This is a genomic window from Desulfosarcina sp., assembly GCF_055467485.1.
Genome location: NZ_JBUOIV010000003.1, coordinates 1 through 204,287 on the forward strand (window position 1 = coordinate 1; position 204,287 = coordinate 204,287).

The 204,287-nt window shown below is 56.9% G+C and carries 182 protein-coding genes; 93 read left to right on the forward strand and 89 right to left on the reverse strand.

Annotated elements, in window-relative coordinates:
- The 7 genes from ACZCED_RS02090 to ACZCED_RS02120 form a co-directional block, all read left to right on the forward strand.
- Positions 1-1,123 (forward strand): O-antigen ligase family protein (locus ACZCED_RS02090; protein WP_464860110.1); only part of this gene is annotated, 1,123 nt, incomplete at its 5' end.
- A gap of 30 nt (positions 1,124-1,153) precedes the next feature.
- Positions 1,154-1,954, forward strand: a complete 801-nt coding sequence (locus ACZCED_RS02095; RefSeq protein WP_464860111.1) for a tyrosine-protein phosphatase — start codon at positions 1,154-1,156, stop codon at positions 1,952-1,954.
- Complete coding sequence (locus ACZCED_RS02100; RefSeq protein WP_464860112.1) at positions 1,936-3,198, forward strand: hypothetical protein; 1,263 nt, start codon at positions 1,936-1,938, stop codon at positions 3,196-3,198. The genes ACZCED_RS02095 and ACZCED_RS02100 overlap by 19 nt, the downstream gene beginning before the upstream one ends.
- Before the next feature lie 231 nt (positions 3,199-3,429).
- A complete protein-coding gene (locus tag ACZCED_RS02105) occupies positions 3,430-5,739 on the forward strand; it encodes a GumC family protein (RefSeq protein WP_464860113.1) in 2,310 nt (769 codons plus the stop codon).
- Between the two features lie 46 nt (positions 5,740-5,785).
- Entirely contained in the window at positions 5,786-7,141 is a 1,356-nt protein-coding gene (locus ACZCED_RS02110; protein ID WP_464860114.1) for a J domain-containing protein, read from the forward strand.
- Positions 7,142-7,403: 262 nt separating this feature from the next.
- Positions 7,404-8,201, forward strand: coding sequence for a hypothetical protein (locus ACZCED_RS02115; RefSeq protein WP_464860115.1), 798 nt, complete (start codon positions 7,404-7,406; stop codon positions 8,199-8,201).
- An 85-nt stretch (positions 8,202-8,286) separates the two neighbouring features.
- Positions 8,287-9,303 (forward strand): polysaccharide biosynthesis/export family protein, encoded by a 1,017-nt coding sequence (locus ACZCED_RS02120; protein WP_464860116.1) that lies wholly within the window; start codon positions 8,287-8,289, stop codon positions 9,301-9,303.
- Positions 9,304-9,868: 565 nt separating this feature from the next.
- On the opposite strand, the gene ACZCED_RS02125 is transcribed toward ACZCED_RS02120, so the two are convergent.
- The gene (locus tag ACZCED_RS02125; RefSeq protein WP_464860117.1) at positions 9,869-10,198 is read right to left on the reverse strand and encodes a PilZ domain-containing protein; all 330 of its coding nucleotides are present in this window, start codon (positions 10,196-10,198) and stop codon (positions 9,869-9,871) included.
- 426 nt (positions 10,199-10,624) lie between these two features.
- On the opposite strand from ACZCED_RS02125, the gene ACZCED_RS02130 reads away from it, so the two are divergent.
- The 8 genes from ACZCED_RS02130 to ACZCED_RS02165 all read left to right on the forward strand — a co-directional run bounded on the left by ACZCED_RS02130 (position 10,625) and on the right by ACZCED_RS02165 (position 18,515).
- Entirely contained in the window at positions 10,625-10,855 is a 231-nt protein-coding gene (locus ACZCED_RS02130; RefSeq protein WP_464860118.1) for an N-formylglutamate amidohydrolase, read from the forward strand.
- Positions 10,856-12,466: 1,611 nt separating this feature from the next.
- Positions 12,467-12,670, forward strand: a complete 204-nt coding sequence (locus ACZCED_RS02135) for a hypothetical protein (RefSeq protein WP_464860119.1) — start codon at positions 12,467-12,469, stop codon at positions 12,668-12,670.
- Positions 12,671-13,187: 517 nt separating this feature from the next.
- On the forward strand, positions 13,188-14,078 hold the full coding sequence (locus ACZCED_RS02140) for a GGDEF domain-containing protein (RefSeq protein WP_464860120.1): 891 nt from the start codon (positions 13,188-13,190) through the stop codon (positions 14,076-14,078).
- A 292-nt stretch (positions 14,079-14,370) separates the two neighbouring features.
- Entirely contained in the window at positions 14,371-14,802 is a 432-nt protein-coding gene (locus ACZCED_RS02145) for an ankyrin repeat domain-containing protein (protein WP_464860121.1), read from the forward strand.
- 253 nt (positions 14,803-15,055) lie between these two features.
- On the forward strand, positions 15,056-15,235 hold the full coding sequence (locus ACZCED_RS02150; protein WP_464860122.1) for a hypothetical protein: 180 nt from the start codon (positions 15,056-15,058) through the stop codon (positions 15,233-15,235).
- A gap of 945 nt (positions 15,236-16,180) precedes the next feature.
- Positions 16,181-16,582, forward strand: a complete 402-nt coding sequence (locus ACZCED_RS02155; protein ID WP_464860123.1) for a RidA family protein — start codon at positions 16,181-16,183, stop codon at positions 16,580-16,582.
- A gap of 183 nt (positions 16,583-16,765) precedes the next feature.
- On the forward strand, positions 16,766-18,037 hold the full coding sequence (locus tag ACZCED_RS02160) for a tetratricopeptide repeat protein (protein WP_464860124.1): 1,272 nt from the start codon (positions 16,766-16,768) through the stop codon (positions 18,035-18,037).
- A 193-nt stretch (positions 18,038-18,230) separates the two neighbouring features.
- A complete protein-coding gene (locus ACZCED_RS02165) occupies positions 18,231-18,515 on the forward strand; it encodes an integration host factor subunit alpha (protein ID WP_462971335.1) in 285 nt (94 codons plus the stop codon).
- Between the two features lie 272 nt (positions 18,516-18,787).
- Here ACZCED_RS02165 and ACZCED_RS02170 read toward each other — a convergent pair whose 3' ends face one another.
- The gene (locus ACZCED_RS02170; RefSeq protein WP_462971336.1) at positions 18,788-19,255 is read right to left on the reverse strand and encodes a cache domain-containing protein; all 468 of its coding nucleotides are present in this window, start codon (positions 19,253-19,255) and stop codon (positions 18,788-18,790) included.
- A 575-nt stretch (positions 19,256-19,830) separates the two neighbouring features.
- Entirely contained in the window at positions 19,831-20,049 is a 219-nt protein-coding gene (locus ACZCED_RS02175) for a hypothetical protein (protein ID WP_464860125.1), read from the reverse strand.
- A 350-nt stretch (positions 20,050-20,399) separates the two neighbouring features.
- Between ACZCED_RS02175 and ACZCED_RS02180 the strand changes: the two genes are divergently transcribed.
- From ACZCED_RS02180 to ACZCED_RS02190, 3 genes are all read left to right on the forward strand, one after another.
- On the forward strand, positions 20,400-22,964 hold the full coding sequence (locus ACZCED_RS02180) for an amino acid permease (RefSeq protein WP_464860126.1): 2,565 nt from the start codon (positions 20,400-20,402) through the stop codon (positions 22,962-22,964).
- Between the two features lie 44 nt (positions 22,965-23,008).
- Positions 23,009-23,467: a PaaI family thioesterase gene (locus ACZCED_RS02185; RefSeq protein ID WP_462971339.1), complete on the forward strand. Its 459-nt coding sequence runs from the start codon at positions 23,009-23,011 to the stop codon at positions 23,465-23,467.
- Between the two features lie 168 nt (positions 23,468-23,635).
- Positions 23,636-24,136, forward strand: coding sequence for an FHA domain-containing protein (locus ACZCED_RS02190; RefSeq protein WP_462971340.1), 501 nt, complete (start codon positions 23,636-23,638; stop codon positions 24,134-24,136).
- Positions 24,137-24,502: 366 nt separating this feature from the next.
- On the opposite strand, the gene ACZCED_RS02195 is transcribed toward ACZCED_RS02190, so the two are convergent.
- Together ACZCED_RS02195 and ACZCED_RS02200 are read right to left on the reverse strand one after the other, a co-directional pair.
- Positions 24,503-25,018, reverse strand: a complete 516-nt coding sequence (locus tag ACZCED_RS02195; RefSeq protein WP_462971341.1) for a methylated-DNA--[protein]-cysteine S-methyltransferase — start codon at positions 25,016-25,018, stop codon at positions 24,503-24,505.
- 8 nt (positions 25,019-25,026) lie between these two features.
- Entirely contained in the window at positions 25,027-26,526 is a 1,500-nt protein-coding gene (locus tag ACZCED_RS02200) for an AlkA N-terminal domain-containing protein (RefSeq protein WP_464860127.1), read from the reverse strand.
- A 100-nt stretch (positions 26,527-26,626) separates the two neighbouring features.
- Here ACZCED_RS02200 and ACZCED_RS02205 point away from each other — a divergent pair, with 100 nt between their 5' ends.
- Positions 26,627-27,256 (forward strand): DUF4136 domain-containing protein, encoded by a 630-nt coding sequence (locus tag ACZCED_RS02205; RefSeq protein WP_462971343.1) that lies wholly within the window; start codon positions 26,627-26,629, stop codon positions 27,254-27,256.
- Between the two features lie 49 nt (positions 27,257-27,305).
- On the opposite strand, the gene ACZCED_RS02210 is transcribed toward ACZCED_RS02205, so the two are convergent.
- Complete coding sequence (locus ACZCED_RS02210; RefSeq protein WP_462971344.1) at positions 27,306-27,563, reverse strand: YgaP family membrane protein; 258 nt, start codon at positions 27,561-27,563, stop codon at positions 27,306-27,308.
- 318 nt (positions 27,564-27,881) lie between these two features.
- Between ACZCED_RS02210 and corA the strand changes: the two genes are divergently transcribed.
- Positions 27,882-28,946 (forward strand): magnesium/cobalt transporter CorA, encoded by a 1,065-nt coding sequence (gene corA / locus ACZCED_RS02215; RefSeq protein ID WP_464860128.1) that lies wholly within the window; start codon positions 27,882-27,884, stop codon positions 28,944-28,946.
- Between the two features lie 188 nt (positions 28,947-29,134).
- Here the strand turns inward: corA and ACZCED_RS02220 are convergent, their stop codons facing one another.
- The 4 genes from ACZCED_RS02220 to aceE form a co-directional block, all read right to left on the reverse strand.
- Positions 29,135-29,335: a cold-shock protein gene (locus ACZCED_RS02220; RefSeq protein ID WP_462971346.1), complete on the reverse strand. Its 201-nt coding sequence runs from the start codon at positions 29,333-29,335 to the stop codon at positions 29,135-29,137.
- A 193-nt stretch (positions 29,336-29,528) separates the two neighbouring features.
- Entirely contained in the window at positions 29,529-30,956 is a 1,428-nt protein-coding gene (gene lpdA / locus ACZCED_RS02225; RefSeq protein ID WP_464860129.1) for a dihydrolipoyl dehydrogenase, read from the reverse strand.
- A gap of 243 nt (positions 30,957-31,199) precedes the next feature.
- Complete coding sequence (locus ACZCED_RS02230) at positions 31,200-32,567, reverse strand: 2-oxo acid dehydrogenase subunit E2 (RefSeq protein WP_462971348.1); 1,368 nt, start codon at positions 32,565-32,567, stop codon at positions 31,200-31,202.
- 15 nt (positions 32,568-32,582) lie between these two features.
- A complete protein-coding gene (aceE, locus tag ACZCED_RS02235) occupies positions 32,583-35,261 on the reverse strand; it encodes a pyruvate dehydrogenase (acetyl-transferring), homodimeric type (protein WP_462971349.1) in 2,679 nt (892 codons plus the stop codon).
- 360 nt (positions 35,262-35,621) lie between these two features.
- Here aceE and ACZCED_RS02240 point away from each other — a divergent pair, with 360 nt between their 5' ends.
- The 5 genes from ACZCED_RS02240 to ACZCED_RS02260 are packed head-to-tail and all read left to right on the forward strand — an operon-like array spanning position 35,622 to position 39,405.
- On the forward strand, positions 35,622-36,281 hold the full coding sequence (locus ACZCED_RS02240) for a class I SAM-dependent methyltransferase (RefSeq protein WP_462971350.1): 660 nt from the start codon (positions 35,622-35,624) through the stop codon (positions 36,279-36,281).
- 2 nt (positions 36,282-36,283) lie between these two features.
- On the forward strand, positions 36,284-37,312 hold the full coding sequence (locus tag ACZCED_RS02245; protein WP_462971351.1) for a hypothetical protein: 1,029 nt from the start codon (positions 36,284-36,286) through the stop codon (positions 37,310-37,312).
- Positions 37,309-38,484, forward strand: coding sequence for an ABC transporter permease (locus ACZCED_RS02250; protein ID WP_462971352.1), 1,176 nt, complete (start codon positions 37,309-37,311; stop codon positions 38,482-38,484). The genes ACZCED_RS02245 and ACZCED_RS02250 overlap by 4 nt, the downstream gene beginning before the upstream one ends.
- A gap of 4 nt (positions 38,485-38,488) precedes the next feature.
- On the forward strand, positions 38,489-39,163 hold the full coding sequence (locus ACZCED_RS02255) for an ABC transporter ATP-binding protein (protein WP_462971353.1): 675 nt from the start codon (positions 38,489-38,491) through the stop codon (positions 39,161-39,163).
- Complete coding sequence (locus ACZCED_RS02260; RefSeq protein ID WP_462971354.1) at positions 39,160-39,405, forward strand: hypothetical protein; 246 nt, start codon at positions 39,160-39,162, stop codon at positions 39,403-39,405. The genes ACZCED_RS02255 and ACZCED_RS02260 overlap by 4 nt, the downstream gene beginning before the upstream one ends.
- 50 nt (positions 39,406-39,455) lie before the next feature.
- Here the strand turns inward: ACZCED_RS02260 and ACZCED_RS02265 are convergent, their stop codons facing one another.
- Positions 39,456-39,752 (reverse strand): AF1514 family protein, encoded by a 297-nt coding sequence (locus ACZCED_RS02265; protein ID WP_462971355.1) that lies wholly within the window; start codon positions 39,750-39,752, stop codon positions 39,456-39,458.
- 161 nt (positions 39,753-39,913) lie between these two features.
- Here ACZCED_RS02265 and ACZCED_RS02270 point away from each other — a divergent pair, with 161 nt between their 5' ends.
- Positions 39,914-40,741: an NYN domain-containing protein gene (locus ACZCED_RS02270; protein WP_462971356.1), complete on the forward strand. Its 828-nt coding sequence runs from the start codon at positions 39,914-39,916 to the stop codon at positions 40,739-40,741.
- Between the two features lie 7 nt (positions 40,742-40,748).
- Here ACZCED_RS02270 and ACZCED_RS02275 read toward each other — a convergent pair whose 3' ends face one another.
- Positions 40,749-40,937 carry a hypothetical protein gene (locus ACZCED_RS02275; RefSeq protein ID WP_464860130.1) on the reverse strand — a complete coding sequence of 63 codons (189 nt, stop codon included), beginning with the start codon at positions 40,935-40,937 and terminating at the stop codon, positions 40,749-40,751.
- Between the two features lie 68 nt (positions 40,938-41,005).
- Here ACZCED_RS02275 and ACZCED_RS02280 point away from each other — a divergent pair, with 68 nt between their 5' ends.
- The 3 genes from ACZCED_RS02280 (at position 41,006) to ACZCED_RS02290 (ending at position 44,725) form a co-directional block, all read left to right on the forward strand.
- Positions 41,006-43,066 carry an ATP-binding protein gene (locus ACZCED_RS02280; protein WP_464860131.1) on the forward strand — a complete coding sequence of 687 codons (2,061 nt, stop codon included), beginning with the start codon at positions 41,006-41,008 and terminating at the stop codon, positions 43,064-43,066.
- 54 nt (positions 43,067-43,120) lie between these two features.
- Positions 43,121-43,651 carry a lipocalin family protein gene (locus tag ACZCED_RS02285; protein ID WP_462971359.1) on the forward strand — a complete coding sequence of 177 codons (531 nt, stop codon included), beginning with the start codon at positions 43,121-43,123 and terminating at the stop codon, positions 43,649-43,651.
- Positions 43,652-43,735: 84 nt separating this feature from the next.
- Positions 43,736-44,725: a zinc-dependent alcohol dehydrogenase family protein gene (locus ACZCED_RS02290; protein WP_462971360.1), complete on the forward strand. Its 990-nt coding sequence runs from the start codon at positions 43,736-43,738 to the stop codon at positions 44,723-44,725.
- 399 nt (positions 44,726-45,124) lie between these two features.
- Here the strand turns inward: ACZCED_RS02290 and ACZCED_RS02295 are convergent, their stop codons facing one another.
- Positions 45,125-45,436, reverse strand: coding sequence for a hypothetical protein (locus ACZCED_RS02295; protein WP_462971361.1), 312 nt, complete (start codon positions 45,434-45,436; stop codon positions 45,125-45,127).
- 446 nt (positions 45,437-45,882) lie between these two features.
- Between ACZCED_RS02295 and ACZCED_RS02300 the strand changes: the two genes are divergently transcribed.
- Positions 45,883-46,926: a sulfite oxidase gene (locus ACZCED_RS02300; RefSeq protein ID WP_462971362.1), complete on the forward strand. Its 1,044-nt coding sequence runs from the start codon at positions 45,883-45,885 to the stop codon at positions 46,924-46,926.
- 48 nt (positions 46,927-46,974) lie between these two features.
- On the opposite strand, the gene ACZCED_RS02305 is transcribed toward ACZCED_RS02300, so the two are convergent.
- Positions 46,975-47,430, reverse strand: a complete 456-nt coding sequence (locus tag ACZCED_RS02305; RefSeq protein ID WP_462971363.1) for a MaoC family dehydratase — start codon at positions 47,428-47,430, stop codon at positions 46,975-46,977.
- Positions 47,431-47,483: 53 nt separating this feature from the next.
- On the reverse strand, positions 47,484-48,071 hold the full coding sequence (locus ACZCED_RS02310) for a peptide-methionine (S)-S-oxide reductase MsrA (RefSeq protein WP_462971400.1): 588 nt from the start codon (positions 48,069-48,071) through the stop codon (positions 47,484-47,486).
- Between the two features lie 522 nt (positions 48,072-48,593).
- On the opposite strand from ACZCED_RS02310, the gene ACZCED_RS02315 reads away from it, so the two are divergent.
- Positions 48,594-49,043 carry an alanyl-tRNA editing protein gene (locus ACZCED_RS02315; RefSeq protein WP_462971364.1) on the forward strand — a complete coding sequence of 150 codons (450 nt, stop codon included), beginning with the start codon at positions 48,594-48,596 and terminating at the stop codon, positions 49,041-49,043.
- Between the two features lie 52 nt (positions 49,044-49,095).
- Here the strand turns inward: ACZCED_RS02315 and ACZCED_RS02320 are convergent, their stop codons facing one another.
- Positions 49,096-50,019 (reverse strand): ketopantoate reductase family protein, encoded by a 924-nt coding sequence (locus tag ACZCED_RS02320; RefSeq protein ID WP_462971365.1) that lies wholly within the window; start codon positions 50,017-50,019, stop codon positions 49,096-49,098.
- A gap of 171 nt (positions 50,020-50,190) precedes the next feature.
- Between ACZCED_RS02320 and ACZCED_RS02325 the strand changes: the two genes are divergently transcribed.
- Positions 50,191-50,847, forward strand: a complete 657-nt coding sequence (locus ACZCED_RS02325) for a nitrogen regulation protein NR(II) (RefSeq protein ID WP_462971366.1) — start codon at positions 50,191-50,193, stop codon at positions 50,845-50,847.
- Positions 50,848-50,887: 40 nt separating this feature from the next.
- On the opposite strand, the gene ACZCED_RS02330 is transcribed toward ACZCED_RS02325, so the two are convergent.
- Positions 50,888-51,325 carry a DMT family transporter gene (locus ACZCED_RS02330; RefSeq protein ID WP_462971367.1) on the reverse strand — a complete coding sequence of 146 codons (438 nt, stop codon included), beginning with the start codon at positions 51,323-51,325 and terminating at the stop codon, positions 50,888-50,890.
- Between the two features lie 133 nt (positions 51,326-51,458).
- Positions 51,459-51,695, reverse strand: a complete 237-nt coding sequence (locus ACZCED_RS02335) for a DUF3820 family protein (RefSeq protein ID WP_462971368.1) — start codon at positions 51,693-51,695, stop codon at positions 51,459-51,461.
- Positions 51,696-52,031: 336 nt separating this feature from the next.
- On the opposite strand from ACZCED_RS02335, the gene ACZCED_RS02340 reads away from it, so the two are divergent.
- The 4 genes from ACZCED_RS02340 (at position 52,032) to ACZCED_RS02355 (ending at position 56,838) form a co-directional block, all read left to right on the forward strand.
- The gene (locus ACZCED_RS02340; protein ID WP_462971369.1) at positions 52,032-52,697 is read left to right on the forward strand and encodes an ABC transporter ATP-binding protein; all 666 of its coding nucleotides are present in this window, start codon (positions 52,032-52,034) and stop codon (positions 52,695-52,697) included.
- Positions 52,698-52,703: 6 nt separating this feature from the next.
- Positions 52,704-55,199, forward strand: coding sequence for an ABC transporter permease (locus ACZCED_RS02345; protein WP_462971370.1), 2,496 nt, complete (start codon positions 52,704-52,706; stop codon positions 55,197-55,199).
- Entirely contained in the window at positions 55,192-56,040 is an 849-nt protein-coding gene (locus ACZCED_RS02350; protein WP_464860132.1) for an arylesterase, read from the forward strand. The genes ACZCED_RS02345 and ACZCED_RS02350 overlap by 8 nt, the downstream gene beginning before the upstream one ends.
- A gap of 318 nt (positions 56,041-56,358) precedes the next feature.
- Positions 56,359-56,838: a hypothetical protein gene (locus ACZCED_RS02355; RefSeq protein ID WP_462971372.1), complete on the forward strand. Its 480-nt coding sequence runs from the start codon at positions 56,359-56,361 to the stop codon at positions 56,836-56,838.
- A 59-nt stretch (positions 56,839-56,897) separates the two neighbouring features.
- On the opposite strand, the gene ACZCED_RS02360 is transcribed toward ACZCED_RS02355, so the two are convergent.
- From ACZCED_RS02360 to ACZCED_RS02375, 4 genes are all read right to left on the reverse strand, one after another.
- Complete coding sequence (locus ACZCED_RS02360; RefSeq protein ID WP_462971373.1) at positions 56,898-59,396, reverse strand: M1 family metallopeptidase; 2,499 nt, start codon at positions 59,394-59,396, stop codon at positions 56,898-56,900.
- Between the two features lie 50 nt (positions 59,397-59,446).
- Positions 59,447-59,734 (reverse strand): hypothetical protein, encoded by a 288-nt coding sequence (locus ACZCED_RS02365; RefSeq protein ID WP_462971374.1) that lies wholly within the window; start codon positions 59,732-59,734, stop codon positions 59,447-59,449.
- A 60-nt stretch (positions 59,735-59,794) separates the two neighbouring features.
- Complete coding sequence (locus ACZCED_RS02370; RefSeq protein ID WP_462971375.1) at positions 59,795-60,196, reverse strand: hypothetical protein; 402 nt, start codon at positions 60,194-60,196, stop codon at positions 59,795-59,797.
- A 232-nt stretch (positions 60,197-60,428) separates the two neighbouring features.
- Entirely contained in the window at positions 60,429-60,623 is a 195-nt protein-coding gene (locus ACZCED_RS02375; protein WP_462971376.1) for a helix-turn-helix domain-containing protein, read from the reverse strand.
- Between the two features lie 333 nt (positions 60,624-60,956).
- Here ACZCED_RS02375 and ACZCED_RS02380 point away from each other — a divergent pair, with 333 nt between their 5' ends.
- From ACZCED_RS02380 to ACZCED_RS02390, 3 genes are all read left to right on the forward strand, one after another.
- Positions 60,957-61,283, forward strand: a complete 327-nt coding sequence (locus ACZCED_RS02380) for a hypothetical protein (RefSeq protein WP_462971377.1) — start codon at positions 60,957-60,959, stop codon at positions 61,281-61,283.
- Between the two features lie 157 nt (positions 61,284-61,440).
- Entirely contained in the window at positions 61,441-62,820 is a 1,380-nt protein-coding gene (locus ACZCED_RS02385) for a substrate-binding periplasmic protein (protein ID WP_462971378.1), read from the forward strand.
- 3 nt (positions 62,821-62,823) lie between these two features.
- Positions 62,824-65,142, forward strand: a complete 2,319-nt coding sequence (locus tag ACZCED_RS02390; RefSeq protein WP_462971379.1) for an ATP-binding protein — start codon at positions 62,824-62,826, stop codon at positions 65,140-65,142.
- Positions 65,143-65,224: 82 nt separating this feature from the next.
- On the opposite strand, the gene ACZCED_RS02395 is transcribed toward ACZCED_RS02390, so the two are convergent.
- Together ACZCED_RS02395 and ACZCED_RS02400 are read right to left on the reverse strand one after the other, a co-directional pair.
- Entirely contained in the window at positions 65,225-66,148 is a 924-nt protein-coding gene (locus ACZCED_RS02395) for a CheR family methyltransferase (RefSeq protein WP_464860133.1), read from the reverse strand.
- A 59-nt stretch (positions 66,149-66,207) separates the two neighbouring features.
- Positions 66,208-67,860 carry an acyl-CoA synthetase gene (locus ACZCED_RS02400; RefSeq protein WP_462971381.1) on the reverse strand — a complete coding sequence of 551 codons (1,653 nt, stop codon included), beginning with the start codon at positions 67,858-67,860 and terminating at the stop codon, positions 66,208-66,210.
- A gap of 355 nt (positions 67,861-68,215) precedes the next feature.
- Between ACZCED_RS02400 and ACZCED_RS02405 the strand changes: the two genes are divergently transcribed.
- The gene (locus ACZCED_RS02405; RefSeq protein WP_462971382.1) at positions 68,216-68,611 is read left to right on the forward strand and encodes a hypothetical protein; all 396 of its coding nucleotides are present in this window, start codon (positions 68,216-68,218) and stop codon (positions 68,609-68,611) included.
- Between the two features lie 9 nt (positions 68,612-68,620).
- Here the strand turns inward: ACZCED_RS02405 and ACZCED_RS02410 are convergent, their stop codons facing one another.
- The 10 genes from ACZCED_RS02410 to ACZCED_RS02455 all read right to left on the reverse strand — a co-directional run bounded on the left by ACZCED_RS02410 (position 68,621) and on the right by ACZCED_RS02455 (position 74,271).
- Entirely contained in the window at positions 68,621-69,643 is a 1,023-nt protein-coding gene (locus ACZCED_RS02410; RefSeq protein WP_464860134.1) for a methionine synthase, read from the reverse strand.
- 75 nt (positions 69,644-69,718) lie between these two features.
- Entirely contained in the window at positions 69,719-70,198 is a 480-nt protein-coding gene (locus ACZCED_RS02415; RefSeq protein WP_462971384.1) for an aminoacyl-tRNA deacylase, read from the reverse strand.
- 112 nt (positions 70,199-70,310) lie between these two features.
- Positions 70,311-70,658 (reverse strand): phenylpyruvate tautomerase MIF-related protein, encoded by a 348-nt coding sequence (locus ACZCED_RS02420; RefSeq protein WP_462971385.1) that lies wholly within the window; start codon positions 70,656-70,658, stop codon positions 70,311-70,313.
- A 207-nt stretch (positions 70,659-70,865) separates the two neighbouring features.
- Positions 70,866-71,417, reverse strand: coding sequence for a DUF2284 domain-containing protein (locus ACZCED_RS02425; RefSeq protein WP_464860135.1), 552 nt, complete (start codon positions 71,415-71,417; stop codon positions 70,866-70,868).
- A gap of 56 nt (positions 71,418-71,473) precedes the next feature.
- Positions 71,474-71,674 carry a YebG family protein gene (locus ACZCED_RS02430; RefSeq protein WP_462971387.1) on the reverse strand — a complete coding sequence of 67 codons (201 nt, stop codon included), beginning with the start codon at positions 71,672-71,674 and terminating at the stop codon, positions 71,474-71,476.
- Between the two features lie 8 nt (positions 71,675-71,682).
- Positions 71,683-72,030: a YebG family protein gene (locus ACZCED_RS02435; protein WP_462971388.1), complete on the reverse strand. Its 348-nt coding sequence runs from the start codon at positions 72,028-72,030 to the stop codon at positions 71,683-71,685.
- A gap of 36 nt (positions 72,031-72,066) precedes the next feature.
- Positions 72,067-72,426: a hypothetical protein gene (locus ACZCED_RS02440; RefSeq protein WP_464860136.1), complete on the reverse strand. Its 360-nt coding sequence runs from the start codon at positions 72,424-72,426 to the stop codon at positions 72,067-72,069.
- Positions 72,427-72,501: 75 nt separating this feature from the next.
- On the reverse strand, positions 72,502-73,224 hold the full coding sequence (locus tag ACZCED_RS02445) for a flagellar brake protein (protein WP_462971390.1): 723 nt from the start codon (positions 73,222-73,224) through the stop codon (positions 72,502-72,504).
- Positions 73,225-73,379: 155 nt separating this feature from the next.
- Positions 73,380-73,619: a hypothetical protein gene (locus ACZCED_RS02450; RefSeq protein ID WP_464860137.1), complete on the reverse strand. Its 240-nt coding sequence runs from the start codon at positions 73,617-73,619 to the stop codon at positions 73,380-73,382.
- A gap of 10 nt (positions 73,620-73,629) precedes the next feature.
- A complete protein-coding gene (locus ACZCED_RS02455) occupies positions 73,630-74,271 on the reverse strand; it encodes a YceH family protein (RefSeq protein WP_462971392.1) in 642 nt (213 codons plus the stop codon).
- A 597-nt stretch (positions 74,272-74,868) separates the two neighbouring features.
- Between ACZCED_RS02455 and ACZCED_RS02460 the strand changes: the two genes are divergently transcribed.
- From ACZCED_RS02460 to ilvD, 10 genes are all read left to right on the forward strand, one after another.
- Entirely contained in the window at positions 74,869-75,690 is an 822-nt protein-coding gene (locus tag ACZCED_RS02460; protein ID WP_464860138.1) for a DeoR/GlpR family DNA-binding transcription regulator, read from the forward strand.
- Positions 75,691-75,814: 124 nt separating this feature from the next.
- Positions 75,815-76,660 (forward strand): 3-methyl-2-oxobutanoate hydroxymethyltransferase, encoded by an 846-nt coding sequence (gene panB, locus ACZCED_RS02465; RefSeq protein ID WP_464860139.1) that lies wholly within the window; start codon positions 75,815-75,817, stop codon positions 76,658-76,660.
- A 22-nt stretch (positions 76,661-76,682) separates the two neighbouring features.
- Positions 76,683-77,981 (forward strand): NPN-dependent 2-hydroxyacid racemase, LarAH10 family, encoded by a 1,299-nt coding sequence (gene larAH10, locus ACZCED_RS02470; protein WP_462971395.1) that lies wholly within the window; start codon positions 76,683-76,685, stop codon positions 77,979-77,981.
- Positions 77,982-78,041: 60 nt separating this feature from the next.
- Positions 78,042-79,049, forward strand: coding sequence for a TRAP transporter substrate-binding protein (locus tag ACZCED_RS02475; protein WP_462971396.1), 1,008 nt, complete (start codon positions 78,042-78,044; stop codon positions 79,047-79,049).
- 78 nt (positions 79,050-79,127) lie between these two features.
- A complete protein-coding gene (locus tag ACZCED_RS02480; RefSeq protein WP_462971397.1) occupies positions 79,128-79,655 on the forward strand; it encodes a TRAP transporter small permease in 528 nt (175 codons plus the stop codon).
- Positions 79,652-80,929, forward strand: coding sequence for a TRAP transporter large permease (locus ACZCED_RS02485; protein WP_462971398.1), 1,278 nt, complete (start codon positions 79,652-79,654; stop codon positions 80,927-80,929). Before ACZCED_RS02480 ends, ACZCED_RS02485 begins: the two co-directional genes overlap by 4 nt.
- A 5-nt stretch (positions 80,930-80,934) precedes the next feature.
- Positions 80,935-82,221, forward strand: a complete 1,287-nt coding sequence (locus tag ACZCED_RS02490; RefSeq protein WP_464860140.1) for a nickel-dependent lactate racemase family protein — start codon at positions 80,935-80,937, stop codon at positions 82,219-82,221.
- On the forward strand, positions 82,221-83,477 hold the full coding sequence (locus ACZCED_RS02495; RefSeq protein WP_462971409.1) for a four-carbon acid sugar kinase family protein: 1,257 nt from the start codon (positions 82,221-82,223) through the stop codon (positions 83,475-83,477). The genes ACZCED_RS02490 and ACZCED_RS02495 overlap by 1 nt, the downstream gene beginning before the upstream one ends.
- A 13-nt stretch (positions 83,478-83,490) precedes the next feature.
- Complete coding sequence (pdxA, locus tag ACZCED_RS02500) at positions 83,491-84,522, forward strand: 4-hydroxythreonine-4-phosphate dehydrogenase PdxA (protein WP_464860141.1); 1,032 nt, start codon at positions 83,491-83,493, stop codon at positions 84,520-84,522.
- A 52-nt stretch (positions 84,523-84,574) separates the two neighbouring features.
- Positions 84,575-86,248: a dihydroxy-acid dehydratase gene (gene ilvD, locus ACZCED_RS02505; protein WP_464860142.1), complete on the forward strand. Its 1,674-nt coding sequence runs from the start codon at positions 84,575-84,577 to the stop codon at positions 86,246-86,248.
- Positions 86,249-86,279: 31 nt separating this feature from the next.
- Here the strand turns inward: ilvD and ACZCED_RS02510 are convergent, their stop codons facing one another.
- From ACZCED_RS02510 to ACZCED_RS02560, 11 genes are all read right to left on the reverse strand, one after another.
- Positions 86,280-87,284: an ABC transporter ATP-binding protein gene (locus ACZCED_RS02510; RefSeq protein ID WP_462971412.1), complete on the reverse strand. Its 1,005-nt coding sequence runs from the start codon at positions 87,282-87,284 to the stop codon at positions 86,280-86,282.
- 143 nt (positions 87,285-87,427) lie between these two features.
- Entirely contained in the window at positions 87,428-88,399 is a 972-nt protein-coding gene (locus tag ACZCED_RS02515) for an ABC transporter ATP-binding protein (protein ID WP_464860143.1), read from the reverse strand.
- A complete protein-coding gene (locus ACZCED_RS02520) occupies positions 88,396-89,679 on the reverse strand; it encodes a M20 family metallopeptidase (RefSeq protein WP_464860144.1) in 1,284 nt (427 codons plus the stop codon). The genes ACZCED_RS02515 and ACZCED_RS02520 overlap by 4 nt, the downstream gene beginning before the upstream one ends.
- A 46-nt stretch (positions 89,680-89,725) precedes the next feature.
- On the reverse strand, positions 89,726-90,541 hold the full coding sequence (locus tag ACZCED_RS02525) for an ABC transporter permease (protein WP_462971415.1): 816 nt from the start codon (positions 90,539-90,541) through the stop codon (positions 89,726-89,728).
- A 20-nt stretch (positions 90,542-90,561) separates the two neighbouring features.
- Positions 90,562-91,512, reverse strand: coding sequence for an ABC transporter permease (locus tag ACZCED_RS02530; protein WP_464860145.1), 951 nt, complete (start codon positions 91,510-91,512; stop codon positions 90,562-90,564).
- Between the two features lie 19 nt (positions 91,513-91,531).
- The gene (locus ACZCED_RS02535; protein WP_464860146.1) at positions 91,532-93,028 is read right to left on the reverse strand and encodes an ABC transporter substrate-binding protein; all 1,497 of its coding nucleotides are present in this window, start codon (positions 93,026-93,028) and stop codon (positions 91,532-91,534) included.
- A gap of 45 nt (positions 93,029-93,073) precedes the next feature.
- Complete coding sequence (locus ACZCED_RS02540) at positions 93,074-94,147, reverse strand: P1 family peptidase (protein WP_462971418.1); 1,074 nt, start codon at positions 94,145-94,147, stop codon at positions 93,074-93,076.
- A 33-nt stretch (positions 94,148-94,180) separates the two neighbouring features.
- Positions 94,181-94,543, reverse strand: coding sequence for a winged helix-turn-helix domain-containing protein (locus ACZCED_RS02545; protein ID WP_462971419.1), 363 nt, complete (start codon positions 94,541-94,543; stop codon positions 94,181-94,183).
- A gap of 175 nt (positions 94,544-94,718) precedes the next feature.
- On the reverse strand, positions 94,719-96,257 hold the full coding sequence (gene amaB / locus ACZCED_RS02550) for an L-piperidine-6-carboxylate dehydrogenase (RefSeq protein ID WP_462971420.1): 1,539 nt from the start codon (positions 96,255-96,257) through the stop codon (positions 94,719-94,721).
- 62 nt (positions 96,258-96,319) lie between these two features.
- The gene (gene pruA, locus ACZCED_RS02555; RefSeq protein ID WP_462971421.1) at positions 96,320-97,951 is read right to left on the reverse strand and encodes an L-glutamate gamma-semialdehyde dehydrogenase; all 1,632 of its coding nucleotides are present in this window, start codon (positions 97,949-97,951) and stop codon (positions 96,320-96,322) included.
- Positions 97,952-98,414: 463 nt separating this feature from the next.
- Complete coding sequence (locus ACZCED_RS02560) at positions 98,415-98,696, reverse strand: DUF5818 domain-containing protein (protein ID WP_462971422.1); 282 nt, start codon at positions 98,694-98,696, stop codon at positions 98,415-98,417.
- Between the two features lie 397 nt (positions 98,697-99,093).
- On the opposite strand from ACZCED_RS02560, the gene ACZCED_RS02565 reads away from it, so the two are divergent.
- On the forward strand, positions 99,094-100,203 hold the full coding sequence (locus ACZCED_RS02565; RefSeq protein ID WP_462971423.1) for a hypothetical protein: 1,110 nt from the start codon (positions 99,094-99,096) through the stop codon (positions 100,201-100,203).
- Between the two features lie 45 nt (positions 100,204-100,248).
- Here ACZCED_RS02565 and ACZCED_RS02570 read toward each other — a convergent pair whose 3' ends face one another.
- Complete coding sequence (locus ACZCED_RS02570) at positions 100,249-100,446, reverse strand: hypothetical protein (protein ID WP_462971424.1); 198 nt, start codon at positions 100,444-100,446, stop codon at positions 100,249-100,251.
- A 543-nt stretch (positions 100,447-100,989) separates the two neighbouring features.
- On the opposite strand from ACZCED_RS02570, the gene ACZCED_RS02575 reads away from it, so the two are divergent.
- Positions 100,990-101,865: an EamA family transporter gene (locus ACZCED_RS02575; RefSeq protein ID WP_462971425.1), complete on the forward strand. Its 876-nt coding sequence runs from the start codon at positions 100,990-100,992 to the stop codon at positions 101,863-101,865.
- Between the two features lie 118 nt (positions 101,866-101,983).
- Here ACZCED_RS02575 and ACZCED_RS02580 read toward each other — a convergent pair whose 3' ends face one another.
- From ACZCED_RS02580 to ACZCED_RS02595, 4 genes are all read right to left on the reverse strand, one after another.
- Positions 101,984-103,312 (reverse strand): L-lactate MFS transporter, encoded by a 1,329-nt coding sequence (locus ACZCED_RS02580; protein ID WP_464860147.1) that lies wholly within the window; start codon positions 103,310-103,312, stop codon positions 101,984-101,986.
- A gap of 59 nt (positions 103,313-103,371) precedes the next feature.
- Positions 103,372-103,599, reverse strand: a complete 228-nt coding sequence (locus ACZCED_RS02585) for a histidine kinase dimerization/phospho-acceptor domain-containing protein (RefSeq protein WP_464860148.1) — start codon at positions 103,597-103,599, stop codon at positions 103,372-103,374.
- 316 nt (positions 103,600-103,915) lie between these two features.
- On the reverse strand, positions 103,916-105,340 hold the full coding sequence (locus tag ACZCED_RS02590; RefSeq protein ID WP_464860149.1) for a sigma-54-dependent transcriptional regulator: 1,425 nt from the start codon (positions 105,338-105,340) through the stop codon (positions 103,916-103,918).
- A gap of 1 nt (position 105,341) precedes the next feature.
- Positions 105,342-106,862: a cache domain-containing protein gene (locus tag ACZCED_RS02595; protein WP_464860150.1), complete on the reverse strand. Its 1,521-nt coding sequence runs from the start codon at positions 106,860-106,862 to the stop codon at positions 105,342-105,344.
- A gap of 301 nt (positions 106,863-107,163) precedes the next feature.
- On the opposite strand from ACZCED_RS02595, the gene ACZCED_RS02600 reads away from it, so the two are divergent.
- From ACZCED_RS02600 to ACZCED_RS02630, 7 genes are all read left to right on the forward strand, one after another.
- Positions 107,164-109,197 (forward strand): NADPH-dependent 2,4-dienoyl-CoA reductase, encoded by a 2,034-nt coding sequence (locus ACZCED_RS02600; protein ID WP_464860151.1) that lies wholly within the window; start codon positions 107,164-107,166, stop codon positions 109,195-109,197.
- Between the two features lies 1 nt (position 109,198).
- Positions 109,199-109,855 carry a VOC family protein gene (locus tag ACZCED_RS02605; RefSeq protein ID WP_464860152.1) on the forward strand — a complete coding sequence of 219 codons (657 nt, stop codon included), beginning with the start codon at positions 109,199-109,201 and terminating at the stop codon, positions 109,853-109,855.
- A 33-nt stretch (positions 109,856-109,888) separates the two neighbouring features.
- Entirely contained in the window at positions 109,889-110,281 is a 393-nt protein-coding gene (locus ACZCED_RS02610) for a YajD family HNH nuclease (RefSeq protein ID WP_462971432.1), read from the forward strand.
- 125 nt (positions 110,282-110,406) lie between these two features.
- Positions 110,407-111,723, forward strand: coding sequence for a ferredoxin reductase family protein (locus ACZCED_RS02615; protein WP_464860153.1), 1,317 nt, complete (start codon positions 110,407-110,409; stop codon positions 111,721-111,723).
- 81 nt (positions 111,724-111,804) lie between these two features.
- Entirely contained in the window at positions 111,805-112,401 is a 597-nt protein-coding gene (locus ACZCED_RS02620; protein WP_462967885.1) for a YceI family protein, read from the forward strand.
- A 75-nt stretch (positions 112,402-112,476) separates the two neighbouring features.
- Positions 112,477-113,589 (forward strand): PQQ-dependent sugar dehydrogenase, encoded by a 1,113-nt coding sequence (locus ACZCED_RS02625; RefSeq protein WP_464860154.1) that lies wholly within the window; start codon positions 112,477-112,479, stop codon positions 113,587-113,589.
- A 238-nt stretch (positions 113,590-113,827) separates the two neighbouring features.
- Positions 113,828-114,568 carry a spondin domain-containing protein gene (locus ACZCED_RS02630; RefSeq protein WP_462967887.1) on the forward strand — a complete coding sequence of 247 codons (741 nt, stop codon included), beginning with the start codon at positions 113,828-113,830 and terminating at the stop codon, positions 114,566-114,568.
- 302 nt (positions 114,569-114,870) lie between these two features.
- Here the strand turns inward: ACZCED_RS02630 and glnA are convergent, their stop codons facing one another.
- The 6 genes from glnA to ACZCED_RS02660 all read right to left on the reverse strand — a co-directional run bounded on the left by glnA (position 114,871) and on the right by ACZCED_RS02660 (position 122,884).
- Complete coding sequence (gene glnA / locus ACZCED_RS02635) at positions 114,871-116,283, reverse strand: type I glutamate--ammonia ligase (protein WP_462967889.1); 1,413 nt, start codon at positions 116,281-116,283, stop codon at positions 114,871-114,873.
- 59 nt (positions 116,284-116,342) lie between these two features.
- On the reverse strand, positions 116,343-116,681 hold the full coding sequence (locus ACZCED_RS02640) for a P-II family nitrogen regulator (RefSeq protein WP_319258073.1): 339 nt from the start codon (positions 116,679-116,681) through the stop codon (positions 116,343-116,345).
- A gap of 61 nt (positions 116,682-116,742) precedes the next feature.
- Positions 116,743-118,038, reverse strand: coding sequence for an ammonium transporter (locus ACZCED_RS02645; RefSeq protein WP_462967890.1), 1,296 nt, complete (start codon positions 118,036-118,038; stop codon positions 116,743-116,745).
- 74 nt (positions 118,039-118,112) lie between these two features.
- Positions 118,113-120,755 carry a [protein-PII] uridylyltransferase gene (gene glnD, locus ACZCED_RS02650; RefSeq protein WP_464860155.1) on the reverse strand — a complete coding sequence of 881 codons (2,643 nt, stop codon included), beginning with the start codon at positions 120,753-120,755 and terminating at the stop codon, positions 118,113-118,115.
- A gap of 325 nt (positions 120,756-121,080) precedes the next feature.
- Positions 121,081-122,493, reverse strand: coding sequence for an ammonium transporter (locus ACZCED_RS02655; RefSeq protein WP_462967892.1), 1,413 nt, complete (start codon positions 122,491-122,493; stop codon positions 121,081-121,083).
- A gap of 52 nt (positions 122,494-122,545) precedes the next feature.
- Complete coding sequence (locus ACZCED_RS02660; protein WP_462967893.1) at positions 122,546-122,884, reverse strand: P-II family nitrogen regulator; 339 nt, start codon at positions 122,882-122,884, stop codon at positions 122,546-122,548.
- Between the two features lie 660 nt (positions 122,885-123,544).
- Between ACZCED_RS02660 and ACZCED_RS02665 the strand changes: the two genes are divergently transcribed.
- The 3 genes from ACZCED_RS02665 (at position 123,545) to ACZCED_RS02675 (ending at position 127,627) form a co-directional block, all read left to right on the forward strand.
- Positions 123,545-124,726 carry a pyridoxal phosphate-dependent aminotransferase gene (locus ACZCED_RS02665; RefSeq protein ID WP_462967894.1) on the forward strand — a complete coding sequence of 394 codons (1,182 nt, stop codon included), beginning with the start codon at positions 123,545-123,547 and terminating at the stop codon, positions 124,724-124,726.
- Between the two features lie 200 nt (positions 124,727-124,926).
- Complete coding sequence (gene mce / locus ACZCED_RS02670) at positions 124,927-125,331, forward strand: methylmalonyl-CoA epimerase (RefSeq protein ID WP_462967895.1); 405 nt, start codon at positions 124,927-124,929, stop codon at positions 125,329-125,331.
- A gap of 277 nt (positions 125,332-125,608) precedes the next feature.
- Positions 125,609-127,627: an acyl CoA:acetate/3-ketoacid CoA transferase gene (locus tag ACZCED_RS02675; protein ID WP_464860156.1), complete on the forward strand. Its 2,019-nt coding sequence runs from the start codon at positions 125,609-125,611 to the stop codon at positions 127,625-127,627.
- A 29-nt stretch (positions 127,628-127,656) separates the two neighbouring features.
- Here ACZCED_RS02675 and ACZCED_RS02680 read toward each other — a convergent pair whose 3' ends face one another.
- On the reverse strand, positions 127,657-129,075 hold the full coding sequence (locus ACZCED_RS02680; protein ID WP_462967897.1) for a sigma-54 interaction domain-containing protein: 1,419 nt from the start codon (positions 129,073-129,075) through the stop codon (positions 127,657-127,659).
- 794 nt (positions 129,076-129,869) lie between these two features.
- Here ACZCED_RS02680 and ACZCED_RS02685 point away from each other — a divergent pair.
- From ACZCED_RS02685 to yedF, 13 genes are all read left to right on the forward strand, one after another.
- Entirely contained in the window at positions 129,870-131,024 is a 1,155-nt protein-coding gene (locus tag ACZCED_RS02685; RefSeq protein ID WP_462967898.1) for a TRAP transporter substrate-binding protein, read from the forward strand.
- Positions 131,025-131,120: 96 nt separating this feature from the next.
- Positions 131,121-131,627 (forward strand): TRAP transporter small permease subunit, encoded by a 507-nt coding sequence (locus ACZCED_RS02690; RefSeq protein WP_462967899.1) that lies wholly within the window; start codon positions 131,121-131,123, stop codon positions 131,625-131,627.
- Between the two features lie 30 nt (positions 131,628-131,657).
- The gene (locus tag ACZCED_RS02695) at positions 131,658-133,001 is read left to right on the forward strand and encodes a TRAP transporter large permease (RefSeq protein WP_462967900.1); all 1,344 of its coding nucleotides are present in this window, start codon (positions 131,658-131,660) and stop codon (positions 132,999-133,001) included.
- A gap of 135 nt (positions 133,002-133,136) precedes the next feature.
- Entirely contained in the window at positions 133,137-133,895 is a 759-nt protein-coding gene (locus ACZCED_RS02700) for a (Fe-S)-binding protein (RefSeq protein WP_462967901.1), read from the forward strand.
- The gene (locus ACZCED_RS02705) at positions 133,885-135,315 is read left to right on the forward strand and encodes a LutB/LldF family L-lactate oxidation iron-sulfur protein (RefSeq protein WP_464860157.1); all 1,431 of its coding nucleotides are present in this window, start codon (positions 133,885-133,887) and stop codon (positions 135,313-135,315) included. Before ACZCED_RS02700 ends, ACZCED_RS02705 begins: the two co-directional genes overlap by 11 nt.
- Entirely contained in the window at positions 135,308-135,973 is a 666-nt protein-coding gene (locus ACZCED_RS02710; protein WP_464860158.1) for a LutC/YkgG family protein, read from the forward strand. Before ACZCED_RS02705 ends, ACZCED_RS02710 begins: the two co-directional genes overlap by 8 nt.
- Before the next feature lie 13 nt (positions 135,974-135,986).
- The gene (locus ACZCED_RS02715) at positions 135,987-137,375 is read left to right on the forward strand and encodes an FAD-binding oxidoreductase (protein WP_462967904.1); all 1,389 of its coding nucleotides are present in this window, start codon (positions 135,987-135,989) and stop codon (positions 137,373-137,375) included.
- A 4-nt stretch (positions 137,376-137,379) separates the two neighbouring features.
- Entirely contained in the window at positions 137,380-138,669 is a 1,290-nt protein-coding gene (locus ACZCED_RS02720; protein WP_462967905.1) for a (Fe-S)-binding protein, read from the forward strand.
- Positions 138,666-139,373 (forward strand): FadR/GntR family transcriptional regulator, encoded by a 708-nt coding sequence (locus ACZCED_RS02725; RefSeq protein WP_462967906.1) that lies wholly within the window; start codon positions 138,666-138,668, stop codon positions 139,371-139,373. The genes ACZCED_RS02720 and ACZCED_RS02725 overlap by 4 nt, the downstream gene beginning before the upstream one ends.
- Positions 139,374-139,646: 273 nt before the next feature.
- Entirely contained in the window at positions 139,647-139,997 is a 351-nt protein-coding gene (locus ACZCED_RS02730; RefSeq protein WP_462967907.1) for a carboxymuconolactone decarboxylase family protein, read from the forward strand.
- Between the two features lie 486 nt (positions 139,998-140,483).
- A complete protein-coding gene (locus tag ACZCED_RS02735; protein WP_462967908.1) occupies positions 140,484-140,690 on the forward strand; it encodes a hypothetical protein in 207 nt (68 codons plus the stop codon).
- 43 nt (positions 140,691-140,733) lie between these two features.
- A complete protein-coding gene (gene selD / locus ACZCED_RS02740) occupies positions 140,734-141,795 on the forward strand; it encodes a selenide, water dikinase SelD (RefSeq protein ID WP_464860159.1) in 1,062 nt (353 codons plus the stop codon).
- Between the two features lie 163 nt (positions 141,796-141,958).
- Positions 141,959-142,555, forward strand: a complete 597-nt coding sequence (yedF, locus tag ACZCED_RS02745) for a sulfurtransferase-like selenium metabolism protein YedF (protein ID WP_464860160.1) — start codon at positions 141,959-141,961, stop codon at positions 142,553-142,555.
- A 44-nt stretch (positions 142,556-142,599) separates the two neighbouring features.
- Here yedF and ACZCED_RS02750 read toward each other — a convergent pair whose 3' ends face one another.
- Positions 142,600-143,817, reverse strand: coding sequence for an aminotransferase class I/II-fold pyridoxal phosphate-dependent enzyme (locus ACZCED_RS02750; RefSeq protein WP_462967911.1), 1,218 nt, complete (start codon positions 143,815-143,817; stop codon positions 142,600-142,602).
- A 396-nt stretch (positions 143,818-144,213) separates the two neighbouring features.
- Between ACZCED_RS02750 and ACZCED_RS02755 the strand changes: the two genes are divergently transcribed.
- The 3 genes from ACZCED_RS02755 (at position 144,214) to ACZCED_RS02765 (ending at position 146,539) form a co-directional block, all read left to right on the forward strand.
- Positions 144,214-144,975 (forward strand): YdcF family protein, encoded by a 762-nt coding sequence (locus ACZCED_RS02755; RefSeq protein ID WP_464860161.1) that lies wholly within the window; start codon positions 144,214-144,216, stop codon positions 144,973-144,975.
- A 97-nt stretch (positions 144,976-145,072) separates the two neighbouring features.
- A complete protein-coding gene (locus tag ACZCED_RS02760) occupies positions 145,073-146,008 on the forward strand; it encodes a tetratricopeptide repeat protein (RefSeq protein WP_464860162.1) in 936 nt (311 codons plus the stop codon).
- Between the two features lie 57 nt (positions 146,009-146,065).
- Positions 146,066-146,539 carry a hypothetical protein gene (locus ACZCED_RS02765; protein ID WP_464860163.1) on the forward strand — a complete coding sequence of 158 codons (474 nt, stop codon included), beginning with the start codon at positions 146,066-146,068 and terminating at the stop codon, positions 146,537-146,539.
- On the opposite strand, the gene ACZCED_RS02770 is transcribed toward ACZCED_RS02765, so the two are convergent.
- Genes ACZCED_RS02770 through ACZCED_RS02780 form a run of 3 tightly spaced genes read right to left on the reverse strand, consistent with a single transcriptional unit; the run spans position 146,536 to position 148,896 of the window.
- On the reverse strand, positions 146,536-147,204 hold the full coding sequence (locus tag ACZCED_RS02770) for a response regulator (RefSeq protein WP_464860164.1): 669 nt from the start codon (positions 147,202-147,204) through the stop codon (positions 146,536-146,538). The genes ACZCED_RS02765 and ACZCED_RS02770 overlap by 4 nt on opposite strands.
- A 1-nt stretch (position 147,205) precedes the next feature.
- A complete protein-coding gene (locus tag ACZCED_RS02775) occupies positions 147,206-148,138 on the reverse strand; it encodes a sensor histidine kinase (RefSeq protein WP_462967916.1) in 933 nt (310 codons plus the stop codon).
- Entirely contained in the window at positions 148,138-148,896 is a 759-nt protein-coding gene (locus tag ACZCED_RS02780) for a MinD/ParA family protein (RefSeq protein WP_464860165.1), read from the reverse strand. Before ACZCED_RS02780 ends, ACZCED_RS02775 begins: the two co-directional genes overlap by 1 nt.
- 400 nt (positions 148,897-149,296) lie before the next feature.
- Between ACZCED_RS02780 and ACZCED_RS02785 the strand changes: the two genes are divergently transcribed.
- The 4 genes from ACZCED_RS02785 (at position 149,297) to ACZCED_RS02800 (ending at position 155,920) form a co-directional block, all read left to right on the forward strand.
- Positions 149,297-149,761 carry a MarR family winged helix-turn-helix transcriptional regulator gene (locus tag ACZCED_RS02785; RefSeq protein WP_462967918.1) on the forward strand — a complete coding sequence of 155 codons (465 nt, stop codon included), beginning with the start codon at positions 149,297-149,299 and terminating at the stop codon, positions 149,759-149,761.
- 27 nt (positions 149,762-149,788) lie between these two features.
- The gene (locus tag ACZCED_RS02790; RefSeq protein WP_462967919.1) at positions 149,789-151,144 is read left to right on the forward strand and encodes an efflux RND transporter periplasmic adaptor subunit; all 1,356 of its coding nucleotides are present in this window, start codon (positions 149,789-149,791) and stop codon (positions 151,142-151,144) included.
- On the forward strand, positions 151,141-154,377 hold the full coding sequence (locus tag ACZCED_RS02795; protein ID WP_462967920.1) for an efflux RND transporter permease subunit: 3,237 nt from the start codon (positions 151,141-151,143) through the stop codon (positions 154,375-154,377). The genes ACZCED_RS02790 and ACZCED_RS02795 overlap by 4 nt, the downstream gene beginning before the upstream one ends.
- A gap of 103 nt (positions 154,378-154,480) precedes the next feature.
- Positions 154,481-155,920, forward strand: coding sequence for a TolC family protein (locus ACZCED_RS02800; protein WP_462967921.1), 1,440 nt, complete (start codon positions 154,481-154,483; stop codon positions 155,918-155,920).
- Positions 155,921-156,140: 220 nt separating this feature from the next.
- On the opposite strand, the gene ACZCED_RS02805 is transcribed toward ACZCED_RS02800, so the two are convergent.
- The 9 genes from ACZCED_RS02805 to ACZCED_RS02845 form a co-directional block, all read right to left on the reverse strand.
- The gene (locus ACZCED_RS02805; protein ID WP_462967922.1) at positions 156,141-157,493 is read right to left on the reverse strand and encodes an ABC transporter permease; all 1,353 of its coding nucleotides are present in this window, start codon (positions 157,491-157,493) and stop codon (positions 156,141-156,143) included.
- Positions 157,486-158,265, reverse strand: coding sequence for an ABC transporter ATP-binding protein (locus ACZCED_RS02810; RefSeq protein WP_462967923.1), 780 nt, complete (start codon positions 158,263-158,265; stop codon positions 157,486-157,488). The genes ACZCED_RS02805 and ACZCED_RS02810 overlap by 8 nt, the downstream gene beginning before the upstream one ends.
- Positions 158,266-158,278: 13 nt before the next feature.
- Entirely contained in the window at positions 158,279-159,340 is a 1,062-nt protein-coding gene (locus tag ACZCED_RS02815; protein ID WP_464860166.1) for a beta-ketoacyl synthase N-terminal-like domain-containing protein, read from the reverse strand.
- Positions 159,337-160,518, reverse strand: a complete 1,182-nt coding sequence (locus ACZCED_RS02820) for a beta-ketoacyl-[acyl-carrier-protein] synthase family protein (RefSeq protein ID WP_462967925.1) — start codon at positions 160,516-160,518, stop codon at positions 159,337-159,339. Before ACZCED_RS02820 ends, ACZCED_RS02815 begins: the two co-directional genes overlap by 4 nt.
- Before the next feature lie 3 nt (positions 160,519-160,521).
- Positions 160,522-160,776, reverse strand: coding sequence for a phosphopantetheine-binding protein (locus ACZCED_RS02825; RefSeq protein WP_319253835.1), 255 nt, complete (start codon positions 160,774-160,776; stop codon positions 160,522-160,524).
- A 93-nt stretch (positions 160,777-160,869) separates the two neighbouring features.
- Positions 160,870-161,868: a BtrH-related acyltransferase DarH gene (gene darH / locus ACZCED_RS02830; RefSeq protein WP_462967926.1), complete on the reverse strand. Its 999-nt coding sequence runs from the start codon at positions 161,866-161,868 to the stop codon at positions 160,870-160,872.
- 53 nt (positions 161,869-161,921) lie between these two features.
- Entirely contained in the window at positions 161,922-162,347 is a 426-nt protein-coding gene (locus tag ACZCED_RS02835; RefSeq protein ID WP_462967927.1) for a DarG family dialkylresorcinol biosynthesis protein, read from the reverse strand.
- A gap of 12 nt (positions 162,348-162,359) precedes the next feature.
- The gene (locus ACZCED_RS02840; RefSeq protein WP_464860167.1) at positions 162,360-163,502 is read right to left on the reverse strand and encodes a beta-ketoacyl-ACP synthase III; all 1,143 of its coding nucleotides are present in this window, start codon (positions 163,500-163,502) and stop codon (positions 162,360-162,362) included.
- A complete protein-coding gene (locus ACZCED_RS02845; RefSeq protein ID WP_464860168.1) occupies positions 163,502-164,824 on the reverse strand; it encodes a B12-binding domain-containing radical SAM protein in 1,323 nt (440 codons plus the stop codon). Before ACZCED_RS02845 ends, ACZCED_RS02840 begins: the two co-directional genes overlap by 1 nt.
- A 281-nt stretch (positions 164,825-165,105) precedes the next feature.
- Here ACZCED_RS02845 and ACZCED_RS02850 point away from each other — a divergent pair, with 281 nt between their 5' ends.
- Positions 165,106-166,242 (forward strand): MFS transporter, encoded by a 1,137-nt coding sequence (locus ACZCED_RS02850; protein WP_462967930.1) that lies wholly within the window; start codon positions 165,106-165,108, stop codon positions 166,240-166,242.
- A 182-nt stretch (positions 166,243-166,424) separates the two neighbouring features.
- Here the strand turns inward: ACZCED_RS02850 and ACZCED_RS02855 are convergent, their stop codons facing one another.
- A complete protein-coding gene (locus ACZCED_RS02855) occupies positions 166,425-166,724 on the reverse strand; it encodes a hypothetical protein (RefSeq protein ID WP_464860169.1) in 300 nt (99 codons plus the stop codon).
- A 201-nt stretch (positions 166,725-166,925) separates the two neighbouring features.
- On the opposite strand from ACZCED_RS02855, the gene ACZCED_RS02860 reads away from it, so the two are divergent.
- Positions 166,926-171,932, forward strand: coding sequence for a PAS domain S-box protein (locus ACZCED_RS02860; RefSeq protein WP_464860170.1), 5,007 nt, complete (start codon positions 166,926-166,928; stop codon positions 171,930-171,932).
- A gap of 45 nt (positions 171,933-171,977) precedes the next feature.
- A complete protein-coding gene (locus ACZCED_RS02865) occupies positions 171,978-174,443 on the forward strand; it encodes a response regulator (protein ID WP_464860171.1) in 2,466 nt (821 codons plus the stop codon).
- 74 nt (positions 174,444-174,517) lie between these two features.
- Here ACZCED_RS02865 and ACZCED_RS02870 read toward each other — a convergent pair whose 3' ends face one another.
- Both ACZCED_RS02870 and ACZCED_RS02875 read right to left on the reverse strand, forming a co-directional pair.
- Positions 174,518-176,518 (reverse strand): oxidoreductase, encoded by a 2,001-nt coding sequence (locus ACZCED_RS02870; protein WP_464860172.1) that lies wholly within the window; start codon positions 176,516-176,518, stop codon positions 174,518-174,520.
- On the reverse strand, positions 176,515-177,243 hold the full coding sequence (locus tag ACZCED_RS02875) for a MerR family transcriptional regulator (protein ID WP_462967707.1): 729 nt from the start codon (positions 177,241-177,243) through the stop codon (positions 176,515-176,517). The genes ACZCED_RS02870 and ACZCED_RS02875 overlap by 4 nt, the downstream gene beginning before the upstream one ends.
- A gap of 315 nt (positions 177,244-177,558) precedes the next feature.
- On the opposite strand from ACZCED_RS02875, the gene ACZCED_RS02880 reads away from it, so the two are divergent.
- The 5 genes from ACZCED_RS02880 to ACZCED_RS02900 all read left to right on the forward strand — a co-directional run bounded on the left by ACZCED_RS02880 (position 177,559) and on the right by ACZCED_RS02900 (position 182,224).
- The gene (locus ACZCED_RS02880; RefSeq protein ID WP_462967706.1) at positions 177,559-178,152 is read left to right on the forward strand and encodes a TetR/AcrR family transcriptional regulator; all 594 of its coding nucleotides are present in this window, start codon (positions 177,559-177,561) and stop codon (positions 178,150-178,152) included.
- Positions 178,153-178,244: 92 nt separating this feature from the next.
- Complete coding sequence (locus ACZCED_RS02885; RefSeq protein WP_462967705.1) at positions 178,245-179,393, forward strand: acyl-CoA dehydrogenase family protein; 1,149 nt, start codon at positions 178,245-178,247, stop codon at positions 179,391-179,393.
- A 36-nt stretch (positions 179,394-179,429) separates the two neighbouring features.
- On the forward strand, positions 179,430-180,212 hold the full coding sequence (locus ACZCED_RS02890) for an enoyl-CoA hydratase-related protein (protein ID WP_462967704.1): 783 nt from the start codon (positions 179,430-179,432) through the stop codon (positions 180,210-180,212).
- Between the two features lie 84 nt (positions 180,213-180,296).
- Entirely contained in the window at positions 180,297-181,463 is a 1,167-nt protein-coding gene (locus ACZCED_RS02895) for a beta/alpha barrel domain-containing protein (protein ID WP_464860173.1), read from the forward strand.
- Between the two features lie 110 nt (positions 181,464-181,573).
- Positions 181,574-182,224: a cupin domain-containing protein gene (locus ACZCED_RS02900; protein ID WP_462967702.1), complete on the forward strand. Its 651-nt coding sequence runs from the start codon at positions 181,574-181,576 to the stop codon at positions 182,222-182,224.
- A 149-nt stretch (positions 182,225-182,373) separates the two neighbouring features.
- On the opposite strand, the gene ACZCED_RS02905 is transcribed toward ACZCED_RS02900, so the two are convergent.
- From ACZCED_RS02905 to ACZCED_RS02935, 7 genes are all read right to left on the reverse strand, one after another.
- Positions 182,374-183,777 (reverse strand): hypothetical protein, encoded by a 1,404-nt coding sequence (locus ACZCED_RS02905; protein ID WP_462967701.1) that lies wholly within the window; start codon positions 183,775-183,777, stop codon positions 182,374-182,376.
- A gap of 128 nt (positions 183,778-183,905) precedes the next feature.
- A complete protein-coding gene (gene pilQ / locus ACZCED_RS02910; protein WP_464860174.1) occupies positions 183,906-186,122 on the reverse strand; it encodes a type IV pilus secretin PilQ in 2,217 nt (738 codons plus the stop codon).
- Between the two features lie 187 nt (positions 186,123-186,309).
- Positions 186,310-186,984, reverse strand: coding sequence for a pilus assembly protein PilP (locus ACZCED_RS02915; RefSeq protein ID WP_462967699.1), 675 nt, complete (start codon positions 186,982-186,984; stop codon positions 186,310-186,312).
- Complete coding sequence (locus ACZCED_RS02920) at positions 186,929-187,579, reverse strand: type IV pilus inner membrane component PilO (protein ID WP_462967698.1); 651 nt, start codon at positions 187,577-187,579, stop codon at positions 186,929-186,931. The genes ACZCED_RS02915 and ACZCED_RS02920 overlap by 56 nt, the downstream gene beginning before the upstream one ends.
- An 11-nt stretch (positions 187,580-187,590) precedes the next feature.
- Positions 187,591-188,154, reverse strand: a complete 564-nt coding sequence (locus ACZCED_RS02925; RefSeq protein WP_464860175.1) for a PilN domain-containing protein — start codon at positions 188,152-188,154, stop codon at positions 187,591-187,593.
- Positions 188,151-189,209, reverse strand: a complete 1,059-nt coding sequence (pilM, locus tag ACZCED_RS02930) for a type IV pilus assembly protein PilM (protein ID WP_464860176.1) — start codon at positions 189,207-189,209, stop codon at positions 188,151-188,153. Before pilM ends, ACZCED_RS02925 begins: the two co-directional genes overlap by 4 nt.
- An 11-nt stretch (positions 189,210-189,220) precedes the next feature.
- Positions 189,221-189,583 (reverse strand): helix-turn-helix transcriptional regulator, encoded by a 363-nt coding sequence (locus tag ACZCED_RS02935; RefSeq protein ID WP_464860177.1) that lies wholly within the window; start codon positions 189,581-189,583, stop codon positions 189,221-189,223.
- A 535-nt stretch (positions 189,584-190,118) separates the two neighbouring features.
- Between ACZCED_RS02935 and ACZCED_RS02940 the strand changes: the two genes are divergently transcribed.
- Both ACZCED_RS02940 and ACZCED_RS02945 read left to right on the forward strand, forming a co-directional pair.
- Entirely contained in the window at positions 190,119-191,546 is a 1,428-nt protein-coding gene (locus ACZCED_RS02940; protein WP_464860178.1) for a sensor histidine kinase, read from the forward strand.
- A complete protein-coding gene (locus tag ACZCED_RS02945) occupies positions 191,546-192,928 on the forward strand; it encodes a sigma-54-dependent transcriptional regulator (protein ID WP_464860179.1) in 1,383 nt (460 codons plus the stop codon). The genes ACZCED_RS02940 and ACZCED_RS02945 overlap by 1 nt, the downstream gene beginning before the upstream one ends.
- Before the next feature lie 107 nt (positions 192,929-193,035).
- On the opposite strand, the gene ACZCED_RS02950 is transcribed toward ACZCED_RS02945, so the two are convergent.
- From ACZCED_RS02950 to ACZCED_RS02990, 9 genes are all read right to left on the reverse strand, one after another.
- Positions 193,036-193,722, reverse strand: a complete 687-nt coding sequence (locus ACZCED_RS02950; RefSeq protein ID WP_464860180.1) for a tetratricopeptide repeat protein — start codon at positions 193,720-193,722, stop codon at positions 193,036-193,038.
- Positions 193,722-194,711 (reverse strand): adenosine kinase, encoded by a 990-nt coding sequence (locus ACZCED_RS02955; RefSeq protein WP_464860181.1) that lies wholly within the window; start codon positions 194,709-194,711, stop codon positions 193,722-193,724. The genes ACZCED_RS02950 and ACZCED_RS02955 overlap by 1 nt, the downstream gene beginning before the upstream one ends.
- A 25-nt stretch (positions 194,712-194,736) precedes the next feature.
- Positions 194,737-195,174: an SH3 domain-containing protein gene (locus tag ACZCED_RS02960; protein WP_462967691.1), complete on the reverse strand. Its 438-nt coding sequence runs from the start codon at positions 195,172-195,174 to the stop codon at positions 194,737-194,739.
- Positions 195,175-195,244: 70 nt separating this feature from the next.
- On the reverse strand, positions 195,245-195,934 hold the full coding sequence (locus tag ACZCED_RS02965; RefSeq protein WP_462967690.1) for a transcriptional repressor: 690 nt from the start codon (positions 195,932-195,934) through the stop codon (positions 195,245-195,247).
- A 57-nt stretch (positions 195,935-195,991) separates the two neighbouring features.
- Positions 195,992-196,243: an FmdB family zinc ribbon protein gene (locus tag ACZCED_RS02970; protein WP_462967689.1), complete on the reverse strand. Its 252-nt coding sequence runs from the start codon at positions 196,241-196,243 to the stop codon at positions 195,992-195,994.
- 72 nt (positions 196,244-196,315) lie between these two features.
- Complete coding sequence (recN, locus tag ACZCED_RS02975; RefSeq protein WP_464860182.1) at positions 196,316-198,013, reverse strand: DNA repair protein RecN; 1,698 nt, start codon at positions 198,011-198,013, stop codon at positions 196,316-196,318.
- 133 nt (positions 198,014-198,146) lie between these two features.
- Complete coding sequence (locus tag ACZCED_RS02980; protein WP_462968011.1) at positions 198,147-199,706, reverse strand: FGGY-family carbohydrate kinase; 1,560 nt, start codon at positions 199,704-199,706, stop codon at positions 198,147-198,149.
- A gap of 11 nt (positions 199,707-199,717) precedes the next feature.
- Positions 199,718-201,340 carry a glycerol-3-phosphate dehydrogenase/oxidase gene (locus tag ACZCED_RS02985; RefSeq protein ID WP_462968012.1) on the reverse strand — a complete coding sequence of 541 codons (1,623 nt, stop codon included), beginning with the start codon at positions 201,338-201,340 and terminating at the stop codon, positions 199,718-199,720.
- A gap of 2 nt (positions 201,341-201,342) precedes the next feature.
- Positions 201,343-202,044 carry a GntR family transcriptional regulator gene (locus ACZCED_RS02990; RefSeq protein ID WP_464860183.1) on the reverse strand — a complete coding sequence of 234 codons (702 nt, stop codon included), beginning with the start codon at positions 202,042-202,044 and terminating at the stop codon, positions 201,343-201,345.
- Positions 202,045-202,522: 478 nt separating this feature from the next.
- On the opposite strand from ACZCED_RS02990, the gene ACZCED_RS02995 reads away from it, so the two are divergent.
- On the forward strand, positions 202,523-204,287 hold a 1,765-nt coding region (locus ACZCED_RS02995; protein WP_464860184.1), incomplete at its 3' end, for a serine protein kinase PrkA.

Here is a 204,287-nt window from a genome sequence, read left to right on the forward strand (position 1 = left end):
CGACTGGCTGCAGTTCACGCTCGCGATGGCGTTCGCGGCGTTGTCCGGCTGGCTCTGCATCGCCGCCTTCCTGGCGCTGCTGAAACGGGTGGGCCTGCTGCCCTTCGTGATCTACCGCATGCTGCTGGGCCTGGTGCTGCTGTTTTGCGTGATGCGCGCACAGTTCGCCGACCACGCCTTCCTGCGGGCGACCCTGTGGGTGCTCTTCGGCCTGGCCGTGCTGGAGGCGTTCTACGGCATTCTGCAGGCCCTGCTGCCCAACCTCGGCGTGTTGTGGGTCACCTACCTGAAAGCCGGCATGGGCGATGCCCGCGGCACGTTTATCAACCGCAACCATTTTGCCGGTTTCCTGGAAATGCTGCTGCCGCTGCTGCTGGGTTTCGGTCTCTCCCGGGTGGCCTGGGGCGGCCGTCCACGGCTGATCGTGCTGATCCACTCCGAGCGGCTGCACCAGCACATGCTGATGATCCTGGGCCTGGTGATCATCGCGTTGGCCCTGCTCTTTTCCAAGTCCCGCGGCGGTATCACCGGCGCGATGCTGGGGATGGGCGTCTTCGGTCTGCTGGTGCGCGGCGGGGGGCGCAACCTCCCCTTAGGGGTGCGCGTGGCCCTGGGGCTTTTCCTGGGGTTGACCCTGTTCTACGGTCTGCGCATCGGGTTCGGCCCCATTGTGGAGCGTTTCCTGGCCCTGGAACAGGGGGACTCCCGCCTGGATTTCTGGCGCGACAGCCTGGCCATGATCGCCGACCACCCGCTGGGCATCGGCCTGGCGGCCTTCAAGACCGTTTTCCCGGTCTACCATGTCTCGGCCGTGTCCGACGCCACCATGCCCTACTACCTGCACAACGACGTGCTGCAGCTGCTGGCCGAAGCCGGCTGGGCCGGTCTGATCAGCCTGGGCGGCGCCTTTGCCGTGTTCATGGTGCATCATTTCCGGCGCATCCGCCGCATGGACCCGGCGGTCGATCCCCAGCGCTTCTTCATAGCGGCCGGCGCCTACAGCGGGCTTTGCGCAATGGGGTTCCACAGCCTGATGGACTTCAACCTGCAGATCCCGGCCAACGCCATGTATTTCGTCATGCTGCTGGCCATGGTGCGGGCGCTGGTGCACGATGACGCGTAACAAAGATATGGGGTATTTTACGAATCCGTCATGATTGACCTGCACTCCCACATCCTGCCCGGCATCGACGACGGCGCCGTTGACCTGTCGGCCAGTCTCGCCCTGGCGCGCGGCTACGTGGCGGCCGGCTTCGAGATGGTGGTGGCCACCCCGCATGCCCTGTCCGCTGATCTATCCCCCCGGTTTGCCGGGCTGGTGGCCCGGGCGGTCGATCGGCTCAACCGTGCGCTGCAGGCCCATGCCATCACCATCCGGGTGCTGCCGGGCATGGAGGTGGAGATGGATGCACGGCTGCCCGCCCACGTCACCGATGGAGCGGCGATCCCGCTGGCCGGCAAGGATCACCTGCTGGTCGAAACGCCTTTTCTGCGCATGCCCCTGGGTTGGCAGAACATGGTGTACGACCTGGGCAACATGGGCATCACCGTGGTGTTCGCCCACCCCGAACGCAGCGTCCACCTCCAGGAGAAGCCCAGCCTGCTGGATGAGATGGCAGCCAGCGGCGCCCGCCTGCAGGTCAACTGGAGCAGTCTGGCCGGGCACCACGGCCGGACGGCGAAGGGCCTGGTGCGCCACATGGCCCGTCGGGGCCTGATCCACTGCATGGCCACGGACAGCCACGATCCCGTGCATCGCCACCCCGGCCTGGCGGTCGAAGTCGCCGGTCAGCTGGCCGACCTGGTGGGCACCGAAAACCTGGAACGCATCATCCTGAAAAACCCGCTTCAGGCCGTGAACGGCCTGCCCATGCAGGTGCCGGACGGCACGATCGTTCCGCCGCGAATCCGCAAAAAGCGGTCCTGGTGGGGAAGATGCCTGGGGTTGAGATGAAGCGAGCCCTGTCCATCCTGTTTGCCCTATGCCTGGTGGGCCTGTCTGCCTGGCTGCTGCCCTTTTGCCGCGAGCAGCGCCACCTCTATTTCAAGGATTATGCATTCACGGACGACGAGGCGCAGCGGCTGCAGCGCCACCCGGGAATCCTCTATGCCCACGGCCGGCAGGCCGAGCGCCGCATGGACACGGCGTCGGCGATCGATCTTTACCGCCGCACCACGGCTCGCGATGCCCTGCACATGGATGCCTGGCTGCGCTTGGCCGACTTGACGGCCGCGGCAGGCAACCTGGAGGACGCGGCGCGCATCGCGGCCTTTTGCGATGCCTATATCGGTCCGGTGCTGCGCTGGAAGTGGCCGCACACCCTGCTGGCCCACGGCCTGGCGTTGGACGCGATCTTCAGTGCCAACATCAATTACCTGGTGGCGCGACGCACCAAGCTCAACGACGCCTTCAACCTGCTGGACACCCACTGCCAGGGCAGCCCGGGGTCGGCCCTGGCCATCCTGCAGCCCGACAACCAGCCGGCCTACCTGGACTGGGCCATCCGCTGGCAGCGCACCGATGCCGCTGGGGCGGCCTGGCAGGCACTGACAGCCAGCCGACGCGCGGACGACGCCATGCTTGGCGATTACGTGCACTTTCTGGTTTCGCAAAAAGACATTCTATCGGCCGCGGCCGAATGGCGAAACCACACCGGCATCGACGGCATGACCAACGGCGGGTTCGAATCCGAGATCACTGGCAAGGGTTTTGACTGGCGCATCGGCAGCGACCGCAACGGGCACTGGACCGTTGGCCGCGACTCCCAAGGCGGCCGCCGGGGTGGCAGCGCGCTGCAGGTGGACTTCGACGGGAGGGAAAACCTGGCATTCCACCATCTTTACCAGGTGGTGGCGGTGACGCCGCAAGCGCCCTGCCGGCTCTCCTTCTGGTGGCGTGACAAGGGACTGACCACGGATCAATTCCCGTATGTCGAGGTCACCGGTTACGATGCCGGGGGCCTTGGCGTGCGCAGCCCGGCGCTGCAGGGGGCGACGGAATGGCAGCGCGCCGACATCGCCTTCACCCCGCCGGCCGATTGCCGGGCGGTGGTGGTGCGGCTTCGCCGTCGGCCAAGCGGCCGGTTCGACAACAAGATCCGCGGCCGCCTGTGGCTGGACGATTTCGAGCTGCAGCAGACGGCCGCCGGTTCGACCGCGGCAACCGGCTACACCGACGGCGCCCCCCCGGGCGCCTGAGCATCCCGAACGCGCCGGTCATGCCATCCCGCGCAGGCATGCACACGCGATTAAGCCTTACCACCATGTTTCAACCGCTGACAATCCTGGCCCGCCGCCTTCGCGGGGATGACGATAAACAAGCCATATCGACGTGTCGCCGATCGTTCCACCGTGACGGTGAAATCACTTTCCCGTCAAACGCCGTCAAACCGATTTTTCCACTTCTTCAACTGCACAGAGGGTAACGCCATGCAACCGAAACCCATCGACGACCATTATCCAGCCCCTTCCGGGGCCGGGTCCATGAACTTACCGTCCACCGACATTCGCGACGCCATGCCGGAATGGGATGCGGAAGAGGTTCACCTGCGCGATTACCTGGACGTGGTGCTGCGGCGCAAGTGGCTGATCATCAGTACGCTGCTGCTGGTCTTTGTCACCACGCTGTTTCTGACCCTGTCCCAGCCCAAGCTCTACCGGGCCGCATCCACCCTGGAGGTGGTGCCCCAGAACCAGAACGTGACCAAGTTCGAGGCCGTGGACAGTTCGGATCCGCGCGCGGGGGAGTTTTACGATACCCAGGTACAGCTGCTCGAAAGCCGCCAGTTGCTGGCGCGCGTGGCCGAGCGGCTGCAGCTGCAGGACCACCCGGTGGTGGTCGAGGCGCTGTTCGGCGACGACGAGCCGGGGCTGCTGGCGCAGATCAAGGGCATGCTGCGCGAACTGGTGCTGTCGTTCATCCCCGCCGACCGCCGCGGTCGGGCCACGGGCGCGGCGATTGACGATCAGACGATGAAGCAGGAGAGCGTGCTGGGGTTTCTGGGCAGCGGGTTGAGCGTGGATCCCAGCCGCACCGGCATGCTGATCGGGGTGTCGTTCATCTCCCCGGACCGGCGGCTGTCCCGCGATGTGGCCAACAGCATGGCCGACGAGTTCGTACAGTGGAACATGGAAAAGAAAATGGAGGCCTCGGACCTGGCGCGCAACTTTTTGATGAAGCAGATCGACCGCTCCAAGATCAACCTGGAAAAGGCCGAAGAGAAGCTCAACCAATTCGCCCAGCAGGCCGGCATCGTCTCGCTGGACACCAAGCACAACAGCGTCTACCGGCAGCTGGAGGACCTCAACGCGGCCCTCTCCGCGGCCGAGGCCGAACTGATCAACCGGCGGGCGAACTTCGACCAGGCCCGCAAAGAAGGCCCCTCCACCCTGCCCGAGGTGATGGCCAGCCCGATGATCGGCGAACTCAAGGCGGAATACGCCCGACTGCATGCGGAATACGAAAATCAGCACGTCATCTTCCAGGACGATTTCCCGGAGGTGCGCGCGCTGCTGGAGCGCATGGAAAGCATTAGCGAACGGATTGCCGAAGAGGAAAACAAGCTTTTTGCCACCGTGCGCAACCAGTACGAGGCCGCTTTGGGCAAGAAAAACGCCCTGGAGCAGCGCGTGGCCCAGCAGATGCGCCTGGCCATGGACCTGAACGAACGGACCACGCAGTACAAGATCATGTCCCGCGAAGTGGAGACCAACAAGCAGATCTACCAGAGCCTGCTGGAACGCTCGCGGGAGATCGAGTCCATGGCGGGCATCTCGTCGAGCAACATACACATCGTGGACGAAGCCAGCCTGCCCATCTTCCCGGCCAAACCCAATGTGCGGCGCAACCTGATGCTGGCGGTGGTGCTGGGGTTGTTCACGGGCTTGGGCCTGGCCTACTTTCTGGAGTACTTCACCGATCATATCGCCAACCCGGACGAAATCACCGACCGATTCCGTATCCCCCTGCTGGGGGTACTGCCCCTGGTGAAAAAAGCTAACGGCAGCCTGGACAAGGCCCTGGAAACGGATCCCCGGGCACCGTTTTGCGAGGCCCTGCGCACCACCAGCGTCTCCCTGCAGCTGTCGGGTGCCTCCGACAAGTCCAAGAGCTTCGTGATCACCAGCATGCGTCCCGAGGAGGGCAAGACCACCCTGGCGGCCAACCTGGCCCAAACCTTCGCCATGGCCGGGGAGAAGGTGGTGCTGGTGGACGGCGACCTTCGCCGGCCGCGCGTTCACAAAATTTTCAACCCCGGGGGCGCCAGCAACGGGCCCGGGCTGTCCCGGTTCCTGGCCAACAACAGCGACCCGGGCCTGGTGCGCCAGAACGGCCACCAGAACCTCTCCTTCATCCCCGCCGGCCCCATTCCACCCAACCCGGTGGAACTGCTGGTGTCCAAGCGTTTCGGCGAACTGATCAGGGAACTGGAAGTCCGCTACGACCGGGTCATCGTCGACGGCCCGCCCATGCAGGGCTTCGCCGACACCCTGGTGCTGTCGCGCCACCTGGGCGGCGTGGTGCTGGTCAGCAGCGTGGGCCAGACCACCCGGGAGGAGCTGCGCCATTTCAAAAAGAGCATGACCAATGTCCGCAGCACCATTTTGGGCTGCATCATCAACAAGGTCGACCTGACCAAGCGCTACGGCTATCAATCCTATTACAAATACTACACGTATACCAACTACGCCGAAGCGGGCGACACGAAGCGCAAGAACACCCAAGCGCTGCCTTCATGAAACCGCGGGTCCGGTGTGATCGCCAGGTTGCTGAAGGAAACCGGCTATGACCATGCCCGGCGACGATCGCATGCATGACGAGAATCGCTTACTGCTGCGCTTCTGCACGGCGGTGCAGCAGACCGCCGACACGCCCACCATTATCAACACGGTGGCCGGGGATGCCGATTTCGTGCGCATGTGCAAAAAACTCGCGTCACCGCCCAGCCGGGCCTTCGAGATCAATTTTCTGGCCCTGTGCAACCAGTGCAGGTTCGATGCGGCGACCATCCGCCGTCGCGTGCTGAGTATCGCGCGGGCCTTGCGGCTCATCACGGGCGTCGAGGCGGACGCGGATTATTACGCCATCCTGGGGGTGCCCGCCGACGCCGATGAAAAAGCCATCAAGCACGCGTTCCGCGAAAAGGCCAAGGTCGTCCACCCGGATAGGCAGCCCCTAAACAGCGATGCATTTCTCGACCTGCAGACCGCCTATCGCCACTTGAGCGACCCAAGCCTGCGGCGCCGCTACGACGATGAGCACCAGGACAGCGTCAAGTGGATCGAACCGCAGGAAAACCGCCCGCGACAGCCGACCGCCTATGGGCGATCGTTCGGCATGATCGGCGTGCTGGTGGCCGTGCTGGTGACCGCAACGTTCATCTTCGATCTGTTTTACAACGAAACCTCTTTTTTCAGCGGCCCGGAGCCGGCCGCACCCACAAGGGTGTCGGCGGACACCGGCACCCCGCCCCCGGCACCAGCTTCCCCTGCGCGAACCGACCGGGTAAGCCAGCCGGCAGCTCCGGCTAACGCCCAGCAATCGCCGGGGCCGTCAATCGTTTCCGCGGCGCAACACCTGGTGCCGTTGATGGAACCGACACCGGTCCCTGAGTTGATCATTCTACGAGCGGCCGCCGCCCCGGAACCGCCGCCGCGACCACCTGCCGACAAAAGGCGCACCGCCTCGGCACCGCCAAGGTCGTCAGCGCCACCCGAAGTCCGAGCCGCCGCCAAAACACCGGCGGCGCCCGCGGCAGCCGTCGAAGCCTCGGTGATGCCGTTAGAGCAGCGCCTGCGCGTATTTCTCGACACGTACTGCGAGGTGTACGCGTCCAAAAACCTGGAGAACTTTTTCACCTTTTTTTCCCGGGACGCCACCGAACAGGGACGGCCCTTTCAGGAGATGCGGCCGGTGTACCGGGAAACTTTCAGCAAACTAAAAACTGTGGATTACGCCATTCGCATCCAGGCCTTCACCACCCACCCCCAAACCGGCAGGGTGCATGTGGATGGCCTGTTCCAGGCACATTACGAATTGAAAAACGGCCAGTCCGGCACCAGTTCGGGAACCGTTTTCATGGACCTTGCCCAGCAGGGCGAGGCGTTCAAGGTCAGCAACCTGGAGTACGTTCACAATTAGCCGGGGTGGGCATGACGGTTTGCGTCATGGGTCCGGCCATGGTGGGCGGTGCCGAATGCTGCCAGTAAAATGCCCCAGGCAGCCGCGCTGAGGCAAATTGCTTTTATAATTATAGCACCTTGAAAAGAAAGGAGAATTGGTCTATGACTGGCTGCAACTCGCCTGGACCGCCGCTGCGGCGCACCATACCGATATGCATTGAAAATGATCCCAAAACAAACAAATCTTTTGGTCACTACAGACAACAAGGAGAGAGGTAAATATGCATCGTAATCCGAAATTCAAAACCCTGACGTGGATCTTTGCCTTTGCCTTCCTGCTGGCCGGAATGGCCCAGGCCTACCCGATTGCGCGGATCATCCCCTCCGGCAAAATCAAGGTTTACCGCAACGACCAACTGGTCCAGGTGCTGCAAGAGGAATCACCCCTGCCGATGGGGGCGATGCTCGGCGCCGAAGGCAATTGCGGTCTGCGCATGGCCGATCTGTTTGTAGTCGCCGAAGACGGCAGCCTGTTTTCGGTTCAGGAGGGCAGCGGTGCCACTCAGTTCAAGATCGAAAAAGGGGCACTCTATTTTGCCGCCAACAGTCAGACCGGCACCCTGGTGTTCGAAACGCCTGCGGGGATCATCAACACCCAGCAGATGATCATCCAAGCGGCGGCCGGATCGGCGATGCTCAAGGGGTTCGTGGATGTGTCCGCCAGCGGCACCAGTATGGGCGTGCTGGAAGGCGGCTCCCTGATCGTCTCCACCCCCGACGGTGAAAAAATGATCGCCACGGGCAAGCAGATCACCCTTGCACAGGCCGGACTGATCAAGCCCGCGGAATCCGGCTATCAACCAGCGCCTGACAATCAGGGTCAGTCCCAGGCCAAAGGTCAGCCCCAGGATGAAGGTCAGCCCCAGGGCAAGGGTCAGCCCCAGGATGATGATGATGACAAGATTCCGGCAACCTATTTTGTCACCGGCGGTCTGCTGGCGGCATTGGCCGCAGGGGCGCTCGCTTTAAGCGGCAGCGGTTCCGACGATCCCGCACCGGCCAGCCCGGCCAGCCCATAAATCGCATTCGGCGGCAGGAGCCAAGGACCTGGGTTTCTGCCGCGGCATGCAGCCTCACTTTCAGCATTACTGGAGTCATGTTCCTATGGTATCTGTAAGGAAAGTCCCGACCTGCTGGCTGGTTTTGGTGGCCTTGTGTGCCGCGTTCCTGGGCTGCACCAGGGGCCAGAGCTACCAGTCGCTTCCGGTGGATTCTTACTCGGTGAGCAGCCTGCGCAGCCATGAGACCGATGAATTCAACGAGCAGCTTTTTTCCGCCGCGCAGATCAATCCCGATCCGAGCGAGTATGTGCTGGGCGCCGGGGATCTCATGCAGGTCACGGTGTATGAGAGCGACAAGCTCAACACCACGGTGCGCGTGAGCTCACGTGGTTTCGTGACCCTGCCGCTGCTCGGTCAGATGGATGTCAAGGGATTGACTGCCCGGGAAGCCGAGATTCAGATCGAGACGGCTTACAAGCAGAAGTATCTCCAGGACCCCCACGTGAGTATTTTCGTCAAGGAGCATTTCAGCCAGCGCGTCACTCTCATGGGACAGTTCAAGAACCCCGGCACCTTTGACTACCTCTCCAAGATGCGGCTGATGGATGTCATGGCCCTCGGCGGCGGCCTGACCGAGCAGGCCGGACGAACCGCCCAGGTGCGGCGCACGGGCTCGGCCGGAGAGGTGCCCAACACCATCCTGGTGGACCTGGACAAAATGATCCGCGACGGTCACAGTGAATTGAACATCGAGATCAACGGCGGCGATGTGGTCTTCGTGCCTGAATCCGGTGTCTTTTTCGTCGACGGCGCGGTGCGTAAACCCGGTTCCTACCCGATCAGCCGGAGCACCAAACTTTTTGAAGCCCTGGCCCTGGCCGGCGGACTGCGTCCCTATGCCGACGACAAGATCCTACTTGTCCGCCACCTGGGAGAAGGCGAACGCAAGGTGCTGGAACTGGAGTTGAAAGAACCTGAAGTGCAGGAAACCCTGATCCTCGACCGGGATGTCCTTTTGGTCAAGGCCAGCAGTATGGGCAAGATGGTGCACGGGTTCCGCTGGAGTATCGGCATACCCGGCGTGGCCGGGTTCGGCTACCAGGATCCGGAAGTGCGATAACCCCCGGGGCAGCGCAGATACCCGGCGTGGCCCGATTCGGTTACAGCGACCCGGAAAGGTCGAACTAGCTCGTCCGCCATTTCGGCGATGGTTAGCTTTTTTGGTTACATCCGAATTATGCAATTGGGAAAATAAGGTACTCTCCGGATCCGTCGAAGGGAAAATTTTTGTCCGTATTGACGCCCGCCTGATTCGAAAAATCACAACTGTATGAAAAATAAATGAAAATTATTTTTATAAGTGTGGTATTGACTTTGCTTTCTCAGTGGGAAGCGAAGGCAACCTAATTCTCCTTAACGAACGTGGTTTTCCCGTCTCCCCCTGGGGACATGAAAACCGCAAACCGGTTCCACTTTTTTACGGGCAAGATCTCTCAGCGGGTTTTGCCCTTTTTTTTTGCACCCGATAGGACATCATGCTGTGGGGCGCTGCGGGTAGGATTCGAAGCAGGATTGGCAGCGAAGCCGATTAGCTTGCCTGTGATCCGGACCGGCTAACGGTTTTGCCATTTGAAAAGTTTTCGGTGCAACGCGGATTATGGAAAACTGTTATCGAAATGCGGGTTTCACTCGGTTGGTTGAAAGTTTTCCATTTCTTCACTGATCAGCTTCTGGCTGATCGGCTGATTTAGTTTAATGCCGATTTCGTTGCCCATGATCCACACTATCCTGCCGGATACGGGGACTTGATTACCATTTGAAAAGAAGAGGTGTCCATTCAAGACCGACGTTGACACCGCCGCTCGGTCAGGATCGCTGAGAACTTCGATTTTTAGTCCACCTTCTGAAATGTTGACAACCCGGTAGCGTGTTGTCTGGCAATCTAAAGTTGGATAGGATTCCGGCTTGTAGGTGTAACGTTTATGCTCTCTTCTTTCGGTGGTTACTATTTCCATTGGTCACGTCCAAATCGATGATAGTGTTAATTGGGTCTTCAATGGCTCAATCGTTGGGTCTGACTGATGGTTTACCGCTTAGCTAGGGCCATCCGAACAGGAACGACCAGTAGAGACAAAATATTATATGTATACGCAGATGTGATTTTAATCAATCAGTTAGTCGTTAATTGTCAGGCCATGCCGATCAAATCAGCCACATGAGCTATCCGCAGCATAAAAAATGGGGGTAACTATGGGGGTATAATTTTTTCAAAAATTTTAAATATGTAACTAAACCATGGATATGGAATTATAATTAAATAGCCCTCATCCTCAGAACATAGATAACCCTTCGTTTTAACGAGGGGTTATTTTTTTTAGAACCCGCTATTTTCTGTCCACTCCATCCACTTGCCCCACTTTGAAGGAACCGACGATTCGGTTGTGACATTTCCGGTATCCAGAATGGTCATGGACCCTGAAAGATTCCTCGACGATGCACTGGAAACAATGGCGAGATGCGGTATGGGTGTCATCTACGAACGCACATCCGGTGGAGCCCCCTTGCGGAACAATCCGTCACTTGAAGAAAGGGATGTATTGATCCAACGGCTCTACAAACCGAACCATAAAAGGCTGACAGAGGCAACAGAAGGTGAGCTCATATATGGATGAAGGTAGCGGGGAGCAATCTGCACAGTACGAACAGTGCAAAACACAGGTGGGAAGGATCATCGGAAAGATACACAGTGTTGACTTACCGCACCTCAGATAATGCTTGGTTTTAAAAAGAGAAACCGGAGCAGATGGGTGTTGCGAGGGATTGATCACTGGTTGTGACCAACTGGACATCGGGTGTCCATTGCAGGTGCTCCGGCGTAGTTCAAAAATAAGGACTGACGATATTTTATCAAGGGATATCCAGATTACCATCCGGTAATCTTCGGGTAATGTTCTTGCAACGTTCTGGTGGTAGGTTTGAATTGGTAGAGGGGTACGGACCAATAAGCCCATTTACCTTTCATCATTCTCCTCCTTGCCAAGCCGGACCGTTTTATAGCGGTCCGGTTCATTTTTGTCTGGTGAACCTGCCACCGGAATAGCCTACCAATAGGGCACCATTCGCGAACCTTTAATTAACATCGTTTCCCCGGTAGGTTCGCGCAGGGGGTAAACGACTGAATCCTCTGGTGTTAACCCAGGGAATAGAAATAATCGTTCGTCTGCTTCCAAACTGAGATTTCGATATGATTTCGAGCTTTCTCCTTTACCGTCAGCTAAATCCAGGAACAGACCTTCCTAAGGGATCTCAAGATGAACTCAACGATGCTGTTGCTAAGGCTTCGCGACAAATTAAGGTTCAACTATTCAACCAAGTATGGCAGATGCGTGGTGATAATTGGCGTGAAGCCAAAGACAAACCAAAGATGGACCTTGCGATTCCATTAATCAAAGCCCTCATACATAGAAAAAAAATATTCTGCATGGTTACCAGCGAGGCCAACTATAAAATCAAATATATAACACGAGAAAACACGCGAATTTCGAAAACCGTATTTGCGAAATGTCGACGGAACAGGATGTGTCCTCGTGTTTTTAGATGCAAATAATACCAAGGAAAACTGTCAAGAATGGATAAAAGCATTTGCGATGGTTCCCACATCCTGGTTAAAAACCTGAGCAACGTCCACCAATAGGCCTTGTCCAGACGAAGGGAACGTTGGCGTCTTATCAACTCAATTGGTGCCGATAGTCCCGGATGTCCGTTGCCGGGTGGCGCCGGTGCCAATCAGTTAAAATGGTGGCTTGCCTTCTTTTGGAAAATTCAAAGCATACGCCGTGCCATCGGTCTCAATTTCCCCAATGTACGGGGTTTGTTTCGGCACGTGGGTTTTTCAGGCATGGTTTTGTGGCCATTTATATAAACGATTTGTATACAGATGGTCACAGCTAAGGGCGTCCGTTGCGAGGGAAAGTTGCCGACACTTCAAAGACCTCAAGCTGCCCGGTCCGTGAACATGGCCAACACGTCGGGTTGCAGAGGCGGGTTCAATAATCATGGTCATGACGATTAATCCCTATCGTTGCGTTGGGCCCATGTTCCCCACCCTCGACCAAGCCGATATGGGCCTGTAAAAATTCATGGGAGCTGTCACTATATGTAGAAAAAGCTGCTTGACAGATAACAACATCTTGTATCATAACGGCACTAATTACAGCCCCATCCACTTTAATCTTCCTCCTTGCCGGTATCCCCGTGCGGATCGGAGGCCGGAGAAAGCGATCATGATGGATAAATCCAAGGCCATGATTAAGATCATGACGATACTGAACGAAGATGGTCTGATGATCCCGGGAGGCAGGGCTCATGCAATCGTCACGGAGTACATGAACTTCAAGATCGACCGGGTTGGGCCCGAAGAAGCCCTGGAGGACGTCAGGCAAAGCAAGGATCATCTGGTGGCCCAGATCCAGCAGATGACCATGTGATTCTTTCGCCGCAGGCACCGGCCGATCCATTCACCGACGTTCTCACGGAACAGGAAGCACACCCCGGTAGGCCTGCCTCGCACCTGTTCCCCAAAAAATGATGGGGTCCGCAATCGGGCCTCGCCCTCCCTTCAATCCCATAGAAAGCAGATTGGTGCGACGCCACCCGAGCATTTAACAGCAAGGATGATGTAAACCAATCATGCCTGCCCTGATGACGGTTTTCAACTTTCTGCCGGCGAAACCCACACCGCCATTCATAGGAACACCCGGCAGTTGTTTTTTTTTGTAATGCAACGGCTGCGGGAGCGTGCATAAAACCATCCCAAACCGGCCTTGAGGCGTCGGTCCTCTGGTACAATACGCTGCAGCGCATTGCCTGACGCGTCCCACGGACTTTTCTGTCCCTGTGCCTACTTGATTGACACGGTATCATCCCCTTCGCATATTTATCGATATCGGAACTGCGTGTCGATGCGACCGGAAAAACACCGATATCGGTTGAAAGGGGGCGGTAATGTCCGAATACATTGATACCATCATCGGCAGGGTGAACACATACAGCGATAAGGATTTCGAAAAGAAGGTTCCCAGCCTGACCTATCTGGGTGGCGGCCAGGTCGGCCGCCGGATCATGCTTGCCGACGATCGCATCACCCTGGGACGATCGCCCGAGGCGACCATTATGCTGCGCGACAAGCATGTGTCGCGGCTCCACATCGCCATTGATTTCGATCCCGACCGCAACGGATATCGTATTCAGGATCTCGGCAGCTCCAACGGGACTCTCATAAACGGGGCCCGCATATCCGAAGCCATTCTCAATGATTCGGACAAGATCCTGATCGGCGAGACCATACTGCGGTTTGGCTGGTCCGACGCGTTTGATCTGCGATATCAGACCGAAATTGACAACCTGGTAAATATCGATGAATTGACCGGTTTGATCGTCAAACGCCGCTTCGATGAAGAACTGAATCGCTACATTGCCGTGGCCAAAAGGCAGGGCAAGGGGTTGGCGATGATCATGATGGACATGGATGGGCTCAAGCAGATCAACGATACCTATGGCCATTCATTCGGTGCATACGCCATTGCGGAAACCGGGTCCCTGATCAAGGCGGCTTTTGAGAAAAAAGGTTTGGCCAGTCGTTTTGGCGGCGATGAATTCATGGCCTTCATGCCCAATGTTCAAGCCGAAGAGGCGCGTCAGGCAGCGGAAGCGCTCCGCATGCGTGTCGAAAACCATGCCTACAAGAAGGACGGCATATCGCTCCGACCGACCATCTGCATCGGCATCAGCAACCTGAAAGCCGAAGACAGCATGACGTCCCTATTCAAGCGGGCGGACGACGCGCTGTACATGTCGAAACGATCCGGTCGCAATAAAGTCAGTATCTCCGAATAATCAGTCCACCGCTTCACCCACCGTCGACGACGCTGCAACGAGTTAATGCCCGCCGCCAAACAGCAGGGGTTCGACCAGCAATTGATCGACGATTCGGCGTTGATATTTGCTAAAACACAGCGGTTTTGCTATTGGTTTTCCTGATTCTTCCCTGGCTGACGCCACGTTTCCATCAACAGAAAAAACAGCGGCAGTGATGTGGACCTGAAGATGTGACCGGATTGGCAGGCTTTTTTCCGAAGAAGCAACCAAGGTGCAGTTTAACCATCCAGAACGTTAAGCAAAGAAAAAGATGAAACCAATTGCAATCATATTGACCATCCTTTTCCTGTGCGGTTGCGTCAAAAGCATCCACACGGCCGCTATCGATCAGAATATCAGCGCGGTTAACGACTACCTGTCCAAGGGCGTGGATATCGATGAGCCTGACCGCAACGGTTTTACAACACTGATTTATGCGGCCTACTACGGCCACTTTCCCATGGCCAAATACCTTATCGACAAGGGGGCCGATGTGAACCTCAAGAACGGCGAGGGCCAGACTGCGCTGCTTTACGCGGCCTATTACAACCACATCAATATCGCCAAGGTCCTGCTGGAACACGGCGCCGATCCCGATATCGTCAACAATCAGGGGTACAATGCCTATGAGTATGCCAAAAAATTCCAATTCAAAGAGATGCTGGATTTGCTTGACGCCCATGGCGCCAAACCGCTGTATTAACGATTGCGTCCCTCACAGCATGTCCGTTCATTTTTAAAGACAAACCAAGGAGAGGCTGCACGTATGGCCCAACGGGGCCATTTTTTCTCCTGCCGGTTGCAGGATGGATGCCTCCTTTTTTTTGCACGGGAAGAGATGCTCTGTTAACCTGCTGCCATGAATGGTTGCGAGGTGCCATCGATTCATCAAACCCGGATAGAATCAAGCGGCAGCGGGACGTGCAACGCCTGCGGACCTTCAAAGGAGATGGAATATGTGGAAAGCGATTGGAATCGGCCTCTATTTTTACGGTTGGTACGCACTGTTTAGATGGGGCCGCAAGAAAGGTAAGCCGGATGTCGAAACACTGGCATGGTTGATGGGAGGGCTTTCCGTCCTGATGCTGATTTTTATGCTCCTGAACTGGGGGCTTGTCGCCCTGGGATACAAATAAGGCTGCGCGCCGGGGTCTGGCCGGGCAAAGTTGCCGATCCCAACCTTGTTGGCGTAGGTTGTAGCCTTTTACGCTTCCCCGGATGATCTTTTTGAGGCTATGGTGGCATTCGGTGAGCATGCAGGAAAAATACGAATCCATCAGGGACGACAAGGGCTATTGCAATCAAATTGAAAGCTGCATTCACAATCATTCCGAAGCAGACTTCAGCAATGGCAGATGCACCGATTGCGTGAAACCGCTATACCCGGATTTCAGGGGATAAGGGGGCCGTTGCGGATCGATCGAACGGTCGATTCTTCACCGGCGCTCAAATGTAATTTAGGGGACCACTCTTACCAGTACCGGCAGATCGTTTGTGCGGCATCCATGATAGGCCTGATATCCGAAACGTCCTGGAATCGGATGCCCAGCTGCTCAGATCGGCGGCAGCGTCCGCTATTTTTAATTAAAGCCGGAACGGATTCTGCCGATATCATTTCAGCTGAGGGAAAACCTGTCCCGCTGACTTGAATTGAATCCGTTCCCAGCCCGACTGCTTGCGGACGGCTCGGAACGTCTCTGAACGGATCTCATTCTGACGTGCTAACTCGTGCAAGGCTTTGCGCCCTGGGTCTTGCCCCCTCTTTCCTTATTGACACCCAGACCGCTCTTGGGCGTCAATGGTTTGACACCCATTGACCGTTTGTTGCCCTAATTGGAATAAAGTCAACTGAATTTAAAGGAAAAAGAAAAAACCTCACAATAGCGGCACGAAAAATGCTCTAATTTGATGGCAACGTGCAAACGTTCCTCCTCCTCCCTCAAGACAAGGCCCTTTACCGGGCCTTGTCTATTCTTACCCTTTCATCCTATGGTGGAATCGGTCGCCTTGCCACAGTCGCCAGCATGGACTGAACTCACGGTTAGGCATCCTCTGCAACCAAACCGAAAAGGAGATCTGCAATGCAAGCCGTTCACGTTCAGGAGGCACCCGATGCGATCGGTCCATATTGCCACGCCATGAAGGCAGGCAATCTGGTATTTTGTTCGGGCCAGACACCGCTGGATCCGAAGACCATGAAGCTGGCCGGCTCCACCATTGAAGCGCAGACCCATCGCGTATTGGATAATCTTTCAATCGTCCTGGCCGGGGTGGGGCTGAGCCTGCAAGACATCGTTAAAACAACCGTGTACCTTTATGACATGAATGATTTTCAGGGTATGAACAAGGTCTATGCGGAGCGGTTTCAGGGCCACCGACCCAGCCGGACAACCATCTCCGTCAAGAAAAACCCCCTGGATGCGCTGGTGGAAATCGAGTGCATCGCCGAACTGCTCCCACGCTCCGGCCGGGGAACCCCCTAAGGGGAGGCAGCAACCGCATTTCCCTCGGGGTTTTGCAACGAAGCGCGTTTCCGCTCATCGGGGCCGCAACCATTTAAAATTGAAAATCAGAGGCGTTTCGACTATTTTGGCCATGACAACGACAAGGCCGTTTTGTTTCCGGTTGTCGGTGCAACGGCGGCGCATAACCAAAGGAGAGCGGTGATGGCATGGTTCAACTTGTTTTCAGGTCCGTCTGCCGAACGGCTCGAACAAAAAGGGGATGCGTTGGTCGCGGGCGGGTTTTGGGGCGCGGCCAAGCTGGAATACGAACGCGCTCATCGGAAACGGACTGTTGCCGCCGGCCTGGACCGGGAGAGCCTGAACCGGCTCGAAAAGAAGATCGCGGGCACCCGGGAGGCATTAGCCCGTGAGCATCACCACAATGCGGCGGATCTGTCCGCAATCGGCGATCACGAAGAAGCGCTTGAGCTGGTGGCCCTGGCACTGACCCTGACCGGCGATGACGCCCTGAAAGAAACCCTGGTGCAGCAACGCCGCGATTTAGAGGCCGTTCTTAAATCTCGGATCTTCCGGACGCATTCAGAGCCGGATGAGGAGCGGGACCCGGAAGAAGAGCGTGCAAGCGTTGAGTCGCCCGAGGAAGCCTTCAGGGCCCTGTGCGGCACTTTGCCCGATACGGTGAGGCGGGCATACCTGGGGTATGGCCCCGATTTCAAAACCGGTTACCTCGCCTTGAACAGCGGCGATTTCGAGGCTGCCGCAGACTATCTCGCCAGAGCCCTTGAAGCCTGGAATGCGGCGGACAGCTATATTCCCCTGGAACTGGCCACCGCCTGCCTGCAACTCAACCGACCCGAGCAGGCCCGGCAGCTGCTGGAGACACTGCTGCAACACCATCCGGATACCTTGCCGGCCTACCAGATTTTATGCGAAATTTATTGGGAACAAAAGGACTTCGATCAGGCCGACGCCCTGTTGGCTTCGATTCCCGGTGATTTGGCGGCGTCCCTGGCCGTATTTGTCCTCAAAGGCGAAACCCTTTTTCAGGCCGGTGACTTCGACGTCGCCAAGACCTTCTACCGCGATTTTCTGGCGACCTATGGCTGGGACGATTCCATTGCCGCTGCGCTGGCCAGAACCCACGAGGCCCTGGACGAAATGGATCATGCGCGCCGGATGTATCAGGAGATCATGATGCACGGCAACAGCTGTCATCGCCGCATCGATCCGCTGGTCAAGGAAAAAGTTGCCGATCTGTCCTTTGCCGCCGGCAAGCGCGACACGGCTGTATTAGAGCTCTACCTCGCCCTGGCCCAGGAACAGCCCGAGAAGGCTTCCCTGTATTACGCCAAGGTCAGCCGGATTTATCAAGCTACAGGCAACGAGACCGAGGCCAGGCGATTCCAGGCGTTATCCGATCAGATGACTCGCATGCACGCTGACCGCACAATCGACCACGCGCAGGGGGGATGACGGATCCCGAGATTCGATACCCGGCCCGCTATTTTAGCCAACGATCACGCACTTCGGGGTCCATGCGGACAAGCCGTTTGCCCGGAGACCCTCCGAGGAGGTCTCCCAGACGGTCAACGAACACCAACTCCTTGACAAGAATAGGAAATTTTGCGAACGTGGATTCATCCTACTTCCAAATGGAGATTCACACATGGCACTGACGAAACATGACATCGTGGAACAGGTCTACAATGAACTCGGCTTTTCCAAGAACCAATCCATAGAAACCGTTGAAGCGCTGCTTGAATTGATTAAAGCCTCCTTGGAATCCGGTGAAGATGTCCTGGTCAGTGGGTTCGGAAAATTTTGCGTGAAGAAAAAAAATGAGCGCAAAGGCCGGAATCCGGCTACCGGTGAAGATGCCATCCTTCCGGCCAGGCGGGTGGTGACGTTCAAGTGCTCTGGCAAGCTGAGAAAAACGGTAAACGGGAATTAACCAGCCGGAGCTTCATCCCCCACTCCTTGCACAATGGGATCATGGTCGTTGGCATGAAAAAGGACCCGGCATTTACATTGAAACGCCCTCCGGTTTTTCTCCCTGATCCTTGTTGGCGACATGGATTACTAAAAGAGCCGGCGCGTGTTTTCTGCGCCGGCTCTTTTTTACAAACACAGGCGAGTTGACAGCCCGACAAGCATTCGCGCTGCCGCCAGTTTTAAACCAACCGTCCAGATCGTGTTAAAGACGAAATGGGCGGCTTCAGTAGGCTATTTGTAAATTCCAGCCCCGACAAAGTAAGGGGTGCCGGGCACCCGATAGATGTAGCTGCTCTTGGCCACCGGATTTTCCTCGCCCGGTTTTGGCCACATGTAATCCACCCAGCCGGAGCCTTTGCCGCCGGCGACCTGGATGAACTCCACGAACAGGGGCTTTCCGTCGGTATCCTTCACCTGGATCACATTGTCCTGCTGAGTCAGTTCCGGTTTGATTGGGTGTGCGATCATTTTGCCGTCCAGGTCCATTAAAAACACATAGGTATCTTTCCAGACAAACGGCCCTTCCCTGTCTCCAATGGTCTGGCTGGCCATTTCCAAGCCTTTTTCCTTGACCAGCTTTCCCGCCGCTTCGCATTTGGCGACCACTTCTTCTTTCGTGGCGCCTTCGGCCCATGCCAGAGCGGCAAAACAGGTTACCAGGATAAAGACGATGGCAGTGGTATGGATTGATTTTTTCATTGGCGCTCCTCCCTTTCGATAGGTTGATGAATGGTGGTTCCATACGGTAAATCAAAGGTCTGTGGACGGGTGTCTATCGGCATCACCTCCTTTTGCATCGAGGGTTTAATGGGCCGGGTACCGATAAACCGCCTGTTGAGCATAAGACTTCCCGGCAAGGCATCGCCTCCATGGGCCATGACGGACACCCGGAGGCCGAACGGATCGATGAGCTGTGGTTGCAGCGTGTCGGAGAAGAGAAAGGCAGTGGCGGAGAGTCAGCGGAACGAACAATCCCGTTGAGCCAAGTTCAATTCAGATGGTTGTCCATGTTGTGAAGACACGCGGTCGTGGAAACAGTTGCTTGACCTAAAGGAACGATCGGTAACGAGGGCCTGGAAGCCCGCTTCTTGGAAATCGAACTAATTTCCTCTAGCAATTACCGCGCCTAATTTATAACCAATTGAAATAATAGTGTATTAATTTTTACTTAGGATGGGTCCCGGCTGGCCGGTTACGTAACTTGCACGTGCGATGGTAATTTTGGCTGGGTGCTTCCGTTGTGCCGTAGGGGTTGTCCTTAATCGAAGATCGGCTCAAATATGATTGTGTTTGAGATGGATTCGCTTTTTTCTGACCTCGGCCGATTCGTAATAGTGGGTTTTTTTGTCGATCCACCAGCCGTTGGCCCGGTTTTCCCCGTCGACATATCCCAGATCATAACCATGCCAGGCACCTGCCAGAAAACAGGCGAGGAGAAGAAGGAGGGTGATGGTCGCTGCGACGAGTCTGCCTTTTGTAATCAACGATCTCATGATGGTACCAATCCTTTGGCGCTGCGTTTCACATTCCATTGTCGGTTCGCTCGCCGGAAACTTAACCCTTTTTCCGACACACCGGGTCCACACCCGGCAGCGCGCTCAATACTAATGGCACCATTGTCCTGTCCTGTATGGGCGTCACGGCAATCTGTTTGACCTTCTTTCCTAAAGCACCTATGATGCCAACGGGTTGTTTTTAATAACCGTTCTCGAACCCTTCGTGGGTTTTAGGAACCGGCGTCCGAGGATGCTCCCGTGTGCGCTGGGAAAAGCCGTTGACGACGCATTTGCCATCAGACCGACCGGCGTTCAGACCGATTGACCATTGAAAGCGAACATCATCCATGAATAAACCGTCATCAACCGACGCTACCCCGGCTTCCGGTCGACTGGGCACGTTTGCCGGTGTGTTCACCCCCAGCGTGCTGACCATATTGGGTATCATCCTCTTTTTGAGGCTCGGGTATGTGGTCGGCAGCGTCGGATTGGCCCGGGGCCTGGTTATCATCGCCCTGGCCAACGCCATCAGCGTGATCACCAGCATTTCCCTGTCTGCCGTGGCCACCAACCTCAAGGTGAAAGGCGGCGGCGATTACTACCTGATTTCGCGTACGCTGGGGCTTGAATTCGGCGGCTCCATCGGCCTGGTGCTCTTTCTGGCGCAAAGCGTGTCCATCGCATTCTACTGCATCGGTTTTGCCGAGGCGGTGGCCGCCTTTTTTCCTCAGGTGCATCCCTTGACCGTTCAACTGATTGCTGGCGGTGCGGTGGCGTTTCTTTTTATTTTTGCCTGGCTGGGTGCGGACTGGGCCACCCGTTTCCAGTTTGTTGTCATGGCTCTGCTGATTGCCGCACTGCTCTCTTTTTTCGTCGGCGGCATCCGCAGCTGGGATTCGGCGCTGCTGGCGGCCAACTGGGCATCGCCGGAAAATGGTGCCCCCTTTTGGATTCTCTTTGCCATCTTTTTTCCCGCCGTCACCGGCTTCACCCAGGGAGTTAGCATGTCCGGAGACCTGGCGGATCCGGGAAAAAGCATTCCTTTAGGGACTTTTATGGCCGTGGGAATTTCTATTTTGGTCTATTTTGCCGTGGCCATCCTGTTTGCAGGGGCCCTGCCCAACCAGGTCCTGTCGTCGGACTACGCTGCCATGAAAACCGTTTCCGCCGTGGGATTTTTCATCGATGCCGGTGTGATTGCCGCAACCCTTTCCTCGGCCATGGCCTCATTCATGGGGGCGCCGCGAATCCTGCAGTCCTTGTCTGCCGACCGTATTTTTTCCGTGCTGACACCTTTTGCCACGGTCAGTCAACCGTCGGGCAACCCCCGACGGGGCGTGCTGCTCTCCGCCGCCATTGCTTTTGTGACCATCGCCTTGGGGCAGTTGAACCTGGTGGCCAGCGTGGTTTCCATGTTTTTCCTGATTTCATACGGTCTGCTCAACTATGCCACCTATTTCGAGGCCAGAACCCAAAGCCCTTCTTTTCGACCGCGCTTCAAATGGTTCTCTCCCCCGCTGAGTTTGGCGGGTTTCCTCATCTGTGTCGGCGCCATGCTCGCCATCGACCTCAAGAGCGGGGCCGCGGCTATTGCCCTGTTGTTGGCGGTGTACCAGTATCTCAAGCGAACCGCCGGCCCGGCCCGGTGGGCCGACAGCGCCCGTTCCCATCATCTGCAGCGGGTGCGCCATCATCTGATAGCCGCCGGAGCGGATCCTGAGCATGCCCGTGACTGGCGCCCCCAATTGCTGGTGTTTACCCAGGATACCAAGCGCCGCGTCCCGCTGCTGGCATTTGCCGCCTGGATCGAGGGTGGCACGGGTTTTACGGAGGCGGTGCAGATCATCGAAGGTGACGGTCTGGCGGCCAGAAAGGTGCAGGAGTCGGCCCACCGGGCGCTGGCCGAAGCCATTGCTTCCGGCAGCTACGCCATGTTTCCCCTTACCGTGTGTGCGCCGGATGTCACCCAGGCCATGGGGGTTCTCATCCAGAGTTCGGGCATCGGCCCGCTACGCCCGAATACGGTGGTCCTCAACTGGATGGGGGAGTCCGCAAAAGCCATTTCCGGCATCGGCGCTTACACCTACGTAAAGAACTTGAGGCTGATATTCCGGCAGGGAAAAAACCTGGTGGTACTGCGCATGGACCCGGAATCCTGGGGCCGGCTGGAGTCCCGACCGCGAGACGGCCGCCGGATTGACGTGTGGTGGCAGGGCAATGCCTCTAGTCGCCTGATGTTGCTGCTGGCACACCTGATGACCCGCAACGAACCATGGGACAAAACCACGCTACGGGTGCTGACGCAGGGCGATGGCACGCGGATTGAAATCGAAAAGGAGAAGCTGAATAAAATAATGGAGGACATTCGCATCGATGCGGCCGCCGAAATCGTCGATAATTTCGATGCCGAAACGATCGTGCACCAGTCGGCCGATGCGACCTTTGTGTTTTTGCCCCTGACTATCAGGCAAAACCGCATTCTCGATCCTACCGGCCAATCATTCGAACGCTCCCTGCCCCGACTGCCGGTGTCTGCAGTGGTCATGGCCGCAGAGGACATCGATCTGGATGCGGCCCCCGAAGAGGGTTTGGCCGCTCAGATTGCCCGGGCGGCCGACGACCTGGACGCGGCTCGTAAAAAAGCCGCGGCTGCAGAAAAGGTGGCAGCCGAAAAACTGACCGCCCTGGAAATGCTCAATAGCCGGCTCAACGCCTTGGAAAATAAAGGCGTTTCCGGTGTGGTGCCCCTGGATGCCCGTGAGGAACTGAAAGCGGAAATCAAGGATGCCGAATCGGGTGCCGAAAAGGCTCATCGACAGGCGATCAAGGCCAAGGTCAAAGCCGATGATGCCGCCAAGACCATTGATGCGTTGAATCCCGGATCAACATCTGAAAAGGAACCGCTGAAATAAATGGTGCCTTTTTCACCAGCCTGAACCGCCATATGGAGATGGTTATGCCCAGTCCCAACCCGGCTTACATTGGTGCGTTGATCGACCTGGTGAACGCCAGTCCTTTTCCAACGCATATGCTGATGCAGCTCAAATCGATTGCCTTCGACCATGCGGTGGTTTCACTGAGAACCGACACCTGTCATCTTCAGCCATTCGGGATAGTCCACGGCGGGGTGTTGGCCACGCTCATCGATACGGCCACGTTCTGGGCAGCGTTCCTCAGGCTGCCCGCCGATGACGGATTGGTCAATATCGACTTGAAACTCAATTACCTGGAGCCGGTATCAAGCGGAATGCTGACCGCCACCGGCCGCTGCATCCGGGCCGGCCGGTGGCTGAGCTATGCCGAGGCCAACGTGACGGAAGCTGACGGAAAGCTGGTTGCACACGGCACGTCGACCCTGATGGCCCTGCCCGGAAAAGGGCTTGACCTAAAGGTGAACAAGTTCCTGGGCGGTTGATGCTTGGGCACCCATTGCGTGTCCCCGCATGAGCACCGTTCAATGAGTGAAAAAGACTTGATTGTTGAGGGGTTTTAAGTTGATATATAGCAATTTGTCGTTCACATATGGAAAACGTTCTGCCCTGAGTCAGGGGGTCCTCGCACCCGCAGCCACGGATAGTCGATCATGATCATCTATTGTGAGGAGTGTGGTTTTAAAAACACGATTGACGAGGCGCTCGTCAAAGGTCCGAAGCCTCAAATCCCCTGCGGGAAGTGCGGGGATTTTCTGCGCTTTTACGGACTGAAGGCAAAAGCCCTCAAGACGTCCGCGTCGAAGAAAAAAAAGGTGACGCGATCCTGTCTGATCCTGAAATACGGTAAAGTGGTGGTCCTGGTAAACGAATCCAACTCTCGCGTGGAGATCGGTCGCCAGAAGAGCAATGACATCCAGGTGGTGAACAACCGGGTCTCTCGTACGCACGCCTTAGTCGAGTACAAAGATGGAAAGTTTTATCTCACCGACCAAAGCTCCAACGGCACCTATCTTTTAATGGAGGGACGCAAAGGCGTCACCGTCAGAAAAAAAGAAATCATGTTGACCGCCAAAGGCGTCATCGGTCCGGGATACAAGGTCGACTTCAAATCCCCCGATGCGATTTATCTGCTGTTCGAGCAAACCCCCTGATCCTTCCTCACCGACATTGCTGCAGGATCGGAGCAATGTCGGGATAAACCGCCAACCGATGAAAGCCCTGACCAAAGGGGACCGTAAGGATGTGGCCCCTGTTGATGAAGCTGTTTCTCCTTGTGTTTGCGGCCGAATCGGTCGGAATCCTGGCGCAGCATTTTCCGCCAAAGCGCCATCGTGGGATGCGTGCTGGCCGGCAGCACTGAGGGGGCGCTGCTGTTCAACTATGGGACGATTGCGTCAGTGGCCGAACTGGGGGTGGTGCTGTTGCTTTTTTCCATCGGGCTTGAATTCTCCTTTCAGCATCTCAAAACCCTGTCAACGCAGCGCCGAATCCTTGAGAAAGGATGCGGGGGTGAGGGATCACCCGACAGGCAGGGGTGCATTCAACCGGCCGCCGGAAAGGAGAGCCGGGTTTTCCAGCCGGATCAGCCGCTGTTTGACGTCAAGCCCGCCGCCGTAACCGGTCAGGGTGCCATTTTTTCCGATGACCCGGTGACAGGGAACAATGATGGAGATCGGGTTTCGGCCGTTGGCGGCGCCCACGGCCCGCACGGCACCCGGCCTGCCGATACGCCTGGCAACCCATTGGTAGGAGACCACCCGGCCATAAGGAATTTCTAAAAGCGCCGACCACACCTTCATTTGAAAGGGTGTGCCTTCCGCAAGCAGATCGACGTCGAAGGTCTTGCGGTTGCCTGCAAAATAGTCGGCAAGCTGTGCTTTCAGCGAGGTGAAATGGGACGTGTCCCGCCGCCAATCCGCCTGGACGGCCAGCGGGTGTTTTCCATTGATGAAATTCAGGTGCCGCAGTCTGTTCCCGTCTCCGGCCAGAATCAGGGTGCCGGCCAGATCGGTTTGAAGGAAATCATAGATCATTGTGCCTCCTATACCAGCCACAGGTAAATCGCCGCGTAAGCCCGCCAGGGGCGCCAGGCGTCGGCACGCGTCATCACCTGTCTGACTGTCGGCCGGGTGCCCCCCACCTGGAGGGCCTTTATGATGCCCAGGTCCGAAGCGGGGAAGGCGTCGGGCTCCCCTAAGGCGCGCATGGCCACATAATTCGCCGTCCACTCTCCGATGCCCGGTATGCTTGTCATGGCATCGACAAAGCGGGACAGCTCGCCGATCGTGTCCAGCTGCAGCGATCCCGAAACGATTCGCTGGGCGAGGTGTCGAAGCGTCTCTTTTCTCTTGCGGGGCATGCCGATGGCGACCATGTCGGCGGCCAGCATCTCGGCGGCAGTGGGAAAGAGCCGTGTCAAATGAAGCTTGCCGCCGGCGTCACAGGGTACGCCGAACAGGTGGGCGATACGGCCGAGTTGGGTGACGGCGCCCTTGACCGAAATCTGCTGGCCGACCACCGCCCGCACCGCCGTTTCGAAGGGATCCCATGATCCGGGCAGACGCAGTCCTGGTGCTTTCCGGATCCGTTCGGACAACACCGGTTCTTGGTTTAGGGCCTGGTGAATGGCCCGGGGATTGGCATCCAGGTCGAACATTCGCTTTACCCGTCCTACCACCCGGATCAACTCACGGCTGTCCGTGATGTGCACATCAAGTTCCAATGCGTGGCCTTTTCGGGCGTGTCGCACAGCGATGGTCCCCCGGGCGGTCGACAAGCGGATGGTCCGGTGGTAGATTCCGTTGCCCGCCCATTCCACACCGGGTATGGCCCTCCCCTGGAAAAAGGCCAGCATCCGGTCCCAATCGTATGGCGGCCGGTAGGGCATCGTCAGGGAGCACCTGAACCCGTGATCGGACCGCGGGCGTGCCGGCGGGCGGCTCGCCCGCAGCTGAGACGGCGTGCGGCCGACGTGCTTGCGAAAAACGGCATTGAAGCGTCGTAGGCTGCCGTAACCGGCGGCAAAGGCTGCCTGGATAATGGGCATGTCCGTTTCCACCACCAGCCGTTTGGCAAACAGCAGGCGCTGGTTGTCTGCAATGGCCTTGGGCGTGGCTCCGATATGCTGCCTGAACAGGCGGCGCAGATGTCGGGCACCAACACCCAGGCGCGCGGCCAGATCTTCTGCGGTACCGCCGTTGAGGGCACCCTGGCGAATCAAATGCATGGCCCTGGCGACCGTGGCCGATGTGCCGTTCCAGGCTGGTGTGTCCGGGGCCGTCTCGGGCCGGCAGCGCAGGCATGGGCGCAGGCCGGCCGATGCGGCGGCGGCCGCCGTGGGATAGTAAACGATGTTTTCCGGCCGGGGAGACCGGGCCGGGCAGATGGGGCGGCAATAGATGCCCGTGCTCTTCACGCCGATGAAAAACAGGCCGTCGAAGCGCGGATCCCGGGCCAGTCTGGCACGATCACAAGCCGCACGGTCCATTAGGGTATTCATATTCAGCCTGTAGTGATGGTGGAGAAAATCCGGTATTGTCATGACTGCCATTTCCCTTTATGCTCTGCGACATATTCGGATGTTTTCGGTCGGCTGACAAGTCGTTTTCGGACATGTTAATAAAAAAGGAGGCGAGGTCCAGATGAAAAAGAGCATGCAACGGATGGCAGCCGCATGGTTGATCGTATTAATGATGGCTTGCTCGAATACGACTAATATGACCCGCGCTTATGTGGACGACAATCGCATTGGAACGCCCGTCAAAGACGTCCTGGTGATCGCCGTTATCGATGAGGCCGAAATTCGTGAAGTATTCGAAACCTATTTTATGAAAAGGCTTACTGCGGCCGGGGTCGAGGCGATTACCAGCGCCGATGTGCTGCCCATCGGGGCAGACACCAAACTTCAAAAGGAGGCCATCTTAACGGTCATCGATGAACATGGCAACGATACCGTCGCCATTACTCATCTGGTGGGTTTGGAGGAAAGTGAGGTCTTCAGCCGATCTATCCGGCGCTCGCCCATGTATGACCTTGATTACTATCGGTTTTACAACTATGCCTGGGATTATGTTCATGCGCCCACTGTTTATGGTGAACACATCCGAATCAGCCTTGAAACCCGGTTATACGACGTGAAGACGGAATCGCTGATCTGGGTGGGAGAATCGCAGACCATGGATCCGAAAACCACCGGACAGGCAATCGGACAGGTGGTAGACGCGGTCATGGACGAGTTGAAAAAGAACGGACTGCTGCCAGAACCCAAGTGATCGCAGCCTTTTCCCATACCGATTCGGTTCCCGCGTCAAGTGGGTGTTTTCATTTGAACCGGCGGTCACGGATCAGTTTGTCCTTGTCGGTACTCACCGTGTCAGCGGGGATCGCTTCTCGTTCCTCCTCCTTGCAGGTGGAGATTCCCAACATGGCGGTGACAGGACACCAGGCCATCACGGCTGTGAGGAAAACAACGGCGCCGATCCAATAAAAGCCGTTCCACCAGCCGGCGCCAAGGGCCATGAACACCAGACCGGCGACAACACGGATGATGCGGTCGATCTTGCCTACATTGCATGTCATGGGCAGCTCCTTTCACTTTTTCAAGTTGCCTGCCACGTCTGTAGAGCAAGACGAATACCAACTTCCTGAAAATAAATTGCATATATTTATAGATGGTTATGGAGTCGTCCACAATGGCCATACACTCCGGGTGTCAGTCTTTTTTACCGGGTGACAAGAATGGATGCGCCAGCATGGCTCCAGGATGACAACAACATTTATATGCCGTACGAAATGGCGTTTCCAATTTTTAATTAAGCCCGACGCAACTGGGCCACTCAGCCGGTTTTGCCGTTCATCCACCGGCCTCAGGTTCCCTGCCCCTTCAAAGGATCGCCAATGTCCCGATTCACCCGAAAGTCGTCTAAAAAGGCCGGAAGTTCTCCTGGAACCCTGATCCACGTGGGAGAAAAAAAAACGGACGATATCCGTCTTTCCATGTTGCACTATGATGCGGAAACGCTGCTGGAAGAATCTTTGGACCGCGTTGAAGCGGCGTTGCCCCGTCTGAAGCCGACGGCCACGACCTGGATCAATATCGACGGCATTCACGACATCGCCGTCATGGAGCATATCGGCAGGCATTTCGGCCTTCATCCGTTGACCCTGGAAGATGTGCTGAACACCTCCCAGCGGCCCAAGGCCGAGGCTTTCGACGACTATCTCTTTGTCGTGATGAAGATGCTCCATCATGATGCCAACAAAAATCTTATCTCTTCGGAGCAGATCAGCCTGATTCTGGGGAAGAATGTCCTGATCTCCTTCCAGGAGTCCGCCGGAGATGTATTCGAGCCGGTCCGTGAGCGGATCCGGAAAGGCAAGGGACGGATCCGCTCCGGTGGTTGCGATTATCTGGCATACGCGCTTATCGATGCCATTGTGGACAACTATTTTGTCATCCTGGAACGGCTGGGCCAGCGGCTGGAAAATCTGGAAGAGGCCGTTGACGACCATCCCGAGGCCTCTATTTTAGCGGAGATTCACACCATCCGGCGGGAGTTGATCTACCTGAGAAAGCAGGTCTGGCCACTGCGGGAAATTATCGCGCATTTCCTAAAAGACGACGTCGAATTCATTGGTGCGGCCACCCGTCTTTTCATGCGTGACGTATACGATCACACCATTCAGACCATCGATACCATCGAATCCTTCCGCGATATCCTGTCCGGCATGCAGGATCTTTACCTCTCCATCATCAGCAACCGTATGAACGAGGTGATGAAGGTGCTTACCATCATCGCCACCATCTTCATACCGGTCACTTTTGTCGCCGGTATCTACGGCATGAACTTTACCCACATGCCCGAGCTGACCTGGCGATGGGGCTACCTGTTTGTGTGGATCGTCATCCTGGCCATTATCGTCGGCATGCTTGTCTTTTTCAGACGCAAGAAGTGGTTTTGATTCTGGCCGCTGCCTTGTCCTGCCGGCGATGATGACGACTTTCAACAATTCGGAAGGTCGGGGCAACCCGGCGGGCCTTGGGAAAGATGCCGGCGGAAGTCGGCGTAAGCGAGCTTTATGCAGGGTTAAAAAAAATGGCCTTCCGATTTTACAAAACGGAAGGCCATTTAAATTTGGAAAACGAAGTCTTAGACCACAGTCACGTTAGCTGCGGCAGGTCCCTTGGGACCTTGCTCGATGTCAAAGCTAACCCGGTCTCCTTCGTTGAGAGATCTGAACCCACTGGAGTTGATTGCCGAATGGTGAACAAATACATCCGGACCGTCTTCCTGCTCAATAAAACCAAACCCTTTGCTGTCATTGAACCACTTCACGATACCATTTGCCATGCTAACATCCTCCTACGAATAAAAATTTAATCATTGCTTCAAACTTCAGGTGCCACTTTGACAAATGGACCAACCCCTGAGAAAGAAACCGAACCGCCAACAGCGACGGTCCTTTATGACTAGAAAAACATATCATGCATAACAATAAATGCAAGTTAAATATGACGAATACGTAAAAAGTCCCGATTCCGTGTCATTTCATGTTCCGCTTCGGCCGGTAATAATGAGTGGCCGTTCCATGAAAGATGTCGGCCGCCTCCTTGAACGTTTCGGACAGGGTGGGATGGGGATGGATCGTCAACCCCACATCGGTGGCATTGGCCCCCATCTCCAGGGCCAGGGTCGCCTCGGCGATCAACTCCCCGGCGCCGGGACCCACAATACCTGCACCCAGCAGGCGCTCGGTTTCCGGGTCGATGATCAGCTTGGTGAGCCCGTCACTGCGGCCTAGTGTGACGGCGCGGCCCGATGCCGCCCAGGGAAACCGGGTTACTGCGACAGCCATTCCCCTTGCCTTGGCATCGCTTTCGGTGAGGCCTGCCCAGGCGATCTCCGGGTCGGTGAAAACCACTGCCGGGATGGCTGCGGAATCGGCGATCACATTTTTTCCGGCGATATTTTCCACGGCGATGCGCGCCTCGTAGGCGGCCTTGTGGGCCAGCATGGGCTGGCCGGCCACGTCGCCGATGGCAAATACCGTTGGCGCTGTTGTCCGGCACCGGTCGTCCGTCTGGACAAACCCGTTTTCATCCAGCGACACCCCAGCCTTTTCCAAGGCCAGACCGGCGGTTTGGGGCCGGCGGCCCACAGCCACGAGCACCCGTTGGAACAACTGGGTGCGCGACTTTTCGTCCTGCCCCCGGAAGGTCACCTTGACACCGTTTTTCTGGATGTTGGCCGCCGTTACCGTGGTGTTAAGCAGGATTGCTTTGAACCGCTCCGTCAGGGTCTTGGTCAGGAAGCGCACCAAATCCCGGTCGGCGCCGGCAAGCAGGTGGGGCAGCATTTCCACAACGGTCACCGCCGAGCCCAACGCCGCGTAGACGCTGCCCAGTTCCAGGCCGATGTAGCCGCCGCCCACAACCAGCAGCGTCTTGGGAACCGTCTCCAGATCAAGGGCCTGCTTCGAATTCCAGATGCGGTCGCCGTCTGTGGGCAACATCGCTATTTCTGAGGAGCGGGAGCCCGTGGCCAGGATGGTGTGCTCGAAAGCCAGCTGGCTCGTTTTTCCGTCAGCATCCGTCAGCGACAGGGTATGGTCGTCCGAGAATACGGCAGAGGCGCGGGTGTGGGTAATTTTGCGCTGGTCCACCAACCGCCCCAGCCCGGCGGTGAGCCCCTTGACCACATCGGTTTTCCATTGCCGCATCCGGTCGACGTCAATTTTGGGTTTGCCGAAAGAGACGCCCCAGGCTTCGGCATCGGCAGCTTCGTGGATTAGCCGGGCGATATGCAGCAATGCTTTGGAGGGAATGCACCCGCGGTACAGGCAGACACCACCGGGGTATTCCGCCGGATCGATGAGGGTGACGGTAAAGCCCATATCCGCAGCCAGAAAGGCGGCCGCGTAACCGCCGGGGCCGGCACCGATGACAGCCACTTGTGTGTTCTTTTCAGCCATGGAGAATACTCGCTTTCCAGTGTCCTCCCAAAAATGGCATCTTTTTGCCCAGGCCGGTGTTTTCGCAATGCTGAGCGCGTAGTGAAGCTTCAGCGTTATCATCGATGCAGCGCTGCTGCGCCTGTGGGTTCGACATCGCTGGGGCCTTGGCTTGAACCATAATCCACCATTTGTTAAAGGACGCTTTTAATATCAATTGAGATGCACTTTTTTGGCTTTTCAGATAAATCGAAAATCAACGGGTCAATCGAGAAAAAGGGTCATGGGCTGTTCCAGTCCATCGCAGATCCAGCGCAGGAATCGTGCCGCGTCGGCCCCGTCGATGATGCGGTGATCGTAAGAAAGTGAGAGGGGAAGCACGGTCCTCGGTTCAAATCGGTCCTGCACAAACACCGGTTTGACGGTGGATCGGCTCACCCCTAGTATGGCCGCCTGGGGCCACAATACGATGGGGGTGAACCCCACCCCGCCGATGCCCCCCTGGTTGGAGATGCTGAAGGTGCCGCCCTCCAGTTCGTCGGGCTTGACTTTTTTGTTGCGGGCACGCTGGGCCAGGTCCCCGATGGCCTTGGCCAGATCGACGATGCTTTTTTGGTCGGCATCGCGGATCACCGGGACCAACAGGCCCCGCGGGGTATCGGCAGCGATGCCGATATGCACGTATCGCTTGAGAATGATGCGGCGGTTGGCGACGTCTATGCTGGCGTTGAACCGCGGAAACCGTTTCAGGGCTTCGGCGCATATGCGGGTGATGATGGCGGTGACGGTAAGCTTGGCACCGGCTTTTTCCACTTTCGGGGCATTTTTCCTGATGAATTCCGTTACACCCGTGATGTCCGCCTCATCAAACTGGGTAACGTGGGGGACGGTTGTCCAGGATGCCGCCGTGCTTTGGGCTGTCAGTCGCCTGACCGTATCCATCTCTTCGAAGCTGACATCCCCCCAGCGGCTGAAATCGGGCAACGCCAACGCTCCGGATACAGGTGGCGCAGAAGACCCCCCCGGAGCACCCGGCTGCTGTTGCCGTACATGTGACTTGATATCTGTTTCGGTGATTCGACCGCCGGGACCACTTCCGCTGACATCGACAATATCCACGCCCAGTTCCCTTGCCAGGCGCCGGATAGAGGGCGCTGCCGGTGCCAGCGGACGACCCGGCGGTGCTGCCGAGCGTGATGGTGGCGGCGCCGGTTCCGGAGAAGATTCCTCCCGGCTGGGCTCGGCGGCCGATGCAGTGACTTCCGATGGCCGATCTGATACCGGCGGTGCCGGTGTGGACGCTGTCTCTTCCTTGCTGCGCTCGGCAGCGGGATCAGGTTCTTCCTTCTCCGTTGCCGTCACCGGGGCATCTTCGTTTGCTTTGGGCGCCTGCCCTTCGGTGTCCACTCGGGCGATTACATCGCCCACGTTCATCTGGGCGCCTGCTTCGGCCAGCACTTCCGTCACCCGGCCGGCAAATGGAGATGGAATCTCCACCAGGGCTTTGTCCGTCTCCAGCTCGATCACGGTATCGTCAACCGCCACCGTGTCTCCGGCCTTGATGTGGACGGCAACCACGACGCCCGATTCAACATTTTCGCCAATTTCCGGAACTTCGATTGCTTGTATCATGGGGATCTCCTGCTTCTATGCGAACAAGGGATTGGTGCGATCGGGGTCGATCTTCAACGCCGTTCGGGCTTTTTTAACCGTGGCCACGGATATGGCCTTCTCCCGGGCCAGGGCAGACAGCGCCGCAAGAGCAATGTGTCTGGCATCCACCTCGAAAAAGTCGCGCAGGGCTTCGCGGGTTTCGCTGCGGCCATAGCCGTCGGTGCCCAACACGACCACCGGACCGGGCAGGTGGCGGGCAATCGTTTCCGGCAGGGCCTTGAGGTAGTCGCTGGCGGCCACGAACACCCCTGACGCCCCTGCGGTCTGCTGCTGCACAAAGGATTGCCGAGGTTTTTTCTCCGGGTTGAGGCGGTTCCAGCGGTCGGTGTCCTGAGCATCCCAGTAGAGATTCTTGTAGCTGGTGACGCTCCAAACATCGGCAGCGACGCCATAGTCCGATTCCAGTATGTTCCGGGCCTTGAGGCATTCGTTTAAAATGGCCCCGCTGCCCAGCAGGTGGGCCCTGGCTCTGGGTTTTTTAAGAGGAGATGATGAGAACTTGTAGAGGCCCTTCAGAATGCCTTCTTCGGTTCCGGCGGGCATTTCGGGCATAGGGTAGAATTCGTTGGTGATGGTCAGATAGTAGACTAAATTCTCACCATCCTCCAGCATCCGGCGAAGCCCCTCACGAACGATGACTGCGATTTCAAAGGCAAATGCCGGATCATAGGCCAACAGCGACGGATTGGGCAGGGCCAGGATGTGGCTGTTGCCATCCTGGTGCTGGAGCCCTTCTCCGGCCAGGGTCGTTCGCCCGGCGGTGGCGCCCAGCAAAAAACCGCGGGCCTGGATGTCGCCGGCGGCCCAGATCATGTCGCCGATACGCTGGAATCCGAACATGGAGTAGAAGAAAAAGAAGGGAACCATGTTGATGTCGAAGGTGGAGTAGGCCGTGCCGGCGGCGATGAACGAGGCCATGGATCCGGCTTCGGTAATGCCCTCCTCCAGTATCTGGCCATCAGTGGCCTCTTTGTAGTAGAGCAGGCTGTTGCGGTCCACCGGTTCGTAGTTCTGGCCCACATGGGAGTAGATGCCGATCTTGCGGAACAGGCTCTCCATGCCGAAGGTGCGCGCCTCGTCGGGTACGATGGGGACGATATAGCGACCGATTTTCTTGTCCGCCAGCAGCTTGCTGAGCAGGGTGACCATGACCATGGTGGTGGCCACTTCACGGTCACCCGACCCAGTTAAAAAGTCAGCGTACAGGTTTTTTTGCGGCGGCCGGAAGATGGGCACCGACACGCTGCGCGCCGGCAGGTAACCGCCCAGAGCCCGCCGACGCTCCTTCAGGTAGCGGATCTCTTCGCTCTCTTCATCGGGCCGGTAAAAGGGCGCATCCTGAATCTGGTCATCCGGGATGGGGATGCCGAAGCGGCTTCTGAAATGCCTCAGCTCCTGTTCGTTGAGCTTTTTCTGCTGGTGGGTGACGTTGCGGCCTTCGCCGGCTTCTCCCAGACCATAGCCCTTGATGGTCTTGGCCAGGATCACCGTGGGAGCTCCTTTGTGGGTGACTGCCGCTTGATAGGCCGCATACACCTTCTGGGGGTCGTGGCCGCCGCGGCGCAGCTTCTGCAACTGCTCGTCGGTGTAGCCTTCCACCATGCGGGCCAGCTGCGGATAGCGTCCGAAGAAATCTTTGCGTATGTAGTCGCCGCCGGCGACCGAGTACATCTGGTACTGACCGTCGGGCACCTCTTCCATACGCTTGGCCAGCAGGCCCTGATCGTCCTGGGCCAGCAGCGGATCCCAGTCGTCTCCCCAGATCACCTTGATGGCATTCCAGCCGGCCCCGCGAAAAGCCGCCTCCAGTTCCTGGATGATCTTGCCGTTGCCGCGCACCGGCCCGTCCAGACGCTGGAGGTTGCAGTTGATCACGAAGACCAGGTTGTCCAATCGCTCCCGGGAGGCCAGCGTGATGGCGCCTAAGGTTTCCGGCTCGTCGGTTTCGCCGTCGCCCAAAAAAGCCCACACCCGCCGGTCGTCGGGCGGTTGGATGCCCCGGTCCTCCATGTAACGGTTGAAGCGGGCCTGGTAGATGGCCATGATCGGTGACAGACCCATGGACACGGTGGGAAATTGCCAGAAGTCGGGCATCAGGTATGGGTGGGGATAGGAGCTCAAGCCCCCGCCGTCGGCCAGCTCACGTCGGAAGTTTTCCATCTGCGTCTCGCTGACGCGGCCTTCTAAATAGGCGCGGGCGTAAATGCCCGGTGCTGCGTGGCCTTGGAAGAAAACGATGTCTCCGGGATGATTGGTGCTCTTGGCCCTGAAGAAATGGTTGAATCCTACTTCGTAGAGGGTGGCGCTGGAGGCAAACGTGGAGATGTGGCCGCCAATGCCCGAATGCTGACGGTTGGCACGTACCACCATGGCCATGGCGTTCCAGCGGATGATGCTCTTGATGCGGCGCTCAATCTCCCGACTGCCCGGAAAGGCAGGTTGGCTGATCACCGGTATGGTGTTGATATAGGGGGTGTTGGCGGAAAAATGGATGTGAACGCCGCGCTGCTGGGCGCGCACCTGAAGGTGGCGCAACAGCTCCATAATGCGTGCGGGTCCCTGGTTTTCGTAGACATAATCCAGGCTTTCGATCCACTCCCGGTTTTCCAAGGCGATCTCCCGGGCAATGGCGTCGGCATCTTCGTGGGGCATGCGCACGTTCCTTTCCGTGGATGTGGATGAGTATGGAAGGCGGCCGTGGCGGCTGCGGCAGTTCGGTTGACAAGAACCCGCGGGCAGGCGCCGGACGTCTGGATGCTTTCCTATTATTGAGTCGATACCAAACGTCTGTCAATAGCAACGGGATCCACGGTTCAACCGATCTCATCTTGCATAAAGACCAGGTTGTTGATAATATCTCATGAATCGCAAAGCGTTGGGCATACGCACTTAGCCAACGCTACAGCCGCGAGACCTTCCTGTGGATGCCGTCCCGTGAATGTGGCAGGCACTGTCAGACCCGTTGATTACCTCATATGCAGACCTTTTCATCATCGAGAGCGGTCAAGGATAATGAAACTAGAATCAGCACCCACCCGGGGTCGAACGCTGGATCATGCCGCATTCGTATACGATACGCTCGAGCCGGTATTGCTGCTGGGCAAGCAGGCTGAATACGACCGACATCTCCTTTCCCTTTTAACGCTGACCGATTCGGATCGTGTGCTTGACCTGGGCTGCGGTACCGGCGTGCTCACCCGGATGATTGGCGACCGGTTGGACACTGCTGGGGGCGGGGAGAGCGTAGGCATCGATGCGGCGGCTAAAATGATTGCCGTTGCCCGAAAAAAGCGAGCCTCGGACAATTGCCGGTTCGAGGTGATGGCGGCCGAAAATCTGGCGTTCGAAGATGCCACCTTCGATGCAGTGGTTTCGAGCCTGTTTTTCCATCACGTGCAAATGGACCTTAAAGAAAAAGCGTTGGCGGAAGCCTTCCGGGTATTGAAACCGGGTGGGCGGCTGGTCATCGCGGACATGCACGTTCCCACCACATGGATGGGCGCTCTGGTGTCCCACGTATCGAGATGGTTCTTCATGCAGCCCCAGATCGGTGAAAACATCCGGGGCGTTTTGCCCGATGTCATTGCAGGTGCCGGATTCCTTCGCCCGGATATCGTTGCCACCTATTTCGGGTACATTGCCCTGTTCAACACCCGCAAACCGGAAGCCTGAAGATGAGCATCGGCGACAGCCTGTCCGCTTCCGTCGCCCAAATGGAGCAGGTGCCGCTCTTGGCGGCACTGATGGCTGAACTGAAATCCGGGATATTGATATACTGGGAGGCTGCGGACCAGATTCTACGGCAATGCGGCGTAGCTCTGAAGGAACCCACGCAGGCCTCCTTTTCATTACAGAAGAACTTCTTTTCCCTGTTGTTTCTCTACTCCTACCATCGGGCGGGAATCCCCCGATCCCGACGGATCGTTTATGCTGCCACCCTTCAGTGCCTGAGGGGAATGGTTACCGGTTGCGACAACCTTTTGGACGACGAATACAAACAAACCCTGGACACCGATATTCCCGCCACCGGCTACCGCTTCCGCTCAGTCATGGACATCATGGTTTCCGACCGGGTGCTGTTCCAGGTTCTCATGGATGCGGCAATCCGGCAGGAGATCGCCAGTGATCGGGTTCTGGCGGCCACCATTGCATCCATGCAGACAATGACCCGCAGCGGCGTGGAGGAAGCCGCGGAGGAATCGGGCATCACGGTCATCCTGCAACCGGAGGAAATCCTTAAATCGATCCATCACTTTAAAACCGGCATCCTGTTTCAATGTCCATGGGACATTCCCCTGACCATCGAAACGATGGACCAAAAAATGTTGGCACCGCTGCTAAAAGGGCTATACCGGATCGGCATTGGCTGCCAGATCATGGACGACCTGGTGGACATGCCCGGTGATATCCAGGCAAACAGGCACAACTATTTGGTCTCTTTGATTCACCACGGTCCACACCCGGTCGAAAAAGACCGGCTCAAGAAGATGATGGCGCCGGGGCGCAGCGATAACGGGAATGCATGGTGGATCAACTCTTTTCCTGAGGCGATCAGGCAGGCTTCAATAACATCCCGTCGTTTGCTGAAAGATGGTTTCGGAGCGCTTTTTTCAATCGAACACCACGGTCTCGTTTCACCCGCCATCCGTTTTCTGGAAGAGAGAATCGGGGCGCTTCGCATTATCAAGGATGCAAAACCATGAAACCGGGCGATGCCGCATATTGGATCCGGATCGCTATTCATTTCCTCGTTCGGTCCGGCCGCGCCACGGCCGTTCTTTCCGTCATGGTGGTCACGGCGGTCGCAGCGCTGATCTTTCTTTCCGCCTTGGCTGTAGGTGTCGAAGATGCCATGCTTCGCAATACCGTGGGACTGTTTTCCGGGCATGCCACCGGCTATAATCTGCCTGAATCGATTCCAACGGAAGCCCTCATGGTCCAGGGCGTCCAAACGGTCCTCAAACGCGTCTATCTGCCGGGCTTTCTTTCGAGAGGTGGCTTCGTCCAACCCATGGTGCTTTGCGGGATCGATCCAGCACGGGAGGCCGATCAGACCGCTCTGAAAAAAAAGATCAGGGAAGGGCGCTACCCCTTGCCCGGTCAGGCAGAAATACTGATCAGCCGCGATGTAGCAGAAACCATGGGTGCCCGGATCGGTGATCACCTGGGATTCTTATTCCAGCCTGATGGAAATGCCGTTCAATTTTCAGTGTCGGGAATTTTTCATACCGGCCTGGAGGCACTGGATCGGGATTTGTCTTTCAGCCCGATGAAAATGGTTCCAGCCGAAGCCGTTCCATGGTCCGCCGCTGTTTTCCTGGAGCCAGGGGTCACTGTCGACACCATCCTGGACATCTACCGGCAGCAATTGCCGGATCAGGTCCGTTTCGAATCCTGGGAGACCCAGATGCCGGACCTGCGGCAGCTCATCGACCTGGAGGTCGTTTCCATGCTGATTGTTATCCTCCTCGTTTTCGGTGTCGTGGCGATTGGCATTGCCTGCGCCTTCGTGATTTTCATCATCCGCAACATGAGTGAATACGGCATCATGAAGGCCATGGGAGTGACCACCGTTGAAATGTCGACGCTCATCGTGGCCAAGGTGGCCCTGATGAATCTCATTGCCTGCGGTGCGGGTCTTTTCATCGGGGTCCTGTCCGTGCTGGCCGTGGCCTATTGGGGTGGCATCGACATTTCCTCGTATACTTCCCACAACCGATATTTTTCCGTGTCCGGTGTGATCGTTCCGCGGTTGACGGCTTTTTCACTGTGGGCACCCCCGGTGACGTCGCTGCTGTTCAGCCTGCTTGCGGCCGTCTGGCCTGCCATGATGGTGGCCCGGAAAAAAGCCGCGGATATCTTGAGACTGATTTAAGGCCATGATTCAACTCTCCCACATCACCAAATCCTTTCGATCCGGGCGCGGCCAGGTAAAAGCCCTTTCAGATATCTCCCTGTCGGTGGACATTGGCCGCTTCGCCGCGATCGAGGGTGTATCCGGCTCCGGCAAGTCCACGCTGCTTTACTGCATCGGTGGGCTCGAAAAGCCGGATCGGGGGGAGGTTCGCTGTTTCGGCACGATCATTCACCGGCTGACGCCATCAAAACTGAGCCTTTTCCAGCGTCGCCACCTGGGTTTCATTTTCCAGCGGGGTAACCTGCTATCATACCTCACGGTGGCCGAGAATATCGGTATGCCATTAACCTTGAACGGTATCGTGGGGAAGGTTCGTGACAAAAGGATCGAAGCGCTGCTGTCCGATATCGACCTCAAATCCGCGACCAACGCCTTGCCCCATGAACTGTCGGGTGGTGAAACCCAGCGGGTGAGCGTGGCCCGGGCCATAGCGCATCGGCCGAGGCTCCTGTTAGCCGATGAACCTACCGCCAACCTGGATACGTCAACCGGGCGGCGGGTCGTCCAGCTTATGCGGGACCTGGCAAAGGATCATGGTTGCACAATTATCATGGCGACTCACGACAAGGAAATTACCGACACTGCTGAACCGGTGATCGGTTTGAAAGATGGACAGCTGATCAGGGAGGAAAAATGAAGACTGTCAAGCGAATCATCATCTGCATCATCGCCCTTTCGGTTATGAGCGGTTGCGCATACCGACATTACCTGGGCCTGCATGGCCCGTCAGTCCTCAACGCTCCGGACATCCACGAAGGGTTGACCGAAGACGCCGAATGCCTGGGCTGCCACCACCCGGACCGGAATCCCACGGGGCCGCCCACGACTCACCCGCAATTCACCGGCTGCCTGAAGTGCCACAGTGATCCGCTCAACTGATTTTGCCCGCCGTTAAGCGAACCGATGCAACCGGTGAGATAACCGTACCGTCAAAAGCGCAAATAGAAAAACTCATACTCGCCGTTGTTGATATCGATCTTCAGGTTGTAGCCCCTGGCTTCGGCAAACACAATCCAGGGCGGCCGCCCGCCGCCGCCGCAGTCGTAAGTGGGCCAGAATTCACCGGTTTTTCCGCTGTGGTAGGACAGCATCATGGCATTGCTGTCTATGTCACGGGCTTTTGCTTTGGCCATGTCACGGGCTGTCGACAGATCCAGGTCAGCATCCGCGACATTCATCGTAACCGTATCCAGGGTATATTCATTTGTTGCTCTAAGTTCCGCCATCAGTATATCCTTTCCCTTCAGTCGAATAATGAAATCAAAATAAGAATCCTTGGGCATTTGTAAATCAAGGTCTTGTCGGCGGGTTGCATCATCGTTTCTTTTTTTGGGCGATCGGGGTATGATTATTTTTCTAAAACCAATGAAAATCCGGGAAGGAAAACATGAGCAAGATACTTGAAGCCACCAACCTGGCCGTGTTCTGCGACTTCGAAAATGTGGCCCTCGGGGTGCGGGATGCCCGCTTTGCCCAGTTCGACATCAGCAAGGTGCTCGAACGGCTGCTGCTCAAGGGCAGTATCGTGGTCAAAAAAGCTTACTGCGACTGGGAACGATACAAGGAGTTCAAGGCGGCCATGCACGAGGCGGCTTTCGAACTTATCGAGATCCCCCATGTACGCCAGTCGGGCAAGAATTCCGCTGATATCCGAATGGTAGTCGATGCCCTGGACCTGTGCTACACCAAATCCCACGTGGACACCTTCGTGGTCGTCAGCGGGGATTCGGATTTCTCACCATTGGTCAGCAAACTGCGCGAGAACAACAAGAACGTCATCGGCGTGGGAGTAAAAAACTCCAGTTCCGACCTGCTGATCGCCAATTGCGATGAATTCATCTACTATGACGACCTGGTCCGCAAGAAGAAAAGGGCCAAAAAACCGGCCCGCAAGCCGCCGGCCAAGGGACCCAAAACCCCGGCCCCCGAAGCAGCCCCCAAAGAGGATGCGGAGACGCTGACGCAGGAAGCGCTGGATCTGGTGATGGAGACGTTGGAGGCCCTGGCCGAAGAGCGCGGATCGGAGGACAAAATCTGGGGATCCATGGTCAAGCAGACCCTCAAGCGACGTCGCCCGGGCTTCAACGAATCCTACTACGGGTTTCGCTCCTTCAAGCGCCTGTTGGACGAAGCTGCCAGCCGCGGACTCATGGAACTGGAATCTGACGAAAAGTCCGGGGGATATATTATCCGCAGCTTCCATTCGGAGGAGTGACCCACTTTCAATCCAATCCACCGGACGGGCCCATGCGCAACGGCCCGTCCCGGGTCGAGATCCACAATTGGCAGTCGCAGCCGGAATCGGCAATGCCGGAGACGGCGATGGCCCATTCGGCTCGCCCTGGACTTAGCTTCACACGGTATTTACCGCCCCTGATACCGTGGCCAGCACCCAGCTTGGTAGTACCCACCTTGACGCACCTGGCATTGCTGCCCATATTTGTAACATTGTACCCACCTTTGCACAGGATGCCGACCGATGGAAATGCTCACCCAGTCTTTGGATGATGATTTGAAGGCGGAAATTGAAACCCTCCGCGAGTCGGTCCGCCGCATGGCGATTGATACGCCCATACCCGGCCTGCCCCGGCCGATGACACCCATTGTGCAGGCTGACCGCATCCTTCAACGGCTGGCGCACTGGCTGCTGGATGACGAACAGCGGCAGGTGATGATCGACCATCCGTGGCAGGCTTATTTTCTGAATGCCGCCGCCTGCCTGTGCGACATCGGGCTGATGGACGGCCGCAGCGTATCAGCCGACAGCAACATGGCCCGGCGCTCCCACGACTGGATTCAACTCAACTGGCAGGCGCTTGGGATCAAAGATGCCCAACGCGCCGGGATTATGGCTTTGATCTGCCTGCAGATCAAGGCGGCCGGCGACCGTGATCCAGCGCGTGTGGGTCCCGGACCCGTCCGTTTTGCCGGCACCCGGATCAACACGGATCTGATTGCCGCCTGCATCCACCTCGCCAGCGCATTGGACCTGAAGTCACCTGCCACCTTCATGGCCATTGCCGCCCGTCTGCCCGGCAGTTCAAGCGGCTTGTCGACGACCTGGATGGATGCCTTTGAGGTCGACGGCGCCGGGCCGCACCCTTACCTGCCGGCCACCATTCGCGTAAAAATCAACTGCCGCGACCCGGAACTCCACCGGGCCCTGAAACACCACGAACGAGCCGTTGGGGAGCGGCTCAAGGGCATCAACCAGCGGGTCCGTCCGCGATTTCTGTTTGCCGACCTGATCTATGAAATCGAACCGGCGGGGTATCAGCCGGTGGACCTCAGGTATACCGTTGACACCGCCGCCGCCCTGCAACTGTTCATGGGCAACCGGCTTTACGCGGACAAGCGCGTCTTCTTGCGTGAACTCATCCAGAATGCAGTGGACGCCTGCAGCATGCGCAAACTGGGCGACAAGGCATATATGCCGGCCATTGCCATTGCCTTCAACGACGACATCAGCCGCATCACAATTCGCGACAACGGCATCGGCATGGACCGGCAATGGCTCGAAAAATACTTTCTCTCCATCGGCATCTCCTTCTATCAGTCCGATGAGGTCAGAGCCGTCAATCGGGATCCGCGCATCGACATCGGCTTCATCAGCCAGTTCGGGATCGGCTTTCTGTCCAGCTTCCTGGTGGCGGAAAAAATCGTCATCAGGACCCGCAAGGGCGCCTCGCCCGGGCTGTTGATCACCATCACCAGTCTGAAGGATTACTTCGACGTGCGGCCCCTGGACGATGACACACCAGTCGGGACGGAAGTGACCCTTCACCTGAAGCCGTCCAAGATCAATTACTGCCGCAGCATAGAATTCACCGGCTACTTGAAGACCAACATCCGGTTCCTGCAGATTCCGGTCAGGTTTACCGACGAGCGAGGAAATTCCACCATCCTCGGCAACGAACCCTTATCGTATGCCGTTGTCAAGAACACCGAGGCCGACTTTGTCGCCCCGGTGATCTTCGATGACGCCGAGGGATTCATCTACCTAGGCGTAAAAATGCACGACGCAGGTATCTTCGCACTGGAAACGGCCACCGGCGGAATTTCCGTCTTCCAGGACGGCATCTTCGTGACCCAGGACGATCGGTTGCTGCCGGAAGGCGCCCGTCAGCATGTGGTGGGCCGGATCAACCTCAAGGGCCGCGACAAGTGCGAACTGAGCATGGATCGCAACCGGATCTTCTGGACAGGCCAACGTAAAAAACAGATCCGGCAACGGATCCTCCTGGCGCTGGTAGGCATCGCCAACCGGCTGATGAACGCATTAGACGCCCAGGGCGCATCCGTGGACACCAGAAACAGCCTGATCAACCACCTGGCCATCTTCTTCGATTTCAGCGAAGTCGACGACGTGGTGCATGACCGCTTGTGCCAGCCCTTGCGGCGAGTGGTGGAGAAGCGCTTCAGGGATTTTGTGCGTGTCCATTTCCCCCACGCGCGTTCGTCCGGCAGGATCCCGGAGGCCGACGGCTACAACGAGCAGTGGCAACAGCGGGTATTGGCCTCCTTTGCTCCGATGAATTGAGTCGTTTGGTTTGTGCCTGTCATGGCCACCGCCAAGCGCGAAAGGAAAACCGATATGAGATCCATGATCATGACCCTGGCAGGAGCCATGCTGTCGACCCTGGTTGGATGCCAGTCCATGCCGCCGATCCATACCGTGGCGCAGGTGGACCTGGAGCGGTTCATGGGCGACTGGTACGTGATCGCCAACATCCCCACCTTTATCGAAAAAGAGGCCTACAACGCCGTGGAATCCTACCGCCTGGCCGAAGACGGGTCCATCCACACCACGTTCACCTTCAACAAAGGCGACTATGACGGTCCACTGAAGACGTATACCCCCCGGGCCTTCGTGCGCGATACGACATCCAACGCGGTCTGGGACATGCGATTCGTCTGGCCCTTCACGGCCGAGTACCGCATCCTCCTGCTATCTGCCGACTATTCCAAAACGGTAGTAGGCCGGACCAAAAGGGATTATGTCTGGATCATGTCCCGCACACCATCGATTCGCGAAGAGGCGTACCTGGAGATACTCCGGTTTTTGGATCAAGAGGGGTATGACATCGGCAAGGTGAAAAAGGTGCCGCACCTGCCGGGTGGCTGACCGGCGTTCATTTCTTACCTCGGCAATGGTCAACCAGCGGCAAACGCCGTGGTGCTTAAACAAGACAATGCAAGGAGGAACGGCATGCCGACAATTGTACGATTTCATGAAACGGGAGCGGCGGATGTACTCAGGCTCGAGGAGTTGGCGGATTCACAGCCCGGCAGGGGCGAAGTGCGCCTGAAGGTGGCGGCCATCGGTCTTAACCGCGCCGAGGTGATGTTCCGCCAGGGCGTGTATCTGGAGGCGCCCACATTGCCCTCGCGCCTCGGCTACGAGGCCGCCGGAACGGTTGACGCGGTGGGGCCAGGTGTCAGCGGCATTCAGGTCGGTGATCGGGTCAGCACGATCCCCTCTTTTTCCATGACCCAATACGGTGTTTATGGCCAAAGCGCCATCGTACCGGCCCACGCTGTCGCCCGATACCCGGACACCTTGTCTGCGGTCGAAGGTGCCGCCATCTGGATGCAATACATGACCGCCTACGGCGCCCTGATCGAATACGGCAAGCTACATAAGGGGGCGTCGGTTCTGATCACCGCCGGCAGCAGCAGCGTCGGCCTGGCGGCTATTCAGATCGCCAAATCAGTGGGTGCCCTGGCCGTGGCGACCACCCGGGGGGCGGATAAAAAACCGTTCCTTTTAGAAGCCGGTGCCGATCACGTCATCGTGACCGATGAGTCGGATATGGCCGAACAGACCATGGCGGTCACCGACGGCAGGGGGGCCGACATCCTCTTCGACCCGGTTGCCGGCCCGTTTCTGGAAAAGCTGGCCCAGGCCGCGGCACCCGGTGCCACGATTTTCGAATATGGGGCGCTGTCCATGGCTGAGACCCCGTTTCCGCTGTTCGATGCCCTCGGCAAAGGCCTGACCATTCGCGGGTACACCCTGTTCGAGATCGTCAAGCAGTCCGCGAGTATGGCCCGCGGTAAACAGTTCGTCTATGACGGCCTGGCATCCGGCGCCCTCAAGCCGGTGATTGCGCGCACCTTTGCCCTGGAGGCCATCGTCGAGGCCCACCGCTTCATGGAGTCCAACCGACAGGTGGGCAAAATTGTGGTGACGGTATGAATTTAAAGGTAAAACAAAGGATAGACGCGTTGTGACCGTCATGCTGGTACCCAGCGCCATTGGTGAAAATCGATACTGGATTTCCGTTCTCGCTTGAATGACAAATGTCGGTACACAAAACGCACCGATTGCTACGCTAAAATGCATCGCTTGCCGGGAGGATCACGTCCCTGGTTTTTCTTGAGACGGTCCGAAAAAAAGGCCGTGTCCATCGATCCTCGAGGGGGACGAACATGGCCTTTTGGGATAGTTCAGTGGTGGGGTTTGTGGATATGGATTCACATACGCTTGCGCTTGCAGCCATTTCTTATAAAACCAATGGGTGCTCCTTCAAGGCATAATGGACGATACCTGTTTGTATCTCACCTGCGCAGATAGGGATGGCGTTGGTGGATTCAATCAGCGCAGCTGCACGGTAACATCGCCGACGGTAATTGCGGTGGCCATGTTCTTGATTGTTCCGTCCGAACATACAAATTCATCGGCTTCGACGCTCACCGTCATGCCTTCTTCAAGGTCTATATTATACTGATTGAACAGATAGTTGATTTTTACACCGTAAATTACCGTGCCATCGACGAGAATCGTATTCGGCCGGGTTGTTATTTTCTCTATTGCTCCATCAAATGTTTCCGCAAATGCGTTTTGTGCGACCACCATGCTCATGACAAGGGCAATAATTATCATAAATCGTCCCATAGGATTTTTCATTCGTTTCTCCTTTTCTCATTGATATGATCGATGTTTTAATCGTTCTCGATACCCACCACGCCACCGTTCACATATAAACGAGAAAATGCCGGCAAGGTTACATGCTTTTTTTAAAAAAGCCGTAACCCTTCATTTTCCGAGCAGGGCCGACACCGCACCCTGAAGGATGTGTCAATGCTATTGACGCACGCCGCACACCGTTCCTATAATGAGAAAATCAATCATTTCTGCTTGCTGCGATGACCCTTTTGTCGACCGGCCTTGCCCGCACGGTGGCTTTCTTGATTTAAATGTCGCGGCCTCAATTACCAAGGGAGCTGGTTTCAAGAAAAAAGCCAGGCTTCCAGCTGGGGGTGAACCAGCAACGGGGCCGCACGTGTGAACGCCTACCGGAAGTCGTCGCGGTGAGAGCGAGGAGAACCAACCCAAACAAAGGGGCCTGACCGATGACCGAATCCATGCGTATCATGACCGAAAACCCGTTGAATGCCGAAACGCCGGCAGTGCGCCTGCGCTCCTGGATTACACCCAATGCGGTATTTTTCGACCGCAACCAGGGCAAAATTCCGGAAGTGCCGATTGATTTGAACGATTGGCGCTTGATTCTCGATGGGGAGGTTAAAAAACCATTGAAATTGGACATGGACCGGATCCAACGCCTGCCCAAAGCCATCGTTGCCAATACCCTGGAATGCTCGGGGAACAGCCGGTCCCTGCTCGACAAGAAAGCGTCCGGCAACCCATGGACCATCGGCGGTGTCGGCAATGCCGTCTGGGGTGGTGTCTGGCTCCGGGACCTGCTGAACGATGCGGGGCCGGCAGACCGGGCCGCCCATGTCGCGTTTGAAGGAATGGACACCCCCCTCGGCAAGGCCCAGATTAAATTCGTGCGCAGCATCCCCATCGAAAAGGCGATGTCATCGACCCTTTTGGCTTATGAAATGAATGGGGACCCCCTGCCCTTGAAACACGGGTACCCCTTGCGGGCACTGGCCCTGGGATGGACCGGGGCCAACTGCGTGAAGTGGCTCAATCGTATCACGGTGCTGGAAAAGCCATTCGAAGGGTTCTTCATGGACCAGGTCTACCGGGTTTTCCAGAAAGGAGAGACCCCCGCCACCGGCGAGATCGTCACCGCCATCGCCCTGAAATCCATTATCACCCAGCCCCTGACCGATGAGCGCCTGGAAAAGGGAGCGGTGGTTGTGCTGGGCGCCGCCTATGCCGGCGAAGGGCATGTGGAACAGGTCGAGGTGTCCGTAGACGACGGTGCCCGCTGGCAGGCGGCTGAATTTATCGGTCCGGATGAGCCGTTTGCCTGGCGGCAATGGCAGTATGTCTGGCATGCAAGTCAGGCCGGTGTATACACGATCAAGGCACGGGCCGTGGACGGTCAGGGCCGGCGGCAGCCGAAAACCGCCCAATGGAATTTTCTCGGCTACGGCAACAATGGTGTCGATGAGCACGCCGTTAAGGTCTTCGTCGAGTGAATGCGATGGCCCGATCCGACCCGAGGAGAGCACGGGTGATGGGCGCCTCTACCCCTGTTTGCGCCGGATCATGCGTCTGATGGTGTATTCCATGACCGGTTCATCATCCTGATTGTTGACCTGTTGGAAAAAAGTGACGACACCCCGATCCGGTTTGCGGGTCTGGCGTTTGTCCACCACGTCGATTTTCACACCGACGGTGTCGCCGATAAAGACCGGCCTGACCACCTTGAGTTCGACACCCAGAAACGCCAGGCCCGTACCATGCAGGATACCGGACAGGATCGTCAGGCCCTCGGAGATCGAGAACGTCAGTGCTCCTGGAACGATAGGCTTTTTGTAGGGTGTCTCATTGACCACGTATGCCCGGTCCATGAACAGGGGCTCGAAAAAACCGAAAGCGGTGGTAAAGTTGATATGGTCCGCTTCGGTGATCGTACGACGGTCCGTTGCGTATTGCCCACCGGTAGAGAAGTCTTCGAAATACAGTCCACGGCAGATCATGGAAGGCCCTTTCCTGAATCGGCTCGCGTTGAAGGTTTCATCGCCTTGCCGGGCTATTGTCGATCATAATTCCATTTGCGTTTCAGCATCTCCCGCAGGGCGGTTTTTCCCGCATCGCTCAGCCCGAGACGGTCGATCTCACGCGCCAGCTGATCCGGGTCGCCGTGCCCGCTCGCGTATCCGTTGAGGCGCGCCACGGCGGTGGAGTTCACGAAATCCGGGTGAAGCGGATAGACGCGTGACATGTCGGCGTGCAGGTCGTAGTTTTGTTTGAGAATATACTTTTGATGGTAGTCTTCAGCAATGGTAAAGCTGCGCAGTGGCACAACCTCTGTTTTGACGCTGCGGTTGATCTTTTTCTCCACCGCCGCCTTGGACGCCATGGCCGCCTGCCGCTGCCGGTCGTCGTGGTAAAACACCGCATTCATGTACTGCCGGGACCACGACCGCCCGGTGGGCTTGTGGCTCTGCCAGAAGATGTCCAGCAGTTCTTTGTACGTGATCCGCTGCGGGTCGTAATCCACCTGCACGGTTTCCGTGTGGTCACCGATATGGCCGTAGTCCGGATTCTCCTGCCGACCGCCGGCGTAGCCGACGCGTGTGCGAATCACGCCTTCGATTATCCCGAACCGGGACTCGATTCCCCAGAATCAGCCCAGGCCGAAGGATGCGGTCTCGACGACCGCCGGCGCCTCCGCATCGATGGGCGGGATTGCCAGCAAATTGGTTTCGGTTTTCAATGCCAGGTTCATGGCTTCCTCCTCTGTTTTGGATCCTTGACCTGCCCGTGAGTCCATCGTCGGGGAACCGACCCACAGCAGGGACAGCATACCCATGAAAAATAAACACCATTTGCCGGTTGTGCAGCATCTTTTTATCATCGCGCGGCCCCTTTCTTTCTGCTTATCCGTATTTACCCTTGAAAAGGGTGGGTCCCACCGGTCAAACACCGGTACGGACAAACCATAACCACGAACGAGCAGGCCTGCTGTAAAGATTCGATAAAGATTGCCGGGTCGGGGTTGAGGCGGCAGCGCGCCCATATGCCTTTTTGCCATGTCGCCTGAAGGGTTTTTATTTGGCGGACGATGGGTTATGATTCCAACTCATCAGTCGGGCAACGATCATTTTCACTCTCACCACCGCCCCAACCGGAGCCGGCAATGAAAAAGCGGGTTGATCCACCCATGCACAGCGCCGAGCACATCCTCAACCAGGCCATGGGGCGCCTGTTCGGTTGCGACCGGTGCTTCAGCGCGCATATCGAGCGTAAAAAATCCAAATGCGACTACCGGTTCGACCGGTCGCTGAGCGACGCGGAGTTGAAAATGCTGGAAGAGGAAGTCAATGGCGTGATCCAGGCCGACCTGAAGGTCTCGGAACGCTTTGTCTCCCGTGACAGCGCCCGCAACGCCTACAGTTTATCACGGCTGCCCGATGACGCCGGGGATCGCATCCGGATCGTGACGGTCGGCGACTACGACCACTGCCCGTGCATCGGCCCGCATGTCTCTTCGACTCGAGAGATCGGTACGTTCCGGATAACCTCGTCAGGGTATCAAAACGGGGTCCTGCGCATCCGCTTCAAGCTGAAACGGCCGACAACGCGTTGAGAAGGAGATCGGATCCAATCACTTCCCAACAGAGGCTTTCAGGGCAACACGCTCAAACCCCGCGGCGGCTCTCGATGACCTTGATAATCCGCAGGATGGTTTTGTTCACCGGCGTGGGCACTTGATATGCTTTTCCCAGGGACACCACCTTCCCGGCAAAAATCTCCACCTCGGTTTTTCTCCCGGCTTCCACATCCTGGAGCATGGAGGTTTTGCCTGTCGACGAAAGCGAGTTCATGATGATGTCCCATTCATCGATGTCCGCTTCGGTCAGACCGATGCCGGCCTTCTCGGCCAGGGCGACCACCTCCGCCATCAGCGACCGGATCAACGCCCGGGCGTCGGGCGACGATTGAAAAAGGCCATACGGCGCGCGAAGCACGGCCGATGCCTGGTTGATACCCACGTTGATCATGAACTTCCACCACATGGCCCGCATCATGTCCACCGGGATCTCGTTGGGAATTCCTGCCCGGTTCAAGGCTTCCTGAATCGGTGCCAATGGGGGACCGTGGCCCTCATCACCGACAGGGCCGAAAACGATTTTGCCAGGATTGGCATAGGTGAATCGATCACCGTCGCGCATGGCATCGATGCCCACGGCGATGGCGTAGACCATCTTGTCCATGCCGCAGGCCGCACCGATGGCTTCCTCGCTCTCCAGGCCGTTCATGACCGACAGGATGGCGGTATCCTTGCCCACCACGGCTGCGATGTCGCCGACGGCGCCGGCCAGGTGGTGGTGTTTCAAGGCCACAAGAACCAAGTCCGCCGGTTCCGTTACCTTGTCCGGGTGAACCACGGGGACATTGTACAATCGGGTGTTTACGTTAAGTGTTTGGTTTTTGAGTCGCTCGTAACGCTCACCCCTGGCCACGAACGAGACGGAGAACCCGGCGGCATCGGTGAACATGGCGGCATAGGCGGCGCCCATGGCACCAGCCCCCACAATTGACACGTTTCGAATGGTTGTCATGGTTAACGCTCCTGATGGGGTGTTCTGCGTGAAACCGGCCATTGGCATGATATTCCCACGCCGGCGGGCGGTTGCCGTTTTTTTTAAAAAACGGTTACCTTTTTGCAATCCGGCGCTCTATTCAATGAACCGTCGATTTTTACCTGTATCACATTTCAACGGAGATAGAACATGGTTCAGCCGCCTGCAGCCCATCGAAACGAGGACCGTACCCTACTGGCCATCCTGGATTCACTCTTCATGGGAGTCATGATCATCGATCCGGCTGCGCACGTTATCGTCTATGCCAATGACGAAGCCAACAACATGATGCGCCGATCGTCGGCAGAGGTCATTGGCCGGGTGTGCCACGATCACGTCTGCCCCGCAGAAATGGGCAAGTGCCCCATTACCGACCTGGGCCAGAAGATCGATCATTCCGAGCGCTGCGTGCTCAACCGTAATCGGGAGAAGGTCCCCATCATCAAAACCGTCAAATGGATTACCTTCAACGGTCGGCCGCACCTGCTGGAAAGTTTTCTGGATATCAGCACCATCAAAGAAAAGGAAAAGCTCGAGGGCGTCTTGGAGATGGCCGGTGCCGCCACCCATCACCTCAGCCAGCCGATCCAGGTGCTGCTCAGCGGGGCGACCTACCTGAAACGGGAGAAGTTCGACGACCATGTCCGGGAAATGGCCACGATCATGCTGGACGCATTGGATCGGTTGAGGGAACTGATCGGCCGGATTCAGGCGATTACCCGGTATGAAAGCCAAGCTTATGTCCAAGGCAAGCGGATTGTCGACATCTACAAATCGTCGGCGGACGAGATGGAGTCCGACGGCTGACCCGCGATCCAGCATGTATTCCCAGTCGCTGGCGGCGGATTTAGCGAACGACCAGCCAGGTTCCTATCAGCATCAATCCAATGCCGCAGAGGCGGTAAAGGTCAAGGGGCTTCAGCTCTGCACCGAGTACGCCGAAATGATCGATCACGGCGCTGCTGACGAACTGGGCGGCGATGATGATCGTCATCGCCGACACCAACCCCAGGCGCGCGGTACCATATCCGATGGTGCCGACGATCACCAGGCCCAGTGCGCCGGCGGACAGCGCATACCAGGGCACCCCCTGCCAGGCGGCCAGGTTGCCGCCCCGGCTCAGCAACATGACCAGGCCGATGAGCAGCCCCCCGCCGCCGTAGGTGATGAACACGCTCTCCAGTGTGCCGATCTGTTTGTCCATCAGGGCCATGAACTGAGCCTGGAGGGTTACCGCAATGCCGCCGATGGCTGCGATGATGATCAGGGGTATGAATGTGCCCAAGGACGGTTTCCTTTCTGTTTCGGTCGCATCTGGTGGGCCGCGGTCTGCTTGTTCGCAGATGGCAGCGGAAGATATGCCTTGAAACGGTTGTGCACGGGCCCTGTCACGGGCAAGAACCAACAAGACAACGTTTCTATAACGTCCGCAGTGGCTTGAAGAGGTACTCAAGCCCGTTGATTTTGATTTCATATACCATATGCAGCATGTCGCCCAACGGTCCGCCCGGAAACCCGTTGTTGGCCAGCCAGATCACATAGGCCTCCGGCAGATCGATCAGCAGGCGGTCCTTGTACCGGCCGAAGGGCATGCGCATGCGCGCCAGTTGGAGCAGCACCTCCGGATCCGGCATGCAGTCATCGTCATCGGTCATCTGGTTTTCCCCTCCTGTTTTTTTAGCGAATGGTCGTGCTTAGCCGCAACGGTGAAAAATGGCAAGGCCGGGGATTCCTTTTTGTATTTCACCATCGCCAAAGCATCGCACCGGCCGAGGTGTTAGGATGGTTTCTTGTTGCATTCAGGCGAGGGCCTTTTCAGCGTGTTTGGCGGCCTGATTTGAAAATCCAGGGCGATGCCTTATCTTTGCCTATATTTTTATCAACGTTGTATTCAGGGGCATTCTCTTAGAGCCAGGGACACTCCCCGTTTTCATGACGACAACCGCCCAACATGGGCACCGGCCCTTCAACCCTTGGGAGACGCAACCACCATGGCCCTGATCGAAGCGCGCAACCTAGTCAAAACCTATGCCGTGGATCACCGTGCCATCACCGTGCTGGACAATGTTTCCATGCGTGCCGAAAAAGGGGAATTCATCGTTATCGCCGGCAGCAGCGGCAGCGGAAAAACCACTTTGCTGACCCTGCTTTCCGGGCTGGATCACCCCACGTCAGGACAGGTGTTCATTGACGATCGGGAGATCACGCATGCCTCCGAAGAAGATCTGGCCCCGTTGCGCAACCGGACCATCGGTTTCGTGTTCCAGTCCTTTCATCTGGTGCCGTCGATGACCGCCATGGAGAATATCATGTTCCCGGCAGAGCTGACGGGTGATCCCGATGCGAAGGCGCGTGCAGGGCATCTGCTGGCGCGGGTAGGACTGTCGGCCCGGGCCGACAACCTGCCCAGCCAGTTGTCCGGGGGAGAAAAGCAGCGCATTGCCCTGTGCCGCGCCATGATCAACCGGCCCAAACTGCTTTTTGCCGACGAGCCCACCGGCAACCTGGATTCGGAGAACGGCAGGATGGTGCTCACCCAACTCATCGATCTGAAAAACGAACATGGGGCCACCCTGGTGCTGGTAACCCACAATCCGGAAATTGCCCGGGCCGCCGATCGGGTGATTTCCCTTAAAGATGGACACCTGATCGGATAGCCGACCATGCGCCACATGCCAATGATTCTGCGCCAGGTGCGCCGCTCCTATAAACAGGCCAGCCTGTTCGTGCTCTGCGTTGCCCTTTCCCTGGCCACCCTGACCGCCTTTTCCGGATTCGCCAGAAGCGTGGGCCGAGCCCTGCTGGACGACGCGCGCAGGCTGCACGCCGCCGACATTATCATTCGATCCCACGATCCCATTTCCGCCCCCCTGGTGCAAGCGGTCGGCAGACTGGTGGCTCAGGGCCTGGTCGTGAAGGCCAATGTTCACGAATTCTACAGTGTGGTGCGCGCCCCCGACGATAAGTCGTCCGTGCTGTCCAGGCTGAAGGTGGTGGAACCGGGCTACCCTTTTTACGGCCGGGTCGCGTTGAAATCGGGCCGCCCCTTCAATCAGGTGCTGGCATCGGGTGCCTGCATCGTCGAGCAGACCCTGCTGGATCGCATCGGCCTGAAGATGGGCGACCAGTTGCAGGTCGGCTACACGTCCCTGACGATCGACGACGTGGTTACGGCCGAACCGGATCGCCCCCTGGATCTGTTTGCATTCGGCCCCCGGGTGTTCATCCACAGTTCGGATCTGGAGGCCCTGGGCCTGATGGCCACCGGCAGCCACATCCATCGTGTGGTGCTGCTCAAGGTAATTGACCCGCTCCAGGTGGATGCCATTGCCGGCCGATTGAAACAGCTCTCCTCAGTCGAGGGGGAAAGCGTCGACACCTACCTTACCTCCGGGTCTGTGGTTAAACGGTTTCTGGACAATTTCCTGTTTTTCCTCAAGCTCGTGGGACTTTTTATCCTGATTGTGGCCGGGTTGGGCATTCAGAGTACCCTCACAGCCCTGTTCAACGAAAAACAGCGCACCATTGCCGTGATGAAAACCGTGGGCGCCAGCGGTCGTTTTATCAATACGCATTTCATGCTCATGGTCCTCACGCTGGGCCTCACGGGAACCGGCGCCGGTATTTTATCCGGTGCGGCAGTCCAAGGCGCCCTGGCCTGGATGCTGGGTCCGCTGATGCCCGAGGGGTTGGGGCTGACCATCGTCTGGGTCGGGGTGCTCGAGGCCGTCTTGCTGGGGCTTGCCGTAGTGGCCCTGTTTTCGTTCCTGCCCCTCTACCGGCTCAGGGAGATGCGCCCGGTGGCCATTTTCAACCGCCTGCCGTCCGTCGGCATCGCCCGCTGGCCCTATTTCCTCTCCGGCTTCCTGGTTCTGTTCTTTTTTCTGGCTCTGGTGCTGTGGCACATGCGCGACATTCGCTTTGGCTTCTATTTTGTCGGCGCTGTTACCGCCCTGATCCTGGCTGCGGCCCTGCTGGCCCAACTGGCGCTGTGGACGATGAAACGCCTGCCCGTTCGTCCGCTGACCCTGCGCCAGGCCATACGGGGTTTGTTTCGACGGGGAAATGCTACCCGGGCCATCATGATTACCCTGACGGTCTCCCTGTCCGTGATCTTCGGTGACCATCTCATCGAAAAAAACCTGAATGCCACCTTCGTTCAGTCATTCCCTGCCGATTCACCCAACGCCTTTTTCCTGGACATCCAGCCCGATCAGGCCGAGGCGTTTTCAGCCGCCATCGGCCGTCCGATACAATTCTACCCCATTGTGCGGGCCCGGATCACGTCGGTGAACGGCGAGGCCATCGACCGCAACCAGGAAGGCAGAAAACGGCGCGACAACCTGTCGCGGGTGTTCAACCTGACATACCGGGAAGCGCTGCTGGACGATGAAACCCTGATCGACGGCGACACGCTCTTTCGAAACGACTGGACTGAGCCTCAGGTGTCAATCATGGATACCGTGGTGGATATGCGGCCCATGCAAATCGGCGACCGCATCGGCTTCAAGATTCAGGGCGTACCCTTGACCGCGCGCATATCCAGCATCCGCACCCGTGACAACCAGTCTTTGAGCCCTTTTTTTTACTTCGTGTTTCCGGAGGCGATCATGAAGCAGGCCCCCCACACCCTGTTCGCCGCCCTGACGGTGAGTCCCGGGCAGGTGGGACCACTTCAAACGTCGATCGTCTCCCGGTTTCCCAACATCAGCGTCATCGACATGTCCCAGACTATCGGCATCCTGGCCCGGCTCATGGCTCGCCTGTCACGGATCGTCCGTGTTTTCAGCATCTTCAGCATCGCGGCAGGTCTTCTGATCCTGGTGAGCGCGGTCTTTGCCACCCGGGCCGAACGGGTGGTCGAGTCGGTCTACTACAAGATCCTGGGGGCGGGAAGGCGATTCGTTTTCACTGTCTTCGCCCTGGAAAATATGCTGGTCGGGCTGCTCAGCAGCGTCATGGCCCTGTTCATGGCCCAGGCCGGTGCATATTGGGTCTGTACGGTGAAATTCAATATCGGCTATCGGCCGTTTCTGCCGGCGTCGCTGTTCATGCTGGCGGCCACCGTGGCGTTGACCGTCACGGTGGGCATGATCGCCTCGAGGTCGATCATGGCCAAAAAACCGGTTGCGTATCTCAGGGAGCAGCAAAATGAATAAATGCTTGAAGTGCGCCTTCTGGTCCAATCTCTGCGTTGGGGGCATGCTTCAAATCCTCGACATACTGCAGTATGCCTGCGGTTTGAAGCATGCCCCCGCCTTGACCTTGAACCGGAATGCGTACTTCAAGGTGTCTTCCATTAAAAATAACCCATTTAGTCTATGGCAGATTAAGGGGATGGCTCTGCTGGTAGGCATCAGCATGATCCTGTCCGGCTGCAGCCAGGAGTCGCCGGTTGAAAAACCCGTTGCGCCGCAAACCGCTGCTCCTGTATACGATGGCACGATCGTGGCCGTGGGCGACAGCCTGACCGCCGGGCTGGGCGTTGCCGAAGACCAGGCCTATCCTGCCCAGCTGGCCCGCCGGCTGCAGGCCGACGGATACAACTATCACGTGATCAATGCCGGCGTGAGCGGCGAGACCAGCAGCGGTGCCCTTTCGCGCATCGAGTGGGTGGTAGCCAGCCTGCGTCCGGATATCGTCATTCTGGAAACCGGTGCCAATGACGGCCTGCGGGGTCTGGATCCCGGCCTATTGAAGACCAACCTGGACCGGCTGGTCGGTTTTTTAACGGCGCGCAACATCCAGGTGGTTTTGGCCGGCATGCTCATGCTGCCCAACCTGGGCCCGGAATACACCCGGGCTTTTTCGGACATCTACCCGCACATTGCAGAGAAACACGGGGTCATTTTTATTCCTTTTTTCCTCGACGGCGTCGCCGGCGAGTCCCGTCTCAACCAGCCGGACAAGCTGCACCCCACGGCTGACGGCTATGCCCGCATCGTCGATACGGTCTATCCGCATGTCGTCAGGGCCATTGAGCGGCACAAGGCCATGTGAGCGGACCTTCTCGGCCGACGGAGTCCCCTCCAGGGCTGAACGTTGCATCTTACAGCCCTTTTTCCGGCATCGGAAAGGTTGTTCATCCGCTGACGAATGTGATACGGATGCCTCCGGCTTTTTTTAACATCCTTCATTTTAGGAGATCCATCGCTCGTGACGTGGCATACCATCAGGGCCTTTGGCGCAACCGACTACCAGGCGGTCATGCGCTATCGAGACCCGAACACGCGGTCATTCAGATTCCGATCCTCGACCTGCCGTGCACTGACGCCTGAGATGCGTAAGAGACACAGGTGGTATGTCGGCGGGTGGAAAATGCATCTGACCATCTATCCCGCCGACTATGCCAAGGCCCTTGGCGCCCTCAGCGTGTTTGAAGATCGCACGGCATCTGCGGGCCTGGTTTTCAAATACGCCGGTTCGAGACGGCTTTACGAGGACTTTGCCGGAGAGGTGAAGGGAAAATTCGCCACAATTTATTGCAAGGCGCCGGCGGACATCCCGACGGTCGTCTATCTGTTGAACCCGTTATTTACCCAGCAGGGCATGACGCCCGTGGCCAGGGCGCAAATCAACACCTTTGCCGGGCTCAAACACGAACTGCCGCTGATCGGGGGATATGGCTTCGTCAGGTACGGGGCCTTTTGCTACACCAACGGGGTCCTGGATCTGACCGATGCCAGCCGGGAACCCATGCGGGATAACCGGCGGCGACCTTTTCCCAGCTTCAGGGATCCCGCCAGACTGGAGGCTGAAATGGATGCCTTCAGGGATCTGATACAACCCGTTCCGTAGCCACCACCCATCCACAGATGGCCAACGTGAAGCACATCTTTTCCGGACCACGCCTGCCGCTATAGCTCTCGCTGACGAAAAGCGGCGTTGACCGCCAGACGCTCCAGCGAAAGCGCGATCACGTCTGCCAATCGGGGCTGTTTCCGCTTTAATCGCAAACAGAAGGCTTCCGTGCGATCCGGGTCCTGCAGGCCGGGACCGGGCACGACGGCGGCCACCACCCGTTCAAATAAAAGGGGGTGCATGCGTTCAATGCGCGGGAGGTTGTCGGCAAACCATGGCCACAGGCGATCCGCCGCTGCCGGATTGCCGGCGGCCGCCACCAGGGGCATGAAGCGTATCCGATCCGGCACCTTCGCCAAGGCGAAATCCAACGCCTCCTCCAGCACAGACCATGGGTTGAAACAGCCCAGGGCACCGGCAAGGGCCATTCGCTCATGCTCGGCGCCGCTTGCTTCGAAACGGCGAATGATGGCTTTGAGGGCCGGGCCGCCTCCCGAAACGGCACCGGCGGTCATCACACCCCTGAAAATGTCGGGGGCGACGGTGGAACCGGTTAAAAAGGCGTTGAACTGGTCGGTCAGGAAATCGAGGACCTGCGGGTTGCCGAGCAGGGCGCCGTGGACAAAAAGCTGATCGCGCAGCATGGCCGCGGTCTGCGATTCTTCCGGCGCAGGCTGAACGCCGATGGCTTCCAGGGCCGCGTTCATCAAGGTGACGGCCGTTTGGGCCGTCCGGGTCCGGATTTCGCCCCTGAGCACCATTGTCGCTTCGAACAGATGGCTGTCCAGGCTGGAAAGGGGCAGGTAGGCCTGCTCACCGTGGAAGCTGTCGGCCAATTCCAGAAAGGTCGCCATGGGAACGAGCCCGGCTTTGACCAATGCAAACAGGTCGTTCTGCAGGCCCCATCGATCCATGGGCGGCAAATGTCGACCGGCGACCATGGCCCTCAGCCGGACCAGATTGTCTGCATCGTTGTAGCAGGTGTGGTAAAACCCGGTCTGGCCGGGGTTGAGGTGGTAGGCGGTGGTCTCAGGCGGCAGGGTGACGTCGGTTTGTTTTTTTTTGAGCAGGATCGTTTGGGTGTCTGCCGTGCCGTCGGCGGTGTAGGTGATGATCGACACCGGTACCAGCCATGTCTGTGATGAATCGTTGGGCAGATAGGTAAATCGCCGCTGGCGCAGGGTGAGCGTGTTGTCTATTCGTTCGGCGGTGATCACGGGGTAGCCCGGCTGGGTGACCCAGTTGCGCATGAGTTCGGCCACCGGCATGCCGGATGCGGCCGACAGCGATTCCCACAAGTGGTGACTGGCGGCGCTGCCATAGGCGAAATCCGTCAGATAGCGCCGGAGGCCGGCTTTAAAATGATCGGGCCCGATCCAGGCCTCCAGCTGTCTTAAAATGCTGCCCCCTTTGCTGTAGATGATGGGCGCCGTGCTGGTGGTGATGGCCACCTGGGCGCCGCCCGGCATTTCGATGGCAAAGGTTTCGATCAGCGCGTCACGGGCCATGGCCGTCTCGGTCTGGCTCCTGACAAACTGATCCCAGATTTCCCATTCAGGATAGTGGTGGTTCACCATGCCGTAACCGAAGTAGGTCGCAAAACTTTCGTTGAGCCAGAGGTACTTCCACTCCTCGGGCGTTACCAGATTGCCGAACCATTGGTGGGCGATTTCGTGGGCAATGACTTCGCAGATGCGTGCCAGCGCTTCCCTAGAGGTCACACCGGGGATGTTCAACAAAAGGTTCTCGCGAAAGGTGATCGCCCCCCAGTTTTCCATGGCTCCGAAAGCGAAATCCGGTACGGCGATCAGGTCCAGCTTGGTCAACGGATAGTCGATGGCATAATAATCTTCACCGTAAGCCAATGCCTTGCGCCCAAATTCCCGCCCGTAGACAGTCTGGTCCCCCATCCCCGGCAGGCAGACGGCACGCACCCGGCGGTCGTCGGTGTCTTCATGGATTTCAAAGGGACCCACACCGAAGAATAACAGGTAGGTGGACATTCTGGGCGTCGGGTGGAAAGTGACCTGGTGCCTCCCGTCCTCCAGTTCCGTGATCGTTTGGATGTCGGTATTGGAAATGGCGGTCAGGTGGCTGTCGATGACCATCTCAACCCTAAACACAGCCTTCTGCGCAGGATGGTCCAGGCAGGGAAAGGCGCGCCGGGCATCGCTTTCCTGAAACTGGGTGACGGCAATATGTTTCGGGCGGTCGTCCGTTTTGATCCGGCTGCGATAGAAACCGGCCATTCGATCGTTGATCTTTCCGGTGTAGTCGACAGTCAACCGAAACGGGCCGGTAAGGGGATCGGGAAGATGGATGGTCAGGCTGGTCTTGGCCGGATCCAGCGTAAATGGGCAGTCGACAGGCGTTTCATCGGTGCCATCCGGTTGAATGCGACAGTTCCAGATGGCCAGTTCCGCACAATGGAGCGTGAGGGTTCCGGTGGGTTCGCCGGCGTCGGCGGAAAGGGTCATCCGGCCGGCAAAGGTAAATCGGTCAAGATCCGGCTCGATGGCGAGCTGATATTCCATCGGTGTGATGGGAGCAGTCATGCTGATCTCCATTGATTTTGTTGTGAAGGGCCGCGGTTACGGGGTTACGGCTAAAAAATGCGGGGCAGAATAAACCGGCCGATCGTATAGAACACCCCGATCGAGATGAACATCCCAGCGGATACACTGTGGACCCAGAATGCAACACCGATCCGCCCGGTCTTTTTCCTGGTATGGGCGATATAGGTTCGATAGAGGTCAATGATGTTCGGTGCCAGCGTGTTGCGGTTTGCCAGGCCGCGGTCAAACAGGTATCGGGCGATGATTGAAAATGAGCCGGCAGCGATCACCACGGCTACCCCCATTACAATCAATATGGTATAATCAGCAATGATCAAGGTCGTACCTGCCCGTTGAAACGCAGGCTAACCTGCGCACATGACGTTTAAATACAGCCGCTAATTCTTAAACTTGAATTGGTCGGTGTCTTGTATGGCATACCCCCGGCTGGTGAAATCACCTCTTTCATCGGCCAGGCGCTTATCAGCGATGGCCTGGGACCGATAGGCCACCCGGGCACTGATGACAAAATTAGCCGTGTTGATGCCCTGCCGGGCCAGGTAGTTCTGAAATTGATTCTCCATTTTACGGATGAGAACCACGTCAGCGACAAATTCCTCATCGCTGTATGTCGCACCGGATACTTTTGCCACAAACACGGGGGTGATATAGGCGGTCTTATCTTGCATGGAGTAGCTGACAATGTAGCAGTAGCCCTTTTCTTTGGCCCAACAGGACGGTGCGCTGAACACGACCACCAGAACCACGACGAGTATCAACGTCAGACCAGTTTTCTTCATAGCAGCCTCCTTTTCAACACCAATGCTTGTTTTGTCGCGTGTCCCCGATTAAGACTGCGCGAGCCTTTATTGATCTATGGTGTTTCAGGCGTTGACCGGTTGGGGCTCAACGCCTTTAGTGCAAAGCCGCGAATCGATAATGTAATACCTATCACGCCATGGAACCCGGCGCAACTGTGTCATCAGTTGATGTCTTAACGGCCGTTGTCACGATCATGCAAAAACAAACCTCTCAGGGCCGCTTGCCGCTATTGTGAAAGGCTTCCAGGCTGCTCCTGTCGATCATCACTTTGCCGTGCTCACGCATTGCGCGAATTTCGTCAAACTCGATCAGCTGATAAATCACTTTCTTGCCTACGCCGATAAATTGGGCCGCTTCACTGACCGTCAATACCGGCACCTCGATATATTTGCGGTTGTCGATCATCAATATCTGGATCCTTATTTTGTTTTGCGCGGGCGGCCTCGGGGCCAAACGATTTTTTGAACGACATCCCCATGGCCGCAACGCTGGCTGTTTAAAAGGGTACACCGCCAAACGGGCAAGGGGCGCAATCAATTCAGTCCATCACCGGCCTGGCGTCTTCATTTATGGGGACCATAAGCATTCTTCCGATAGCGGCAAGGGCATCGACACCAAGGCGGCCCTAATTGTTCCAAACCACTCCGGAAACCGGATCAGCCATGCCTGTTGTTGTAAATGCAAACCGAGTTCTTATGTTTAGGTGTTAAAACACGGACTCAGAAACGGGGAAAAAAAATGGAAAACGTCTGGACTTATAAGAACGTTGAAATCAGTGAAGGCTTGAAGCCCGGAAGCAAAACCTTTCGCTATTTTTTCAAGGTGCTCGAAAGTGGGCAGAGAAAATGCAATTACTGCGTCTGGATCGTGGATGACGCCCTGACCCGGTTCGATCCATCCAAGAATTTTAATGCCATTGTCGCCTCCCGTAAAGACACGTGGCATCAATGGGTCAAGGCTAAAATTGACGACTGCGATTTTCGGAATCGGGTGTTGAAATTTGAAAAAGCAGGCCAACAGGAGCTCAACCTCTCGGAAATGTCTGACCACGTGACGCCGGACTGATCTGGACGCCAGGTGCACAACGATCAACCATCCCCGTATGGTGGAAAAAAATGAAAGCAATGGGCAATGCTTCTTCCCGGAGCGGCCGATGAAACGTATTGTCGGATCTTTATTGTTGTTTTTCCTCCTTCCATTGGCTTTTTCATCAGCTGATGACATGGTCCTCATCACCGAAGAAGGCATCCCGTACAATTACACCCAAGGCGGGAAGCTGACTGGCGTGACCACGCAGGTGGTCCAGGAAATTACCCGGCGTCTGGGGATTGCCGGCGACATTCAAGTCCTTCCGTGGGCCCGAGGCTACAAGCGACTGCGTACGGAACCCAACGTGGTCCTGTTTACCACAGCCCGCACCGTAGAACGCGATTCGCTGTTCCATTGGGTTGGGCCGCTTTTCACCGTCCGGCTGGAATTTTATGCCCGCAAGAGCGCTGCGCCGCGCATTGGTTCCCTCGACGCTGCCAAGCAGGTGGGGGCCATTGCCACCTACAAGGATGATTTCAGAGAGCAGATCCTCAAATCTTTAGGGTTTACCAACCTTGACAGTTCCAACAGCCCCAAGAGCAATATCCGCAAGCTGATGTCCGGCCGGGTGGACCTCTGGTTTTATGACAACATTGGAGCGCCGAAGATCGCCAGCGATGCCGGAATCGATCCGACCGAAATCGAAGCGGTTTTCACCTACCGGGAGCATTTCTCCTACATCGCCATTTCCAAACAGACGTCTCCAGCCATCGTGCAGCAGTGGCAGGCGACCCTGGATGATATGAAAGCGGACGGAACATTCTGGTGGCTGACACGCAAATGGCTGCCGCCAGAAGCCATCCGGGTGTCCGAACGACAGACTCACACCGACACGCCATTTTCTTTGAAGCTGTACACGGAGGATTCACCGCCCTCCTCCTATGAGGAAAATGGCCGGATCAAAGGACTGTCGGCCGACATCGTCCGGGAGATCCTGAGACGGATCGGCCAGCCGGATACGATAGCGCTGGTGCCGTGGGCCAGGGGGTATCAACTGGCCCAGTCCGAAGCCAATACGGCCCTTTTTTCAACCACCCGACTCCCCCAGCGTGAAGCCCTGTTTGCATGGGTGGGACCGCTCTACCGGCAACGCTGGGGGTTGTACCGGTGGCGTGCGGGCACCCTCCGTATTCCGGATATCGAGGCGGCCAAGCAGGTCAAGCGCATCGGTACCTACCGCCAGGACGCCAAGATGCAATACTTGCAGGCATTGGGGTTTGAAAACCTAATCCCCACCAACAAGAACATCACCAATGTGACCCACCTGCAGCGGGGAAATATCGACTTGTGGGCCAGTTCGGATTTCAACATGCCGCACCTGGCCAGACAGGCCGGTGCGTCGCCTGACCAGTTGGCGCTGGCCTACGCCTTCCATACCGTGGGCAATTACATCGCTTTTTCCAAACAAACGTCACCGCATGTTATCCGGCTGTGGCAGGCGGTGTTGGATGAAATGAAATCGGACGGCAGCTACCAGCGGATCTGCCGGGAGTACAACTATGTACCGGAATAAACGATGACTTGGCGTGAACCGAGACACGTGAGCCCTGAACGCAAACACGTGGCCAACCCCGGTTCATCGGGACCCACCATGCGCGGTGTTGGAATCCTGAGACGGCGTTCCATCTCCACTGAACTGGCCATCAGCCTGGTACTGCTGGTCTTTCTGGTGGAGGGGCTTCTGCTTATCCTGATCTACCACCGGCAGGCCGACTATCTTTACCGTCAGCTGCAGCTAAAAGCGGACGAGTATGCCGTCAACCTGTCCCAAACGCTGGCGGTGCCGATCTGGGATCTGGATGACGAACAAATCCGGCGGATCGGGGAGGGATTCGTGCGCAACGACATCGTCACGAGCATCCTCATCCGCGACATCGACGGGAACGTCTATTATGAATTCAGCCGGGATACCTCCGAAAACCCGATCAGCCGTGTGGTTCCGATTGTCTATATCGGGAAACCGATCGGCCAGGTCGACTTTGCCTTGTCAATGGACGTCTATCGCAAGGACCTGATATGGCTTCGAAACATAGCGATTCTGTTGATGGCGGTATCGCTGGTGGTGATTGTCATTGCCACAGGCATTGTGTTGCGGGTGCTCATGCGTAAACCCCTGGCCATCCTCCGCCGGGGGATGGACCAGGTGGCCCGGGGGGACTATGATTACCGGTTCGACGAGGTGCACCATGATGAACTGGCCGACATCGCGCATCGATTCAGCAAAATGGCCGAGGAGATACGCGAGCGGGAGCAGTCGCTTCAGAAAGAGGCGGCCGAACGCAAACGGGCGGAGGATAAAAGCAGGCAGAGCGAGGCCAGGACCCTTGCCATCCTCGATGCCATCCCCGATACCGTGTTCCAGTTGGATCGCGACGGCCGGTTCGTTGACCTGCGGGGAGACCCGGAAAACCTCGTGGTACCCCCTGATCAATCTATCGGGCGAAAAATCGAGCATGTCATGCCTGGCCATGTTTCACGGGTCTTCCGCATGCAGCTCGACCGGACATTCGCGGCCAAGGGGGTGAGGGTGTTCGAGTACGACATGCCGATCGAGGACGGCGCCAGGTACTACGAATGCCGGCTGGTGGCGGTGTCGGACGACCTGGCGCTAGGCATGGTGAGAAATATCTCTGAACGGATGACTGCAGCGGCAGAAAAGAAACGCCTGCTGGACCAGCTTCAGCGGGCCCAGAAAATGGAGGCCATCGGCATGCTGGCCGGCGGCGTCGCCCACGACCTGAACAACGTCCTGTCGGGCCTGGTCAGCTATCCGGAGTTGATCCTCATGGACCTGCCGGAAGAAAGCCCTTTGCAAAAACCCATCCGTACGATCCAGCGCTCCGGTGAACGCGCCGCCACTATCGTTCAGGATCTATTGACACTGGCCCGCCGGGGGGTGTCGGTCGCAGAGGTTCTCAATCTGAACCAGGTGATCCGTGACTACCTGAAAAGCCCCGAATATGACAACCTGCGGCATCACCATCCGGATTTTAGACTGGAAACGAACCTGGCTGACGACCTTCTCGATATCTCCGGATCCCCTGTTCACCTCGCAAAAACCGTGATGAACCTGGTTTCCAATGCCGCGGAAGCGGCGACGCAAGCCGGCGTGATCCGCATCGAAACGGAAAACCGATATATCGACAGTCCCGTCAAGGGCTATGACGACATCGAAGAGGGCGACTATGTGGTGTTGACGGTGACGGACAACGGAATCGGCATTTCCCACGAGGACATCGACCGGATTTTCGAGCCGTTTTACACCAAAAAAGTGATGGGCCGAAGCGGTACCGGTTTAGGCATGGCGGTGGTGTGGGGAACCGTCAAGGATCACCGCGGGTACATCGACATGCGCAGTGCACCGGCGCAGGGCACCACGGCAACCATTTACCTTCCCTCCACCAAAGAGCACCGCATGCAACCGCGAACCCCTGAAAGTGTTGAAAGCCTGATGGGTGACGGCGAGCGGATTCTTGTTGTGGACGATGTCAAGGAACAGCGGGAAATCGCCACCGGAATGCTCACCCGGTTGGGTTATGCCGTGGCAAGCGTTTCCAGCGGCGAAGCGGCTGTCGATTATGTCAGGCAACACAGGGTCGATCTGCTGGTGCTGGACATGATCATGGATCCCGGCATCGACGGCCTGGAAACCTACCGCCGCATCATCGACATTCATCCCGGCCAGCCGGCCTTGATAACCAGCGGCTTCTCCGAATCCGACCGGGTACACGAGGCCCGAAAACTGGGAGCCGGCAGATATGTGAAAAAACCCTACCGGCTTGAAACCATTGCCAGGGCGGTGCGAGACGTATTGACGCTTAATGGAAAGGGTTAACCATCGGTATCGGAGGGTTCACGCTTTTACCCGGTGCGGTAAAACCATGCCCGCGTCGACAAGACCATGCCGAACGGGGAGCTTATCCGCTCGCACCGCTATCGATTCGCGGATCGATGGCGCCAAGCCTGTATACGCACGGGCAGTCCTTGTCCACGATCAGGTTGACCCCTGACCGGGGCAGGCGTTCATGGGCGCCGGTCGCCAGCCAACCGCCCGGCGACAGCGCCGCAACGACCCGCGCGAAGGCGACCTGAAGGTCGGGGCCCTGGTAGTAAGTCAGCAGGTTGTTGCGCAGCAGGATCATGTGAAAGGGGCCGTCGTCGGGCAGCGGATCGAGCAAATCATGCTGCCGCCAACGGATGGGGGGTATCCGGTGATGCCGGATGAAAAAGCGCCGGCCGCCCTTGGCTGAATCGAAGTACCGTTCCCGCATTTCATCCGTCACCTCCTTGAGACTGCTTCGGCTGTAGGCGCCCGTTCGGGCGCGCTCCAGGCAGGCCTTGCCGGCATCCGTGGCCAAAAGGTCCAGCGTCTGCGGATACCTCAGCTCATTCCACAGCATGGCCAGGCTATAGGGCTCTTCTCCGTTGGCGCAGCCGGCGGACCAGATGCGGACAGGCGGGGGAAACCGCTCCACCAAATCGGGCAGGCTGCGTTCGCGGAGGGCCTGCCACAGGTGTCGATCCCTGAAAAAACGGCTGATGGTCACCCTGAGGCACCGCTCATGGGCAGCCTTTGTCTCGGGCTGGCGCGCCAACTGGACAAGGTATTGTTCAACCGTTGAACAGCCCAGTTCCTGCATGTGGCGACGAAGACGTCTGATCACTCCCTTGCGCACCTTGCGGTAGCCGGCCCAGGGGCGGTTGCGGTGTTCGAGCAGGCGGCGAAATTCGGTGTCGCCGAACATGACCGAGACCGGTTTATCGGTTGTATCACAGCTGGGGTTCATCCTTCCAATCATGGCCATCCATGTTGGCGCGTTGCGCAGGAAGACGATATTCAAGGCGTCAGCTCTCCCCCGCCCCGTTTCCGAGACAACGCCGCACCGCAGAGGGTCAAATTTCAGCGGTTCAATTCACTATAGGTATCCCGCATGTCCCGTTTGAGGATTTTTCCAGTGGGGGTCTTGGGCAGGGCGTCGACGAAGACCACGGACTTGGGCACCTTGAAACCGGCCAATTCCTTCCTGCACAGGCCGATGATTTCCGCCTCGGTGATGGTTTCCCCTTTGCGGGGCACCACCACTGCCGTGACCGCTTCCACCCATTTGGGGTGAGGCGTGCCGATGACCGCCACCTCCTCCACACGTCTGTCCAGGTAGATGGCCTCTTCCACCTCGCGTGTGGAGACATTTTCACCGCCGGTCTTGATCATGTCCTTTTTGCGGTCCACCACCGAGATGTAGCGATCGTTGTCCAGCACGCCGATGTCCCCGGAGTGGAACCATCCGCCGTGCATCGCCGCTTCGGTTTTTTCCGGATCCTTGAAATACATGGTCATGGCGTGGGGGCCCTTGCCGCAGATCTCCCCGGGGATGCCCGCCACGTCGATGGGTTGGGAATCCTCATCCTCCAGCCGGGTTTCCATGTTCAGGCCCGCCATGCCGGCCGATCCCAGCTTTTCCAGGGCGTCTTCGGCTTTCAGGATGGTGTGGTAGGGGGCCAGCTCGGTCTGGCCATAGTAGTTGTATATCCTGCAGCCGGGCAGCCGCGCCATAAGCTCCTTGAGCACCTCCACGGGCATGATTGAGGCGCCATAGTAGCACTTGGTTAGGCAGGAGAGATCGTAGCGCCCGAAATCCGGGTGGCGCAGGATGCCGATCCACACGGTGGGCGGGGCGAAGAACATGTTGGCCCTGAAGCGGTCGATGGTTTTTAAAATCATGCCGATGTCCGGCGCCATGAGAATATTGGTGCCGCCTGCCCAGAAAATAGGATTGAGAAACACGTCCCGCTGGGCGCAGTGGTAGATGGGCAGAGCGTTGACGTTGATGTCCCCGCTGTCATAGCCGCCGTCGATAATGGCTCCCATGTACTGGGCCATGAGGGCCTGGTTGCTGATGATCACTCCCTTGGGAAGGGATTCGGTTCCGCTGGTGTACGTCATCTGGCAGGGATCCTCGATGTGCAGGATCACGTCCGGCTCGGTGCTCGGGGCGGCCTCCATCCAGCTGTCGAAGACCAGGAAGCGGTCGTTCGCCGCCGGTTGGCCGCCCCCCTGGTCGGACCAGATCAGGGTGTTCACCGTGGGCATCTCGCCCAGCACCCCTTCCACCAACCCGAAAAGGGCGTCCTCAACGATGAACACCTTGCTCTCCGAATGGTTGATGCAATAGGTGATATCCGGGCCGCGCAGCAGGTAGTTGATGGCCAGGTAAACGGCGCCGATCTTGCAGCAGCCCAGCCAGGTCAATACGTGGTGGATGGTGTTGTGGGCCAGGATGGCCACCCGGTCGTACTTGTTCACCCCCAGGCCGGCCAGGGCGTTGGCCGTCCGGTTGGCCGCCGCCTCCAGTTGGGCGTAGGTGAGAGACGTTTCACCGAAAATGATGGCCGTTTTATGCGGATCGTGGTAGGCGGTCCGCCGGATCATGTCCGCGATGACCCATCGGTTCACCCGGTTGTAGCGGTCCATGAGAAATTCGATATTCTCCTTGTTCAACACGTTGAAACGGGCCTTTTGTTCATCGGTCAAGGGGGTGCCGGGTGCCGTCATTCAATTTTCTCCTTTTTTAATGATGGATTGCTTAACCGCCGGGCGATCCACGGTTTTTCAACCCGCAGGTGAATCATGGGGGGCTGCTCATCCGGCCGAATCCCGAGAGGAAAATTCGCCGTTGCGGGAAAATCCGTTCGGGGCATGCCGGAAACCGCGTGCAGCAGTTGAACTGGTTGAACTGAAAAGAAAAAATGCCCACAAAACAGAACGGATGTCAATGCACGGATCGGGGTGGAATCGTTTCTTGGATCCACCGCCACCCAAGCAGGCATGGCAGTGGTTGATCGGTGGAGGAAACTGTGTTTTGATACTCACCGACAAATTCAATTGAAACCGTCTGAGGGTGCAACGCATGAAAAATATGATCATCGCCGTTTTCATCTTTCTGCCGCTGGGGTGTGCGTCCATTTCGGAGCATGCCAAAATGGAAGCCTATGGACGGACCATGGATTCCTACCAGACCGCCATGCAGCTGTCGGATTTCAACACCGTCTGCAAGGCTGTCGATCCGCTTGAAATGGTGCGCAAGGATTGTCTGCAGCGATATGAGAACGTGAAGATCGTCAGTTATGAGGTGCTTGGGGTCAACTTGAGCGAGGACAAGCTGGAAGTGACCCAAACCGTCGAGGCGGAATATTTTTTCGTTGATCGCTACATCGTAAAAAAGATCGAGTATGAGCAGTCGTGGCACTATGATAAAGAAACGCAGAACTGGCTGCTCCAGACCGCACCGCCGCATTTCGAGTAACCCCCCCTCTTATCCTTTAAGGGTCTTTCTTACCCGTGAGGCACCGGCGCCCAGGCTGCGGATCTTGTTGAGGGCCAGGTCGTAGGGCAGGGGCGCCATGCCGCAGTTGGTACACGGGTAGAGCCGTTCCGGCGCCACGTACGCCATGGCCGAACAGATGGTGGCGGCCACCTCTTCCGGTGTTTCCACGCGGTCACGGGTGACGGCAACGACACCCACCATCAGTCCCTTATCCTTGAGCAGTTTCATCAGGGAGAGGGGCACGTGCGAATCGGCGCACTCCAGCGAAACCTGGTCGATGCGGCTGGCATTGAGCGCCGGGAAGATCTCTTCGTACTGCCGCCACTCGCGGCCCAGAGTCTCCTTCCATCTCAGATTCTCGTCGATGCCGTAGCCGTAGCAGATGTGCACTGCGGTGGTGCACGAAAGCCCCTCGATGGCCCGGTGGAGGGCCTCGATGCCCCACTCCTTGACATCTTCCATGAAGACATTGAAGGCCGGCTCGTCGAACTGGATCAGGTCGATGCCGGCCGCTTCCAGTTCCCTGGCCTCGGTGTTGAGGATGTCGGCAAAGGCCATGGCCATGTCCGCACGGGTGGCGTAGTGGGCGTTGGCGATGGTGTCGCAGATGGTCATGGGGCCGGGCAGGGTGAATTTAAGGCGCCGATCGGTGTTCGCCCGGGTGAAGCGCGCCTCGTCCAGGTGGACAGGTACCGGCCGGGAAACCGGTCCGGTGACCGTGGGCACATCCACGGTGTAACGGTTGTCCCGGATCCCCATTGGCGTTTTCTTGGCCCAGTCGATGCCTTCAAGGTGCTCTAAAAAGCCATGCACAAAATGAATGCGGTGCTGTTCGCCGGCGGTGACGATTTGGATATCCGCAGCCGCCTGGTGATTCAGCCATTCCAGCGCCGCGCGTTCCTTGGCGCGCTCCAACTCCTGACCCGCCAGTCGCCAGGCTGGCCATAGCTTTTCGGTTTCAGCCAGGTAATCGGGTTTCGGCAGGCTGCCGACGGTGGTGGCGTCCAGCATGGGGTACCTCCTCGCTTAAGTGTCTTGTGGTTACTGGGATAGGGTATAATCCGTTTTTTATCCGCCGTTGGATAGTCATTCGGAAATATCGGCCACCTCGGCATGGGCCATCTGGAGCAGTTCCGGTAATGACAGCTGCATCATGGCGTCGATGTCTCCGCCGCCTCCGTATACGGTGTCCAATTCAGCGGTGGCAGCGTCTACGAGCGTGCGCAGATTTTCCCGGTGGCCGAATGGCGGCATGGCGCCCACCACATAGCCGGTGGCTGCCAGGGCCTGCTCGGCACGGGCAAATTTGACCCGTTTTCGGTTCATTCCCAGGCAGGCGGCCAGTTTCTTCCGGTCTACCCGGGCCAAGCCGTTGTTGATCACCACAATCGGCTGTTCGCCGGCCATGAACACCAGGGATTTGATGATCCTGTCGGTGTCGACACCCAACGCCCTGGCCGCCTCCTCCACCGTAGCGGTGTGAGCGTCCATGGGCAGGATCGCGGCTGCCAGGCGGTGGGCGTCGATGAAGGTTTGCAGGTTTTCACTGTTCATCGGTGTCGTCATTGTTTCTCCATGGGTTGCCGCACGCATTGGCAAGGTTGTATTCAATATTATCCCGCTCAGCAAGGTCCTCTCGTCTGGATTCGGTCGAAGGGCTTCGGCGGATGTCCGGCTGCTAAGCAAAGGTCCTGCCGTTCCAGGCAAAGCGGGTGCGCGGCAGGTCCGTAAAATCGATGAAGACCCGGTCGGGCTGAATGCCTGTTTCGGCGTGGATGAAGGCGCTGATGCGATCGGCATAGGCGCTGCAATCTTCCTCGGGCAAGCCGATACTCCTGACCTCGATGAAGGCGGTCGGCGCCTGGCTGCCGGCAAAAGTCATGGCCGTGGCCGGCTTAAGGGCGGTCATGACGTAAGATTCCGGCTTCCCAAGAAGGTTGGCGGCAAAGGCCGATGCCTTTTTGGTCAGTTCCGCGACGGCGGTGTTGTCCAATGGTTTGTTCGTTTGAATCGAGAAGTAGGGCATGATCGATCCTCCTGTTTGGTTTCCTGCCAATTCGGTCGGCCGAGGTTCCATCCGGGCATTCCGTTATGGCGCCTGTCACCGATATAGCGCCTGTCACCGATCGCCGGTTTTGATTGCGGATAGCCGGCCGGTCGCGCCAGAATGAGCTGGCCGGATTCGGCTTGACGCCCCGGCGTAATGGCGTGACAGTCGGATGCGTCGTTCCGATCAATGCACCATGAGAAAGGCGTAACGATCCATCTTCTGGTCGCAGGCGGTGCGCACGGAGATGGGGAACCCGAATCGTCCCACGGTGCTGTATACATCCACGGCCATGGCCTCCGGGGACGGCCTCGCCATTCGCGGCGTGGTGCAGGTGCGCCGGTCGCCGGTGCATTCCTTGCAGAAGCAGCATGAGTCCATGAACAGCAGAAAGGCCCGTTCACAGCCGGCCAGAAAAACCTCGCGCTCCAATTTGATCAGGCGTGTGTTGATTTTAGCGGACCAGGCGTGACGGTGCTCGGGCTGGTCCATTTTGCCCTCGAAGTGAAGGATCACGGCCTGGGTGTATTCATTGAAAAACCGTTCGCATTCGGCCACGGAGGGAGTGTTGGGCGGGCAGGCGCCGCCGCGTCCGTATTCGCCGCAGCCGAACATGCACTTCATGCGCACCCACTGGGCCACGACGATCTTCGCCGGATCGATCCACTTGTAGTCCGTGTATCCCTGGGCATGGAAGATGCTGTCGAGGGTTTCCTTTTTCTTAACATCAACACTCATGGTCGACATTCCTCGTATTTGGAGGGGGGGGTGAATTGGAGATCATGCAGGATCGATCAATCTGCCGGCCATGACCGTTTCAGATGCTTGAGCATGTTGCGAACGGCATACCCGTTCGTGGCCAGAAAGATCGTCAACTCCTCCAGATCATCTTCGTCGATCTCGATTTGGCTGGATTCGATCAAATCAGCCAGGTCCGCGGCGGCATCGAGTACACGGTCCCATGCGTCGGCTTCTTTTTTGGATATGGCGGCCATGGTAAAGATTATTTCCCCTTGGTTTTGGCCTTGGCTGTCGGGGATTTCTTTTTTTCCGGCCCTGCCGGAGCATCGTCCTTCTTTTCTTCACCCGGCTTGCGGACTGGCGGCACAGTGGGTTTCAGGCCTTTGAGGATCCGGGAGACGTCGGGTCCGTTTTTGGCAAGAAAGACGCAAAGGGCATCGATGGCCTTGCCGTCCAGATCGATCTCCAGTCCGGCATCCTTGATATATGCGGCCAGGTTTTCGGCGGCGTCCAGCATCTTGTCGTAGGCCTCGGCCTCTTTCTTGACCAGGAACTCCCTGTCCAATTCCACGCCATTGCGGACCACCACAAACTTGGTAATAACTGCCATAGTGAACGCTCCTTTGGTTAGCCGGTTGCTTAGGATTTATGGTTTTGAATAGTACCCGTCGGGCCATCTGCGGCCGAATCCCCAGCGCCAGGGCTCAGGTAGCCAGCCGTGGCCGCCGAGGCGAACACCCCAGAAAGCCATTTGGGAAAGCATAGGGCGGCCCTTTGCCGCGATGCATTGCCGCAGGGCATCGTCGGCCGCCCGGCGCTGGTCGGGGGTGCCGCCCAGCCAGTAAATCCGGTCGTGATCCACGCAGCACTCGCTGTAGCCCAGGTCTGGAAAACAGGAGCACCCGTCGCTGAAAAATGGCTTTTCGGGAGGCTGCAATGGGCCGGGCGGATAGTTGCAGCCGCTAAAATAGATCGCAAACAGGATCAGAAGCGGAAGCCATTTCATATTAACGCCAGAAACTGATAGTCGATAGGTTTGCACCAGAGCAGCGAATGACGGGTTGACACGTCTAACGGGGGTTTATTTCCTGCGTTGGAGGTACCATCGCTGGAGGTCATAGATGACCTGGGTGAGCTTGCTCTGCTCTTCCTTTTCCATTTCATCGAATTCGAAGGCAAAGCGGTAATAACCCCGATCCTGGTCGTGTTCGACACGCTTGACTTCGGCCTTCTTTACGTAAACGGTATTACCCGGCCGATCCTGATCGCCCGGAAATACTATTTTGACATCATAGACCTGCTGGTCTGTTTTCAATACCGGCCCGCGCATGAACTTGAAATTGTGCTTGGTGAGAACCCCGTAAACGCCGCCAAGGCTGACATTGATCAGGTCGATGACGCCTTGAATTTTTTTCAATTTGAAATGCATCTGGGTGCCGGTCAGGGTGTTTACCCGAAAATTGCGGCGGCGCTGCAGTCGCTCCACGTGGTCTGGAAAGGGTATTTTCAGGCCCTGCTCGCTAAATTTGCCGCCCCGGGTGCTGAAGATGTACTCCAGATTGTCCGGTCCGTTGAAGTTGAACCGCAGCTGCCACAGGTCCTTGATGGCGGCGGCCTCTTCGAAGTCGTCCGGGGGGTCGACAAGCAGGCAGCTGCCGTCCGCATCCTTGGTTATCCCGGTGATGCAGGTGAGCCGATCGAAACCGGCCCCGATGACATTCATGGAGATGATAATTCGTTTGGCAACCAGTTCGTTGAATAGTTCGGTGAGTTTTTCACCCTGAACTTTTCCCGCTTCCGCCATAATCAGAAACCCTTAATCCGCATGACAACCGCTTCTCGTTTCGTCCGTGAACCCTTTTTCCCTTTTCGGCTCGCTCCGCCGATTCTTTAGCACAGACCCGGGTGCATGGGGCAATGGTTTTTTTCGTTCGTCCTCACCAGGCCATTGAACGTCGGTTATTTGTCGTCGTCGTTCTCCTCGAGTTGGCGATAATTTTCCGTTTGCTGTGTCTGTATCTCACCGAGATCGTCTTTCATCTGTTTGAAGCGGTCCAGGTTTTTTTTACCGGTCATTTCCTCGACGGTGTCATCCACCTGGTCGCGGGTGTCCGTTCCTTCGCACCCGCCCGCCGCCAGCACGACGCACAGAATGAGCACGCGCCCCAATCCTCTCAACCCCCCAAACCATTGATTCATCGTGACCCCTTTACTCAAACTGGTTGCGAAATATTTCAAATTCGGTTTTGAGCGCCGCCAATTCTTCTTTCAGGGATTGAATGTCGGCATCCAGTCGACTCAGCCGATGGGTGTCTTCGGATTGCGCCACCGGGCCGGGTGTCTCGGCGCTGTCGGCGTCGTCTTCCGGTTCACCGCAGAGCAGGTGCATGTACCGGCACTCCTTGTGGCCGGGCAGTCGCTCCAGTCGGTGGACATGGCCCCATTCGCTTAACCGGTCCAGCGTTTCCTGCAGGGCGTCCAGGTTTTCGAAGGCGTGCAAGCGGTCGGTACGGCTGCGGATGGCGCCCGGAGTCTGGGGGCCGCGGAGCAACAGCACGCAGAGCACGGCCGCTTCGGAGGCCACCATGTTGTGCTGCCGGGTGAAAACTTCCTCATACTTGGGGACACGGCCGACGGTGCTCCGGTTAACCCAGCCCATTTTTTCAAGCTCGTCAGCGGCATCCTCAACGGTCTGCTCGTCCCAGCTCACCACCGGGTCCCGGTTGGATTTCTGGTTGCAGGCGTTGGTCAGGGCATTGAGGGACAACGGATAATACTCCGGTGTGGCCAGGGCTTTTTCCATAAGGCTCCCCAGTACGCGGACTGCCTGGTTACTGATCGATAGGTCCATGGCCGTTTCCTTTTTTCGAGACTGCGATATCGGACGCATACCCCGCAGGTTGAGTCGGGGAGGGGTTGGTCTCAGGTTGGGTGTTTTGTGCGCACATCCCCAGTTCGAGCATCCGCACCATCCAGAACTTCCTACTATATTGCCCGGATTTATTCTATGGATCAAAGGGTTTTTAAAAAGGAGCCGAAAAACGATCCTGTTTGACCGTCACACTGAAAAACCCGACCCAACAGAACGATCGCCAGAACCGCCTGATCGATAAAAGGACCGATTGATGACTGCCCGATCATATCCAACCAGGCCCCGACCCTGTCGCTTTTTATCCGTTCCGGGAGATTTCGATGGTGATTCCCTGAACCATCGGCCATGCGGTTTTTCACTCACTTCGATTCAGGCGCTGCTGCCATCCGGTAGTGTGAGCGCCTCTTGCGAAAGGAATACGTGTGAACCATTAAAAACATATATTTTCAAGTAGTTGTTGAAATAATGGATCTTGCGGGGGAGAAGATGTGCCTTTTCTTAATTTTTTTTATTTGACTTTTTATGATTGTTTATGATTGTTTTTGCGACAGCTTTCCATTCAATCGGATCTGACCAATGACCCTATCACCGAATAAATCAGACATCATCCCTGCCCAACGCCGTCATTCGATCCTTGAGTTGATTCGGCAAAAAGGTGTTATCTCCGTCCATGAACTGTCTGAATTCATCGGTGTCTCTTTACCGACGATCCGCCGCGATCTGGACTGGTTGGCCAAAACGGGCGCTGTGCAGCGGAGTCATGGCGGCGCCACGCTGAAGACAACCCCCGGTACGACTTTTGAACCGGACTATCATATCGCATCCAGCATCGCTCGAGAGGAGAAAGCAGTCATCGGCAAACTGGCTGCCGAGCGGCTTCAGGACAACCAGAGTGTCATTTTCGATTCCAGCTCAACCGTTTACGAAGCCGCCTATCAGGTTGTTGAAAAAGGGCTGAAACTGACCGCCGTAACCAACGATATCAGAATCGGCGAACTTCTTGCCGGAAACCCATCAATCCACTTGCTGGTCAGCGGCGGGTCGCTCCGTCCGGGTTCATTCACCCTGGTCGGCGAACCGGGAACGAGCTTTCTGCGGAGCCTTCACGTGGATGTGGCGTTAATGGGAATTCATGCCATTAATAGCTCATCGTGCTGTGACACGTCGTTGGAAGTCGCCTATGCAAAGCGATACATGGCTGCAGCCGCCAAGCGGGTCATCGTCCTGGCCGATACCTCAAAATTCGGGCAGGTCGCATTTTTTGATGCGTTCGACGTCAATGATAAATTCGAGATCATCGCTGACCATCCGATCGATCCATCCCTCTGTCGAGGACTGGCAGAAAAGGGTGCCAAAATTACCATTGCCGGAAAGGAAGACGGGGCATCCGTCGACTGATCTGCGTTGAAGCACATGTCCGCTTTTTCGAAGGCCGCCTTTCCGGCGGCCACGCTCACATGCCATCCGTCATGGATCGCTTCCGACGAACAAGAACCGTAATTACAAAAGGAAGGATGCAACATTGAAAAAGAAACTCACACGCTTCGATCTCCAGAAAATGAAAACGGAGGGCCGAAAGGCGGTCTGGGTGACCGCTTATGACTACATCACCGCCCAGTTGGCGGAAGAGGCCGGCATGGACATGCTCCTTGTGGGAGACAGCCTGGGCATGGCTGTCTATGGGTATTCGGGTACGGTTCCCGTCACCATGGACCAGTGCATCTACCACACGGAAGCTGTGCGCCGCGCCGCACCCAACACGTTCATCATCGGGGACATGCCTTTCGGCGCCTACCAGGTCGGCGTTGACGATGCCTGCCGCAACGCCGTCCGCTTTCACAAGGAAGCCGGTGTCGATTGCATCAAGCTGGAGGGCGGCACGCGCGTGGCAAATGTCATCCGGGCAATCAGCGACGGCGGCATGCTGGTGATGGGGCACGTCGGGCTCACGCCTCAAAGTTCCGGCGCCATGGGAGGCTTCCGGGCGCAGGGGCGCACGGCAGACACCGCCAAGGCCATTATCGAGGATGCCAAGGCGGTGTATGAATCGGGTGCGTTTGCCCTGCTCGTGGAAGGGGTTCCACCCGAGGTCACCCGGGTGATCTGCGACCAACTGCCCATACCGGTGTATGGTATCGGTGCCGGGGATTGTGACGGCCAGGTGATGATCTGTTCAGACATACTGGGACTGTTTCAGGCATTCACGCCCAAATTCGTCAAGCGCTACGGAAACGTCGCCGACGAGTACCGAAAGGTTTTCGCTGCCTACATCGATGATGTTCGCAAAGGCGCTTTCCCGGGCGACGACCATGTCTACCGAATGGTAGAAGGCGAAGCCGCCAAACTCGAGGCCGAATGGTCGAAATGATAATCCGGAAAAATCAAGAAAAATGAAACACAAAGATTTTACACTGAAAATCGGCAAGGGGGCGATGAGCTTTTCCATCCCCGAGGACCAGCTGCTTTACGAACTCGTGGGACGGAACCGGAAACCGCCGGAGGACCTGACCGCCGCCTATCGACACGCACTGGGCCATCCCATTGACAGCCCTCCGCTGAACCAGATGGTCAAGCCGGGCGAGACGGTGGCTATCACGGTCAGCGACATCACCAGGGGCTGGCAGCGCAACGATCTGACCCTGCCGATCCTGATCGACTACCTGAACGACGCCGGTATCTCCGATGACGACATCACGGTTATCATCGCCGTCGGCGCCCACCGCCAGAACACGACCGAGGAGTTTGTCGAACTCTGCAGCGAAGCCGTCTGCCATCGTGTCCGGGTGCTCAACAATAACGCCTGGGACACCGAAAACATGGTCTACTACGGAAAGACCAGCCGTGGGACCGAGGTGTCCGTGAACCGCGTGGTGGCCGAGGCCGACCGCGTGATTCTGACCGGCGGGGTCATTTACCATTACATGGTGGGGTATGGCGGCGGCCGCAAGAGCATCCTGCCGGGGGTTTCTTCGTTGAAGACCATTCAGCAAAGTCACATGTGGGCCATGGCAGCGACCGTCGGCAACGGATCCAACCCACTTGCCGCCAACATGAAGACGGCCGGCAACCCGGCCCACGAAGACATGATGGAAGCGGCCGCCTTCATCAAGCCCGACTTTATCGTCAACGTCGTTCCCAATCTGGATGGCGACATTACCGGTATTTTTGCGGGCAACTGGATCTCGGCATGGCAGGCGGCCACACGCCTGGTGGATGACATCTTCGGCGTGCCGATCCGGGAGCAGGCCGACATCGTCATCGCCTCGGCCGGCGGCTACCCCAAAGACATCAACCTTTACCAGTCCCAAAAGACCATCGACAATGCGGTCTATGCCATGAAACCGGGCGGCGTGGTCATTCTCCTGGCGGAGTGCCCGGACATCAAGGAGCCGGCTGAGTTTTTCGACTGGTTCGATCACCCCAGCTTTCTGGAAATGGAGCAGGCCGTGAGAGCCAACTTCTTGATCTCAGGCTGGGTGGCCGTGCGGCAGTTGGAGTATGGCCAGCAGGGTGAGATCATCATGGTTACGCAAAAAGAAAATATCGAACTGGCGCGCAAGGCAGGCGTCCGGGGCGTGGCCACCATGGAGGAGGCCTTGAAACTCGCTTACGAGAAGTGTGGCAGCAGCGTGCCTACAATAACGGTCATGCCACAAGGTGCCAATACCTTTCCGATCCTCGAAAAATAAGGTCGGGGGAGTGAAAGGCCGCGGCGATAAAACACATTTTAAATCATTAAGGAGGAAGTTATGCGCAAAAAGGTAATGGCGATTGTCCTGTTTTCCCTGTTTGTCGTCCTGGCGGTGTCTCCGGCGAGCTACGCCAAAATCATCCTCAAATGCGGCACCTCGACCCAGCCGACCCATATTTACAACCTGGCTGCCGAGCATTTCGGCAAAATCGTTGCCGACAAATCCGGTGGCGAAATCGAGGTCCAGGTGTTTCCCGCCTCCCAACTTGGATCCGAACGGGACATGGTTGAGGGCCTGCAGCTCGGGTCCCTGGAGATGACCCTGACCTCCACCGGCCCCATGGGCAATTTCGTCCCCCAGGTCAAGTTGTTCAACCTGCCTTTTCTGTTCAAGGACCGCGAATCCTGCTACCGCGTCCTGGACGGTGAAATCGGAACTCAGATCGCCGACCGTTTCACCAAGGTGGGCATCCGCTCTCTGGGGTGGTTTGAAAACGGCTTTCGCAACATCACCAACTCCAAGGTGGCCGTCAACAGCCCCGCGGACATGAAAGGAATCAAGATCCGGGTCATGGAGGATGACGTCTTTATCCTGACCATGAAGGCACTGGGGGCCAGTCCGCTGCCCATGGCCTTCGGTGAGCTGTATACCGCACTGGAGCAGAAAACCGTCGACGCCCAGGAAAACCCCCTGGCCGTGATTCACTCATCACGGTTTTTCGAAGTCCAGAAATACCTTGCCATGACCGGCCATTTCTACTCTCCGGCCGTGCTGCTGATCAGCGAGATGACCTGGAAGACGCTGACCCCCGAACAGCAAAAAATTGTCGCCGATGCGGCCGTCCAGGCGCGCGACTATGAACGCGAGCTTTCGCTCAAGGCTGACCAGGAGCTCGAAGCCGCCTGTAAAAAAGAGGGCATGACCATCACCCATCCGGACAAGGCGCCGTTTGCCAAGGCCGTGGCTTCCGTCTACAGCAATCCGTCGGTCATCAAAGCCATCGGTGGTGGCGATGCCGCAGAAGGTCAAAAACTCATCGATGCTGCCATCGCGGCTGCCAAATAGCACACGGTAAAGCAACCCGAAGCGGTTACCGCCGGTCCGGTCCACTGCGACCGGGCCGGCGGTAACCGGACGCTGCCAATGGAAACAAACCCCGATCAAAGGGTGGCTGCCTTGATTTTCAAGACTGTTTTCGACATCATGGACCGTTGCATCAACTGGTTTCTGGCACTATTGATGGCCGCCATGGTGGTCATCATCTCGGCCCAGGTCTGGTACCGCTTTATTCTCAACGACCCGCTCTCCTGGTCCGAGGAAGCCGGGCGCTACCTGTTCGTCTGGATCTCCTTCATGGGGGCGGCGGCCGGGGTGCGCTACCAGGTTCACCTGGGTATCGACCTGATGGACAAACTCCTGCCTCCCGGTGTCTATCGATGGGTGGTCGTGCTGGTTAACTTGATCATCCAGATCTTTCTGCTCATGATCATTTACTGGGGTTTCAAAATTTTGGGGATCATCCAGTTTCAGGAATCGCCGTCCATGCACATCTCCATGCGTTATCCCTACATGGCCGTTCCGGTGGGCGGGATATTCATGCTGATCAACTCCTTGCGTATCATGGTGGCCGCCATCCAGAGCCGCACCCTGGATCGGGAGGTGCGCATATGACCGCCGTATTGTTTGTCTCCCTGTTGATCTGTTTCGCCTTGGGTGTTCCGATTGCCTTTTCCCTGGGCGTGGCGTCGGTGGCGACGCTGCAATTCGCCTCCAGCCTGCCCTTGACCCTGGCGGCCCAGCGGCTGTTCACCGGTGCCGATTCCTTTCCGTTGATGGCCATCCCCTTCTTCATGCTGGCCGGCGAATTGATGGAATCGGGTGGAATTTCCCGCCGCCTCTTCGACTTCGCCCATGCCCTGGTCGGGTTCGTTTCCGGCGGACTGGCCATGGTGGCTGTCGTGGCCGCCATGTTTTTCGCCGGCATCTCCGGAGCGGCGGCGGCGGATACGGCTGCCGTGGGCGCGGTGTCCATCCCGGCCATGATCCGCAAAGGGTATCACAAGGGGTTTGCTGCGGCGGTGCAGGCTGCGGGGGGCTCCATCGGTGTCATTATCCCCCCTTCCATTCCCATGATCATTTTTGGTGTCGTGGGCGGCGTCTCCATCGGCAAGATGTTTCTGGGCGGTTTTATCCCCGGCGCGCTGATCGGGGGCAGCCTGATGGCGGTCAGCTATTTTTTGGCCAAGCGAGCCGGTTATGAGAGGGAATCCTTTCTCGGGGTCAAGACCATCGGGCGTACATTTTTCGGGGCTTTCTGGGCACTGTTGATGCCCTTGATCATCCTGGGCGGCATTCTTGGCGGCATCTTCACCCCCACCGAAGCCGCCGTGGTCGCTGCCGTTTATGGGGCGATTATCGGTTTCGGGGTGTATCGTGAGCTCAGGATCCGCGACCTGCCCAAAATTCTGGCCAAAGCAGCCATTTCCACCTCGACGGTGATGTTGCTCATCGCCACGGCAAATATTTTCGGATGGATCCTGACTGCCGAGCGGGTGCCGCAGAATGTGGCTGCCTACCTGGTCAGCCTGACGAGTTCCCCGGCCGTGCTCTACGCCCTGATACTTGCATGTCTGCTGGTTGTGGGGACATTCATGGAAACCTCGGCATCACTGATCATCCTGACCCCGGTTTTTCTGCCGGTAATCCAGCAGTTTGGCATTGATCCCGTGCATTTCGGCGTCATCATGGTTACCGCCCTGGCCATCGGCATGCTCACGCCGCCGCTGGGCATCTGCCTGTTCATCTCGTGCAATATCGCCCAGATCCAGCTATCTGAAATCATCCGGTATATCCTTCCTTTTCTGACAGTTATGATCGGGGTGCTGCTGCTGATGACCTATGTGCCCGACATCGTCATGTTCATCCCGAACCTTTACGGAGATTGACGCCCATGGCAACAGTAACCATTCCATTTGATGGCCGTCCGGTGGATTTCAACGTGCCCGATCGCAACCTGGCTGAAATTCTGAGCCCCAGGCCGTCGACGCCCCTGAACGACCTGGAGCAGGCCATCGAGGCGGCGTTCGACGCGCCGATCGGTCAGGACACGCTGGAAAAATGGGTCAAGCCGGGCGACCGGGTCATTATCGTCAGCGATGACAATACCCGCCTGACGCCTGCCGACCGAATCATCCCGCCGCTGCTCGAGCGGCTCAATGCAGCCGGGGTCCCGGACGACCGTATCGGCTGTATCATGGCGCTGGGCACCCACCGTTACATGACGGACGCCGAAATGGCGGCCAAGGTGGGTGAACGGGTTTACCGGCGGATCCGTGTCTTCAATCATGAATGGCGGGACCCCGCTGCCTTGGTGGACCTGGGCACCTCCAGCCGGGGAACCCCGCTGCTGGTTAACCGCGCCGTGGCCGAGGCGGACGTCGTGATCGGTTTAGGCGCCATCGTTCCCCATCATATTCCCGGCTTTTCAGGCTCCTCCAAAATCATCCAACCGGGGGTTTGCGGCGCACGCACCACGGCGGAAACCCATCTGCTCTCCTGCAGCGACGGCGGCGACTCCTTTCTGGGTATTGCCGACAACCCGGTGCGCCGCGATATGGACGACATGGCCGACCGGGTGGGTATGCACACCATTTTTAACGTCGTCATGGACAGCCAGGGCGGTGTGGTGGGCGTTTTTTTCGGTGACATGCGCGCGGCTTTCAAGGCCGGTGTAGAAATGGCAACGAAAATCTACGGCGTGGCCTACAAGGAGACGCCGGACATCGTTTTGGCCAATTCGTATCCCTGCGACCTGGATTTCTGGCAGTCCCACAAATCGCAATATCCTGCCCAGCGGATGGTACGGGCAGGCGGGACCATCATCGTCTGTACGCCGGCACCTGAAGGGGTCAGCCCCGTTCACACCGAGCTACTGGATTTTACCGCCTGGTCATCGAAGGAAATCAAGGCCGCCTATCGAGAGGGCCGGATCAACAACGGCGTGGCGGCGGCGCTGGCCATCGCCTGGGCCACAGTGAGGGAGAAGGCCTCGGTGATCATGTACTCCCCGGGCATTCCTGCCGGGGACAAGGCCCGTCTGGGGCACACCCATGCCGACAGTATCGACGCGGCTGTGGCCGAAGCCATGCGCCGCCAGGGTTCTGCGGCGCGGTTGAGCGTTCTTACCCACGCACCGGACATGTTGCCCATCCCAGCCTTCGACACCCCCGGGAAATGATGAGCCCTGTGCTCCAGATCGCCGTAATTGCAGACGACATCACCGGTGCCGCCGATACTGGCGTGCAGTTCTGCCCGGTAGTCGGTCCGATTCACATGGCCAGTGCCGCTGAAGGCGCCTTTCCCACCGTTATTCAAACGGCGGGACTTGCCGTTTTCACTGATACGCGCAACGTGGATGCGGCTACGGCGACGAAACGGGTTCGCAAGACGGGCGAAATGGTCCGTTGCCTGAATCCCCGATTGGTCTACAAGAAAATTGACTCCTGTCTGCGGGGAAACGTGGGTGTGGAAATCGATGCGTTGCTGCAGACGATCCCTGCCGCCGCCAGTTTTGTCGCGCCGGCGCTCCCCCAGCAGGGACGCACCACCGTCAACGGTGTCCATCGGGTCAACGGCGTCCCGCTGGGCGAAACCGAAATCGGCCGCGATCCCCTTTGTCCGGTGCGGGAATCTCGGCTTCCGGTCCTCCTGGCATCTCAAAGCCGGTTGCCGGTGGGGCATGTAGATCTGGCGTGCATCGAAAACGGGCCTGCCGCGATGGTGGACCATGTCCGGATGCTCTTGAACCGGGGCTGCCGGCACATCACCTTTGATGCCGAACAGATAGCCCACCTGGATGCCGTTGTTTGCCTTGCCCGTGACTACTTTGAAAAGATCCTTCTGGCCGGATCCGCCGGCCTGGCCGGCAGCCTCTCCCGCATCATGGCACGGGATCTGCCGCTCCCTGCGGCAGCGGTCCGGCCGAAGATCAAAAAATGGCTGTTCGTCTGCGGCTCGTCGTCACGGGTGCTGGCGGATCAGGTTGCGATGTTGAACCGGTCGACCAACTTGTCCTGCCACCTGCTGGACCCATTCGTGTTGACATCCGGTGAGGGATCCGCACAGCGTGGGCAATGCCTTGCCGGATTGGTGGATGCATGGTTGAGCGGCAGCCTGATCCTTGGCCTCAAACCGATCGTTGACGCCGGGCCGACCGAAAGTCCCGACCGGGTGGTTCGCGGATTGGCAAATGTAGCGGCGGCACTGCTCACCGCTGAGGCCTCGGAAGGGCTTTTTCTTTCCGGTGGTGATACGGCTGAGGCCGTCCGGCGTCAGGTGGCCGCATCGGCCATCCTCATCCGGGAAGAAATTCTACCGGGACTGATGTGCGGCGAGCTGGTAGGCGGTCCATTCAATGGTCTGCCCGTGGTTACCAAGGCGGGTGCGTTCGGGTCTGCCGATACACTCGTTCAACTTATCAATGCTTTAAAATAGGGGTTTGTTAATTATGAAGCAGACATCCACCGTTCCCTTGCTGGGCATCACCATGGGGGATCCCGGGGGCATCGGCCCAGAGGTCTGTGCCAAGGCGCTCAGCGATGCGGGAATTTACAGCGTCTGCCGCCCGATCGTTGTCGGAGATACGGCAGTGATGGCCAACGCAATCAAATTTTCCCATTTGAAGCTGGCGATCAATGCCTGCAGCCAGGTCTCGGCCGGTCGATTCAAACCCGGAACCCTGGATGTGCTGGACCTGATGAACATGCCGATGGCCGACCTGCGGCACCAAACCGTCACCGCCGCCCAGGGCAGGGCCTCGTTTGAATACATTGATCGCGTCATTGAGCTGGCCATGGCCGGGGAGATCGACGGCACCGTCACCGGCCCGATCAACAAGGCCGCCATCAACGCCGCCGGGTTTCACTATGCCGGCCACACCGAGATCTACGGCGAAAAGACCGGGACGACGGATTTCGCCATGATGCTGGTCGACGGGAACTTCCGGGTGACGCACGTCTCCACCCACGTATCCCTTCGGGAAGCCTGTGACCGGGTCAAAAAGGCGCGGGTCCTGAAAGTGATTCAGCTCACCCACAACACTTTGAATGGACTGGACATCCACACGCCCCGAATTGCTGTGGCCGGTCTGAACCCCCACTGCGGCGAAGGCGGCCTGTTCGGTGACGAGGACGACACCCAAATAACACCGGCAGTGGAAGCCGGTCGCGCAGCAGGGATCCGGGTGGAAGGCCCGCTGCCGGCGGATACCGTTTTTTCCAAGATGAAAGGCGGCATGTATGATGCGGTGGTGGTCATGTACCACGACCAGGGCCACATCCCTGCCAAACTGGTCGGTTTTCAATACGACGACGGGACCGGCACATGGGGTCAGATGGCGGGTGTCAACGTAACTATCGGACTTCCTATCGTCCGGACGTCGGTGGATCACGGCACCGCCTTCGACAAGGCCGGTGAAGGCCGGGCCAACCCTCAGTCCATGCTCGAAGCCATCAAGATGGCAGCCAAGCTATCTCGGTGAGGCCGGTGCCCCGGTTCAACCTGTTCAATATTTTCGACGGAGTTTGAAAAGCATGAAACTGCGCAGCCAGAAGATTCTCGAGCGGCCGGAGTGGAGCATCAACCGCGCCTACTACAAATCCATGGGTTACACCGACAGCGATCTGGAAAAGCCCCTGATCGGGATCGCCAACGCCTGGAGCACCACCGTCCCCGGACATTTCAATCTGCGCCAGGTGTCGGCGGCGGTGCGGGAAGGCATTCGCACGGCCGGCGGCACGCCGGTGGAGTTCGGGGTCATCGGGGCCTGTGACGGTATTGCCGAGGGCCACGAGGGCATGCGCTACATCCTGCCTACCCGCGACATCATCGCCCACAGCATTGAATTGATGGTGCAGGCGCACCAGTACGACGGCCTGGTGCTGCTGGGATCCTGCGATAAAATCGTTCCCGGCATGCTCATGGCCGCAGCCCGCCTGGACCTGCCCGCCATCCTGGTCAACGGCGGCCCCATGATGGGGGGGCCGCCCATGCAGGGGCGCAAAGCGGACACCACCTCGATCCTCGAAGGGGTGGGCATGCTGAAGAAGGGTATAATTTCGCAGGAAGAATTGGTCCGCATGGAGGATTCGTGCGCCCCCACTTGCGGTTCGTGCTCTTTTCTGGGAACTGCCAACACCATGTGCTGCATCGCGGAGGCAATCGGCATGTCCCTTACCGGCAGTGCCATGATTCCGGCCATCCATACCGGGCGGTTGCATGTGGCCCAGGATTCCGGCCGCGCCGTTGTCGATCTGGTCCGCAAGGGAATCACCGCCCGCCGGATCATCACCGGTGCATCCCTGGAAAACGCCGTCCGCCTGACATCCGCCATCGGCGGCTCCACGAACGCTGCCCTTCACATCCCTGCCATCGCCTATGAGGCCGGCGTGAAATTCAACATCGAGATGTTTGACGATATCAGCCGCAGTACGCCCCTGGTCGCCAAGATCAATCCGGCAGCCGCATGCAATGTGATCGATTTTTTTGAATCCGGCGGCGTACCGGTTGTGATGAACGAGATTGTCTCCCTGCTGCACAAGGATGCCATGACCGTCACCGGCCGGACGATCGGCGAAAACATTCGCGGAAAGGTCTCTCCCGACAATGACGTGATCAAGACCTTTGCGAAACCCTTCAGCGCCAGTGGCGGACTGGCGGTTCTGCACGGCAACCTGGCGCCCAATTCGGCGGTGACCAAGCCGGCTGCCATACGCAGCGACATGCTGGTCTTCAGCGGGCCGGCGCGGGTCTTCGAATCCGAGTCCGAGGCCAATGCGGCCATCATGGCCGATGCCGTGCAACCGGGCGACGTGGTGGTGATCCGCTATGAAGGCCCCAAGGGGGGGCCGGGTATGCCCGAGATGTTCAAGGCCATGAAACTGCTGCATGGTTTAGGGCTCAGCGACAAGGTCGCCCTGGTGACCGACGGCCGCTTCTCCGGAACCAACAACGGCTGCTTTATCGGGCACATTTCCCCCGAAGCCATGGAAGGGGGCCCCATCGCCCTGGTGACGGACGGCGATGTCATTGCCATCGACATCCCCGGCAAGCGACTGGACCTGAAAGTGGCGGAAGATGAACTCGACCGTCGGCGTAGGCAATGGAAGCCGCCTGAACCGCGCGTCACTGCGGGTTATCTCTATCTTTACAGCCGGTTGGCCGAATCCGCGGACAAAGGAGCCATCATCCGCACCCGTGCCGATTGAGCGGCGGCCCTTGTAGACGGCGCCGATAGGGCTAAGGTTTCGGCAGCTCTCCGTCAACGCCTCTACCCCCATTAAGCCAGCAGGCTACCTGATGGTTTCCGCCCGCCTCGACCAGGGGCGGACGATGTTCCGGGCAGGGATCGAATGCGTGGGCGCACCGGGGATGGTACGGGCACCCGGGCGGCAATGCTGCCGGATCCGGGGGCTCGCCCTCCACCGGCACCGGCGGCAGGGCTACCTGCGGGTCGGGTCGGGGCACGGCGGCCACCAGGGCCCGGGTATAGGGATGCCTGCAGGTGTTGTGAAAGCCGTCGGCATCGGCCATCTCCACCATTTGGCCGGCGTACATGACGGTGATGCGATCGCAAAAATGTTGCACAATGCCAATATCGTGGGAGATGAAGAGATAGGCAAGGTCGAACTGCTGTTGAAGATCCTTCATCAGGTTGAGGATCTGGGCCTGGATGGAGACGTCCAGAGCGCTGACCGGTTCGTCGGCGACCACCAGTTCGGGCCGCACGCACAGGGCTCGGGCAATGCCGATGCGCTGGCGCTGGCCGCCGGAAAACTCGTGGGGGTAGCGGTCTATATCGCTGGTCCGCAGGCCCACGGTGGTCAGCAGATCGGCGGCGCGCGCCCGCTGTTCGCGTTTTGAAAGCCGGCTGCCGTTGAGCAGCGGTTCGGTGACACTGTCTCCCACGGTCAAGCGGGGGTCCAGGCTGGCGTAAGGGTCCTGGAAGATGATCTGCATGTGCTTTCTCAGCGGCCGCATCGCATGTCGATCCAAAGTGCCGATCTCCCGACCGCCGAACCGGATGGACCCGCCGGTGGGTGTCAGCAGCCTCACTACCAGCCGGGCCAGGGTGCTCTTGCCGCATCCCGACTCACCCACCAGCCCCAGGCTCTCCCCCCGACGGATGCAAAAACTGACACCGTTGACCGCCTTGACCCATCCCGTGGGGCGTGAAAAAAAGCCGCGGCCCAAGGGAAAGTGCTTGGCGAGTTCCGTGACCTGGAGCAGGGGGGTGGGCTTCATGGATTGGCCGCCTGACCCATCTTGGTTCTTCTGCTTCGTCGCGGCATCCGGATAAATCGGTCATGTGGCATCGAGGGTGTTGTCGTCCATGCATAAAATTGAAGATCAGTTTTCAATTCCTAATCCCTTATTGTAGCCATTCCCTATTTTTCATACAACCAGCAGCTGACCTGCCGTCCCGGCCGGACAGATTTCAGCGCGGGGCCCTCGTGCCGGCATCGGTCGAACACTGACGGACAGCGTCCGGCAAAGGGGCAGCCGCTGATCGATTCCGTGGCGGCCGGGACCGTGCCGCGAATTTCATGCAGCCGGCCACGGCCTGAACCCAGCAGCGGCATGGAGTGAAGCAGTCCCTGGGTATAAGGGTGCAGGGGGTCGGCAAACAGGGGACCGACGTCGGCGGTTTCCACCACCCGACCCGCATACATCACCGCCACCCGACCGGCGGTCTGGGCTACCACCCCCAGGTCGTGGGTAATCAGCAGCATGGCGGTGTCAAGTTCGGCTTTCAGCTCTTCCATCAGCGACAGCACCTGGCGCTGCAGCGTCACGTCCAGGGCCGTGGTGGGTTCGTCGGCCACCAGCAAACGCGGCCGACAGACCATGGACATGGCAATCATCACGCGCTGGCGCATGCCGCCGGACAGCTCGTGAGGATAGCTGCCCAGCCGCTTTTCCGCCGATGGAATACGCACCCGGTCCAGCCACCGGGCCGCCTTCTTCAGCGCGTCGGCTCGAGACATGCCCAGGTGCGCCACCAGGGGGTCGGCGACCTGCCGGCCGATGGTCAGCACAGGGTTCAAGGCGGTCATGGGTTCTTGAAAAATCATGCCGATTTCACGGCCCCGGATACGACGCAGGGTCTCGGGATCCGCTTGCAGCAGGTCCCTGCCCGAAAAGCGGACCTCCCCCGCCACGACCCGGCCCGGCGGCGATGGCACCAGGCCCACCACGGCCAGGGCGGTGACACTTTTTCCACAGCCTGATTCACCAACCAGTCCCAACGTTTCACCGGTAGCGATGGACAGATCCACCGCTTGGACGGCACGGCCGATCCCTTCGGGAGTAAAGAAGTGGACCGATAAGCCCCGGATGTCCAGCAGCGCATCGTTCAACGGTGATCTCCGGGATAAAGGTAGTGCAGGGCCGTGAGGGCATAGATGCGGGCCGTTTCCACCAACTGGTCCAGATCGACCCATTCGTCCGCCTGATGGGGCACCTGGCGATCCCCGGCGCCCATGGTGACGATGGGTATATCTTTCAGCGCCCAGAGAAAGGTGCCGTCGGTGGCACCCGGCACACCGGCGAATTCAGGTTCCCTGCCGCTGATCTGCCGGCTGGCCCAAACGGCGGACGCGACGAGCGGATCTTCCCGGTCGGTATGGGTGCAAGGCCGGTCGGAAAGAAAGCGTACCGTTACATCCAGTTCCCAGGGCCGCCGAATTCCCATCCGCCTGTCGGCCTCCCGGTAGCACTGGTTGACTTCCCTGACGGTATGCTGCACCAGATCAGACAGGGCCTTGCGGATGGCGTCGTGGTTCTGATCGGGAGTGGTGCGTACATCCACCAAAATTTCCGCCTCGCCAGGCACCACATTGAGCTGGGGAGGACCCTGGGAAGGCGCCTGGACCACTGTCGGGGTGAAGCTCGGCCAGCCCAGCAGGGGATCTTTCCCGACGGTATGGATAGCCTCGGCTTCCAGGCGTGCCAATCCGTCGATGATGCGGGCCACCGCCGGGGCCGTGTTCAGGCCGGACAGGGGCATGGCCCCATGGCTCATGCGTCCACGGACGGCAAACCGGGCCCGTACCGCACCTTTCTGGGCGATGCAGATCAGTCCGTCCTGGGGTTCGCAGACGACCGCCGCCGTCACCGCATCGGCATGGCCGCTAGCGATGAAATGTTGTACACCGGTCATCATGCCTTCTTCGTCACATAATACACCCCCCACGATTGCTCCGGCCAAGGGGATGTCCGCCGTTTTGAGGGCCGCCATTGCCACCAGCATGGCGGCCAAGTTTCCCTTGGTGTCATTGGTGCCGCGGCCGAACATGCGACCCTTTTCGATGTGGGCCCCAAAGGGATCGTATCGCCACTGGCTCAGGTTGCCGGGGGTGACCACATCCGTGTGCCCCTCGAACATCAGCGTTCGGGGGCCGGGACCGGCAGTCCAGCGGATAATCACATTGGGCCGGTCCGGGGCCACGGTTTCCACGGTCACATCGAAGCCCCTGTCCCGGGCCCATCGAGCAGCCAGTTCCGCCGCTTCCGCTTCACTGGTGCCTGCCTGCGGGTCCCATACCGAGTTGCATCGCACCAAGCGGGCGGTAAGGTCGACCACCTTTTCCGGATCGATTCGATCAAGCACGTGTTGAATGGTCACTTTGGGTATCATCACGTATTCCAAGCGTTTGACATCTTCAACTGACATGGTGAATGGGTTATCGCAACCGCGGGTCCAGAATATCCCGCAACCCGTCTCCCAGCAGGTTGAAGCCGAGAACCGTCCAGGCGATGGCCATGCCTGGAAACAAGGCCATCCACGGGGAAAGCGCCATGAAAGTCTGGGCCTCGTTGAGCATCCGACCCCAGGAGGGATGCGGGGGTTGGGCGCCCAACCCCAGGTAGCTCAGGCCGGCTTCGGCCAGAATGGCGACGGCGAACTGGATGGTGGCCTGGATGATCAGCGGTGAGAGAATGTTGGGCAGCACGTGGCGCCGGATGATGGTCACTTCTGCCTGTCCGGCTGCCCGGGCCGCGGCAATGTAGTCCAGGCCTTTCACCGTCAGGGCCGACGCCCGTGTGAGCCGGGCAAAGACCGGAATGTAGAAGATACCGATGGCCAGCATGGCATTGACCGCCGACGGCCCCAGGACCGCGGTGATCAGAATGGCCGACAGCACCGCCGGAAAGCCGAAGAGCAGGTCTGAAAAGCGCATGATGGCTTCATCGGTCAGCCGGCCGCCCCAGACGCTGACCAGCCCCAAGACGATTCCCGCCCCCATGCCGATGGCCACGGTTATCAGCCCGACGATGATGGAATTCACCGCGCCCACCATCACGCGGGATAGCAGGTCCCGGCCATACTGGTCCGTGCCTAAAGGATGGGCCATGGAGGGGCCTTCCATGCGGTGGCGCGCGTCCATGGCATTAGGGCCGTATGGCGTCCAGAAGAGGCTGACCAGGGCCATGACGACCACCACGGTGGACAGGCCAGCCCCCAATGAAAAGTTCAGGTTTTTAAAATAGCGTGACATGGTCGCCAATTCTGTATCATTTATTGGCCGTCCAGCCGAATGCGCGGGTCCACGGCCGCGTAGGAGAGGTCCACGAGAAAGTTGACGATCACAACGGCCGCCGCCATGAATAGTACCACCTCCCGCACCACGGGCAGGTCTCGCTGGCCGATGGCCTGGAACACCAGTCGCCCCAGTCCGGGCAGGGAGAATACATTTTCGATGATGATAGCCCCGGCCAGCAGTTGGCCCATCTGCAGGCCGAAAATGGTCAGTACCGGGATCAGCGCGTTTTTCAAGGCGTGACCATACACCACGGTGCTTTCCTTCAAGCCGTTGGCCCGGGCGGTGCGTACATAATCCTCCCGCAGCACCTCCAACATGGAGGATCGGGTCAGCCGGGTGAGAATGGCCGTCCGGATCAGCCCCAATGCCAGGGCCGGCAGGAACAGGGCCTTTAAGGACCCCCAGATGTCATCATCCCAGCCGGGAAATCCGCCGGCGCTGAAAAGGCCCCAGTGAACGGAAAAAAGCAGCATCAGCAGGATGCCCAGCCAGAATTCAGGCACTGCCAGACCCAGTTGGGTGCCGGCCATCACGGTGGCATCCGGGAGGCGGTTCTGGTGCCGGGCGGCAAAAATACCCAGGGGCAGGGCCAGGGCCACGGCAATGGCCATGGCCATCAGCGCCAGAGGGCCGGTGACCGCCAAGCGGGATCCGATAAGGCTGAACACCGCCATGTCATATGTAATGGAGTGGCCGCCGGTACCCCGCATCAGGCTGCCGATCCAGCTGCCATACTGGACCCAGAACGGTTGATCCAGTCCCAGACGAATCCGAAGGGCCGCCAGGGTTTCCGGCGAGGCATTGATCCCAAGGATGATCTGGGCAGGGTCGCCGGGCAGCACGAAAAGCACCGAAAAAACGATGAGAGAGACCAAAAAAAGTACGGTCGCCAGGCTGACCGTTTTTTTTATCAGATAGCTGGTCATCAGCGCCTGAGAGCCATGGTCACTTTTTCCGCCACACCGCGGTGCAGTCCAGGGCGATGGTCGGGTAGTTCTCCCACCATCCCATGACGTCGGCTTTCATGACCGGCAGGCTGGGCGCGGAAAAGAGAAATCCGTTGACCGCATCATCGGCGATGATCTCCTGACAGCGGCCGAACCATTTTGCCTTGGCGGCTTCGTCCGGGGCTTTGAGGGCATTGGCATAGGCATCCCGGAATTCCTGGGAGTCATACTGGAAGTAGTAATCCGGTTTGGCGTAGATGCCGATGTCCCATGCCTCCACGTGACCGATCATGGTCAGCTGGTATTCTTTTTTCTTGAAAATCCGATCGATCCACTGACCCCATTCCACGATTTCGATGGTCAGATCGATGCCTACCTTGGACAGCATGTCGGCAATCACCTCGCCGGCCCGTCTGGAGTAGGAGTAGATGGCAGGGAGCTTGATGGTAGCCGTAAAACCGTCGGGATAGCCGGCTTCCTTCAACAGGGCCCTGGCTTTTTCAGGATCGTACGGATATCGCCCGGTTAAATCCTCGTAGTATGGGGTCGAGGGCGACCAATGGGAGCCGATGGGGGTGCCGTAGCCGAACATGACCAGATCCACGACGGCCTGGCGATCGATGGTGTGGGCCATAGCCTGGCGGACCATCCGATTGTCAAAAGGGGCGGCCTTGTTGTTGGTGGACATGATCACCTCGCCAGTGGTGGTGCCGGCATAGACCTTGAAGCGCGGGTCCTTTTCCAGCATCATGGCCGACTCGGGCGCGGCGATATAGCCAATCACGTCGATGTCACCCGCCTTGAGCGCGGCGATCTGGGCGGCCGGATCGCTGATGAAACGGAAGACCACCTTGTCCAGATAAGGCAAGAAGGGGTTCCAGTAGCCGTCGAAGCGGGCCATTTCCACCCGATCCCCCCTGACCCATTTGACGAATTTGAAGGGGCCCGTGCCAATGGGGTTGGACTTGGCATCCGCATCGCCCTTCATGGGCCGCATGACCGCATCGCCTTCGGCCATGTGGGCAATGAACAAGGCGTCCACGGCGTTGAGCCGGATAACCAAGGTGTGGCTGTCCGGTGTATCGACGGTCGCGATGCCGTTGAAGTATTCGGGGTGGGGGTTGCCCTTTTCTGGGAGGGCGGCCTGTTCCAGGTTCCATTTGGCCACTGCCGCATCAAAGGGATCCCCGTTGTGAAACGTCACCCCTTTTCTCAGGTTGAACGTGTAGACCAGACCGTCGGCCGAGATGCTCCATCCATTGGCCAGGCCGGGGAGAAACCCGCCACTGCTGTCTACCTTGACCAGCCCTTCGTAGATGTTGGCGTAGACGACCCGGTCGATGGCCGCAGCGGTATTGGTCGTGGGGTCCAGCCCCGGCGGTTCAGCCGGTTGGCAGACGGTCAACGTACCGCCCTTGATCGGTGCCTGTGAAAAAGCGGCGGTGACGACAACCAAGGAGAGGCTCAGGAAAAGGGAACACCAGGCGTTTTTCATCTTTTCTCCTTTCAGTGATGATCGGGTGGAGAACTGCTTTTTCAATTACGAATGCTTGAGGTCACGGTAGGCCGTCAGACCGTAAGCGCTTGTTGCATCGAGAATCCCCCGAATAATAGCCCGCGCCAGGCAGTCGGCAGCGGCATGGCCCATTTCGTTGATGGCAGGGGCGACCGGTGCCGAAAAAAAACCGGCGGCCTCCGGCAGCGGACGCTTACCGGTGGCGAGGCAAAATACGATGTCCCCGTCGAACATGGTATGGGCGGGTCGGATGGCCCGCGCCATGCCGTCATGGGCCATCATGGCGATCTTCTTTGCCTGGGGTTTGGTGAGGACCGCATCGGTGGCCACAACGGCCAAGGTGGTGTTCTCGCCCGGCGCACCGTCGGGTGCCGCTGGCAGCACCACCTGCGGGCGGAGAAGCCCGGCAAACTCTTTCCCGGTCTCAAGGCGGGCCTCCCAGAACGTTCCCGTTTCCGGATCAAGGGTCGACCCCAGAGAGTTGACCGCTACCAGCGCAGCTATCGTAATGCCCGTGTCCAGAATCAGGCTGGCGCTGCCCACCCCCCCCTTGATGCCGCCGGCCATGGCGCCCGTCCCGGCACCCACACAACCCGTTTTTACGGGTCCCGGGCCGGCTGACCGGCACGCCCGTTCGCCCCAACTGCTGTCCACCGACGGTCTGAAATCAGGCCCGCGTCCCAGATCGAAGAGTACGGCCGCCGGCACGATGGGGGCCACGTGGGCGTCATCCAGCGGGAAGCCGATCGCCCTGGATTCCAGATGCCTTACCACACCGTCCGCCGCGGCCAAACCGTAAACCGATCCGCCCGATAGACTGACCGCGTGAACTTTCTCCACCAGGTTTTCAGGGGCCAGCAGGTCGGTTTCACGGGTACCCGGCGCCGCTCCCCGAACATCGACGCCGCCCACCGCCCCATCGCTGCAAATTACCACGGTCGTTCCGGAGGCTGCCGCCGTGTCGGTATAATGTCCCACCCAAACTCCGGGAACATCGGTCAATCCGTTGGTTTTTCCTGGTCGATGCATGGTGTTTTTAAGATCGATTGGCGTGGTGTAAAGAACGGTCTCCGGCCGGGTGCCGCGATAGCCGCCCATACCCCGGTGTATAGCATTTACGGGGGCGTATGGCTACTGCGGATCGAGGAATTCGGACTCGAAAAGATCATCGGCCTGGGTGTCGATGATGCGGGAAAGGGCCAGGTATCGTTCCATGAGGGTGCGGGCATAAGGGGTGAGGGTGGAGCCGCCGCCGGCACTGCCTCCCTGGCTTTTCACCAGCAGGGGCTTGCCCAAGGCCTCTTCGGTCACCTTGATTTTGCCCCAGACCGCGCGATAGCTCATTTTGAGGTCCTTGGCCGCCGCGTTGAGGGACCCGCATTTTTCAATGGCCGTTAATATTCGCATGCGACCCAGGCCGAAAATGATCCGTCCCTGGCGATCTTCCAGCCAAACCTTTGATTTAACAGAGACTTTTTTGGTTTTAGCGGACATTTTACATCCTGTCGTCCGGACACGAGCAACGATTGACCCAGGGAGGATAACAGGCGGGAGAACCGGCAGCAAGGGAAAAGTTGATTTCTTTGACAGCACACCGGAACACCTCTCCACTTGTCGTCAACGGTGGCGCTAATGCTTGAAATCGCCCTTGTGGCAACGATGAAACCGGTTACATGTCGAAGACGATTCCCTGGGCCAGGGGCAGGCTGCGGCCGTAGTTAATGGTAGTGGTCTGCCGGCGCATATATCCCTTCCAGGCGTCGGATCCGGACTCCCGGCCGCCGCCGGTCTCTTTCTCGCCGCCGAACGCGCCGCCGATTTCTGCACCTGAGGTACCGATGTTGACGTTGGCAATGCCGCAGTCCGACCCGGCGGCTGAGAGAAACGTCTCGGCCTCGCGTAAATCGGTGGTGAAGATGGCCGACGAAAGTCCCTGGGGAACATCGTTCTGGATGTCGATGGCACTGGAGATATCTCCCCGGTAGCGGATCAGGTAGAGTATGGGTGCAAACGTTTCGTCCTGAACGATGGCGTAGTCGTTTTCCACCTCGCACAGCGTGGGTTGGACGTAGCAACCCGACGCATACGCGGGGCCTTCGAGCACCTGGCCGCCAAAAAGGATCTTTCCTCCCTGGGCGGCTACCTGCGCCAGTGCATGGCGGTAGTCTGCTACGGCTGCGGTGTCGATGAGCGGCCCCATATGGTTGGCCGAATCCAAAGGCGTGCCGATACGCAGGCTTTCGTAGGATTTGGTCAGGGCCGTGACGACCTGGTCGTATATGGATTCGTGGATGATTACCCGCCGGGTGGATGTGCATCGCTGGCCGGCGGTGCCGACGGCGCCGAAGACGATGGCTGTGACGGCCATGGCCATATCGGCCGCAGGGGTAAGGATGATGGCGTTGTTTCCTCCCAGTTCCAGGATTGTCCGTCCGAAGCGGCCGGCCACAACCTGGGCGGCATGGCGGCCGACCCGGGTGGAGCCGGTGACCGACACCAGCGGCACCCGTTCGTCTTCGAGGAGGCGCTGGCCCACCGTGCCGCCGCTACCCACCACCAGCGAGAAGAGCCCTTCAGGGACCACGTCTGCATCGTCCCGCAGCACGTCGGCCAGCACATGTTGCACGGCGACAGCCGACAGCGGCGCCTTGGACGACGGCTTCCAGAGGCTGGCATCGCCGCATACGGCAGCCAGCATGGCGTTCCAGGACCAAACGGCCACCGGGAAGTTGAACGCGCTGACGATACCCACCACACCCAGGGGGTGGTATTGGTCGTACATGCGGTGTTCCGGCCGTTCCGAATGCATGGTGTAACCATAGAGCTGCCGGCTCTGGCCCACGGCAAAATCGCAAATGTCGATCATCTCCTGGACTTCGCCCAGTCCTTCCTGGAGGGACTTTCCCATCTCATAGGAGACCAGGGTCCCCAGTGGTTCCTTGTAAATCCTGAGCTGATGGCCGATCCGGCGGACGACCTCTCCTCGCCTGGGTGCCGGCACCTGCCGCCACTTCAAGAACGCTTGGTGGGCGGTGTGGGCTACCTGCTCGTAATCGGCCTCCGTGGCTGTGGAGACCGTGGCGATCACCCTGCCGTCCACCGGGGAGACCCCCTCGATCGCCGGCCCGTCTCCGCCTCCCAGCCAATCCAGGCCGGTAGACACGCCACAGTTTTCTTTTTCAATACCCAGCGTCTTTAGGAACTCCATGATTTTATATCCTTATGGGGGGTTATGGTGTTAGCCCAGACTGGGTTTCAGGCCCTCTCAACTTATTCCGCACCCATGAACGGGTAGCGGTAATCGGTGGCAGGCAGGAAATTCTCCTTGATGGTTCGCGGGCTGACCCAGCGATAAAGATTGAGAATACTTCCTGCCTTGTCGTTGGTGCCCGACATTCTCCCGCCGCCGAAGGGTTGGCGTCCCACCACGGCACCGGTGGGTTTGTCATTGATGTAGAAGTTGCCGGCCGCATTGACCAGCCGGAGCCTGGCTGCCGCCACCGCTGCGCGATCCCGGGCCATAATGGCGCCGGTAAGCGCGTAAGGCGAGGTGTGGTCGCACAGGTCCAGGGTCGCCTCGAAGTCCTCGTCGGCGTAGACATATACCGTCAGCACAGGCCCGAAGATTTCTTCCTTCATGGTCTTAAAATGGGGGTCGGAAGTGAGGATCACCGTCGGGTCGATGAAATAGCCGGTACGGCTGTCATAGTCACCACCGGCGATAATTTCTGCCGCCTCGTGCCCCTTGGCATACTCGATATATCCGGTGATCGCGTCGAATGCGGCCCGGTCGATAACGGCATTGACAAAATTGGAGAAGTCCTCCGGCGTTCCCACCTTGATGGTGCTCATGGCGTCCGTCAGCTTCCCTTTCAGGATCGTCCAGAGTGATTCGGGCAGATAGGCTCGGGAGACGGCCGAGCATTTCTGCCCCTGGTATTCAAAGGCGCCCCGAATCAGGGCGGTGACCACGGCATCCGGATCGGCACTGGAATGGGCGAAGATAAAATCTTTCCCACCGGTTTCGCCGACGATGCGCGGGTAGGTGCGGTAGCGGCTCAGGTTGTCGGCGACGGTTTTCCACATGCCCTGGAATACCGATGTGGAGCCGGTAAAGTGAATGCCGGCCAAATCCGGGCTGGCCAGAACAGGATTGCCCACCTGGGCACCGGCCCCCGGAATGAAGTTGATCACTCCCGGTGGCAGCCCGGCTTCCATGAACGTCTGCATGAGCATCCAGGCGGAATAGACGGCTGAGGATGCCGGTTTCCACAACACGGTGTTGCCCAGCATGGCCGGTGCCGACGGCAAATTACCGCCGATAGCGGTAAAGTTGAAGGGAGTGACGGCAAAAACGAAGCCTTCCAGGGGGCGGTATTCCAGGTGATTCCATTCGGCCGGACCGGACTGGGGCTGCTGCCGGTAGATCTGGGTGGCGTAGAAGGCGTTGAAACGGAGAAAGTCGATGATTTCACATGCAGAATCAATTTCCGCCTGATAAATGTTCTTGCCTTGGCCGAGCATGGTGGCGGCGTTGAGGAGCATGCGCCGGGGGCCGGCGATGAGATCGGCCGCACGGGAGAAGATGGCCAACCGGTCATCCCAGTCCATGGCGGCCCATTTTTCGGCGGCCGATGCGGCCGCTTGGATGGCCATTGACACCTCTTTCTCACCGGCCTGGTGAAAAACGGCCAGACGGTGACCATGGTCGTGGGGGACGGAGCATCGACCGAGGTCACCGGTTTTTACGGGCTTGCCGCCGATGATCAGCGGAATTTCCATCTCCGTGTTCCTGAGCCGCTGCAATTCGCTTTTAATGCGGATGCGTTCATCGCTGCCGGGCCGGTATTCGAGAACCGGTTCGTTGGCAGGTGGGTCTATGGAGAAAATTGCATTGGGCATGCCTACCTCCCCTTTCATCAACATTCTGTGCTTTCCGGCGGCCAGGATCAGCATATATGCGCCGCATGGACAAATCCGAACGGCTGCCGGCAATCTGCTTGGCCACGGGTTTGCGACGGCATCGCAGGGTTCTTGCGTTTCCGGTCTGTCGGATACCAGCGGACAACCCGCTAACATAGGATTATGTTTGTGTGAACGAAGGCATAACGCAACATCCTGCAACAGAATCCAATAATCGTCATCAGGGTAAGGTAACTCAAAAGACCACACATGCAAGGACGGGATGGAGCGATGCACACAAAAAAGCAGGGAAAGCCGCTATTTAAGCAGCCATCCCTGCTTTTCTTCTTTGATTCGATAATCCCGCACCCGGTCGGGGCCCTTGCCCGGGTGCGGGTGACTGCCTTCACTCAGCAACCCCGATGTATTTTGTTCTCGAGGCTGCGCGTTGTACCTGGAAACCTTATTCCGTTACCTCCTCCATGGAAACCACATTGATTACTTTCATATTTTCCTTTTCAGCGACGGTTCCGGTCACCTTCACTTTTTTGCCGACCATGTCGGTCGCCATGTCGTTGCCTTCGAGAACGTAGCTGCCGTCAGCCGCGTCGAGCACGATGACGTCGCCCTTTTCCGCAATGGTGCCGGTGATGCTGTCTTCCGCCAAGGCCAGGCCGGCAGTGGCCACGACCATGAACAAGGCGGCAACCATACCAGTAACAATCTTTTTCTTGAATGCTTTCATTGCTACTCCCTCCCTCCATTGTTTTCGGTTGACCCCTCTTTTGCCCAGTGGAGGCGAGCCTGCCTCCCTTCGTCAACACACCCCATGCTGAATCGTCAGCATCTCGGAACCGACCGACGGTGTGTTGTTTTCCATATTGATCAGCAATGGGTGTGCCAACCAAATAACTATACGTTTTTATACAGTGTGTTGAACTTTTAAATTAACCCGCGGGGCCCCAATCCGTTTCGTATTTTGCACCCGGAAGCCCAAAATTGCGCAGGAAAAGGGTGTCTGTGGCATGCTGATCCCGCATGGGCACGAATTGTGAATGGTCAGCATGGAACAAAGACATCGGCCCCGTTCATGCCGGTGAAGCGTGATTAATGAATCAGAAAAAAATGCCGATAGCGGATCCATGGAACGACTAAACACAGGATTGGTGGAAAACAAAGGCATGACCCGGCGCCAGGTAATGCGTCTGGGCGTCATGGGGCTGGCCGGCTGGATGTTGTCTCCGGTCCGGGCGGCTTCTGCAGCCCTTCCGGAAGACCTTGAGTTGGTCTCGGCCATCCCGCATATGGTGGAACGGGAAGGCCCGATGCTGGTATTCCGGGACTTCATTGCCGACCCGGACATCGAAGTCGAGCAGCACATCCGACTTCAGATAGGCCAGCACAAGGATATGTTGGACCTTCTCAGAAAAAAAATTGGGTTTGAAAAAAAGCTGAGACTGTCGGTGGAAGATATTCAGGTCCGCCTGATGTTCGTTCCCCAGCTGCAAAAAGATCATGCGGATGCATACCATCGCTATTGCCAGGACGTCACCGGGTATCTCTTCGAGACGAACCAGATGGACAATTGTTATGCGGCCATCACCAGTCCGAATGAAAGTTATCCGCCTCTGTCGCAGGACGGAATATCCGCCTTCCTGGTTCATCGCCTGGCAAAAGACTATCGGGCTGTCTGCCGATTTACCGCAGAATCGGGCCGCAGCGTGAAGTACAGGGCATCCGGTGCCATATTCTCCAACTATCTGGGAGCAGTGGACCTGGAGATTCAATCGATCGCCCCCGGGCAGTTCGGATTGTCGCGAAAAGCCTTCACGATTTGGCAAAACAACACCGAGAATTTATATACCCTCATGTCGATACCGGTTGAAGAGACCCTGCATTTTCAGCTGGGAAAGGCAACGGACCGTGAAATTGAGGCTTCCATGAAGAACCATCCGCCGGAGAACCTGGCCGCCGCGCAACGCCTGGCGGAAGAGTGGATGGCTGTGGAAGAGTCGGTGGTGGGCGGATTGGTGAATCGCCTGCTGGAAAGTTATTGCACCCTGCACCAGATGACGATGCCGGCTGCCCGAAACGGTGACTCGGGGGGGAGCTCGCCAGCCCTTCATCAGTACCGATACCGGGACCGGGGTATTCGACTGGTAAAGCGCCTTGGATTCCAAGAGGCCTTAGGGCTTTATATGGCAAGCCCCGCCACTTTCAGGACCCAGCTGTTTCAACAGCTGGATGCATGATTCAGCCGCACAAGGCAGGTGCGGCCGTTCATCGTTTAACGACAGCTAAAACCACTTTGAGGGGATGTCGCCTCCTGCATCCGGATTGACCATGAGAAGATAGCATCCTTCACACAGAAGCTGGTTCTCATCCACCGCCAATCCTCTTCCCTTGTTTATGAAACCTCCGCATTGGCTGCAGCGGCCAGGAAAAATCGGCTTTTCGCCTGCGTTCAATCGCTCCTTGTCGGTAAATCCGTCCATGATGATCCTCCTGCACTATGCGGTTTGGCAAATGCTGGTACAATGCCGGCCAGCGGTAGTTCTATACGGCATCGGTTGGATGGCATACTGACGGCCAAAAGTGCCCATGCAGTGGAAACAGGTGCAAGGCGATGCCGCTGCAGAATCATCCAGAAATTACCACAGCAAAATCAAGGCCGAAAGGTAAAATGGCTTTGAATAATAAAATAACATAATTTATTTAAACAGTTAAATTATTTGCCGATGAAGATGTCAATCGACTAAATGTTACATGATTGAAATATCAATGGTATTTTTAGTACATTTTTGTATGGACTGGTGGGCGGTGGAGGCGGGCCATGTTGGGTTGGCGGGCAGATAGCGCAGGACTGCAAAACGAAACCGCCGGCACCTTCAGTCCTGGTGAACCCGGCGGCAGCCTCGCAGGAAAGCAGCTGATTCATTTTGACATTTCTATCCGCAAAAATTAATCTGCGACGATACCTGTCCAGCTGCCTGTTTGGGTAGAACGGGGTCTTTCCGATTTTTACAGGTTTCGGTGCCATGAGCAACATCGCCATCGTTCTGGTTATTCTGTCTGCAGCCATGCATGCCGGACGCAACTACCTTACCAAAAAGGCCACCGATAAGCAGGCCTTCGTATGGTGGTATGAAGGGGTGGGGCTGTTGCTGTTCACGCCGCTGTTTCTCCTTTTTTTTCCCACTGCATCCATGGCCTCAATCCATGTCTGGGGTTTCATTATAGCATCCGGGCTGCTTCACTTCATTTACTGGGTGCTTCTTGCCAAGGCCCTCGAGACCGGTGATCTTTCTTTGGTTTACCCCATCATGCGGTCCTCGCCTGCCCTGGTTCTGCTGTTCTCCATTTTTGTCCTGAACGAAGCGGTCAGTCCAGGCGGCGTTACCGGTATCCTGCTGGTGGCACTAGGCAGCTACACGATCAACATGCAGCGGCTGAGCGTGGACGAACTGGTTCGTCCGTTGCGGGCTATATCCCATGATCGGGCTATTCAGTTCGCTTTTCTGACGCTCGTGTCGGTGGCCGCCTATTCTATTGTGGACAAGGTCGCCGTCGGCCTGATTCATCCGGTGGTATTCGCTTATGTGTATCCATGGTTCAGCATGCTGCTGTTTTCCGGCTACATCAGAAAATGCAAAACAAAGGGCGAAATCAAAAACGAATGGAAGGCGAATCGAACTCCCATCCTGGCCTGCGGATTTCTCTCCATCTTCGGCTATTTTCTGATTCTGGTGGCGTTCACCCTTGAGCGGGTGAGTTATGTCGTGGGGCTCAGACAGCTGAGTATTGTCTTTGCGGTCTTGCTTGGCGGGTATGCATTAAAGGAAAAGCATCAACGGATTCGATTCACTTCCGCATCGGTCATCTTTGCCGGTACGTTTCTCATCGCCTTTGGATAGCTTCGCTTCAAAAAAAGATCGCCCTGGCAAAATGACAGCCAGGGCGATCTTTTTTGCACCCATTTCGTATCGGGTGGGTTACCCGAATCTTCTGTTGGAATGCACCATCGTCAATCGCTTAAAAATATCGGGCGCCCAAATCAACATCGACGGGTTGCGCTCTGGCAAAAGCCAGTTTCTCCCTGAATTTATCCCAGGCCGATTGGCTCTGGGCGGATACTTCAGGAGACCTGGTCGACAACGATATCAGCGAACTGGCCACCAGCAGAATACTGCACAACAGGTAGGCGGTTTGCGGGGTGCCGGTACTGGCTACGATCATCTGCGAAACGCGGGGAAAGATAAAGCCACCGATGCCCCAGGCAGAGAAGAGCAGGCCATAGTTGATACCAAAATTTTTCAGGCCAAAATAATCTTTGGTGGCCGACGGGAACAAGGAGAGATTGGTGCCGTAATTGAATCCGATCATGGTGGCAGCGGCCGCCAGGAGTATGGCTTCCGATTGGCCGATGAACAGCAGGGAAAAGATGACCATGGCTTGCAAGCTCATCATGATTAACAAGGTCCTGGGACGGCCGATCTTGTCAGAAACCACGCCGGCCACAACGCGTCCACCGGCATTGCCAATTGCCATCAGGGCCACCACGATCCAGGCCAGATCGCCCATGCTTTGTTTGGCCATACCGGCAACACTGCCGATAATGATCAGCGCTGCGCCGGCACCGATAAAATACATGAACCACAATTTGTAAAAGGCACCGGTTTTGAGCATGTCCATGGGGGAATAATTCACTGGTGGCGCGAATGGCGCATCAGCGACCTTCTTTGTGGGTGCCGCATCTGTTGGCACAAACCCCTCGGGAGGATTTTTCAAGAACATGGCCAAGGTACATACAACGGCCATAAAGGCGACACCGAATATAAGCATCGACTGGCTGAGACCGAATTTGGCAATCATAAAATTGGCCAACGGCGCAATGTAAACCGAAGCCAGCCCGAACCCGGCAACCACGATGCCGGCAATCATTCCCGTTTTGGAAGCCGGGAACCATTTGATCGCTGGTGGTGTGGCCGATGCATACCCAAAACCCAACCCCAGGCCGGTGAGAACGCCAAAGCCCAGAATCCAGGCAAACAGGGCATTGGACTGGGAGATGACGATGAGCCCGGCACCGGTGAGGATACCGCCGATGACAGCCGTCACACGCGGACTGAGCTTGTCCTGGATGCGGCCGGCAAAGACCATGGCCACGGTGAACATCAGGCAACAAACGGCATAGGGGTCGTTGAGTGAGGCCATATCCCAGTCGAACACCCCGTCTTTGGCGATCACCGACTCCTTGATGGCCTGCTTGAATATGCTCCAGGTGTAAAGGATACCCAGTGCCAGGTTGATCCCCAACCCGGCCATGGTCACGCTCCAGCCTCTGTTCTTAATCGCTTTCATGGCTTTCTCCGTATAAAAGTGAATTGAATCTCAACCAATCGTTGTCGGATTGTCGGCAGTCACAGGGATCCACCGGTGGTGGACGCCAGGTTCAGTTGTTCCATCAGCCGGATCAACCGCTCCGTTTCTTCTCGGATGATATTCAAACAGTGGGTTCGATCGCAGGCATTCAACCCGGGATAGTCCACCAGCAACTCGGACAGGGACCGGACCGACGCCAGTGAATTGACAAACGCATGGCTGACCGTCTCGGTTTTAGAAAGCATCATTGTTGCTTGGGAAATCATATGACCCGTCTATCCATCTTTGATCGGTGTGTTAATGAACCCTATTCATTGAATTTTTTGAATGAATTGAATGCGCTTCATCTTATACCTTAACAAGAGCCGTGCCATCGGCAAAAAAATTTACAACGATATGAAATTTATAGAGATTTTATAATACTTAGGACTGGGCGGGAAGGAAGAATCAACAACTTTGGTTGTAGGTTGGGGAATCCATAGTGGGAATAATTAGGTGCTATCCCTGTGTTAACGGTGGAAAGTGGGAGTTGGATGGCCATGTACAACAAAAATTGTATCTACAACAAAAGTTGTGGAAAGATTAGGGACAGCGCTGTTGTTTTTTCAGGCGCTTACTCAACGCCTGCTGGGATATGCCCAGAATTTTTGCCGCAAGGGACTGATTGCCCCCAGTGCGACGCATAGCCTCTTCGATTAGAATCCGGGTGGCGTGCTTGATCGTCGGCAGCTTGTGGGAAAACGTGATCGGCGGGTCGGCGTCGCTGGCCGGTGACGCCGGTAATGCGCCAGAAGAAGATTCTCCGCGGGAGATATGTGATTTGAACGTGTCAAGAGAAAGAACGCCGGAGCGATGACGACTCACGGCGTCGAAAACCATCGATTCCAATTCCCTTACATTGCCGGGGTAGGCATAACTCGACAACAGCGCTTCAAGTTCACGCGGCACTGGCGGTGTGGACTTGTTCAGCCGGGATGCGGCGTCTGCCAGAAAATGGTCCAGCAGTTGGGGAATGTCATCCAGCCGCTCTCTGAGGGGCGGGATGTAGATTCGATGGGTCTGCAGGCGATAGCTGAGATCTTTTCGAAAACGCCCCTGACTGAGAAGCGCGGACAGGCGATGGTTGGTGGCCGCGACGATGCGCGCTTTGGCCGACCGGGGTACATCGGCGCCCAAGGGAAAATACTCACCCTCTTGCAATAGTCTCAACAGCTTTACCTGAGATACCGGGGTTAGGTCGCCGATCTCATCCAGAAAGAGGGTTCCGCCCTCAGCCTGTTCGATCAATCCGCCGCGAGGGGTGTCCGCTCCGGTATAGGCGCCCTTCACATGGCCGAACAGGGTGTCCGAAAACACGGTGTCGTCCAGGCCGGCTGCATTGACCGCCACAAAACCACCCTTGAGGCCGCTCAGGCAATGGATGGCCCGGGCGATCAGCTCCTTGCCGACCCCGGTTTCTCCCTGTACGAGAACCGGCTGCGACGTGGTGGCGATGGACTCCACATACTGGAAAAGGAGTATCATCTTGCGGTTCCTGGTAATGATGCGGCCGAAGGCTTCAGGATTTTCCAGGTCGGTTCGCAACATGTGCCGGCGAAGCGATTGGTTCTCCCGCTTGAGCTCCTGATACGAGACGGCCCGGTTGACGGCTGTAACCAAACGATCCGCCTCTACCGGCTTGACGATGTATTCGAAGGCCCCTGCCTTGATGCAGCGCACGGCGGTTTCCACATCCACGGCACCCGTGACGATGATCACGGGCACATCCGGGTACTCCAGGCGCACATCGTCAAGCAGCCGGTGGCCGTCCACGTTGGGCATGTTAAGGTCGAGCAGCATGAGTTCGACCGGGTTTTCGGCCAGCATGTCCATCACCCGGCGGCTGTCCTGGCAGGTGATCGTGTTGTTCAGCCCGGCCATCTGGAGGGTCGTGTCGATGGCCAGCAAGATGGATGCTTCATCATCAACGATCATGATGGGCCGTAGCGGATGTAGGGGGGTATTCATGCTATGACACCCTATCTTCTCGTTGACGGGGGCCATGCGAAAGAGGAAAGGTCACCTGCACGGTGGTTCCCTTGCCCGGCGTCGATTCAAATTTCATCCTGCCGCCATGATCCTTGACGATGCGATCGGAAATCGCCAGGCCAAGACCGGTGCCGCCGTGTTCCCGCTTCGTGGTGAAAAAAGGGTCGGTGATTCGTTTTTGTACGGCTGCATCGATGCCCTCGCCTTCATCCTTCACTTCCAATACGATCTGTTGCCTTTCCGATTGAAACGTGGTGGTCACGGTAACCGATCGATCAAGGTCTGCCAGGGCCTGACAGGCGTTAACGATTAGGTTGATCGCCACCTGTTCGATACGCTGGGCGTTTCCCGGGAAGGTTGGCAGCGCAGGATGGCAGGTCAGCGTGAAGTGCCGGGTGGATTTTTTGATCAGGTTGGCGGTCAGGCCGATGGCCTTGTTGACCACCTGGTTCAGATCCACATCATCCTTCATCTCTGAGGGGTTGTCCCGGGCAAAGTCTTTCAGGTCCGCCACGATGTCCCGGACCCGCCGGGCATCGTCGGTAATGCCGGACAGCATCTGGGGCACGCGATCGCGAACCCGGCTATAGACCGTTGCTCCCACCGGGAAATCCCCGTGCTGTGCCAGGTGGCGATCGAGGATGGGCAGCACGGCCTCCCACATGCGGGTCAGGTTGGGGGCGTTGAGCATGACCGAAGTGATGGGGTTGTTTATCTCATGGGCAACACCGGAGACCAGGGTGCCCAGGGAAACCATCTTGGCGGCCTGAAACAGCTGTTCCTGTTTGAGCGAGGTTTTTTCTTCGGCAAGCTTTTTTTCCCGGGTCACCTTCATTCCATGCCAGACAATATGGATCGAAAGAACAACAATCAGCAATAGGATCCAGACACAGACCAGCGTGGTTTTACGGGTGATAGCGGATATCTGGGCGTGAACGTCCTCCACGTAAATGCCGGTGCCGATGATCCATCCCCACGGGTCAAAGCCCATGACATATGAAATTTTAGGTACGATGCGGCCGGGATCGTCCATCCACTGCCATTGATAATCCACATAACCGGCGTCGTTGGACCTCACGATTTCCACGCATGACAGAAACAGACGCTTGCCCGCCGGATCCGTAAAGTTGGAAATGTCCTTGCCTTCCAGGTCCGGACGATAGGGATGCATGATCATGCGTGGCTGCATGTCGTTGAGCCAGAAATAGTCCTTGAAATGTTGCCCGTAGCGCAAACCCCGGATATGTTCGATCGCCAGAGCCTGGGCCTGTTCGCGGGTCATCACCCCCGTTCGCGCTTGCCGGGCGTAGCCGTCCAGGCTGCTCCAGGCGGATGCCACCAGTTCACGGATGACCTCCCGTTTGCCCTCCATCAGCCGTTCTTCGATCATGGGCAGGATGAACAGGAAGATGGTCATGATGAACAGCATCACCGTCAGCACCACCGGCAGGAAGATGCGGAAGGGAATGCGTCCGATTATCGTTTTGAATGGTGCCGTCATATGACTTTTCGTCGATCCGCTGCCGAAGGGATAAAAACCGGGCGGAAGCGGGCGGTCCGTTCACGCCGAGGTGTTCAGATTACCCCATTGCCAATGAAAATCAATCGTAAACTGGAACGGTTATAGAATAAAAACAGCAGATGAGCGAGCGCCGTGAGTTTGTTTGCAAAAACAGAATACTTGTTACACGAGATTGGTGATGGTATAAATTGATCGCCATTCGAGAACAGCTCAGCCGGAAAAAACAGTCTGACGGTTAAGATGGCCGGCAGTCCTGTCCAGCCCCAAACAGGAGGCCCCGATGAAAAAAAATCCCTACCCGCATCTGTTCAGACCCTTGGACCTTGGCTTTACCACCCTTAAAAACCGGGTGATCATGGGGTCGATGCACACCGGCCTGGAGGAAGCCCCGGACGGGTTTGATCGGCTGGCCGCTTATTTTGCCGAACGGGCCATGGGTGACGTGGCACTGATCGTGACGGGCGGCTTTTCGCCCAATCGCGAGGGCTGCGTTGCGGACCACGCCGCGCAGCTGAGCACGGTGGACGAGGCCGATCGCCACCGGGTCGTGACTGCGGCGGTTCACGATAGCGGCGGCAAGATCGCCCTTCAGATCCTGCATACCGGCCGTTACGGCTTTCACAAACAGATAGTGAGCGCCTCACCCCTCCAGGCGCCGATCAACATCTTCAAGCCCAAAGCGCTTACCGAAGACGAAATCCTCCGGCAGATCGAGGATTTTGCAAACTGCGCCGGTCTGGCCCGGCAGGCCGGTTATGACGGGGTGGAGATCATGGGATCGGAAGGCTATTTGATCAACCAGTTTATCGCCCCGGCCACCAACCGGCGCACAGACCGCTGGGGAGGTGGGTATACGAACCGGATCAGGTTTCCCCTGGAGATTGTCCGTCAGGTCCGAAGGCGCGTGGGGCCGGACTTTATCATCATCTACCGGCTGTCCATGCTGGACCTGGTGGCAGGCGGCAGCTCCTGGGATGAAGTGGTTCATCTGGCCCGAGAGGTCGAAGCCGCCGGTGCCACCATCATCAACACGGGTATCGGCTGGCACGAGGCCCGGATACCCACCATCGCCAGCATGGTTCCCCGGGCAGCCTTTACCTGGGTCACCGGCCGGCTGAAGGGTGCGGTGTCCATCCCGCTGGTGACCAGCAACCGGATCAACACACCCGAGATCATCGAGCAGACACTGGCCGCCGGTCATGCGGATCTGATTTCCATGGCCCGTCCTTTTCTGGCGGACCCGGCATTTGTCAAAAAGGCCGGGGAAGGCCGCGCCGATGAAATCAATACCTGTATCGGCTGCAACCAGGCCTGCCTGGACCACATTTTCCAGGGCCAGGTGGCCAGCTGCCTGGTCAACCCCCGAGCCTGCCGGGAAACGGAATTCGTCATTTCGCCGACCCCTTCCCCCAAACGTATCGCTGTGGTGGGTGCCGGGCCGGCCGGCCTCTCCTTTGCCGTCACCGCTGCATCACGGGGTCATCGGGTGACCCTTTTTGACCGTCAGGATCGCATCGGCGGACAGCTGAACCTGTCAGTCCGGATACCCGGTAAAGAGGAGTTTACCGAAACCCTCAGATATTATCGGCGCCAGCTGACGCTGTTGGGCGTCACGGTGAGACTGAACACTCCCGTGGATGGGGATCGCCTGGACGGTGAGTCTTTCGACGCAGTAGTGGTGTCCACCGGTGCCCGGCCGCGCCGGTTGCACATCCCCGGCATCGACCACCCCAAGGTGGTATCCTACATCGATGTCATCATGGGAACGAAACCCGTCGGTGATACCGTAGCCATTATCGGTGCCGGCGGTATCGGCTTCGACACCGCCGTGCTTATCACCCACGTCGGCACATCCACCAGCCTTGACCGCGACCTGTTTTTAAAGGAATGGGGCGTGGATCGGGAGTGTCGGCAGCCGGGGGGGCTTTTGGCGTCACTCCCGGAAACACAGTTCTCGCCCCGGCGCGTCACCATGTTGCAGCGCAAGGCCTCTAAAATGGGTGCCGGGCTGGGAAAGACCACCGGCTGGATTCATCGGGCCACCCTGAAAAAACGCGGTGTAGAGATGATCAGCGGCGTGACCTATGAAAAAATCGATGACGGCGGCCTGCATATCGTCAAGAACGAACGCCGCCAGACGATTCCCGCCGATACGATAATTGTATGTGCAGGCCAGGAGCCCTTGCGGACAGTGGCCGATGAACTGACCGCACGGGGCATGCCTGTGCACCTCATCGGCGGCGCGGACAAGGCCGCCGAATTGGATGCCAAACGGGCCATCGACCAGGGCGCCCGGTTGGCCATGGAGATGTGAAATGAGCCTGCCCGCTGCCGTTCTGGATCACCTCGTGGTAGCCGCCCACACGCTGGAACAAGGCTCGGCGTACGTACAGGAATGTTTAGGGGTCCCCTTGACCGGCGGTGGTAAGCATGTCGCCATGGGCACCCACAACCGGGTGCTCAAGCTGGGCCCGGGCCAGTACCTGGAGGTGATCGCCATCGATCCCCAAGAGCGGCAGCCCGATTTCCCCCGGTGGTTCAATCTCGACGATCCGGGTTTTCAGGCCCGGTTGAAGATCCGGCCGAAGCTGATTGCCTGGGTAGCGCGAACGGACGAGGTCGATGCGTTGGCAGAAGCGATCTTTGGGAAGCGTGCACGCGTGCGGCCCATGCAGCGGGATGCACTGCGATGGCGGTTTGCCTTCACCGACGACGGATCCCTTCCGGGCGGCGGCCTGATCCCCCATTTAATCCAGTGGGACAGCCGCATCCATCCCGCACAAAAAATGCAAGACAAGGGCTGTAGCCTGTTGCGTCTCGATGGTTTCCACGTCAACGTTGAATCGGTTCAGCAAGTGGTTTCTTCCATGGGTTTAGGTGATTTCATTACGTTCCATCCCGTGTCGAAGCCGCGCCCGCACGGACTGGTTGCGCGGATAAAAACACCCGCCGGGGTGGTGGTGTTGGACTGACGAAAACCCATACGGCAAAAAAGGGGGCAACGCATGTCCGCCAATAACCGAGGAAAAGGTCCGGACAAACTCTCTCAAGTGGTGGCTGACGCCCGCCGCCACATGAAGGATCGTGAAAAGACCTACCGCGAGAAGGCCTTGAAGATGTATCCGCATGTCTGCGGCCGTTGTGCACGGGAGTTCAGCGGTAAGCAGCTCAGAGAACTCACCGTCCATCACAGGGACCACAACCACGACAACAACCCCCCCGATGGCAGCAACTGGGAGCTTCTCTGTATATACTGTCACGACAATGAACACGGTCGCCTGGAAGTAGCCGAGGCATACGACGGCAGTTCGTCGTCATCGTCGACTGATTCTGATTTCTTCCACAATCCCTTTGCCGCCTTAGCGGGGATGATGAAGGATAAAGACAAAGGCAAATAGGGTAAGGCGTCCGGCAACCGGCTATCATTGGACCAACAACCCACGGGGAGCAGATCGTGTCAATGCCCCATCAAGGAGACGATCGGTCTTTGACTGGAACCATGGTTCCGCAGGAAATACGTGTTGTGTCGATCGCAGCCATTGGCGCGTTGCTTCTTTTGGTGCTGGCCGGCGCGCTGACAATCCCTTTTGCATTCGAATCGCCGTCCATGTGGTACAAGTTCGGTATGGAGAAAATCAGCCTGCGTGCAGGCAAGATGCTTGGCTTGACGGCCGGCCTGCTTATTTTCCTGCAACTGCCCCTGGCCGGGCGGCTGAAATCTCTGGACCGGATCTTCTCCCTGCCCGGTTTGATCCGCCAGCACCGCATCCATGCCTGGGCGATTGCGATCCTGGCGTTGGCCCATCCGATATGCGTGCTGCTTCCCGAAGGCACACTTATCGTTCCACTGGAAATGCGCTATTGGCCCGAGTGGATTGGGGTGGGGCTGCTGGTCTTCATCCTGGGCCAGTTTGTGGTCAGCCGATGGCGTCAGCCGATGGGCATCGCCTTTCACACCTGGCTGCGGTTTCACCGCATCGCCGGTCTGCTGGTCGCCGGTCTTCTGGTTGTTCACGTGCTGTATGTCAGCGAGTCGTTCAGCGAAAGCGGGCTGCCGCGGCTGTCAGTGACCGCTGCCGCGACTGCCTTTTTACTGTTCTGGTTGTGGGTGCGCAGCGCCGGGTTGCGGATGCGAAGGAAACCGTTCCTGGTTTCGCGTGTCGAACCCGCCGGCGCCGATTGCACCTGCGTCGAATTGACCGCGGCTACGCAAACTCTATTTTCATACGTCCCCGGCCAGTTCGCCTGGGTTTCCTTTGAATCGGCAGCGGTCGTGCCGGAAGCGCATGCCTTTACCCTCTCCTCCTCGCCCAGCCGTCCCGGGATGCTGCAATTCACCATCCGCGCATGCGGTGACTGGACCCGAACGGTGGCCAGGCTCTCGATCGGCGATCGCGCCTTCCTTCAAGGCCCTTTTGGCCGCTTCGGCCACCTGTATACCGACCCGGATCGGGAATTGATCATGATCGCCGGCGGCATCGGCATCACGCCCATGCTCAGCATGCTGCGCTTCATGGCTGATCGTGGCGACCCCCGCCCGGTCACCCTGATCTGGAGTAACCGCGGCAAGGAAAACGCGGTGTATACCGATGAGATGGATGATCTGGCGGCCAAATTGACAGGCCTGCGCATGATTCCTATCTTTACCCGTATTATGGAAAGCGGGGAGCGGTCAGGCAGATTGGATCGGAAGACATTGGAGATCATGCTCAAGGGTTGCAGTCGCAGTTCGGCGGTCTTTGTATGTGGCCCGCCGCAGATGATGAGGCAGGTCATCACCGACCTTAAAACCCTTTCATTCCCCGCCCGTTCGATTTTTTCTGAAGCGTTCGGATTGTAACCCCATAATATCGCGTGAATAGACCATCTCCGCGGCTTACCATGGGAGGGTCCACCACCATTTACGGACAGGAGGCATTTCATGAAACGAATCGTCAGACTTTCGGCCGTACTTCTATTTGCCCTGCTCTTTTCCTCACAGGCCATCGCGGCGGCACCGCAATGGGAATTGGATCCGGCCCATTCCGGCATCTACTTCAGTGTCAATCACATCTATTCTACGACGCGGGGCTATTTCGAAGATTTTAAAGGCACGGTGATGTTCTCACCCGATGACCTGGCAGGCAGTCGATTCGACTTCGAAGTCGATGTAAAAAGCATCAACACCGGAAACAGCAAGCGGGACGGCCACCTCAATTCAGCCGATTTCTTTGATTCCAAGCAATTCCCGACCATGAGTTTCAAAAGCACCGCCGTCAAACATGTAAAAGACAATCAGTACCTGGTCGAAGGCAACATGACGGTCAAGGATGTAAGCGAAACCGTCTCGGTGCCGTTTACGCTGCTGGGTGTCAAGACCCATCCGTTCGACGACAAATCGGAGGTGGCCGGCTTCGAAGCCCGCATGACCGTCGATCGCCTGGCCTATCATGTGGGTGGCGGCAAGTTTGTCGATATGGGGGTGGTGGGGCAAGAGGTGGATGTGCTCATCACGCTGGAAGTGACCCGAAAGAAGTAAAAGCCACTCTTCAAGCCTGCTGCCAGATCGGCTCCCAGCCGGATTGGTGTTGACCGAACATGCTTGTCACCTATCATGAAGCGATTGACCGTCATATTTCTCGTCTTACTCCAGGTCGGCTTTTCGTGGCCGGCCTGGAGTGCTGCACCGTTTTCTCCCAGGGCAATCTCCCTGCCCCCCGGCTTTCAAATCTCCCTCTTTGCGGAGAACCTTCCCAACGCCCGGTCCATGACTTCTGGGGAAGGCGGAATGCTCTTCGTTGGAACGCGCAAGGCCGGCAGGGTATATGCACTCGTGGATCGGGATGGAGACTTCAAGGCAGACGAAACGATCGTTCTGGCCGAGGGGTTGAGCATGCCCAACGGCGTGGCATTCAAAAACGGCCATTTGTATGTGGCCGAGGTTCATCGGGTGATCCGGTTCGAGAACATTGCCGACAACCTGGTGCCCGGCGCCCCCTATTTGGTGGTCAACGACAGCCTGCCCGCCGATCGCCGCCATGGATGGAAGTTCATCCGTTTCGGACCGGAGGGGAAACTCTACGTCCCCGTTGGCGCCCCTTGTAATGTCTGCCGGGACCAGGATCAACGGTTTGCCACCATTATGCGCATGAACGCCGACGGCTCGGGTTTGGAGGTGTTTGCCGAGGGCGTGAGAAATTCGGTGGGGTTCGACTGGCATCCGCAGACCCGCGAACTGTGGTTCACCGACAACGGACGAGATTGGCTCGGAGACGATTTTCCCCCCGATGAACTCAATCATGCACCGTCAGCCAACCGCCACTTCGGATTTCCCTACGTTCACGGCAACAATGTCCCCGACCCTGTCTTCGGCGACCAGGCACCCCAACGCGAATTTACTCCGCCGGTAAGGGAACTGGCGCCCCATGCGGCAGCGTTGGGCATGCGATTTTACACCGGCAAGATGTTCCCGCCCGGCTATCGTGGGCAGATTCTGATTGCCGAACACGGATCCTGGAATCGCAGCCAACCCATCGGGTACCGCATCACCCTGGTGCGATTGATCAACGGGCGACTCGCATCGTACGAGGTGTTTGCCAGCGGATGGCTGCGGGATGACGCGGTTGTCGGCCGGCCGGTCGATCTGGAAATCCTCGAAGACGGTTCTTTGCTGGTCTCGGATGACGATGCCGGCAGGATCTACCGAATAACCTATCAGCCGCCCTGATCCAGGGAGATGGGCGTCGGCTCAGCTTAATGGCGAATTTACGCCGTGCCGGGTTCTTCCTCAATTATACGGACAAATCCCAACCAATCTTTACCGAATCTTTATCTGATCTTTACCGAAGGTTTAAAGCCAAGGGTTATCGTTAAACCAGCGCTGACACCATGCGGTGTTCCAACCTTACCCCCACCGGATGCGACCGCGCTGCTCTTTCAACCCCATACCTTCAAAGGAGATCGACATGGCAAGGATACTAGTCAAGACATTGTTTGCAGTATTGATCGGGACGGTCATCAGCCTGGGTCAGGCTGCGGCCGCCGAGTTCACCGTCACCGTGAAGAACCTGACCAACGGGATTTATTTCACACCCCTGCTGATCACCGCCCATGACGGGGAGACCCATCTTTTCGAAACCGGTTCGCCGGCAACCCCGGACTTGCAGGCCATGGCCGAAGGCGGCGACATATCCGGTCTGCTCAGTATGGTGGGCGGTGAGGACCAGGACACCGTAGCCAATCCGGTGGGGGAGGAAAAACTGCTGGCCCCCGGCGGCATTGTCAGCAGTGATTTCAACACCAACCGAACCCGCAACCGGTACCTGTCGTTGGTGGCCATGCTGCTGCCCACCAACGACGGTTTCGTGGGACTCGATTCGCTGCGCATTCCCCGCATTCCGGGAACCTATAAATACTTCCTGGTCGGCTACGATGCCGGCACCGAGGCCAATGATGAACGCATCACCGGCGGCGGGGCACCAGGTGCTCCGGGAATTCCGTTCGCACCCGCCGAAGATAACGGCACAGGCGCCACCGGTGTATCCGGTCCCGATGCCAATAAGACGGTGCACATTCATCGGGGGGTCATCGGTGATACCGATCCTGGAGGCGGCATCAGTGACCTGGACAGCACCATCCACCGCTGGTTGAATCCCGTTGCGGAAATAATTATCGAGGTCTTTCCCCGGCGACACGGCAGAGGCTGATCGCATGTGGCTGTTTGATTGGATCGGCATTGTTGCGTAGGATCCAATGAAAGCCCGTCAGCAGAACATTGGCGCATACCCCATCTCTATTGATTGGGTATGCGTTTTTTATTGGCGGGTGGCGGTTAATCTCGTCAGCGATTGCCAGATCGGCGACACCTGATTCAACCCTCGCAGCGCCGGCAGCAGCGGGCGCGGTAAAAATAAAACGGCAGCCCGCTGCGTGGTTTCGCAGGCTGCCGTTTTCAGGAAGGACCGATTGTCATCGGGAGGAATCGGTCACACTTTCCAAACCATCCGAATTAAATATCGTAGTACAGGTGGAACTCGTGAGGATGCGGACGCAGCTTCACGGGGTTGACTTCGTTTTCGGTTTTGTAGCTGATCCACATGTCAATGACATCCTTGGTAAAGACGTCGCCTTTGAGCAGGAAGGCGTTGTCTTCGGCCAGGGCGGTCAGCGCTTCGTCCAGGGAACCCGGTGCGGACGGGATTTCAGCCAACTCTTCGGGTGGCAGGTCATAGATGTTCTTGTCCAGGGGGTCGCCCGGGTCGATCTTGTTCTGGATGCCGTCGATGACCGCCATCATGATGGCGGAAAAGGCCAGGTAGCCGTTGCAGGACGGATCGGGTGTGCGGAACTCGATGCGTTTGGCCTTGGGAGAGGCCGAGTACATGGGGATGCGGATGGCCGCGCTGCGGTTACGGCTGGAGTAGGCCAGGTTTACCGGCGCCTCAAACCCGGGAACCAGACGCTTGTAGGAATTGGTGGTGGGGTTGGTAAAGGCGCACAGGGCGCGGCAGTGCTTGAGGATGCCGCCCATGGCCCACAGGGCTTCCTGGGAGACGCCAGCGTACTTGTCCCCGGCAAACAAGGGTTTGCCCTCTTTCCAGATGCTCACGTGGGTGTGCATGCCGGTGCCGTTGTCGCCATACAGCGGTTTGGGCATGAAGGTAACGGTGTGGCCGGCTTGGTTGGCCACGTTTTTCAGTACATACTTGAACCACATGAGCTGATCGGCCATCTGCAACAGGGGCTTGAAGCGCATATCGATCTCGGCCTGACCCGCAGTGGCCACCTCATGGTGCTGGCACTCGACGTCAATGCCCAGGCTCTCAAGGGTCAGCAGCATGTCGGAACGAAGGTCCTGGAACTTATCTGACGGCGGTACGGGGAAGTAGCCTTCCTTATGGCGAGGCTTGTATCCCAGGTTGGGCTCTTCACACCGGCCCGTGTTCCAGGTACCCTCAACGGAATCAATGGCGTAGAAGGCGCCGTTTGTCTTACTCTCATAGCGGATGTCGTCAAAAATGAAAAATTCCGCCTCGGGGCCGATAAAGGCGGTATCGCCGATGCCGGTGCTTTTAAGATAGGCTTCGACCTTTTTGGCGATGTTTCGCGGATCACGGGTATAGGCTTCGCGGGTGATGGGATCGGCGATATTGCAGATGAGCACCAGGGTGGGCACCTTGAAGAATGGATCGATTTTTGCGGTGTCCGCATCCGGAATCACCAGCATGTCGCTGGCGTTAATGGGTTGCCATCCCCGGATGCTCGAGCCGTCAAAGCCGAAGCCGTCTTCGAAGCTTTCCACGGTCAGTTCCCCGATGGGGACAGTGAAGTGCTGCCACATACCCGGAAAATCCATGAAACGCAAATCTACAACCTTTACGCCGTTTTCTTTTGCCATGGCCAATACTTGATCTGGGGTCATAATTTCCTCCTGAAGATGTTGAATAGGTAAAAAAACGATATTAAAACAAGCAGATACAGTTAAATGGCATCTGTTCCGGTTTCACCGGTTCGCACCCGGATGACCTCTTCCACAGAGAACACGAAGATTTTTCCATCGCCGATTTTGCCGGTGTTGGCGGCCTTTTGGATGGCCTCGACCACCTGGGCGGAACGCTCCGAGTCCACGATAATCTCGATTTTAACCTTGGGGATAAAATCAACCACATACTCGGCGCCGCGATAGATCTCCTTGTGGCCTTTCTGGCGCCCATACCCCTTGACTTCCGAGATGGTCATTCCCTGGATGCCGATCTCGTTGAGGGCTTCTTTCACATCGTCCAGTTTGAAGGGTTTGACGATGGCCTCGATCTTTTTCATTTTTCAACCTCCTGTTGTTAATGGCCGAGAGAGCGATGGACGTCTCCCCGAATCTAAAAGCTTAAATCTCTGCGATTTCAAAGCCGCGTTCACCGTGAAGGGCGTTGTCCAGTCCCTGTATTTCATTGTCGCGTTCCACACGCAGGCCGCCGGTCAGCGCCTTGGTGACGGCGATCACAATCAATGTTCCCACAGCCGTGAATGCAGCGGTGGCGACAATGGAGACAATCTGGATCCACAGCTGGCCAGGGTTGCCGTAGAACAGGCCGGCTGCCCCTTCGGTGATGGCGGGGTTGGCGAAAAGGCCGGTAGCCAGGGCTCCCCAGATGCCGCACATGCCATGGACACCGAAAGCGTCCAGAGAATCATCGTAGCCGATCTTCTGTTTCAACACGGCAACGGAAAAGTAGCCCAGTGCCCCGGAGCCCAGGCCGATGATCAGTGCGGCTGGCAGATTGACAAACCCGGCGGCCGGCGTGATGGCCACCAGCCCGGCAACCACGCCGGAAGCGATACCCAATACCGTCGGCTTGCCGGTTACGGCCCATTCGCAGAACATCCACACCAGGGCCGCCGTGGCGGCGGAGGTGTTGGTCACCATGAAGGCCGATGCAGCCACCCCGTCGGCGGCCAATTGGCTGCCCGCGTTAAATCCGAACCAGCCGAACCACAACAGGGCCGCACCCAGGGCGGTGAGGGCGATGCTAGAGGGGAACATGGCTTCTTTGCCGTAGCCAATGCGCTTGCCCAGCACCAGCGAGAGAACCAGGCCCGCCACACCGGCGTTGATATGAACCACATTGCCGCCGGCAAAGTCAAGGGCGCCCATCGCTCCCATCCAGCCGCCGCCCCACACCCAATGGGCGATGGGGCAGTAGATGAAGGTGATCCACAGGATCGTGAAAACGATCCAGGAGGAAAATTTCATCCGGTCAACAATGGAGCCCAGTACCAGGGCCACGGTGATGCCGGCAAAGGTCATCTGGAACAGGGCGAACACATAGGTGGGAATGCTGCCGGACAGGCTGCCCACGCCGATGCCGTTCATGAAGAAATGGTCCAGGCCGCCGATGATGCCCCCCTGGCTGGAGCCGAAGGCCAGGGTATACCCCCACATCATCCAGATGACACTGGCCAGGCAGTAGGACACGAAGGTCATGGCCAGCGTGTTGAGCAGGTTCTTGTAGCGTGACATGCCGCCGTAAAACAGGGCCAGTCCCGCAGGAGTCATCATCATCACCAACGCCGTGGAGACGATCATCCATGCTGTGTTTCCCGTATCCAACACGTCTTCTGCAAATGCCGGGGTGGCGATCATTCCGAGTAACAAGGCCAGCCAAATGGATTTGAGTTTCATCAATCACTTTTCCTATCGTTTGGGTAATGCCCCTCGGGCAGTTCCAGCAGAGTAGACATCCGTAACGTCAGCGGTCAGCTGTGAATCGGATCCTCGCCCGGGAGAATATCCTTGATGGCCGCTTTGACGGCTGCCACCTGCTGCGGTGCATCCACCTTCTGTCCGTCAAAATCCCTCACGTAAAATACATCCACCACCTGATCCACCTTCGTGGCAATTTTGGCGACCCAGATGTCCAGGCCGCACTTGAAAAGGGCATCCGTCACCCGGAACAACAAACCCGGAAAGTCAAAAGTGACCACCTCGACAATCGTGAAAAAGCTGGAGGCCGTGTTGTCCACCGTGATCACTGTAGGCCGCTCCGCCGTGTACGGCCGGATCGAGGTGGCATCGTTCTTTTTTCGGAGCAGTTCCTTGCCCAGATCCAGTTGGCCCGCCAACGCCTCCTCAAGGTTCCGGCAGGCCCGTTTCCATCGCTCGTTTTCGAAAATCGGATCCGGCGGCGGGGTCACTTCAAAAACGTCCAGTGCGATGTTGTTGCGCCAGGTAAACACTTGCACATCGAGGATGTCGATATTGTTCAGGGTGAAGACGCCTGCAATCCTTGAAATGAGGCCGGGCCGGTCCTTGGCGCAAATGGTCACGGTGCGGGTATCCGCGCCCTGAGATTTTTCGATCTGCCAGACAAAAGGCCGGTCGCCGATCTCGGCGAAAAGCCGCAGGTGCTTAGGGATATTGCCAGCCTGTGTGTAGAGCATATACCGGGGAGACATAAAGTTGAGTATCGATTCAAGCCGATTCTCTTCGATGTCCGTGCCCATGGCCGCAATCACCGCCTGGCGCTTTTTTTCAACCGTTCTTACCGCCCACCCGCTCGCCAACTCGCCGTTTTCGAGGATGTTGAGCACCTTTAGAAACAGATTCCTGAGCAAAGACGAGGTCCAGTCGTTCCAGGCTTTGGGTCCGGTGGCCATGGAGTCGGCAACGGTGAGCAGGTAGAGCATCTTCAGCACTTCCACCTTTTTGATGACCCGCGCCATGGTGATGGCTGTCTCTTCGTCGTTGACGTCTCTTCGTGTGGCCGTCAGAACGAGCAGCAGATGATGCTCGACGAGAAAGGCAACCGTTTTGGCATCCACCGGGCCCGCGCCTTTCTCAAGGAGGATTTTTTCAACCAGGACGGCGCCGCGCTCGGAGTGGCCGCTTTTGGGCTCTCCCTTGCCGATGTCGTGGAGCAAGGCGGCCCACAACAGGACCTTCTTTTTTTTCAATTCTTTATATAAGTTGTGGGCGAGAGGGTCGGCCTCAGCTCCTGCATCCGTATCGAAGCCACGCAAAATTTTTACGGTGTAAAGCAGGTGCCTGGCTACCGGGTAAAGGTGATACTGGTCGAACTGGATCCGGTTGACCACCGATTTGAACTCAGGAATGAAGCGGACCAAAAAACCCGTGTACAGCATCTGGTTGAGCACCTCGAAGGCCCGGTGGGAGCGGATCAGGATCCGTTCGAACTGCTGAACCACGGTTGGATCGCGTCTGAACGCATCGTCTACCAGGTGCGAAAAATCTTTCACCAGCCTTTTGGCTTCGCTGTTCAGTGGTGCCCGCTGAGCGGCGCTCTCTGTAAAAATATCGATCAACAGGCGCGGATTGTTGAGAATCTTTTCCGGTGAAATGAAATTGAGCATTCCCCGATTGAATTTAAGTCCCTTGATCTGGGTGGTCTTCAGCCCTTTGTTCTTTCTTTTGAGACGCTTTTTCTGTTCCATCTCGTACAGGAACATTTCGTGCTGCTGCTTCACATACTCCATATGACCATGAAGTTCGCCCAACAGGTGCTCCACCGGCAGGTGGCCGTTGACCGCCTTTACACCCATCACTTCCGCCAGCTTTCGCTGCTGCTCCAGATGAATTTGATCGCACTTTCGATTCATCATCAGGTGAAACCGGTTTCTGACGTTCCAGATGAAGGCAAGGGCGTCGGACAGGCGTGTGAAATCATCATGGGAAAAATAGCCATAGTACTCGAGATCACGGCGTTGTTTGATGCCGGACTTGATCTTGGCGATCCACAGCATAGTGTGGTAGTCACGCAGTCCCCCCTGCCCCTCTTTGAAGTTGGGTTCCAGCAAGTAGGACGAGTCGCCGAAACGTCGGTGACGTTCCCGGTTGGTCTCCACCAGCCAGGAGATGATCGTGTCGGGTTTGAGATTGATGAATTTGGCACGGATCTGGTCCATTAACTTCATGAACAGCGGTGACATGCCGCAGATGAAACGGGCATCCAGGATTGAGGTCAGCACTTCGAAATCTTTGCGTGCCAGGGTGACGCACTCTTTGATGGAACGCGTGGCATGCCCCACATCAAGCCCCATGTCCCACAACGGGTAGACGATTTCACGCACCAGATCCTCGGCCACCCGGGGAACCTTCTTTTCGAACAGGAACAGCAGGTCCACGTCAGAGTAAACGCATTGCTCCGCCCGGCCGTACCCTCCTAAAGCCACCACCGCATAAGGGTTTTTGGCAATATCCATCTGGGGCCCCACGGTGCTTTTTTCGTAACGTTGACGAAAATAGTCGTCGATGAGCCGGGCATTGTCATCCAAAAAATCAGGCGCTTTTCCCGCCAGGAGTTTATCGATGAGCTGTGCCCGCCCATTTTTCAGGGCCAGGGAGACATCGGCGTAAAGGTTGTGGGGGGCCGTATTGGTCACATCCATATCCTTGATGATTTTATGACAGGGAATGAGTAGAGCAACCCGCGTGCCAGTTGGCATGGATCGTTATTAATCAAATGATAATGGTAGGTTAAAATTGCATGTCTGGATGCGCAAATTCACGGTAGCATTTCAAAAATGTAATAATAATTTCAAAAAAATTACAAAATTGGGATTGCAATAGTGAAAACGGAAATTTGCGCCAAATGGGCAATCCTAACCGAAAATGCACCTTGAAGCCGCGGGACCAGCCGCTTCAAGGTGCATTCAGGGGAGGAGCAGAGATTAACGGTCTTTCAAGACGATTTTGTAAGCGTTTCGATTAAGAAGATTGGGTTGCCGGGCTTGTGGACGCGGCATAGCTGGGCAACCCGGATGAGGGCGGCCCGGAAATGGATGAGATACCGCCGTGTGTGGAAACACCGAAGTCCGGATAGGCAATACCACCATGCTCGGCATAATCCAACCCTTCCAGTTCTTCTTCCGGAGAAACCCGCAGGCCGATGGTCTTGTCGATCAGTTTGAACATCACCAGGGCCGCAGGGAAGGTCCAGAGAAAACAGGCGGCGATACCCAATAGTTGTACCCCAATGATGCCGGCGGATGTCCCTTCGATGTTGAAGATGCCGGCGGCCAGGGTACCCCAAGCGCCGCAGACACCGTGAACGGAGACGGCTCCGACAGGATCGTCCACCTTGATTTTGTCAAAGAACATGACCGAAAAGACCACGATGATACCGGCGGCGGCCCCGATAATGATGGCACTGGAGGGCGACACATTGGCGCAGCCGGCGGTGATGCCCACCAGGCCGGCCAGGGCGCCGTTGAGGCTCATACCCACCTCTGGTTTGCCAAATTTCATCCAGGAGACGATCATGGCCAGGACGGCACCGGCAGCGGCGGCCAGGTTGGTGTTGACAAAAATCATGGCGATGCTGGTGTCCGCTGTTGTGGTCGATCCGGGGTTGAACCCGAACCACCCTAACCACAGGATGAACACGCCCAAAGCCGCCAGTGGGATGTTATGGCCCATGATCGGTTTGATTTTACCATCTTTGGTGTACTTGCCCAGACGGGGGCCGAGAACGATAGCGCCGGCCAGGGCTGCCCAACCGCCGACCGAATGAACCACCGTGGAGCCGGCAAAATCGATGAAGCCGAAACCCTCCAGCCAGCCGCTGCCATTGAGCAGGCTGCCCCAGGCCCAGGAACCGAATACGGGATAGATCAGGCCGGAAACGAAAATGGAATAAAGGATGTACCCGGTGAATTTGGTCCGCTCGGCCATGGCGCCGGAAACGATGGTGGCGGCAGTGGCGGCAAACACCACCTGAAACATCCAGAAGGCCAGCACCCATGGATCCCCGTCGGGTGTAAAGTCACTGAGGAAAAAGCCCGTTGTGCCGAACCAGCCGGTAGAGGTCGCACCGAACATGAGCCCGAAACCGATGGCCCAGAAGGCGATGGACCCAATGGAAAAATCCATGAGATTTTTCATCATGATGTTGATCGAATTCTTGGCCCGGGTGAAACCCGCCTCAACCATGGCAAAACCGGCCTGCATGAAAAACACCAGGGCGGCCGCCACCAGCGTCCACAAGTAGTTGGCGTGGGTCTGAACCAGATCAATGGCTTCCTTGTTGGTCAAAACGGTGGGCTCTGGATCGGCGGCCAAGGCAACGGGGGCAATCATCAAGGCAGCCAGTATCAGCAGGATAAATGCTTTCAATTTCATTTTTCTCTCCTTGTAAAGTATAAGTAGTAACCATGATAAGTTGCTGAAGATCTTAAATCGCATCCTTGCCAGACTCGCCGGTGCGGATGCGGTAGGCCCCTTCGATGGGCATGACGAAGATCTTGCCGTCTCCCACACTGCCGGTATTGGCTACCTCCGTGATGGTGGAAACCACTTTGTCCACCATGTTGGAATCCACAATCAGGTCAATTTTGACTTTGGGGATAAAGTCGGTCTGATATTCGGCCCCGCGATAGATTTCCTTGTGGCCGCGCTGACGCCCGAACCCTTTGACTTCGCTTACGGTCATGCCTGACACGCCGATGCGGTTCAAGGCGTCTTTCACATCATCCAGTTTGAAGGGCTTGATGATCGACTCGATTTTTTTCATTGATGACTTCTCCTGTTGAATTGATGAAGGTTGAGCGCTCCGGGCGATTGAGTGTTGTTTAAATGACGATTGAGCAATCGCTGTGCCATTAGTTCCGTATTGATTCATAAATAATTGTAATCATGTCTAAAATAACCATTTACCACCGGTGGTTGAGCCGGTTTCTAAAGGACATTTCTGCAATATTGCACAAATATAAAATACATTATTAGTAATTTATCGCATATAAAATACATTAATGTAATTATATAGTCATGGCTCTTCGATATGGTTTCGCGACAGCCGTATCAGGCGGGAGGACTATCAACAATCAGGAGGCGACCGCGTCCGGGATTCCGCTAATAGTCCGTTATGGAACACGAGGGACTTTATGGAAGGCCACAAAAATGTAAAATCGATATCAACTTTGGTGGAAACCGCTACGATACGGTTTGGGATCGTCACTCGTAGCCAGCGCCTGAACCGCGATAGCGACGGCATGCCCTGTCGCTCGTCGGAGCGAAGCAGAGATTCCGAGGACCGCTGCGGCGGGGTTGGTGCAAATTATGGCTTGAATTTTCTTCAGGATCTCCATAAGTTATTCTTCGCCACGCGTCAGCGCGCGGCGCACCCGTTTTATAAGCACCCATGAACCCGCCGCAGGAATAGGAGACAAGACAGATGACCGTTGCACGCAAGATCAACGACATCATGGCCAAATCGTCATGGATTCGCAAAATGTTCGAAGAAGGGGCAAGGCTCAAGGCCGAGCATGGTGCAGAAAAGGTGTTCGATTTCAGCCTGGGCAATCCGGTGCTTCCGCCGCCTGAAAAATTCAATGAGATTCTCAGGGACACAGTGGATTCGTGTGGGCTCGGCGACCACTGCTACATGCCCCAGGCCGGTTATCCCCAGGTGTGCGTCTCCATTGCCGATTATCTGACCAAGGAGCAGGGTGTTGCCATCAGCTGCGATGAAATCATCATGACCTGCGGGGCTGCCGGTGCACTCAATGTCATCTTCAAGGCCATTCTGGATCCGGGGGATGAAGTGTTGACGCCTTCACCGTGCTTTGTGGAATACCGGTTTTATGCGGACAATCATGGCGGCGTCCTGAAGATGGTGGGCACCCGGCCGGACTTCACCCTCGATCTCGAGGGGCTGGGTGAAGCCATCACGGACAAAACCAAAGTGGTGCTGATCAACTCACCCAACAACCCCACGGGTCAGATATACAGCAAGTCGAGTATGGATGCGTTGGGGAAACTGCTGGTTGAAAAGAGCAGGGATTTTGGCCACATCATCTACCTGGTCTCGGACGAGCCCTATCGCAAGATTGTCTTCGACGATGTACAGGTGCCGTCTATCTTTCAAAGTTATCCTGAAAGCATTATCGCCACATCCTATTCCAAGGACATCTCCATTCCCGGCGAACGCATCGGTTTTGCCGCGGTGAATCCCGCCGCCACCCATAAAAAGGAACTGATGGCCGGCATGGCACTGACCAACCGGATCCTGGGATTTGTCAATGCGCCGGCCCTGATGCAGCGAGTGGTTTCCTGCATGCAGGGGATGAGCGTTGACATCGGCGAGTACAAACGCAAAAGAGACCTGCTCTGCGACGGCCTTGCGGATGCCGGCTATGATTTCACCAGGCCACCGGGGGCGTTTTATCTTTTTCCACGGACGCCCGTTGCCGATGACGTGGCTTTTGTCAAGGACCTGCAGCAGGAGTTGATTCTGGTGGTTCCGGGCAGCGGTTTCGCAGGACCGGGGCATTTTCGCATCGCCTTTTGCGTTGATGACCGGACCATCGTCAATGCCATGCCGGGGTTTAGGAAAGTAATGCAAAAATACAAGTAGTATCCATCCAGAAACGGCATCTTGCGGCCCAGGCCGGCGTTCTCACATTTCCGCAATCCTCGACGTAGCGCTGCTACGCCTGCGGTTGCGCAAATGCTGCGGCCTTGGCCTGTACCGCAATCTACCATTTCTGAAAAGATACTGATAGATCATTGGAATCTTCCTGTTTAGGCAACACTTTTATTAAAGAGGGGCGCATTATGAAAATTTTAAAGATCGATCATTTGGGAATCGCGGTAAATAGTATCGACGATGGCAAGTCCTTCTGGTCAGGTGTACTGGGTCTGGATTTCGAAGGCGCTGAAACCGTCGCCGAGCAAAAGGTCACCACGGCTTTTTTCCCAGTGGGTGAAAGCGAAGTCGAATTGCTGGAATCCACCGCTCCGGACGGCCCGGTGGCTAAATATATCGAAAAGCGGGGGCAGGGCATTCAGCATGTGGCCTTTCGTGTTGAAAACATTGACGAGGCCCTGACCGAGTTGAAAGAAAAGGGCGTTCAACTCATAGATCAGCAGCCCAGAATCGGAGCCGGCGGTGCCAAGATCGCCTTTTTGCATCCCAAGGCCACCAACGGCGTGCTGGTGGAGCTGTGCCAGCGGGATTGATTTTATTATAGATTCGAAGGAGGGGCTTCCCACCGCTGCTTTTGCGATAGAGGCCGGAATTGCTTGCGGCGGGAGGCCGCTCCCACTTCCTTTTTTGCCAATCGGCCATCTCATCAAATTTTTTCCAGTCTGCCGCGCTGACGTTGTCAATTTTACGGCATTTTTCTTGCTACGTGTTTCTGTGCCGAATAGGTAACATGGCAGTGGTCATGCCAATTTTTCATTAATCCATTTTAACTAAACCGGTACATTTAATTAATTTGCCAGGAGCACCACCATGGAAAAAGAATCCCCCTCGCCCGCATTCGTGCACCCCATGCTTTCAAACTTGCCGCCGGACCGGGCCAAAAAAGGAAAGGTCGTGTCCGCTGAAGAGGCGGTTCGCATAATCCGGGACGGCGATACCATCGCCACCGGTGGCTTCGTGGGCATTGGCTTTCCCGAACAGATTGCCATCACCCTGGAGGCTTATTTTTTAGAACACAATCATCCCCGGGACCTCACGCTGGTTTATGCCGCCGGCCAGGGAGACGGCAAGGAGCGGGGTCTGAATCATTTTGGACATCTGGGCTTGGTCAAGCGAGTGGTCGGCGGCCACTGGGGGTTGGTTCCCAAACTTCAGCGGCTGGCGCTGGACAATAAAATCGAAGGGTACAACCTGCCCCAAGGCGTCATCTCGCACATGTACCGGGATATCGCCGCCCACAAGCCGCGAACCATCACCACGGTCGGCCTGGGTACGTTCGTTGATCCGCTCAACGGCGGCGGAAAAATTAACAACATCACCAGCGAAGACCTGGTTGAACGGATTCAGTTCGATGGCAACGACTACCTGGCCTACAAGACGTTTCCCATCAACGTGGCTATCCTGCGGGGCACCACCGCAGATACCGACGGCAACGTTACCATGGAAAAGGAAGCCCTGACCCTCGAAGCGCTGGCCATTGCAACGGCTGCCCGCAATTCCGGCGGCTTCGTCATCGTCCAGGTGGAACGGGTGGCCGGCAGGGGGACATTGAATGCCCGTCAGGTTAAGATTCCCGGAATCATGGTGGACTGCGTGGTAGTCTCGGAGCCCGAGCACCACTGGCAGACCTTCGGGACCCGGTATGACCCCTCCTTCAGCAGCGAAATCAAGGTGCCGATTCAATCCCTGCCGCCCATGGAGATGGGCGACCGCAAGATCATCGCACGGCGGGCGGCCTTCGAGCTGGTGCCCAACAGTGTGGTCAACCTGGGGATCGGCATGCCCGAAGGTATATCCAATGTGGCCAACGAGGAAAAGATTATTGAATATATGACCCTGACGGCAGAGCCGGGCGTCATTGGCGGGCTGCCGGCCGGCGGCCTCAATTTCGGTGCCGCCGTCAACACGGAGGCCCTCATCGATCAGCCTTCCCAATTCGATTTTTACGACGGCGGCGGGCTGGACCTGGCCTTTCTCGGCCTGGCCCAGGCCGACGAAGCCGGCAATCTCAATGTAAGCAAGTTCGGACCCAAACTGGCCGGTGCCGGCGGCTTCATCAACATCAGCCAATCCGCCAAGCAAGTCGTCTTCGTCGGGACCTTTACCGCCGGCGGCCTGCAGGTTTCGGTCCGGGACGGCAATTTGGTCATCGACCGGGAAGGCAAGGTGAAAAAGTTCGTTAAGCAGGTGGAGCATGTCACCTTTTCCGGTGCCTATGCCGTATCCAAAAACCAACCCGTGCGTTATGTCACCGAACGATGCGTCTTCCAGCTGACACCTGAGGGGATGGAACTGATCGAAGTTGCTCCGGGGGTTGACATAGAAGCGGACATCCTGACCCACATGGATTTCAAACCGATAATCAAGGGCACGCCGGCGCTCATGGACGAACGAATTTTCAATCCCGGCCCTATGGGTTTAAAGGAGGACCTGTTCGCCGTTTCTCTGGAAAAACGCCTGGTCTACGATTACCGTGAAAACCTGTTTTTCGTCAATTTCGAAGGATACGCGATTCGCAGCGTCGGGGACATCGAGGGCGTCCGGGCCGCTGTCGAAAAAATCCTGGATACGGTGGGTCACCGTGTCTATGCGGTGGTCAACTATGACAATTTCAGCATTTTGCCGGAATTGGTGGGACCTTACACCGATATGGTCAAGGATCTGGTGAACCGCTACTACACCGGCGTCACCCGCTACACCACCAGCGCCTTCCTGCGCATGAAAATCGGTGATGCGCTAAAAGAGCGCAAGATGGCGCCCCACATCTATGAAAGCAGGGAAGAAGCGAAGCGTGCCCTTAAGGGGGAGGGGAACCCACCGGACGATTGATTAGGCAGCGTGTATCTATTTTGATACATTCATCCCACTCCGCCCAGCGGTAGCCCGTGTTTTTTCATTTTCTTGTAAAGCAGGGTCCGATGGATACCCAGCAGTGAAGCTGCCTGGGCCTTGTTGTTGGCGGTTTTTTTCAGAGCGGCGACAATTGCCGATTTTTCCGCATCGGCCTGAACCTCTCGAATGGGAGCAACGTCCACAAATTCGGGCTTTGCCGGATGCCTTTGCAAGGGCGGGGGCAAATCGGTCAGTTTGATCACATCCCCATTCATGGTGGACAGGGCGCGGTCCAGCATATTGGACAGTTCGCGAACATTTCCCTGCCAGGAATGGGTCAACAATGCATTGATCGCCTCCGGGCTGAGCCGTATTTCGTCTGCCGTGGTGGCCGGGTTGGCCTGCCGGAGCAGGTGCCGGGCAATGGGAATAATGTCTTCCGTCCGCTTTTTCAGTGGCGGGATATTCAATGAAATGACATTGATCCGATAATACAGATCCTTGCGGAATCGCCCGTTTTCAATCAGTCGTTCCAGGTTCTGATTGGTGGCGGCAATCAGCCTGAAATCGGATTGAATCACCGTGTTTCCGCCAAGCCGTTCAAACATCTTTTCTTCCAGGACCCGCAATAATTTGGGCTGCATTTCCAAAGGCAGGTCACCGATTTCGTCCAGGAATATGGTTCCTCGGTGGGCCAGTTCAAATTTGCCGGGTTTGCCTGCCGACCGGGCGCCGGTGAATGCACCGCGGTCGTAGCCGAAAAGTTCGGACTCCAGCAGGTCCTTTGGAATGGCCGCGCAGTTGATCTGGACAAAGGGATGAATCCCCCTTGAACTGGCGTGGTGTATGCTTTGGGCAAAAAGCTCTTTGCCGGTTCCGCTTTCACCCACGATCAGCACCGGGTAAGTGTTGGCAGCAGCCACCAGCGCCTGCTGTTTCAGTTCGGCGGTTGCGCGGCTGTTGCCGATGATGCTGTCCAGCGTGTATCGGGTGGAGCGCAGCGTCATCAGCTCCTTTTTGTATCGTTTGACCTGAGACTCGAGATGACGCAATTTTTTTGCCAGTTTGACCACTTCGCCAACATCCTGAAACATCACCAGGCCGAACACCGCGATGACGCATCCTTCTTTTCGAATGGGAATTCGGTGCACTACGATATTCTGGCCGCGAATGGTCTGGGTATGGTTGATTTCAGGCTTGCCTGTCCGGGCCACGATGTGCATTCGGCTGTTTTCCACGACTTCCGTGCAGTGTTTTCCGATGCTTTCTTTGGCATCGAGGCCAAGAAACTGCGCATAGGGCTTATTTAGATGGGTCACCAGGCCATTGGCATCCGTTACCATGGCACCGTTGTAAATGCTGTCGAATATCAGTTGAAACAGTTCAAGCTGGTCAGTTAACCGATTAATATCGACTTGTTGGGCGTATCCTTGGTTTTCAGCCACGCAAGTATAATCCTTTGCCGCCTATATTGAAATAAATCTGCCGGCGAGCGAATAGTGTCTCAATTTTGATTCATGTATCTATGTTAATACACTGAGATCAAGGCTATGTCGAGCCAAAATAAGGGCAGAGATCCCTTGGACAGGATGTTAACCCTTCGATATCAAGCATATAACCACTTTAATGACCTGATCTTTTTTAATTGGTCCTGTAATTGCAGATTCCAAAGCGATCAAAAGGTACGCATTTTGATTGGTACCGCCATTTTCGAACCGGTCCATGGATGTCGGGCCTTTTTTCCTTGCGGAAAGAACGCTTTCCATCGACGTGTCGTGGAGACAGCGGACAACACCCGCAATAATCGAATCATAAAAAAACAATTGAAGCGATTGATTTTGATTCGATGGTGGCTGCCGCCAAGGGCGTTGGCCCTTCATCGAGTTGGATTGGAACGGTTTTATGATTCGCTGCCGGTCGATGACGGGTAATCATCCGGCCCAATCATTAAAAAACCTGTCTGAAGTGAAGTGATTGGGGACCGACGATCTTTTTTTAACTGAACATCATTCATCCTTTGTATCCCAAAATTATTCTTGACAGGGTCCGGTGGATAGAATATCCAAACCTATTATTGGTAAGACCAATCATTCATCAAACATAATACCTATAGTCATAACTACTTGAAAAGCCATGAAAGGAGGTGAGTCCGAGAGCCTGATCGGCTTTATGGCCGAAATACCTGTCTATGCGTTTAGGCGCTTATAACCCATTTCGAACCAGAGGGAGGAAAACCGTCATGAAAAAAGCGTTTATCAGTGTGCTCTGCATCACCCTGGCTCTTTGCTTTCTTACCACCACCTCATTTGCGGCCGAAAAACGCGAAAAATTCGGCGTCGATAAAAGGTCCGACATCGCCAAACGGGTCAGCTTCAAACCCTCCACTGAAAAAATCCGCTGGAAAATGGTCATGCCCTGGAGCAAAGGCCTCCTGTTCTATGATATTGCCGCCCATTTCTGCGACAGCGTTCGCCTGGCATCCGCCGGTCGCCTGGACATCAAGCCGTTTTCCGCAGGCGAACTGGTTCCGGCAATGCAGACCCTCGACGCCGTGACCCAGGGCTCAGCACAGGCCGGTCATGACTGGCCCGGCTATTGGAAAGGCAAAAATGAAGCCTTCGTAGCCTTTGCGTCGGTGCCCTTCGGACTTGATGCCGAAGGCTACAACATCTGGCTCTATGAAAAAGGCGGTCTGGAAATGATGCAGGAACTTTATGGCCGCTACAATGTGTATGCCCTGCCTGGCGGCCAGTGCGGCCAGGAGATGGGCCTGTTCTCCAACAAACGCGCCACAAAGATGGAAGACTTCAAGGGGCTGCGGGTACGTACCCCGGGCTGGTACATGGACATCATGAACATTCTCGGTTCCTCCGTCAGCCCCCTGCCCGGCGGTGAAGTATACCTGGCCCTGGAACGTGGGGTGATCGATGCCGCCGAGTTTTCCTCACCTGCCATCAACTACCCCATGGGCTTCGATGAAATCACTAAATACGCCATCCAGCCCGGGGTGCATCAACCGGGTATCCAGTGCGCCCTGTTCTTCAACAAGGATGCTTACGACAAGCTGCCTGACGATCTGAAATGGATCATCGACATCGCCGCCCGCGAAACCCAATTGTGGGCCTACAACTGGGTCAACGCCCTGAATGCCGAGGCCATCCGCCGCTTCAAGGAAAAGATCGAGATCGTCATGATGGACAAGGAGACCATCATCGAGTTCCGCAAAACCACCAAGAAGTACATTGATGACCTGAAAGCCAAAGACCCCGATGTGAAGAAGGTGATGGACTCCCAGGAAGAGTTCCTGGAATCCTTTGCCGACTGGCGCTCTGCTCGTTCCGGAGTTGCCGCTTGGCCCTATGAGACCTTCATCAACGGACGCACCACTGAATAATCCGGTTTCACCGGGGAAGGTATGACGGGTGGTGGGACGGCCATTGCCGCTGTTCCATCACCTTTGCCACCCGGATAGGTAGGAGAAAAATTCAAGATGCTGAATTCCACAATTAACGCCATTGATTTTCTGATCGAGAAACAGGGGAGGCTCAGTTCGTTCCTGATCTATCCCCTGCTGCTCATCGTGATTTTTGAAGTTATCATGCGTTACGCCTTCAACGCCCCCACCAGTTGGGGCTTCGAAGCCACCAGTTTCGCCTACGGGCTGCACTTTATGCTGGGACTGTCATATATGGAAAGGCATTCCGGGCACGTCCGGGTGGACATTCTGGCTTCCCGGCTGTCGCCAAAAGTCCAATCTTATTTAGGGCTGCTGACCTATCTGGTGATTTTCGTGCCCGTCTATACCCTGATGACCGTGTCGGCCTTCAAGTATGCCTATGTTTCGACCGTGGCCAGGGAACTCAACTCCACCAGCTGGGCACCGCCGATCTGGCCGATAAAAATTTTCATGGCCCTGAGTTTTTTCTTCCTTTTGGTACAGGGGCTGTCGACATTACTCAAACACCTGCGGACGCTCACCGGCGGGCAGCCGACCTAAGCGCATGCTTTTTTGGATCGAGGTAAATTCATGAATATCGAATTAATGACCATCGTCATGTTTCTCACCCTGATTGTGGTGATCGCCAGCGGTCTGCCCCTGGCTTTCTGTCTGGCCGGCGTCGCCGCGTTGTTCGGGCTGATCGATAACGGATTCAATGTGTTGGCGCTCTTCGACATGTTCGCCAACAACATCTGGGGGCTGATGGACAACTACGTGCTGGTCGCCATTCCTTTGTTCATTCTGATGGCCCAGCTCCTTGATCGGTCCAAAGTCGCCGAAGCGCTCTTCGAGGCCCTTTACATCGTTCTGGGAAGCGTCAAGGGCGGTTTGGGGCTGGCCGTCGTGGTGGTCTGCACGGTTTTTGCCGCTACCACCGGTATCATCGGCGCTTCCGTCGTGGCCATGGGGCTGCTGGCGACTCCCGCGCTGATGAGCAAAGGATACCAGAAAGAGCTGTCCGCCGGCATCATCTGTTCGGCAGGCACCCTGGGGATACTCATCCCACCGAGTATTATGCTGGTCATCTACGGCGGACTCACCGGCATGAAGGAGACCTCGGTGGGCAATCTGTTTGCAGGGGCCATCCTGCCCGGGTTGATCCTGGCGAGCTTGTATTTCATCTACATTTTTATTCGGTGCAACATCAATCCCCAACTGGGTCCTCCTATCTCCAAGGAAGAAGCCGGCAAATGGAGTGTTGCGCAGAAATGGGGCATGACCCTCAAATCGCTCATTCCACCGTTGGCCCTGATCCTGGCGGTCATGGGAACCATTCTGGCCGGCATTGCCACGCCCACCGAAGCGGCTGGACTGGGCGCCCTCGGCGCTTTGCTGCTGGCGCTGTTCAACCGCAAGTTGAACTGGCCCGTTTTACGGGATTCGGCCTTCGCCACGATGAAAACCACAGCCATGGTCATGATGCTTTTCACCGGCGGCACATTTTTCAGCACGGTTTTTCTGGGCATGGGCGGCGGTGACGTGGTGGCCGACCTGATGATCGGCAGCGGTCTGAACCGCTGGATCGTGTTGGCGATCATGATGTTTATCGTATTCATGATGGGTATGTTCATCGACTGGGCAGCCATCTTGCTGATAACCGTGCCGGTCTTCATGCCCATTGCCATGGAACTCGGCTTCGATCCCCTGTGGTTCAGCCTGCTCATGTGCATTAACCTTCAGACTTCATTCGTTACCCCTCCTTTCGGCTATGCGCTGTTTTACTTTGCAGGGGTGGCGCCTCCTGAATACACCATGATGCATATTTACAGGGGTATTATACCCTTTGTGATCCTGCAGCTCATCGGCCTGATCATCATGGTGGTTTTCCCAGGGTTGATCACCTGGCTGCCGTCGATCTTTTTTGGAGGCTGACGCAACTCTATCCTGCCTGCAGGGACCTAAGAGGGGGATGCACAGCAAAAGCGTTACATTGTTTTGATACTTGCCCCTACGCTGCATGCAGCGTAGGGCATGACCATCACCGAGGTATCCCGGAAAGTGAGGCCCATGAAGACCCACAACGAATCCGAACTGCCTGATACGGTCTATTTTTTCGGCACCTGCCTCATGGATGCCGTCTATCCCGATGCCGGGATGGCGGCCATCCGGATGCTCGAGTCCCTGGGCGTCAAGGTGGTCTTTCCCCAAGGCCAGTCCTGCTGCGGCCAACCGGCGTATAATTCCGGTTTTTCACATGAAGCCAGGGCCGTCGCCCGCAAGCAGATTCGCGTGTTTTCCAAACCATATCCCATCATCGTGCCTTCCGGATCCTGTGCCGGTATGATGAAGCACCACTACCCGGACTTGTTCGCCGGTACACCCGATGAAGACGCTGCGCGCCGTTTTTCCGGACGGGTTTATGAATGGTCCGAGTACCTGATTTCGGTGCTGGCCGTGGAGCTCGAAGACCGGGGGGAACCGCTGACGATCACCTGGCACAGCTCCTGTCACGCCCTGCGCGAAATGAATGTGGTCCGGTATTCCAAGGCCTTGATCCGGCAGTTGAAAAACGTGACCCTGGTGGAGCTGGAACGCGAGACGGAGTGCTGCGGGTTCGGCGGCACCTTTGCCGTCAAGCAGCCTGCCATATCGGCCGCCATGGTCAGGGACAAGGTGGACGATATCCGTCGGACCGGTGCTACGACGCTGGTGGCCGGCGACTGCGGGTGCCTGATGAACATCACCGGCGCCATGGAACACGCCGGTGTGGCAATTGCCGGCAAACACCTGGCCGAATTCCTCTGGGAGAGAACCCATGGACAATAAGTCGACGTTCGACTTCGAGCACAACATTACCGACGCCCTGGACGACGGTCAGCTCCGCAAAAACCTGCGCAAGGCGATGGATATCCTGGTCGACAAGCGCCGTGCGGTTTTTCCGGACACCGCCTACCTCGAACAACTGCGCTCGGCCGGCAATGCCATCAAGCGCCGCGCACTGAAACAGCTGCCCCGTCTGCTGGAGCAGCTCGAAGCCAACTGCACCAAAAACGGCATTCAGGTGCACTGGGCCGAAGACACGGCCCAGGCCAACGGCATCGTACTCGACATCCTGCATCACCACGATGCCCACAACATCGTCAAGGGCAAGTCAATGGTCTCCGAGGAGATGCACCTGAACCATTTTCTCGAAGCACACGACATAGAAGCCATCGAGACCGACCTGGGCGAGTTCATCATCCAGCTCAACCACGAAACCCCATCGCACATCATCGTACCGGCCATCCACAAGAACAAGGATGAAGTGGCCGCCATTTTCCATGAAAAAATTCCGGATACCCCGTATACGGAAGACGTGGAGGAGCTGACCGCCATTGCCAGGCGGGTGCTGCGCAAGCGCTTCGCTGCAGCCACGGTCGGGCTGTCCGGCGTCAATTTCGCCATCGCCGAAACCGGGACCCTGCTGCTGGTGGAAAACGAGGGCAACGGCCGCATGTGTACCACCGCACCCGACGTGCACGTGGCGGTGATGGGCCTGGAAAAGGTTATCGAAAAGCTTTCCGACGTGCCGCCCCTGTTACGGCTGCTGACCGGATCGGCCACCGGGCAGACGATCACCACCTATGTCAACATGATCACCTCGCCCCGCCGTTCCGGAGAAAAGGACGGTCCCAGAGAAGTCCACCTGGTCATCCTGGACAACGGCCGCTCGCGCATGCTGGCCGATCCGGAGTTCCGTCAAACGTTACTTTGCATCCGCTGCGGTACCTGCCTGAATCATTGCCCCGTTTACGTTCGCATCGGCGGTCATGCATACGGGCACGTCTATCCGGGGCCCATCGGCAAGATCCTGACCCCACAGATGGAGGGGCTCGAACGCGCCGGGGTGCTGGCCACGGCTTCCAGTCTTTGTGGGGCATGCGGAGAGGTCTGCCCGGTGCAGATCCCCATTCCGGCGTTAATCCGCCGCCTGCGCAACGAGAGCTACGACCAGGATGGCAGCGCCGTCGTTGAAGGCGGGGGTTACAAAAAGAACCTGGCTGAAACGCTGGTGTGGAAAGGTTGGGAATTGGCCAACCGTTCACCCGTGCTCAATGAAATAGGCACCCGATTAGCCGGGACGATGGGGAAGCGCATGCCCAACGTCGGCCCGCTTAAAAAATGGACACGGGTTCGCACGTCTCCTAAAGTGGCCCGTGCCAGCCTTCACGAATGCGCTCGCAACGAAGGGGTGAAAGATGAGTAGCCACCAGAATGCCCGTGAACGGATATTGGCCCGCCTGCATGCCTCCGGTACGGAGCGGACGACGGTTCAGGAGGTGCCGCTGCCGCCGGAATTGTCTCTCGATCGAGAGGCGAAGATTGAACGCCTGGCGGCGATGATGACAGCCATGCGCACTGACGTCCACATCGTTGACACCCACAGCTGGAGCGACAGGCTCAAAGAACTGGCCCGGGATAAGGGTTGGAGGCGGCTCCTGTATGGTGCAGGGGGACCGATCGGCTCGAAAATTGCGAGCACATGGGAATCCGATACCGCGGGACTGCCGGAATTGGTGGACTACGCCGGACCGGTGGAGTCTTTCAAAGCGGATCTCTTTCAGATCGATGCCGGGATTACGAGTGTCCGCGCAGGGGTGGCCGAGACCGGTGCCTTGGTCCTTTGGCCCACCGTGCACGAGCCGCGACTGATGTCCCTTGTGCCGCCGGTCCACGTGGCGGTGCTCGATGCCGACACGATATACAACTCGATGGCAGAGATGATGGCCGTTGAACGATGGGCCGACGGCATGCCCACCAACGCCCTGTTGATATCCGGTCCGTCCAAAACCGCCGACATCGAATTTACTTTGGTGTTCGGGGTCCACGGCCCCAAAGAATTGGTACTACTGATTCGGAAGTAAAAGGTAATTTGTCATGATCGCTGATTCGCTTGTCCGTCAATTTAAAACCGTCGTGGGTGACGATAACGCGTGGACCGATGCCACCGATCTGCACACTTACTCCTACGATGCCGCCGTCGTCGATTCGGTCCAGCCCGGGCTGATCGTTCGCCCAACCACCATCGAGTCCCTGGGAAAGACGGTGCGTCTGTGCAATGACAACGGCTTGCCCCTGACTGTCCGGGGCGCCGGCACCAACCTGAGCGGCGGTACCGTACCCCTTCCCGGCGGGGTGGTCATCGTGACCAACGGCATGAAATCCATTCTGGAGATCAACGAGGCGGATATGTATGCCGTGGTCCAGCCCGGTGTGGTCACAGCCAAGCTGGCTGCCGCCGTGGAAGCCAAAGGCCTGTTCTATCCGCCCGATCCCGGCAGCCAGGCCGTCTCGACGATCGGCGGCAACGTGGCTGAAAACGCCGGCGGCTTGCGTGGCCTGAAATACGGCGTTACCCGGGATTACGTGATGGGGATGAGCTTCTTCGATGTGGAGGGCAACCTGGTCAAATCAGGATCCCGGACGGTCAAGTGCGCCACCGGGTACAACCTCACCGGGCTGATGGTCGGCTCCGAAGGCACACTAGGCGTGTTTGCCGAAATCATCCTCAAACTGATCCCGCTGCCTGTCCATCGCAAGGCCATGATGGCCGTTTTCGAATCTCTGGAACGGGCCTCCGAAACCGTAGCCGCTATTATTGCCGATCGGATCGTTCCGGCCACCCTGGAGTTTCTCGATAATTTCACCATCCGGGCTGTGGAAGATTTCAGCCAGGCCGGTCTGCCCAGGGACGCCGCTGCCATGCTGCTGGTGGAACTGGACGGCCATGCGGCCCAGGTGGAAGAAGACGCCGCCCGGGTCGAGGCCCTTTGCCGGACCATGGGGGCGACATCGGTGCGCGTGGCCCAGGATGCGGCTGAACGGGACCGGGTTTGGGCTGCCCGCCGCGCGGCCCTTTCCGCCCTGGCCCAACTCAAACCGACCCTGGTGCTGGAAGACGCCACGGTGCCCCGCAGCCGCCTGCCGGAGATGGTCGTCGCCATTCAGGAGATCGCCAAACGGTATGATCTGACCATCGGGACCTTCGGCCACGCCGGCGACGGCAACCTGCATCCCACGATCTTGACCGACAAGCGCGACCATGCCGAGTGGGAGCGGGTTGAGAAGGCCATCGACGACATCTTCGATGAGGCGCTGAAAATGGGGGGCACGCTTTCCGGCGAACACGGTACCGGCCTGGCCAAATGCCGCTACCTGGAAAAAGAGACCAGTGCCGGCACCATTCTTTTTTCCTCACGGGTCAAACGGGCACTGGACCCGAAAAACATCCTCAATCCCGGCAAAATCATCGCCGGTAAGGCATAGCACTATGGCATCGATGGACGCACTCGCCCGCCTCATGCGGGACCTGGAAGAGCAGCTGGTCGTATGCATGCGTTGCGGCATGTGCCAGTCCGTTTGCCCGGTCTTCGATCAGACCGGACGAGAGGCCGACGTGGCCCGGGGCAAGCTGGCCCTGCTCAACGGCTTGATGGAACAGATGTTCGACGACCCCGAAGGGGTTTACCAGCGGCTGAACAAATGCCTGCTGTGCGGATCATGCGCGGCCAACTGCCCCAGCGGGGTGAGTGTGCAGGAGATCTTTCTCAAGGCCCGGGCCATTCTCACCGGATATATGGGCTTGTCGCCGGCCAAGCGGCTGATTCTGAAAGGCATGCTGGCCAACCCGACGCTTTTCGATCGATTGACCGAGTGGGGGGCCCGGTTTCAGAAAATTTTTACCCGTCCGGTCAACGACATCGTCGGGACCTCCTGCGCCCGGGTGATGTCGCCCCTGATCCAGGACCGCCATTTCCGGACGCTGGCTCCGGTGCCCTTCCACCGTCAGGTGGCCGCCATCGATCGCCCGGCGGGAAAGTCGGGGCTCAAGGTGGCGGTTTTCACCGGGTGCCTCATCGACAAGATGTTTCCCGCCATTGCCCGCAGCGCCATCAAGGTCCTGGACCATATGGGCGTCGGGATCTTTTTGCCCGCAAACCAGGGATGCTGCGGTATCCCGGCCCTGTCCAGCGGTGATCTTTCCACCTTTCAGAAACTGCTGAGCCATAGCCTGGAACGATTCAAAAAGGGTCGCTTCGACTTTCTGGTCACCGCCTGTGCCACCTGCACCTCCACCATCCATGAGATCTGGCCGAAGATGGCGGACGAGAGTAACCGCGACGCGGCGACTCAACTGGCCCGGCGGACCATGGACATCAATCAGTTCCTGGTCAAGGAGGCCCATCTTCAGCCGTTGACCAACTCAACCGGCAGCGACCGTACCGTTACCTACCACGACCCGTGCCATTTGAAGAAAAGCCTGAAGGTGTTCATCGAACCCCGTACCGTGATCAAGGCCGCCCCTGGGTGCAAGCTGACGGAGATGGCCGAATCCGACTGGTGCTGCGGTATGGGCGGGAGTTTCAACCTGCAGTATTACGATATTTCAAAGGGTATCGGGATGAAAAAGGCGGCTCAGATTAAAGATACCGGCGCCAACGTGCTGGCCACGGGATGTCCGGCCTGCATGATCCAAATCTCCGACATGCTCTCCCAGGCCGATGCGAAAGTCACCGTGCGGCATCCCATCGAATTGCTGGCAGAAGCCCTGGACCCATGAAGATACAGCTCAAACCCATCAGCCCCAAGCGCATTTCCGATCAGGTGTTCGACCAACTGCGGGAGATGATTTTTCGCGGGGACTACCAGCCCGGCCAGCAGATCATGACCGAGCGGGAACTCGCCGAAGCCCTGAATGTCAGCCGCAATTCCGTGCGCGAAGCCATCAACAAGCTGGTCACCCTGCGCTTTTTGGAACAGCGCCAGGGCCAGGGCACCTTCGTGCGTTCAATCGATGAGGCCGTGAAAATTCCGCTGGCCACGGTGATGGAGACCCAGGATGCCAGCCTCATCGACCTGCTGGAAATGCGCATGGGCATCGAGTGCACGGCTGCTTCGCTGGCGGCCCAGCGGGCCAACGCGGCGGATCTGGATGCCATCGAGAAAGCCATCTGCGAGATGGAAACCGATACCCGTGCCGGCGGACTGGGCACCGATGGGGATCTTTCCTTCCACATGGCCATCGCCTGGGCAACCAAAAATCCCCTGCAGATCTACATCATGAAGAATGTCTCGGACTTCCTGCACCTGGGCATCCGGGAAAACCTGCTGCACCTTTACGAAGATCCGGATAACGTCGCGGAGATCCTTCGGCAGCACAAGGCCATCTATCAGGCCATCCGCAGCGGTGACGCCGAAGCTGCTTACCGGACCATGAATAACCACATCAATTATGTGATCCGCTTTTTCCGTAACCGGCTGTGACCGGTTGACCCCCTCGCCCATCGGTTCCCGCCTCACATTCATTGGCCCCACACGATCCCCCTGAAGGAAATTTAGCCGCCGGCCAGGTAAGGCATCCGTTGGCGGTTGAATCGAGCCCGCGTGCGTCTATCCCACGGCTGGGCCAGGAATCCGCCAGCGGAGCGGAATTCAAGCCCTGGCCTTGGCTGCAATTGTTTTGTATAAGGTCAAATGATCAACACCAGATAAAGGCATCACAGTCAGTCGGTTAACACGCTACAGGAGGGACGAACGATGGGTGAAATAGAAAAATTCCAACAGGAACGGCAGGCGCTCAACGAACTGGTCATGAAATATGCCGGGCTGGGCACCAAGCGGTACTACAGCCTCGACTCGCAGGCTTACCGCGAAGGGGTGCTGCCGGCCAAGACCAAAGAGCTGCTGGGCCTGGTGGCCAGCTTTGTGCTGCGCTGCGACGACTGCATCACCTACCATGTGATCCGCTGCCATGAAGAGGGCGTCTCCAGTGAAGAGCTGGAGGAAGCGCTGTTCATCGGCCTGATCGTGGGGGGGACGATTACCATTCCCCACCAGCGCCGGGCCATGAGGGCCTGGGATGAATTGAAAAACAAGCCGTCCCAATAATGGATCGCCAGTCTTTCTGAGCCATAATGGGCCGTAGCCGTTCCGGATGGTCTCTTCGTTTTGAACCATTTGAAGAAAGGCGTCCCCGACCTGGGTGCGAACCCGCCACAAGGGGTGTTTCGGGTTCAAGGCAGATCGGGCGCCCTTTAATCCAAGGCGTTGCCAAGCAGCCATATCCGATTAGCCGGGCGAGTCAACTGCAGTGAAAGGATTTAGCCCGTCGAATCTTCAGGCATCCAGGCTTGGTTTGTCGTCTCTTGTCATGTCTGTGAATTCAGGACCACCATTGACGTTTAAAAAAATAAGTAAAATAACATTTTTCTATCGGCCTTGGCACCGATATCGTTAATTGCAATTTGATTTCCGCAACGATGGCGATTAACTTCAACGCGAATTCAATCCAACGCAATCTTAGACCATTCATCTATTCCGTGCCCCTTGAGAAAGGATAGGTGTGAAAGCCGGTTGTCTTGCATTGATCCGCAAATGACGGTATTGGATATTCTGACCCGCCACCGGAAAACCGAGGCGGTTTTCAAGGCCTGGGACCGCCGGGCAGGCGATTGCATCTGTTGCCAGGCATTGTTCGACACGGTGCATCAGGTGGCCGACAGATACGGACTGAATCTGGAGACGTTGATGGAAGAGCTCCATGCCGCCGTCAACCGAACCGATGTTACTTACAGGAAATGAAAACACCCATTTTCCGATCTACCCTCTAAGCGGGAGAAACAAAATGGCTGAGAACAACCCAACCTTGAAGCCGCTACGCTTGACCGAGACGGTCAGAGGGGCCGGCTGAGCGTCCAAACTGCCTCCAGGGGACCTGGAAAAGGCGTTGTGTGGGCTGGATTTTCCAACCGACCCGAATGTGCTGGTTGGCCTTTCCCGGACGGATGATGCCGGGGTTTACCGGGTGTCCGACGATCTGGCCTTGATTCAGACCGTGGATTTTTTCACGCCAGTGGTGGACGATCCATACTGGTTCGGTCAGATTGCCGCGGCCAATGCCCTGAGCGATGTCTACGCCATGGGCGGGGAGCCCAAAACAGCCCTGAATTTGGTGGGATTCCCCCTTAAGCGAATGGACCTTTCCATACTGAGAGAAGTGATCCAGGGAGGCATCGACAAGATCAGGGAAGCGGGTGTGGTGCTGCTGGGCGGTCATAGCGTGGAGGATGAAGAATTCAAATACGGACTTTCCGTGACCGGCTTCATCCATCCGAACCGGATTCTCACCAAACAGGGTCTTCATGTAGGCGACCAGCTGGTGCTCACCAAGCCTTTGGGTACGGGTATCGTCAACACGGCCATCAAAGGCAATCTGGCCTCGGGGGAGATCACCCGTAAGGTGACCGCCATCATGGCAGCCCTGAACCGGACTGCCGCCACGGTGATGAGGGAATACCCGGTTCACGCCTGTACGGATATTACCGGCTTCGGGCTCATCGGTCATCTGGCCGAAATGATGCAGGGAGCCGGCGTGGGATTGAAGATCGTCCTGGAAAAACTGCCCATCATCGATGTGGCGCTCGGGTTTGCAGCCATGGGCATGGTCCCCGGCGGTACTCACAAGAATCGCAGTTTTCGCGCTCAGATGGTGGATATGGACGAGGGCGTGGATCCGGCTATGCAGGATATCATCTACGACCCCCAGACCTCCGGAGGCCTGTGCATTGCCGTTGCACCGACATCGGCAGAAGGGTTGGTGGACCATCTTCAAAGCGAAGGTGTGGAGCATGCGGCTATCATCGGTGAGGTGGTGGACTACCCGGCAGGAATCATCCAGGTCGTTTAGGGCGTGCATCAACTTTCAGTGTCAACCGGCTTTCTGTGCATCGACATCAAGGATCGATTGTCGAATCGGCGCCTTGATGATTATTCGGGTTGCCGGTATTATTTCTGACTGACGGTTGACGGTACACATAACGTGAACCCATTGGTATCGTGAGGATGGCGAATTGAACAAGATCGACGCAAGAGGATTGTCCTGCCCGGCACCGGTGCTGGAAACCAAGGCCGCCGTGGAGAGTATGCACCCCCATCGCATCGATGTAATCGTGGATAATGAACCGGCGAGACAGAATGTGGTCCGTTTTCTGGAATCGCAGGGCTACCGAACCCGCGTCGAGCAAGAGGGTGAGTCTTACACGGTTATCGGCACTGGCGACAGGGAGGTTCCTGAACCAAAGCCGGCTGAAACAGCGCCGACAAGTGCTGGAAAAAAGATCATGGTGATGGTGGCAGCGGACCGTATGGGCAGTGGAGATGACCTGTTGGGCGCTAAATTGATGATCAATTTCATCAAAACCCTCAAAGAGATGGGAGACGAATTGTGGCGTTTGGTGTTCGTCAACAGTGGGGTCAAGCTGACCATCGACGGCGCCGGCACCCTTGACGATCTCAAGGACATGCAAGCTGCTGGCCTCACCATCCTGGTATGCGGCACCTGCCTCGATCACTTCCGTCTGTTGGACAAAAAGCAAGTGGGCCAGACCACCAATATGCTGGATATTGTCACCGCCATGCAACTGGCCGACAAGGTGATCAACATCTGACGGTCTGAACCGGTGCGGCGAACAATGCCGTGGCACCACGATCATCAGATGTCTGGCGGCAGTTCCTTTTCAAGCTCCGGCAACGCCCGGCGCATCTGCTTGAGGCCCTGGCGGATACGGTTTTCGTTTTCCACGAGGGCCAGGCGCAGATAGCCGTCCCCCTCCTCGCCGAAACCAGCACCGGGAGTGACCGCCACGTTGGCCCGCTCCATCATTTCCACGGCAAACTTCACCGAACCCATGCGACACCATGGCTCCGGGATTTTTACCCAGACGAACATACCCGCCTTGGGCTTTGCCACTGGCCAGCCCATGCGGGTCAGTCCTTCGCACATGACGTCCCGCCGGCTCTGGTAGAGCCGGGCCTGGGCGGCGATATCCGCTTCGCAGTCCCGCATCGCCACGATGCCGGCGATCTGGATCGGAGAGAAGATGCCGTAGTCGTAATAGCCCTTGATCTTTCCAAGACCTTCGATAATCTTTGGATTTCCCACACAATAACCCACCCGCCAGCCTGCCATATTGTATGACTTGGAAAAAGAGCCGAACTCCACGCCTACGTCCATGGCACCGGGAACCTCCAGAAAACTGGGAGCGGTGTAGCCGTCGAAGGTGACCCGGGCATAGGCGAAATCATTGACCACCATAAACTGGTATCGCCTGGCCAAGCCCACAATCTGAGCGAAAAATTCTCGCGATGCAAGCGCCCCGGTGGGATTGTGGGGGTAGTTGAGCATCAGCAGGCGGGGAGCGGGCGTCATCGATTCGCACATGGCGGTAATACGCCTTAAAAACTCATCTTCCGAGGCGATGGGAACCCTGATGACGCTCGCCCCGGCAATGACGGCGGCGTAGACATGAATCGGAAAGGCCGGGGCCGCCACCAGTACCGTGTCACCCGGCCCTACCAAGGCCAGGCACAGGTGGGATATCCCCTCCTTGGAGCCGATGGTGCAGATCACTTCGTTTTCCGAGTGGAGTTCCACCATATAGTTGCGCCGGTAGTAAAGGGCGATCTCGCGACGCAGGTGCTGCATACCGCCGGCAACCGGATAGCGATGGGTCTTGGGGTCCTGGGCGACTTCACACAATTTGCCGATAACGCCATCCGGGGCAGGGTCCATGGGGTTTCCCATTCCCAGATCGATGACGTCCTCTCCATTCCAGCGGCGCTCCATTTTCATCTTGTTGATCATCCCGAACAGGTACGGGGGCAGTTGGGACATGCGTTCCGAAAAGCGGATGTTCGTTGCGGTTTCCATGCGTTTCTCCTTGAATCGGTTTTTTTGGTATCCCCCATCACCGGCATTAAAAAACCCCCGGGCCTTCCGGCCAGGGGGTTTGAAGCGAAAAGGGCCGGCGTCGGGTCCGGCCCAATGAGAATCGGTGATTCAGCTGTGGTTTGTGCTGCCGCCGATCGTCAAGGGACCGAGTCCGTTGCGGCAGCCGCGGCAAAAATAGCATAGTTCTTCACGGCAAATTACCTTATTCGGGATAGCTGACAATGTACCCTCTCTTAGCAAAGCCGCTGAGGGGCTGTCAACGCTTCTCAAGATCATCGATGCATTTGACCCGGGAATCCGAAACAATGTATAACCGCTTCATCACGTCATCGCCTCCGATGTCGGCTGATCCATAAAAATGAGAAAGAAAAGGCCATGTTTGCACTCAAAAAGACGATCACCCCGTTTATCCTGCCGCCGGGTATATTCATCCTGGCGATCGGTTTGCTGTCATTGGTGATGGTTTACCGCAAACGATGGAGACTGGCGCTGGCGAACCTGATCGTGGGGATGATGCTATGGGTCCTTTCCACCGTTCCGATGGCCAATTTGTTGATTCGGGGCCTGGAGTCGGATTTCTCCATCCCGGCGAATCCGTCGGGAGACGTGATCATCCTGCTGGGCGGCGGCATGATTGAGGGGGTGCCGGATCTTACCGGCACGTCGACGCCATCACCGTCAACGATGGGCCGGATCGTCACCGCCGTGAGGCTTTACCGGCATCTGGGGCTGCCCATTATCGTAACCGGTGGCCGGGCACACGATGATGCAGACGCCGCTGTTGCGACAATTGCCAGGCGGTTTCTGATGGACCTGGGGGTTCCGGAACAATCGATTACGGTGGAAGACCGGGCGCGGGACACGGCGCAGAATGCCCGGCTGACTGCCGCCATCTGCAGGCAGCAGGGTTTTTCCAAGCCCATCCTGCTCACCGCGGCCTACCACCTGAAACGGTCACGGATGGCCTTCGATGCCGCCGGTATGAAGGTGAATCCGTTTCCCGCTTATTATCTGGGCTCCCGGGACATCCCTTTCACCTGGCGCGACCTCTTGCCCCGTGCAAGCACCTTGCATACTTCCGCCAACGCCCTTCACGAATATATCGGCATTTTATACTACCGGATGGTTGGGCCCTAGTCGACGCAGCAGCGGATATTGACCCTCTGCGGGTCAGCGGGCTCCGGTTACCAGATGCTATCGTATCCGTATCAGAACACTTGAAAATGGAAGGTGCATGATGAAAAAGTCACTTGTCCCCATACTGCTCCTGGCGCTCTGGGGGATCGTTGCCTGTGCCGCCTCGCCACCGGCGACTTCGTCTGTCGGCAGTCCCGACGAAGGGGATCGGCAGCTCAAAAGGGGTATCTATTGGTATCAGAAGGGGTGTACCCGCAAGGCCATGGAGCATTTTCACGCTGCCCACGAGCACTATGCACTCACCGATCAGCAGGCAGGTGTGGCGCGCAGCCTGAACAGCATCGCCAATGGCTACCGCCACGCAGGCAAGGCCGAAGATGCACGGCTGTTTTACGATGCCGCCATTGCCGCCGCCAGACGCTGCGACGACCAGCGAGTGATGGCCCAGGCCCTGTCCAACAAGGCGGCGAGTCTGATTGAGTCGGATGACCTGGCCGGCGCCGAGGTGCTTCTGGACGAGGCGCAACTGCTGGCCCGGGAGACCGGCCCGGTTTATGCGATGGTATTGAACCATCGTGCCGTCTTGTCAATGATGGCGAATCGAACCGATGAAGCCGAAACCCTTTTGGATCAGGCGGAGTCAGCAGCGGTTGGCGACGGATTCAATGCCGATGCGACCATCCGTTTCACGCGGGGGCGGTTGAAGATGAAGACCGGTAATTATGCGCAAGCCATGAGCCATTTTCAGAAGGCCCTGGAATTGGACCGCCAGGCCGGGTTCAGTCGTGGGATGGCCGACGATCTCTCTGCCATGGCCGTTATTCACGAACGATCGGGCGAGGATGAAGCCGCGCTGGATTGCCTGGATCGAAGCATTAAAATTTACGCCCTGCTGGAAAACCAGGCAAAGGTGCTGGAGAACCTGGGACGGTTGGAATCGCTGGCGGACAAAACCGGAACCGACGTCCGGGTGACCGTTCATTTTATCAACCAGTGGCTGGCCGGTGACGCGGTGGATGTCATCTGCCGATAGGGCCTGCTGGTTTCCGGAGCGACTCCCGGGGAGTCGTGCCAAAGGTGAGGACCGGCCATGACCTTTTCCCATCTCAAACCGACGGTGCCGAAGTGTTGGCTGTTTGCAGCCTCGGGTGCGATGTGGAGCGCTGTAGGCATCATGATGGGGGCCACCGCGATCGGCTGGCTGTCGGATGGTACGATGGGGCGGGGCATGGCTTATGCGCTGGCGGGACTGATTTTGTCCCTGCCTTCCGTGCGCTGGGGGTTTGGCCGCATCGCTCAAAAAAATATCAGGCGCCTGCGGCGCCTGCCGGACCGGGGATGTTTTTTTGCATTCCAGGCCTGGAAGAGCTACTTGATCGTCATGGTCATGATTGCCCTCGGGGTTTTCCTGCGGAACTCATCGATCCCGAAACATTTCCTGGCCGTCGCCTACACCGCCATCGGCGTCGCCCTGATCGTGGGCAGTTTTTATTACTACCGGCACCTGGCGCGGTTGATTCGAACCGCATCCCGCCGGGGTGGCCAACGCCATTTATTGTCCTAATCGAAGGTCAACGATGACTTCTCTATGTCCACGATGCGTTCGCCTTGCACATAATTTTTTGTTTCGTAGCGCGTGATGCCCATGAGTTTTTGGGTAATGGCACCCATGCGTTCCACCTGGGATTTGATTTTGGCGATTTTCGGGTAGACGGGGTCATCCTGATCGAGGATATCCATGAGCAGTTCCGTGTGGCCGGAGATGGCCATCATGGGTTGGTTCAACTCGTGACAGATGGCACCGACGGTTTCCAGCACCGCCTGGAGTTTTTCCCGGTAGATACGCTCGGATTCACTGCGGTGTCGATGCAGGGCGATTTCGATGGAAACCATCAAGCTGCGGGTTTCGAAGGGCTTGACCACGTAGCCGAAGGGCTCCATGACTTTGGCCCGCTCCAGGGTGGCCGGGTCCGTGTAGGCCGTGAGGTAGACGACGGGAAGGTTGAAGCGATCCCGGATCACTCCCGCGGCCTCGATACCGTCCATTTCGCCTTTTAGCTTGATGTCCATGAGCACCAGGTCCGGTCGCATCTCCCCGGCATGGGAAATGGCTGTCCTGCCGTCATGGGCCACGGCACACACCGAGTAACCGGCTTTTTCCAGGCGGCTTTTGATTTCCTGGGCCACAATGCCTTCGTCTTCCACAACCAGAATCGTCGCCTGTAGCATGTCAGAGCTCCTTGTTGGGTTGTTCAGGGGCGGTCAGCGTGATGTTGAACCGGGTCCCACTTTCCGTGTTGAGGGTAAGTGTACCACCCAACTGGGTGGTGAGCGTGTCGACGAGACGCAGACCCAGCGATTTTTTTCCAGCATCCGCCGGCCGTTCGACGATGCCCATGCCGTCGTCGGCCACCACGATTTCTATCCGTCCAGCATCAGGGGTTCGGATGACGATGTCAATCGTTCCGCTGGCATCGGGTAAAAAAGCATGCTTGAGGGCATTGGACACCAGTTCGTTAATGATCAGGCCGCAGGGCACGGCCATGTCCACCCCCAAGGCGATGTCAGCGGCCTGGACATTGAGCCGGATGCGGGCTGGATCGATCCCGTAGGCGTCGAACAGGTTGGCAGTCAGCCCCTGGACGTAGCGGCCGAAATCGATTTTTGCCAGGTCTGCCGTGCCGTAAAGCTGCTCGTGGATCAAGGCCATGGATTTGACTCGGTTTTGGCTTTCCCGCAGAATTTCCACGCCTTTGGTATCCTTCATATAATCCTCCTGAAGGTAGAGCAGGCTGGAGACGATCTGCAGGTTATTTTTGACCCGGTGATGGATTTCCTTGAGCAGCGACTCCTTTTCCGCCAGCGACTGCCTCAACTGCTGATCCGAGGCGAGCAACTCCTTTTCGGCCATCTGCCTCTCGAACAGCTCGCGTCTCAATTCGGCGGTTTTTCGCCGGACCGTCCGATTTTGCTGGAGATAGACGAGGAAAATGGCCACCAGCAGTAGGATTGCCCATAACAACACCCAAACCATGCTCCCCTGCGGTGGATTGCCGGCGGCGGCGGCATGGGCCGGTGTTGCAACCACCATCACGGCTGATGCCCCACTACGGCGGCAGCTGACAGTCATGCGGGGGGTGTGGATGGCGTGTATGGCAATCATCAGATCAGCGTATGAACCCGTTCTGCCAGGTCTTGGACGGCCCGGGCTGCTTTGCTGCCCGGTGTTTGTTCGATAAACGGCACCTGATCGAGGACGGCCTGGCGGACCGCCTTGTCTTCCGGGATGCTGCCCAGGTGGAACAGCTCCAGGTTAAGAAACCGCTGGGTCACCCGTTGGATGGTATCCACAGTATGCTTGCCTTCGCGGGTCCCGCGAACGGAATTGAGTACCAAGTTGAACCGGTTGATCCCATGATCCCGGGATAGCAGTTTGATCAGGGCGTAGGCATCGGTCATGGACGTGGGGTCCGGGCTCAGGATGAAAATGTTATGGTCGCAAAACCGATTGTACCACAACACCGACGATCCGATGCCTGCCGCCGTATCGATGATGACGTAGTCGAAATCCGATGAGACATCCTTTAAAAAGCCCGCCAGCCGCCTCTGCTGGTTTTCCCCCAGCGACACCATCTCCGGAACACCGGAACTGCCGGGCAGGATGGCCAGGTTGGGGCGGGCGAAAATCAGGGCTTGCCGTGGGTCGGCACCAATTTCCAGGATGTCCCGGATATTGCTTTTAACCGACAGCCTGAGTAGCACGTCCACGTTGGCCAGCCCCATGTCGCCGTCTATGACCAGGACGCGTCTGTTGCCGCGGGTCAGGGCGATGGCGAAATTCACCGTGAAGCTGGTCTTGCCCACACCGCCTTTACCGCTGGTCACGCAAAGGGTCTGCGGCGTCTTCTTGCTCAGGGCCATACTTAATCCATCTGGGACACGTTATGGGTTAGTTGAACGTTTCCCACATTATCGGCCGCCGATGGCCTTTCTTTAACATGAGCCCAAGATAAAAACCATGGTCGATCCATCACTGGTCCGTTCGCCTGTCGGCCTTGCACCTGTTTTCCCGGCACCATTGGTCACCAATACGGGCTGTTTGTTGGGCGGGCTGTTACGATTTGATACCGGTTGTTACCATTTTGCAAAGGCTGACCGGTCAAACGCGTCTATGCTTGGCCGAACCTGTTCAACGGGGGACGCGCGTGTGGTGGGCACGCGGGAAAAGTTTTGATGGTTATTAATTAGAAAAATTAAATATTATATTGACAAAAAATTTGATTTATTTATATTGAACCCCTCACAATTATTGGAGGCGTTCATGACCGATCAAGATGTATTGAGCCGTGCCCGTTACATATTCACCACCGGCAGAATGATCCATGACCGGATCATGCGGATATCCACCGGAGCCTGCATGAGTACCTCCAAGGAGGACCGTTTCGGGGAGTTGTCTGCACCGCAGATGAACATGCTGATGATGATCCGGGTTCGCGAAACGGTGTCCGTTACGGAATTGGCAGCGCTGTTGAACGTATCCCCGCCGTCGGTTTCCACCATGGTGGACCGGCTTGTGGAGCGGGGGCTCCTGACCCGCGTTCCAAGTGATCAGGATCGTCGCAAGGTGGTTATCCGGGTTTCTCCCGAGGCGCTGGAGGATATCGCCCGGGTGGAGGAGATGATCCTGGGTGCGTTTGTCGATCTGGTCGAGGCGGTCGGGCCGGAAACCACCCAAAAGTGGTGCGAGGTACTCCGGCAGATCAAGCAGGTACTGGAAAACAAATAATTGTCAGCCTCATTCAAGGGAATCGAAATGAATATCAAGCAGGAAAATCGGCCGAAAAAACACGTGATGATCCGCATTGGCGTCTGTGTGCTGATTCTTGTGTCGGGCTGGGTGGGAATGAACGGACTGGCCAGCCTCAAAGAGCCTCCCGCCGAGGCCAAAACCGAGGAACGGCCCATCAAGGTAAAAACCACCACGGCTCAGCCCCGGGACTATCCGGTAATCATATCCGGCTTCGGTGAAGCCAAAGCTCTGACCGTGGTGACCATTGCACCGGAAGTCTCCGGCCGGGTGGTCTACACGCACCCTGACCTCAAAGCCGGGCAGATTATTCCCACTGGCGATGTCATGTTCCGTATCGATCCGTCCGATTACCAGGCCGGTCTCGAGGAAGCCCGGGCCGGGGTGACCCAGTGGCAGGCCACCGTGGCGCGGTTGAAAAAGCTATATGCCATCGACAGCCAGCGGTTGAAAACCCTTGAAAGAAGCGCCCAACTGGCCAAGGCTGAGTTCGAGCGGATCAAGCGGCTGTTCGAGGCGGACCGTGTGGGGACCCGGTCCGGGATCGATCAGGCCGAGCGTGCCTATAACAGCGCATTGGATCAGGCGGATCAGATATCCCAGGCGGTGAGCCTCTACCCCTTGCAGATCCGGGAGGCCGAGAGCAGTCTGGCATCGACACGGGCGCGTCTCTCCGTGGCTGAAACCAACCTGTCCCGCTGTGCGATCGTATCGCCCTTTAACGCCCGGATTCAATCCGTAACCGTCGAGACCGGCCAGTATGTCTCCCCCGGGCAAAATGTCCTGACCCTGGTCGACGATAGCGTCCTGGAAATTCAGGTATCGCTCGACAGCCGCGATGCCCGTCACTGGCTCCAGTTCGAGCCGGTCAGTGATCGACAGCCGACAGCATGGTTCGGCAGCCTTACGCCTGTTGAATGTTCCATACGCTGGACCGAAGATAAAACCGGACTCGGTTGGACCGGCAGGTTGAACCGGGTGGTGAAGTTCGACCAGCAGACCCGCACCCTCACCGTGGCCGTGCGGGTCAATGCCCGATCAGCCATGGGCGACGGCAACCATGCGCTGCCGCTGGTGGAAGGAATGTTCTGCACGGTCGATATACCCGGCCGGACCATGCGCGACGTATATCGATTGCCCCGCCAGGCGGTAAACTTCGAAAACAAGGCCTATCTGGTCAATGCCGACAACCGGCTCAAAACGGTGGATGTGCGCGTGGAGCGCATCGAAGGAGAGTATGTGTATGTCGGCCAGGGGATCAACGCGGGTGATACGGTGATTCTCACCCGGCTCATCGACCCGCTTGAAAACGCGCTGCTTGAATTTGCCGATGACTCGGCCAAGGGGGAGCCCGCATCATGAAACGGGTACTTGCCGCATTTGCCAGGAACACCGTGTTCGCCAACATCATCCTGGTGCTGATATTTATCGCCGGCTACATCGCTACGGCCAATATGATCCGTGAAACCTTTCCGGAGTTCTCCCTGGACATGATCACCATCTCGGTGCCCTATCCCGGTGCCGATCCGGAGGAGGTGGAAGAGGGGATCAGCCGCAAGATCGAAGAGGCCATCGAAGGACTCGAGGGCATCAAACAGTACACCACCGAATCGTCCGAAGGGCTGGGTTCGGCAAATATCGAAGTCCGCGAAAATTACGATGTGGACGAGGTGCTCGACCGGGTTCGCACCAAAGTCAACGCCATCTCCACATTCCCGGTGGATGCGGAAAAACCGGTGATCAGCGAGCTGCTGCTCAAGGATGTGGTGACGCTGCTCTACCTGTCCGGCGATATGTCCGAACGGCGGATCAAGGAGTGGTCCGAGCAGGTTAAAGACGAAATACAGCAACTGCCCAACATCTCGCAGGTGGAAACCTTCGGTGCGCGCGATTATGAAATCGCCATCGAAGTCTCCGAGGAGCGGCTGCGCCAATACGGCATTTCCTTTTCCGACGTGACCGATGCCGTCCGCCGCAGCAGCCTCAACCTGGCCGGCGGAACCATCCGTACCCGCGAGGAGGAGATCCGGGTGCGCACCATGGGACGCAAATATACGGGTGAGGAGTTGGCCTCGGTCGTGGTGCTGGCGCGTCCGGAGGGGGATGTGGTCACCTTGGGCCGGCTGGCCCATATCGACGACGGGTTTACCGAGGACCCCATTGCCGCCACGATCAACGGTGAGCCGGCCGTTCTGTTGATTGTCTACAAAACGCCTGAAGAAGATGCCCTGGTGATCTCGACAACCATCACCCGGTACATCGACGAAAAGCAGCAGCAGATACCACAGGGCGCCAATATCGAGATTCTGTACGACAACACCGACATGCTCAAGGCGCGCATCGACCTGTTGATGAGAAACGGCATCATCGGCCTGTGCATCGTCTTTTTGCTGCTGTGGTGTTTTCTCAATGCTCGGCTCTCCTTTTGGGCCGGTATGGGCATCCCCATTTCCATTGCCGGTGCCCTGGTCATCCTCTGGGCCATGGGCGGTACGATCAACATGATCTCACTGTTCGGCCTGATCATGGTGCTGGGCATCGTTGTGGATGACGCCATTGTGGTGGGCGAGGCCATCTACGTCCATCGCATGCAGGGCAAGACAGCCCTGAAAGCGGCTGTGGACGGGGTGTCGGAGGTGGGCATGCCGGTGATTGCCGCCGTGCTCACCACCATTGTGGCCTTCATGCCGTTGTTTTACGTGGGCGGTATCATGGGAAAGTTCATCTCTATCCTGCCCGCCGTGGTGATCGCCTGCCTGGTGGTGTCGCTGGTCGAGTGCCTCTTTTTGCTGCCGGCCCATTTGAGCCATCTGCCGCCTCCCAACCGGCCCATTGATCAGGAAAGGAGGCTGGTCCGGCGACTGTCCCGCGTCCAACAGGCCACCTCCCGCTGGATGGAACTGTTTGTGGCCCGCGTTTACATGCCCTTTCTCAGCAAGGCCCTGCACTGGCGCTACATATCCCTGGCAACAGCCATCACGGTGCTCATGCTCACCGTCGGCCTGGTTCGCAGCGGCATCATCAAATTCGAGGTTTTTCCCAAGCTTGACGGGTTTGTGATGACCGCCACGGCTGAATTTCCCAGCGGCACTCCGCCTGAAGTCACACGGCGGGCCATTGAAGAGATCGAGGCATCCCTGACGCGGCTGGAAAAGACCCTTCAGACCCGATCCGGCGATCCGCTGGTTCGGGATCGGTTGACGCTAGTCGGTCAGACCTTGGGCGACATGCCCCAGGTGGGACCGCACTATGGCTCTGTCCAGGCCATTCTGCTGGATTCCGATGCCCGGGGCATCCATACGGAGGAGCTGATGGTGCTCTGGGAAAAGGAGATCGGTACCCTACCCGGCATCAAATCGCTCACCTTTTCCGGCATGGAGGCCGGCCCGCCCGGTGATCCCATCGAGGTCTGGCTGCAGGGCCACGACATGGACGATATCCTGGTGGCTGCCGACGAGTTGATGGAACGGCTGAGAAAATTCGACGGCGTGTACCAGATCCGCACCGACTTCTCTCCCGGCAAAAACGAGATGCGACTGAGCCTCAAGCCGGAGGCCAGGGCGCTGGGACTCACCGTGCAGGATCTGGCGCGCCAGATCTATGCCGGTTATTATGGCGACGAGGCGCTCCGTCTTCAGCGGGGCCGGGATGACATCCGGGTAAAGGTACGCTATACCGCCGATGAACGCAGCCGGCTGTCCGACCTGGACCAGGTTCGCATCCGCACTGCCGGTGGCTTTGAGGTTCCGCTCATGTCCGTCGCCGACGTCACCTTTGCCCCCGGATTTTCCACCATTACCCGAACCGACGGCATGCGCCGGGTGGCCGTGAGTGCCGGTGTGGACACCCATAAAGCCAATGCCAACGAAATTTTTGCTGAGTTGTCGGCCAACTACTTCCCCGAGTTGAAAAAACGCCATCCCGGTATGTTCGTGGCCCTTCAGGGAGAGCAGAAGAAGATGCGCGAATCCTTCGGCAGCCTCTTTATCGGGTTTCCGCTGGCGGTGCTGGGCATTTTTATTGTTATCGCCACCATGTTTCGGTCCTACGCGCAGCCTTTCGTGATCATGTTTACCGTACCTTTCGGTATTATCGGCGCCGTATTCGGCCATTTGCTGATGGGCTACGATCTGTCCATCATGAGCATCTTCGGCATGGTGGCACTCACCGGGGTGGTGGTCAACGACGCCATTGTGCTCATCGAGCGAATCAATGAGAATTTTGCCTGCGGGGTACCGTTTTTTGAAGCGATCCTTCAGGGTGGAACGCGGCGCTTCAGGGCCATTTTCCTGACCACCTTGAGTACGGTGGGCGGACTGGCGCCCTTGATTCTGGAGACCGATTTTCAAGCCAAGTTTCTTATTCCCATGGCGCTTTCCATTGCGGCCGGTGTTGCGTTTGCCACCGTTCTTACGCTGGTTCTCATTCCCAGCCTGCTGGCCATCCTGAACGACCTGAGACTGGTGGTGCACCGTGTCAAACACGGGTATTGGCCCAGGCGCCTGGAGGTGGAACCGGCCAGGAACCGGCACGAGGACCCCCTGGCCGACGACCCGGCGCAACGGCTCTCGCCATCGGTGGATGTCTGCAAATAGCGTCCACCCAAACTTGGCATCCTCCGGTCCCGGCCTGCAACCAGGACGGCCGCTTTTAATTGGGCGGTGGCTGTTTTCATTACAATAAAGAAAGCGTGAAAAAATGAAAAGAAGAGTCAGTTGGTTTATTCTGCCCATGCTCTGTTGGGGTGTTTTCCTGCCATGGGCGGGCATCGCCCAGCAAGCTCCTGCCTCGAAAACGTCCGTGGAACCGCGCTCTGCCGGTGTTGTCGACTGGGCTGCCATGTCGACCCTGGACCTCGACACCGCCGTGGAGATCGCCCTGGCCGGCAACCCCGGACTCGAAGCGTCAGCGGCGCGCGTTCGGCAGGCCAAGGCCCAGGTGGATCAGGCGCGTTCCACCTACTGGCCCCGGCTGGACGCCAATGCTTCCGGCGCGCGGGTGGATCTTTCCGAAAACGCCTACCAGGAGAACCTGGCACTTGCCAGGCTTTTCAACCCGCGTGCATCCGTCACGGATCCTGAAAAATACTACAATGCGGATCTGACCGCATCGTGGACTCTCTTTGACGGGTTCGAACGCAAATTTGCCAATGCCTCGGCGCGGTATGGCGAACAATCCAGCACCGCCGCATTGAATGACGCCCGGCGGCTCCTGATTTCGGCCGTGGCCTTATCCTATTTTTCAGCCCAACTGGCCCTGGAGAACATCTCCATCGCCAGGGCCGATGAGGAGTTCAATCAGCGTCAGCTGGCCGACGCCGAGGCCCGCCAGCGGGTAGGTACAGGTGCGTTGAGCGACGTGCTCAACTTCCAGGTGCGAAAAAACCAGGCCAAGACCACCCGCATCAACCAGGAATACCAGCACGAGATCGCCCTTTACGGGCTGGCCGCCCTGCTGGGCATCCCCGATTCGCGGCTGCCGGCGCATGTCGCTCTGGCCCGCCTCTCGCCGGAGACCGCCCCGGAACTGTCCAGCCCGCCGGTGGATGAGCTGATTGCCAATGCCATGGATCGCCGCCCGGATATCCAGCAGGTCCAGTGGAGCATCAAACAGGCCGAGGCTCAGACCAAGATCGCCCAGTCCGGCTATTATCCAACGGTTGTCCTGGCCGGCAGCCTTGACGGGGAGCGGGTGGATGATCCGGGTTTCGGGCAGGACGATTTCGGCAACCGTGTCCAGGTCGGCCTCTCCTACAACCTGTTTTCCGGCGGCTTCACCCGGGCAAAGGTGCGCGAGGTACGGCATCGCAGGGCAGAGTTGGAAAAACGGATGGAGGAGCTGGTGCTTTCAGCGACCTCGGACATCCGCAGCTCCGTTGCGCTGGTCATGACGGCTCAGGCGCAGGTCGTCCTCCAGCGTGAAAATGTCGATCTGGTGCAGCGCACCCGGGATTTGGTCGAAAAGGAATATAACGCCGGACAGGGGTCTCTGGTCCGCCTCAACGAAGCCCAAAAGGATTTGACCACGGCCCAGAGCAACTTGGCCCTGGCCCTGGTCGGCCTGCGCCAGGCCTGGGTGGAGCTCGAAACCCGCACGGGCAATATCCTGGTCACCTACGGCACCGCCGATGCACCCTGATGACGCTGTTTCAGCTACTATCGATGGTTCCCTTCCGTTGAAAACAATGATGGCGATTGCATTTTCGATGGCTTGTCGGAGCGAAGCGGAGCGCCCGTTCATCGGGGTCGCGGGTAAGGTTCAATCTGATGGCGGGACTCGGCGCACTGGCGTTGGCGAAGATATCGAAGACCGGTTTTGGATTGGGCGCCATGCCGGGAAAAACGGATCGATTGACACGCTAGCTGACCCTGCCGCTAAAGCTCCGCTGCCGCTGCCACAGCCACGCAATCAGGACGCAGATCCCGAAGAATGCCGTCAACCCGGCGGCTTCAGGCAGCACATCCATCAGACCCCCGCCCCTGACGAATACGTCGAGGCTGCCATTCAGTCCCCATGACAAAGGGGACAGGACGCTGATCGACTGCATGAAGGCCGGCATGGCATACACCGGAACCATGATGCCCCCGATGGCGGCTGCGATGACGATGGAGATCGGCCCGAACATGGAGGCCTGCTCGTACGTGTCGACCACCGTCCCCAGTAAAATGCCGTATCCCGTGGCGGCCAGGATGGCGCTGGCGGTCACCATCACCAGGGCCAGGGGGGCGCCGCCCATCTCCAGGGAAGGGGTTCCCCACAACGGCAAAATCCATTTGCCGATGCATCCGATCAAGGCGCATTGCACGACGCAAATTCCCATATAGGCGAGGATTCTTCCGGACACCAGGGTCAGATAGCTCACGGGCATGGCCAGCAGGCGCTGGTGGGTTCCGTTGATGCGTTCCTGGATGAAGGCACCGGCCATGGGCAGGACAATGAAAAAGATGCCGAACAGGGACCATGCCGGTACGTTCTGTTGCACCGACGTGGGGATTGCCGTCATCCGGCCCGTCAGTGTCTTGCGTTCTTCCGCCCGCAGCAGGGGGAGACCGGACCACTTCAGTTTCAGATCCACCTGCGGTGGCTGGGCAATAAAATCGGCAACGGGTTCAAGGGCGGCGGCGATTGACCGGTTAATGTGATCGGGCAGCAGCCGGGCCAGGGCGGCCATTTTTTCACCTACCTCCAGCCTGAAGATCATCAGATCCAACAGATGTCGAACCGCCGAACGGAAACCGCCCAGAACGGTCGGGTCGAAATATACGTCGACCACCGGCGCCGGGGCCATCGTCCCCCCTTTTGCATCCTCCATGGACAGACTTTCCAGGGCGCTCTGCCGGGCGCGGTCGAGCACTGTGCCGGTCATTCCGGGTGGAATGATCAGGCAGAGCTGATACGCGCCTTTGGCCACGCGTTCCAATGCCAGCTGCCGATCCGGCGTCCTGCCGTCTATGGCCTCGGTTACCGTCACCCCCTCGGTGGCCTTCAGGGCATCCGCGATCTGCCGGGCCAAGGTTTGCCCATCTTCGTCGATGAGCAGGATGCGGGTCTGGTTTTCTCCTATGGCGGTCAAGGCATTTTCCTGGACAAGGGTGATCACCACCACCAGCACCGCCGGCATGACGAAGAGCACCAGCAGCCCCGCCCGGTCGCGGACGAGGAGCAGGAGTTCCTTCTGGATGACGCTGATCAACTGGCGCATTTTACCCATCCCTTAACTGCTTGCCGGTCAGGTGAAGAAACAGTCGGCCAAGATCGCAGCCTGGGGGACCCTGCGCCAGCAGCTGGTCCAGGGTCCCTTCGGTCAGGATCCGTCCCTGGTCCATGATGGCGATCCGTTGACACAAGCGCTGGGCCTCTTCCATGTAGTGGGTGGTATACAGCACCGTGGTGCCCCTGTCTCTCAGGTTTTCGATTCTGTCAAGAATCAGGTTGCGCGACTGGGCATCGATGCCCACCGTGGGTTCATCCAGGAAGAGAATCTGCGGATGGTGAAGCATTCCCACCGCCAGGTTGGCCCGGCGCTTCATTCCGCCGGAAAAGGTGCCGATCCGCTGATCGGCCCGGGTTTCCAGCCCCACCGCCGCCAAGGTCTCCTCGATCCGCCGGATCAGCAGTTCGCCTCCTAAACCGTGGAGTTTGCCGAAAAAACGCAGGTTCTCCCGTGTGGTAAGCGCCGGATAGAGGGCGATTTCCTGGGGGACCAGGCCGATGATCCGGCGCACGGCGCGTTGTTGACGCCGCAGGTCGTGGCCCTTGATGACCACCGAACCCGACCCGGGGGTCAGAATCGTGCTCAGAATAGCAATGGCCGTGGTCTTGCCGGCACCGTTGGGTCCCAGCAGTCCGAAAACCTCGCCCTCATGGAGGTGCAAATCCAGGCCATCCAACGCCGGAAGCGGATTTCCCGGGTAGTGATGGGTCAGTCCGGTGGCTTCAAGGACGATCGGGATGGATGCTAAATGGGCGGTTTCGGATATCACGATCGCTAACCTGTCAATCAAAAATAGTCCAGCCGTAGGTGTTCCCCACGCCCAGTTTGAGGCAGACGATTGAATGATCAACCGGCAATTCAATGGGTTGCGCCGCGCTGTCAGCGGAGTAGATCAGTTTGTTTTTGCGGCTAAGGGCAGCAATGGCCGTGTCAAAGGCGCTGTCGATGGTCAGATCGCCGTAAACATGGGCATAGCAGGCGGTGCGGGCGCCAGGTTCTATCCATTCCCGGTAATCCGCACGGGTAGCGGCAAGACCACCTTCTCCCAGAATATAAAATTCCCCCGCAGGTCGGGGAAGTGGACCTTTACTGGCGCGCCCCAGCCCCGTTTCCCGGATAACGGGGTAAGGGGTGGCCTCCCTTTCGACCGCTTTAAGGACGACGAAGCAGGCTCCTTCACCGGCCAGCGGTACCGGCCGTTCATTTTTTTCCACCTCCCGCACAACTTTCCGGGCCTGCCGATGCACATGCCAGGCATAGGCATGGGCATGGCACAGTTGATCCACGCCGCCCACCAGCACGGCATCCACCCGGCCCTGCTGCAGCCAGGTGACCGCGGTCATCAGGGCCGAGGGAAAGGAGAGATCCTCGTGGGTGATGGAATGGTTGGGGCCCATCTCCTCCAAGGCGATGGATAGGTAAGCGGCGGCCGCATTATGGACCGAATTTGAAAAGCGAATGGGAGATCCGCAGATTTCTTCCCTATCTTCGAAGGGGTACTGAAAGTCGTAATTGTTGCCGGTGGCGCCGTTGCCGGTGGCCACGATGATGCCCAGGCGTCCGCGCCGGTGTTTATCAATAATATTGGCGTCGGTCATGGCTTCAAAAGCCGCCAACAGTCCCAGCCGGATATAGTGGTCCATGCGGCGAAGGACCCGCGTGGGCACATAATCGGCCAGAGGACCGGTGTCGGCCATCAGGCAAGGTACCTGAACGGGACCTTCCCGGGTCGGAATGGAAACCTCCGTCGGTGAAACCCGGGCGCCGGCCAGCACCTTTTCCAGAGCGGGTAACCCGTTGCCGAAGCCGCCTACCACACCGACGCCGCAAATGGCCGCCTTCATGGCAGGACCCCTTTCGATCCGATGACCAGCACCGAATTGCTGCCCCCGAAGGCCAGGGTCTGGGTTACCGCCACCATTCCACTGATCCTCGTCGAAACGGCCACGGGACGGACCGGTATTTGCGGATCCGGGGTCTCATAGCCTGCTGTGGCGGGCAGGATCCCGCGCGTCAGGCATCCCAAGGTAATGGCCGCTTCAATGGGTCCGGCGGCACCTAAAGCATGGCCGGTATAGCCTTTGGTGGACAGAAAGGGTTTTCCGGGAAAAAGATCGGCGATGACCTGGCTTTCCACCAGGTCGTTGTCAGGCGTCCCGGTGCCGTGGGCATTGACGAAGCAGACCTGATCGTTGCGAACACCGGCGGAGGAGAGTGCTTCGTCGATGGCCAGCCGCAGTCCCAGGCCGTCAGATCGCGGCTGAGTAAAATGGTGGGCATCGGCGGCAGCACCGTACCCCAGTATGTATCCCAACGGATCAATTTGCCGTGAGCGGCAAAAGCGCTGCGATGCCAGGAGAAAGACGGCGGCCCCCTCTCCCAGGTTCAGCCCCCTTCGATCCCGGTCAAAGGGCCGGCAGGGATTTTCATCGTTGATAAAAAGGGACTTGAACCCATAGTAAACCCGCGGGGTCAGTTCGTCGGTGCCTCCGGCGATCACGGCATCGCAGGTTCCTGCGGCGATCCAGGCAGCGGCGATGCCGATGGCATCCGAGCCGGCCGAGCAGGCATTGGCCACGGTCTGTTGAGGACCGGACAGGTCAAGCGTATTGGCCACCAGGCTGGTGGGGTTGGTGGCGAGGAACCGATCTCTCGGCAGCAGAAACGCGTCGGTTTCGGCCTGGCCGGTTTCATACCCGGCGGTGACGCCGATGTTTGTGCCTATGCAAACGCCCACCCGTGATCTCGTCAGGTCGCCGGGCTTCAGGTGTGCCTGGGCCGTGGCCTGTTCGGTGGCGATGAGGGTCATCCGGCTCGTGCGCGGCAGGGTTTTGGGAAACGGCCACGGGTCCAGGAAACGATCGGGTACTTCGAACACCGGTTGCGAGGTCTCACAGTGGACCGGAAACCGGCTGGGAAGACTGAAGTTGCGCTCGCCCGTGTACAAGGCCTGCATGCAGCTGTCGTGGGTGGCGCCCAGCGCACAGATGCATCCCACACCGGCTATGGCGACGGGCTTCATGGATCAGCCCTGCAATCGGGCCTCGATGAAGGCCGCCAGGGTGTTGATGGATTGAAAGGCCGCACGGGCTTCGTTCATCTCCTTCATCGGAATGTTAAAATTCTGTTCCACCTGGTAGACAATTTCCAGCGCGTCGATGGAATCCAGCCCCAGCCTGCCGCCAAAAAGCGCTTCGTCGTCGTCGATCGTTTCCGGTGTGAAATCCTCGAGGTTGAGTTCGACCACCAGGATTTCCTTGAGCCGCTGTTGTATCGTCATGGTTCCACGCTTTCCCTCGACGGCCATCACATCGTATCGGGGTGTTAACAGAAAGAAAAATGTGATCCTGATTTCAGTGCCCCAGGTGCCCTGTCAAACGATCTGCAACAATTCCCGGTAGACGGCGGACTCACCGTCGGCACATTCGTTCAGGAGCGTCGCCATGGCTTCGTAGGAATCCTCCCCTGACGCCCTTCCCTTGCAGAGGCGCCCGCCGATGACGGCAAACTTGCGCCAGCGGTCGCCGACCTCGGTCATGGCACGGGACAGTTCCACCAGGTGGTGGGTTTCCAGAAGCGTGGCAGCCTCCTGAAGAAACGCGGCAAACATGAACCTGAAGCCTGCCCCTCCCGTACCCAGTTCCTCCTGCATGCGGATCAACTGGCCCACATACAGCAGCGCCCGCTCTTCGCCCAATTTTTGCGGCCATTTCCTGACCTGACCGGCAAGAAAGCGAATTCCGCGTATGCCGATCACCGGACCCGGTGTGCTCAGCATGCGTCGGCACACCTCCCGGATGCCCTTGCGGGCGGCCGGGGCCAGATCCGCCTGGCGGGGCACCTGTTTCAAATAGTACATGGTTCCTTTGGGGGCCATGGCACCCTTGGCGAACCGGGCTTTGAGCAGGTCCCGATGGGCACAGCGCTCGGGACCCGGAAATACCGGATCGCTGATGATGTAGTCATTCCCCTCTTTACCATAGACCACAAGATTATGCATGTTGAAGTGGAATCGGAAGGCCGGTGGAAAATACGGCAGCCAATAGCCGCCGGTACGGCAGGCAACCGGGACGCCCTGGTCCAGTTGTTCATCCAGGGCCGCCATGGCCTTGTCCGGGTTTCTGAATTTCTGCCAGTGCACCCGGCATCCCAGGCGTTTGGTGACGCGCTTGAAGATGCCACCCACCTCGCAGCGGTATGTGGTCAGGGGCAGCTTGTTGACGCGGATGAACGGCAGATAGCCGAAAAACATGCCGGATCCCATGCCAAAGGCCATGGCTTCACTGATCTCGAGGCCGTAGTGGCGGAGCAGGTTCGAACAGACGCCACTTTCGCAGTGGGCTGATTGTTTGTGGGCAAAATCGATTTTCATATATCCTTTTCGGCGGGGCGCAAAGGCGCCGACCACCATTGAGTGCGAATGGGTCAAACGCTTCGGGATCGCGAAGCGTGGGTTTCCGGGACCGTCTTCAACTCCCGGACGGAGATGTCGAAAACGTCGGCGTAGCGTTGAAGCGCAGCGGGTGCCAGACGGCTGAACGGACCGGGCTTCAGGTGCAGCCAGACCTTCAGTCGGCCTACCCCCGCATACTTGGCCAACAGGCCCACGCTCATCTGGTGCCTGGCCATGTGGTAGGACAGTGGGCTCGCCTGACCGCGGTGGACTTTTTGCAGAGCGGCGACGGCGGCCCTGTCGATCAACTTCCAGGCCTGGCCGTTGGCAACGTTTTTGGGATCCCAGCCAGCGCTGTCGACCAGCACGTAGTTTCCCTGGTCATCCACTGCGTAGCACACCTCCCGGCGGTGATCGTTCATCATGCCCCGGTCCTGTGGGACTTCATTGGTTTTCATGGGTTCAGATCCTCAAACGACGGTCAAGTGCATGAAGCAGTGCGAAAAACGACCGCTTTCCGGAATGAAGCACAACAGCCGCTGGCCGGGTTTCAGTTTGCCCGAGGAAAACAGTGCCTCCAAAATGATGTAGATGGACGCACTGCCCGTATTTCCCGTTTCAGCCAGGTTGGTAAACCAGCGGTCGTAGGGAACCTCGAATCCGATGGCCGCCATGCCGTTGTAGAACTTGTCCCGGAAATAGGCCGATGAATAGTGGGGCAGAAACCAGTCCACGTCTTCCGGTCGAAGCCCGTGCTTGTCCATGCTGGTCTGCAGGGCGCGCTGCATGGTGGTGACGATGTTGACCTCCAAAAGGCGGATGTCCTGCTTGACGGCCATTAGGCACTTTTCATCCTTCGGTTGGATCTTTTCCACCACGCGCCAGCCGGAAACCTTGCCATTGTCCCCCTTGATGCCGCCGCCGTACATGCAGGTGTCCAGTTCGCCGGCGTAGGACAGGTTGTCAATCCAGTCTACCTGCAATGATAGCCCGTGAGGGTTGGGTGCGTCGCACAACAGGGCGGCGCCGGCTCCGTCGGAGAGCATCCAGCGCAGGAAGTCGGTGTCGAAGGCCAGGGTGGGTCGTCTGTCCACTTGGGTATCCGGGTTTTGCGATGGTTTGAAAAAGGTGGACCGCATGAATGAGGCGGAAAGCTCGGAGCCAACGCTCACCGCGTTGGCGCTCATTCCACTGGCGACGTTCATGGCGGCATATTTGAAGGCGGTCATGCCGGAAATACAAATTCCGGCGGTGGTGACCGCCTCTAGCGGCGGCAGGCCCAACTCGCCAAGCACCATGAGCGCATGGCCCGGAAAAAGCAGGTCCGGGCTGGTGGTGCCGCAGCACAGACACTCGATATCCTCAAGGCTGAATCCTTCCCCGTCCGCCAGACCTCTCACGGCCTCGGCAGCCAACTGGGCATTGCTGTGAGTCAAGGCCTGGGTCTGGCGGTCCACGGCGTAGTAGCGCTTAACAATGCCGTTGTTTTTCAATACAATTCGTTTCGCGCGTGACGGCACCTGATCCACCTGCCCCAGCACCGCCTCAATTTCGTCGTTGGAAACCGGTGCGTTGGGTAAAAAAGCCGACAGCCGGTTGATAAACACACGCATCACTCATTTTCCTTTCCAGCTTGGTCCCCACCCAAATGCAGATGGGACAGGCAGCGTTCCAAAAGGCCTGCATAGCGTTGGTAAAAGTGCTTTTCCGCCATTTTCGTCGCCACAACGGCATTGGTAAATGTGTAGTAATCCAGGTTGTCGACGATGATACGGGAACGCATTTGCTCGTAAAGCGGGGTTCCTGGAATAGGGGTCAGAATGGCCGGAATGGGCAGATCGATGTCGCTGCGATCGATAAAGGCTTCCAGCCGTTTAAAATCCGCCTCCTCATAGTCCGGCGATACGATGAAGTCCCCGACGATGCGAATACCCAGGTTTTTCAATATCCGGGTGGCCTCGATGTTGGTCTGCACGGTGTTGCGCTTGTTCAGCTGCGAGAGTCGACGGTTGCTGATCTCTTCAAAGCCGATGACCGCCACGGCGAGCCCGGCCTTGCGCCAACGTTCGAATAACCCGGGGTTTGCCACCACCGTGTCCGAGCGGACATCCGCCACCAGGGGTTGGCGTACGCCTGCCTGCATGAGTTGATCGGCCAGATCGCGGGCAATTCCGACGTTGCCGAAGGTGTTGGCATCCACCAGGCGAATCGTGTTTACCTCGCCAAGGGCCAAAACGTCCCTGACCACCGACGCGTTGCTGTGCAGCAAGTATCGGTTCGCGGTCATGTTGGGAATGCAGCAAAAAGCGCAGTGGTGGGTGCAACCGAAGGCCGAGGCCACGAACCCGGTCTTGCCCCCCACGCCGCTCATCACATAGGTGTCGCGATGTTGCTGCACCAGGTCATAGCGCGGGGCACGATCATCCACAAGATCGGCGGTGGTATAGCAGCGCGGGGTGAAGGGCTCCGGAACCCCTTTTCGAATATTGAGAACCCCGGGGATTTCGGGTTTTTCACCCGCATCAAGCGTGTCGATGAGTTGCCTGAAGCTGAGCTTGCCCAGGCCGGTTACCACGTAGTCCACATATGGTTTGCTGAAAAAGCCGGGGTCGCAGGAAGCGTGGTGGCCGCCTACCACGACGGTGGCCCCGAATCGTGCCTTGAGTTCCTCGGCGATGGCGGTCACCGTGTTGGCCTCACAGGTGACGCCCGTCAGCCCGACGACGTCCGGGGTAAAAGGGAGCCGTTCCGGTGAAAGCCCCAAAGGGTCTGCCTTGAGGTCGACAATGGCCACCGGGTGCCCCTCCAGATTGCCGGCCAGGGTCTCAAGGGACAGCGGTTCACCGCGAAAGATCATCTTGATGCTGGTGATCCCGTAATGTTCTTCGGGGATACTGCGACCACAATTGGGGGGGTTGATCAGTAAAATGTTCATATCGGCTAATGAATGTCGTCCATTCTTTCCGGATCCACACAGGCGATTGTTGATCATAGGGGACAGGCCGGCGGCCTTTTCTACGAGGTGGCGTTGGGACTGCTGGCCAATCGAATACTATCGAACCGTAACTTTTAACGGGATTTACATTGAAAAATCAACTCCAAAAAAGAATCATGCTTGTCTGGCTATCCCATTGGTGGTAGATCAACCCACCTGTTCAACGACCTGATTGATCTTCGAGACCCGGCGCTGTGACTGACTCTGTTAAGAAAAACCCGATGTTCATTTACCTGGCCGTGCTTACCGTCGGCTCCACGATGGGGTTGCAGGCGTGGACCACCCTTTTCAACAACTTTGCCGTAGAGGTGGCCCGACTGGATGGCGACGGTATCGGCCTCATCCAATCGATCCGTGAGATTCCCGGGTTTCTGGCCCTTTTGGCGATCTTTATTATTCGGCTCATTCCGGAGCACCGGCTCTCCGCCCTGTCCATCCTGCTGCTGGGGCTGGGCATTTTTGTCACCGGGTGGTTCCCTTCCTTTTCGGGTCTGGCCCTGACGACCCTGGTAATGAGCTTCGGGTTTCACTACTACGAAACCACCAACATGTCCCTCACCCTCCAGTATTTCGACAAGCAGACATCTCCGTGGGTGTTCGGCAAACTGCGCAGCATTTCTGCCGCATCTAGCATTGTCGTTGGGGTGTTTATCTTTGTCATGGCGTCCACGTTGGATTTCACGCACATGTACCTGCTCATCGGGGCGCTCATTATGGCCATGGCCCTGTGGGGATTCACCCGCAGGCCCGCCAGTGCCGACATCGTTTCCCAGCGCAAGCGGATGATCATTCGCAAGCGCTATAGCCTCTTCTATTTTTTGACCTTCATGGCCGGCGCCCGGCGTCAGATCTTCATCGCCTTTTCAGTGCTGCTGCTGGTCCAGAAATTTGGTTATTCTGTTCAGGCAGTGACCGTGCTGTTTGTGCTGAACAATGCCATCAACTATTTTCTCAGCCCCACCATCGGCCGAGCCATTATCCGTTTCGGCGAACGCAGGGTACTCTCTCTTGAATACGCCAGCCTGATCGCCGTATTCCTTGCATACGCCTTCACCGATTCGAAATGGGTGGCCGCCGGACTGTACCTTCTCGACCATATCTTTTTTAACTTCGGCATGGCCATCAATACCTTTTTCCAGAAAGTGGGAGATCCCGGTGACGTGGCGCCGACCATGGCCGTGGGATTTACCATCAACCACATTGCCGCCGTCTTTCTGCCGGCCATCGGCGGCTACTTCTGGATTGTCGACTACCGCATCCCCTTCATCGCCGGAGCCGTCATGGCCCTGGTATCCCTGACCGCCGTCCAGCGGATCCGCACAACGCCAAAGCAACCGGCTGCAAGCAGTTCTCGATAGAAAATCCTGGTAATGCTAAACTTTTTGACCTGCGCGGCCAATAAGGATATAACATCAACAGGAACGGATACCAACGGCCCCGCCGCTGCCTGCTGGAACCGTCGTTCCCGTCGCAACGAATGTTCCCCGCAATGCTGGACCAGTGCTTCTGTCTCTGCGGCCTGTGCTGAAACCAGACGGCGTCAACCTGTTGATTCGACTTCCGTTAAATTCAGATGGGGAGAACAATCCGATGCGCACAGGCTTTCATTTACTTCTTTTTTTCTCAGCATTTTTTCTCGATCAACATGGACAGAGGATATCGTGTTGGTCTCTGATACATGGCCGTCATTCAACATCAGACCCGGCAGCGATTGCGAGGGGCCCCTTATCGATGTAGCCAGGGCGGTGCTTGAACCTACCGGCCGCATGGTGACTTCCAAAATCGGTCCCTGAATCCGGGCCATTGAATGGCCCAGCACCGGCTGGTATATCGGTGCCATCGGCGCATCTAATACGGGTGCGGCCGACTAAAGCCGATTCTTGACCGTTACGGGTTGCGAGGCTCGACATAGCACGGTGCTGGTAACCAGAAGTGTTAAACGTAAACTCTCCTAAATCAGAAAGTGCCTATCCAATTCATGGACCATCTGCACCAGGGCTATCAACAGGCCACTCATAAAGGACAAGGACCGCATCGACTGATGGCCAAAGTCATGGCCTGCCTGTCCGCATGCCGGGTGGTACCTGCTCTGATCCTATTCGTCGGGATCTTTTTTACGGGACCTTTGGCTCAAGATGCGCTGGCATCCAAAAAGGCTACGATCCTATTGCTCAACGCCTACCACAAGGGGCTTTTGTGGACGGACGATGTAACCCGTGCGGTCGAGTCAAAATTGGAAGGCCATGAGATTCATGTGGAATACATGGATACGAAGCGCCAATCGGATGAGCGTTATCTGAATCTGTGGCGGGGCCTGATGGTCAAGAAATATCAACACCTGAATGTTGATGTCATCATCAGCTCGGATGACCATGCCCTCTCTTTTCTGATTGAAAACCGGGATAGTCTTTTGCCCGGGGTGCCCATTGTTTTTTGTGGCGTGAATGACTATTCCGAGAGACTACTGGCCGGCCATAAGCGGATCACCGGGGTGGTGGAAGCCTTCGACATCCGTCAGACCATCGGCATGGCTTTACGCCTGCACCCGTCTGCCGAGAGGATGGTCATTGTCAATGACAACACAAAAACAGGATTGGCCAATAAAAGGGTGATAGATCGGTTGCTGCCTGAATTTTCAGGACAGGCAGAATTCGAATTTCTGGAAGCGCTGACCATGCCCGATCTTATCTCAACGATTCAACAACTGCCGTCGACTGCGATTATGCTGCTGATGTCTTTTAATCGGGACGCGGCCGGCCAGGTTTACGATTACGATACAAGCATCAAACTGATTTCGGAAAAATGCCCGGTCCCGATTTACGGCATCTGGGATTTTTATCTGGGCAAAGGCATCGTTGGTGGCAAACTGACCAGCGGAAAGGCTCAGGGTGAAGCCGCGGCCGCAATTGCCTTGAAAATTATCGGCGGCACGAGTGCCGACGAAATCCCAGTTGTCATCCAAAGCCCCAACCGCTGGATGTTCGATTACCGTCAACTGCTTAGGTTCAAGATTGATGAATCCCGTCTTCCTGCCGGCAGTGAGGTTGTCAATCGTCCCCGGTCAGTCTACCGAGAATATAAGACAATCATCTGGATCACCTTGACAGCACTTCTCATACTGACTTCGTTGAGTGTTTTTTTAATGGTCGCCATTGAAAAGCGGCGCAAGGTTGAACAGCGTTTGCTTGAGAGCCAACAGTTCATCACGGGTGTCACCGGCAATGTTCCCGGGGTGGTGTACCAGTTCTATGCAACGGCGGACGGCCAATTCGGCTTGAATTTCGTGAGTGGCAAGGCCTTTGAAATCTTTGAACTGGACGTCCCCACGGAACACTTTTTCTCTGTCTTTTCGGCGCATGTTCACAAGGACGACCTGGCGCGGTTTAATGAATCCATCACAAACGCGGTAAAACACGTCAGCCCCTGGCATTTTGAAGGCCGTTTTGTCAAACCGTCCGCCGAGATCATCTGGTTTTCCGGCAACTCCATTCCTCACCGTGAGGACGAAACGATCGTTTTTGACGGTGTGCTCATGGACATTACCGGCATCAAGGCCGTTGAAGAAAAACTGTTGAAATCCCAGCGTCAGATGTTCCAGATCATCAATTTCCTGCCGGACCCCACCTTTGTCATTGACCGGAAGGGCCGGGTCATCGCCTGGAACCGAGCCATGGAGGAGCTGACCGGTGTCAAGTCCGAAGATATGCTGGGACGGGGCGATTATGAATATGCCCTTCCATTCTACGGCGAGCGCCGCCCGGTAATGATTGACCTGGTTGGTAAATGGAACGACGAAATTGCCAACACATACAAAGATATCAAGAAAAGGGGAGATCTCCTGTTTTCGGAAACGCAAGAGCCGCACCAGCCCGTCGGCAATCGACATTTTCTCAACACGGCGGGACCGCTTTACGACGATGATGGCTCGGTGGTGGGTGCCATCGAAACCATCCACGATATCACTGAGCGTCGACAAACCGAGGCGAACTTGCGACTGATGAAACGGTTGGTGCAAGAAAGCCCAGTAGTGGTCTTTCGCTGGCAGGCAGTGGAAAACTGGCCGGTGGTATACGTTTCCGAAAATGTGAACCAATTCGGCTATTCAGCGGAAGATCTCCTTTCCGGGAAGATTTCCTTTCCGACCATTATTCATCCGGATGACCTGGCACGGGTGGCAGAAGAGGTGATGGCATACTCGCGTCAGGGAGTTATGGATTTCAAGCAAGAATACCGCTTGATCACTAAATCGGGAAACATTCGGTGGGTGGATGACCGCATGGTCATCGAGCGGAATGCCAATGGAACCATCACCCATTACCAGGGGGTGGTGCTGGATATAACCGACCGAAAAACGGCCCAGATAGAAACCATCCAACGGCAAAAGTTCTTGGAGTCGGTGCTCTACCACGCTCCCGATGCGATTATCGTCCTGGATGCCGATCACCGGGTCGTCGATTGGAACCCTGGTGCCGAGAAGATCTTCGGTTTCAACTGCGATGAGGTGCTCGGGCGTGAATTGGACGAACTGGTCGAAAATGACGACTCTCGGATGGAAGCCGGGCAAAAAACCCGCAGCGTTCTGTCCGGCAAGCGCGTCGAGGCCTTCGAAACCGTGCGTTACCGTAAAGACGGGACGCCGGTAAACGTCATTGCCGCCGGGTCACCCATTATAGTCGACGGCGGCCTGCAGGGTGTGGTGGCCATGTACACCGATACTTCGGCCCTGAAACAGGCGGAATGGGAAATTCGGCGCAAGGAGCGCATGCTGCGCCGAATCATGGATATCGTACCTTCCATGATTTTTGTAAAAAATACCCAGGGAAAGTTTATCATGGCCAATCAGGCGGTGGCGGACAGTTACGGCTTGACGGTTCATGACCTTGAGGGCAAGTCCCATGCGGAGATCCATCCTGATCCCGACCAGGTAAAACAGATGCTGGCCGATGATCTTAAGGCGCTGGAGTCCGGCCGCCCGCTGTTTGTTCCGGAAGAGCCCTACCGTGATAGCAGCGGTGCTACCCGCTGGCTGGAAGTGATCAAGGTTCCCTGCGATGAGGCGGACTTCGGAGAACCGGCCATCGTGGGCCTGGCCACGGACATCACCGAACGCCGCGCGGTGGAGGCGCGTATCCAGGAGAGTGAGAAACGCTACCGGACCATTTTCGAAAACACTGGTACCGGAACGGTACTTAGTGAGGCTGACACGACGTTGTCCATGGTCAACAGCGAATTCGCCGCCATGGTGGGGTATTCCCGGGAAGAGATCGAAGGCCGGATGAGTTGGACGCGCTTCATCGCGGCCAAGGATGTGGAACGCATGAAGGTGTACCATTTCAACCGGCGCAAAGACCCCTCCAGCGCCCCCACGCAATGGGAGTGCGGGCTAGTGAACCGGCAGGGCAAGATCAAGCGCATGCTGCTCAAAGTACGATTGATTCCAGGCACCCAGACCAGCGTCGGCGCCTTCCTGGATATCAGTGATCAAAAGCGGGCCGAGGAGAAGATCAAGGAAGCCAACCGCATGCTGCGACTGGTGCTGGATACCATTCCGGTGCGGGTGTTCTGGAAAGACCGGGATTGCCGCTACTTGGGATGCAATCAGCCGTTTGCCGAAGATGCCGGACGATCCGCTCCAGAGGATCTGATTGGGAAAGACGATTATGAAATGGCCTGGATTGATCAGGCCGACCTGTATCGCGAGGATGACCGGCGCGTCATGGAAGCCGGCGATGCACGAATCAACTACGAGGAGCCGCAAACCACCCCGGACGGGCGAACCATCTGGCTTCAGACCAGCAAGGTCCCCATGCGCGACGGACAAGGCCGCATCATCGGCGTGCTGGGCACCTACCAGGATATCACCGAGCGCAAAGTCGCCGATGAAGAAGTCCGACGCCTGCGCAGATACCTGACCAACATCATCAACTCCATGCCGTCGATACTGGTGGGCGTAGATCTCGACGGCCGGGTCACCCAGTGGAACAGGCAGGCGGAACTGGCCACAGGCATAACCTTTGACAAGGCCCGGTCCCAACCCCTGACTGAGGTCTTTCCCCGGTTGACGGATGAAATGGCGCGCATCCAATCAGCCGTTCAGGAACGCCGGGTGCTCAGGGATACGAAAATTCCGAGGCATTCCAGCGGCGAGACGCGATTTGAAGACGTGACCATTTTTCCGCTGGTGGCCAATGGCGTGGAGGGGGCGGTGATTCGCGTGGACGATGTGACCGAGCGGGTACATCTGGAGGAGATGATGATCCAGAGCGAGAAAATGCTTTCCGTCGGCGGCCTGGCCGCGGGTATGGCCCATGAAATCAACAACCCGCTGGCCGGCATCCTGCAAAACGCGGCAGTGCTGGAAAACCGGCTGTCTGGCGACCTGCCCGCCAATCACGATGCGGCCAAGGCGGCAGGCATCACCATGGCGGCCATTCAACAGTATCTGGAACTGCGCAAGCTGCCGACCATGTTGGACAATATCCGCGCTTCCGGCAACCGCGCCGCTGCCATCGTCAGGAATATGCTCAGTTTTGCCCGCAAGAGCGACCGCATCATTTCCAGCCATGACATGGGTGTGCTACTGGACCAGACCCTTGAGTTGGCCCGGACCGATTACGACATGAAAAAGCGATATGATTTTAAACAGATAAGTGTTCTACGGGAGTATGATGAAGGCGTCGTTCCCGTGCCCTGCGAGGCAAGCAAACTTCAGCAGGTCTTTCTGAACATACTGAAGAACGGCGCCGAAGCCATGAGCGGCGAAGAAGGAAAATTTCCGCAACCGGTGTTTGTCCTGCGGGTAAGGGACGATGAGACGTGGGTTCGGGTTGAGATAGAGGACAATGGCCCGGGGATGGACCAGGAGACCCGTCGGCGCATTTTCGAGCCCTTTTTCACCACCAAACCGGTGGGCGAGGGGACCGGTCTGGGCCTTTCTGTCTCTTACTTTATCATTACCGAAAATCACCGTGGCAAGATGGATGTATTCAGTGCCGACGGTAAAGGCACCCGCTTCGTGATCCGTCTGCCAAAAGCGGGCAGGGCATGACCCAGAATCCGATGACCGGCAGCGTCATCGAGGAGGATCGGAACCATGGCCGCAGCACACATCCTGATCATCGACGATGAGAAAGGCGTTCGCGACAGTTTTGGAGCCCATCTGGAAGATTGCGGATATTCGATCCTCACCGCGGAAAACGGGCGCGTCGGGCTGTCCCTTTTTGAAAAAGAACAGCCGGACCTGGTGATTGTCGATCTGCGGATGCCGGAAGTGGACGGCATTCAGGTGCTCGAACGGATCAGCCGGGTTTCTCCCCTGACCCCATTGATCGTGGCTTCGGGCACCGGCATCATCACCGATGCCATCGACGCGCTGCATTGCGGTGCCTGGGACTATCTGATCAAACCCATCGAGGATTTGTCGATGCTTACCCATGCGGTGCATGCGGCACTGGAAAAAGGCCATCTGAAAAAGGAGAATCAGGATTACCGGAAGCATCTGGAAAAGCTGGTTGAAGCCCGGACCGTGGAGCTGGAAAAGGCGAATGCGCATCTCTCCCAGATCAATGCCCGGCTGCGGCATATCGTAGACACCACCCGTTCGCTCTCCTTTTGCAGTGAAGTCAAGGCATTCGGATCGTTGCTGCTGGAAGAGTTCGGTCAACACATGCTGGCCACCGGCGGCAGCATATACTTGAAAGAGGAGCACGGCCTTCGCCTGGTGCACACTCTGGACAGGGGACACGCCAGCGAATTTATTCCCTTCCCGTTGCCGCCAAAGTCGCTTTTCCAGCGCGCCATGGCTGAAAACCAGTCCATTCTGGTACGCAATATGGTTGACGGGGATGATCTGCAACCTAGCGGATACCGGGGATATGCCAACGGGTCGGCACTGGTGTTTCCGCTTCCGGACGAGGTCGGCGGCATCGCCGGCATCATGACCCTGCACAGCAAGACACCGCCCCCCTTCGTGGATCAGGACCGTGAGATCGGCACCATCCTTGCCTCATACAGCTGCGAGGCCCTCCGGGCGGTGCGGGCAACCGAGCAGCTTCGCGAGAGCGAGGCCCGGTTCCGTAAAATTCTTGACACCATACCTACCGGCATCATCATCGTCGATGCCGAAACCCGTCACATCGTATACGTCAATCCTACCGCTGCCGGTATGGTCGGATCGGATCCGTCAACGATCACCGGGAAGGTCTGCCACGAGGTGCTCTGTTCCTCTCTTGTGGGATGCTGTCCCATGGATCCGGAAAAAGAGATGGATCAAGGCGAACGAACCTTGCTCACTGCGGACGGCCGGGAAGTGACGGTGCTCAAGAGTGTTTCGCGGACCAGCCTGGCCGGCCGGGAGTGTTTTCTAGAAAGTTTTATCGACCTGTCAGATCAACTTCGAGCCGAGGCGGACAAAAAGAAGCTGGAGGCTCAGCTGCGCCAGTCCCAGAAGATGGAGGCCCTGGGTACACTGGCCGGCGGCATCGCCCACGACTTCAACAATATCCTCAGTGCCGTTCTGGGGTATTCGGAGCTGGGGCTGCAGGATCTGGATGATCCGGATCATCCACTCTATGCGAAGTTAAAGGCCATCAACCACGCTGGGCATCGGGCCAGGGACCTCGTGGAGCAGATCCTGGCGTTCAGTCGCATGCAGGAGCAGCTCCAGGCACCGATCAGGGTGGCTCCCATCGTCAAGGAAGCGATCAAATTGCTTCGGTCATCCCTGCCGGCCAGCATCCGGGTCAAGGTGCAGATCAAGGCCGACAGGCCGGTGCTCGGTGACCCCACTCAGATCCACCAGATTATCATGAACCTGTGTACCAATGCCTATCATGCCATGCAGGCGTCTGGGGGTGTCATGGAAGTCGCACTGGAACCGGTTTCCACCGATGCCCTTGATGCACTGGACCTGCCAACGGGCCAGTACCTGATGCTGACCGTCGCCGACACGGGGTCCGGCATCAGTCCGACCATCATCGACCGTATTTTTGAACCCTACTTTACCACCAAGGATAAGGGCAAGGGGACCGGTCTGGGATTGGCGGTGGTGCACGGCATCGTCAAGCGCCATGGCGGCGAGATTTCGGTGGAGAGTCGGGTGGGTGAAGGTACACGGTTCACCATATTTTTGCCTGTCTCCGGTGACGAAGCGGTGGAAAACGGAATTCATCCGGTCAGCTTGCCTCGTGGAACGGAGCATGTGCTGCTGGTCGACGACGAAGAGGATCTGGTGGTGATCGGCAGTGAAATGCTCCAGCGCCTGGGCTATCGGGTGACCGCCATGACCGCGAGTGCCGACGCCCTGGAGGCGTTCAAGCAAGACCCCTTCCGTTTCGATATCGTGGTTACCGATTACAACATGCCCGGATTGACCGGCGACCAGATGGCCAAGGAGATGCTTTCCACCCGACGGGACACACCCGTCATCGTCTGTACCGGATTTTCCGAAGTGTTTGATCAGAAACGGGCCCAGGCCATCGGGATCCGGCAGATACTGATGAAGCCGGTGACCATGCAAGGCCTTGCCCATGCGCTGCGGGAGGTGTTGACGCCCCCTTGATCTGCAACTAATTGAAAGTTTTAATTTTTTAATCCAGCGCAGGTCGTCTTGGGCCAACAGATGCCATGTCGGGGCTATATTTCCATCCCTGCCCGGAACCCTTGGTGGACGGCATCGAAGGCCAGGGCCACCTTGCCGGCATCGCCGGCCACCTTAAAGGGAATGCCCAATTCTTTGACTGCCGCCTCAAGCGGGTTGTAGGATGCGGCACCGGCAGCGATCACCACGGTGTCCGCAACGATCGTTTCAACCCGCCCGTCTTTTTCGATCTTCAGGCCTTTTGCGGTGATCTCCAGCGCTTTTGCCCCGGTGACCGTGGCCACATGGATGCGGGACAACTCCTGCATCATGCCCCAGCGCGTGGACTTGCCGATGTCCTTTCCCACCTTGTCCAGCATTTCTACCAGAGTCACCTGCCGGGTGCCTCGGGTGGCCATTTCGAACAGTGTCTCCGGGTCTTCGGCACGGTTCACCAGCAGGAACTTGATGCCTTCGGCGGACAGGGTTCCCTTTTCGGCCAGGAAGAGGGCCGTTTCCACGCCGACCGCTCCTCCACCGATGATGACCACGCGTCGGCCGGTTGTCACTCGATCCGCCAGCACGTCCCAGGCCTGCACGACGTTTAGCCGGTCGTTGCCTGAAATGGACAGGGAAATGGGTGTTGCGCCGGTGGCCAGGATCACTGCATCGGGGGCTTCGTTCCGGATCAGCGTTTTTTTTACTTCACAACCAAGCCGCGCAGGAATCCCCGCCAGCTCGACCTGCCGGGCCAGATCCTCCGCCAGACAGGCGAATTCGGCTCGTCCGGGAGGGGCTGCGGCCAGGAAAAGCTGGCCGCCCAGACGGTTGGACGATTCGAACAACGTCACCCGGTGTCCCCGTTGGTGGGCGGCCAGAGCGGCGCTCATGCCCGCCGGGCCTCCGCCCACCACCATCACCTTTTTCGGCGGCGATACCTTTTCAACGGCCAGTGCACTCTCATGGCCGGCCCGGGGATTGCACATACACTCGACGTGCTTGAGCTGGAACAGGTGATCAAAGCACCCCTGGGCGCAGGCAATACAGTGGATGATGTCGTCTTCCTTGCGCCGGCGAGCCTTTTCCGGAAGCCATGGATCGGCAATCAGGCTGCGGCCCATGGCCACCATGTCACACATGCCATCGGCGAGCATTTCGCGGGCCGTGGCCGGATCGTTGATGCGATGGCTGGCGATCACCGGCACATCCACCCGTTCGCGGATGTCCTTGGCCAGGTAGGCAAACACCCCCCGGGGCACTGCGGTAACAATCTGGGGCACCCGGGCTTCGTGCCAGCCGACGTTGATGCACAGGGCATCGGCAGGCCCGGCCGCCAGCGCCCGGGCATATTCCTGAAGCTCCAGGCGACCGTTACCGCCGGGCATGAAGTCGTTGCCGTTCATGCGTACGATCAAGGGGTAGTCGTCCCCGACGGCGCTGCGTACGGCGGCCATCACTTGCAGTCCGAAGCGCATGCGGTTTTCCAGGCTGCCGCCATACTGGTCGGTGCGCCGGTTGGTGAGTGGGGAAAGAAATTCGCTGATCAGATAGCCGGTCCCGCTGAGCACTTCCACGGCATCGAACCCGGCGGTTTTTACACGCAAGGCGGCTGCGGCAAACGCGCCGATGGTCTGCCGGATTTCCGCTTCGGTCAACGCCCTGGGGATCTCACCGGTCATGCGCGAGGCAACGGGAGAGGGCGCTACCGGCTGCTTGCCGTCCAGAAAGAAGGAGAAGTTGTATCGGCCCGCATGGTTGAGCTGAACGGCACTGCATGCGCCGTTTTCCTTGATGGCCGCCGCCAGCCGGGCGAGGCCGGGAATGAAGGTGTCGTCGTGGGCGCCGATGTTCTGGCTGTTGCCGGACAGGTCGTCCACAGTGGCATAGCCGACGCAAATCATGCCGGCGCCGCCTTTGGCGCGCTCAGCATAAAACGCCGTCAGCTGGTCGGTGACCTTGAATTCCACAGCCATTCCCAGGTGCATGGCCGGCAGGTAAATCCGGTTCTTGACCACAAGCCGGTTGATGGTGATGGGCTGGAAGAGGGGATCCTTCATGTCTTTTTCTCCTGGTTGCGCGGTTGATTTTTAAGTCCCTTGAAGGCGATCAGCCGCCTTTGCATGATGCGGTCGATGACGTAGACCCTCAGGGCCCGTGCCATGCGAGTGAGTTCCAGGGTCATGGCGGCATCATTTTCAAAGGAGAGCGCCTCGGTGTATTTTCGGCGCAGGGCAATTTCCTTTTCCACCATGATATCGGCCAGGTCCGGATAAAATGCCAGATCCGAAACGGTGATTCCCAGATCGAATCCCTTTTTAAGCATTCGAGCCATGGCCTGATCCTCGGCATCGAACCGACCGTCGGCCATGGTGACGAGGATGCGGGCTTCGCACAGCTCGTTGACCTGGTCGGCATTCAAGCCGGTGCATTTGTAAAAAGCAGGCCTGTCCATGCTCCTGCCCCGCGAACTGAACAACGACGCCTGAAGTTCCACCAGCGGGGCCACGTCCCGGCCGTTGTCCATCTCTTTGAGCAGGCCCTTGATGGCGTTCAGAGGCAAGCGGTAACGGGACTGGATCTGTTTGATGAAGGCCACCCGCTCCACACACGACGGATGGTAGTAGGCCATGTTGGGGTGGGTGCGCACCGGCTGGGGCAGCAGGCCGGTATTCACATAAAGAATAATGGTGGATTTGGGAACGCCGGTGGCACTGACGACTTCCTTCATCTTGAGAAAGTGGCTGCCGTTTCGTGTCGATGGCTTTTGCTTGTTTTGTGGCACGATGATTTTCCGGTGCAGGGTGTGTTCCGGCATGTTGAACCGCGATAGCGAGCGCATTCTCCGCGGCTGGTCGCCGGGAGGGTTTAAATAGTGTGAACTTGAACTTTACACTTTAGGCATAAACCATTTCCCGGTTCACCTGTCAAGATCCTTAAATCGTCACCGGCCCATCTGCCTGTTGTTTTACCTTGACAATGGGTCGCCAACTGGCTATTAAATTAAAATGCCTAACGACCGGTCGGTAAATCTTTGTCTATTTCATGCCCGTTGATTGGCTGCCGGTCGCTGCCCGTTAAACCCGGAGGAACAGTCTTTATGGCCGACATGAAAACGACCATAAAATCCGTTTGCATCGATCTCTTTTTCAAAAAAGGATACTTTGCCACCAGTATCAGCGACATCGCCAAGGGCAGCGGCATCCAAAAGGCCAGCATCTATTATCACTACGCCAGCAAAGAGGACTTGCTGTTTCACATATTAAAGTCCACCATGGACGATCTGACCGCCACCTTGAAACATGGACTGGCGACAGCGCAGGGTATCGAACAGCGAATGCGGGCGGCGGTGCGCAGCCACGTGTGCTTCCACCTGGAACGCCAGAAGGAGAATTTCATCGCCAACGCCGAGTTGCGGGGACTAACACCCGAGCACTATCGGTCCATCGTCAAGAAGCGGGATGAGTACGAGTCGGTTTTTCAGGATCTCATTCGCCGCGGGATGAACGAAAGGGTGTTTGCTGATGTGGACGTCAAGATCCTTTCGTACGCGATTTTGACCCTCTGTACGGCCGGCGCTACCTGGTACAATTCCAACGGGCGTTTGACGGTGGGTGAGATCGCCGACATCTATGAAAATTTTATCATCAGCGGATTGAAGCAGGGCCGTATCGAACACACTGCCGGCCGCTGAAAAGGATATCTTTACCGGTACCGAAAAGAGGCGGATGCCGCAACGATAAAATATGGCATCGCCGCCCGCGCTGCTGCGGAAAGGAGGTCGTCGTGGATTTTGATCTGACCAGAGAACAGGAAATGATTCGCAAGGAGGTCCGTAAGTTCGCCCAGAGCGAGATTGCGCCAGTGGCCCTGGAGCTCGACGAAGCGGAGGAATTTTCTTCCGATCTCACGCGTAAGATGGGCGAGATCGGCCTGTTCGGCATGTTTGTCGCTGAGACATACGAGGGCCAGGCCATGGACTATATCTCCTACATCATCGCCGTGGAGGAGATTGCCCGGGTGGACGGCTCCCAGGCGGCAACCATTGCGGCAGGGAACTCCCTGGGGATCGGCCCGCTTTACTACTTTGGCAGCGAGGAACAAAAACAAAAATACCTTCCTAAACTTTGCAACGGCGAGGCATTGTGGGGTTTCGGGCTCACCGAACCCACGGCCGGTTCAGATGCCGGCGGGTCCAAGACCACGGCCGTGCGAGACGGCAACGAGTGGGTCATCAACGGCTCCAAAATTTTCATCACCAACGCGGCCAGTGACATGACGCTAGGGGTGACGGTCCAGGCTATTACCGGCACTCGCCCCAACGGGAAACCGGAATACACCTGCTTTATCGTGGAGAGCGGCACCCGCGGCTTCAAGGCCGTGGCGATGAAAAAAAAGATGATGTGGCGTTCATCCAACACGGCGGAGCTCTATTTTGACGATGTCCGCGTGCCGTCGGCAAACATCCTGGGGCAGCAGGGTGACGGCTTTCACCAGATGCTCAAGACCCTGGACGGCGGCCGGCTTTCCATTGCCGCCATGGGCCTGGGAGGCGCCCAGGGCGCCTATGATGCCGCCTTGAAATATGCCCAGAAGCGCGAACAGTTCGGCCAGCCCATTTCCAAATTCCAGGCCGTGGCCTTCAAGCTGGCGGACAGCGCCATGGAAATCGAATGCGGCCGCAACCTGCTCTACAAGGCCTGCTGGCTGCGGGACCACAAGCGCCCCTTCGAGAAAGAGGCCGCCATGGCCAAGCTCTACTGCTCGGAGCTCATGGGGCGGGTGGCCGACCATGCCGTGCAGATTCACGGTGGATACGGACTGATGAAAGAGTACGATGTGGAGCGCTTTTACCGCGATCAGAAACTATTGGACATCGGTGAAGGCACCTCGGAGGTCCAGCGTATTGTCATTTCCCGATACATCGGGTGTTAATTTTTTCAAAATAGATATCCTTATGCGGAGGAATGCATGAACGATGCGATTTTGCTCACCGAGCACCAGGACGGAGTGACCGTCATCACCTTGAACCGACCCGAGGTGATGAATTCCTTCAATTTCGCGCTGCTGCATGCGCTGGCGGCCAAGATTGACGACATCCGCTTTGACCCCGATGTTCGCGTAGTCATTATCACCGGATCAGGCGACCGGGCCTTTTGCTCCGGTGCGGACCTCAAGGAGCGGGCCACCCTGTCACCCATTCAGGTCAAGGAGTACATCTTTACCATCCGCAACCTGTTCACGGCCATCGAACAGCTCAACAAGCCGGTGATCGCGGCGGTCAACGGCGTGGCGCTGGGCGGCGGAACCGAACTGGCCCTGGCTTCGGACATCCGCATCGCTTCGGAAACCGCCAGCATGGGACTCACCGAAACCCGGCTGGCCATCATCCCCGGCGCCGGCGGTACCCAGCGGCTGCCTCGCCTGGTGGGCAAGGGCAAGGCCAAGGAACTTATTTTTACCGGAAAGCGCATCAGTGCGGCCGAGGCCCTGGCGATTGGCCTGGTGAACCGGGTCTGCGCACCCGCGGTTCTCATCGAAACCTGTCGGCAGATGGCAGCCGAGATCTGTGAAACGGGCCCCGTGGCCATCGAACAGGCCAAATACGCCATCAACTACGGCATGGAAACGGATCTGTCCACAGGCCTGGCCATCGAATCCAATGCATACTGGGTTTGCATTCCCACCCAGGACCGGCTGGAGGGCCTGGCCGCTTTTAAGGAGAAGCGAAAACCGGTTTACAAGGGCTGTTGACCGGACACGGGAGAATCTGCTCATCCGAGCAGGTGTCTGGGGTGCCCATCCATTCAGATCACATGAAGACAATAAGGAGGCTGTATGACCGAATATGATTATTGGAAAGTTTTTCCGAGAATGCCCAAAAAGGTAACCTTGGGTGACATCACCGTGCGGGATGGGTTTCAGCATCTGGAAAAATTTATCTCCACCCGGGCCAAGATCTTTTACGCCGAGGAGATGATCTTTGCCGGTTGCCGCAACATCGAGGTGACCAACCTGGGCAACCCCTACCTCATGCCCCAGTTCAGTGATGCAGAACAGATTCTGGCGCACCTGCGCAGCGATCGCTTCCGTGGACGCTGCAAAAAGAAGGGTATCAATCCGGACGACATCACCATCACCGCCGTAACCATTCGGGAACCGGGTGTGGACCGGGCCATCGAGCTGGCCAAAAATGGCGTCGGCCCTGATCGGTGCCTGATGATGGTCTCCACGGAGGAGGAACACCATTTTGCCAACTCCGGCCTGACCCTTCCCGAATACTGGAGAGAGTGCGAAAGTGCCATCCGTAAATGCCGGGATGCCGGCCTTCAGATGTGCGGTACCGTCAGTACCATCTGGGGCAGTCCCATTGCCGGTGCCACCGAATTGAAGGACGCAGTGGAGTTCACCAAGCGCTGGCTGGAAATCGGCGCCACGGACATCGAGCATGCCGATCACGACGGTAGTGCCTCGGCTGCAAATGTTTACCGCTATTTTTCCATGATTCTCGACGAAATTCCCGACACCTCGGTACACATCGCCCACTTCCATGAAACCAAACGGGTGGCGTCGGCCTCGGTGCTGGCGGCCCTTCAGGCAGGCATATGCCATTTCGAGGGAACCTTGGGCGGTCTGGGCGGACAACCGGCCAATTTCCTGGACGACTGCCCGGTTCCGGGTACCGGCGACTATTATTACGAAGATCCCCGCTACGTGGGATTGACCTGTTTCGAAGACATGCTGGTGCAGATCGATGAAATGGGTATCGAACACGGCTACGACGTGGATCGCGTGTTGTGGCTGGGGCGCCAGTTGGAACGGACCGTGGGCCATCGCCTGAGGAGTGAAGCGGTGATCAATGGGCGCACACTCAAGGAGGGCCATCCCAAATTTGCCCGACCAGGGTTAAAAAAGCTCAAGGAGAAGATGGCCGAGGCACCCGGCCAGAAGCTGCCCGCCGAATGGGCCGAAAAGGCGGTGCTTCCGGAGCGCTATCGCCCCTGATTGCATTGACCCGCGCTTGAAACCGGGGCATGATAGGCAGGCAACCCACTGCACCCAATACCGATCCCAAATGCAAAACCGGGATGCGTCAACCAACCAGGAGCATTGCCATGGAAACAGGCGAAAAAAAACCCCACATCAACGTGGATTATTTCGAAGACCTGACCGGCCGAATTAAAGAGGGCACTTGCAGCCAGCCGGAGGGCGGCCAGGAAGATATCGGCCAACGGATCAAAGCGATCCGCAAAGCCAAGGGGCTTTCCCTTGAAGAGTTGTCCCACATGACCGGTTTTGACGTGGAGCTGTTGTCCAGCATAGAAAACTGCGAGGTCCAGCCCCAGTTGGGGACAGCCATCAAACTGTCCAAGGCCCTGGACAGCGCCTTTGGTCGACTGGTGTCCGGTGTGGGAGAGAAACTCTATTCCATCACCCGCAAAGGGGAGCAGAAAATCGTTTCCCGATCGACCTCGCAGAAGGGAAAGAAACAGGCCTACACCTACCGGAGCCTCGCTCCCGAAGTCAAGGGACGGCATATGGAATCCCTGATCGTCCAACTGGAAGAGGCGCCGGACTCCCAGCGCTCCGTCCACGACGGCGAAGAGTTTATATACGTGCTCGACGGCAGCGTCTCCTTGGACATCGGGGACGATCATTTCGATCTGGCTGAAGGGGACAGCGCGTATTACCTGTCAACCACCCCCCATCTGATTGCCGCCGCGGCGGGCAGGGCGACGATTCTGGCGGTGATTTACGGCGGTTAGCGCCGGTGAGAAACAAATGGTGAATCTCAAGCGGTGCGAATTATATTTTGATTGGTTGGATTTAGGGTGCTGTTAGGCCCAAAAAGATACCCTGCGCGGCAGCACAGGGTATCTCTTACCATAACGGTCTAACGATTGTGATCAGGCGATCAGGGAACCGGTGAATCCAAAACAAACCCACGATAGTGTTGGTTGATGGTGTAGGAATTCCCGGCTATCCGGTTGTTGTTATTTACGTCGATTGCCTCGCTAAATGGGTACGGTTCGACAAAGGGGTAGGTGTAAAAATCATTGTGAATTCCCAGATCGTAGATGACGTTTCCATACCAGGCGCACGCATGAACAATCGGCCGGGTGACGCCGCCTTGGCTGTATATCTCACCGGTTTCGGCGTAGCCGACAATCAGGCCGTTATCGTTGATGGCGGTGGCATAGCTATTGGCGCCACCAAGAGTGCCGAGATCGGTCATCTGGCCTACGCCGCCTACCAATTGCCAGACGAAGGCGTGTGTCGCGCCACTGGCTGTGGTGGAGTTGCCCACCACCTGGTCGTGAATGTTCAGATCCGTGGCTTCGCTTGTGCTTCCACCTAAAGTGCCGAGGGGATACATAGAGCCGCCATCCCAGAAATAGGCCATGTCACCGGATTTTCCTACGATGTGGCCGGTTGGCAGACTTTCGTTGATAGCGCTTGCCGTCGTTAAGGTCGCACCTGGAAGATTGTTCAGCGATTGGACTACACCCAAGTCAAGATCATGAAACACGGAGGTGGTTTCTTCGGAGTTGACAACCGCCTGATTGTTGCTGTTGATTCCGACCGGTACGACAAGTGCGGCGCCCACGATTAGGCCAAGGTTACCAAATCCGGCTCCCTTATCCCAATAAAAGCCAAGAATGTCATCATTTGCCGCAATCTCTCTGTTGAAAAGAACATAGTCCTGACTGATGCCGTGGGTCTCGGAGAAGCTCCCATCGGTAAGGGGAGGAAGGTCTGTCATTACACCAGCGGCCCAGTAAAAAGCGCGTTTTTCCATTTCGTCCGGCCAGCCAATGCCGGTGGTAGAGTTGCAAATGACATCTCCGGTTGGCCCGATGCCTATAGCCTCGCTGTAGATAAACGGATTCGGGTCAGATGCGGTGGGATCGTAGACAGGTATTCCGATATCACCATGGATACCTAAATAGGTCATTGTTCCACTGCCAGCATCCCACAAAAATGCGGCTTTCGTCGGCCCGCCTGTTCGGGTTGTCTGGCCAGCTACGTTGTCATTTTCACCAAGAGCCATTATTCTTGTTTCGTACCAATTGTCTCCAGCACCAACCAAGTCGCCAATATCCTGCAGCGGACCCAGCGTGCCGGGAGGCGCCACCGTTCCCTGGGTGATATTACCGGTGCTACCGCCGCCGGTCCCCCCCCCGTCAGAGTCGCTGGCACCGGAGCTGCACCCGACAAGCAAAAAAGCAACCAGTAAACCCATGCCAAAATACTTGATTAAGCCAGGCCGATTAATCATTATTTCCCCACTTTCTATACGTTTGGCAAAAAACTCCATCTGCTGATAATGTCCGCACGAATGGTGCCAGTTCTGATAAAAAAGCGACCATCATTTTTGTGAAAATGGGGTCGCTTTTTAAAAATGCACAGGTCATGGTTCGCAGAGCTTCGCCATCAGCAAATGGTCTAACGTTGTTCCAATTGAACAATTTTCGGATTCATGAAAATTAGCAATTCATTGCTTTCCGTCTCATCCAGATTGCTCTGGAACAGCCAGCCCAATACAGGGATCTTGTGAAGTCCCGGGAAGGCCTGCTTTTGTAGGTTCGATTTTGATTTGATGATCCCCCCGATGACAATCGTATCCCCGTCGTTGACCAGCAGCTGGGTTTGCGCCTCGTTGGTGGCGATGACGGGTACACCGTCTATAAATTCGATGACATCATTTTTCTGGATAACGATATCCATGGAAATCCGGTTGTCTGGCGTTACGTGGGGGGTGACTTCGAGCAGGAGATCGACATCCTTGAATTTCACGGAAGAACCGCCCGCAGAATCGCGCTCCAGGTAGCCAATTTCCTGTCCCTGCTTGATCATGGCTTTTTTGTTGTTCAGGGTTGCGATTTTGGGTGCCGACAGGATTTTCCCTTTATTATTGGATTCAAGGGCGGTCAGGATGGCGTCCAGGGTAAAGGGTGTGCCGGCGATTTTTGCATAATTGAGGGTGAATCCATTGTTGGTCGCCGCCGGATAGTTCATGGCGACGCCCGTGGTATATTGGGACCCGCCGTTGTTGATCGTCACCGGCCCCACACCTAAATTCCACTGAAATCCCAGTTCCTTGGAATAGTTTTCGTTGACTTCGACAACGCGGGCTTCGATGATCACCTGGGATGTGACCTTGTCGATCTGTCGTGCAATATTCAGTGCCTGTGCAATTTTGTCGGCAGTGTCCGTGATGATGATCTGATTGTTCTTGACATCGACGGAAACAGAGCCGCGATCTTTGGTTACAATGTTTTCGATATGAGGAAGCACCTCTTTGGTTGCATCGGAGTAGCTGATCGGTATGTATCGTGTTTCCAACGGTTCCAGCGCTCTAATCTGTTCTTTCTCTTTTTGCAGGGAGGCGATTTGTGCCTTGCGGAGATCGTTTTCCTGCTTCAACGTGGCCAAGGTGGCAATCCGGACGATGTCGCCCTCCACGATCATGCCAAGTTGGTTCATTCTCAGCACCAGGTCCATCACCTGATCCCATGGAACCGGTTTATCAAGGGTCAGGGTAACTTTGCCGCTGACATCCTCGTCGATGGCAAAGTTCTTGCCACTGACTTCCCGAAGGATCCGGAAGACATTCTTGATATCGGTCTGGAAGAAATCCAGCGCGATTTTTTCACCGGTGTACTGCTTGACGCTTTTTTTCAAAATCATGGCCTGGTCGGTGTCGAATGTCATCTCAGCAGTGGGACTGAAAGAGACGTCGTTCGCCGTTTCGGTCGGTTTAGTCCCTGCAACGGCCTGTTTGTCGCCGTCAGTCTGAACTGTTTTGGGGTAAGTTGAAGCAACATCGGCAGGCCCGATGGTTTCTTCAAGCGCCTTTTTCCAGGCAGGCAGATTGGTCTCATCAGCCGGCGCCGGAGGAACAGAAGAGGCTTCAAAGTGAATCAACAGCAATCCCCCGGTTTGCTCAGTATAGTAAGCCACGGGTTCCCGGAGCTCGATGGAAAACAGGGAAAAATCCTTCATGGATGACAACTGGATGGGCATGATCCGGTTAACCGCGCTTTCGAATCGGGTCGTTATCATCGGGCGTTGCCTGAATTCGGCAATGTTGGCCTTCATCAAGCGCAATTCAAGAAGTTTGTCGGATATTTTTTGGATGTCGTAGTCGACCGGGGAGGTCGTTTCGATAGACAGCGTGGATCGGCCATCTTTTTCTCCAAGAAAATCGATACGATTCACCCATATCAGGTTTTCTTTGCCGATCTTGGCTCCTGTACCTTGAAAAGCGCCGGATGGTTTGACAGATGTGAAGGGAGTGGTTTGAACGGATTGTGCTTCTTTGGACATTGCCGGTTGTTGGACAACGCCTGATTCCGCTGCCGATGCGTCGCCGCCAACGGTTGATCCGGAGGTGTTTTTGGGGAACTGGATTCTGAGTGAATTGCCGTCCTGAACGACATTGTAAGGAACATCCGAGGCCAGCAGGATTTCGATACGCGTGGTGTTTTTAGCCTCAATCTGGCTTGCGTGAATTGAAGTGACAGGGTTTCCCGTCGATTTTACATTGGATTGCGCAACGTTTAGTCGGGTGTTTGGGAAATAGAGAACCACACCTAAAGGAAGTGGCTGTTTTACCGAGGTGTAAGTCAACGGCTCGATCCCGTCGATGACGACGTTCATCGATTCCGGTTCTTCAGATAACCCAATGGAAGTGATTTCCATGGATGGCGAAGGATCAAGGCCGGGTGCACTTGTTTGACGATCCGCATTCTGGGTGGCACACCCTGTAAAAATGAAGGCAACCACCAATCCGAGGCAAAAAACAAGTGTCAATTTTTGTGAAAATTTGATCCTGAAGTTGTGCATATCACTCTCCAGCCGGTTTCTGAAGTTTCATTTCGGTATTTTGAAGAACTAGCTCTCCCATAAGGTTTTCTATCTCTTCTTCGACAATCACGCTACTGGCGTTGATTTGTGTCACAATGCCTGAATTAAGACCGATATATGTCCCGTTTTTGATTATAAACCCTTTGCCTGTGTTCTCTTCCACAAGCGCCCTATTTCCGGAAGACGTTCGAATGATTGCAACCAGCTTCAGTTGATTAAGGCTGATCTTTTCCAAAGGCGTTTGCGGGATTCGTTTTTTTCTTTTGCTTCCGGTTTGATCAGCTGCAGTCTCTTTGTTTTCATCTCTGAATAAAGGTAAAAACGGGTTTAGCCGTTCTTTGGGGTCGTAAATTCGTTTTTCCACGCTTGCAGTTTCTTTTTCTGCAATTGTCGTCGGTTCGGGCGAGTCCACGGACGTATCAGATTGCGTATCCTCTGCCTGATTGGAGGGGGAGGGTAAGCTTGGCGCCGAAATTTTCTTGCTGACTACCGGGGCTTTGGATGGTTCCTTTTGATCCCCGCAGTTCCACAGGAAACACGAAACCAGTAGGACCAAGGTTAACACATAGCCAGTTTTTTTGAATTGAATTCGCATGGTTTTACCGCTTCTTCTTTTTCTTCTTTTTAGACTTTCCTGACGTCTTCGGTTGCTCATCGGAAGGTTCAATAAACTTATAGGTCACCGCCGTACATGTCGTCGTCAGTTTAGTGCTGTCCTTGTCTGGCTTCATGTCGATATTTTTAATGTTTACGATTCTGTTCAACCCGGCAACACTCTCAAAAAAGGTTGCCACCCCATGATAGTCCCCGGTTACTGTCATGGCCACAGGGATTTCGGCGTAGAAATCCTTTTTATCATCCGGTTTGGGCTGGAACAGAATAAAATTGAGTCCCGAGTCTGTTCCGGCTTTTGAAATACCGGTGAGCAGGGTGGGGATCTCTTCTTTTTCAGGTAATGCCCGCATGACGATTTTGAACTGTTCTTCAGCGTCTTGCATTTTTTTCCTGAAATCATTCAATTGCCTTGCATTCTTTTTTGCAATTTCCAGTTCTTTTTCAATTTTAGATAAGTTGGCCTTGAGTTGGTCGATCTTTTTCAATTTTGGCAGATATGAAAAGTAGACAAAAGCACCGATAATCACTGTCAACACTCCTGCCCAGATAGCGATCCGTTGGATTTTGGAAAGCTGCTCAAGCTTACTTATTACCGGATTGGTTTTCTCTATGGAAACCGCTGTGCCCTTCTTCATTTCCTCAATACCTATTTAGGTTGTTCTTTAAGGGGAGCCTTTTGGAACCTGACTTCAAAATTCTTCAATTCCAATCCCTTGACGGAGGTGTCCTGGTTGATGGACAGAAGTTTTACATTGACATATTTCCCTGACGTTTCGATTCGGGTCATATATTCCGCGATTGTCGGGTTGTCCAGGGCGATTCCGACCACCTTAACACTTCCGGATTTTTCTTCTAAACCGGTAAGCCACATGCGTTTTTCTATTACCAGTTTTGACATATCAGTGAGCAGTTCAACCGGTACCTTTCTGGTAAGCTCCAAGGATTTGATGACTTCAATTTTCTGGTTCAGCATAGCCAGCTTTTTCTTTATTTCCGCGATCTCCTGGTTGATTTTATTATACTTTTCAACCTGTGCCGTGGTTTCTGCAACTTTTTGGTTTAACGATTCTATTTTTCCGGACAGTAAGTAGTTAAACCAGGCGGCTACAATCACAACTAAGACAAGTGACAACAGGAAAATGGAAACTTGTCGCCTGACATTCTCTTTTTTTCTTGCGGCTCGAAATGGGAGTAAATTAATGCGTATCATTTGTCATCAACTTTTCTCGTTGCCAGTCCCATGCTGATTGAGGCTTGGGGGGCTATGCGTTTTAGAAATTCCACATCAAACCGGTTCTCATCTATGTGAAGCCCATCAAACGGATTTATGGTGGTCACTTCGGCAGAGGTCTCGACAGATAGCAACTGTCTGAATTCTTTTATATTGCCGCCACCTCCACTAAGAATTATTTTTTTAATTTGGTCATCTGGATAGGTCGAATAAAAGAAGTCTAAGGCACGCCTGATCTCCGTGCACCAATCTGAAACAACTGAGGAAACGATGTCGGAAAGATCTCCAGCGGTTATTTTATCGGATTGATCGCCGAACTTGATCTGCTCGGCCTCGTCAATGGAACAGTCGATCAGCGACGCAATTTTCTGGTTGATCTGGCTGCATCCGAGCGAAACGTCTCTCATGAAGACCGAAGACTTGCCTTTTAATATATTCAATGACGTCTTGCTTGCCCCGATATCGATGAGCGCGATGTTCTCATCTTCAGCGGGGGCATAATTAAACTCATAGATATTTTGAAGGGCAAACGCATCGACGTCAATGATGCACGGAATCAATCCCGCCATCTGGGCAAGATTCACGTAGTCATTGACCATCTCTTTTTTGGCGGCAACCAACAGCACATTCATCTGGTTTGGGTTGTTTTCGTTTTCGCCCAGAATTTGAAAATCTAAATTTACATCAGATATATCAAACGGTATGTATTGTTCCGCCTCGAAACTGATGGTGTCCTGAAGCTGCTCTTCCGGCATGGACTGAACATTGATTTTCTTTACGATGACCGAGTAGCCGCCGACCGAGATGGCAACATTATGCCCTTTAATCCCATAGTTTTTAAATAGTTGACGGATGGTTTCTGAAACCTGTTCCGCATCTTTTATCGCACCGTCCTCGATTAGGCCCGGTGGGATGTCGATGATGCCGAACCGTTCAAGGGAAACTCCTTTCTTCGTTTCGGAGATTTCCGCCGCTTTGATAGATCTGGACCCGATGTCAAGGCCAATTATACGGTCTTTTTTTCCAAAAAACATGGTTAGCTCTTTTATTCGCCAAAGATTTTTTTACTGTCCGAAAGGCTGTAACCCAGAGCCAGCAAGATTTTTCTTTTGGTCTCCAGCCGACACGGCTTCCCTTCTTCAATACGCGTGATCGTAATAGGAGAGACATTCGCTTCTCTCGCCAATTCCGATTTGCTCATCAAAAGGGATTCTCTTATTTTTTTCAACGAATTCTTCACCATTTGATCCATCGTCTTATGGCAACCCAAGAAGTAATGACAGCGTTCGCTTTTCAAAGAAGATTGGAGTTTTCTGTCCGTTCGTCTGAATGGATTCTCCAATCCTTGATTACGATTCAAGACCGAAAAGAATCTGTTGTCAAGTGAAATTATATGACTTTTATGCATAATTTTGTATATTTAATATATATTGTGGCTTCATATCAATAATTACCCTTATCTTGTGTGGCGACAGATTGACTTTTTTCATTTTTACGGTGAGCCTCGATAAATTCATAACTCAAGGTCCATTTTTCAAGGGTTGAATGGTTGATTGTTTTTAAGCTGCAGATTCCTGATGAATAAATCCACAGTTGCCCCTGACTCTGATCGGCACGGAGGCATGAATCGATGGTGAACTGAAATAACCTGTGGATCCTGGTATTTATTTCACAGCACATTGACATGGTACTCAGGTTTCTTTATATGGCACTACAGCGGTAGCCGGTTGTTAGCCATTTTATTCGGCACTAACGACGATTACTTTAGCACCATGTCGATACCCCCAATAAATTAATTGAATTTCGACGTGTCCGGTATATGCTGATTGATGTGACGTAGTGGTGTAATCGACCACCATGCATGTCGACTTATCGATCGATCCCATGAGCTTGATGCATTATTGGGTGAAACTTGACCTGCCACCGATGGCAGCCGCGGAACCATGATGAAGCCGTCCAGCATTGCAGAGCGGTCGAAACCCTTTCGTCTGGTAAAATATTTTACGTTTACCAGTCTTATTGTCATATTCATCGGCACCATCATCCTTTCCCTGCTCAACACCCACTGGGTCAGATCCATGCAATACCAGAAAAGCGAAGACTATGCGCTGCTGCTCATTGAGAACCTGAATCACCAGGTTTTTTTGCAGTTTATTCTTCCTGTGGGCTTAAAGTATGGAAAAATCGAATTGAGGAACCAGGAACAGTTTGAAAGAATGGACAGTGTCGTCCGCAGTACGCTGCACAGTTTCAAGGTTGAAATGGTCAATATCTACAGCAAGAACGACATCATCGCCTACAGTTTTTCACCTGAACTGGTGGGGATGGAAAATCTTGGTGGAACGTTCTATAAAAATGCGCTGGACGGGCGCTCATCATCTAAACTCGTTCAAAACGGTGCTTTCTGGGAAATACTGTTGGGGATTCCAAAGGAGATCAAGATCATCACATTTGCCCCCTTAAGGGCGGAGAAGCCTTTATCGCCGATATCCGGACCGGTATTGGGTGTCGTCGAGATCAGGCAGGACCTATCCAGCGATTACCGGAAAATATTCAAGTTTCAGGTGCTTGTGATATCCACCATCAGCATTGTCATGGGGATTTTGCTGCTTACCTTGATTTACGTGGTAAAGCGGGGCGAGGGGATCATCGAAAAGCGGGCCTTTGAACGGATACGGCTCAAGGACCAGTTGGCCCAGGCCAAGCATTTGTCTTCACTTGGAGAGATGGTTGCCGGTGTTTCCCACGAAATCAGAAACCCGCTGGGCATCATCAGCAGCTCTGCTGAATTGCTGAAAAAGAAAATGGCCCCGCAGGACAACCTGAATGCAATTGCAGATATCGTCGTTGCGGAATCACGACGTCTGAACAATATCATTACTGACTTTTTAAACTATGCGCGACCCAAAAAGCCCAACCGGAGCGCGTGCCGAATCGATGAAGTGATCACCAAAAATATCCATTTTCTCGAACATCAGATAAAAGAAAACGGATACGTTGTCAGGACTTTTTTCGATGACGAGATTCCCGTTATCATGGCCGATGGAGACATGCTTTATCAGGCATTTCTCAACTTGCTTATCAACGGGATGCAGGCGATGCCGCGGGGAGGTGCGATTGACGTGACCATTGAAGCGGATGAAGACTTTATATGGGTTTACATCGAAGATGAAGGAGAGGGTGTTTCCATCTCGGTCATGGAAAAGATCTGGGACCCATTTTTTACTACGAAGGAAAAAGGGACCGGGCTGGGGTTGGGGATTGTAAGAAACATCATCGAAAGCCATGATGGAATGATTCGGATTGATAACCGCAGTGAAAAAGGGGCCCGGGTTTCCGTCAAATTCCCCTTGGGTCATGAGGCCACGTAATGGAAACCATACTGATTGTTGACGATGAGATCAACTATACGCTTATCCTTGCGGCGGTTTTGGAAGATGAGGGATTTGAGACGCTCACAGCGAACAGCGGTTCAGAGGCCTTGGCCACCCTTTCCGAATCCGACGTCGATCTGGTGCTGACGGATATGAAAATGCCAGCCATGGACGGCATTGATCTGCTTGAGCGCATCAAGAAGGAAGATGCGGATCTTCCGGTAATCATGATGACGGCCCACGGCACCGTTGAAAAGGCTGTGGAAGCCATGCAGAAGGGAGCGTATAACTATATCCTCAAGCCTTTCGACAATGAACGGCTTGTTCTCTACGTGAACAAGGCGATTTCCATGTACCGCGTGGTCAAGGAGAATCGCCAACTCAGGCGTGCGGTAGAAGGCCGTTACAGCTTCCACAACATTATCGGCAAAAGCAAGGCCATGCAGGATGTTTTTCATATCATCCGGAAAGTCGCGCCGGCGGCGGCAACGGTCCTCCTCGAAGGGGCGAGCGGTACGGGAAAGGAGTTGGTGGCCAATGCCCTGCATTTCAACAGTCCAAGAAAGGACAAGCCGTTTGTAGCGGTCAATTGTTCCGCCCTGGCCGAGACGCTGTTGGAGAGCGAGCTGTTCGGCCATGAAAAAGGGGCCTTTACCGGCGCGGTTTCAATGAAAAAAGGGCGGTTTGAAATTGCAGACGGGGGGACGCTTTTTCTCGATGAAATCGGCGAGCTGTCGCAGGCCTTGCAGGTGAAACTGCTGCGTGTCTTGCAGGAGCGGGTGGTCGAGAGGGTGGGTGGGGTCAAGGCGATTCCCGTAAATATCCGACTTATTGTGGCCACCAACAAATCCCTCAAGGAAGAAGTGGCCAATGGTAATTTCCGGGAAGATCTTTTTTATCGGCTCAATGTGGTTCGGATCACCTTGCCGTCGCTGCGCGAACGGCTCGAGGACATCCGGCCCTTAGTGGGACATTTCATTTCCAAATACAGCGGCGAGCGTAATATGGGGTCGCCGGTGACCGGGATTGACCGGGAGGTGGAACGGCTGTTTTACGAATACGACTGGCCGGGGAATGTAAGGGAGTTGGAAAATGTAATCGAGCGGGCGGTCGTGCTGAGTCCAGAGGAAATCATTCAGGTGTCCGATTTGCCCAAGGACTTTATCGACAATGCCCATAGCACCCTGCATATGGATGGTATCCCGGTGGATGCGAATTTGTACGACACCCTGGCAATGGTGGAAAAGAACATGATCGTCCGGGCCTTGAAAAAGGCTAACTATATACAGGCCCACGCGGCAGAGCTGCTGGGAATCGGCAAAAGCGGATTGAATCAAAAAATCAAAAAATACCAACTGTTCATCAAAGACAAATCCTAAAACGGAAAAAAACGCTCGTGAATGAAAAAAAGGGCAACCAACGCGTTGCCCTTTTCTATTCGTTTGACATTTCACAAATTACCAGCAGCCAGCGTGTTTACGCCTGTTCACCCGCTGACTTTCTCCCTCACCAGGTCGCCATACATGCTCTCCGGGAAATCGGTTAAGAGCTGCCTGTACATATCGTCACTCTTCTCTTTCTCACCGGCGGCCTCATAAAGCCATCCCAGATTGAAAACCGCAGCGCTTTTCATGGTTTTTTCCGGGTCTGCCGAAATCATTTCAAAATAGTGAATGGACCGAGGGTGTTCCCCTTTCAGTACATAGGCATACCCAAGTCCGCTCAGCACGATGTTTTTCATTGCCGGGGATTGGTTGAAATCATTCAATGCGTTGGTATACATGGAAATGGCGGTGTCGGCATCCCCGGCACGGTAGCTGATGTCTCCGTATAGGATTCGGGCAATTTTTACCGCGTTTTTCGAACCGTATTTATTAAAAATATCTGCAAAATCGGTTTTTACCCGGTCATAAGCGGTTTGGGGATCGGTGTCCTGAAGCGATGCCGAATACGTGGCCATCGCTTTTTCAACCCGTTCGGAGGCCCGGTTTTCATTGCGGTCGGAAATCTGTCTCGCCATGACAAGGGCCAGAAGGATTGAGAAAAGGATCCCTGTACTGATCAGAATGGTTTTCAAATGGGATCGTCCAAAGGCGATCAGTTTTCCTGAAAAGGTGATAAACTGATCGGGCTCTTTGAGAAGCTGTTTTCGTGATGCTGCCCCTTTGACCATTAGTCCTCCATAATTTTTTTTATTCGAGTCCATCCCCCGGCGGGGATGTCGGCACCGACCACCTGACATACCTCATATCCACATGCCGAGGCAAGCCTGCCGCACTTTTCATGGGTATACCCTTTTACCAGCCCAAACAAAAAACCGGCCGCCCAGAGATCTCCGGCCCCGGTGGTGTCAACTGCCGCTCCCGTCCCCTGGGCCGGGATGCGGTAAACCCGATTCTCGTGTTGAATGAAGCTTCCCCTGGCGCCAACTTTCAGGACGGCTACTTTGACATGTCGGGCCAACCGGGCCAGCGCCCGTGTATCGTCATTAAATCCGGTGTAGGCCAGGGCTTCGTCTTCATTGGCGATGAGGATGTCGACATGCTGTTCGATCATCTCCTCGAGGATGGCTTTGGATTGCTCGACGACGGTGAAACTGGCCAGATCCAGAGAAATCAACGCCCCGGCATCTTTCGCGGCTTTCAACGAAGCCGCCATTAATGCGGGATTGAACAGCAGGTATCCCTCCATGTGAACCACCGCACTATCCGCAAAGCATTCCTGCGTGATCTCTTCGGGCTGGGTATCTGCCGATGCCCCCAGGTAGGTGATCATGGTGCGCTGGGCATCCGGGGTGATGATTGAGAGCACCCGGCCGGTGGGAAGTGACGATGTCATCAGCAAGGGGACCACCCCCCGTTCAACCAGGGCATCTTCAAAGAATCGTCCCGAGTCGTCGTCCCCTCGTTTGCCGACGAAGCGTGCCTGGCCGCCCAAGCGTGCGATGCCCACAGCCGTGTTGCATGCCGATCCGCCCGGTACAACGATGGGCGGGGTTGACGCCTGGCTCAGGATCTTTTCCAGGTCCGGCATGGCAACGAGGGTCATTCCGCCTTTTTCTACACCGATGCGGCTGATAAATTCATCGCTTTCGTTGACCAGTATGTCTACCAGCGCGGAACCGAGACCAACGATCCGCGTTTTCCCTCGTTGCAGTTTCAAGCCGACTCCTTGGTTAACCGGGCTTCTACCAGACCAGAGAACGATGAATCCACCCCTTATCGCCATCCGAATGGATCACGTGGAGCCATTCCCCTTTTTCTTCCAGGACTTTAAAGGGAACGCCGGTGTCCACGGTAAACAAGATGTCGTTGTCGGTCCCGGGCCCTGAACGGACATTGCACTTATCGTTAATCACAATTACGGTTTTGGTGTCGGCGAGAAGGGAGTTGTGAATCCATCCGCGGTCACCTTCGAAATCCTCGAACAGGCACCAGCTGCCCTCCTTCTTGACCACCTTCAAGGGATGATATTTTTCAACCTGCCAGATAACGGCATCGCTGGTATCCGGCCCGGAACGGATATTGGCGATATCGGTGCTCACGCTCAAGCGCTGTGCCCTGACGAGATCCGCGCCGGCAAAGACCATCAGGACGGCCAAAACAATCGGAATTGATTTATTCATTGTCGATAGTTGTCTTCATATGATCGCATCCCGTGCTTCAGGGAAAAGCGTCATCCCGTGCGCCAGCAAATTAATCACTGCTGTCCTTTACCTGAACCATCAGTTTGTGGGCTAATCCTCGTCCAAGCACGATTCGTTTGTAGTCGACACCGACCACCAGCTGCCCATGCCCTGAATTGGTGATCACGTCCACTTCATCACCCATTCTAAGGCCCATGGCCATTAAGCGTGCCCGTGCCATGGGGCCACCGTCCAGCCGGGCGATCACCAGCCGCTCCCCTTTCGGCGCTTCGGAAAGCGGAAGCAGTTTTCGGCGCTGGGACATGCATTGCGCGCAGATGCCGTACATCTCCATTTTATGCTGGAGCAGGTGGAAGCCGTGACGCTCGGCAACCTTGACCTGAAGCGCTTCCAGCTCAGGGTCTTCAAATTCCACGATCGCTCCGCATTTGGCGCAGACCATGTGGTCATGATGCTGACCCAGGTGCAGGTGTTCATATAGAATTTCACCGCTGTCGAATTGCTGTTTGCTGGCGAACCCATACTGACACATCAATTTCAACGTGTCACGGACAAATTCCGGGTCCAGCTTGAGTTTCAGGTCGTTGAGCCGTTCGATCATTTGCGCCGAGGAAACATGACCATCGGTCTGCATAAAGGCTTCCATGACCGCAAAGCGATCTTCGAAGTCGGTGATCTGATCTTTTTGAAACAGCTTGCAGAACTGTTCTTTTTCCTGTTTGTGAAGTGTTTGTGGCATGGATTGACCTTAACGAGACGGGGTAAACATAACGCGGTCCAACCAACGGTTAGGGTCTCATGCCGGCCCGGGGATGGTATAGGTGGTGCACGACCCGGAACTGCAGGTTCGGGTCTGGGTGCTGGTGTTGGAACCGGCGGGTTGGCTGGAACCACCGCCGGTCACGGTGTGGCTGGTGGTGGACAGGATGCGTTCCAGGTTCCCGGAACCGCAACCGGAACAGGCCATCTCCATCTCCTCTTGCTTGTTCATTACCAGAAATTCCATGTATTGATCACAATCAAGGCATTTGAATTCAAAAATAGGCATCTCGATCTCCTTTTAAAAATTTTCTAAATTTTGAACATCATCTTGAAATTGTCAAGCGACGGTCGCTTTCCATCATCGCTCCATCAGGCTCCGGGCGTGTTCCAGGGCCGTGCGGGTGACAATTTCCCCTCCCAGCATACGGGCGAGCTCCGTGATCCGCTCCTCCTGGTCCATCGGCCGGATGCTGGTGGTGGTACGGCCATTTATTACCTGTTTTTCTATATAGTAGTGCTGATCGCCGAAGCGGGCGATCTGGGGAAGGTGAGTGATGCAAATTAGCTGGTGCTTTTTAGACAGCGCTTCCAGTTTCTTGCCGACAACGTCGGCCACGGCGCCTCCGACACCGGCATCCACCTCGTCGAAAATAATAGTACCCACCGCATCGGTTTCTGCCAAGATGGCTTTCAGCGCCAGCACCACCCGGGAGAGTTCCCCGCCCGAGGCGATGGATGCCAGGGGCTTTAACGATTCACCCACATTGGGGGAGATCATGAACGCAGCCTGATCGATGCCCGTGGCCGACAGCAGGGTGTCGTCCACGTGAAGCCACGGGGATGCAGATTTGCTCAATGGAAGGGGGGAAAGGCTGACACTGAAACGGGTGCCGGCCATTTTCAGGCTTTCCAGTTCTTTTTCTACGGATTCGGCAAAATTCGCAGCCGCCGCTTTTCGTTCTTCGGATAAATCCCGGGCCAGGGTCGATATCTGGTCGTAATAGGTTTTCAGTTGGGTCTCGCCACGCTTAATGTCTTCGTCAATAGCAGTGGTGGCAGCTAAATCCACTTCGATTTCATCGCGTTTCTGGAAAAGCGTTTCTAAGGAGCCCCCGTATTTTCGCTTCAACTTGTTGATCAGGTTCAGGCGGGTTTCCACCGATTCAAGCCGATCCGTTTCGGTGTCTATGTTTCCCAGGTAAGAGCGCAGCGTGTCCGTCACATCCTCAAGGCCGAAAAGATGGTCTGCCAGGCACTGCACCCCGGCTGCCAGTCCATCATCGATATCCGCGGCTTTTTCCAGGTTTTTACGTACTTCGCCCAGTTGTTCCAGAATGGCGCCATCGGCACCGTGAAGGGTTTCGATAACCGAATAAACGGTTTGGTGGAGGAACTCGGCGTGTCTGAGCCGACCTTGTTCTTTTTCCAAGGCTTCGTCCTCACCCGGCATGATAGCCGCATCGGCGATCTCCGCTGCCTGGTACCGGAGCAGGTCCATCTCCTTCTCCTGGTTTTTCTTCCTTTCTTTAAGGACCTGAAGTGCCTGGACCAGCGGTACCAGCTGACCATACAGGTCCGATACCTGCCTGACCCGTTGTGAAAGACCGCCGAAACGATCCACTATCGCCAGATGGGTTTCTTCTTTAAGCAGCCCCTGATGGACATGCTGGCCTGAGATGCTGGCCAGATCCGCGGTGATGGATGCCAGCATCTGCATGGTCGCCATGCGGTCATTGATATAGATTCGATGGCGATCGTTGCTGGCAATAATTCTTCTAACCAGCAGACCATCTTGGGGGTCATAGCCGTTTTCAGCCATGATCGCTGCCGCTGTGGAGACCTCGGGGACATCGAAAAAAGCGGACAACTCCGCCGTTTCATGACCGTCCCGGATCATTCTGGCATTGACCCTGGATCCCAGCAGCAGATTCACCGCGTTGATGATGATGGATTTACCGGCGCCGGTTTCTCCGCTCAAAATGGTCAATCCACCTTCGAAGCGGATGTTCAGGTCGTCGATAATGGCAAAATTCTTGATTAACAGCTCTTTGAGCATGGTGCACGCCTCTGAAGGGTCGCAATCGTTGATAGCCCGACGAATCGATCCCATCATAAAAAAGGCAACGGGGGGAAGCAAGCATTATCGTCGGGTGTGACGGAACACGAGGGGTGACGAGGTCGTCGATTGATTATTCAGGATATCCTGTGATTTCACGAATTTTTTCATAAAGCGGCCTTAGCCGGCGATACATTCGCTTGTAAACCTGGTGATAGAGCTCATTGTAAAGCCGATGATTTGACGGGTCCGGTTCGAACCGATCGCCGGGGCGGGTCATCGCACTCACCGCTGTTTCAAAATCCGGATGCAATCCCAGGCCAACGGCTGTATCGATGGCTGCGCCCAGGCCCGACGTTTCGTATAGGTGGGGCCGGGCGGTGGGCAGGCCGAATACGTCGGCTGTCAACTGCAGGGCCAGGTCGCTCTGGCTTCCTCCCCCGGACACCCGCAGGCTGGTGATGGGCGTGCGGCTGCGCCGCTCGATGCGCTCCTTGCCCTCCCGCAGGGCATAGGCCAGTCCTTCCAGGATGGATCGATACAGGTGCGCACGGGTGTGGACATCGCCGAATCCGATAATGGCACCCTTGGCCTCGGGGCCTGGCGTCCGGATGCCCGGTGTCCAGAAAGGCTGAAGCATGAGTCCCATGGATCCGGGTGGAATGTCCTTGATCAGATCTTCGAACAGCGCCTCTGCGGCCACACCGGTTCTTTCGGCAGCCCGCTGTTCCGGGAAACCAAACTCCTCCTTGAACCAGTTGACCATCCAGAAGCCGCGAAACACCTGGACCTCTATGGTATGACTTCCCGGAACGGCACTGGGATAAGCCGGCAGCAAAGGGATGGGTTCGATGTACCGGCGATGGGTCACGTTAATGGTGGCCGTCGTGCCATAACTCAGGCATCCCACCGATGGGTCGAGGCTTCCTGAGCCGATGACCTCGCAGGCCTTGTCCGCTGCCGCGGCAAAGACAGGCATGCCGGCTGGGATCCCGGTTTCCCTCGCGGCTTGCCGGCTGACGGTCCCGAGAATCTGACCCGGTGCCACCAGCCGGGGAAGCTGATCGGGATTTACCGGAACGCAGCGCCACTTCCAGTCCCAGGAGCGGGCCCACTGCAGCCGCTTGTAGTCAAAGGGCACATATCCCACCTGGCTGCCGATGGAATCGACATATTCGCCGGTCAGGCGGAAATTGAGATAACCGGACAGCAGCAGGTACTTGTGGGTTTGCGCCCAGACTGCCGGCTGGTTTTTCATAATCCAGTTGGCCTCGGTCTCCGACTGGAAATAAGCCAGGGTGCCGGCAAGCCCGGTGAGCTTGAACAACAGTCCCCACAGTCCCCCCAGCGGTGGCAGGCCGTGACACTTGCGTTGATCCAGCCACAGGATGGCCGGGCGCAAAGGGCTGCCATCGGCGTCGACGTTGACAACGGTGGCCCGCTGGGTGGTCAGGGCGACGCCGGCGATGCGTGCTTTCTCGATGCCATGGGTGGCGAAGATTCCCTGACACGCCTGGCACAGGGCGTTCCAGAATAGGCGGGGATCCTGTTCGGCCCAACCGGGCTGATCTGAAAAATAAGGAGTGAACAGCACCTGTTGCCGGGCGATCAGATTGCCGCCGGCGTCAAAGAGCAGTGCTTTGAGGCTCTGGGTGCCGTTGTCGATGGAAAGCAGCAGGTCTGGATCGGCCATTTTTCACGGTTTCATGCAACGTGTCTTCGCAGACGTTTACCCATATTGAAAAAAAAGGATTTCAAGGTTTTCCGGGAATTGGCATATTTACCGGGCATGCCGTGTGCGAATCGCCATGTATCCTTGTAATTGGAGATCTCTTTCCTCCATCGTGCCGCGTCCCACCCCAATACGGGTGCGCAGAGGTGCCGGACCCGATTAAGATAATCCCTCCCGCCCTCGGCGGTCAACAGTCCCAACCTTACGCGCCGGAGAAGAAGGTCTGACAGGTGGTGTACCTTTTCATTGGCGGCGGCGTGTAAGATCTCAGCCCACAGGATTCGCGTGCCGGGAACCCGCGTCAACCCCGCCGGAGAGCTGTTCTTGATAAGGTTTTCAGCGCCGTTGCCGTACCGCCCATAAAGGGTCTCCCACAGCGAATCGGAAACAGGCGTCGGTGATGCCGGTTGTTTTTTGAATGGCAGAAATGCCGGTGCTTCTTCATCGGGTGTGACGGCGGCCGGTAAAAAGGGCTTGGCTGCCTTCAACGCATCAAATGCCAGTTTGCGAAACGTGGTCAGCTTGCCTCCGGTGATGGTTACCAACCCGTTGTCAGCCCACACCACATGCTCCCGGGAGACTTCCGAGGGGTCGCACTTGCCATCGCTGAGCACCGGCCGAACCCCGGCAATCGCGGCGATACAGTCTTTTGCCGACACATCCAGCGCAGGGAACAAGGCATGCAGCCCATCCAGCAGGTAGGCCACTTCATCTTCAGTGATGCGGGGTTCGAGCGACAGGCTGTCCCGATGATCCAGGTCAGTGGTGCCGGCAATCACGGCACCCTCCCAGGGAACGACGAAGACGGCCCGGCCGTCGGTCGGATGAATGGTGCTGATGGCCTGATTCACCGGAATCACACGGGCCGGGAAAATCAGGTGGCTTCCCCGCAAGGGCCGCAGATGCCGGTTTTTCTCCGGAGATGGGTGAAGGCGTTCCGCCCAGCAGCCGGTGGCGTTGATCACCGCTTGCGTGGACAGGGAGAGGGTCTGGTGGGCGTGAACCTCTTCGATGGTCACGCCGTTGACCCGGCCGTCTTTATTCCGGCCAACGGCGGCCACCCGGGTATAGTTCAAGGCGGTGCCGCCATCGGCCATGCCTTCGAGGATCAATCGGATTACGAGCCGGGCGTCGTCGACCTGGGCGTCGAAAAAGTGAAATCCGCCGACCAGCCCCTTCCTGTCGATGTTGGATGCTTCCGTTACAAAGGCATCCGCATTCATGTAGGCGTGCTGGCGTCTTTTGGCGATCAGGTCGTAGATGGACAGTCCGGCTTCCAGGGCCCACCTCCCGGGTCCCCGGTCCTTATAAACGGGGACCAGAAAACCGATGGGCGTTACCAGCCCTCTGCCTTCGACGAGCAATCGTTCCCGTTCGCGGACGGCATCCCGGGTCAGGAAAAACCGGCCTTCCTTCAGGTAGCGCAGCCCACCGTGAACCAGCTTGGAAGACCGGCTGGAGGTTCCCCATGCAAAATCCTGCTGCTCAAGCAACAGCGATTTCAACCCCATACGCACCGCTTCGCGGAAGATGCCGGCACCGGTGATTCCTCCGCCGATGATGACCACATCCCAGTTGCTGTCCAGGTTCATCATGATCAGATCACGTTAAGGCTTTTCCACAGGGTTAGGCTCTGAACCATGGCATCCATCACCACGGTTTCCACCCGCCGCCGGCCGGATGGAATGGCCGCTGAGAGATCCCCATAGTATTGTCGGGAGGCTTCCCGCGCCTCGGGCCGTGAGAAATAGGCAGCTGCAAGCGTTTCGAACATGGTGGAAAAATCATTGAGGATTAGTTTATATATGGGATTGCGTGATTGAGTGGCCAGGTAAAGGTGGAGCTGCCAGTCAAAATCCACGAACGCACTGACCTCGTCATCGATTTTTCCGGCGGCCTTTAAAAAGGTGTGCACCTCATCGGGCGCCTGCTCCACGGCCAAACCGGCAATGATGGGCAGCAGGCGGCTTCTGACCTCCATCAGATGGATCACGAACCCTGCCGGAAGCGTGTCGATATACTTGGCCAAGGTGCTGAGCACGCCCATACCGCCCTTTTCCCAGTAATCGTTCACCCGCGTGGGTTTGCCTTGGGCAATGGTCAGCCATCCTTCGTTGGCCAGCCGGTGGAGCGTTTCACGAAGGGGGGGCCTGGCCACGCCAAAGATCTCGGCCAATTTCCGTTCGTTGGGAAGCGGCCTGCCCGGTGGGTAGGTGCCGTCTAAAATGCCCGTGATGACCCGGTGCTCGACCAGTTGGGACGGCCTGACGGGAGAAGTCGCCGATGGATTCGCCTTCATGAGGGCCTCCTTAATTTTACTGGTAAGAGGTCATACCAGTTGGTCGTGACGGTTGTCAAGCCGGTCCGCTTTTCCCTGGGTTCCGACCCTTGTCGATTGTCGTCCTAACCGCCTGTTGCCGCACGGTTGTTTGGTTTTTTCGGGTTGAAGTTTTTCCATGAGGTGCTATACTTCTGTCAAGGCAATGGAATTCTCATCCTGATGAATAAACGCCAACAACCGGTTGTTCCTCCACGCTCACCCCGTATTGCGGCTCTTTCCATTGCGTCCGAGTCGGTATAAATCAAGCACCCAACTCCGGGTTCGTTCAATGGCCGTTGGAATCCGCTTTACATTCCATTTTTCCCTGACGGTCGTTCCGGAATTCAACGTAGCGGTCTCATTTTTACTTTCCTGTTGCAGCTGAAACAACAGGGGCTGCACCGTCAACCCGTTTCAACATCTCCTGCACCGGTCATTAAAAATTTAGGGGGACACCATGGTAAAGAAGAACGCATCGGCGCTTCACCAGCATCTGGTCGAAGTCAAGGAAGGAACACGCTGTTTCGAAAACGCCTTTCAGGGTGTAGCCCGGATGATTCTGGACAGCGACATTGAAAAGGTGGTGGTCAACGGTAAAACCACTTATGATTTCAGTATATTCCGAAGTGGGAACAAACACATCATCGGGATGTATGATGAAATCAACAGTTTTGTTTCCTACGTCAAGGATGCCGCGGAAAATGGTTCGTCGAAGGAAATGGCCTTTGTCCTGGTGGGCGAACCGGGAAACGGCAAGACCTTCCTGGTGGATTTTGTCTGCAATAAATACAGAGATTTTTTATCCCATGAGACCAACCGCAAATATTCCTTCCGGTTTACCGGTCTGGACAAGATCGGCGGTTACGGGAAAATCACGACCATCGAATCCCAGACCTATGAGGATCCCATGATCCTGGGGATGAACATCACCGACGAGCCGGATAAAAACCGTGAGTTTTTGTCCAAGGAAATTGGATTTTCGGACAACGAGATCGAAACACTCTGGCGGGATTACCGCCCGCTGGGCGCCTGCAGCGCCTTCATATGGAACAGCATCAGAAACCACACCAACGGCGATCTGGCCCAGATGCTCGAATTCATCCAGATCATTCCTGTCCCCATGACCGAGAGCCTGGGCACCGTCACCGGCAAGTATGCGGCCAAAGACAAGATTACCTCTTCGGCCGTGGATCTTTTGGGTGAAGAATCGATCCAGCGGCTTTTGCACATCACGGAAACCAACAATCCCTACCGCTTCGATCTGCGGCGCGGGGCCCTGGCGCGGGTGGCCGGCGGCGGGGTCCATTTTTCCGATGAAATCTTCAAGAACAAAAAGGACCTGGTCCAAGTCTACCTGGGTGTCATCCAAAACCGCAACATCGAAATCGACGGCTACAAGTGGCCCATCGACACCTTGATCATCGCCACCAGCAACAATTCCGAATTCAACCGTTTCCTGGCGGAAAAGGAGGAGGCGCCCATCGTCGACCGCTGCCGCATCTGCTACGTATCCCACAACACCAACTACAAGCTGCAAAAAGACCTGACCATATACGCCATCGGCAACGAGATCCGCACCACCCTCGACCGGGAATATCTGCACCAGGACCCCAACCTGAATCATGCCGCTTCCGTGACGGTGGTGCTCACGCGACTGGCAAGGTCGGAAAAGCTCACCCCCATCGAAACCATGAAACTGGCTGCCGGCGAGGTCGCCGGAGAAAAGAGCATCAAGACGCTGGCGGAGGTCATCGACACCCTCAATCAGAACCCGGACATCACCAAACGTTTCGGCCAGAAGGGGCTGGGTCAGCGAAACCTGGGGCGGGCCATCCAACTGCTCAACGAAAGCTCGGAGACCAACGAGGGGCGGTGCATGTTCGCCTATGACATCTTCAAGGCGATAGAACGTATCATCCTCGATTATGTGACCGATGCGAACGACCGTGCCAAATACCTGGAGGACATGAAGACCGCCAAGGGGCTCTATCGGGAGCGGATCATGACGGAGATGTTCAACGCCTACATGGACGAACCCCTGGCCATCCGCAAGGATGTCATGAGCTACGTCAACATGATTATCGGCATCGATGCCGAAAACCTGGGCCCGGACAAGATGTGGAAGTACAAAGACCCCCAGAGCGGCGAACTCAGGGCCCTGAAGATAGACGAGCGCTACATCAACAGCGTGGAGGATCGCCTGGGGCTGAAAACCAGCGAAC

Bases quoted from the DNA above. Each gene is read 5' to 3' on its own strand.
- ACZCED_RS02095 (WP_464860111.1), top strand. From the start codon at position 1,154: ATGATTGACCTGCACTCCCACATCCTGCCCGGCATCGACGACGGCGCC.
- ACZCED_RS02100 (WP_464860112.1), top strand. From the start codon at position 1,936: ATGCCTGGGGTTGAGATGAAGCGAGCCCTGTCCATCCTGTTTGCCCTA.
- ACZCED_RS02105 (WP_464860113.1), top strand. From the start codon at position 3,430: ATGCAACCGAAACCCATCGACGACCATTATCCAGCCCCTTCCGGGGCC.
- ACZCED_RS02110 (WP_464860114.1), top strand. From the start codon at position 5,786: ATGACCATGCCCGGCGACGATCGCATGCATGACGAGAATCGCTTACTG.
- ACZCED_RS02115 (WP_464860115.1), top strand. From the start codon at position 7,404: ATGCATCGTAATCCGAAATTCAAAACCCTGACGTGGATCTTTGCCTTT.
- ACZCED_RS02120 (WP_464860116.1), top strand. From the start codon at position 8,287: ATGGTATCTGTAAGGAAAGTCCCGACCTGCTGGCTGGTTTTGGTGGCC.
- ACZCED_RS02125 (WP_464860117.1), bottom strand. From the start codon at position 10,198: ATGGAAATAGTAACCACCGAAAGAAGAGAGCATAAACGTTACACCTAC.
- ACZCED_RS02135 (WP_464860119.1), top strand. From the start codon at position 12,467: ATGATGGATAAATCCAAGGCCATGATTAAGATCATGACGATACTGAAC.
- ACZCED_RS02140 (WP_464860120.1), top strand. From the start codon at position 13,188: ATGTCCGAATACATTGATACCATCATCGGCAGGGTGAACACATACAGC.
- ACZCED_RS02145 (WP_464860121.1), top strand. From the start codon at position 14,371: ATGAAACCAATTGCAATCATATTGACCATCCTTTTCCTGTGCGGTTGC.
- ACZCED_RS02150 (WP_464860122.1), top strand. From the start codon at position 15,056: ATGTGGAAAGCGATTGGAATCGGCCTCTATTTTTACGGTTGGTACGCA.
- ACZCED_RS02155 (WP_464860123.1), top strand. From the start codon at position 16,181: ATGCAAGCCGTTCACGTTCAGGAGGCACCCGATGCGATCGGTCCATAT.
- ACZCED_RS02160 (WP_464860124.1), top strand. From the start codon at position 16,766: ATGGCATGGTTCAACTTGTTTTCAGGTCCGTCTGCCGAACGGCTCGAA.
- ACZCED_RS02165 (WP_462971335.1), top strand. From the start codon at position 18,231: ATGGCACTGACGAAACATGACATCGTGGAACAGGTCTACAATGAACTC.
- ACZCED_RS02170 (WP_462971336.1), bottom strand. From the start codon at position 19,255: ATGAAAAAATCAATCCATACCACTGCCATCGTCTTTATCCTGGTAACC.
- ACZCED_RS02175 (WP_464860125.1), bottom strand. From the start codon at position 20,049: ATGAGATCGTTGATTACAAAAGGCAGACTCGTCGCAGCGACCATCACC.
- ACZCED_RS02180 (WP_464860126.1), top strand. From the start codon at position 20,400: ATGAATAAACCGTCATCAACCGACGCTACCCCGGCTTCCGGTCGACTG.
- ACZCED_RS02185 (WP_462971339.1), top strand. From the start codon at position 23,009: ATGCCCAGTCCCAACCCGGCTTACATTGGTGCGTTGATCGACCTGGTG.
- ACZCED_RS02190 (WP_462971340.1), top strand. From the start codon at position 23,636: ATGATCATCTATTGTGAGGAGTGTGGTTTTAAAAACACGATTGACGAG.
- ACZCED_RS02195 (WP_462971341.1), bottom strand. From the start codon at position 25,018: ATGATCTATGATTTCCTTCAAACCGATCTGGCCGGCACCCTGATTCTG.
- ACZCED_RS02200 (WP_464860127.1), bottom strand. From the start codon at position 26,526: ATGACAATACCGGATTTTCTCCACCATCACTACAGGCTGAATATGAAT.
- ACZCED_RS02205 (WP_462971343.1), top strand. From the start codon at position 26,627: ATGAAAAAGAGCATGCAACGGATGGCAGCCGCATGGTTGATCGTATTA.
- ACZCED_RS02210 (WP_462971344.1), bottom strand. From the start codon at position 27,563: ATGACATGCAATGTAGGCAAGATCGACCGCATCATCCGTGTTGTCGCC.
- corA (WP_464860128.1), top strand. From the start codon at position 27,882: ATGTCCCGATTCACCCGAAAGTCGTCTAAAAAGGCCGGAAGTTCTCCT.
- ACZCED_RS02220 (WP_462971346.1), bottom strand. From the start codon at position 29,335: ATGGCAAATGGTATCGTGAAGTGGTTCAATGACAGCAAAGGGTTTGGT.
- lpdA (WP_464860129.1), bottom strand. From the start codon at position 30,956: ATGGCTGAAAAGAACACACAAGTGGCTGTCATCGGTGCCGGCCCCGGC.
- ACZCED_RS02230 (WP_462971348.1), bottom strand. From the start codon at position 32,567: ATGATACAAGCAATCGAAGTTCCGGAAATTGGCGAAAATGTTGAATCG.
- aceE (WP_462971349.1), bottom strand. From the start codon at position 35,261: ATGCCCCACGAAGATGCCGACGCCATTGCCCGGGAGATCGCCTTGGAA.
- ACZCED_RS02240 (WP_462971350.1), top strand. From the start codon at position 35,622: ATGAAACTAGAATCAGCACCCACCCGGGGTCGAACGCTGGATCATGCC.
- ACZCED_RS02245 (WP_462971351.1), top strand. From the start codon at position 36,284: ATGAGCATCGGCGACAGCCTGTCCGCTTCCGTCGCCCAAATGGAGCAG.
- ACZCED_RS02250 (WP_462971352.1), top strand. From the start codon at position 37,309: ATGAAACCGGGCGATGCCGCATATTGGATCCGGATCGCTATTCATTTC.
- ACZCED_RS02255 (WP_462971353.1), top strand. From the start codon at position 38,489: ATGATTCAACTCTCCCACATCACCAAATCCTTTCGATCCGGGCGCGGC.
- ACZCED_RS02260 (WP_462971354.1), top strand. From the start codon at position 39,160: ATGAAGACTGTCAAGCGAATCATCATCTGCATCATCGCCCTTTCGGTT.
- ACZCED_RS02265 (WP_462971355.1), bottom strand. From the start codon at position 39,752: ATGGCGGAACTTAGAGCAACAAATGAATATACCCTGGATACGGTTACG.
- ACZCED_RS02270 (WP_462971356.1), top strand. From the start codon at position 39,914: ATGAGCAAGATACTTGAAGCCACCAACCTGGCCGTGTTCTGCGACTTC.
- ACZCED_RS02280 (WP_464860131.1), top strand. From the start codon at position 41,006: ATGGAAATGCTCACCCAGTCTTTGGATGATGATTTGAAGGCGGAAATT.
- ACZCED_RS02285 (WP_462971359.1), top strand. From the start codon at position 43,121: ATGAGATCCATGATCATGACCCTGGCAGGAGCCATGCTGTCGACCCTG.
- ACZCED_RS02290 (WP_462971360.1), top strand. From the start codon at position 43,736: ATGCCGACAATTGTACGATTTCATGAAACGGGAGCGGCGGATGTACTC.
- ACZCED_RS02295 (WP_462971361.1), bottom strand. From the start codon at position 45,436: ATGAAAAATCCTATGGGACGATTTATGATAATTATTGCCCTTGTCATG.
- ACZCED_RS02300 (WP_462971362.1), top strand. From the start codon at position 45,883: ATGACCGAATCCATGCGTATCATGACCGAAAACCCGTTGAATGCCGAA.
- ACZCED_RS02305 (WP_462971363.1), bottom strand. From the start codon at position 47,430: ATGATCTGCCGTGGACTGTATTTCGAAGACTTCTCTACCGGTGGGCAA.
- ACZCED_RS02315 (WP_462971364.1), top strand. From the start codon at position 48,594: ATGAAAAAGCGGGTTGATCCACCCATGCACAGCGCCGAGCACATCCTC.
- ACZCED_RS02320 (WP_462971365.1), bottom strand. From the start codon at position 50,019: ATGACAACCATTCGAAACGTGTCAATTGTGGGGGCTGGTGCCATGGGC.
- ACZCED_RS02325 (WP_462971366.1), top strand. From the start codon at position 50,191: ATGGTTCAGCCGCCTGCAGCCCATCGAAACGAGGACCGTACCCTACTG.
- ACZCED_RS02335 (WP_462971368.1), bottom strand. From the start codon at position 51,695: ATGACCGATGACGATGACTGCATGCCGGATCCGGAGGTGCTGCTCCAA.
- ACZCED_RS02340 (WP_462971369.1), top strand. From the start codon at position 52,032: ATGGCCCTGATCGAAGCGCGCAACCTAGTCAAAACCTATGCCGTGGAT.
- ACZCED_RS02345 (WP_462971370.1), top strand. From the start codon at position 52,704: ATGCGCCACATGCCAATGATTCTGCGCCAGGTGCGCCGCTCCTATAAA.
- ACZCED_RS02350 (WP_464860132.1), top strand. From the start codon at position 55,192: ATGAATAAATGCTTGAAGTGCGCCTTCTGGTCCAATCTCTGCGTTGGG.
- ACZCED_RS02355 (WP_462971372.1), top strand. From the start codon at position 56,359: ATGCATCTGACCATCTATCCCGCCGACTATGCCAAGGCCCTTGGCGCC.
- ACZCED_RS02360 (WP_462971373.1), bottom strand. From the start codon at position 59,396: ATGACTGCTCCCATCACACCGATGGAATATCAGCTCGCCATCGAGCCG.
- ACZCED_RS02370 (WP_462971375.1), bottom strand. From the start codon at position 60,196: ATGAAGAAAACTGGTCTGACGTTGATACTCGTCGTGGTTCTGGTGGTC.
- ACZCED_RS02375 (WP_462971376.1), bottom strand. From the start codon at position 60,623: ATGATCGACAACCGCAAATATATCGAGGTGCCGGTATTGACGGTCAGT.
- ACZCED_RS02380 (WP_462971377.1), top strand. From the start codon at position 60,957: ATGGAAAACGTCTGGACTTATAAGAACGTTGAAATCAGTGAAGGCTTG.
- ACZCED_RS02385 (WP_462971378.1), top strand. From the start codon at position 61,441: ATGGTCCTCATCACCGAAGAAGGCATCCCGTACAATTACACCCAAGGC.
- ACZCED_RS02390 (WP_462971379.1), top strand. From the start codon at position 62,824: ATGACTTGGCGTGAACCGAGACACGTGAGCCCTGAACGCAAACACGTG.
- ACZCED_RS02400 (WP_462971381.1), bottom strand. From the start codon at position 67,860: ATGACGGCACCCGGCACCCCCTTGACCGATGAACAAAAGGCCCGTTTC.
- ACZCED_RS02405 (WP_462971382.1), top strand. From the start codon at position 68,216: ATGAAAAATATGATCATCGCCGTTTTCATCTTTCTGCCGCTGGGGTGT.
- ACZCED_RS02410 (WP_464860134.1), bottom strand. From the start codon at position 69,643: ATGCTGGACGCCACCACCGTCGGCAGCCTGCCGAAACCCGATTACCTG.
- ACZCED_RS02415 (WP_462971384.1), bottom strand. From the start codon at position 70,198: ATGACGACACCGATGAACAGTGAAAACCTGCAAACCTTCATCGACGCC.
- ACZCED_RS02420 (WP_462971385.1), bottom strand. From the start codon at position 70,658: ATGCCCTACTTCTCGATTCAAACGAACAAACCATTGGACAACACCGCC.
- ACZCED_RS02425 (WP_464860135.1), bottom strand. From the start codon at position 71,417: ATGAGTGTTGATGTTAAGAAAAAGGAAACCCTCGACAGCATCTTCCAT.
- ACZCED_RS02430 (WP_462971387.1), bottom strand. From the start codon at position 71,674: ATGGCCGCCATATCCAAAAAAGAAGCCGACGCATGGGACCGTGTACTC.
- ACZCED_RS02435 (WP_462971388.1), bottom strand. From the start codon at position 72,030: ATGGCAGTTATTACCAAGTTTGTGGTGGTCCGCAATGGCGTGGAATTG.
- ACZCED_RS02440 (WP_464860136.1), bottom strand. From the start codon at position 72,426: ATGAAATGGCTTCCGCTTCTGATCCTGTTTGCGATCTATTTTAGCGGC.
- ACZCED_RS02445 (WP_462971390.1), bottom strand. From the start codon at position 73,224: ATGGCGGAAGCGGGAAAAGTTCAGGGTGAAAAACTCACCGAACTATTC.
- ACZCED_RS02450 (WP_464860137.1), bottom strand. From the start codon at position 73,619: ATGAATCAATGGTTTGGGGGGTTGAGAGGATTGGGGCGCGTGCTCATT.
- ACZCED_RS02455 (WP_462971392.1), bottom strand. From the start codon at position 74,271: ATGGACCTATCGATCAGTAACCAGGCAGTCCGCGTACTGGGGAGCCTT.
- ACZCED_RS02460 (WP_464860138.1), top strand. From the start codon at position 74,869: ATGACCCTATCACCGAATAAATCAGACATCATCCCTGCCCAACGCCGT.
- larAH10 (WP_462971395.1), top strand. From the start codon at position 76,683: ATGAAACACAAAGATTTTACACTGAAAATCGGCAAGGGGGCGATGAGC.
- ACZCED_RS02475 (WP_462971396.1), top strand. From the start codon at position 78,042: ATGCGCAAAAAGGTAATGGCGATTGTCCTGTTTTCCCTGTTTGTCGTC.
- ACZCED_RS02480 (WP_462971397.1), top strand. From the start codon at position 79,128: ATGGAAACAAACCCCGATCAAAGGGTGGCTGCCTTGATTTTCAAGACT.
- ACZCED_RS02485 (WP_462971398.1), top strand. From the start codon at position 79,652: ATGACCGCCGTATTGTTTGTCTCCCTGTTGATCTGTTTCGCCTTGGGT.
- ACZCED_RS02490 (WP_464860140.1), top strand. From the start codon at position 80,935: ATGGCAACAGTAACCATTCCATTTGATGGCCGTCCGGTGGATTTCAAC.
- ACZCED_RS02495 (WP_462971409.1), top strand. From the start codon at position 82,221: ATGAGCCCTGTGCTCCAGATCGCCGTAATTGCAGACGACATCACCGGT.
- pdxA (WP_464860141.1), top strand. From the start codon at position 83,491: ATGAAGCAGACATCCACCGTTCCCTTGCTGGGCATCACCATGGGGGAT.
- ilvD (WP_464860142.1), top strand. From the start codon at position 84,575: ATGAAACTGCGCAGCCAGAAGATTCTCGAGCGGCCGGAGTGGAGCATC.
- ACZCED_RS02510 (WP_462971412.1), bottom strand. From the start codon at position 87,284: ATGAAGCCCACCCCCCTGCTCCAGGTCACGGAACTCGCCAAGCACTTT.
- ACZCED_RS02520 (WP_464860144.1), bottom strand. From the start codon at position 89,679: ATGATACCCAAAGTGACCATTCAACACGTGCTTGATCGAATCGATCCG.
- ACZCED_RS02525 (WP_462971415.1), bottom strand. From the start codon at position 90,541: ATGTCACGCTATTTTAAAAACCTGAACTTTTCATTGGGGGCTGGCCTG.
- ACZCED_RS02530 (WP_464860145.1), bottom strand. From the start codon at position 91,512: ATGACCAGCTATCTGATAAAAAAAACGGTCAGCCTGGCGACCGTACTT.
- ACZCED_RS02535 (WP_464860146.1), bottom strand. From the start codon at position 93,028: ATGAAAAACGCCTGGTGTTCCCTTTTCCTGAGCCTCTCCTTGGTTGTC.
- ACZCED_RS02540 (WP_462971418.1), bottom strand. From the start codon at position 94,147: ATGGGCGGCTATCGCGGCACCCGGCCGGAGACCGTTCTTTACACCACG.
- ACZCED_RS02545 (WP_462971419.1), bottom strand. From the start codon at position 94,543: ATGTCCGCTAAAACCAAAAAAGTCTCTGTTAAATCAAAGGTTTGGCTG.
- amaB (WP_462971420.1), bottom strand. From the start codon at position 96,257: ATGGAGTTCCTAAAGACGCTGGGTATTGAAAAAGAAAACTGTGGCGTG.
- pruA (WP_462971421.1), bottom strand. From the start codon at position 97,951: ATGCCCAATGCAATTTTCTCCATAGACCCACCTGCCAACGAACCGGTT.
- ACZCED_RS02560 (WP_462971422.1), bottom strand. From the start codon at position 98,696: ATGAAAGCATTCAAGAAAAAGATTGTTACTGGTATGGTTGCCGCCTTG.
- ACZCED_RS02565 (WP_462971423.1), top strand. From the start codon at position 99,094: ATGGAACGACTAAACACAGGATTGGTGGAAAACAAAGGCATGACCCGG.
- ACZCED_RS02570 (WP_462971424.1), bottom strand. From the start codon at position 100,446: ATGGACGGATTTACCGACAAGGAGCGATTGAACGCAGGCGAAAAGCCG.
- ACZCED_RS02575 (WP_462971425.1), top strand. From the start codon at position 100,990: ATGAGCAACATCGCCATCGTTCTGGTTATTCTGTCTGCAGCCATGCAT.
- ACZCED_RS02580 (WP_464860147.1), bottom strand. From the start codon at position 103,312: ATGAAAGCGATTAAGAACAGAGGCTGGAGCGTGACCATGGCCGGGTTG.
- ACZCED_RS02585 (WP_464860148.1), bottom strand. From the start codon at position 103,599: ATGATTTCCCAAGCAACAATGATGCTTTCTAAAACCGAGACGGTCAGC.
- ACZCED_RS02590 (WP_464860149.1), bottom strand. From the start codon at position 105,340: ATGAATACCCCCCTACATCCGCTACGGCCCATCATGATCGTTGATGAT.
- ACZCED_RS02595 (WP_464860150.1), bottom strand. From the start codon at position 106,862: ATGACGGCACCATTCAAAACGATAATCGGACGCATTCCCTTCCGCATC.
- ACZCED_RS02600 (WP_464860151.1), top strand. From the start codon at position 107,164: ATGAAAAAAAATCCCTACCCGCATCTGTTCAGACCCTTGGACCTTGGC.
- ACZCED_RS02605 (WP_464860152.1), top strand. From the start codon at position 109,199: ATGAGCCTGCCCGCTGCCGTTCTGGATCACCTCGTGGTAGCCGCCCAC.
- ACZCED_RS02610 (WP_462971432.1), top strand. From the start codon at position 109,889: ATGTCCGCCAATAACCGAGGAAAAGGTCCGGACAAACTCTCTCAAGTG.
- ACZCED_RS02620 (WP_462967885.1), top strand. From the start codon at position 111,805: ATGAAACGAATCGTCAGACTTTCGGCCGTACTTCTATTTGCCCTGCTC.
- ACZCED_RS02625 (WP_464860154.1), top strand. From the start codon at position 112,477: ATGAAGCGATTGACCGTCATATTTCTCGTCTTACTCCAGGTCGGCTTT.
- ACZCED_RS02630 (WP_462967887.1), top strand. From the start codon at position 113,828: ATGGCAAGGATACTAGTCAAGACATTGTTTGCAGTATTGATCGGGACG.
- glnA (WP_462967889.1), bottom strand. From the start codon at position 116,283: ATGACCCCAGATCAAGTATTGGCCATGGCAAAAGAAAACGGCGTAAAG.
- ACZCED_RS02640 (WP_319258073.1), bottom strand. From the start codon at position 116,681: ATGAAAAAGATCGAGGCCATCGTCAAACCCTTCAAACTGGACGATGTG.
- ACZCED_RS02645 (WP_462967890.1), bottom strand. From the start codon at position 118,038: ATGAAACTCAAATCCATTTGGCTGGCCTTGTTACTCGGAATGATCGCC.
- ACZCED_RS02655 (WP_462967892.1), bottom strand. From the start codon at position 122,493: ATGAAATTGAAAGCATTTATCCTGCTGATACTGGCTGCCTTGATGATT.
- ACZCED_RS02660 (WP_462967893.1), bottom strand. From the start codon at position 122,884: ATGAAAAAAATCGAGTCGATCATCAAGCCCTTCAAACTGGATGATGTG.
- ACZCED_RS02665 (WP_462967894.1), top strand. From the start codon at position 123,545: ATGACCGTTGCACGCAAGATCAACGACATCATGGCCAAATCGTCATGG.
- mce (WP_462967895.1), top strand. From the start codon at position 124,927: ATGAAAATTTTAAAGATCGATCATTTGGGAATCGCGGTAAATAGTATC.
- ACZCED_RS02675 (WP_464860156.1), top strand. From the start codon at position 125,609: ATGGAAAAAGAATCCCCCTCGCCCGCATTCGTGCACCCCATGCTTTCA.
- ACZCED_RS02685 (WP_462967898.1), top strand. From the start codon at position 129,870: ATGAAAAAAGCGTTTATCAGTGTGCTCTGCATCACCCTGGCTCTTTGC.
- ACZCED_RS02690 (WP_462967899.1), top strand. From the start codon at position 131,121: ATGCTGAATTCCACAATTAACGCCATTGATTTTCTGATCGAGAAACAG.
- ACZCED_RS02695 (WP_462967900.1), top strand. From the start codon at position 131,658: ATGAATATCGAATTAATGACCATCGTCATGTTTCTCACCCTGATTGTG.
- ACZCED_RS02700 (WP_462967901.1), top strand. From the start codon at position 133,137: ATGAAGACCCACAACGAATCCGAACTGCCTGATACGGTCTATTTTTTC.
- ACZCED_RS02705 (WP_464860157.1), top strand. From the start codon at position 133,885: ATGGACAATAAGTCGACGTTCGACTTCGAGCACAACATTACCGACGCC.
- ACZCED_RS02710 (WP_464860158.1), top strand. From the start codon at position 135,308: ATGAGTAGCCACCAGAATGCCCGTGAACGGATATTGGCCCGCCTGCAT.
- ACZCED_RS02715 (WP_462967904.1), top strand. From the start codon at position 135,987: ATGATCGCTGATTCGCTTGTCCGTCAATTTAAAACCGTCGTGGGTGAC.
- ACZCED_RS02720 (WP_462967905.1), top strand. From the start codon at position 137,380: ATGGCATCGATGGACGCACTCGCCCGCCTCATGCGGGACCTGGAAGAG.
- ACZCED_RS02725 (WP_462967906.1), top strand. From the start codon at position 138,666: ATGAAGATACAGCTCAAACCCATCAGCCCCAAGCGCATTTCCGATCAG.
- ACZCED_RS02730 (WP_462967907.1), top strand. From the start codon at position 139,647: ATGGGTGAAATAGAAAAATTCCAACAGGAACGGCAGGCGCTCAACGAA.
- ACZCED_RS02735 (WP_462967908.1), top strand. From the start codon at position 140,484: ATGACGGTATTGGATATTCTGACCCGCCACCGGAAAACCGAGGCGGTT.
- ACZCED_RS02750 (WP_462967911.1), bottom strand. From the start codon at position 143,817: ATGGAAACCGCAACGAACATCCGCTTTTCGGAACGCATGTCCCAACTG.
- ACZCED_RS02755 (WP_464860161.1), top strand. From the start codon at position 144,214: ATGTTTGCACTCAAAAAGACGATCACCCCGTTTATCCTGCCGCCGGGT.
- ACZCED_RS02760 (WP_464860162.1), top strand. From the start codon at position 145,073: ATGATGAAAAAGTCACTTGTCCCCATACTGCTCCTGGCGCTCTGGGGG.
- ACZCED_RS02765 (WP_464860163.1), top strand. From the start codon at position 146,066: ATGACCTTTTCCCATCTCAAACCGACGGTGCCGAAGTGTTGGCTGTTT.
- ACZCED_RS02770 (WP_464860164.1), bottom strand. From the start codon at position 147,204: ATGCTACAGGCGACGATTCTGGTTGTGGAAGACGAAGGCATTGTGGCC.
- ACZCED_RS02775 (WP_462967916.1), bottom strand. From the start codon at position 148,138: ATGATTGCCATACACGCCATCCACACCCCCCGCATGACTGTCAGCTGC.
- ACZCED_RS02780 (WP_464860165.1), bottom strand. From the start codon at position 148,896: ATGGCCCTGAGCAAGAAGACGCCGCAGACCCTTTGCGTGACCAGCGGT.
- ACZCED_RS02785 (WP_462967918.1), top strand. From the start codon at position 149,297: ATGACCGATCAAGATGTATTGAGCCGTGCCCGTTACATATTCACCACC.
- ACZCED_RS02790 (WP_462967919.1), top strand. From the start codon at position 149,789: ATGAATATCAAGCAGGAAAATCGGCCGAAAAAACACGTGATGATCCGC.
- ACZCED_RS02795 (WP_462967920.1), top strand. From the start codon at position 151,141: ATGAAACGGGTACTTGCCGCATTTGCCAGGAACACCGTGTTCGCCAAC.
- ACZCED_RS02800 (WP_462967921.1), top strand. From the start codon at position 154,481: ATGAAAAGAAGAGTCAGTTGGTTTATTCTGCCCATGCTCTGTTGGGGT.
- ACZCED_RS02805 (WP_462967922.1), bottom strand. From the start codon at position 157,493: ATGGGTAAAATGCGCCAGTTGATCAGCGTCATCCAGAAGGAACTCCTG.
- ACZCED_RS02815 (WP_464860166.1), bottom strand. From the start codon at position 159,340: ATGAAGGCGGCCATTTGCGGCGTCGGTGTGGTAGGCGGCTTCGGCAAC.
- ACZCED_RS02820 (WP_462967925.1), bottom strand. From the start codon at position 160,518: ATGAAGCCCGTCGCCATAGCCGGTGTGGGATGCATCTGTGCGCTGGGC.
- ACZCED_RS02825 (WP_319253835.1), bottom strand. From the start codon at position 160,776: ATGACGATACAACAGCGGCTCAAGGAAATCCTGGTGGTCGAACTCAAC.
- darH (WP_462967926.1), bottom strand. From the start codon at position 161,868: ATGAAAATCGATTTTGCCCACAAACAATCAGCCCACTGCGAAAGTGGC.
- ACZCED_RS02835 (WP_462967927.1), bottom strand. From the start codon at position 162,347: ATGAAAACCAATGAAGTCCCACAGGACCGGGGCATGATGAACGATCAC.
- ACZCED_RS02840 (WP_464860167.1), bottom strand. From the start codon at position 163,502: ATGCGTGTGTTTATCAACCGGCTGTCGGCTTTTTTACCCAACGCACCG.
- ACZCED_RS02845 (WP_464860168.1), bottom strand. From the start codon at position 164,824: ATGAACATTTTACTGATCAACCCCCCCAATTGTGGTCGCAGTATCCCC.
- ACZCED_RS02850 (WP_462967930.1), top strand. From the start codon at position 165,106: ATGTTCATTTACCTGGCCGTGCTTACCGTCGGCTCCACGATGGGGTTG.
- ACZCED_RS02855 (WP_464860169.1), bottom strand. From the start codon at position 166,724: ATGGCACCGATATACCAGCCGGTGCTGGGCCATTCAATGGCCCGGATT.
- ACZCED_RS02860 (WP_464860170.1), top strand. From the start codon at position 166,926: ATGGCCAAAGTCATGGCCTGCCTGTCCGCATGCCGGGTGGTACCTGCT.
- ACZCED_RS02865 (WP_464860171.1), top strand. From the start codon at position 171,978: ATGGCCGCAGCACACATCCTGATCATCGACGATGAGAAAGGCGTTCGC.
- ACZCED_RS02870 (WP_464860172.1), bottom strand. From the start codon at position 176,518: ATGAAGGATCCCCTCTTCCAGCCCATCACCATCAACCGGCTTGTGGTC.
- ACZCED_RS02880 (WP_462967706.1), top strand. From the start codon at position 177,559: ATGGCCGACATGAAAACGACCATAAAATCCGTTTGCATCGATCTCTTT.
- ACZCED_RS02890 (WP_462967704.1), top strand. From the start codon at position 179,430: ATGAACGATGCGATTTTGCTCACCGAGCACCAGGACGGAGTGACCGTC.
- ACZCED_RS02895 (WP_464860173.1), top strand. From the start codon at position 180,297: ATGACCGAATATGATTATTGGAAAGTTTTTCCGAGAATGCCCAAAAAG.
- ACZCED_RS02900 (WP_462967702.1), top strand. From the start codon at position 181,574: ATGGAAACAGGCGAAAAAAAACCCCACATCAACGTGGATTATTTCGAA.
- ACZCED_RS02905 (WP_462967701.1), bottom strand. From the start codon at position 183,777: ATGGAGTTTTTTGCCAAACGTATAGAAAGTGGGGAAATAATGATTAAT.
- pilQ (WP_464860174.1), bottom strand. From the start codon at position 186,122: ATGAACGTCGTCATCGACGGGATCGAGCCGTTGACTTACACCTCGGTA.
- ACZCED_RS02915 (WP_462967699.1), bottom strand. From the start codon at position 186,984: ATGAGCAACCGAAGACGTCAGGAAAGTCTAAAAAGAAGAAAAAGAAGA.
- ACZCED_RS02920 (WP_462967698.1), bottom strand. From the start codon at position 187,579: ATGAAGAAGGGCACAGCGGTTTCCATAGAGAAAACCAATCCGGTAATA.
- ACZCED_RS02925 (WP_464860175.1), bottom strand. From the start codon at position 188,154: ATGATACGCATTAATTTACTCCCATTTCGAGCCGCAAGAAAAAAAGAG.
- pilM (WP_464860176.1), bottom strand. From the start codon at position 189,209: ATGTTTTTTGGAAAAAAAGACCGTATAATTGGCCTTGACATCGGGTCC.
- ACZCED_RS02935 (WP_464860177.1), bottom strand. From the start codon at position 189,583: ATGCATAAAAGTCATATAATTTCACTTGACAACAGATTCTTTTCGGTC.
- ACZCED_RS02940 (WP_464860178.1), top strand. From the start codon at position 190,119: ATGATGAAGCCGTCCAGCATTGCAGAGCGGTCGAAACCCTTTCGTCTG.
- ACZCED_RS02945 (WP_464860179.1), top strand. From the start codon at position 191,546: ATGGAAACCATACTGATTGTTGACGATGAGATCAACTATACGCTTATC.
- ACZCED_RS02950 (WP_464860180.1), bottom strand. From the start codon at position 193,722: ATGGTCAAAGGGGCAGCATCACGAAAACAGCTTCTCAAAGAGCCCGAT.
- ACZCED_RS02960 (WP_462967691.1), bottom strand. From the start codon at position 195,174: ATGAATAAATCAATTCCGATTGTTTTGGCCGTCCTGATGGTCTTTGCC.
- ACZCED_RS02965 (WP_462967690.1), bottom strand. From the start codon at position 195,934: ATGCCACAAACACTTCACAAACAGGAAAAAGAACAGTTCTGCAAGCTG.
- ACZCED_RS02970 (WP_462967689.1), bottom strand. From the start codon at position 196,243: ATGCCTATTTTTGAATTCAAATGCCTTGATTGTGATCAATACATGGAA.
- recN (WP_464860182.1), bottom strand. From the start codon at position 198,013: ATGCTCAAAGAGCTGTTAATCAAGAATTTTGCCATTATCGACGACCTG.
- ACZCED_RS02980 (WP_462968011.1), bottom strand. From the start codon at position 199,706: ATGGCCGATCCAGACCTGCTGCTTTCCATCGACAACGGCACCCAGAGC.
- ACZCED_RS02985 (WP_462968012.1), bottom strand. From the start codon at position 201,340: ATGATGAACCTGGACAGCAACTGGGATGTGGTCATCATCGGCGGAGGA.
- ACZCED_RS02990 (WP_464860183.1), bottom strand. From the start codon at position 202,044: ATGAAGGCGAATCCATCGGCGACTTCTCCCGTCAGGCCGTCCCAACTG.